The organism is Rhodococcus sp. Z13 (assembly GCF_025837095.1).
In the GTDB taxonomy this organism is placed as follows: Bacteria; Actinomycetota; Actinomycetes; order Mycobacteriales; family Mycobacteriaceae; genus Rhodococcus; species Rhodococcus sacchari.
In genome coordinates, this window is sequence record NZ_CP107551.1 from 1607281 (window position 1) to 1837966 (window position 230686).

Genomic DNA, 230686 nt, shown 5'->3' on the forward strand with positions numbered 1-230686 from the left:
CGACAACTACGCGTTCGTCCGCACCTCCGGCTACCTCGCCGGCCCGAACGACGTGTACGTGTCGATGAACATGGTGCGCAAGAACGGTCTGCGCCGCGGCGACGCCATCACCGGCGCCGTGCGGGTGCCCCGCGAGGGCGAGCAGGGCAACCAGCGCCAGAAGTTCAACCCGCTGGTGCGCCTCGACACCGTCAACGGCCGCGACGTCGAGTCGGCCAAGCGCCGGCCCGAGTTCAACAAGCTCACCCCGCTGTACCCGAACCAGCGCCTGCGCCTCGAGACGCAGCCGAACATCCTCACCACGCGTGTGATCGACCTGGTCATGCCGATCGGCAAGGGCCAGCGCGCGCTGATCGTGTCGCCGCCGAAGGCCGGTAAGACCACCGTCCTGCAGGACATCGCCAACGCGATCGCCGTCAACAACCCCGAGTGCTACCTGATGGTCGTGCTCGTCGACGAGCGCCCCGAAGAGGTCACCGACATGCAGCGTTCGGTGAAGGGCGAGGTCATCGCCTCCACCTTCGACCGGCCGCCGTCGGACCACACCTCGGTCGCCGAGCTCGCCATCGAGCGGGCGAAGCGTCTCGTCGAGATGGGCCAGGACGTCGTCGTGCTGCTCGACTCGATCACCCGTCTCGGCCGCGCGTACAACAACTCGTCGCCGGCCTCCGGCCGCATCCTGTCCGGTGGTGTCGACTCGACCGCGCTGTACCCGCCCAAGCGGTTCCTCGGCGCCGCCCGCAACATCGAGAACGGCGGCTCGCTCACGATCATCGCCACCGCGATGGTCGAGACGGGTTCGACCGGCGACACCGTCATCTTCGAGGAGTTCAAGGGCACCGGTAACGCCGAGCTCAAGCTCGACCGGAAGATCGCCGAGCGCCGGGTGTTCCCGGCGGTCGACGTGAACCCGTCCGGTACCCGCAAGGACGAGCTGCTCATGAGCCCCGACGAGTTCGCGGTGGTGCACAAGCTCCGCCGGGTGCTGTCCGGTCTCGACTCGCAGCAGGCGATCGATCTGCTCATCGATCGGCTCAAGAAGAGCAAGACGAACATCGAGTTCCTCATGCAGGTCGCCAAGACCGCACCGGGGGCACTCGAGGACTGACGTCGGTGCCCCGGGGAATTTCTTCCCGGGGCCCTTCGTTTGGCATAATCGACAGGCTCAGTCCGGCTCCGGTTCACGTCATCGATCCGCGAAGGCGACCCGGCGGCCATGAAAGGGACACCATGAAGTCAGGAATCCACCCCAACTACGTGCCGACGACCGTCGTCTGCGGTTGCGGCAACACGTTCGAGACGCGTAGCACGAAGGAGTCGGGACGGATCACCGTCGAAGTCTGCTCCAACTGCCACCCGTTCTACACCGGCAAGCAGAAGATCCTCGACACCGGTGGACGTGTCGCACGCTTCGAGGCTCGCTACGGCAAGCGCACGCCGAAGAAGGCCGCTGCCGACAGCTAGCTGCCACGCCGACGCCCGGTTCTGCCCTCGTGCAGGCCGGGCGTCGGCATTTTCGCGTGCAGGGGTGTCCCCGCGGGTACCCGAGGCGCACGCATCCCGGCACCCACAGGAACCAACGAGAGCGGAGCACACCCATGGCGGGGCAGACCAAGCCGTCGGCCATCGACGACATCCTGGCCGAGTACGCGGGTCTGGAACAGCAACTGTCCGATCCGTCGCTGCACGACGATCCGGCCGCGGCACGCAGGGTCGGCAAACGCTTCGCCGAGCTCGCTCCCGTCATGTCGACCTACAACGCGCTGAAGCAGGCCCGGGAGGACCTCGAGGCCGCGCGCGAACTCGCCGCCGACGACTCGTCGTTCGCCTCCGAGGTCACCGATCTCGAGGAGAAGGTCGCCGAGCTCGACCTCACGCTCACCGATCTGCTCGCCCCCCGCGACCCGCACGACAGCGAGGACGTCGTGCTCGAGGTCAAGTCGGGGGAGGGCGGCGAGGAATCCGCGCTGTTCGCCGCGGATCTCGCCCGCATGTACACCCGCTACGCCGAGCGTGCCGGCTGGCGCGTCGAGGTGCTCGACGCCAACTACTCCGATCTGGGCGGCTACAAGGACGTCACCCTCTCGATCAAGGCGAAGACCGATGTGCGCGACGGCGTGTGGTCGCGGCTGAAGTTCGAGGGCGGTGTCCACCGCGTACAGCGCGTGCCCGTCACCGAATCGCAGGGCCGCATCCACACCTCCGCCGCCGGTGTCTACGTCTACCCCGAACCCGACGAGGTCGAGGAAGTGCAGATCGACGAGGGAGACCTGCGCATCGACGTGTACCGGTCGTCGGGCAAGGGTGGTCAGGGCGTCAACACCACCGACTCCGCCGTCCGCATCACCCACCTGCCCACCGGCATCGTGGTGACCTGCCAGAACGAGCGGTCGCAGCTGCAGAACAAGGCCCGCGCCATGCAGGTCCTCGCTGCGCGCCTGCAGGCCGCCGCCGAGGAGGCCGCGGATGCCGAGGCCTCGGCCGAGCGGGCCAGCCAGGTGCGCACTGTCGACCGCTCCGAGCGCATCCGCACCTACAACTTCCCGGAGAACCGCATCACCGATCACCGCATCGGGTTCAAGGCCCACAACCTCGACGCGGTGCTCGACGGTGAACTCGACGCTCTGCTCGACGCGCTCGGTGCCGCCGACCGCGAGGCCCGGCTCGCCGCGGAGTAACCGGCCACGAGCCGGACCGTGTGACGGTTCCGACTAGGTCACGGTCGGCGCGGGAGCGATCGCGACCCCCGGTACCTGGGTGATATCCACGCCCGGCAGCAGGAAGCAGGTCTCGCCGTCGCTGTTGCGGTGATCGCCCCATACGACGCTCACCACGAGACCTTCGCCGGTCCGGAGCACCACGGCGGGCTCCTCGAGGTCGTCCGCCTCCGGGTCCGTGTCGGGCAGCACAGCGGCACCCGAGGTCATCGTCTGCAGGTTGAGCCAGTTCACCTGCCCCAGTCCGGCGCCCTCGTCCTCGATCTCGAACTCGATCTCCCCCACCTCCAGATCGTTCTCCTGGGTGAGTGTCTCGGTGTCCGCGGACCCGATCCCGGCGGGACAGCCGATGGGGGTGGGCTGGATGTCGATGGGTTCGGCGCTCGCGAGGGCGGGCGCCGCGAACGCGGTGGCGCCCGCGGCCGCGAGGACGGTGATACTGCGAACGGTTCGTGTCTTCATGAGCAATCCCTTTCTGTCGACGAAACCGACCGTGGGGTATCGGTCTTCCCGGATTGCCCTCGCAGGAGCGGTTCAATCGCGCTTCACACGGAACGTCCGGTACGTGCAGATCACGCGGATGGTCCGTTCCGGGTGCTTTGTGGGGGATCGACCTCGGCTCGGGGGGCCTTCGACGCCGTGGCAGGCTGTACGCGTGAGCCGTCAACCTCTGCGCCTGGCCATTCTCGAAGCGGCATCCGTACTCGAAGAAGCGGGTGTGGCGAGCCCGCGAGTCGACGCCGAGCTGCTCGCCGCCCACCTCCTCGGAGTCGACCGGGGCAGGCTCGGCCTCGTCCCGCTCGTCGATCCCGCGACGATCGACGCCTACCGTGCGATGGTCGCGCAGCGTGCCGAGCGGATCCCGCTGCAGTACATCACCGGCACCTCGCCGATGGGGGAGATCGACCTCGCCGTCGGGCCCGGTGTGTTCGTGCCCCGCCCCGAGACCGAACTGATCCTGGCGTGGGCGCTGGCCTTCCTCGAGCGGCACGGCCGCCCCAACCCGGTGGTCCTGGACCTGTGCACGGGGTCCGGTGCGCTGGCCCTCGCGATCGCGCACGCCCGTCCCGACGCCGTCGTCCACGCCGTCGAACTCGAAGCGAAGGCACTCGCCTGGGCGCGCCGCAACGCCGAGGCCCGGGCCGCCGAGGGGGACACCCCGATCCACCTGCACCAGGGCGATGTGACCGACCGGACCCTGCTCACCAAGCTCGAGGGCACCGTCGACGTGATCGTCGCGAACCCGCCCTACATCCCCGAGGGCGCCGAACTCGAACCCGAGGTCATCGAGCACGACCCGCACTCGGCACTGTTCGGCGGACCCGACGGGCTCTCCGTCATCCGGCCGATGGTCACCAACATCGCACGCTGGCTGCGTATCGGGGGAGCGGTCGCCGTCGAGCACGACGACACCAACGGCATGCTCGTGGCGGAACTGTTCGAACAGCGCCGCGTGTTCGGCGACGTCGTGCAGCACCCCGACCTGGCCGGCAAGTTGCGTTTCGTCACCGCCCACCGCGTTCCCACCGAGGTGGAGGCGAACCGCCGCAAGTAGGTACGGTCTGCGATCGGTACTCGTGACCCGGCGGACACCGATTCCGTCGAGACGGGGGCCGTCGTCGATCACACCGGCCGGAGTGGAAGGATGAGTGCGTGAGCACCGTGTACGACTGCAACCAGCAAGCTTCGCGCGCCGCCGGCCTGAACGCGGCGCGCGGCGCGCTCAAGGCCGGACGGCTCGTCGTCGTCCCCACCGACACGGTGTACGGCATCGCCGCCGATGCATTCGACTCGTCGGCCGTGGACGCGCTGCTGAAGGCGAAGGGCCGCGGCCGCGACATGCCGGTCCCGGTGCTCGTGGGCTCCTGGACCACCATCGACGGCCTCGTCACCTCCGTGCGCCCCGAGGCGCGGGAACTGATCCGCGCCTTCTGGCCGGGCGGCCTGAGCGTGGTGGTGCACCAGGCGCCGTCGCTGGCCTGGGACCTGGGGGACACCCGCGGCACGGTCATGCTGCGCATGCCGCTGCATCCGGTCATCCTCGAACTGCTCCGCGAGGTCGGGCCGCTCGCCGTGTCGAGCGCCAACGTCTCCGGGCAGCCACCCGCCACGAACGTCACCGAGGCCCGCGACCAGCTCGGCGCATCGGTGAGCGTCTACCTGGACGGCGGGCCTGCCGACCACGGTGTCGCCTCGACGATCGTCGACCTCACCGGTGACCGGCCGCGCATCCTCCGCGAAGGTGCCGTCTCGGCGGAGGAGATCGCAGAGGTCCTCGGCGACGACCCCGAACGCCTGCGTTCCGGCGTGGAGTAGCGGCGGAGGAACGGAGCACGTGACTGCAGCCGACACCACCGCCGTACTGCTGGCCCAATCCGGACGCGGCGCCGGTGTGCCGATCAGGGAACTGCTTCTCGTTCTGCTGACCTCCGCGGTCGTGACCTTCCTGGCGACGGGAGTGGTGCGGATCGTCGCGGTGAAGTTCGGTGCCGTCGCCGTGCCACGCGACCGCGACGTGCACGTGAAGCCGACACCCAGGATGGGTGGCGTCGGCATGTACATCGGCCTCGTCGCGGGCATCCTCTTCGCGCAACAACTACCCGCTCTGACCAGGGGATTCGAATACACACCCGACATGGGGGCCGCGCTCGTCGCGGCGTCGGTCATCGTGGTCGTGGGCATCGTCGACGACCGCTGGGGACTCGACGCGCTCACCAAGTTCGTCGGCCAGGTCACCGCGGCGGGCGTGCTCGTCGTCATGGGCGTGAGCTGGATCGTCGTGTACGACCCGTTCAGCGCCTCCACCCTCGTGCTCGACCAGCTGCAGGGCGGTCTGATCACCGTCGGTGTCGCCGCGGTGATGATCAACGCGATGAACTTCGTCGACGGTCTCGACGGTCTCGCCGCCGGTCTCGGCCTGATCGCCGCCCTCGCGATCTGCGCGTTCTCCGTCGGCCTGCTGCTCGACCAGGGTGGCGACGTCTCCGCCTATCCGCCGGCGCTCATGGCTGCCGCCCTCGCGGGAGCCTGCCTCGGTTTCCTGCCGCACAACTTCCAGCCGGCGAAGATCTTCATGGGCGACTCCGGCTCGATGCTCATCGGCCTGATGCTCGCCGCGATCTCGACCAGCGCCTCGGGGCTCATCCCGTTGAGCGCTTACGGTTCCCGCGACCTGCTGGGTCTGCTCTCGCCGCTGATCCTGGTCGGCGCCGTGATGTTCATCCCGATCCTCGACCTGCTGCTGGCGATCGTCCGCCGGACCCGCGCCGGCGTGAGCCCCTTCAGCCCCGACAAGATGCACCTGCACCACCGGTTGCTGCAGATCGGGCACTCGCACCGTCGCGTCGTGCTGCTGCTGTACCTGTGGGTCGGCATCCTCGCCTTCGGCGCCGTCGGATCGTCCCTGCTCGACCGCCGTGCCGTCGTGCTCATCCTCGCCGGTGGCCTGGTGTTCGCCCTCGTGGTGACGGCCGTGCCGTCGCTGCGCCATCAGGACGACGAGCGGGAGAGCGAGGAGCCGAGGTCGCGGAAGCGTTTCCGGTGGGTCCGTTAGGCTCGGATACCGTGACGAACCCGGACCGCCCCGAGCACGACCAGCCGCTGCCCGCGATGCCCGATCCGACGGCGCCGATGCGCACAGCCGTCCGATACGGGGTGTTCGGCCTGATCGCCCTGGCCGTGGTGTCGTCGGTGATCTCCGTGATCGTCGCCGGGACCCCCGGACTGTGGGGAGCGCTGATCGGTGCTGCGGTCGGCGGCGGATTCATCCTCTTCACCGCGCTCGGTGTGCTGCTCACGTCGAAGATGCCCGCGATGACCGCCGGCGCGGTTCTGCTCGGTACGTGGCTGCTGAAACTGATCCTGGCCATCGTCGTCATGGGCTCGCTCGACTCGATGGACTTCTACAGCCGCAACGCCCTCGTCCTCACCATCGTTTTCGCCCTGGTCATCGTGCTGGGAGCGGAGACCTACGGGGTGCTGTCGACACGCGCCCTGTACATCGACGCGCAGTCCTCGGACGGCGCCGAGAACGACGAACGGTAGTAGCCCCGAAAGTCGATAACCCCCCACGTAGGAACCCACCTACGCGCTGTCGTAGAGCAGTTGGTAGGGTGAGTCCTGCGAGAGTAACGCTGCAGGCACAAGGTCCCGACCCCGCACGCAGTTGTGACTTCGTAGGCGGTCGTGGTCAAATGACCGCCGAGTCGACGAGAGTCGCCGACACCGGCAGGAAGCGGAACCGTATCCACGGTTCGGACCACTGGCGAATACGCGAGCCGACCTGGTCGACTTCTGGATCGTCAATGTCCGATCGAACCGCAGACGGCATGCCTGCGGCCGACTACGGGAGAGAGCGCTGAGCGTCACCACCTTGGCAGCCGGAGAATTCCACGCGCCGTCACTAGCTGATTTTTTCCCACCGGCAGTTCTGTTCGAAGGCACCCCCTTCGAGCTGGACCGGCTGATGATCATCCGCGTCGCCGTCGCCCTGATCGTCGCGCTGTTCTTCTTCTTCGCGCTGCGGAGTCCGAAGCTCATCCCGCGAGGCGTGCAGAACGTCGCGGAGATCATGATCGACTTCGTTCGCATCCAGATCGCCGAGGACATCCTCGGTAAGGAACAGGGCCGCCGGTTCCTCCCGGTGATCGCCACCATCTTCTTCCTGGTGGCCGGTCTGAACCTGACGTCGGTCATTCCGTTCCTCAACATCTCCTCGAACGCACGTATCGGTATGCCGATCGTGCTCGCGGCCCTCGCCTACATCGTCTTCAACTACGTGGGCATCAAGAAGTACGGCTTCTTCCGCTACGTCAAGAGCAGCATCGTCATTCCGAACCTGCCGCCGGCTCTCCACATCCTGGTGATCCCGATCGAGTTCGTCTCGACCTTCATCCTGCGGCCGTTCACGCTGACCATCCGTCTCATGGCCAACATGCTGGCCGGTCACATCATGCTCGTGCTGTTCTTCAGCGCCACCCAGTTCTTCTTCTTCGATTCCGACGGCTTCATGAAGGTGTTCGGCATCGGATCTCTCATCGGCGGGATCGCGTTCACCTTCTTCGAGCTTCTGGTGATCGTCCTGCAGGCCTACATCTTCGCGCTGCTGACCGCGGTGTACATCGACCTGGCCCTGCACGCCGAAGAGCACTAGCTCGCCCGAACGGCACGACCTACATCTACACAAGGACTGACTCGGTTGCCGACTCCCGGGGCCGAGCCACAAGAAAGGGAATGGAACACCAATGAGCGTTGCGCTTCAGGCAGCAGACGTCCTCGCCCAGGAGACCACGATCTCGGGCGCCGGCGCCATCGGCTACGGCCTCGCCGCCATCGGCCCCGGCATCGGCATCGGCATCGTCGTCGGTAAGGCGATCGAGGGCATGGCTCGTCAGCCCGAGATGGCCGGCCAGCTGCGCACCACGATGTTCCTCGGTATCGCATTCACCGAGGCCCTCGCGCTGATCGGCATCGTCGCCGGCTTCATCTTCTGATTCGACGACCACCATGGCTGACAGCATCCTGATTCTCGCGTCGGAGGCGGAGGACCAGAATCCTCTCCTCCCCGCGACATACGACATCGTCTGGTCGCTGGTCGCCCTGATCCTCGTCGGATTCGTCTTCTGGAAGTTCGTGCTTCCGATGTTCCAGAAGGTGCTCGACGAGCGTTCGGAGCTGATCGAAGGCGGCATCAAGAAGGCAGAGGAAGCTCAGGCGGAGGCTGCGGCCGCGCTCGAGCAGTACCGGGCGCAGCTCGCCGAAGCCCGCACCGAGGCGGCGCAGATCCGCGAAGAGGCCCGTGCACAGGGCCAGCAGATCATCGCCGACATGAAGGCGCAGGCCCAGGAGGAGAGCGACCGGATCGTTGCTGCCGGCCACTCCCAGCTGCAGGCCCAGCGCCAGCAGATCGTGGCCGAGCTCCGTAGCGATCTCGGACGTAGCGCTGTCGACCTCGCCGAGAAGATCCTCGGTGAGTCGCTGGCGGACGACGTGAAGCGTGCCGGCTCGATCGATCGGTTCCTCGACGAACTCGACTCCCTCAGCGCTGACTCTGCATCCGGAAAGTGAGCACCATGTACGCAGCAAGCCGTGAGGCACTCGTCCATACGCGTTCCGCGTTGCAGTCCGCCCTGGGCTCGGGTGCCGCGACTGCCGCTGCGGCTCAGGCAGGCTCCGAACTGTTCTCGGTGGTCGAGGCGCTCGACTCTCAGCGCACCCTTCGGACCGCGCTGGCCGACGCCTCGGCCCCGGCCGCTGTTCGGGAGACCCTCGCCGAGCAGGTCTTCGGCGGCAAGGTTTCGCCTCAGACCCTCGCGACCGTGAAGGCAGCGGTGAGCCAGGACTGGTCGGCGCAGGCCGACCTGACCGACTCGCTCGTCCAGCTCGGACGCGAGGCGCTGCTGAAGGCGGCAGCGGACCAGGATCAGCTCGACACCGTCGAGGACGAACTGTTCCGTCTCGGCCGTATCGTGGCCGGAAACCCCGAGCTCGAGCAGGCGCTCTCGGATCGCGGCACCGCGGCTTCGGCCAAGCGTGATCTGCTGACCCGTCTGCTGTACGGCAAGGTGACCGCAGTCACCGAGGCGCTGGCGGTCCACGCGGTCGGTCGGTTGAAGCAGGCTCCGGCCGAGACGTTCGACGAACTGTCGGCGCTCGCCGCCACCCAGCGGGATCGTGCCGTCGCGCACGTCCGCAGTGCGGCGCCTCTGAATGCGCAGCAGGAGGAGCGGCTCACCGCGACCCTGTCGCGCGTCTACGGGAAGCCTGTGACGGTGCACGTCGAGGTCGATCCCGAGCTTCTCAGTGGATTGGTCGTCCGGGTGGGCGACGAGGTCATCGACGGTAGTGCCGCGGGTCGCCTCGCTGCAGTGCGCAAGAGCCTCACGTAGTCCACTACCGAACACACACATAGATCTTTTCGAAGACCAGATACCGAGAGCAGGAAGAACATGGCGGAGCTGACGATCTCCTCCGACGAGATCCGTAGCGCGATTGACAACTACACCGCGAGCTACTCCCCGGAGGCCTCCCGCGAGGAGGTCGGCGTGGTCGTCGACACCAGTGACGGCATTGCGCACATCAGCGGTCTGCCGTCGGCGATGGCCAACGAGCTGCTGGAGTTCCCGGGCGGCGTTCTCGGCGTGGCCCTCAACCTCGAGGCCACCGAGATCGGCGCCGTTATCCTGGGCGACTTCCAGACCATCCAGGAGGGCCAGGAGGTCAAGCGGACCGGCGACGTTCTGTCGGTGCCGGTGAGCGACAACTTCCTCGGCCGCGTCGTGAACCCCCTCGGCCAGCCGATCGACGGCCTCGGCGACATCGAAGCCGACGAGACCCGCGCCCTCGAGCTGCAGGCCGCCACCGTGCTGCAGCGCCAGCCGGTCGAGGAGCCCCTCCAGACGGGCATCAAGGCCATCGACGCGATGACCCCGATCGGCCGCGGTCAGCGCCAGCTCGTGATCGGCGACCGCAAGACGGGTAAGACCGCGGTCTGCATCGACGCGATCCTGAACCAGAAGGCCAACTGGGAGACCGGCGACCCGAAGCAGCAGGTCCGCTGCATCTACGTCGCGATCGGTCAGAAGGGCTCGACCATCGCGGGCGTCAAGAAGGCCCTCGAGGACCACGGCGCGATGGAGTACACCACCATCGTCGCGGCTCCGGCCTCCGACTCCGCCGGCTTCAAGTGGCTCGCCCCCTACACCGGCTCGGCCCTCGGCCAGCACTGGATGTACCAGGGCAAGCACGTCCTGATCGTGTTCGACGACCTGACCAAGCAGGCCGAGGCCTACCGCGCCATCTCGCTGCTGCTGCGTCGTCCGCCGGGCCGCGAGGCATACCCCGGCGACGTGTTCTACCTGCACTCGCGTCTGCTGGAGCGCTCCGCCAAGCTCTCCGACGAGCTCGGTGGCGGCTCGCTGACCGCTCTGCCGATCATCGAGACCAAGGCGAACGACGTGTCGGCCTACATCCCGACCAACGTCATCTCCATCACCGACGGCCAGGTCTTCCTCGAGTCCGACCTGTTCAACAAGGGCGTCCGCCCCGCCATCAACGTCGGTATCTCGGTCTCCCGAGTCGGTGGTGCCGCCCAGACCAAGGGCATGAAGAAGGTCTCCGGTTCGCTGCGTCTGGAGCTCGCGCAGTTCCGTGAGCTCGAGGGCTTCGCCGCCTTCGCGTCCGACCTCGACGCCGCCTCGAAGGCCCAGCTCGAGCGCGGCCAGCGTCTCGTCGAGCTGCTGAAGCAGGACCAGTACTCGCCGATTGCGGTCGAGGACCAGATCGTGTCGATCTTCCTCGCCGGTGAAGGTGTCTTCGACTCCGTTCCCGTCGAGGACGTGCGCCGCTTCGAGGCCGAGCTGCTCGAGGATCTGCACCGCAACGCCGCAGGCGTCTACGAGCAGATCGCCGGCGGCAAGGCGCTGTCCGACGAGTCGATCGAGGCTCTGCACGCTGCGACCGCCAAGTTCAAGGAGGGCTTCATCGCCTCCGACGGCAGCCGCGTCGTGAACGAGGCCGAGGCGGCTCCGCTCGACGCCGACGAGGTCGCGCAGGAGCAGGTCTCCGTCAAGCGCACCACCGTTCGCAAGTGAGCGGGGAATCCATGACCCAGCGTCCAGTGAAGGGAGTGTGATCGACGAATGGCGAGTTTGCGCGAGCTGCGCTCACGGATCAAGTCGGTCAACTCGACCAAGAAGATCACCAAGGCGCAGGAACTGATCGCGACGTCGCGGATCACGAAGGCCCAGGCCCGAGTGGCAGCGTCCAAGCCGTACGCCGAGGAGATCACCAAGGTGCTCTCCGAGCTGGCGAGCGCGTCGGCCTCGTTGGATCACCCCCTGCTCAACGAGCGTGAGAACCCCAAGCGTGCCGCCATCCTGGTCGTGACCAGCGACCGCGGTATGGCCGGCGGGTACAACTCCAACGTCCTCAAGGAAGCCGAGGAGCTGCGACAGCTCCTCGTCAGCGAGGGCAAGGAGCCCGTGCTCTACGTGATGGGCGGCAAGGGCCTCGGCTACTACACCTTCCGTGAGCGGAAGGTGGCCGGTGCCTGGACGGGATTCTCCCAGGATCCCCGGTACACGGACGCCGCGAAGGCGAGCCGTCACCTGGTCGAGCTGTTCATGGCGGGTTCGGGCGCCGAGGTGCCCGCCCCCAACGGTGAAGGCACCGTGGAGGGCGTCGACGAGTTGCACATCGTCTACACCCGCTTCGTGTCGATGCTGACGCAGACCCCCGAGGTCCGCCGGATGGCTCCGCTCGAGGTGAACATCACCGAGGAGGAGATCGACCTCGGTGAGGACATGCTCACCGACGGGCACCGGGCCACGGGCAACGAGGGGCCGCAGCCGGTGTACAACTTCGAGCCGGAGGCCGGAACTCTGCTCGAGGCTCTCCTGCCGAAGTACATCAGCACCCGTATCTACGCGGCGCTGCTGGAAGCGGCGGCCTCCGAGTCGGCAGCGCGTCGTACCGCCATGAAGGCCGCGACGGACAATGCCACGGAACTGGTGAACACCCTCAGCCGTCAGGCGAACCAGGCCCGCCAGGCCCAGATCACCCAGGAAATCAGCGAGATCGTCGGCGGTGCCGGTGCGCTCGCCTCGAGTGCAGGAAGTGACTGAACCACAATGACCGCAGCAGTAACCGACAACAACGCCGGTGCGGCGTCGGCCCTTGCCGGGCGCGTCGTCCGCGTCATCGGCGCCGTCGTCGACGTGGAGTTCCCGCGTGGCGCCGTGCCCGAGCTGTTCAACGCCCTGCACGCAGAGGTCACTCTGCCGTCCGTGGCGAAGACCCTGACCCTCGAGGTCGCGCAGCACCTTGGTGACAACCTGGTCCGCACGATCTCGATGCAGCCGACCGACGGCCTGGTCCGCGGCGCCGCTGTCGTCGACACCGGTCGCCCGATCTCGGTTCCCGTCGGTGACGTCGTCAAGGGCCACGTGTTCAACGCCCTCGGCGACTGCCTCGACGCTCCGGGCACCGGTCGCGACGGCGAGCAGTGGGGCATCCACCGCAAGCCGCCGGCCTTCGACCAGCTCGAGGGCAAGACCGAGATCCTCGAGACCGGCATCAAGGTCATCGACCTGCTGACCCCGTACGTCAAGGGCGGCAAGATCGGTCTGTTCGGTGGCGCCGGTGTCGGCAAGACCGTTCTGATCCAGGAGATGATCACCCGTATCGCGCGTGAGTTCTCCGGTACGTCGGTGTTCGCCGGCGTCGGTGAGCGCACCCGTGAGGGCACCGACCTGAAGCTGGAGATGGAGGAGATGGGCGTCCTCCAGGACACCGCCCTCGTCTTCGGCCAGATGGACGAGCCGCCGGGCACCCGTATGCGCGTCGCCCTGTCCGCTCTGACGATGGCGGAGTACTTCCGCGACGTCCAGGGCCAGGACGTGCTCCTGTTCATCGACAACATCTTCCGCTTCACGCAGGCCGGTTCCGAGGTCTCGACCCTTCTCGGTCGTATGCCTTCGGCCGTGGGTTACCAGCCCACCCTGGCGGACGAGATGGGTGAGCTCCAGGAGCGCATCACCTCGACGCGCGGTAAGTCGATCACCTCGCTGCAGGCGATCTACGTCCCCGCCGACGACTACACCGACCCGGCGCCGGCGACCACCTTCGCCCACCTCGATGCGACCACCGAGCTCTCGCGTCCGATCTCCCAGATGGGTATCTACCCCGCTGTGGACCCGCTGACGTCGACCTCGCGAATCCTCGAGCCGGGCATCGTCGGTGCGGATCACTTCCGCGTCGCGAACGAGGTCAAGCGGATCCTGCAGAAGTACAAGGAGCTGCAGGACATCATCGCCATCCTCGGTATGGACGAGCTCTCGGAAGAGGACAAGGTCACGGTCGCCCGTGCCCGTCGTCTCCAGAAGTTCCTCGGCCAGAACTTCATCGTCGCCGAGAAGTTCACGGGTCAGCCGGGCTCGGTCGTGCCGCTGCGCGACACCATCGAGGCCTTCGACCGCGTGTGCAAGGGCGAGTTCGACCACCTGCCCGAGCAGGCGTTCAACAGCTGCGGTGGACTCGACGACGTCGAGGCCGCAGCCAAGAAGATCGCCGGAAAGTAGGCCATCGTGGCTGAGATGAGCGTGGACATCGTTGCCGTCGAGGAACGCGTGTGGTCCGGAACGGCGACTCTCGTCACCGCCCAGACCACCGAGGGCGAGATCGGCATCATGCCCGGTCACGAGCCCGTGCTCGGCCAGCTCGTCGAGGGCGGCGTCGTGTCCGTGAAGACCACCGACGGTGAGCGGATCGTCATGGCAGTCCATGGCGGTTTCCTCTCGGTGACCTCGTCGACCGTCAGGGTGCTCGCCGAGGCCGCCGACCGCGTGGAGGACATCGACGTCGAGGCAGCCAAGTCGACTCTCGCCGAGGGAAGCGCGGACGAGTCGGAGATCGCAGCGGCCCGTGGCCGCCTGCGGGCTGTCGAACGAGCCTGATCGTCGAACAACGAGAAGCCGCGACGGAGCCGACGAGCAGTGTCACCTGGATTCCTGATTCTGAACATCCTCGTGATACTGCTCGCGGTTGCCGTCGCGGCTTTGTTGTATCGCGTCTTCACCCTGCGCGGCGGGGGTACCGCCGCGATCCTGCGAGTGATGCCACAGAACGACGGTGCCGGCTGGCGGCACGGGATCGTTCGATACGGCGACAACACGCTCGCGTTCTACAAGCTGTCGAGCCTTCGGCCCGGACCCGACGTGCGACTGTCCCGCCAGGGCATCGACGTGCGTTCGCGGCGCAAGCCGGAAGGCAGTGAATTCGACATCATGACCGAGGACATCGTGATCCTCGATGTCGTCGACCGCGACGACTCCTACGAGATCGCGTTCGACAGCGGCGCTTTGATGGCCTTCCTGTCCTGGGTCGAGTCCAGGCCGTCCGGCCGATCGCAGCGCCGCCGCCCCATCTAGAGGGCTATCTCACGCGCCCGCTCCGGGCTTCCACAACACGTCACCCTCCGGATTGGTGATCCGGCTGAGGATGAACAGCAGGTCCGAGAGCCGGTTCAGGTACTTGGCCGGCAACACGTTCGTGTCGTCCGGATACGCGGCCACCGCCGCCCATGCCGACCGCTCCGCCCGCCGGGCGACCGTGCGGGCCGTGTGCAGCAGCGCCGCCGCCGGGGTTCCGCCCGGGAGGATGAACGACTTCAGAGGTTCGAGTTCCTCGTTGAACTCGTCGCACCAGCCCTCGAGCCGGTCGATGTACTGCTGCGTGATCCGCAACGGGGGATACTTCGGGTTCTCGACCACCGGGGTGGACAGGTCGGCCCCGGCGTCGAAGAGATCGTTCTGGATCTGCCGCAGGACCGGGACGATCCGTTCCGGGATCGACCCCAGCGCGAGAGCGACACCGATCGCCGCGTTGGTCTCGTCGCAGTCGGCGTAGGCGATCAGGCGAGGGTCGTTCTTCGACACCCGGGAGAAGTCGCTGAGCCCGGTGGTTCCGTCGTCTCCGGTGCGCGTGTAGATCCGTGTGAGGTGGACTGCCATGGCCGTCACGGTACCGGCTCTGCTGTTCCCACGGTCACGCCGTTACGCTGTGACGTTGTGAGTGAACGCTTTCTTGTCACAGGTGGGAACCGGCTTGCCGGCGACGTCGTCGTCGGCGGTGCCAAGAACAGCGTGCTCAAGCTGATGGCGGCCGCATTGCTGGCCGAGGGGACCACGACGATCTCCAACTGCCCCGACATCCTCGACGTGCCGCTCATGGCGGACGTCCTGCGTGGTCTCGGCTGCGAGGTTGAGCTCGAGGGCGACGTCGTCCGCATCACCACGCCCGCACGCCCCGATCACCGCGCCGATTTCGCCGCGGTCCGGCAGTTCCGGGCGTCGGTGTGTGTGCTCGGACCTCTCGTTGCGCGATGCCGCAAGGCCGTGGTCGCCCTGCCCGGGGGAGACGCGATCGGCTCGCGACCCCTCGACATGCACCAGGCCGGCCTCCGGTTGCTCGGTGCGCAGTCGTCGATCGAGCACGGATGCGTCGTCGCCGAGGCCGACGATCTGCACGGCGCCCCCATCCGGCTGGCGTTCCCGTCGGTGGGTGCCACCGAGAACATCCTCATGGCGGCGGTCCTCGCGAAGGGGGACACCACCATCGACAACGCCGCCCGCGAACCCGAGATCGTCGATCTGTGCAACATGCTCGTACGCATGGGCGCCAAGATCTCCGGCGCGGGGTCCACGACCCTGCGCATCTCCGGCGTTCCGGAACTCCACCCGACCGAGCATCGGTGCATCGGCGACCGTATCGTCGCCGCGACGTGGGGTATCGCCGCGGTCATGACACGAGGGGAGATGTCGGTGCGCGGGGTGAACCCGAAGCATCTGACCCTCGTCCTCGACAAGCTGCGCAGCGCCGGTGCCGAGGTGACGCCGCTGCCCGACGGATTCCACGTGGAGCAGAAGGACCGGCCCCGGGCCGTCAACTTCGCGACGCTGCCGTATCCGGGTTTCCCGACCGACCTGCAGCCGATGGCGATCGGTCTCGCGGCTATCGCCGACGGCACGTCGATGATCACCGAGAACGTCTTCGAGGCGCGGTTCCGCTTCGTGGAGGAGATGGTGCGGCTCGGCGCGGATGCCCGGACCGACGGTCACCACGCAGTCATCCGTGGTGTGGAGCAGTTGTCGAGTGCACCCGTGTGGGCATCCGACATCCGCGCCGGTGCCGGCCTCGTGCTCGCCGGCCTCTGCGCCGACGGGGTCACGGAAGTGCACGACGTCTACCACATCGATCGCGGTTACCCGCGGTTCGTCGAGATCCTCCAGGAGCTCGGGGGACGGATCGAACGCGTGGAGGTCGACGAGGACCGGCTCCTGCCACGCTGACGGTCCTGTCGGCAGCCGATTCCAGTATGTGTCGGGGCTCACGAAAGGTGGGTTTGCTGCGGATGCCAAGTCCGACCACCTCCGACCTGCGGATATGTCCCGGCACAACCGCGTTGACCTGCCGATTTGTCGAGTCGTTGATCCTCGCGTAACTTATTCCAGGTCAGAGCGACACGGACACCGACCCGCTGAGACAGCGGGACAACGAGGTTGGACGAAGGCGCCTGCAAGTGTTTACGAGTCACCGATTCTTCTGGTAAGGTCGGTGGCCGCCCCGGAAAGCGTGAAGCTTCCGGATGAACAGTCACCCCGGAGTGAACGGGCCGAAAGGTTCGGGATCGATGGTGTGTGCGTGTTCTTTGAGAACTCAACAGTGTGCCGATGAATGTCAGTGCCAAATTTTTTTGGTGCAGCCAATCCGTTTGGATGGTTGTTGCTGGACATCGCATTCTTCCGTCTGTGATGGTCCAGTGTTGAAGCTAGTTTGAGTTTTTACGCTAGTGATTTGGCTCTACGCTTATGGCTGATTACCCCTTCGGGGGGATCGAGAGTCTTTAACGGAGAGTTTGATCCTGGCTCAGGACGAACGCTGGCGGCGTGCTTAACACATGCAAGTCGAACGATGAAGCCCAGCTTGCTGGGTGGATTAGTGGCGAACGGGTGAGTAACACGTGGGTGATCTGCCCTGCACTCTGGGATAAGCCTGGGAAACTGGGTCTAATACCGGATACGACCTTCTGCTGCATGGCAGGGGGTGGAAAGTTTTTTCGGTGCAGGATGAGCCCGCGGCCTATCAGCTTGTTGGTGGGGTAATGGCCTACCAAGGCGACGACGGGTAGCCGGTCGAGAGGGCGACCGGCCACACTGGGACTGAGACACGGCCCAGACTCCTACGGGAGGCAGCAGTGGGGAATATTGCACAATGGGCGAAAGCCTGATGCAGCGACGCCGCGTGAGGGATGACGGCCTTCGGGTTGTAAACCTCTTTCAGCAGGGACGAAGCGCAAGTGACGGTACCTGCAGAAGAAGCACCGGCCAACTACGTGCCAGCAGCCGCGGTAATACGTAGGGTGCGAGCGTTGTCCGGAATTACTGGGCGTAAAGAGCTCGTAGGCGGTTTGTCGCGTCGTCTGTGAAAACCCGCAGCTCAACTGCGGGCTTGCAGGCGATACGGGCAGACTTGAGTACTGCAGGGGAGACTGGAATTCCTGGTGTAGCGGTGAAATGCGCAGATATCAGGAGGAACACCGGTGGCGAAGGCGGGTCTCTGGGCAGTAACTGACGCTGAGGAGCGAAAGCGTGGGTAGCGAACAGGATTAGATACCCTGGTAGTCCACGCCGTAAACGGTGGGCGCTAGGTGTGGGTTTCCTTCCACGGGATCCGTGCCGTAGCTAACGCATTAAGCGCCCCGCCTGGGGAGTACGGCCGCAAGGCTAAAACTCAAAGGAATTGACGGGGACCGCACAAGCGGCGGAGCATGTGGATTAATTCGATGCAACGCGAAGAACCTTACCTGGGTTTGACATATACCGGATCGCCTCAGAGATGGGGTTTCCCTTGTGGTCGGTATACAGGTGGTGCATGGCTGTCGTCAGCTCGTGTCGTGAGATGTTGGGTTAAGTCCCGCAACGAGCGCAACCCTTGTCCTGTGTTGCCAGCACGTAATGGTGGGGACTCGCAGGAGACTGCCGGGGTCAACTCGGAGGAAGGTGGGGACGACGTCAAGTCATCATGCCCCTTATGTCCAGGGCTTCACACATGCTACAATGGTCGGTACAGAGGGCTGCGATACCGTGAGGTGGAGCGAATCCCTTAAAGCCGGTCTCAGTTCGGATCGGGGTCTGCAACTCGACCCCGTGAAGTCGGAGTCGCTAGTAATCGCAGATCAGCAACGCTGCGGTGAATACGTTCCCGGTTCTTGTACACACCGCCCGTCACGTCATGAAAGTCGGTAACACCCGAAGCCGGTGGCCTAACCCCTTGTGGGAGGGAGCCGTCGAAGGTGGGATCGGCGATTGGGACGAAGTCGTAACAAGGTAGCCGTACCGGAAGGTGCGGCTGGATCACCTCCTTTCTAAGGAGCACTTCTCCCGGTGAGGGTCCACACAGGTGGATTCGTCCCGGGCAGAGACTGTTTCGTTCCCGTAGGTGGAACGGCAGGAGCTCATGGGTGGAACGCTGACAACCATCACCGTGTATGCATCATCCAATAGTGGTGGTGTGCGGTGGTTATATCGGTGCACTGTTGGGTCCTGAGGGAACACGCGAGTGTTTTTTCAGCGACGATGTCGGAGAAAGGTCCATTTCGGTGGAGTGAGTATTCGGTGTTGTGTGTTGTTTGAGAACTGCACAGTGGACGCGAGCATCTTTGTTGTAAGTGTTTATGAGCGTACGGTGGATGCCTTGGCACCAGGAGCCGATGAAGGACGTGGGAGGCTGCGATATGCCTCGGGGAGCTGTCAACCGAGCTGTGATCCGAGGATTTCCGAATGGGGAAACCCAGCACGAGTGATGTCGTGTTACCCGCACCTGAATATATAGGGTGTGTGGAGGGAACGTGGGGAAGTGAAACATCTCAGTACCCACAGGAAGAGAAAACAACAGTGATTCCGTGAGTAGTGGCGAGCGAAAGCGGATGAGGCTAAACCGGGCACATGTGATACCTGGCAGGGGTTGTGTGTTCGGGGTTGTGGGGTTCGATATGTCGACGCTGCCGAGTCGTCGACAGTCAGAAATCGTTGTGTTAGTCGAAGTGGTCTGGAACGGCCTGTCGTAGAGGGTGAGAGCCCCGTAGACGAAAACATGGCGACTGTCGAATCGGATACCCGAGTAGCACCGGGCCCGTGAAATCCGGTGTGAATCTGTCGGGACCACCCGATAAGCCTGAATACTCCCTGGTGACCGATAGCGGACTAGTACCGTGAGGGAAAGGTGAAAAGTACCCCGGGAGGGGAGTGAAATAGTACCTGAAACCGTGCGCTTACAATCCGTCAGAGCTGGTGCATGATTTGGTTCATGGCTGGTGATGGCGTGCCTTTTGAAGAATGAGCCTGCGAGTTAGTGGCATGTCGCGAGGTTAACCCGTGTGGGGTAGTCGTAGCGAAAGCGAGTCCGAACAGGGCGGTTGAGTGGCATGTTCTAGACCCGAAGCGGAGTGATCTACCCATGGCCAGGGTGAAGCGATGGTAAGACGTCGTGGAGGCCCGAACCCACTTAGGTTGAAAACTGAGGGGATGAGTTGTGGGTAGGGGTGAAAGGCCAATCAAACTCCGTGATAGCTGGTTCTCCCCGAAATGCATTTAGGTGCAGCGTCACGTGTTTCTCACCGGAGGTAGAGCTACTGGATGGTCTAGGGGGCCCACAAGCTTACCGAAATCAGCCAAACTCCGAATGCCGGTGAGTGAGAGCGTGGCAGTGAGACTGCGGGGGATAAGCTTCGTAGTCGAGAGGGAAACAGCCCAGATCGCCGGCTAAGGCCCCTAAGCGTGTACTAAGTGGAAAAGGATGTGGGATCGCTGAGACAACCAGGAGGTTGGCTTAGAAGCAGCCACCCTTGAAAGAGTGCGTAATAGCTCACTGGTCAAGTGGTTCTGCGCCGACAATGTAGCGGGGCTCAAGTACACCGCCGAAGCCGCGGCATTCACACAACACCTCGGAGGGATTACGGTTTCTCCGGCAGTGGTGTGGATGGGTAGGGGAGCGTCGTGCAGCCGTGGAAGCAGCGGGGTGACCCAGTTGTGGAGGCTGCGCGAGTGAGAATGCAGGCATGAGTAGCGAAAGACGAGTGAGAAACTCGTCCGCCGGATGACCAAGGGTTCCTGGGCCAGGTTAATCCGCCCAGGGTGAGTCGGGACCTAAGGCGAGGTCGACAGGCGTAGTCGATGGACAACGGGTTGATATTCCCGTACCCGTGTATCCGCGCCCAATGGCGAGGCAGTTGTGCTAACCGTCCAAAAGTTCTCTTTGTCCCTTCGGGGGCTCTGGGGATGGCTGCACGGGACCCTGGCTGTAGTAGTCAAGCGATGGGGTGACGCAGGAAGGTAGCTGGGCCAGGTGGTGGAATACCTGGTGTAAGCCGGTAGGGCGAATGGTAGGCAAATCCGCCATTCATGGAGCCTGAGAGGTGATGCGTACCCGTTGAGGGGAATTCAGTGATCCTATGCTGCCGAGAAAAGCCTCTAGTGAGTTGGTACACGACCGTACCCCAAACCGACACAGGTGGTCAGGTAGAGAATACCGAGGCGATCGAGAGAACTGTGGTTAAGGAACTCGGCAAAATGCCCCCGTAACTTCGGGAGAAGGGGGACCAGCCCTGGTGATGAGTCTTGCACTCTGAGCTGGGGGTGGTCGCAGAGACCAGAGAGAAGCGACTGTTTACTAAAAACACAGGTCCGTGCGAAGTCGTAAGACGATGTATACGGACTGACGCCTGCCCGGTGCTGGAAGGTTAAGAGGACCGGTTAGCGGGGTTTACTCCGCGAAGCTGAGAATTTAAGCCCCAGTAAACGGCGGTGGTAACTATAACCATCCTAAGGTAGCGAAATTCCTTGTCGGGTAAGTTCCGACCTGCACGAATGGCGTAACGACTTCTCTGCTGTCTCGACCACAGACTCGGCGAAATTGCATTACGAGTAAAGATGCTCGTTACGCGCGGCAGGACGAAAAGACCCCGGGACCTTCACTATAGCTTGGTATTGGTGTTCGGTTCGGTTTGTGTAGGATAGGTGGGAGACTGTGAAGCGGTGACGCCAGTTGTCGTGGAGTCGTTGTTGAAATACCACTCTGATCGTATTGGACATCTAACCTCGGACCATGATCTGGTTCAGGGACAGTGCCTGGTGGGTAGTTTAACTGGGGCGGTTGCCTCCCAAAATGTAACGGAGGCGCCCAAAGGTTCCCTCAGCCTGGTTGGCAATCAGGTGTCGAGTGCAAGTGCACAAGGGAGCTTGACTGTGAGACTGACAGGTCGAGCAGGGACGAAAGTCGGGACTAGTGATCCGGCACCGGCATGTGGAAGCGGTGTCGCTCAACGGATAAAAGGTACCCCGGGGATAACAGGCTGATCTTCCCCAAGAGTCCATATCGACGGGATGGTTTGGCACCTCGATGTCGGCTCGTCGCATCCTGGGGCTGGAGTAGGTCCCAAGGGTTGGGCTGTTCGCCCATTAAAGCGGCACGCGAGCTGGGTTTAGAACGTCGTGAGACAGTTCGGTCTCTATCCGCCGCGCGCGTTAGAAACTTGAGGAAGGCTGTCCCTAGTACGAGAGGACCGGGACGGACGAACCTCTGGTGTGCCAGTTGTCCCGCCAGGGGCATGGCTGGTTGGCTACGTTCGGAAGGGATAACCGCTGAAAGCATCTAAGCGGGAAGCCTGTTCCAAGATGAGGTTTCTCACCCCCTCGAGGGGTAAGGTTCCCGGCAGACCACCGGGTTGATAGGCCGGAACTGGAAGCGCAGTAATGTGTGGAGGTGACCGGTACTAATAGGCCGAGGACTTACCATGAAGGTGTTACGCGTCCACTGTGCGGTATCTGAAACAGCACACACATCAGATGTCGGGCCCGGCGGTGTTCGGGTGGTCGATTCTGGTGCGTGAAGTTTCATAGAGTTACGGCGGCCATAGCGACAGGGAAACGCCCGGTCCCATTCCGAACCCGGAAGCTAAGCCTGTCTGCGCCGATGGTACTGCACTCGACAGGGTGTGGGAGAGTAGGACACCGCCGAACACCCGTTACCGGAGACCCCCGACATCAGTCGGGGGTCTCCGTGTTTTCCGGGGTGGTGCGGGCCGGATAACGGGCTCTTCGCAGTTAGCAGTGGTACTGGTGCCGGCTGGGTGCGACCCGACGTGACCGTCGAGTGCAGGCCCAGCGTACCCGGCGGCGTTGGTTCTCCGGGGTACGGAATCCGAACGCGATGCGGCCGACGTGCTTGACGATCCGGTTGTAGCCTTCACTGCGCGCATTCGACAGGCCGGTGGTGATCGCCAGGATCATCGGTTCCTGCCACGCCGAGATGGTCGTCGCCAGCTTGCCGATCTCCGGGACCCGGCATGCCGCGCAGAACGTGTAGAACCGGTACAGTCTGTCCCGGATTTCATGGCGAAGGCCACCACGGTCGGTGCAGCGCAACACATCGCGCAGTAGTTCTTTGACGATCCATGCGGCGGCGATGTCCCCGTGCGGGTCGGCGGAGGTCAGCTTCTCGAACAGGGCCGATCGTTGTTCGTTGGTCAGGCGTTCGGAGGCCCTCAACAACCGTCGTCGATTGATCCATTCGACATTGACTGGGCCCCATTCTGAAGTCCACCGGCTATGCGAGCTGTAGTTGTTGTCTACCCTCGGTCTCCAACCAGTGTGCCCGGAACGCCTCGGGTGAACGGAACCCGAGCGATCCGTGCGGCCGATAACTGTTGTACTCGATCCGCCAATCGTCAGCAAGGACCTGCACCTCGGTCAAGGAATGGAACACCTCGCAGGCGAGGAACTCGTCCCGAAAACGCCCGTTGAACGACTCACAGATCCCGTTCTGCCACGGCGAACCCGGATCGATGAACGAGGCATCCACACCGGTGAACCGGCACCAGTCCCGCATCGCGTACGCGGTCATCTCCGTACCGTTGTCCATCCGGATATGCGCCGGTACGCGGCCGGTCTCGGCGATGATCCGCTCGAGCACCCCGATCAACTGATCCGAGGTGCAGGACCGAAACGCCTGCGTCGCAAGGGCCTCTCGGGTGAACTCATCGACGACATTGAGGAACCGCACCTGACGGCCGTCGACCGTGGCATCGACCTGGAAGTCCAACGCCCACATCTGGTCCGGGTACGTGGCCCGCAACCGTTGATTGCGACCCTCGCCGATCCGGCGCTTCTTGCGGACTTTGACCGGACGCCTCAAGCCTTCCTCACGCCACAATCGCTGTGTGCGTTTATGATTGACGGCCATGCCTTCTGCCCGACAGAGGGCGTGGGCTTTGCGCCAGCCCCATCGGGGATGACGGCGAGAGATCTCCCGTAATCGCTCCCGCAGGGTTCGCTCGGTCTCGGCGATGGTCGGCCGGCGGCGCTGCACCGAGCGGGATTGTCCAGCAACCTTGCAGGCACGCCGTTCGGAAACCCCGAACCGCTCCCGCAGTACCTCCACGGCCCTGCGGCGGCGGTCCGGACTCACCAGTTTCCCCGGTTCAACTCCTTGAGCATGTCGATGTCGAGAGCCTGGTCGGCGACCATCTTCTTCAGCCGCGCATTCTCCTTCTCGAGTTCCTTGAGTCGTTTGACGTCGTCGGATTTCATGCCGCCGTACTGGGACTGCCAGCGATGCCAGGTCGCCTCGGAGACTTCGAGGTGCTTGCAGACATCTTCGATCGAGAACTTCTCGCCTAGAAGTTTCTCGCCTTCGCGGAGCTTGCGGATGATCTGCTCCGGAGTATGCCGTCGTCGTGCCATGTCGTGTACTCGCCCTCCTGCACTCATTTTGGTGCATTCGAACTCGCACAACCACTGGACCTGCTCAGTGGGATCCAGTCAACATCGCTCTTGCGGCCGCGCCGACCCCGCTCGGCCTGGGTGACCCTGCGCCGGACGGTATCGACCATCTCGTTGGCCTTCTTGACCAGGTGGAACCGGTCCACCACCAGTTGTGCGTGCGGCAGTGCCTCGCGCACCGCCTTTGCGTACACCGTCGACATGTCGATCGCGACATGGGTGATCTGTGCCTTCCACGTCTCGTCGCGGGCGTCGAACCAGTCGATCACCACGGCGGAGGTGCGTCCGTTGACCTGCGCCAGCAACCCTTGATCGCCGGTCAGGTCGACCAGTCCGGTGTCCCACCGGTCCACCCATCTCCGTTCCCCGGTCTCGGGGCAAGTTTCCCATTTCGCCTTCCCGCGTCGGGTCTCATCGATCCCGAGGACGACCACCGGTTCGGGTTCGTCGCCAAGGGCGGCGTCGGCGACCACGACGAGGTGGCCGTGGACGGTGTGCCAGGCGCACCCGTAGTCGCCCGCGACCGCGGCGACCGACCGGTCCCCGTCGAGGACCGCCTCGACCAGCAGCGCCTTCGCTCGTGGCGTGACCCGTGCCCGGGACGGCACCCCCGGCGTCGACTCGGTGAACACCTTACGGTCACAGGAGGTATTGGTGCACAACCATTTCCGTTTCCGCCACACCAGCAGTGGACGGTCGGGTCCGACCTGCACGTCCCGCGGTCTGGTGGTGACCCAGCCCTTCGAACGCGTGGACTTCTGCCCGCACTGCGGGCACACCCCGACCCACTGTGGGGCCGTCGCGATCTGCACGATCCGGCTGCCCTCGACCGTGCGCTGCACCGATTCGACGATGACGCCGTCGAGATCGAGCAGCAATGAACTACCGTGGTGCATGCCCGCGTTCCTTGCTGTCCTGGATGCCTGAAGAACACCCAGCTCACAAGGGCGCGGGCCCTTTTTCAATCACCGACACGGCAACGGCGTCGATCGACACCCGCCCCTACCAAGTGCGAAGAGCCGGATAACGTACGCCGGCCCACCGCATTCGAGATCGTCACGGTGTCACCGCCACGGGCAGGATCCCGGCGGAGAGAGCGGCAGGGCATCGCAGAAGACGACCCTCCGCGACGAGGAACTCCTCGCCGGTCGACGCGCCGGAGACGGCCCTGCCTGCGAGGGGATCAGGAAGAGTGAGGAAGAGCCAGTCGCGTCGCTTCCGTCCGGCCCCGCAGCACGACCTCGTCACCGAACTCCCAGCGGGCCCGTTCCTCCTCGGAAGCGAGCTGCACCGCGGTCGAGGACGCGACGACGTCTCCCGGCACGGTCTTCGCGAGGTCCGACAGACGTGCCGCCTCGTTGACCGGGTCGCCGATCACCGTGTATTCGAACCGCTCCTGGGCACCGATGTTCCCGGCCACCGCACGTCCCGCGGTGACACCGATGCCGGCCCGGCACTCCGGGACCTCCTCCGCGAGACGCTGCGCCATACGCCGGGCTGCCCGCAGCGCACAGCCCGGCGCGTCGTCCAGTGCCACAGGGGCACCGAAGATGGCGAGCGCGGCGTCTCCCTCGAACTTGTTCACGAACCCGCCGGCATCGTGCACCTCGTCGACGACGACCGCGAAGAACCGGTTGAGCATCGCGACGACCTCGGTGGGTGGCCTGGTGGCCGCCAGCGTCGTGGAGCCGACGATGTCGACGAAGACGACCGCGACGTCGCGTTCCTGACCTCCCAGGGTTCCGGGATCTGCCAGCGCCGCGGCCGCGACCTCCCGGCCGACGTGCTTGCCGAAGACGTCACGCAGCCGTTCGCGTTCGCGCAGTCCCTCGGCCATCCGGTTGAACCCTGTCTGGAGCTGGCCGAGTTCGGTGCCGTCGTACACGATCACGGCGGTGTCGAGGTCACCGGATTCGATGCGCTGCATCCCGGCCCGCACCGACTCGATGGGAGCCAGGCTCGAGCGGATCGTCAGGAACATCAACAGCGAGCCCGTCACCAGTGCCAGGCCGCCGATCGCGAGGATCGTGATCGCCAGGCGTGTGGGGGTGACGGGCCGGACGAAGCTGAACACCGCGATGAGGAGCAGTCCGATCACGGGGATCGCGCTGCCGAGCGCCCACGCGAGCATCACCCTGCCGGTGGTGCCCGCCAGCCGCGGTCGGCGCGGCATCCCCGCCTCGAGAGCCCGCGCAGCGATCGGCCGCAGCGCGAATTCGGTGAACATGTACGCGAATCCGCAGACCGTCACCCCGGCGAGCGTGATCGTCAGGGACACCTTCGGGATCGTCTGCGGATCGATGATCCCGAAACTCGTGGTGAACAACACGAGCCCGATGAACCACAGGGCACCCTGCTGAAGTGTGGTGCGCCAGGGCATCCGCAGTGCGATCCTCTGTTCCTTCGGGGTGGGCGGACGGTCCTCGAGTGCCCATCGCAACCGTTGCAGGGCCTTGCGGGTCCCCACGACGGATCCCACCACGATGGCGGTGACGACGTAGACCGGCGCGAGAATCGCGGTGACCACGAGGAACTCGGACCTCAGCACCGACGGTCCGGGGATGACGACGTTGATGAGCGCTGCGACGATCAGCGCACCGACGAGGTGGGTGCCGATCAGAGAGAAGGTCAGCAGCGTCTGGATACGGATGCGTTGCCGCCGGAGGGGCTCGGCCGGCTCTCCCAGGATCGCCGAACCGAGCGGGGCGGTGCGGTAACTGCGTGCGGGCATGGTCGTTCGAGACTAGACGAGCCGATCCTCTAGGGTGACTGTGTGCGTCTCGTGATTGCCCGTTGCCGTGTGGACTACATCGGACGCCTGACGGCACATCTGCCGACGGCTCGTCGTCTGCTGCTCGTCAAGGCGGACGGTTCGGTGAGTATCCACGCGGACGACCGTGCCTACAAACCCCTGAACTGGATGAGCCCTCCCTGCTGGATGGAGGAGGAGTCCGTCGAGGACGCCGAAGCACTGTGGGTGGTCACCAACAAGGCCGGTGAACAGCTGCGCATCACGCTCGAGGAGATCGACCACGACTCCACCCACGAGCTGGGCGTCGACCCGGGTCTGATCAAGGACGGTGTCGAGGCGCACCTGCAGGAACTGCTCGCCGAGCACGTCGAGACCCTCGGGGAGGGGTACACCCTCATCCGGCGCGAGTACCCGACGGCGATCGGCCCGGTCGACCTGCTGTGCCGCGACGCGGACGGCGGAACCGTCGCCGTCGAGGTCAAGCGGCGCGGTGAGATCGACGGTGTCGAGCAGCTCACCCGCTATCTCGAACTGCTCAACCGGGATCCGCTGCTGGCTCCGGTGAGCGGGGTGTTCGCCGCGCAGCAGATCAAGCCGCAGGCGCGCACCCTCGCCACCGATCGCGGTATCCGCTGCCTCGTGCTGGACTACGAGGCCCTGCGCGGTATCGAGAGCACCGAGTTCAGATTGTTCTGATCGTGCCGCGTCGTAACCGATCCCGCACCGGACGCGCCAAGGGGGCGCGCGAGCAGGAGCCGCGCACCTTCTGGGGCGCGACCGTGCGTACCGAGAACGGACCCGCGGGCGCCGAGGACGAACGGTTCACGGTGCGGACCGTGCCGGGTTCCCGCGCGACGAAGCCGTACCGGTGCCCGGGCTGCGACCACGAGATCGCACCCGGCACACCTCATGTCGTGGCGTGGCCGACGGACGTGCTCGGCGGGGCCGAGGACCGTCGGCACTGGCACAACGGGTGCTGGTCGAGCCGCGGGACCCGCCGCCCGACCCGACGATGGTCCTGACCTAGCTGCGGACCTTGTTGGCGACGGCGGGGGAGCGGCCCTGCACGGTGTTGCCGGTCGCGAGGGGCCGGGTCGCGGTCGAGCCGGACGTCTGCCCGTTCGTGGCCGACGAATCCTCCGCCGACTCGGAATCGCCGTCGACCTGCGGCATGACGGCGGTGTCGGCCGTGCTCGCGTCGTCGTCGGCCGACGCATCGTCTGCCGGCTTCTCGTCGCTCTTCGCGTCCTTGGTGGTGCCGAGCACTGTCGTGCGCGGCTCGTCGAGGGAGATCTCGCGGTCGAGCAGTTCACCCTCGCGGGTGATCGCCGCGAGCATCGTCGGCACGTCGTCGAGCTGTTCGCGGACCGCGTCGAGCTGACCGAGGATGCGGCCGCGCAGGACACGCAGTTCCTCGGTGAGATCGCGGGCGTTGGCGACCTTGCGCTCGGACTGTTCGGTAGCGCGGGCCAGCCGTCGCTCGGCCTCGCGGGTGGCCTCCTCGACGCGGCGGTCGGCCTCGGCCTTGCTGGTGCGCTCGAGCTCGTCGAGGGCACCGAGGAGCTTGGTGCGACGCTCGGCCATCGTGATCTCGAAGTCCTGCTGGACCTGCTCGCGCTTGGCCTGGGCCTCGGCGGCGAGCCGGTCGGCCTCGGCGCGGGCCGCGGCGATGATCCGCTCGGCCTCGGCGCGGGCGGCGGTCATGGTCCGCTCGTGCTCCTCGGCGAAGGCGACGCGGGTCTCCTCGAGCTCGGCGATCTTCTTCTCGTAGTCGCCCCGCAGGCGGATGCCCTCCTGCTCGGCGAGGGAGATCATTTCGGCAGCCTCGGCCTCGGCGCGGGCACGCAACTCGGAGGCCTCGTCGGAGGCGAGACGCAGCATCCGGGAGATGCGATCGCTCATCCCCTCGGCGGTGGTGGGCGGTACCGACAGGCGGTCGACGTCCTTGCGGAGATCGTCGATCTCGTTGCGGGCGTTCTCGAGCTGCCGGGCCAGATCCCGGGCCTGCGCGGCGGCCGCGTCGCGATCGGTGGCGGTCACGCGGAGTTCCGCCTCGAACCGCGCGATGTAATTGGTCACCTCGTCGCGGTCGAATCCCTTCCGCACGATGGAGAACGGCAGGTGGCTGGGTGCGCGATCACGATCGAAGACCATGAAGACAATCTACCCGGTCCGCGTTGGCGCGACCGGGTCGCGTGCCCGCCCGACGAGCGGGCGGGCACGCAGAACGGTGGGCCGGCTCGGTGAGCCGAAATCGCCTTCCGCTCAGTGAGCCGAATCGGCCGCCGGCTCGACCAACTCGACGAGAACGCCGCCGGCGTCCTTCGGGTGCAGGAAGTTGATGCGGGAGTCGGCGGTGCCGCGACGCGGGGCGTCGTACAGCAGGCGCACGCCGCGCTCGCGCAGCGCCGTGGAGACGGCGTCGATGTCGGAGACGCGGTAGGCGAGCTGCTGCAGGCCCGGGCCGCTGCGCTCGATGAACTTCGCGATCGTCGACTGCTCGTTGAGCGGGGCGAGCAGCTGGATCATCGTGGCACCGGCGGGGCTGCCCGGCACGGCGAGCATCGCCTCGCGCACGCCCTGCTCCTCGTTGACTTCCTCGTGCGTGGACACGAGGCCGAGGTTCTCGGCGTACCAGGTGAGAGCGGTATCGAGATCGGGCACCGCGATGCCGACGTGGTCGATGGCGGTGACGAGCCCCGAGGAGAGGACTTCCGCCGCCGCAGAGGATGTGGGTGAGGTCTCGGTCATGCCCTAGACGGTAGCGGTACCGTTGAGGGTACTCCTAGCGGGATTCGGCAAGATTCCCGAGTAGGTCGATCCCCCAGTACCCCGATTTCCCGGAGGAAGTTCCGTGAGCAGTTCTGTCATCGTCGCCGGAGCCCGTACGCCCATGGGGCGCCTGCAGGGTTCGCTCAAGGATTTCTCCGGATCCGATCTCGGCGGCATCGCGATCAAAGGCGCCCTCGAACGCGCCGGGGTCGCCCCTGAGCAGGTCGACTACGTGATCATGGGGCAGGTGCTCACCGCCGGCGCCGGCCAGATCCCGGCCCGCCAGGCCGCCGTGGCCGCGGGGATCCCGATGGACGTGCCGGCCCTGACCATCAACAAGGTGTGCCTGTCGGGCATCAACGCCATCGCCATGGCCGACCAGCTGATCCGCGCCGGCGAGTTCGACATCGTCGTCGCCGGTGGCCAGGAATCGATGAGCCAGGCGCCGCACCTGCTCGCCAAGTCCCGGGCCGGCTTCAAGTACGGCGATGTGACCCTGCACGATCACATGGCCTTCGACGGTCTGCACGACATCTTCACCGACCAGGCGATGGGCAATCTGACCGAGTCCGCGAACGCGGGCGAGAAGTTCGTCTCGCGCGAAGAGCAGGACGCCTTCGCCGCGGCCTCGCATCAGAAGGCCGCCGCGGCGTGGAAGAACGGCCTGTTCGACAACGAGGTCGTGCCGGTGTCGATCCCGCAGCGCAAGGGCGATCCGATCGTCTTCGCCGCCGACGAGGGTGTGCGCCCGGACACCACCGTCGAGTCCCTCGGCGCACTGCGCCCGGCGTTCTCCAAGGACGGCACCGTCACCGCCGGTTCGGCCTCGCAGATCTCCGACGGCGCCGCCGCGGTGGTGGTGATGAGCAAGGCCAAGGCCGAGGAGCTGGGTCTGTCGTGGATCGCCGAGATCGGCCGCCACGGTGTCGTCGCCGGCCCGGACTCGACGCTGCAGTCGCAGCCGGCGCGGGCCATCGCCAAGGCCTGCGAGCGGGAGGGCCTCGACCCGAAGGATCTGGATCTGGTGGAGATCAACGAGGCGTTCGCCGCGGTCGGTATCGTCTCGGCCCGCGAGCTGGGCATCGACCCGGCCAAGGTCAACGTCAACGGTGGCGCGATCGCGATGGGGCACCCCCTCGGCATGTCGGGTGCGCGCATCGTGCTGCACCTGGCCCTCGAGTTGCAGCGCCGCGGTGGCGGTGTCGGTGCGGCCGCGCTGTGCGGTGGCGGTGGTCAGGGCGACGCACTGATCGTCCGCGTGCCCAAGGCCTGAGCTCCGGGGCGGTAGCCCCGCGGGCGTGATCGCTGCGGTGGCTTCCCCGATCCCGAGAGCACATCACGGCCCGGCGTGTATGCGCCGGGGCCGTGATGTCTCTCACTGCACTACGGGTTGTCGTAGAACCTTCTGCACAATGGGGGCATGACGAGCATCCTCGACCTGTCCACACCCGCCAAGCGTTTCCGGCTCGTTGCCGTATGGGAGGCCGTGACCTGGCTCGCCCTCCTGATCGCCATGTTCTTCAAGTGGGTGCTCGGCCACGAGGAAGCGATCGCGATCCCCGGAATGGTGCACGGCGTCGCCGGCTTCATCCCCTTCGTCGTCATCTCCCTGATCACCGCGTTCCAGCTGAAGTGGAACCTGTGGACCACCTTCCTCGCCCTCGTGTCGAGCGTCCCGCCCTTCGGCACCCTCGTCTTCGAGTGGTGGGCCGTCCGCACCGGCCGCTTGGCGGAACTGTCCGCCGCCCACACCCGTGAGGCCGCCACCGTCGCCGTCTGACCGGTGCCGCCGCGCCGGGGGTTCGAGTGGTCGACACCGCCCGGCGGGGTCGTGCCAAACTGGAGAACGTGACTCGACCCGGTTCCCGTCCAGCACCTTCCGCCGCAGTCGCCGCGGCGATGTCCGGCGCGGTTGATCTCTCGCCGCTCAAGGAGAGGGCCACGGCGCCGCCTCCGCCGCAGGCCGGCACCGACGGTGCCGCACCCGGCGCCCTCGCGCCGATCGTGGACGTCACCGAGGCCACCTTCGAAGCCGAGGTGCTGCAGCGTTCGATGCAGGTTCCCGTCATCGTCGACCTGTGGGCCACCTGGTGCGGTCCGTGCAAGCAGCTCTCGCCAGTGCTCGAGAAGCTCGCGAACGAGGCCGGTGGCGCGTGGGTCCTCGCCAAGGTCGACGTCGATCAGAATCCGCGCATCGCCCAGGCCTTCGGTGTCCAGTCGGTGCCCACGGTCGTCGCGATCGCCGCGGGTCAGCCGCTCGCCGACTTCCAGGGCGTCCAGCCCGAGCCTGCCTTGCGGCAGTGGCTCGATGCCATCCAGAACGCGGTGGCCGGCAAGCTGTCGGGCCCGCCCGGCGCCGAGCCGCAGGAAAAGCCCGCCGATCCGCGTTTCGAGGCCGCCGAGCAGGCCCTCGAGAACGACGACTTCGAAGGCGCTGAGGCCGCCTACCAGCTGATCCTCAACTCCGAGCCGAACAACACCGAGGCGCAGGCGGCCCTGCGTCAGGTGCGTTTCCTCGCCCGCGCGAGCAAGGCCCCGCAGGACGCGGTCGCCCGCGCCGACGCCGCCCCGGCCGACCTCGAGGCGCAGCTCGTGGCCGCGGACGCGGAACTGCTCGCCCAGAACCCCGAGGCCGCTTTCGGCCGGCTCATCGAGTTCGTCCGGCGCAGCGCCGGGGACGAGCGCACCGCCGCCCGCACCCGCCTGCTCGAGCTGTTCGAGCTGTTCGACGCGGCCGACCCGGTGGTGGTCGCGTCCCGTCGCAAGCTCGCGATGGCGCTCTACTGAGCCCTGTCGGACTCGTCGGCCGTCTGTCCCCGGACAGGCGGCCGACGGCGTCGCATCAGCGGTAGCGACCGCTGCAGGCGGCCTCCCCGCCCAGGACTCCGGTGCGGAACGCGTCGACCCGGGAGAACCCGCTCGGCACGGTGTTGCCGTTGACGTCGCTGGCCGCCAGGCCGTCGGTGAGCAGACCGGACACCGCCTCGTCGAGGTCGCCGGGGGACAGCCACACCCGGACCTTCTCCGGATCGACGGTCGACGACGCCGAACCGGTCGGGCTCAGCGCCGCGCTGATCGCCCCGGACAGGCACGCCGCGCGCAGGGCGGTACGCGGCTCGGTCAGGGTCTGACCGGCCTCCTTCTGGACCGCGAGGGTGTACCGGGAGGCGACGAGCACGTAGGCGCTGTAGTCGCCGCGCACCCCGGCGTCGAACTCGTCGATGCCGGTGGAGGCGGCGGTGCCGCGCTCGGCGAGTTCCGCGACGTCCACGCCGACCGTGTTGGTCGCCGGACAGTACGAGACGGGGGAGGTGGCCCGGGCATCCGGGCAGTCCGAGTCGGTGCCCGACAGATCGAGGACCGGCGGCGCGTCCAGGTCGAAGACCTGGTGGAACGACTCGAAGATCGCCTCGATCGACTCCTCGGTGACCGGCAGTTCGCCGTCGTCGCCCTCGATGTACTGCGGCAGGTCGGCGCGGCGCGACTCGATCTCGGCCGCATCGATCTGCGCGCACGCCGCGACACCGTCGGTGAAGCCGATCTGCATCGCGGTGACCCGCTCGAACGCCGAACCGTGGACGGAATCCGGATCGGTGGGATCGCTGTCGCGGAACAGCACCATGGACGCGAGGACGTTGTTGAGCCCGTCCGAGGTGTCGAGCTGGAAGTGCTCGGCCCCGCCCTCGGCGACGTGCCGCATGAACGCCCCGGCGAAGCAGTCGGCCTGCTGCTCGAAGACGATGCCGGGATCGTCGTCGGCGACGAGCCCCGCGTTGTACTGGACGGCGTGCCCGTACTCGTGGGCGAGCACCATCACCGCGGACATCGGCCCGAAGTCGTCGATCAGCTGCGGCATGAGGAAGGCGCGGTCCCAGCCGATCTCGTCGCGTCCGCTGCAGTAGGCGGCGTTGATGAAGTCGTAGGTCGGCTCCCCGCAGAAACGCGGTCCGCGCCGCTCCGAGGGATCCCACGACACGATCGTCTGTACGGGCCGGAAGGTGCCGCGGGCGATCGACCCGAACTCCTCGCGCCAGAAGGCCTCGATGTCGGCGACGGCGTTCCCGGCGAGGGTGTCGACCGGGCCGCCGTCGGTGTTCTCGATGACCACCTCGGCGTCGGGGACGCCGCTGCGCGGTCCGGACGGACCCGATGTGACGGGGAGCCCGGCCACCGCGAACGGATTGTCGTAGATGGACACCGCCGTGCCCGCGATGCTCTGCGCGCATCCTGCCAACAGGACCGAGGCCAGTGCGGGCACCACCAGTCGCCCGAACCGGTGCGTCCGTCCCATGCTGATGTGCTCCTGTCGTCGGGCAGCGTCACCTCCGCAACGACAACCAGATCGCTCCGTGCGCAGGCAGGGTCACCCGAGCCGAGGCAGGACGTCCGTGCCACGAATGCTCGTCCGCCTGGACGGCCCCGAAGTTGCCGACCCCGTTACCGTGGTACTCGGCGGCATCCGTGTTGAGGATCTCCTCCCACCTGCCCGGTTCGGGCAATCCGACACGATAGTCGCCGTACGTGCTGCCGGAAAAGTTGTGCAGGCAGGCGATCACCGAGCCGTCGCTGCCGTACCGCAGGAAGCTCAGCACGTTGTTGTGCGCGTCGTTCGCGTCGATCCACGAGTAGCCGCCGGGCGTGGTGTCGAGCGTGTACAGGGCGGGATGTGCCCGGTAGACACGGTTCAGATCGCACACCAGCCTGCGGACGCCGGCATGCAGCGGCTCGTCGAGCTGCCACCAGTCCAGCCCGCGTTCCTCCGACCACTCGGCGACCTGACCGAACTCCTGGCCCATGAACAGCAGCTGCTTGCCCGGATGCGCCCACATGTAGGCGAGCATCGACCGCAGGCCCGCCGCGCGGGTGCGGTCGTCCCCCGGCAGTCGCGTCCACAGCGTGCCCTTGCCGTGCACCACCTCGTCGTGGCTGATGGGCAGCACGAAGTTCTCGCTCCACGCGTAGACGAGCGAAAAGGTGATCTCGTGGTGGTGGAAGGTGCGGTGCACGGGATCGCGCGACAGGTAGTTCAGGCTGTCGTGCATCCACCCCATGTTCCACTTCATGCTGAAACCGAGCCCGCCGACGTTGGTCGAGCGGGTGACCCCCGGCCACGAGGTGGATTCCTCGGCGACCGTCACGATGCCCGGATGGTGCTTGTGCACGGTGGCGTTGAGTTCCTGCAGGAACGACACGGCCTCGAGGTTCTCGCGGCCGCCGTGGATGTTCGGGGTCCAGCCGCCGTCGGGCCGCGAGTAGTCGAGATACAGCATCGACGCGACGGCATCGACCCGCAGCCCGTCGATGTGGAACTCCTCGATCCAGTACAGGGCGTTCGCGACGAGGAAGTTGCGTACCTCGGGGCGGCCGTAGTCGAAGACGTAGGTGCCCCAGTCGAGCTGCTCACCGCGCTTCGGATCGGGATGTTCGTACTGGGGGCTGCCGTCGAAGCGGGCCAACGCCCACTCGTCCTTCGGGAAGTGGGCCGGCACCCAGTCCATGATCACGCCGATCCCGGCGCGGTGGAGACGGTCGACGAACGCCCGGAACTCGTCCGGATCCCCGAACCGCGCCGTGGGCGCGTAGTAGGAGGTGACCTGGTAGCCCCACGACCCGCCGAAGGGATGCTCGGCGACCGGCAGCAGCTCGACGTGGGTGAACCCCGTCTCCAGCACGTACTCGGTGAGTGCGTCGGCCAGTTCGAGATAGTTCAGACCGGGCCGCCACGAACCGAGGTGCACCTCGTACACCGACATCGGTTCCTGCCAGGGCTGCGCCTTCGCGCGCGCGGCCAGCCACTCGTCGTCGGTCCAGGTGTAGCGGCTCTCGAAGACCCTCGACGCGGTCGCCGGTGGCACCTCGGTGGAGAACGCCATCGGATCGGCCTTGTCGCGCACCGACCCGTCGCGCCCGTGCACCCGGTACTTGTACAGCGCGCCGGGTTCGACGCCGGGCAGGAACAGCTCCCACACTCCGCTCGACCCGAGTACCCGCATGGGGGCGGTGCGTCCGCCCCAGCCGTCGAAGTCGCCGATCACCGTGACCCCGCGCGCTCCCGGCGCCCACACCGCGAACGATGTGCCGGTCACCGGGCCGTCCGGGGTCTCGTAGGTGCGCGGATGTGCCCCGAGCACCTCCCACAGCCGCTCGTGGCGGCCCTCCCGGATCAGGTGCCGGTCGAGTTCGCCGAGGGTCGGCATGAACCGGTAGCCGTCGGCGACGATCTCGACGTGGTCGAACGGGTAGGTCACCACCAGGCGGTAGTCCGCCGGGTCGAACACCGGGACCAGCGCGCTGAACACGTCGCCGCCCACCGGCTCGAGCGGATGGTCGTGCCCACCGATGCGCGCGGCGACCTTCTCGGCGCCCGGTTTCAGCGCGCGGATGATCGTGCCCTCCGGATGCGGGTGCGCCCCGAGCACCGAGTGCGGGTCGTGGTGCTCACCGGCGGCGAGCAGGGCCAGATCCTCCGGTCGCGGGCTGTGGCGCCGCCGCGGAACGTCGGTGCCCGGCGCCGACGACCCGTGGTGCGACTGCGGCGGTTGCGGGCGCGGCGACTGCGGGGGCACGGTCACGACTGCCTCCTGTACGCGAGCTCGGTGCGGGCGGGGATACCGATCGGGGGCAGCACCAGGATGTGCGCGACCGCCCGCCACGGCTCCAGACGGATGTAGTTGGCCTGACCCCAGTCGTACTGTTCCCCGCTGACCTCGTCGTAAACGGGGAACCGGTCGTGCCAGTCGTGCCCGATCGCCGGCATGTCCAGCCACACCGTGCCCTGCTCCGCCCCGAACGGGTTCAGATTGATCACGGTGAGCACGCAGTCGCCGGTGGTCGGGTCGAACTTCGAGTAGGCGATGAGCGAGTCGTTGTCGACGTGGTGGAAGTGGATGTTGCGCAGCTGCTGCAGCGCCGGGTGCGCGCGGCGGATGCGGTTGAGGGTGGTCAGCCACGGCTCCAGCGACTCGCCGCGACGGCGGGCCTCGTCGAAGCGGCGCGGCCGCAGCTCGTACTTCTCCGAGTCGAGGTACTCCTCGCTGCCCGGTCGCAGCGGGACGTGCTCGTACAGCTCGTAGCCGGAGTACACACCCCAGCTCGGCGCCATCGTCGCCGCCAGCGCCGCCCGCAACGCGAACATGCCCGGACCGCCCTGCTGCAACGTCTCGTGCAGGATGTCCGGGGTGTTGACGAACAGGTTGGGGCGGGCCTCGTCGGCCTTCGCCGCGAGTTCGTTGCCGAACTCGGTGAGCTCCCACTTCGCGACCCGCCACGTGAAGTACGTGTAGGACTGCGTGAACCCGCGGCGCGCGAGCCCGTACATGCGCGCGGGCCGGGTGAACGCCTCCGACAGGAACAGCACGTCCGGGTCGGTCTGCTTGACCTCGTTGATGAGCCGCTCCCAGAAGTTCGGCGGCTTGGTGTGCGGGTTGTCGACGCGGAAGATCTTCACGCCCGTGCCGATCCAGTGCCGCACCACCCGCAGCACCTCGGCGTAGATCCCCTCGGGATCGTTGTCGAAGTTGATGGGATAGATGTCCTGGTACTTCTTCGGAGGGTTCTCCGCGTAGGCGATCGTGCCGTCCGGCAGCACCGTGAACCATTCCGGATGCTCCCGCGCCCAGGGATGGTCGGGGGCGCACTGCAACGCCAGGTCCAGGGCGACCTCGAGGTCGAGATCGCGGGCGCGGGCCACGAAGTCGCGGAAGTCCTGTTCCGTGCCGAGCTCGGGATGGATCGCGTCGTGTCCGCCCTCGTCGGAACCGATCGCCCACGGCGAGCCCACGTCCCCGGGCTCGGCGACGAGAGTGTTGTTGCGGCCCTTGCGATTGACCTTGCCGATCGGGTGGATCGGGGGCAGGTACACCACGTCGAAGCCCATCGCGGCGATGCGCGGCAGCTCGCGGGCGGCGGTGGCGAAGGTGCCGTGCCGCGGGGTGCCGTCCTCGTTCCAGCCGCCGGTGGAGCGGGGGAAGAACTCGTACCACGACCCGAACAGCGCGCGGCGGCGGTCCACGAGCACCGTGTGACCCTTTCCGCGGGTGATCAGTTCGCGCAGCGGGTCGGCGCGCAGGATCTCGGTGACGTCGGGGGAGAAGGCGGGGGCGAGACGCTCCGGCAGCGGACGCTCCGAGCGCAGCGACGCGGCGACCGCCAGCAGGGTGGGCCGGTTGCCGCGGGGCACGCCCTTCGCGGCCTTCTCGAACATGCGGGCGCCGATCTCGAGGTCGTTGGCGAGTTCCTCGGGGCCCTGTCCGGCCTCGGCCTTCGCGGTCACCGTGTGCCGCCACGTCGAGACCGGGTCGCTCCACGCCTCGATGCGGTACGTCCAGGTGCCGGAGGTGGTGGGGCAGAAGGTGGCGTGGAAGACGTCGGGTTCGTCGCCGGGCACCATCGGGATCCGCACCGTCTTCCCGCCGTGTTCCGGATCGCCGGCGGGGGAGCGGACGGCGAGGGTCGCGGCGACCGCGTCGTGTCCCTCGCGCCAGACGACGGCGGAGACGGGGACGACCTCCCCGACGACCGCCTTGGTCGGATAGCGCCCTCCGTCTATCGAGGGACGTACGTCGTCGATGGCGAGGCGACCTGTCACGCTTGCTCCGTTTCGTGGGGTCGGGGTGGACGACCTGGGCCGATCGGGACGACGACCGTGTCACGACCCACCGTAGTGGAGGCCGTCGCGTAGGGCGGGCCGTGCACCGGAACCACTGGGGAATCCCCGCTGCGAACCCGAAAATATCCGTAACTCAGGGTTCACTTCGGTTGACCCGCGGGCAACATGCGTCTCTCTAGTGTCGTTTCTGCACGACAACGAAAACCTCCTCCGCGGAGGTTCAACCGAAAGGGAGAACACATGGGTCTGGTTGCCGGTCTGATCGGAATCGTCGGGGATCTGCTTCACCTTCTGCTCGGCGGCCTCTGATCCAGCGGCCGACGGAGTCGGCCATCGGGAGGAAAAGCCCCGCGGTGTGCACGCCGCGGGGCCTTCTCGTGTCCGGGACCGTCGGCGAGCCGGCCGTGGCGCGTTTCGGCACGTGAGATGTGCCGCGCGCGCCGCGCGAAGCGCCGCAGGTGGGTAGTGTGCACCCCGTGAAAGCATTGCGCCGGTTCACCGTACGAGCACACCTTCCCGAGCGGTTGACCGCGCTGGGAACCCTGACCGCGAACCTGCGATGGTCGTGGCATCCACCCACCCAGGACCTGTTCGCGTCGATCGACCCCGAGCTGTGGGAGCGCTCCGGCGGCGACCCCGTCCGCCTGCTCGGTGAGGTCCCCCCGTCCCGCCTCGACGCGCTCGCGCAGGACGGCGACTTCCTGGCCCGCCTCGACGCCGCCGCCGCCGACCTCGAGCACTACCTGTCGCGGCCCCGCTGGTACCAGCAACAGCAGGAGCGCGGCGAGACCCTGCCCGCCGGAATCGCCTACTTCTCCATGGAGTTCGGTGTCTCCGAGGTGCTGCCCAACTACTCGGGTGGCCTCGGCATCCTCGCCGGCGACCACCTGAAGGCGGCCTCCGATCTGGGCCTGCCGCTCATCGGTGTCGGCCTGCTCTACCGCTCGGGCTACTTCCGGCAGTCCCTCAGCGCCGACGGCTGGCAGCTCGAGCACTATCCGCCCTACGACCCGCTGGGCCTGCCGCTACGGCTGCTCACCGAGGAGGACGGCACCGCCGCGCTCGTGCAGGTCACCATGCCCGGCGGACGCACCCTCGTCGCGCGGATCTGGATCGCGCAGATCGGCCGGGTGCCGCTGCTGCTGCTCGACTCCGACATCCTCAGCAACGACGAGGAACTGCGCGGCGTCACCGACCGGCTCTACGGCGGCGACCAGGACCACCGCATCAAGCAGGAGATCCTCGCCGGTGTCGGCGGTGTCCGGGCCGTGCGCGCCTATACCCGCATCCACGGCCTGCCCGACCCCGACGTCTTCCACATGAACGAGGGCCACGCCGGCTTCCTCGGCGCCGAACGCATCCGCGAACTCGTCACCGGCGCCGGCCTCGACTTCGACGAGGCGCTCGCCGCCGTCCGCGCCGGCACGGTCTTCACCACCCACACCCCGGTGCCCGCGGGCATCGATCGGTTCCCCATCGATCTGGTGCGGCACTACTTCTCGGGCCCCAACGGGGAGAACGAGTCGGCACTGCTGCCGGGCCTGACCGTCGACCGCATCCTGGCCCTGGGCCGGGAGGACGACCCGAGCGTGTTCAACATGGCCCACCTCGGGCTGCGGCTCGGCCAGCGCTGCAACGGCGTGTCCAAGCTGCACGGCGAGGTCAGCCGCGGCATGTTCCAGGGCCTGTGGCCCGGCTTCGACGCTGCCGAGGTGCCCATCGGCTCGGTCACCAACGGCGTGCACGCCCCCACCTGGGCGGCCCGTGAATGGATCGCCCTCGCCAACCGCCTCGCCGGACCCGACCGGGTCGAGGAGGCCCGCGGCTGGGAACTGCTGCAGACCGTCGACCCCAAGGAACTGTGGGCGACCCGCAACACCCTGCGTGCCCGGCTCGTCGCCGAGGTGCGCCGCCGGTTGCGCGAATCGTGGATCGAACGCGGCGCCACCGACGCCGAACTCGGCTGGATCGAATCGGTTTTCGACCCGAACGTGCTCACCGTCGGCTTCGCGCGGCGCGTGCCCACCTACAAGCGCCTGACCCTGATGCTCCGCGACCCGGAGCGGCTGCGCGCGCTGCTGCTCGACGAGGAACGCCCGCTGCAGCTGGTCGTCGCCGGCAAGAGCCACCCCGCCGACGACGGCGGCAAGGCGCTCATCCAGCAGGTCGTGCGGTTCGCCGACCGCTACGACCTGCGGCACCGCATCGTCTTCCTGCCCGACTACGACATGTCGATGGCCCGTTATCTGTACTGGGGTTGCGACGTGTGGCTCAACAACCCGCTGCGGCCGCTCGAGGCGTGCGGCACCTCGGGTATGAAGTCGGCGCTCAACGGCGGCCTGAACCTGTCCATCCGCGACGGTTGGTGGGACGAGATGTTCGACGGCGAGAACGGCTGGGCCATCCCCACCGCCGACGGCGTCGACGACACCCGCCGCGACGACCTCGAGGCCGCCGCGCTGTACGAGCTGCTCGAACGGTCGGTGCTGCCGCGCTTCTACGACCGCGACGAGGACGGCGTGCCGACCCGCTGGATCGAGATGGTGCGGCACACCCTCGAGAACCTCGGTCCCAAGGTGCTCGCCTCCCGGATGGTGCGCGACTACGCCGTCGACTACTACATCCCGGCGGCCCGCTCCGCCCGGACCGTCACCGCCGACGGCTTCGCCGGCGCGAAGGCCCTCGCCGAGTACCGGCACCGGATCGAGGCGGCGTGGCCGGCCGTGCGGGTCGCGCAGGTCGACTCCGAGCCCATCCCGGACGTACCGCGCATCGGCGTGCCGCTCGGGCTGACCGCCCACGTCCAGCTCGGCGACCTGACCCCGCAGGACGTCGAGGTGCAGGCCGTCGTCGGGCGGGTGGACGCGGACGAGACGCTGAGCAACCCCGTCACCGTGCCGATGGACCACACCGGCACCGACGCGCTCGGCGAGGAGTTCACGGCGACGATCCCGCTGCCGCTCGCCGGACCCGTGGGGTACACGGTGCGGGTGCTGCCGCGCCACGAGCTGCTCGCCACCCCCGCCGAACTCGGCATGGTGGCGCTGCCGCACTAGCGGCTCCGACGCCGGCGGTTCCGCCGGGGCTCAGGCGCGCAGACGCTCGAGCGCCCGGCGGACCACCTTCGGATCGGTGGTCTCCCAGAAGGGAGGCAGCGACGCCCGCAGATAGCCGCCGTAGCGGGCGGTCGCGAGCCGCGAGTCCAGCACCGCCACCACACCCCGGTCGTCGGTGCTGCGCAGCAACCGGCCCACACCCTGCGCGAGCAGCAACGCCGCGTGGTTCGCGGCCACCGCCATGAACCCGTTGCCGCCGCGTGCCTCCACGGCGCGCTGCCGCGCCACGAGCAGCGGATCGTCGGGACGCGGGAACGGGATGCGGTCGATGATCACCAGCGACAGCGACGGGCCCGGCACGTCGACGCCCTGCCACAAGGTGAGGGTGCCGAACAGGCTCGTCGCCTCGTCGGCGGCGAACTTCTCCACCAGCGCACCGGTCGCGTCGTCGCCCTGACACAGGATCGGCGTGTCCAGCCGTTCGCGCAGCGCCTCCGTCGCGGCCTTCGCCGCCCGCATCGACGAGAACAGTCCCAGCGTGCGGCCCTCGGCGGCGGTGATCAGCTCGGCGATCTCGTCCACATGGGAGGGCGGCAGACCGTCGCGCCCGGGCGGCGTCAGATGCTTCGCGATGTACAGGATCCCGGACTTGCGGTGATCGAACGGCGACCCGACGTCGAGCCCGTTCCACGCGAGATCACCCTGATCGGACGGGGGTTCGCTGCCGGAGGCGGACCGGGTGTCGCTGCGCGCGGAGGACTGCGGCGGCAGCCCCCAGTTCACGGCCAGCCCGTCGAACGAGCCACCCACCGTCAGCGTCGCCGAGGTGAGGATTACCGTGGACTCGCCGAACAGGCGGCTGCGCAGCAGACCCCCGACCGACAGCGGCGCCACCCGCACCGTGCGCCGCACGTGCCCGCGGAACTCGTCGGCGGCCAGCCACACGACGTCGGGGCGCAACGACGGGTCGCGCTGCTCGAAGGTGGTGAGCACCCGCACCGCGCAGTCGTGCACGTCGTCGATCTCCGCGAGCGCCTGGCTGCGGGCCGCGGCCACCTCCGGATCGGTGCCCGGCTTGGCCGGACCGATCGCGGTGTGCACGGCCCACGCCGCGTCGCGGATCGCCGCGAGCGCCGCGGCGGCACCCTCGGGCATCTCGTCCCAGCGGCCCGGGGGAAGCTCCTCGAGAAAGGACGCCCAGTTCTCGGCGGCGCCCTCGAGCCGGTCGACCTCCTCGTCCTCGACGAGCTTGACGCAGCGGCGCGCGGCCGCCGAGATCGTGCTGCCCGACAACTCGGCCGTCGCCACCCCGGTGACCCGGTCGACGAGTTCGTGCGCCTCGTCGACGACCACGACGTCGTGCTCGGGGAGGATCGAGATGCCGGTGATCGCATCGATCGCGAGCAGCGCGTGGTTGGTGACCACCACGTCGACCTGCGCGGCCTCGGCGCGGGCGATCTCGGCGAAGCAGTCCTCGCCCACCGGGCACCGCGCCTTGCCGAGGCACTCGCGCGCGGTGACGCTCACCTGCCGCCAGGCCTGATCGGAGACGCCGGGGGAGAGATCGTCGCGGTCGCCCGTCCCGGTGGTCGACGACCATTCCGTCACCCGACGCACCTCGCGGCCGATCCGCGACAGCGCGAACGCGTCGAACAGTCCGGTGTCCGGCGGCTCCTCCGCGAGACCGGTGTGGATCTTGTTCAGGCACAGATAGTTGCCGCGGCCCTTGAGGATCGCGAAGCGGGGGCGCCGGCCCAGCGACCCGGCCAGCGCGTCGGCCAGGCGCGGGAGGTCGCGTTCGACGAGCTGCCGCTGCAACGCGATCGTCGCGGTGGACACCACCACGGTGCGGCCGGTCGCGACCGCGTACCGGATGCTCGGCACGAGATAGGCGAGCGACTTGCCGGTACCCGTACCGGCCTGCACCGCGAGGTGCTCGCCGGTGTCGATGCTGTGCGCCACTGCGGACGCCATCGTCATCTGGTTGTGTCGTTCCCTGCCGCCCAGCGCGTGAACCGCGGTTCGTAGCAACTCGGGGACTTCGGGGAGATCCGGCACCGGCCCAGGGTATCGGGAGCCACCGTCAGGTTCCGGTCGCGACCCCGTCCTCGACGGTCACCTCGGTGATCAACTCGACTCCGGCCTCGCGCATCCGGTCCAGCGCCGCGCGGATCGTCTCCTCGGCCACCCCGGCGGTGAAGGGCAGCAGCACCCGTACCCCGAAACCCTCGGCCAGGGCGTCGAGCGCCGTTGCGCGGACGCAGTGGTCGGTGGCGATGCCCACGATGTCGATGTCGGTCACCCCGCGCTCGCGCAGCCACTGCGCCAGCGGGGTGCCGTGCTCGTCGGTACCCTCGAATCCCGAATAGGCCGCCTCGTAGGTGCCCTTGGAGAACACCGCCTCGAACCGGCCGGTGTCGAGGTCGGGGTGGAAGTCGGCGCCGGGCGTGCCCGCCCGGCAGTGCGGCGGCCACGAGTCCCGGTAGTCCGGCTCCTCGGCGAAGTGCTCGCCCGGGTCGACGTGGTGGTCGCGGGTGGCGACCACGTGCGCGTAACCACCGGCGGACCGGAGCAGCCGCGTGACGGCCGCGGCCACGGCGGAGCCACCCTCGACCGCCAGCGAGCCGCCCTCACAGAAGTCGTTCTGGACGTCGACGACGACGAGTGCCCGCATCGCGCTCACTCCTCACGGACGAATCGGGTGGGAATCGCCGGGTCTCCGGCGGACAGGGTCAGGCCCTCCCAGGGGAGTCGCACCAGACCCTCGCGGAGGAACTCCCGGCTCTCCTCAAGGGTAGGCAGATCGTCGACGGGATCGCCGGAGCGCACCAGCGGCACCATCAGGTGGTGTACCTGCGTGCCCTCACCGGCCGGGACCTGTTCGAAGTGCGCGGGGTACACGACCTCCTCGACCAGGGTGCCGGTGCGGCGGGCGTAGCGCACGGCCCGCTTGGCGCCGCCGCGCGACTCCTTCGCCGCGCTGCGCTTCTCGACGGGGATGCCGTCGACCTCGACGAGTTTGTAGACCATCCCGGCGGTGGGGGCGCCGGAGCCGGTGACCAGCGAGGTACCCACGCCGTACGCGTCCACCGGCTCGGCCCGCAACCCCGCGATGCCGTATTCGTCCAGGTCACCGGACATGACGATCTTGGTGCGGGTCGCACCGAGGGAATCGAGCTGGGCGCGCACCTGCCGGGCCAGCACACCCAGATCACCCGAGTCGATGCGGACGCCGCCGAGCTCGGGGCCGGCCACGGCGATCGCGGTGTTCACACCCTCGGTGATGTCGTAGGTGTCCACCAGCAGCGTGGTGTCCACCCCGAGGCTCTCGACCTGGCTGCGGAACGCCGACGCCTCGTCGCGACCCTCCGTGGTGGTGTGCAGCAGCGTGAACGCGTGCGCCGCCGTACCCGCGGCGGGGATGCCGTAGCGGCGCGCGGCCTCGAGATTGGACGTCGAGTCGAAACCGGCGAGATAGGCGGCGCGGGCCGCCGCGACCGCAGCTTCCTCGTGCGTACGCCGGGATCCCATCTCGATGAGGGTGCGGCCGGCGGCGGCGCCGACCATCCGCGCCGCGGCCGAGGCAACGGCGCTGTCGTGGTTGAAGATCGACAACGCCAGTGTCTCGAGCAGCACGCACTCGGTGAAGGTTCCGCTCACCGACAGGATCGGCGAACCGGGGAAGTAGAAGTCGCCCTCGCGGTAACCGTCGATGTCGCCGGAGAACCGGAAGTCGCGCAACCACTCGACCGTCGACGGCTTCAGGAAGCGGGACACCAGCTCCAGCTCGGCGTCACCGAAGCGGAAGCCCTCGAGCGCGTCGAGCAACCGGCCGGTACCGGCCACGACGCCGTACCGCCGGCCCGCGGGCAGCCGCCGGGCGAACAACTCGAAGACGCAGGGCCGGTCGCCGCTGCCGTCCGCGAGGGCCGCTTCGAGCATGGTCAGCTCGTACATGTCGGTGAACAATGCGGTGCCGGCGGTGGTGGCACGGGAGATGGCATCAGGCACCCGCCCACTCTAGAACCACAGCCGTCCAGGTGGGTTTTTCACGGTGGACAGTCGTCGTACCCTGGTCTCATGGCGCCGTGTTGTACGACAACCCCGCTCGACGTACGACTGCCCGACATCCGTTCGATGGCAGGACAGGCCGTTCCGGCCGAAGCCGAGATCGTGGAGGAAGTCGAGGCCGTCGACCGACCGTGGGTGACCGTGGTCTGGGACGATCCGGTCAATCTGATGCACTACGTGACGTTCATATTCCAGAAGCTCTTCGGCTACAGCAAGGCGAAGGCCACCGAGCTGATGCTCAAGGTCCACAACGAGGGCAAGGCGGTCGTCTCCAGCGGATCCCGTGACAAGATGGAGCACGACGTGCAGCGTCTGCATGCCGCCGGACTGTGGGCGACGATGCAGCGCGACGAGTAGATCCCCACAGGAGGACCCGACCGACGTGCGGCAGTGGACCAGGAAGAACTCTCTCGGCGGGCCCAAGTTCCGGTCGGAGATGGACGCGCACGAGGCGTCGGTGCTGCGGTCTCTCGTCGCCTCGGTGCTGGGCATGCTCGATGAACGGTCGAGCCAGGCGCCGCAGGACGACCTCGCGGCGCTGACCGGCCTGCGCACCGGTAACCCCACCCCACCCGACATCCCGGCCCTGCGCCGCCTGCTGCCGGACTTCCACCGGCCCGACGCCGACCCCTCCCCGGACGTCGACGACGAGGCCGCCGACCTCAACGGCGCCATGCGCAGCCTGCACGAACCGAACATCATCGACGCCAAGCTCTCCGCCGGGGCGGTCATCCTCCGCACCGTGCCCGAGGGTGGCGGCAAGGTCGTCCTCGACCCGGAACAGGCCGAGGCCTGGCTGTACGGGCTCAACGACGTGCGGCTCGCGCTCGGCACCACCCTCGGCATCGACGCCGACACCCCCGACGTCCTCGACGACGACGATCCCCGCGCCCCTCACCTCGACGTCTACCACTGGCTGACCTGGATGCAGGACTCCCTCGTGCAGGCGCTGCAGCCGTGATCGTCACCGGCCCCACCGACTCGCTGCTCGACGTGGCGGGCCTGCAGGTCGGCCACTGGCAGCGCCTCGACCCCGAGGTCACCGTCGGTACCCCCGAGGTGCCCGGCACCGGGGCCGCCACCGGTTGCACCGTCGTGCTCGCCGACCCCTCCGCTGTCGCGTCCGTCGACGTGCGCGGGGGAGGGCCGGGCACCCGCGAGACCGACCTGCTCGATCCCAGCCACTCCGTGCAGCGTGTCGATGCGATCCTCCTCACCGGCGGCAGCGCCTACGGCCTCGCCGCCGCCGACGGGGTGATGCACCATCTCGAGAAGAACGGCCGCGGCATCCCCATGGGTGCACCCGGCGCTGTCGTCCCGATCGTGCCCGGCGCCGTCATCTTCGACCTGCCGGTCGGGCAGTGGTCGGTGCGTCCGACCGCCGACTCCGGGTGTTCCGCCGCGCAGAGCGCGAGCGCCGAGCACCTCGCCCGCGGCAGCGTCGGCGCCGGCACCGCCGCCCGCGCCGGTGCGCTCAAGGGCGGCGTCGGCTCGGCGAGCGTGCGCATCACGGACGGGCCCGCGGCCGGGGTCACCGTCGCCGCGCTGATGGTCGCCAACCCCGTCGGCTCGGTGTTCGACCCGGTCACCGGCATGCTCTGGGGACTCGACGCGGCCCGGGCGGAGGAACTCGGCCTCTCGGCGCCGAGCGCGTCCGATCTCGCTGCGGCCCGCGCGCTCACGGACAAGGGCACCGTTCTCAACACCACCATCGGGGTCGTCGCCACCGACGCGCCGCTGTCGAAGGCCGCCTGCCGGCGCGTCGCCGTCGCCGGGCACGACGGACTCGGCCGCGCCATCCGGCCCGCGCACTCGCCGCTGGACGGCGACACGATCTTCGCCCTGGCCACCGGCACCGCCGAACCCGCCGAGGGGAGCGCGACCGCGTCGATCCCGGCGTTCCCCGACGAACTGCCGGTCCTCGCCGCGGTGTGCGACGCCGCGGCCGTGGTCGTCGAACGCGCGATCGTCGACGCGATCCTGTCCGCGACCGCCGTCGCCGACATCCCCACCTACCGCGACGTGCTGCCCTCGGTGTTCGGACGCTGACACGTCCGGCCGCCGAGACGGCCGGCTTCGGGGGAGGTCCGGCCACCGGACCGGGCACGACGGCAGAATGGTCCCATGACCACACCCAGCGGTACCGGCGCCGGCACCCCGATCCGCCCGATCTGGCAGCGCGCCGCCCTGTGGATCGGAGGGTTCGTCACCCTGCTCTACGGTGTCGAGGCCGCCGACACGGTGCTGCCCGCGAACCTCGACGCCGCCGGTGTGGAACCCCGCACCGCCGACGGTTTGTGGGGTGTGCTCTTCGCGCCGCTCCTGCACGCCGACTGGGCCCACCTCACCGCGAACACCGTGCCCGCCCTCGTCCTCGGCTTCCTCGTGCTGCTCTCCGGCATCGGCCGCGGACTCGCCGCCACCGCGATCATCTGGGTCGTCGCCGGTGTCGGGACGTGGCTCATCGCCGGATCGGGACAGATCCACATCGGGGCCTCCAGCCTGATCTTCGGCTGGCTCAGCTATCTCATCGTGCGCGGCTTCTTCACCCGCAGGGCCGGGCAGATCCTGCTCGGGGTGGTGGTGCTGTTCCTCTACGGCGGCATGCTCTGGGGCGTGCTGCCGAGCGAACCGTGGATCTCGTGGCAGGGCCACTTGTGCGGGGCGCTCGGTGGTGTCCTCGCCGCGTGGCTGCTCTCCGCCGACGCGCGGCGGGCCCGCCGCGCACCCGCTCCGACGCTCCCGCGCTGACCTGCCACTCCACCCGGCGGCGACCCCGCGAAGGATCCGCGCGTCACACAATCGCGGCAACTGTGAGACTGCGCCTCAATAGGACCGTTGGCTTCATCGCGGGACGTTCGGCATGGCAGCATGACCTGTATGCGCATGACCGTTCTGGGGTGCTCGGGCAGTGTGGCCGGGCCGGATTCCGCAGCGTCCGGATATCTCCTGACGGCGCCCGACACCCCGCCCCTGGTCATCGACTTCGGCCCCGGGGTCCTGGGCGCCCTGCAGCGCTACGCCGATCCCGGCGAGGTGTCGATCCTGCTGTCGCACCTGCACGCCGACCACTGCCTCGACCTGCCCGGACTGCTCGTCTGGCGTCGCTACTCGCCGAACCCCCCGGAAGGCCGCGTCCCCACCTACGGCCCCGCCGGCACCGCGCACCGCATCGGTGTCGCGTCGGCGGAGGTCCCCGGCGAGGTCGACGACGTCAGCGACACCCTCGACGTGCGGACCCTGACCGACGGTGAACCCATCCGCTTCGGCAGCCTGGACATCCGCCCCACCCGCATGCACCACCCGCCGGAGGCCTACGGCTTCCGCATCACCAGCGACTCCGGGCGCATCCTCGCCTACACCGGCGACACCGGCATGTGCGACGAGGTCGTCGAGCTCGCGCGCGGCGCCGACGTGCTGCTGTGCGAGGCGTCGTGGACGCACGCCCCCGGCGAGCGTCCCGAGGGCGTGCACCTGTCGGGCACCGAGGCCGGTCGTGTCGCCGCCCTCGCGGGTGTCGGGGAGCTGCTGCTGACCCACATCCCGCCGTGGACGTCGCGCGAGGACGTCATCGCCGAGGCCAAGGCCGAGTACTCCGGGCCCGTCCACGCCGTGACGGCCGGAGACGTCTACCGCATCTGAGAACCGCACGGCCGATCGCCTAGGCTCGGACGCGTGACGACACGAGAAGACGGCAGAGCGGACGACGAACTCCGCACCATCCGGATCACCCGAGGCTTCACCACCCATCCCGCAGGCTCGGTGCTCGTCGAATTCGGGCAGACCCGCGTGATGTGCACGGCCAGCGTCGAGGAGGGTGTCCCGCGCTGGCGGCAGGGCTCCGGGCTGGGCTGGCTGACCGCCGAGTACGCGATGCTCCCGGCCTCCACCCACACCCGCAACAGCCGCGAATCCGTCAAGGGCAAGCTCGGCGGTCGCACCCAGGAGATCAGCCGACTCGTCGGCCGGTCACTGCGCGCCTGCATCGACCTCGCGGCCCTCGGTGAGAACACCATCGCCATCGACTGCGACGTCCTGCAGGCCGACGGCGGCACCCGCACCGCCGCGATCACCGGCGCCTACGTCGCCCTCTGCGACGCCGTGACCTACCTGCGTGCCGCGGGCCGGCTCGCCGACCCGCAGCCGATCTCCTGCCAGATCGCCGCGGTCAGCGTCGGCGTCGTCGACGGCCGCGTCCGCCTCGACCTCCCCTACGAGGAGGACGTCCGCGCCGAGGTCGACATGAACGTCGTCGCCACCGAGACCGGCACCCTCGTCGAGGTGCAGGGCACCGGTGAGGGCGCAACCTTCCCGCGCTCGACCCTCGACGCGATGCTCGACTCCGCGCTCGGCGGCATCGAGGAACTGTGCCGGATCCAGCGCGAGGTGCTCGAAGCGCCCTATCCGGGCACACTGCCCGAACCCGCGCCGGTCGAGCCCGCCAAGAAGAAGTTCGGGGTCTGACGTGCGGGTTCTCGTCGCCAGCCGCAACGCCAAGAAGCTGCGTGAACTGCAGCGGGTGCTCGACCGCGCCGGCATCGCCGGGATCGAACTCGTGAGCCTCGACGACGTCCCGCCCTATCCGGAGGCCCCCGAGACCGGGGAGACCTTCGAGGCGAACGCCGCCGCGAAGGCCCGGGACGGTGCCGCCGCGACCGGCCTGCCGTGCGTCGCCGACGACTCGGGGCTCGAGGTGGAGGCCCTCCGCGGTATGCCAGGTGTGCTCTCGGCCCGCTGGAGCGGCCGCCACGGGGACGACGAGGCGAACACGAACCTGGTGCTCGGGCAGCTGCGGGACGTTCCCGACGAGCGTCGCGGTGCGGCGTTCGTGTCCGCCTGCGCGCTCGTCGTGCCGTCCGGGGACGGCGAGTTCGTCACCACCGTGGTGCGCGGCGAGTGGCGCGGCAGCATCGTGCGCGAGCCCCGCGGGGAGAACGGGTTCGGGTACGACCCGATCTTCCGTCCCGAAGGGGAGGAGCGCACCTCGGCGGAACTGACCCCCGAGGAAAAGGACGCGCAGTCGCACCGAGGGCGGGCACTCGCCCAGCTCGTGCCCGCCCTCAGCGCACTCGCCGCGTCCGCCTGACGCAGCCCGTTCCTGCCGAGTACCGCTAACGCGCCCCGGCCTCGGTACCGCGGCGCCCCGGCGCAGCGTCCTGCGTGGGTGCGGCGTCCTGCGTGGGTGCGGCGGCAGCGCTGTCGTCCGGCGGCGTCGTCGCTGCATCGGGACCGTCCGGTGCGGCGGCGACGTCGCCGCGGGCCAGTTCGCCCCCCTCGACGGGCCAGCCCGCGGCGATCAGCCGCTCCCGTACCCGCTCGACGTCCTCGGGGTCGGGTTCCTCGTGGATCAGCCCCGCCACGATCTTCCGCAGCGTGTCGTGGTCGACCGTCCGGTCGGGATGCTCGGATGCCGTCGCCGCCGCCAGTTCGATCGCCTCGAGAATCTCCTCGTCGGTCAGGCGGCGCTTGAGAACGGCGAGCAACGCGAAATGATCCTTGGCAGGGATGCCCTCGGGGTAGCCGGCCCGCAACCAGTCCAGAACCGCTCTGGGATTCCATCGCGCCATCGTCGCCTCCTCACTCTCGTCCCGGTAGGAGATACCCCGATTCCACGGGGGTCCTCACCAGGAACTCCTGCACGAGCAGCAGGATTCCCGCAACCATAGCGATGGACACCCTCCGGAGGAGAACCGACGGTGTCCCGGTGGCGGGCCGCGAGGGTCAGGCCCCGCCCGGCCGGGTCCCGTGCGGGGAGGAGGCGCCCTCGCCCTCCCAGGCGGCGTTGACGTTCGACGAGTCGACGGGCTGCCGCCGCGACCGCAGATAGATCCAGCCCCCGAGCGCACACAGGATCGCGGCGTCGAGCAGCACCCCCGGCAGCCCGCCGACCAGCGAACACAGCCACCAGCACAGCGCGCCGGTCAATCCGGCGGCGGGCAGGGTGATCAGCCACGCCACCGCCATCCGTCCCGCGACACCCCAGCGCACGTGCGCGCCCTTCGTCCCGAGACCCGTGCCGAGGATCGACCCGGTGGCCACGTGGGTCGTCGACAACGGCAGCCCGAAATGGCTCGACGTGAGGATGATCGCCGCCGACGACGACTCCGCCGTCATCCCGTTGGCCGGGGTGATCTCCACCAGCCCCTTGCCGAGGGTGCGGATGATGCGCCAGCCGCCCAGATAGGTGCCGAGCGCGATCGCCGACGCGCACGCCAGCTTCACCCAGAACGGCATCTCGTCGTCGGCGGTCAGCGTGCCGTGCGCGACCAACGCCAGGAAGATGACGCCCATCGTCTTCTGCGCGTCGTTGGTGCCGTGCGCGAGGGAGACCAGCGACGCCGTGCCGATCTGACCGACCCGGAAGCCGCGGCGGCGCGACTCCACCGGCACGGTCCGGGTGAGGCGGTGCACCGACCAGGTGCCCACGCTCGCGACCAGGGCCGCGACCACGGGAGCGAGCACGGCCGGGACGATCACCTTGCCGAGCACCCCGCTCCACACCACCCCGCTCGTGCCGATCGCCGCGAGCGCGGCCCCGATCAGCCCGCCGAACAGCGCGTGCGACGAACTCGACGGCAGCCCGAACAGCCAGGTGAGCAGGTTCCACAGGATCCCGCCGATCAGGCCGGTGAACACCACGATCATGAGCGTGTTGCCGCTGATCGTGCCGAGATCGACCACGCCGGTCGCGACCGTGGCGGCCACCTCGACGGACAGGAACGCCCCGACCAGGTTGAGCACCGCCGACAGGATCACCGCGACCTTCGGTTTCAGCGCGCCCGTCGCGATGGACGTCGCCATCGCGTTCCCCGTGTCGTGGAAGCCGTTCGTGAAGTCGAAGGCCAGGGCCGTGACGACCACGACGAGGAGGATGACGACGTCGGCGCTCACGAGTCCAGTGTCGGTACCGGGGTGCAGCGGTGCGGGTGGTTCGGCGGAACCGTTCGCGAACGTCCGATTCGGGTGCTGCGCGGGTCAGCCCGCCGTCATCTCACGCAGATAAGCGGTCACCATCGCGGTCAATTCGTCGACGACCACGGCGCGATCGATCACCGGGCGGTCCAGGACGTAGGAGACGGCGACGTTCTCCACCGTCCGCACGAGGATCCACGACACCGCCTCCACCGGGCGCGCGGCCCGTCCGCGCAGGTGGAAGCGCAGCCACATCGCCAGCAGGTCGTCGATGCGACGCTCGAACGCCGCCAGCCGGCTGTCGGGGGAGCGGGGCAGTTCCTCGATGAGCACCCGCAGCAGACGGGGGTTCTCGTCGAGCGCGTCGAGCAGTTCGAGGAGGGTGTCGCGCACCGAGAGCGGGGTGGGCGGACCCTCGAGCGCCTGGGCGAACACGCGCGAAATGCGAGCATGCATCGCGTCCGTCCACCGATCCACCACCTCGGCGACGATGGAGTCCTTGTCCGGGAAGTACTGGTACAGCGACCCGGGGGAGATGCCCGCCGCCTGCGCGATGCGGTTGGTGGAGGCCCCCTCGTAGCCGCGTTCGAGCAGCACATCGTGGCCGGCGACGATGATCCGCTCGACCATCGCGCGGGAACGGTCCTGTTGCGGCATCCGGCGGCGCCGGCGGTCGGCGGGCACCGGTCACTGCCTCCCCGGAAAAGCGAATTGAACGCGAGTGAAAGCTCGTGTGAACATCGCCCTCATGGTGACACAGGAGCTGCTGCGGAGCGTGGACACCCGCCCGTACCCGAGCCGGTATCCGGGCAACCGTGCCCGCAACGAGCGCATCGGCCGGCCGCTGAAGCGGTTCGCGCGCATCGACGAGGTCGACGAGCAGCTGCTCGACCGCATCGGCCGCCGGATGTACGCCCGCGACGAGATCGGTGCCGCCCTCGTCCGGGCCATGCGGCGCGACCGCGACGATCCCGAACGCGTCACCATGCGGCAGTTCCACCGCGCCCTCGAGCACGGCATCGACTCGGTGCCCGACGCTCCGGCCGCGCTGCGCGAGTTCTTCGGCGTCGTCGACGCCGTGCCGGACTGGGTCGACCGGGACCTGCTCGAGAAGGGAGCGCGCGCCTTCCGCCGGATGGGCCGCACCCGCAACGACGTGCTGCTCCAGCTCTCGCTCATCGGCGGCTACCGCTTCGGGGGACCACCCGACCTGCTCGTCGAGACGGGCGGGCTGACCGGGTCCACGGCGATGCGGCGCCTCGGCGAGACCCAGAAGTGGGGTACCGCCGTGGGTGAGCCCGGCGGTATGCGCCGCTTCGGTGACGGCTTCAAACTCACCGTCCACGTGCGCGCCATGCACGCCCTGGTCAACCACCGGTTCGAGACCAACGGCCGCTGGGACGTCGAGCGCTGGGGCCTGCCCATCAACCAGACCGACCAGGCCGCGACCCTCGGCCTGTTCAACGGCACCCTGCTCCTCGGCGTCCGCGCCCTCGGCTACGACGTGAGCCGCGACGAGTCACGCGCCGTGATGCACCTGTGGAAGTACGTCGGATGGCTCATGGGCGTCGACGAGGAATGGCTGTTCGACTCCGAACGCGAACAGCACCGCTTCAACTACCACGTGGTCCTCGTGCAGGACGACGTCACACCCGCCGGTGCGGAGCTGTCGCGGGCGTTGGTGGACGGACAGCGGACCCTCGACTACGGACGGTTCTCGCGGCTGCGCGGCGCCTACGAACGCCTGCGGCTGCTCAGCATGCTGCACTACTTCCTCGGCAAGCAGGGGCTCGCCGATCTGCGGCTGCCGGTCGTGCCCCCGGTGGCGGTCGCGCCCGTCCTCGCGACGAACCTCGTCAAGTCGCGGGTGATCAAGCGGTCGGCCGGGGGCCGCCGCTTCCTGGAGTATCTCGGTGACCGGGCCGCCCGGAGGGAACTCGCCCCGAAATTCGCGAAGGCGGAGCCGGAGGTCGGCGCCCTGCCCGTGTGACCCGGCCCGTACGACGAGGCCCGTGCGACGTTGCCGTCGGGTGCACCTCGGTGAGGGGTGCACCCGACGGTTCAGCTCGCGTCGTGTGCCGGCAGGCCGTCGCCGCGGAGGTCGTCCCCGGAGGGCAGCGACCAGCGCATCTCCACGATCGTCCCGGTGGGGCCGGGTGAGACGTCGACGCCGTCGGCGAGACTGCGGATCAGTGTCAGCCCGTGACCGCGGGAACGCCGGGCGTCGCTGCTGACCGCATCGTGCCAGGAGCCGTGATCGGCGACCCGCACGACCAGCTCACCCTCGTGCGGAAGGAAATCCGCCGTCAGATCGAGCGTCGCGTTCGAATCGCCGGGTGAGTAGGCATGCTCGACGGCGTTGGCGAGCGCCTCGTAGCTCGCCAACAGGATGTCCTGACGACGGTCCTCGTCCATCGGCAGGTCCGCCAGCCATCGCCGGAGGACCACGCGCAGACCCGCGATCTCCGTCGGGTCGGCCGGCACCCCCACGGATCGGACCCCGTGGGTGGTGTAGGCCGTGGACTCGTCAGGCGCAGACGACATGGCTCCTCGTTCGTCGGTTCGACAGTGCCTAGTCGGTGGCGTCCGACGACCCCCCCAACCCGGCGAGAGCCTCGTCGAGTCGCGGATGGATCGACAGGACCTCACCCAGACCAAGCAGTTCGAGCGGACGTGCAGTGGCACTGCCCTGCGCGACGACGGCGAATCCGATCGCCTGTCCGGCGCGCTTCGAAAGCTCGACCAACAGAGCGATACCCATCGAGGCGAGGAAATCAACCTCGCTGAGATCCACCACGAGTCCGGTGATGTCGGTTTCGAGGAGGCCGAGGGCTTCCTTCTCCACCTGCGGCGCACTCGTCATGTCGACTTCGCCGCTCACGGACAGAACCGCAACGGAGCCGGTCCGAGAGGTCGAAAGGGCCATATGGGGACGTGCGGTCAAAGGATCGTTCACCCAGCCATCATGCAAGATCCAGGAGCTCGGCGCGACATTGCGGGACTTCCCGGGCGGACGAACCCCCACCGCCCGGCTTCCCCGGACTCTGTAATGTTCCCCTTGACCAGGGAGGGGCGTACTGCGTGGACGTGGATCGAGGACAGAACGAACCGGGAGGCCCGCCTTCCCTCCTGCTCGTCGAGGACGACCCCGGCGACGCCCTGATCGTCGAGGAACTCGTCGTCGACAGTGCCCCCGAGATGACGGTCGTGTGGGTGCAGACCCTCGCCCGGGCCCGTGAGGAACTCGTCCGCAACGTCCCGGACTGCGTTCTCCTGGACCTGCACCTGCCCGATGCCAGCGGCCTCGAAGCCGTCGCCCGGGTCCAGGAGATCGCCGACTCCGTCCCCATCGTCGTCCTCACCGGCCTGGCCGAGGAACGCACCGGCCTCGAGGCCCTGTCGGTCGGAGCCCAGGACTATCTCGTCAAGGGCCGCGTCGAACCCGACCTGTTCGGCCGCGCCGTGCGCTACGCCATCCAGCGTAAACACGCCGAGATCGCCGCGGCCGAGCTGCAGGCCAGCAGACTGCACGCCCAGGAGAACGCCCGCCTCGAGCGCGGCCTGCTGCCCTCGCCACTGCTGCGCGACGGCCAGGACTTCGCCGTCGTCTCCCGCTACCGGCCCGGCCGCGCCTCCGCGCTGCTCGGCGGTGACTTCTACGATGTCGTGCAGACCGACGACGGCACCGTCCACGTCCTCATCGGCGACGTGTCCGGTCACGGACCCGACGAAGCGGCCCTCGGCGTGGCGCTGCGCATCGCGTGGCGCACACTCGTGCTCAGCGGCGTCACCGGTCCCCAGCGGCTCCACCGACTCGAGGAGATCCTCGTCGCCGAACGCACCGAGAGCCGCTACTTCGCGTCCATGACGAACCTCTGCATGCCCCCGGACCGCCGCACCGTCGAGGTGATGCGCGCCGGGCACCCCGGTCTGCTGCTGCGCCACGCCGGGACCGTCGAGTGGGTCGAGGCCCCCGGCGGACCCGCGCTCGGGTTGCTGCCGGGAGTCGCGAACTGGCCCGTGCACGAGATGGAACTCCCCGAGGCGGGCTCCATCGTGCTGTTCACCGACGGCTTGTTCGAGGGGCACCGCGGCCCCGGCCCGGAACGCCTCGGTGAGGAAGGGCTGCTCGAACTCGCCCGCGAACGCGCCCACCTGCCCCCGGCGGAATTCACCGACGCGCTCATCGACGCGGCGGAACGACTCGCCGACAGCCGCGGGGGACTGTCCGACGACGTCGCCGTCGTCCACGTGCAATGGAACAGGAAGTGACCGGCAGACCATGACGACGAGCGACGCGAGCGGGGGCGTGGGGGGCATGCGTCGCCTGCCCATCCGAGGGATCACCGTGCAGGGCTGGTTCCTGCTGGTACTGAGCGTGATGGGGGTGCTCGTCGTCGTCGGCACGATCGTCGGCGCCCACTTCCTCCGTGAGACCACCGAGGTCTCCAACTACGTGCGCGACCGCATCCAGCCTGCCCGGGTGGAGGCCTACCGGCTGCAGAGCGCACTGATCAACCAGGAGACCGGAGCGCGGGGGTACATCCTCGCCGCCGACCCCGAATTCCTCCGCCCCTACGAGCAGGGCCGGCAGGAGGAGGAAGCGGCCACCGTCGCTCTGCGGGAGCTCATCGGCGACGACGAGACACTGCTCGACGACGTCGAATCGATCGAGGCACACGCCGCGGAATGGCGCCGCGTGTACGTCGAACCGCTGGTCGCGGGGGTCGAACCCGGCCGGCCCCAGTTCGTCGACCCGGCCACCGTCGAAGCGGGACGCCTCGCCTTCGACCGGCTCCGCGACGCGTTCGACGTCCAGAACGCCGACCTCCTGCAGGCCCGGGAGGACGGCATCGCGACCCTCGAGGACGTCCGGACCACCCGCGACCGCATCCTCGGGGGCATGGTGGCGATCTTCCTCGTCACCGGACTCGGCCTCGCGGTCCTGCTGCAGGTCATCGTGGTGCGGCCCATCCAGCGGCTGCGACAGGCATCGCGCCGCGTGGTCGCAGGGGAGAACTTCGACCACGAGATCGAACCGCAGGGACCCGCCGACATCCACGCGCTCGGCCGGGACGTCGAGGACATGCGCGCGCGGATCGTGCACGAACTGCAGGTCGCGCACGAGCGTGAGGACCAACTCGAGACACAGGCGACGGAACTGCGGCGCTCGAACTCCGAACTGGAGCAGTTCGCCTACGTCGCCTCCCACGACCTGCAGGAGCCGTTGCGGAAGGTCGCGTCGTTCTGCCAACTCCTCGAGAAGCGCTACGGCGACGCGCTGGACGAGCGGGGCACCCAGTACATCGCCTTCGCAGTCGACGGCGCGAAGCGCATGCAGGTGCTCATCAACGACCTGCTCACCTTCTCGCGCGTCGGCCGGGTCAGTGACGCCCACGTCCCGGTCGAACTCGACACGACCCTGGATGCGGCGCTGACGAACCTCGCCCAGACCGTCGAGGACTCGGGCGCCGTCGTCGAACGACCGGACACCCTGCCCACGATCGTGGGCGATCCCACACTGATGATCATGTTGTGGCAGAACCTCGTCGGCAACGCCATCAAGTTCCGGCATCCCGACCGCACCCCCCACGTGCGGATCGGCTACGAGGAGGACGGCGACGGCGACGACGCCGTGTGGCGGTTCCACGTGGAAGACAATGGCATCGGCATCGCCGAGGAGTTCGCCGACAAGGTCTTCGTGATCTTCCAGCGGCTGCACGGCCGCGACGTCTACGGCGGCACCGGAATCGGTCTGGCCATCTGCCGGAAGATCGTCGAGTACCACGGCGGGGAGATCCGGCTCGATCCCGAGTATCGAGAGGGCAGCCGGTTCTGCTTTACGATTCCGAAGGCGGGCGACGACGACGCGTCCGCGACTGCAGTGGCTCTGAAAGGGGCATCCGAATGAGCGCGTCCGGGCAGCCGATCGACGTCCTCCTCGTGGAGGACGACCCCGGTGACGAATTGATGACGCGGGAAGCGTTCGAGGACAACAAGATCGGCAACACCCTTCATGTCGTGCGCGACGGTGAGGAAGCGCTCGACTTCCTGTACCGGCGTGGCGCCCATGCGGATGCGCCCCGGCCCGATCTGATCCTGCTGGACCTGAACCTCCCCAAGTACGACGGCCGGCAGGTCCTCGAGAAGGTCAAATCCGACGAGGATCTCACCGACATCCCCGTCGTGGTGCTGACCACCTCCGCGGCCGAGGAGGACATCCTGCGCAGCTACCGGCTGCACGCCAACGCCTACGTGACGAAGCCGGTGGACCTCGACCAGTTCATCCGCGCGGTACGCCAGATCGACGAGTTCTTCGTCCAGGTGGTGCGGTTGCCGCGGCGCTGAACCCTGCGCCCGGTCCCGAACCGGACCGGGCGCGAGACGACTTCGGGCGGATCCCCGCGAAGGGATCCGCCCGAAGTGTGTTCGGAAGGTGTGTCGAGATCAGACGCCGAAGTCCGTCTTCACCTGCTTGGTGCGGATGTGCTCGACGTAGAACGACAGGAACGGGATCGTGCCGGCGAGCAGCGTGCCGATCGTGCGGGGGAGCGGCCAGCGCACCTTGATCGACAGATCGAAGGTGAGCACCAGATAGACCGCGTACACCCAGCCGTGCACGATCGCGATCCACGACGGCACGTTCTCGACACCGATGACGTACTTGGCGATCATCTCGCCGGTGAGGACCAGCAGCCAGATACCGGTGGCGTAGGCGAGCACGCGGTAACGCAGCAGCGCCGAACGGATCTTCTTCCGGTCGGTGTCGCTGACGGCGCGCGGCGCGGCCTGGCCGGACGTCTGCTCTGGGGTCGTGCTCACTGAGCGCTCCTATCGGACCTGCGCGCCAGCTGCGCGAGGTATTCGTTGTACTCGTTGATCTGTCGCGCCTCGGGATCGGCGACGCTCGCGTCCTCGCTGCGTGCCTCCGCGATCGTGCGCGGCCGCGTCGGCAGGAGGTGTTCGGGGATCTCCGTGGGCTCCTCCGGCTCGGACGGCCGGGAGCCGCCGGTGCTCTCCGCCTCCTGCTCCTCGGCTTCGAGCTTCACGAAGCGCCGGTAGGCGTAGACGCAGAAGAAGGCGAACGCGGGCCACTGGAGTGCGTAACCGAGATTCTGGTAGGTGCCGCCCACGTCTTCGAATCGGGTCCACTGCCAGTACCCGAGGCCGAGGCATCCGGCCGCGGCGACCACTACGAGAACGACCAGGGCCAGCCGGCGGGGAGGGCGATACTCGGACACGTCCTCGACGGTACCCGAGCGGTGCCCCGACCTGCCAAGACCGATCGGGGCACCGTGGGTGAGGTCACGTGGTGCGCGAGGGGGGATTCGAACCCCCACGTCCGAAGACACGGGTACCTAAAACCCGGGCGTCTGCCAATTCCGCCACTCGCGCCAGACCTCAGCAGGATACGACACGGCTGTCATTCCCGGGCAATTCGGTGCCGTACGTTCCGGCCGGCCCAGGTGGGCGTCTGCGTGTGGCAGTTGGGGCAGAGGAAGCGGAGGTTCTCCGGACGGGAATCGTTCGGGTTCCCGTCGATGTGGTCGACATGGAGAGTGAGCGCGGACCCGCGCCACTGCGGTCCCGTTCCGCACCGTTCGCACTCGAGCGGGCGACCGTATTCGACCAGGGCCCGCCTGAGAATCCTGCCTTCCTTCCGCGGCGACCCGGCTGTGAGTGTGAGTACGTCGGACCAGTGCAACCGAGGACGTGCCGGACGTCCTCTCTGGTCCTCCTGGCCGCGGAAGTGCGACGTGTCGATCCCGAAGTGCTTGATCCGTCGGCTGATATGCGTGTGGGTACCCCCGACCTTCTTCGCGCCGAGATAGCGGAGCACGCCGGCGACGCTCACGGAGTTCGCGACCGCTTCTTCGAGCATCTCTTTCGTGTACTTGACCGATTTCCCCATCATTCCCTCGCTTCCGAAGGCATGCCGGATGTCGCGAGGCACGGTCCCGCAGGAGTGGTCGGTGCCCCGTCGCGGTGTCGTCCGCACCAGGTGGGTGTCTGGCTGTGGCAGTTGGGGCAGAGGAAGCGCAGGTTCTCGGGCCGGGAGTCGTACGGGTTGCCCTCGATGTGGTCGACATGGAGTACGAGTGGGGATCCGAGCCATTCCGGTCCTGTGCCGCACCCTTCGCACTCGTACGGCCGACCGAATTCGATCAGGGCGCGTCGGAGGATCTTGGTCTCCTTCCGACGTGTGCCGGTTTCGGCGATCGTGAGCACCTGTGACCAGTGCAGTCGATTCAGGGCGGCTCGTCCCTTCCGGTGGGCCGTGCCGCGGAAGTGGGACGTGTCGAGGCCGTAGAGTTCGATCCTGCCTCTGATATTCGCCTGCGTGCCTCCGGCCTGTTTCAGCCCCAGATGCCGCAGCACTCCCGCGATGCTGGTGGACCTCGCGACGGCCTCCTCGAGTATCTCCTTCGTGTACTTCACCCTTCTCCCCATCGTGCCCCCTATCGAATATTCGTTCGATTCGCCCGAAAGCTATCGCGGGGGTCCGACAGGTTCGGCAGTCGAATGCACGACGCGGGGTCGCGCGTCAACAGGTAACGATTCGGTAACGAAAAACGTGAGGCTTTCCTCGGGTTCGAGGATGTCCATGCATCGGCGCAGCCTGGGGTGATTCGAGTTACTCGCCAGTCGCTTTTCCGGAGGTGTGTGAGCGAAATCACTGGTAGAGGGGCTGCCCGGCAAAGTGCGCGAAACAAAACATGAGGAACCCCTCATGATTTTGTGCGAACCTTGGCGTGCCCGAAGAGCGGACCACTAGTCCAGCAGCACACCGGCGCGCAGCGCTGAAAGACCGATGCCTCGACGCCGGGGTGTTCAGGAGAGGAACCACACGCGTGACGATCGACGAGACCACACCAGGCGACAACGGACGGAACTCGAAGGCATCACGACGAACCGGTGAACGCACCGCGGCCGCTGCCCCGGCCCGCGCCCTGATCGACAAGCTTCTCGCCGGTGAGCCCTACGCACTCGCCTTCGGCGGTCAGGGTGCGCCCTGGCTCTCCTCGCTCGAGGAGCTCAGCCGCGACAACGGACTCGAGCCGGTGCTCACCGAGCTGGTCAACCGCGCCGCGAGCCACCTCGCTCCGGTCGCCGGCGACCTCGTCGTGGTCCGGCCCACGGGCTTCGATCCCGTCGCGTGGATCCTCGAAGCCGAACTCGCCGGTGAGGACGACGCGCCCGCGGGCCCGTCCGACACGGTCCTGACCTCCGCGGCCGTGTCGCTGCCCGGCGTCTTCCTCACCCAGGCTGCCGCACTGCGCGCGTTGTCCAACCAGGGCCTCGACGTCGAGACCGTGCCGCCGACCTCCGTCATCGGCCACTCGCAGGGTGTCCTCGCTGTGGAGTCCGTCGCTGCTGCCGGTCGCAAGGACGCCGAGATCCTCGCCATCGCCCAGCTCATCGGTGCCGCCGCGACCCTCATCGGTCGCCGCCGTGGCCTGATCTCGGGCGCCGGCAAATACCCGATGCTCGCCGTCTCCAACGTCGACCCCGAGCGCCTGCGCGCCATCGTTGCCGAGGTCTTCGAGGGCCAGGATCCCGAGCGCAGCGCCGTTCTCGCCATCCGCAACGCCCGCCGTCGCGTCGTGCTGTCCGGTCCGCCGGCGGCGCTCGAGCGCGTGCAGCAGCGCTGCGAGGAGATCTCCGCGGCCGAGACCCGCGAACGTGAAGCCAAGAAGCGCGGCGGCGCCGTGTTCTCCCCGGTCTTCGAGCCCGTCGTGGCCGAGGTCGGTTTCCATCACCCCGCCTTCGAGGACGCCGTCGAGCAGGTCGCCGACTGGGCCTCCCGCTGCGAGCTCGACGCCGAACTCGCCCGCAGCCTGGCGCACGCCATCCTCGTCGCCCCGATCGACTGGGTCGCGCAGGTCGACGAGGCCGTCGCCTCCGGTGCCGGGTGGATCCTCGACCTGGGCCCGGGTGAGCTGCTCACCCGCATGACCAGCTCGGGTCTGCGCGGCCAGGGCGTGGGCATCATCGCCGCCGCGACCCGCGGTGGCCAGCGCAATCTCCTCACCCCGGGCGCCGAGCCCGAGGTCCCGCGCGCGTGGTCCGAGTTCGCCCCGAAGCCGGTCGAACTGCCGGACGGCCGCATCGCCGTCGAGACCGCCTTCACGCGTCTGACGGGTCGCTCGCCGATCCTGCTCGCGGGCATGACCCCGACCACCGTCGACCCGAAGATCGTCGCCGCGGCCGCGAACGCCGGCCACTGGGCCGAGCTCGCCGGTGGCGGCCAGGTCACCGAGCAGATCTTCGCCGACCATGTCGCCGAGCTGACCGAGCTGCTCGAGCCGGGTCGCGCCGTCCAGTTCAACTCGATGTTCCTGGATCCCTACCTGTGGAAGCTGCACGTCGGTGGCAAGCGTCTGGTGCCCAAGGCCCGCGCGGCCGGTGCGCCCTTCGACGGTGTCGTCGTCACCGCCGGCATCCCGGAGCTCGAGGAGGCCGTGCAGATCATCGCCGACCTGCGTGAGGCCGGCATCGAGCACGTCGCCTTCAAGCCGGGCACGGTCGCGCAGATCCGTTCGGTGATCCGCATCGCCAACGAGGTCCCGGACTACCCGGTCATCGCCCACATCGAGGGTGGCCGCGCCGGTGGCCACCACTCCTGGGAGGACCTCGACGACCTGCTCCTCGAGACCTACGCCGAGCTGCGCACCCGCCCGAACCTGGTGCTGTGCGTCGGTGGCGGCATCGGCACGCCGGAGAAGGCTGCCGAGTACCTGACCGGCCGCTGGTCGACCGCCTACGGCTTCCCGGCCATGCCGCTCGACGGCATCCTGGTCGGCACCGCCGCCATGGCGACCCTCGAGGCCACCACGGCTCCCGAGGTCAAGCAGCTGCTCGCCGACACCCCCGGCACCTCCGAGTGGGTCGCCGCCGGCACCGCGACCGGCGGTATGGCCTCCGGCCGCAGCCAGCTCGGCGCCGACATCCACGAGATCGACAACGCCGCGTCCCGCACCGGCCGGCTGCTCGACGAGGTCGCCGGTGACGCCGATGCCGTCGCCGCCCGCCGCGACGAGATCATCGAGGCCCTGAACCGCACGGCGAAGCCGTACTTCGGCGACCTCGACTCCATGACCTACCTGGAGTGGCTCGAGCGCTACCTCGAGCTGACCGTCGGCCCGGACACCGCCGCCGAGTTCGACTGCGGCACCGACCTGTCGGACGTCCTGGCCGAGGCCCACACCAGCCCGTGGCTGGACGTGTCGTGGCGTGAGCGTTTCCGCGAGATGCTGCAGCGCGCCGAGGCCCGCCTGCACCCCGTGTGCAAGGGCCCGATCCCGACGCTGTTCGCCGAGGACGCCGTGCTCGAGCGTCCCCACGCCGCCATCAAGTCGCTGCTCGCGCAGTACCCGGACGCCGGCGAGGTCGTGCTGCACCCGGCCGACGTGCCGTTCTTCGTGTCGCTGTGCAAATCGCCGGGCAAGCCGGTGAACTTCGTGCCGGTCGTCGACCAGGACGTGCGCCGCTGGTGGCGTTCGGACTCGCTGTGGCAGGCCCACGACCCGCGTTACTCCGCCGACCAGGTGTGCATCATCCCGGGCACCGTCGCCGTCGCGGGCATCACCCGCGTCGACGAGCCGGTCGGTGAGCTGCTCGACCGCTTCGAGAAGGCCGCCGCCGACGAACTCGTCGCCGAGGGCGCCGAGCCGGTCAAGCTCGTCGCCCGCCGTCACCGCGACATCGCGCCGGGCATCCTCGACGCCGTGCTGTCCTCGCCGGACGTCTCCTGGGCCGGTCGCCAGACCCGCAACCCCGTCCACCGCCTCGGTGATCTCGACGAGTGGACGGTCGAGTCGGAGACCGCCGCCTCGCACGCCCCGACGGGTGCGACCCTCACGGTCCTCGACGACGAGCACGTCGGCCTGCGCGTGCCGCTGGTCCAGGACAAGGCCGTCGAGATCCGCCTGACCGTGCCCGCCTCGGTGGTCTCCGGCGGTGCACCGGTCGTCACCGCGGCCGACGCCGACGCGTCGATGTCGGCCCTGCTCGGTGTCGCCGCCGGCCAGGAGCTGCCGGAGGTGAAGAAGGGCGCCGCCCGCATCACCCTGGGCTGGCTGCCGGAGAAGATCGCCGACCACGCCGGTGTCACCGGTTCGGGTCTGCCGGAGACCCTGACGCCGAGCGGCAACGGTGTGCCGGACGTCCTCGTGGGTGCCTGCTGGCCGGCCGTGTTCGCGGTGCTCGGCGCCGCCCGCACCGAGGCCGACCAGTCGGTCATCGAGGGCATGCTCGACCTGGTCCACCTCGACCACGCGATCGACGTGAAGAACGGCCTGCCCACCGAGCCCGCCTTCCTGGGTGTCAAGGCCGAGGTCACCGGTGTCTCCGACACCGACCTGGGGCGTGTCGTCGAGGTCGACGTGATCATCACCGCCGACAGCGGTGACGGTTCCGGCGACCGGGTCGTCGCCACCCTCGCCGAGCGTTTCGCGATCCGCGGCCGCACCGGCACCGCCGAGCTCGCCGATCCGGTCCGCGCCGGGGGTGCGCTGAGCGAGTCGGTCACCGACACGCCGCGCCGCCGTCGCCGCGACGCCGTGATCGTCGCCCCGACCGACATGAGCGCCTTCGCGAAGGTCTCGGGCGACCACAACCCCATCCACACCTCCGACAACGCGGCGCTGCTCGCGGGTCTCGGCAGCCCGATCGTCCACGGCATGTGGCTGTCGGCCGCCGCCCAGCAGGTCGTCACGGCGATCGAGCAGGACGCCAAGCTTCCGCCGCGTCGCCTGACCGCGTGGACCACCCGCTTCCTGGGCATGGTCCGTCCGGGCGCGAAGATCGACGTGCGGGTCGACCGCATCGCCACCGACCGTGGCGCCGAGGTCGTCGAGGTGGGCTGCCGCGTCGACGGCGACCTGGTGATGGTCGCGACCGGCCGCATCGCCGCCCCCAAGACCGTCTACGCCTTCCCGGGCCAGGGCATCCAGCGTCCGGGCATGGGTCTCGACGCGCGGGCCCGTTCGAAGGCCGCCCGCGAGATCTGGGAGCGCGCCGACAAGCACACCCGCGAGGCCCTCGGCTTCTCGATCCTCGCCGTGGTGCGGGACAACCCGACGGAGATCAAGGCCCGCGGCGTCACCCACAAGCACCCCGACGGTGTGCTGCACCTGACGCAGTTCACGCAGGTCGCGATGGCGACCCTCGGTGTCGCGCAGATCGCCGAGCTGAAGGAGGCCGGCGCGTTCGTCGAAGACGCCTACCTGGCCGGTCACTCGGTCGGTGAGTACAACGCCCTCGCCGCTGTCGCCGGTGTGCTGCCGCTCGAGGCCGTCCTCGAGGTGGTCTTCCAGCGCGGCTCCGCGATGCACGCCCTGGTGCCGCGCGACGCGCAGGGCCGCTCGAACTACCGCATGGCCGCGATCCGGCCGTCGCAGTTCGGTGTCGCCGACGAGGACCTGCAGGCCTTCGTCGCCGGTGTCGCCGAGGAGACCGGTGAGTTCCTCGAGATCGTGAACCTGAACCTGCGCGGTTCGCAGTACGCGATCGCCGGTACGGTCGCCGGCCTCGAGGCCCTCCAGACCGTGATCGAGCGCAAGGTCGCCGAGTTCGGTGGCAAGCGCGCGTTCATCCTGGTGCCGGGCATCGACGTGCCGTTCCACTCGACCGTGCTGCGTGGCGGTGTCGACGACTTCCGTGAGCGGCTGCTCGCCCTGCTGCCGCAGGAGATCGACCCGAACACCCTCATCGGCCGGTACATCCCGAATCTGGTGCCCAAGCCGTTCGACCTGGGCCGCGAGTTCGTCCAGGAGATCGCCGACCTGGTGCCGTCGCAGCCGCTCGCCGATGTCCTCGCGGACTTCGACAGCTGGTCGGCCAAGCCGGTCGAGCTGACCCGCGTGGTGCTCGCCGAACTGCTGGCCTGGCAGTTCGCGTCGCCGGTGCGCTGGATCGAGACGCAGGACCTGCTGTTCGCCCCCGAGGAGGACGGTGGTCTCGGTGTCGAGCGGTTCGTCGAGGTCGGCCTCGGTGCCGCTCCGACGGTCGCGAACCTCGCGTCGCAGACCCTGAAGTTGCCCGGCCGCTTCGGCCACCCGGTCGAGGTGCTCAACATCGAGCGCGAGGCGTCGATCGTCTACTCGACCGATACCGATCCGGCGCCGGTCGAGGACGACGAGCCGGCCGCCCCGGCCGCCGAGGCCCCCGCGGCTGCCGCTCCGGCTCCTGCCGCCGCTCCCGCGGCCCCCGCGGCTCCGGCCGGTGGACCGACCCCGGACGACATCGCGTTCAAGGCCGCCGACGCCACCAAGGTGCTCATCGCCCTGTGGACGAAGCTGCGCCCGGATCAGATCGGCCCGGCCGACACGATCGAGGCGCTGTGCGACGGTGTGTCCTCGCGCCGCAACCAGCTGCTCGTCGACCTCGGTTCCGAGCTGTCGCTCGGTGCGATCGACGGTGCCGCCGACGCCGACATGGGTGCCCTCGCCGGCACCGTGGACCGGCTGGCCCGCACCTACCGCCCGTTCGGCCCGGTGCTGTCCGACTCCATCAACGACCACCTGCGCAAGGTGTTCGGCCCGTCCGGCAAGCGTCCCGCCTACGTCGCCGAGCGCGTCACCAAGGTGTGGGGTCTGGGCGAGGGCTGGGCGTCGCACGTCACCGCCGAGGTCGCGCTCGGCAGCCGCGACGGCTCGTCCGTCCGCGGTGGTGATCTGGGTGGCCTGACCGACGGTGCCCTCTCGGATGCCGCCTCGGTCGACAAGCTGATCGACGCCGCCGTGCAGTCGGTTGCCTCGCGCCGCGGGATCGCCGTGTCGATGCCCTCCGCCGGTGGTGGCGGGGGCGCGACGGTCGACGCCGCTGCCCTCGGCGAGTTCGCCGAGCAGATCACCGGTCGCGACGGTGTGCTCGCCAACGCCGCACGCCTCGTGCTCGAGCAGCTCGGCCACACCGAGAAGGTCTCCGATCTGGCCGACAAGGCCGACGACGAGCTCGTCGACCTGGTCTCGGCGGAGCTCGGCTCCGACTGGCCGCGTCTGGTCGCGCCGGCCTTCGACGCCCGCAAGGCCGTCCTGATCGACGACCGCTGGGCCACCGCCCGCGAGGATCTGGCCCGCCTGTGGCTCGATCCCGAGTTCGCCGCGGTCACGCGCTTCACCGGCGCCGGCCGCACCGTCGCCGCACACGCCCGCTTCTGGGCCGCCAAGGCCACCGAGGCCGGTCGCACGGAACTCGCTGCCACCTACGCGGCGATCGCCGAGGCCGCGGTCGACACCGCGGGTGCCGAGTACGCGGACGAGGTCGCCGTGGTCACCGGCGCCAGCAAGGGCGGTATCGCCGCCGCGGTCGCCGCGAAACTGCTCGGTGGCGGCGCCACGGTCGTGGTCACCACGTCCTCGCTGAACGAGGGCCGGCTGGGCTTCTACAAGGAGCTCTACGCCCGCAACGCCCGCGCCGGTGCGGCCCTGTGGGTGGTGCCCGCGAACATGGCGTCCTACAGCGACGTCGACGCCCTGATCGAGTGGATCGGCACAGAGACCGTCGAGGTCGCCGGTGGTTCGAAGAAGCTCATCAAGGACGCGCTCACCCCGACGCTGCTGTTCCCGTTCGCCGCGCCGCGCGTGGCCGGTTCGCTCGCCGACGCCGGTGCCCGCGCCGAGATGGAGATGCGGGTGCTGCTGTGGTCGGTCGAGAGGCTGATCGCCGGTCTGGCGGAGATCGGGTACGACCGTGATGTCGACACCCACCTACACGTGGTGCTGCCCGGTTCGCCGAACCGCGGCAAGTTCGGTGGCGACGGTGCCTACGGCGAGTCGAAGGCCGCGCTGGACGCGATCGTCAACCGCTGGAGCGCCGAGCGCACCTGGGCCGAGCGCGTCACCCTCGCCCACGCACTCATCGGCTGGGTGCGCGGCACGGGCCTGATGGGCGGCAACGACCCGCTGGTCGAGGCCGTCGAGGCCGCCGGTGTCCGCACCTGGTCCACGCAGGAGATGGCCGACGAGCTGCTGAAGCTGGTCGGACCGGAGTCCAGGCGTCTGGCCGCCGACACCCCGCTCGTCGCGGACCTGACCGGTGGACTGTCCGAGGTGGACGTCGACCTGCCGGGCCTGGCGAAGCAGGCGCAGGAGGCCGCCGACGCCGCCGCGGAGGAGACCGAGGACGACGCCGCCACCATCGCGGCGCTGCCCGAGGCGCCGCGGGTCGACGCGCTGCCGACCCCGGAGTGGGGCACGGTCACCGCGGACCTGTCGGACATGGTCGTCATCGTCGGTGCCGGCGAGCTCGGCCCCTACGGTTCGGCGCGCACCCGCTTCGAGATGGAGGTCGACGAGGAACTGTCGGCCGCCGGTGTCCTCGAGCTGGCCTGGGTCACGGGCCTGATCGGCTGGGAGAACGACCCGAAGCCGGGCTTCTACGACACCGAGACCGGTGAGTTCGTGCCCGAGTCGGAGATCGCCGACCGCTACCACGACGCGGTGGTCGAGCGCTGCGGCATCCGCCGCTACGCCGACGACGGCGCCATGATCGACAACGCCGCGCCGCTGCTGACCTCGGTGTTCCTCGACAAGGACCTGTCCTTCGTCGTCGGTTCCGAGGCCGAGGCCCGCGCGTTCGTCGATGCCGACCCGGAGAACACCGTCGCGTCCGTCGACCCCGAGTCGGGGGACTGGACGGTCACCCGCAAGGCCGGCACCGAGATCCGCGTGCCGCGCAAGATGAAGCTGTCCCGCACGGTTGGTGGCCAGATCCCCACCGGTTTCGACGTCACCAAGTGGGGCATCCCCGCGGACATGGCCGAGTCGGTGGACCGGGTGGGCCTGTGGAACATCGTCACCACGGTCGACGCGTTCCTCACCAGCGGCTTCACCCCGTCGGAGCTGCTGCGCTGGGTGCACCCGTCGATGGTCGCCAACACGCAGGGCACCGGCATGGGCGGCATGTCCTCGATGCGGTCGCTGTACATCGACACGCTGCTCGGCGAGTCGCGGGCGAACGACATCCTGCAGGAGGCCCTGCCGAACGTCATCGCCGCGCACGTCGTCCAGTCGTATGTCGGTGGCTACGGTGCGATGGTGCACCCGGTCGCGGCGTGCGCCACGGCTGCGGTGTCCGTCGAGGAGGGCGTCGACAAGATCAAGCTCGGCAAGGCCGACCTGGTCGTCGCCGGTGGCTTCGACGATCTCGGTATCGAGGGCATCGTGGGCTTCGGTGACATGTCCGCGACCGCCAAGTCGGACGACATGCTGGCCAAGGGCATCAGCGAGCGTCGCTTCTCCCGCGCCAACGACCGTCGTCGCGGCGGGTTCGTCGAGTCGGCCGGTGGCGGCACTGTGCTGCTGGCCCGCGGCGACGTGGCCCTCGAGATGGGTCTGCCGGTCCTCGGCGTGGTCGCCTGGGCGGGATCCTTCGCCGACGGTGTCCACACCTCCATCCCGGCGCCCGGCATCGGTGCGCTCGGTGCGGGTCGCGGCGGTCGCGAGTCGGGTCTGGCGAAGGAGCTGCGCAAGCTCGGCGTCACGGCCGACGACATCGCGGTGATCTCCAAGCACGACACCTCGACCGCGGCGAACGACCCGAACGAGGCGGAGCTGCACGAGCGGCTGGCCGGCGCGCTGGGCCGCAGCGAGGGCAACCCGCTGTTCGTGATCTCCCAGAAGTCGCTGACCGGTCACGCCAAGGGCGGCGCGGCGGCCTTCCAGCTGATCGGCCTGTGCCAGGTCCTGGCGAACGGCGTCGTCCCGCCGAACCGCAGCCTCGACTGCGTCGACGACAAGATGGCGCAGTTCGAGCACCTGGTGTGGGCGCGCACCCCGATCCGCTTCGGCGAGCGGTTTCCGCTCAAGGCGGGCCTGCTGACCAGCCTCGGCTTCGGCCACGTGTCGGGCCTGATCGCGGTGGTCCACTCGCAGGCGTTCGTCGAGGCCATCCCGGCGGAGCGGCGTGAGGCGTACCTGAAGAAGGCGGCCGAGCGCACTGTCGCCGGCAAGCGTCGCCTGCTCGACGCGATGACCGGTGGTGCCTCGCTGTACCAGCGGCCCGCGGATCGCCGCCTCGGCGGCGACGGGGTTCCGGCCTCGGCCTCGCGTCAGCTCGAAGCGGACGTGTTGCTCTCGCCGGAGGCCCGCCTGGGCGACGACGAGGTGTACCGCTCGGGTCTGCCCGGCTGCAAGTAGCCACGAGCAGGACGGATACCGGAATGGGAGTTGCGGGTGTCGGGTTCGACCTCGTATCGGTGCCGGAGTTCGCGGAACAGCTGAGTCGTCCGGGTACGACGATGCTGGCGAACTTCACACCGGGTGAACGTCGCGACGCGAACACCCGCAGCTCCGATCCGGCCCGTCACTTCGCGGCCCGGTGGGCGGCGAAGGAGGCGGTGATCAAGGCGTGGTCGGCGTCGCTGTTCGGCAGCCCGCCGGTCCTGCCGGAGACCATCCACCAGCAGATCGAGGTGGTCTCGGATGCGTGGGGTCGCCCGAGCATCCGGCTGCACCGCGAGGTTGCCGAGAAGCTCGCGGGGATGCGGATCCACGTGTCGCTGACCCATGACGGCGACATGGCCGGCGCGTTCGTCGTCCTCGACGAACCGGACGCGTGAGGCGATAAGGAACGGCTATCGGGCCGAGGGGGCGGACGTCTCCTCGGCCCGATCCGTGTCCGCGTCGGGTTCCTCGGGGGCGGACTGCTCCTGCCCGTCCGTCTCCGGTTCGCCCTTCTCCAGTTCCGCCCGCTTGCGTTCGGACTCCTCACGTCGCTTGCGGCGCTTGGCCTGCGCACGTGAATCCTGCTCGGCGACCTGCAGGTAGGCGACCATGATCCGCTTGAGTTCGAACACCGCGTCGGCGTGGGTCTGGTCGTCCTGGACCGAGAAGTTCAGCATCGAGTACACGATGTGCACGAGCACCTCTGCCATGAGCTTGCGTCGCGCCCGCGGGGTGTCCGGGGTGAGCGGGGCGAGCATCCGCGCGACCCGCTCGGCGAACTCGCGTTCGTGGATGGCGCCGGTGGCCCGCGTCGACGGGGTGGACTGCATCGCCAGCCACACCTCGCGGCGGGACGGATCGGTGGTCCACAGACCGGCCAGGTGGTCGACGAAGTTGTTGAGGAAGCGCAACCAGTCGACGGACGGGATCTTGCCGTTGAACTGGGCGAGTTCGTCCTGCACACCCACCAGATCCTGCCGGTTGAGTTCGCACACGATCACGTACTTGTTGGCGAAGAACTGGTAGAGCGTGCCGATCGGGACGTCGGCGCGCGCCGCGACCTCCTCGCAGGTGAACGACTCGAACCCGACTTCGGTGAGCAGTTCCCGCGAGGCGGCCAGCAGCGCGTCGAACTTGCGGCGACTGCGTTCCTGGGTGGGCCGTCGGCGCGGCACGAGCTCCTGAGGCTCGGACTGGACCTCGAGTGCCGGATCGATCCGGCGGCGCGGGGCGCGACGGCCGTTCGTTGCTGACTCCACGCGCTCAGGCTAGCCGTAGGGGGTGCCTTTACCGAACACTTGCTGTTAGTCAGAGTGTCAGAAATGCCGGATGTGACACGTCTTGCATCACCGGAACCGCTGATCGGGACCCGTGGCGTCCCGATCCGTCCGTCCGGCCCGGTCCTAGGATGACGGGCAGGCACAGGGCACGACGGACGGAGAGCAATGAACAGCGTGGACACCGCCATCCGGGACCGACTCCGCGACCGGATCCGCGCCGCGATGCCGGCGGCGCGCACCGATCTCGCCACCCTCGTGGCCTTCCGATCCGTCGCCGATCCCCGGAAGTTCCCCGCAGAGGAGTGCGTCGCCGCCGCCCACTGGGTGCAGGACGCCTTCCGGGACGCCGGGATCGCGCACGTCGAGACGATCGGGACGTCCGACGGTTCCCTCGCCGTGATCGGCCACAGCCCCGCCCCGGCGGGTGCACCCACCGTCCTGCTCTACAGCCACTACGACGTCCAGCCCCCGGGCGACGAATCATTGTGGCTCAGCCCGCCGTTCACCCTCACCGACCGGGACGGCCGCTGGTACGGGCGCGGCGCCGCCGACTGCAAGGGCAACATCGTCATGCACCTGCTGGCCCTGCGCGCGCTGCACCAGGACGGCCCGCTGCCCGTCGGTGTCCGCATCGTCGTCGAGGGCTCCGAGGAGATGGGCGGCGCCGGCCTCGACCGTCTGGTCGCCGAGCGCCCCGAACTGTTCGACGCCGACCTCATCGTCATCGGCGACTCCGGCAACGCCGAGGTCGGGCAGCCCACGCTCACCACCACCCTGCGCGGCATCGCCAACGTCGACGTCCACATCGAGACGCTGAAGGGCGAGATCCACTCCGGGATGTACGGGGGAGCGGCACCGGACGCGCTCGCCGCCCTGATCCACCTGCTCGGCACCCTGCGAGACGAGCACGGCAACACCGTCGTCGACGGCCTGGACTGCACTGCCACCTGGGCCGGCGTGCCCTATCCGGAGGAGCGGTTCCGCGCCGACGCCGGGGTGCTCGACGGGGTGACCCTGCCGACCTCCGGCACCGTCGCCGACGCGGTGTGGGCGCGACCCACCCTGACCGTCCTCGGTATCGACGCCCCGCCGGTCGAAGGGGCAGTGGCCGCGATCGTGCCCCGCGCCTCGGCACGTCTGAACCTGCGGGTGCCGCCCGGCATCGACGCGAGGACCGCGCAGGACGCGCTCGTCGCCCACCTCGAGGCCCACGTGCCGTGGGGAGCGCACCTGCGTATCGACCGTGACGTCCTCGGCGAGCCGTTCCGGGCACGGACGGACGGCCCCGGCTACGCGGCGCTGCGCGCGGCGCTCGAGGCCGCCTACGGCCGGGCGGTCGGGACCGCCGGGCAGGGCGGCTCGATCCCGTTGTGCACTGCGCTGCAACGCGCCGTGCCGCGGGCCGAGATCGCCCTGATCGGCGTCGAGGAACCCCGCTGCGTCATCCACGCCCCGAACGAGAGCGTCGACCCGTCCGAGATCGAGAACCTCGCGGTCGCCGAGGCACTGCTGCTGTCCACCCTCGGTGGGTGCGGCTGAGGGAGGTCAGATCGACAGGTCGCGGCGTAGCTTGGCGACGTGCCCGGTCGCGCGGACGTTGTACTGCGCGACCTCGATCTTCCCTTCCTCGTCGACGAGGAAGGTCGAGCGGATGACACCGGTGACGGTCTTGCCGTACATCTTCTTCTCGCCGAACGCGCCCCAGGCCGCCAGCGTGGTCTTGTCCGGGTCGGACAGCAACGGGAAGTTCAGCTGCTCGGCGTCGCGGAACTTCGCGAGCTTGGCCGGCTTGTCGGGGGAGATGCCGATCACGGCGAGACCGGCCTCGTTCAGCTCGGCGAGGCTGTCGCGGAAGTCGCAGGCCTGCTTGGTGCAACCCGGTGTGCTCGCGGCCGGGTAGAAGTACACGATCACCTTGCGTCCGCGGTAGTCGGACAGCGACACCTCGTTGCCGTCGGCGTCGGGCAGGGTGAAGTCGGGGGCGGGGTCTCCGGGCGCGAGTCTGTTGTTCTCCGTCATGGTGGCGAGACTAGTGGACCGTCCGTCCGTTTCCGGCGCGCGTCCATTACCGTGGTCGCAGCACACTTGCAGCGACCTTCTGGAGGATCACACGTGGGTAGGGATACCGAGGACATCGAGCGGGAGATCGAACGGGCCCGCAACCAGCTCGCGGCCACGCTCGACGAACTGAGCCTCCGCGCCAACCCGAAGAACCTGGTGGCCAACACGAAGCAGACCCTGCTCGCGAAGGTCGATCAGCCGCAGGTGAAGAAGTACGCGCTCATCGCCGTGGGTTCGATCGTCGGGCTGCTGGTGCTGCGCCGCGTCCTGCGCTGATCCGGTCCCGGATCCGAGGCCCTCGCATCCACCGGGTGCGGGGGCCTTCGTGTCGCGGTGGTCGCCTCGCGGGGTGCCGCAGGGGAGAGGAACGACGAAGGCCGGGCACCCGTGGGTGCCCGGCCTTCGTGTTGTGCGCCATCAGGGACTCGAACCCCGAACCCGCTGATTAAGAGTCAGCTGCTCTGCCAATTGAGCTAATGGCGCTGGACGGTGTGTTCCCGAGCCGTCGCCCGGGTCACGACGAGATGCCGCGTCTCGCCGAAGCGAAAGCCGGACACCAGGTGCCCGGCCTTCGTGTTGTGCGCCATCAGGGACTCGAACCCCGAACCCGCTGATTAAGAGTCAGCTGCTCTGCCAATTGAGCTAATGGCGCTTGACGATCCGTTCCCGGGGCGTCCCGGCAACGACAAGAACATTACACACCGTCCCCACGGCACACCAAATCAGCTGGTCAGATTCGGTTTCCCGGCGCCGGGGCGTAACGGATCGGTCACCCGGAGCGATTCGGTATTCGAACGTTATCGACGTTCGGGTACGTCGCGCGGGGGGAGCTGCGCAACGGCTGGCATGATGGTGAATACGTGTTGTGACGTGCAAGTTCAGTGCCTTCGGGGGAGGCGTGATCGGAGAGAATGGCAGTGACCGGAGCAAGTGAGATGCGTCCTCGGAGCCGTCGGGCCCGAGGGCTTCTCGGGATGATCGTCATCGGTGTCGTGGCGTTCGTCACCGGATGTACGGGCGCGTCGGGTACGGGTGCCGACGAGGTGCCCATCGATTCGAACCCCGTGGCCGCACTCATCAAGCCGACCGTGTCGTCGAGCGTGTCCGACGGATCCGTGGGCTTCTCGCCGATCGACCCGGTCACGGTCTCGGTGGTCAACGGCAAGCTCGACTCGGTGACCCTGCTCAACCCGGCGGGCGAGCCCGTGGCGGGAGAACTCTCGCCCGATGGCCTCACCTGGGCGAACACCGAACCTCTCGGATACAACCGCAGCTACACCCTGGAGACCGTCGCCTACGGTCTCGGCGGCGCGACCACCTCGGTGGCGTCGTTCACGACCTCGTCGCCGGCGAACCTCACCCAGCCCTACGTGCTGCCCGGTGAGGGCTCGGTCGTCGGCATCGGCCAGCCGGTGGCCGTGCAGTTCGACGAGAACATCCCGGACCGCCTCGCGGCGGAGCAGGCGATCACCGTCACCACGAACCCGCCGGTCGAGGGTGCCTTCTACTGGGTGAGCAACCGCGAGGTGCGGTGGCGGCCCGAGAACTACTGGGCGCCGGGCACCACGGTGAACGTCGAGGTGAAGGTCTACGGCAAGGACCTCGGTGAAGGACTCTTCGGCCAGGCGGACGTGACGTCCTCGTTCACCATCGGCGACGCCGTGATCATCACCGCCGACGACAACACCAAGCAGGTCACCGTCAACCGCAACGGTGTGGACGTGATGACCATGCCGACGTCCTTCGGCAAGGACTCCTCGCCCACCCCCAACGGCGTCTACATCATCGGCGACCGCTTCGCGAACATGATCATGGACTCGTCGACCTACGGTGTGCCCGCGGATTCTCCGCAGGGTTACCGCACCCCGGTCGACTGGGCGGTGCGCATGTCCTACAGCGGCATCTTCTTCCACTCCGCGCCGTGGTCGATCGGCGACCAGGGTGTCCGCAACGTCAGCCACGGCTGCCTGAACCTGAGCCCGGCCAACGCGAAGTGGATCTACGACAACACCAAGCGCGGCGATATCGTCATCGTCCGCAACACGGTCGGTGGCACCCTGCCGGGCACGGAGGGTCTGGGCGACTGGAACATCCCGTGGTCGACGTGGAAGGCGGGCAACGCCGCAGCTTGACGGGAGGCCCCGACGGGGCGCCGAGGAGGACGCGATGACCGTGTGGACACGACGGTGGCGGCTCCGATCCTGCAGCGCGGTTCTCCCCGCCCTCCTCGTGCCCGCCGTCCTCCTCCTGCCAGGCACCGCCGCGGCCGACCCCGTCCCCCGAGGGGCGGGAACGGCCGGGACGGTGATCGCGGTCCGGGACCTCCCCGCTCACCTGTGGATTCCCGGCGCTGCCGAGGCCCACAGGATCGAATACCGCACCGAGTGGCGCTCGGGGGAATCCACCCCCGCCACCGGTGCGGTTTTTCTTCCCCCGGGTCCACCGCCGGAGGGTGGCTGGCCCGTCGTGGCGTGGGGGCACGGCACCACCGGCATGGGCGACGACTGCGCCCACACCACCGCCTTCCCGCGCGGCGTGCGCGAGAACGCTTATCTCGGTCATTGGCTCGACGCCGGCTACGCCCTCGTCGCCGCGGACTATCCGGGGCTGGGCTCCGAGGGCCTGCACCGCTATCTGGACGGGCCGAGCGCCGCCAACAGCATCGTCGACCTCGTGCGGGCCGCTCACACCACCGGAGCGCCGCTGTCGGACCGGTGGGTGGTGCTGGGTCAGTCGCAGGGCGGGCACGCCGCCCTGCACACCGGCGCGGTGGCCACACGCCGCGCCCCCGAACTCGACTTCCGCGGCACGGTCGCGACCGGCGCTCCCGCCAATCTGGAGAAGGCCTATCTCATCGGGATACCGGACTTCCCGGATCTCGGTCTGCAGGGCCTGGTGAGCTTCAGCAGCTACATCTTCGCGGCCCTGCGCGAGGCCTATCCGGACGCCGACGTCGACTCGTATCTCACCCCGGTCGGCCGCGAGATCGTCGACCGCGCGGAGGAGATGTGCCTGCTCGAGCTCGAGGAGTCGGTGCGCGGCGTGAAGGCGGGGGAGGTGCTTGCCCGTCCGCTCTCGCAGCCTCCCCTCCCCGCACTGCTGCAGGACTACCTGTCCGTCCCCGTCACCGGCTACGACCGGCCGGTCCTGCTCGCGCACGGCGTGAAGGACGCGGTGGTCCCGCTGCCGCTGTCCGCGGCCCACGCTGCCGAGATGCGCGCGGCGGGCGCGGACGTCGACTACCGCGTCTACGACGGCGGTCACGGCTCGACGATGGAACTGTCGCTGCCCGACGTGGAGGCGTTCATCGCCCGGGTCCTCGCCGACTGACCGGGCTCGCCCGCCGAACCGATCCTCGCCCGCGCTGCAGCAGCGGCGAACCTCGTTCCGCCGCGCGAAGTGGGAGCGAAACGGAAGAACCCCGACCGGTATCCCGGTCGGGGTTCTTCCTCGGGGTGAGTGACGGGACTCGAACCCGCGACAGCCAGGATCACAACCTGGTGCTCTACCAACTGAACTACACTCACCATCGCAATCGCTCCGCAACCCGGGGGCTGCTTGCGCCTGCGGTAGGAATATTAGCCTGACGAAGACGAAAAAGACGAATCGCCTGGTCAGGCGGGTCCCAGGTCCTTCACGGCCGCGGTGATCTCGGCCGGCGACGGTCCCGGAGGAGCCACGAACGCGGTGCGCCGGTAGTAGCGCAGCTCCCGGATCGACTCCCTGATGTCGGCCAGCGCCCGGTGCGACAGCCCCTTCTCCGGCTGACCGAAGTAGATGCGCGGGTACCAGCGACGGCACAGCTCCTTGATGGAGCTGACGTCCACCATGCGGTAGTGCAGGTAGTTGTCGAGCTCGGGCATGTCGCGGGCGATGAACCCGCGGTCCGTGGCGATGGAGTTGCCCGCCAGCGGAGCCGTACCGGCCTCGGGGACGTGTTCGCGGATATAGGCGAGGACCTGCTTCTCCGCTTCGGCGATGCTCACCGTCGAGCGCCGCACCTCCTCGGTGAGCCCGGACCGCTCGTGCATCTGCTGCACGACCTCCGGCATGTCGGCGAGCGCATCGTCGTCCGCGTGGATGACGATGTCCACGCCGTCGCCGAGCACGTTGAGATCACTGTCGGTGACCAGAGCCGCGATCTCGATCAGTTTGTCGCTGCCGAGACGCAGCCCCGTCATCTCACAGTCGATCCATACGAGTTTGTCCTGCACGACAGACAGACTAGTCACCGGGGCCGACCCGGGGAGGCGCGGCGTCGCCGGTGGGGGGTGAAATCGTGCGACGACACAGGCCCCGCCGCGCGGTACCGTCGGGGAGCGGATCGACGCCGAAGAGGGGGAGCATGATCGAGGATCCCGAGATCGCCACAGCGGCGATCGCATCCGGATACGAGGTGATCGGCGGGGCGCTCGAACCGGGCACCGTGGTCGTGGACGGCATCGCGGACCCCGACGCGCAGGTCCGCATCCCGCTCGCCGGCCTCACCCGGCACGTCCTCGTCGCCGGTGCGGACCGGACCGCGACACTGCAGGTGCTCGCCGAACAACTCTCGGCGGCGGGGATCCCCGTCGTGGTCGCCGGCGCGGCCACCGACCTGTCGGGACTGTCGGCCTCGGGTGACCCCACCGACGATGTGCTCACCCGCGCCGGCGACACCGGCGACGAATCGTGGACGCCCACCGGATATCCGGTGGCCTGTTACTCGCTCGGCGCCGAGGGTACCGGGATCCCGGTGCGGGTCACCGTCACCTCCTTCGGGCCGGTCCTGCTCGCGAAGGCGCTCGGCCTCGACACCGACGCGGAGGCGGCCCTGACACAGGTCTTCCGCGGTGCCGACCGGCACGGCCACCCCCTGCTCGACCTCGCCGACCTGCGCCGCGCGGTGATCTATGCGGAGGAGGACGGCGCCGACCTGACGCCGGAGACCGCCGACGCGCTCCTCGACGCCATCGACGATCTCGAAAATGCCGGGGGAGGTGGGTGTTTCGGCGAACCCGAGATCGAGGTCGAGGACCTGCTGCGGGTCGCCGACGGGCACGGGACGATCGACCTGATCGAAGTCGGCGGGAGCATCCGCCCGGCCCTGTCCTCCGTCTTCCCGCTGTGGCTGCTCGCCGACCTGATCCACACGCTGCCGGAGGTCGGGGAGGTCGACGAACCACGCCTGGTGTTCGTCTTCGACGAGGCACACCTGCTGTTCGCGGACGCGTCGGAGACCTTCCTGCACGAGATCGAGGAGACCCTCGACCTGCTGAGCTCGCGGGGCGTCGGGGTCGTCTTCGCCACCGGTGCCCCGACGGAGGTGCCCGACCCGGTCCTCGACCGGCTCGGAACCCGTCTGCTGCACGCCCTCCCGGACCCGGCCGACGAGGCCGTGTTCGCGAAGGCGGTGGGGCTGTACCCGGAGTCGGACGTCTACGAGATCGCGGAGACGATCCGGTCGCTCGGCCCCGGAGAGGCCCTCGTCACTGCGATGTCCGAGATCGGCACCCCCACCCCGGTGGCGTGGACGCGGATCCGGGCGCCGCGGTCCCGCCGGGGCACGGTGGGGGAGAGCGCGATGCGGGCGTCGGCGCAGGCGAATCCGCTCTACGGCAAGTACGGTCGCCCGATCGACCGCGAATCGGCGTACGCGAAGCTCACCGCCTCCGTCGTCGGCCCCACGGACGAGGAACCGACGGAAACGCCGTCCGAGGCCGGACAGGAGATCGAACGCAACCTGTTCGGCATCGGACGGCGCCGCAGACGGTGAGAAGCGGGGCGGTGGGCGACGCTCAGCTGCCGCCGAGCTTCTTGTAGAACGCGCCGGCGATCGGCGCGGAGATCGACCGCGGCGAGAACTGACCCGCCGCCGACATGGCCTTGCTGATCACGCCGGGGACGATGCGCATGCGGTTCGCGGCGAGCGCGTCGAGCGACACCTTCGCGGTGTACTCGCTCGAGATCCACAGGAAGTCCGGGACGAGCTTGTCGACGATCGACGCCTCGGCCGGATCCGGCTCCTCGGTGCGCACCGGTCCGGGAGCGAGCAGGGTGACGTGCACGCCGGTGCCCTTGAGCTCACCGCGCAGCGACTCGGAGAAGGTGTTCACGAACGCCTTCGTCGCCGCATAGGTGGCGTTGTTCGGGATCGCCATGTTGCCCGCGGCCGAGCCCACCATGAGGATCCCGCCGGAGTTCCGCTCGACCATCTGCGGAAGCACCGCAAGGGTGAGATCGTGCACCGCGACGGCGTTGAGCTCGACCTGCGCGCGTTCGTAGGCGGGATCGAGGTCGGTCACCGGTCCGAAGGTGGCGATACCGGCGTTGTTGCACAGGATGCTGATACGGCGGTTCCCGAGCTCCTCGACGAGGGGCGCGCGGGCGTCCCGGTCGGACAGATCGCACGCACGCACCTCGACGGTGACGCCGTGCTCCGCGCGCAGCTTCTCGGCGAGTTCCTCCATCACCTCGCCGCGGCGGGCCACGAGGATCAGCGAGTGGCCGCGCGCGGCCAGTTCGGTTGCGAGCGCCTCGCCGATACCGGAGGACGCTCCGGTGACGACGGCACGGGCATCTGGATGGGGATTCGGCAGAGTCACAGTGGGCCAGCGTAGCGGGACGGTGTGTGACCGCTCGAACCACCACGGGCGTGTTCGGGATGCGCCGGGCGCCGGGGAGCCTAGGCTCCGGGGCATGAATGCGCACACGGACGTGGCCGGCGGTGTCGGGCAGGCCGCCACGCGTCGTCAGGTCTTGTCGTGGGGACTGTGGGACTGGGGCTCGGCCGCGTTCAACGCGGTGATCCTCACCTTCGTGTTCTCCGTCTATCTCACCGATGCGGTCGGCGACGACCTGCCGGGCGGCATCTCGGCGAGCACGTGGTTCGGCTGGTCGGTCGGCATCTCCGGGTTCGTCATCGCCGTGACCGCCCCGGTGTCGGGGCAGCGCTACGACGCGGAGGGCCGCCGCAAACGGTCGCTCGGGGTGCTCACCGCGGTCACCGTCGCGGCGATGGCCGCGATGTACTTCGTGCGCGACGACTACCACTATCTGTGGCTCGGTCTCGTACTCCTCGGTGTCGCGTCGGTGACGGCGGAACTGGCCCAGGTGCCCTACAACTCGATGCTGCGGCAGGTGTCCACCCCGGACGACATCGGCCGGGTGTCCGGTTTCGGCTGGGCGATGGGCTATTTCGGTGGCATCGTGCTGCTGCTGCTGTGCTACACGGGGTTCATCGCCGGTGACGGCGACACGCGTGGCTTCCTGGGGGTGCCCACCGACGGCGGCACCAACATCCGTCTCGTCGCGTTGTTCGCCGCCGTGTGGTTCGCGGTGTTCGCGGTGCCGGTGCTGCTCGCCGTGCCGGAGAAGCCGGTGGCGCGCGCGGACCTCACGCGTCGTGCCGGTTTCCTCGAGTCCTATCGGGTGCTGTGGCGCGACCTGAGCGAACTGTGGCGCGAGGACCGTCGCACCATCTGGTATCTCGGTGCGTCCGCGCTGTTCCGCGACGGGCTGGCGGGCGTGTTCACCTTCGGGGCGGTCCTCGCCGTCACCGTCTACGGGATCGGCGCCGGCGACGTGCTGATCTTCGGGGTCGCGGCGAACGTGGTGTCCGCGATCGGTGCGCTCGTCGCGGGCCGGATCGACGACCGGCTCGGCCCGAAGGCGGTGATCGTCGGGTCGCTCGTGTCGATGATCGCGACAGGCATCGTGCTGCTCGTGGTGTCGGGTCCGACGATGTTCTGGATCTTCGGGCTCGTGCTGTGCCTGTTCGTCGGTCCCGCGCAGTCGTCGGCCCGCACCTTCCTCGCGCGCCTGACCCCGCCCGGGCGGGAGGGACAGATGTTCGGCCTCTACGCGACGACGGGCCGGGCGGTGTCGTTCCTGGCACCGAGCTTGTTCGGTTTCTTCGCGTGGTGGTTCGGAGCGGACCGGGCCGGGATCGTGGGTCTGCTGATCGTGCTGGCGGCGGGGCTGCTGGCGCTGCTCGCGGTGCGGGCGCCGGAAGGGGACCCCGACGCCTGAGCCGAGCTACCGGACGGCGAGTTCGGTGAGGACCCGGTCGGCGGCGTGGCGGTGGCCCGCGGCGTTGGGATGCAGGGGGATCGACTCGAGGGTGAGTTCGAGTCCCTGCATCCACCGCTCCGCGGGCTCGGCGCACGCGTCGTGGCCGCGGCTCGACTCGCGGAGGTCGACGAACTCGGCGCCCGCCGCCTCCACCTGCTCGCGCATGACCGTGTTCAGCCGGTCGATCTCGGCCTGCAGGTAGGTGGCGTCGTCGGGCCGGATCCGCTGGACGGGATAGCAGCCGCCGTCCCGGATCCCGGTGGGGTAGCCGACGAACACGATGCGGGCCTCGGGGGAGCGCCGGCGGATCTCGTCGACGATCGCGGTGTAGGTGGGGGCGAAGGCGTCGATGGTCTCGCCCACCCGGTCGGTGTCGCCCGCGGTGTTGGTCGTCGCGCAGGACGCGCCGTGCGGCTGCGCCCCCAGGTCGACGCAGCCGAGCGCGAGCTGGACGAGGCCGATGTCGTTGCCGCCGATGCCGACCGTCACGAGATCGGTGTCGGGACGCAGCGCGTCGTACTGCGGCGGCACGCCCGGTCGCTGCGGCTGGGACAGGTCGGCCGAGTCGGCGGCGCTGCAGGAGGCGTCGACGAAGTCCGTGATGCCGAGTTCGGCGGCGACGAGGCTGGGGTAGTTGCTTTCCGACCGGCCGCACGGATCCCCGGGGCGCTGGGCCGGGATGCCGGGCCCGGCGGTGAACGAGTCGCCCAGCGCGACGTACGAGTCGTAGACCGTGTCGGGTACGGCGGCGGAGCAGGCCACCGTCCCGGTGCCGGTGAGAACGGCTGTGGCGCAGGCGACGACGCCCGTCCGTCGGAGCAGAGCCGGAATACGCATGTGTGATCCTCGACCTCTCGGACTGCAGGTGTGCCCGAGGTTACACATTCCGGGTGGCGTCGACGGTCGCGGACCCGTCAGGGCTTGAAGTACACCACCTGATGGGTGGTGGCGAACAGCTCGTCGCCCTCGCCCCACAGGTATCCGGTCTGGTCGAAGAAACCGTTGCCGAAGCGGTGCGCGCGGGCGGTCGCGAGGACGGGCCGGTCGGCCTGGGCAGCCAGGACGTCGGGGTCGGCGTGGTAGTAGATCGTCATCGACACCGTGCCGGCGGGCAACATCCGGCCCAGGCGCAGGAAGGCGCGCGGGTAGAAGACGTCGCACATCGCCGTGAGCGAGGCGTGGTCGAGGGGGCGGGCGGGATCGTCGCGCACCCACAGGGTGGACGTCGAGTCGGTGTGTTCGCCGCTCTGCTCGGTGGGGACGTCGCCCTCGACGAACCTCATCTCGTAGTTGCCGGCCCAGGCGATGAACTCCGGCAGGTACGACCGGTGCAGATCGGCCGGGGCCGGCGCGTCGGGGCGCTGCACCTCGGTCGACGACCAGGTGGGGCGGTGCAGCCCGAACACCGCGGTGGCGGTGGTGGTGACCTCGCCGTTCTGCGCGAGTTCGATCGACCAGTGCTGCGTGGACCGGTTGGTGCGTACGGGACGCACCGCGATGTCGAACGGGCCGTCGGAGATCGGCCCGGCGAAGTTCACGGTCAGCGAGATCGGGGTGCCGAGGACGTCGGGGTGACGTTCGACGGCGCGCAGCAGGGTGGCGGCGGTGATGCCGCCGAACGGACCCACCATGTTGGCGTAGGCGGGATGGGTGTGGCCCTCGGTGCGGTCGTCCACGACCGGGAAGAGATCGACGGCGGCGTCGAAGACGTGGGTGGTCACCGTGGTGTCGGACATCGCAGGACTCCTCGAAGCGGAACGGGACGGCTTCTATGTATGACAACATACATAGAAGCCGGTGACAACGATCCGACTCGGGAGGGGCCATGACGGACGGGAAGGCGCGCGGCGGGCCGCGTGCCGCGATGACCGCGAGCGCGATCGCCCTGATGCGGCAACGCGGAGTGGCAGCGACCTCGTTCCGGGACGTCCTCGAACACAGTGGCGCACCCCGCGGATCGATCTACCACCACTTCCCCGGTGGGAAGGCGCAGCTCGTCGAGGAGGCGACCGAGGCGGCGGCGCGGCGCATCGAACGGGCGCTGGCCGAGCGGATCGCCGGCACCGGGGTCGCCGGGACGGTCCGGGCCGTCGTCGGACTGTGGAGCGGGGAACTCGAGGCCACCGGCTACGTGGCGGGATGCCCGGTGGTGGCGGCCGGTCTCGGCAACGAGGATGCGGCCCGCGCACGGGCCGGAGCGGCCTTCGAGCGCTTCGTGGAGGTGATCGCGCAGGCACTGGCCGCCGACGGGGTACCGGAGCGACGGGCCCGGTCGCTGGGGACACTCGTGATCGGTGCGTTGGAAGGCGCGCTGGTGATGGCGCAGGCCCAGCGGAGTCCGGCGCCGCTCGACGCGGTGATCGAGGAGCTCGAGGACCTGCTGGGTTCGCTGGGGGCGTAGACGGTCGGCCGTGTTCGCCCGGATCGCCGGTCCGCCCCGGATCAGCGACGATCGCGACCCGACCGCCGGCGGATCACGTCGGCCACCACCTCCGGCGCCTCCTCCGGGATCCAGTGCGAGATGCCGGGCAGGACCACGAACTCGTAGTCACCGACGACGAACTCGGCGCAGCGCTCGGCGCCGGCCCGGCCGAGGGCCGTGTCGCCGGTGCTCCAGATGTAGGTGGTGGGCACTCGTACCGGAGGGGTCTCGTCGAGATCGCGTGTCGCGGCGCGGTACCAGTTCAGCGCCGCGGTGAGCGCTCCCGGAGCGGACAGGGTGGCCACGTAGTGATCCACCGATTCCCGGTCGACGGCAGGGGAGAACATGGCCCGCAGCCGCCGCGCGCCGTCCTCGAGCAGCACGTGCTCGGCCTTGCCCTCCTCGCGGAAGAGCCGGATGTACGACGAGCGTGCGCGCTGGTCGTCGTCGTTGCGGAGCGCCCACCGGTAGGCCGCGAGATGGGGGACCGACAGTGCGGTCAGTGCCGCCACCCGGTCGGGATGGTGTGCGGCTACGTACCAGGCGACCGAGGCACCCCAGTCGTGTCCGACCAGGTGAACCCGGTCGAGCCCGAACTCGTCGAGCAGGCCGAGGACGTCCCCGGCGAGGGTGGGCAGGCTGTAGTTCTCCGCGCCCACCGGCCGAGCCCCGGGGGAGTAGCCGCGTTGATCGGGTGCGACCACCAGGAAACCGTCGGCGACGAGCAGACGTGCCACCGGAGTCCAGCTCCGGGCGGTTTCGGGGAAGCCGTGCAGCAGGACGACCGGGACCCCGTCCCGAGGCCCCGCGACCCGCACGTCGAAGGTGAGATCGTCGTAGCCGGCTGCGCTCGTCGGACCCATGCGTCCACGTTACGGAAGGCGCGGGGTCGTGGCAGGCGGTTCGGTGCGTCCCGTCACGAGGTGCCCGAATCGTCCCGTCGCGATCTCCACGCGGTGGTGCCGAGCAGGATCAGCCGCATCTGCTTCTCGGCGCGCGCCACCACCTCGGCCTCCTGTTCGCTTCCGGGGCGGTCGACCTGCAGCAGGTCGAGCACGAAGTCCAGCATCGCGGTGACGAGCAGATCGGCGGCCATCTCGAGGTCGTCGAACTCCCAGTCCCCGAGTCCGGGAGCGCGCCCGAGATCGGCGGCCAGTTCGCTTGTGAGAAGCCGGAGTTCGACGGAGATCGCCCGCGCCACCTCCGGCATGCCGCCGTGCCGTTCGCGGGCGAGGAAGCGGAAGGCGGCCTCGTGGGCGCGGACCTGCCGCACGAGCACGTCGAGCGACTGGCGGGCCCCGGCGGGGCCCGGCTCGCGGCGGGCCTCGCGCAGCAGTCGGCGCAACACCCGCATGGTGTCGGCGGCGAGCGTGGTGCCGAGTTCCTCCATGGACGCGAAGTGCCGGTAGAAGGCCGTCGGTACGATCCCCGCGCTGCGGGCGACCTCACGCAGGCTCACGCCGGCGAGTCCGCGGTCCGCGGACAGGTCGAGGGCGGCGTCGAGAAGCGCCTGCCGGGTGCGTTCCTTGCGTTCGGCGCGTGTCACCGGGGGCTGGACGGGGGCTGTGGACACGCCCCGAGTCTAAGCGCAGGCCCCTCGGCGGGAGCGAACCCGGTGTAACCGACATCACATCTCGGTTGACAGGAAGGTGTGCCCGGCTGTCACACTGATTTCAGTGCACACACGTGCACTGAGCGCGAAGACGTCCACCGGAAGGCGGAGACATGATCGTGCGTGACCTGCCCCAGTACGCCAGGGGCTCCGAAATCCTGAAGAAGATGCTGGTGAACGCGCTGGGTGTGCTCTCCACTCCGCACCACCCCGACCGCTATCTCGAACTGGCCGACCCGCTGCTCGCCACCTCGGCGAACCGCGCTCGGATCACGGATGTGGACCGAACCGCCACCGGATCGGTCACGCTCACCGTGCAGCCCGCCCGCCCCTGCCGCCCGGTCCCGGGACAGTCCGTGCCCGTCTCGGTCCGGATCGACGGGGTGCGGCACGTGCGGTACTTCTCGCCCACCCTCCTGACGACCGGTCGTGCCCCGCGCCTGCGGTTCACGGTCGGGCTCACGCCGGACGGACTCGTCTCCCGGCATCTGCACGAGAACACCGCGGTGGGAGACGTCGTCGAACTCGGCGAACCCACAGGGGAATTCGTCCTCCCGCACCCCCGGCCGCGCCGATTGCTGTTCGTCGCGGCGGGATCGGGACTGACCCCGGTGCTGTCCATGCTCACCGGTCTCGCCGCCGAAGGGTACGACGGGGCGGCCACCCTGCTCTACTACACCCGCACCCCCGCCCACGTCCCGCGCCGGGCCGAACTCGACGCTCTCGCGCAGCAGCCGAACATCGAGATCGCCCACGCGCACACGAGATCCGAGGGCGGACTGCTCACGGGGCGTTTCGACCGCGCCCACCTCGCTTCCGTCGCACCCTGGTACGCCGGCACGCCGGTCTACGTGTGCGGACCGGCGGACCTGCTCGACGCGGTCCGCGCGGTCTACGCCGACAACGGCAGCGACGAGCTCGTGCACACGGAACGATTCGTGCTCCCCACGGCGACCGTCCCACCGGGCACCGCGGAAGGCTGCACGTCCTTCACCTCGTCCGGCATCGTCGCGGACAACACCGGCGAGACCCTGCTCGAACAGGCCGAACGTGCCGGCCTGAACCCCGAGCACGGATGTCGCATGGGAATCTGTCATTCCTGCACGGCCGTCCGGCTCTCCGGCTGCACGCGCGACGTGCGTACCGGCGAACTCGACTCCGAACCCGGACGTCGCATCCAGGTCTGCGTCAACGCGCCCGTCGGCGACGTCGCCGTCGAGCTCTGACCCATATTCATCACGAACGACAACGTTCGAAACCCCTTCGGAGGACACCATGTTCGGTCTGTCCCTACCTACCGTCCCGTTTCTCCCGTTCCTGTCCGGCGGTCGGTCCACGCCCGCCGGGGACGCCCCGCTCGTGCTCGACCGGACGAGTATCGACGAGATCGGCCGTGAACTCGACGCCCTGCGTGAGGAGACCCTGGCCACGCTCGGCGAGGAGGATCGCGAGTACATCTACCGGATCATCAAGGCACAGAGAGGGTTCGAGGTTGTGGGCCGCGGCCTGCTCTTCCTCGGCTTCCTCCCACCCGCCTGGCTGGCCGGGGTCGCAGCGCTCAGCGTGTCGAAGATCCTCGACAACATGGAGATCGGGCACAACGTGATGCACGGCCAGTACGACTGGATGCGTGAACCCTCGCTGAACTCCCGTGTCTTCGAATGGGATACGGTCTGCCCGTCCGACCAGTGGCGGCACTCGCACAACTACGTCCACCACACCTACACCAACATCCTCGGCAAGGACCGCGACATCGGATACGGCATCCTGCGCATGGATCCGGCGCAGCGGTGGCATCCCTACTATCTCGGCAACCCCGTCTACGCGACCGCGCTGATGCTGCTGTTCGAGTGGGGCGTGATGCTGCACGATGCCGAGGTCGAACGGATCGTCGCCCGTAAACGGTCCTGGCGCGACGTTCTCCCGCTCGCGAAGGGCTGGTGGCGCAAGGCCCGGCGTCAGGTGGTCAAGGACTATCTCGCCTTCCCGCTGCTCACCGGACCACTCTTCGTGCCGACCCTGCTCGGCAACGCGACCGCCAACCTCGTGCGCAACGTGTGGGCATACTCGATCATCTTCTGCGGGCACTTCCCGTCCGGCGTGCAGTCCTTCACCGAGGAGGAGACCGCCGAGGAGACCCGCGGCGAGTGGTACGTGCGCCAGCTGCTCGGCAGCGCGAACATCACCGGCACGCCCCTGTTCCACATCATGTCCGGCAACCTGTCGCACCAGATCGAGCACCATCTGTTCCCGGACCTGCCGGCACACCGCTATCCCGAGCTCGCACCCAGGGTGCGGGAGGTGTGCGAGAAGCACGGCCTGCCCTACAACACCGGCGGACTCACCGCGCAGGTGGCTTCGGTGTGGAAGAAGATCTTCCTCCTCGCGCTCCCGCCCGGGTGGGTGCGGCAGGAACCGGAGGTGCGGGTCGTGCTCGAACGGCGTGAGACGCACCCGGCGGCCACTGCGGGTACCCTCGCGCTCGACACCCCAGCGCAGGACACCGCAGTGCTGGGCACCGCAGCGCAGGACACCGCAGTGCTGGGCACCGCAGCGCAGGACACCGCAGTGCTGGGCACCGCAGCGCAGGACATCGACAAGGGGGCCGAGGATGGTCGGACGGTTCGAACGTAACAAGGACACGATCCAGGAGGTCACCGAATCCGCCGCGACGCGCGTGGGTGCGATCGCCGGGATCATCACCGGCGCGGTACGGGATGTGACCCGGGAGATCGGGGAACTGGTCACCGACGTGATCGAGATGCGCGAAGCGGCCCGCGCTGCGAAGGACGATGCTGCGCGCGACGAGGGACCGGTGACGCCGGATTAGCATCGCCGATCCCTCGCTGCAGGTCAGCGTACGGTCGCGGGGGTGGTCACCTCGGTGACGAAGGCGACGACCGCATCGCGCATCTCGATGCTGCGCGGTACCGCACCCGACATCCAGAAGGCGCCGTGCACCAACCCGTCGAAGCGGCGGATCCGCACGTCCACACCGGCTTCGTGCAGTCGCTGCCCGTAGAGCTCGGCCTCGTCGCGGAGCACCTCGTTCTCCGTGGTGAGCACAAGGGTCGGTGGCAGTCCGTCCAGTCGCGTCGCGCGGGCCGGCAGAGCGTACGGATTCGCTGCATCCTCGGGTGAGGTGAGGTACTGCTCGAGGAACCAGTCCATGTCGGCCGCGGTGATGACGTATCCCTCGGCGAACTCGCGGCGGGAGGGAAGGTCGGCACCCCGGTCGACCACCGGATAGACCAGGACCTGACCGCGCAGGACGGGCCCTCCTTCGTCGCGGGCCCGGAGCGTGACGCTCGCGGCCAGGTTGCCGCCGGCACTGTCGCCGAGGACGACCAGGTCGTCGGGATCGCCGCCGTACCCGGCGATGTGCTCCGCCGTCCACCGCAGTGCCGCCCAGGCGTCGTCCGCCGCTGCGGGGAACCGGTGCTCCGGGGCGAGGCGGTAGCCGGCGGTCACCACGATCGCATCGGTGCCGTTGGTGATCGCCCGGGCGGGCTCGTCCACGACGGACAGGTCGCCGCCCACGAATCCGCCGCCGTGGAAGTAGAGCACCACGGGGCGGCGTGCGCTGTCCGTGCCGGGGACGTGGATCCGCACCGGGAGGCGGACGCCGTCGCTCTCGTAGTGGGTCTGGTGGACCCGGCCGACCTCCTGCGGTGGGAGTTGCAGGTCGGTGAAGGTCGCGATCGTCGCGCGCACCTGCTCGACCGTCATCTGCGAGAACGATGTGAAACCCTGTTGCCGTAGCCCTTCGATGAGCCCGGCGGCGTGTTCGTCGAGTGCCATGTCTCGATCCTCTCGATCGGTGTGGATGATGGTCGGTCGTTACGACGCTGCAGCCGTGAGGTTCTCGCGAGCCGCGCTCAGCTCGAAACCGACGTAGCCGCCGTCGACGACGTCGGCGCAGATCTGCCGGTAGGCGGGGGCGCCACCGAGATAGACCATGCAGGCCCGCGGCTTGCCGGGGATGTTCGCGCCCATGTACCACGAGTCGGTCTGCGGCAGCAGGGTCTGTTCTGCGATCTCGGTGGTGGTGCGCAACCAGTCGGCTTCGGCTTCGGCGGTGGGCTCGATGACCTGGAGATCGTGCTCGCGCAGATATGAGATCGCGTCCGTGGCGAAGTCGACGTGGTCCTCGATCGCGAGTGGCATGTTGTAGAGCACCGATGGGGACTGCGGTCCGGTGATCGTGAACAGGTTGGGGAACTCGTCGATCATGATGCCGAGATAGGTACGCGGGCCGTGCGCCCACTTGTCCGCCAGCCGAAGACCGTTGCGGCCGCGGATGTCCATCGCCATGAGGGGTCCGGTCATGGCGTCGAAACCGGTCGCGAGCACGATGGTGTCGACCTCGTAGGTGCGGTCGCCCACGCGCACACCGGTTTCGGTGATCTCGCTGATCGGGGTGCTCTTGACGTCCACGAGGTGCACGTTGTCGCGGTTGTAGGTCTCGTAGTAGTTCGTCTCGAGCGGGGGCCGCTTGGTCGCGTACGCGTATCCGCGCGGTGCGAGTCTTTCGGCGGTGGCAGGGTCCTGGACCCGCTCGCGGATCCGTTCGCGGATGTACTCGGCGGCGGTGTCGTTGGCGGCCTTGTCGAAGAGGATGTCCTGGAAGCTGTCGATGAACAACCGGAATCCGCCGGCGTTCCAGCGTTCGTCGAACACTCGGCGGCGCTCCTCGGCGTCGACGGCGAGCGCCGACGGCTGGACCTGGTCGAACGGGACGCCCAGGAAGTGGTTGCGTGCGGCCTCTCTCAGCTCGGGGTAGATCTTCTTGGCCGCGGCGAGCTCCTCCGGGTCGAGCGGACCGTTCCCGAGCGGGGTGGCGAACTGCGGTGTCCGCTGGAAGACCACCAGTTCCGCGGCTTGTTGCGCGATGAGGGGGATGGCCTGGATGCCGCTCGCTCCCGTGCCGATGACCGCGACGCGCCTGCCGGTGAAGTCGACGGGCTCGTGCGGCCAGTTCCCGGTCAGGAGGACCTCACCGCGGAAGTTGTCGATGCCTCCGAATTCGGGCTCCTTGGGGACCGAGAGGTTGCCGGCTCCGGAGATGAACCACCGGGCCGTCACGGTCTCGCCGGTGTCGGTGCGGACCGTCCACCACGAGTTCTCGTCGTCCCAGTGCACACCGATCACCCGCGTGCCGAAGGTGATGCTCTTTCGCAGGTCGAAGCGGTCCGCGACGTGGTTCAGGTAGCGGAGGATCTCCGGCTGCCCGGCGAACTTCTCGTTCCACTTCCACTCCTGCTGCAGGTCCTCGTCGAACGAGTACGAGTAGTGGATCGACTCGATGTCGCAGCGGGCGCCGGGATACCGGTTCCAGTACCAGGTGCCGCCCACGTCGTCGCCGGCCTCGAAGACCCGTACGGACATGTTCATCCGGTCGCGCAGTTTGTGCAGTGCGTACAGGCCGGCGAATCCGGCTCCCACGACGACGACGTCGACATCGGGGGTGACAGAGGAATTCGTGGTCATGGTGTCCTGGCTCCTCGGAATCGGGATGTCGCCTCCACCCGGGTACGGGCTCGAGGCCTGTCATCGACAATGGCCTGGATCACATCGGGGATCTCGGGGTGAATTACCCCTTCGATTACCTGTGTTGGCCGTCACACCGCCACCCGGGTATGTTGGGCGCACTATCCCTGGGAAGTGTGACGATGGAGTTCCGGAAGGCCTGCGTACGAGGATCGACACCCTCGGTGACCACGTTCGTCGGGCGTCGCCGCGAGATCGACGAAGCGCGGGCGTGTCTGCAGCGATCCAGGCTCGTCTCGTTGCTCGGGCCCGGTGGGGTCGGCAAGACGCGGCTGGCGGAGGAGATCGCGGTGCGGAGCTCACGGGCCTTCCGCGACTCGGTTCGGTGGATCGACCTGGCCGTGCTGCGCGACGCGGAGGCGGTACCGACCGCCGCTGCGGCGGCGCTGGGGGTGACCGACCAGTCCACGCGTCCGGTGATGGGCAAGATCGTCGACCACCTGCAGGGCAGGCACATGCTCATCGTGGTGGACAACTGCGAGCATCTCATCGACACCGCGGCGGGCTTCGTCTCCACGATCCTCGCGCACGCGCCCGAGATTCGGATCCTCGTGACCAGCCGGGAACCCCTCACCGTGGCGGGCGAGGTGGAGTTCGTGATTCCTCCGCTGACGATTCCGCTCGTGCCGACGGGGAACCGGGCTGCCGGTCTGGCCCGCTACGAGTCGGTCTCGCTGCTCGTCGAGCGCGCGCAGCGGGTGGTTCCCGATTTCGAGCTGACCGACGACAACGCCGACGCCGTCGCTCAGCTGTGCATCCAGCTCGACGGGATCCCGTTGGCCCTGGAACTGGCCGCCACCCGCTTGCGGTCGCTCTCGCCCGGGCAACTCGTCGAGCGCCTCGATCGTCGTTTCACCCTGCTCACGGGCGGTGGCCGTACCGCGGTGCCCCGGCAGCAGACACTGCGGGCGCTCATCGACTGGAGTTACGACCTCTGCTCGGAGGCCGAACGTGTCCTGTGGGCGCGGCTGTCGGTCTTCACGGGCGGTTTCGACCTCGAGGCGGCCGAGGTCGTCTGTGCCGACGAGAATCTCCCGGAGGAACGGATCGTCGACCTGCTCGATCGATTGATTGCGAAATCGTTGGTCGGCGTGGATCGTTCGTCGAGCATCCTGCGGTACTCGCAGTTGATGACGGTGCGGGAGTACGGTCACGAACTGCTCGTGGCTCGTGAGGAACAGGACGAACTGTACCGGCGACACCGTGCCCACTGCCTGGATCGCGCCCGGCGGTGCGCGGAGAGCTGGTTCGGATCGCAGCAGTCCTCGCTGCTGGCCAGGCTGAGGACCGACCACGCAGATTTCATGACGGCCCTGGACCGATCGCTGCGGGACGACTCCGAACCGACGACCGGCGCCGCCCTTGCCGTCGCGCTGCGGTACCACTGGATCGCCGGAGGTAATCTCTCCACCGGCCGGATCCGGCTCGAGCGGCTCCTGCAGAGGTTGCCGGCGTCGAGCCCGGAACGGGGCGACGTGCTGTGGGTGACGGCATGGACGGCCCTGATCCAGGGGGATCGGGACGGTGCGGCACTTCATCTGTCCGAATGTGCCGCTGTCGCAGAAGAATCCGGCGACGATCGACTCCGGGCCCACCACGACCACTGGGCGGCACTGCACGCGCTCTTCTGCGGCGACACCGCGCGGGCGATCGCACTGTACGAGGCGGCGGTCTCCGTCCACCGGGCGTACGGCGACGATGCGGCATATCTCACCGCCTTGTTCCAATTGGCAATGGCACAGGCCTACGACGGTCGTCTCGACGAAGCGCTCGTGACGTGCGGACGGGTCGTCGAGGTGGCCGACGAACACGGGGAACGATGGAACAAGGCCTATGCGCTGTGGGTTTCGGGTGTCGCGTACTTCCATCTCGGACGTCTCGCGGACTCGGTCCGCGTGGCGCGGCAGGCGCTGCGCATCCAACGGGATTTCAAGGACAAGATCTGCACGGCCTTGTCGATCGAACTGCTGGCCTGGTCGGCAGGAGCGGAAGGCGACCACGAGGAGGCGGCCGTCCTGCTCGGCGCGGCTCGGACCGTGTGGCAGCGTCTGGGAACCACGGTCGCTGCTTTCGGCCCGCACATCGAACGGGACTCCCTCGCTGTCGAACGGCGGCTCCGCAGCGTGCTGGGGGAGGACGGGTTCGCCCGGCTGGCGGGCCCGCTCGACGACGGGACGACGATCGAGCAGGTGGTCGACCGGGCTCTGGCACCGCACGCGACGCCACCGCCCCGAGGGACGTCGCAATCACGTGCGGGAGGCACCACCGGTCGGCCGGAGTCACCCCTGACGAAGCGGGAAAGCGAAGTGGCTCGGCTCGTGGCGGACGGGTTGAGCAACCGGGCGATCGCGGAGCGCCTCGTCATCTCCCGCCGCACCGTCGACGGTCATGTCGAGCGGATCCTCGACAAACTCGGCGTGGGCTCGCGCACCCAGGTGGTGGCCTGGATGCACACCCGTGAGATCCCGGGTGTGTGACCGGATCCCATGACGAGGGGCGGGCACCGGTGTTCCGGTGCCCGCCCCTCGGAGCGCGTTCGTCGTCAGATGATGCCGAGGGCGAACATCGCGTCGGCGACCTTCACGAAGCCGGCGATGTTGGCGCCGTGCACGTAGTCGCCAGGCTTGCCGTACTCGGCGGCCGTCTCGACGCAGCGGGTGTGGATATCGGCCATGATGCCGGCGAGCCGCTGGTCGGTGTAGTCGAAGTGCCACGAGTCGCGGGAGGCGTTCTGCTGCATCTCCAGCGCGGAGGTGGCGACACCACCGGCGTTGGCGGCCTTACCCGGAGCGAAGGCCACACCGGCCTCGCGGAAGACCGTGATGCCACCCGGGGTGGTGGGCATGTTCGCGCCCTCGGCGACGATCTTGACACCGTTGTTGACGAGGGTCTTGGCCGACTCCTCGTCGAGCTCGTTCTGCGTGGCGCAGGGGAGCGCGATGTCGCAGGGCACGTTCCAGATGTTGCCGCCCGGGTAGAACTCGGCGTCGCCGCGCTCGTCGACGTACTCGGAGATGCGGCCGCGACGGACCTCCTTGATCTCCTTGAGCAGGTCGAGGTCGATGCCCTTGCGGTCGACGACGTAGCCCGACGAGTCGGAGCAGGCGACGACGGTGCCACCGAGCTGGTGGATCTTCTCGATCGCGTAGATGGCGACGTTGCCGGAGCCGGACACGACGGCGGTGCGGCCCTCGAGGGAGATGCCCGCGGTCTTGGCCATCTCGTTGACGAAGTAGGCGGCACCGTAACCGGTGGCCTCCTTGCGCACCTGCGAGCCGCCCCAGGTGAGGCCCTTGCCGGTGAGCACGCCCGACTCGTAGGAGTTGGTGAGGCGCTTGTACTGGCCGAACAGGTAGCCGATCTCGCGGCCGCCGACGCCGATGTCACCGGCCGGGACGTCGGTGTACTCGCCGATGTGGCGGTGCAGCTCGGTCATGAAGGACTGGCAGAAGCGCATGATCTCCTGCTCGGAACGGCCCTTGGGGTCGAAGTCCGAGCCGCCCTTGCCGCCGCCGATGGGCAGGCCGGTGAGCGCGTTCTTGAAGATCTGCTCGAAGCCGAGGAACTTGACGATGCCGAGGTTGACGCTCGGGTGGAAGCGCAGGCCGCCCTTGTAGGGGCCGAGGACGCTGTTGTACTGGACGCGGAAACCACGGTTGACGTGGACGTTGCCCTGGTCGTCGATCCACGGCACGCGGAAGATGATCTGCCGCTCGGGCTCGCACAGACGCTCGATCAGACCCGACTCGAAGTAACGGGGGTGACGCTCCAGAACGACATGCAGGGACTCGAACACTTCGGCCGCAGCCTGGTGGAATTCGGGCTCACCTGCATTGCGGGCCTTGACCTGCTCGTAGATCTCCTGAATGCGGTCCGATGTCGACACGCCCACCTACCTGACTCTGTGAGGATTCTGTAACAAGGGTTTTACGACGGGAACTATAGGGCTCAGCCCTTAGCATGTGTTAACCCGTACGGCGAGTTGGGAGAATAAACACACTGCGGCGACGACCCCGGTGATCCGGGTGAACAGGACGTTTCACGCCTCCGAAAACACGTTGTGACCAGCGGTGACCGTGCACCGACCGTCGATCGGGAAGCTCCTCCCCAGGGTACGTCCCCGCCGCGCTCGGGGGGCCGGATCGACGGATCCGCCGGGCCTGCGACAACCGTCGGCGACGAGCGGATGGTGCCCCCGGCAGGACTCGAACCTGCGACCTAGAGATTAGAAGGCTCTTGCTCTATCCAGCTGAGCTACGGAGGCGCGGGCAGAATCTTAGCGGGTGCACCCACCCGCGGATGTACACACCCTCCGGCCTGCGTGTTCCCCTCCGGGCGGCGGATTCACCGCTGGGAAGGGGAGCCCGGTTCCTCTCCGGCCACGCTCTCCGCACCCCTCGGTCCGGCGTCATCGTTCGGACCGGCGTCCTCCGCCTCGGCCCGCGGCAGATCGACCCGGCCCGACCCCACCCGTTGGATCACGTGGTCGATCCCGACGCCGAGGACCACCGCCACACAGATCGACACGGCGGCACCGAGCAGTGGCTGGGACTCGAACCATCCACCCACCAGCCGGCCCATGAGCGTCGAGTACAACGCCCACGTGGTCCCTGCCAGCACGGTCAGGGGCACGAACTTCCGCCGCGGGTACCGGGTCGCGCCCGCGGTCATGTTCACCGCGATCCGCCCGATCGGCACGTACCGGGCCGTGACGATCACGGCGGCGCCGCGCTTGTCGAGGCCGCGCCGCGCCCACGCGAAGGCGGCACGCGCGCGGGGCCTGCGCATCCACCGGAACCGTTCCGTGCCCACCGCCCGGCCGATGGTGTACGCGATGTTGTCGCCGATGATCGCACCGAGGGCGGCGAGGACGACCACGAGCCACAGATGGGGTCGACCGGTGGAACCGGACAGCGACGCCAGCGTCACGAGCACCGACTCGCTCGGGACCGGCGGGAAGAAGCCGTCGACGATGCACACGGTGAAGAGCAGCGGATAGACCCACAGCGCGGACGCCTGCCCGATGACGAATTCGTTGATGACGTCCATGGCGGTGCGGTGCTCCCGTCGGGTCGGTTCCCACCACGCTATCCGCACGGGCCGGACCGAGCAGTCGGTCGGACGTTCCCGAGTCCCTTCCCGTGAGCGGCAAATGCGTGTTCGGCCCGCGTCGTCCGTTTCCCCGCCCCGGGCCCGCCCCGGGAGCTACCCTGTGCAGCATCGGGGGAGTTACGGACGGCCGACATCGTCGGTGTCGGTGTGCCACCGAGGCTGGGGAGTGCGCGTCATGCAGGTTCCAGGCCCTTTCGACTACGAGCGAGCGACCGGTGTGGAGCACGCGATCGAGCTGCTCGACCGGCACGGAGAAGACGCCCGGGTCGTCGCCGGCGGACACAGTCTGCTTCCGATGATGAAACTCCGGCTCGCGAATCCGGAGTTCCTCGTCGACATCAACGACCTCGGCGACGAACTCGACTTCGTTGCCGTCGAGCCGTCGACGGTGCGGATCGGGGCGCTCGTGCGTCACCGCCGTCTCCTCGAATCCGACGAGCTCGCGGACCTCTTCCCGATCTTCCGGGACGCGGAGAAGGTCATCGCCGATCCCGTGGTCCGCAACCGCGGCACGATCGGCGGATCCCTGTGCCAGGCCGACCCCGCCGAGGATCTGTCGACGGTCTGCTCGGTGCTCGACGCGACCTGCGTGGTGCGCGGACCGGCCGGGACACGGGAGCTGACCTTCGCCGAGTTCCACCTCGGCCCGTACGAGACCGCCCTGGCACCGAACGAACTGCTCGTCGAGGTCCGGTTGCCCCGGCGCGGGGCAGGCGCGAGCGCCTACAAGAGCACCGGCGCGAGCGCCTGCAAGAGCACCGGGGCGAGCGCCTACGAGAAGGTCGAGCGCCGGGCCGGTGACTGGGCGGTGGCCGCCGCGGGTGCCGCGCTGTGGATGTCGGACGGGCACATCACCGACGCCCGGGTCGGGCTGACGGCCGTGCGCGCCGACGATGCGGCGCTGGTGAGGGTGTCCGAGCTGCTGCGGGGTTCGGCACCGTCGGAGGAACTGTTCCGCGAGGCCGGCGCCGCAGCCGCGTCGGCCTGCGATCCCGAGACCGACCAGCGCGGCACCGCCGCCTACAAGCGTCACCTCGCATCCGAGTTGACGGTGCGGGCCCTGCGCCGATCCGCCGAACGTCTCGGCGTCACCGAAAGGGTGTGATCCGATGCAGATCTCGATGACGGTCAACGGTGAGCACGTCACCGCCGACGTCGAACCCCGGACCCTGCTCGTGCACTTCCTCCGCGACCACCTGGGCCTGACCGGAACCCACTGGGGTTGCGACACCAGCAACTGCGGGACCTGCGTCGTCGCTGTGGACGGCGAACCGGTGAAGTCGTGCACGACCCTCGCGGTCATGACCGCCGGGCACGACGTCCTCACCGTCGAGGGCCTCGAACGGGACGGCGTGCTCGACCCCGTGCAGGAGGGGTTCATGCGCTGCCACGGCCTGCAGTGCGGCTTCTGCACCCCGGGCATGATGATCACCGCCCGCGCCCTGCTCGACCGGGACCCCGATCCCGACGACGCGACGATCCGCGAGGCGATCTCCGGGCAGATCTGCCGCTGCACCGGCTACACCACCATCGTGCGGTCGATCCGGTGGGCCGCCGAACACTCCTCGAACGTGCAACCCACGGAGGTGTCGTGATGACCGCGGTCGAACCGGACGCCCGCCCGGAGGAACAGGACAACGACCGCAAGCCCTGCGGACACGGCCGGATGCTGCGCAAGGAGGATCCACGATTCATCCGAGGTCGGGGCAACTACGTCGACGACGTCCGGCTGCCCGGCATGCTGCACCTCGCGGTGCTGCGGTCACCGGTCGCACACGCCCGCATCAACGGCATCGACATCTCGGCGGCGCTCGCCCATCCGAAGGTGAAGGCGGTGATCACGGGCGCCGACCTCGCCGAGAAGAGGCTGGCGTGGATGCCGACCCTGTCGAACGACGTGCAGGCGGTGCTGGCGACCGACAAGGTGCGTTTCCACGGGCAGGAGGTCGCGTTCGTCGTCGCGGAGGACCGTTACTCCGCCCGCGACGCACTCGAGCTGATCGACGTCGACTACGAGATCCTCGAGCCGGTCGTCGACGTGCGGACCGCACTGTCGCCGGACGCCCCCGTCATCCGCACCGATCTCGAGGGCAAGACCGACAACCACTGCTTCGACTGGGAGGCCGGGGATGCGGCGGCGACCGATGCGGTCTTCGCGAAGGCCGACGTCGTCACCCGGCAGGAGATCGTCTATCCCCGGGTGCACCCGGCGCCGATGGAGACCTGCGGGGCAGTCGCCGACTACGACCGGGTCACCGGGAAGCTGACGCTCTGGTCCACCTCGCAGGCGCCGCACGCGCACCGTACCCTGTACGCGCTGGTCGCGGGGCTGCCCGAACACAAGATCCGGGTGATCTCCCCGGACATCGGGGGTGGCTTCGGCAACAAGGTGCCCATCTACCCCGGCTATGTCGGAGCGATCGTGGCGTCGCTCGTGACTGGGCGTCCGGTCAAGTGGATGGAGGACCGCAGCGAGAACCTCATGAGCACCGGCTTCGCGCGCGACTACATCATGGTCGGGGAGATCGCGGCGACGAAGGAGGGCCGCATCCTCGCCATCAGGTCGCGGGTCCTCGCCGATCACGGTGCGTTCAACGGCACCGCCGCTCCCGTCAAGTACCCCGCCGGCTTCTTCGGGGTGTTCACCGGCAGCTACGACATCGAGGCCGCCTACTGCCACATGACGGCGGTGTACACGAACAAGGCCCCCGGCGGCGTCGCCTACGCCTGCTCCTTCCGGATCACCGAGGCCGTGTACTTCGTCGAGCGGCTCGTCGACTGCCTGGCCTACGACCTCGACATGGACCCGGCCGAACTGCGGCTGAAGAACCTGCTGCGGCCCGAACAGTTTCCGTACACCAGCAAGACCGGCTGGAAGTACGACTCCGGCGACTACGAGACCACCATGCGCAAGGCCATGGACATCATCGGCTACGACGAACTACGCCGCGAGCAGGCCGAACGCCGCGCGCGGGGAGAGCTCATGGGCATCGGGATGTCCTTCTTCACCGAGGCGGTGGGGGCGGGTCCCCGCAAGGACATGGACATCCTCGGGCTCGGCATGGCCGACGGCTGCGAACTGCGGGTCCATCCCACCGGCAAGGCCGTGGTGCGGCTGTCTGTGCAGTCGCAGGGACAGGGGCACGAGACCACCTTCGCGCAGATCGTCGCCGAGGAGATCGGGATCCCGCCCGAGGACATCGACGTCGTGCACGGCGACACCGACAACACCCCCTTCGGGCTCGGCACCTACGGAAGCCGATCCACCCCGGTGTCCGGGGCGGCGGCCGCGCTCGTCGCCCGCAAGGTCCGTGACAAGGCGAAGATCATCGCGTCGGGCATGCTCGAGGTCTCCGTCGCCGACCTCGAATGGGAGAAGGGCCGCTTCCACGTCAAGGGCGATCCTTCGGCGTCGGTGACGATCCAGGACATCGCCATGCGCGCCCACGGCGCCGGCGACCTGCCCGAGGGAATCGAGGGCGGCCTCGAAGCGCAGATCTGCTACAACCCCGAGAACCTCACCTATCCGTACGGCGCCTACTTCTGTGTCGTCGACGTCGATCCCGGCACCGCGCAGGTGAAGATCCGCCGGTTCCTGGCCGTGGACGACTGCGGCACCCGCATCAACCCGATGATCATCGAGGGGCAGGTGCACGGCGGCATCGTCGACGGGATCGGGATGGCGCTGATGGAGATGATCGCGTTCGACGAGAACGGCACCTGTCTCGGCGGGTCGTTCATGGACTACCTGATCCCCACCGCGCTCGAGGTTCCGACCCTCGAGACCGCCTTCACCGTCACCCCCTCGCCGCACCACCCGATCGGGGCGAAGGGCATCGGCGAGTCCGCCACCGTCGGCTCGCCACCGGCGATCGTCAACGCGGTGGTCGACGCGCTGAAGCCGTTCGGTGTCCGCCACGCCGACATGCCGCTGACCCCGTCGCGGGTGTGGGAGGCGATGCAGGGCCGCGCGGTACCGCCGATCTGACGAACGCACCGGAGGACGACATGGATCTCGCGGTACGGGCCGCGCAACTGCGCAGCGAACGCCGACCCTTCGTGGAGGCGATCGTCGTGCGGGCACAACCACCGACGTCCGCCCGCACGGGGGACCGGGCACTCGTCCTCGCCGACGGCACGATCGAGGGGTTCGTCGGCGGCCGGTGCACCGAGAGCTCCGTCCGGGACGTCGCCCGGCAGGTGCTCGAACGCGGGGAAAGCATGCTGCTGCGCGTGCTGCCCGGCGGCGCCACCGAGTTCCCCGACGCCCCGGGAGCGACGATCGCGGTCAACCCCTGCATGTCGGGCGGCGCCACCGAGATCTTCCTCCAGCCGCAGATGCCCGCGATCCTGCTGGCCGTGTCCGGCACCTCACCGATCGCGGAGGCGGTGGCCGACTTCGCGCGGCGGGTCGACTACGCGGTCGAGCCGGTGCGGGGCACGACGGTCCCGGCCGACGCGGCCGTGGTGATCGTCGCGAGCCACGGTGGGGACGAGGCGGGGGTGATCCGGGCGGCCCTCGACGCGGGAGCCGGCTACATCGGCCTGGTCGCGAGCCGGGTACGCGGCGCCGCGGTACTCGACGAGGTGGACCCGACCACCGACGAACGCGCCCGCATCCACACCCCGGCCGGACTCGACATCGGCGCCCGCACCGCCGCGGAGATCGGGCTGTCGATCGTCGCCGACGTCGTGCGGGTTGCACGCAGCGGCGGCCTCGCCCGGCCGAGCGGTGCCGGTGGGCGGGCCGGGACGGGCGGGCACGTCGAGGTGCCGCGGCCGGTGGACCCGGCACCGGGTGCGGCCGTCGACCCGGTGTGCGGGATGACCGTCACGATCACCGAGTCCACCCCGCACCTCACCGTCGACGGCACCACGATGTGGTTCTGCTGTCCCGGCTGCCGGCAGCGCTACCAGAAGGACCGGGTCGCGTGACGGAGCCCGGGTTCTTCACCGGCGTCGCCGACGTCGTCACCCGGTTCGACGCCTACGACCACCTCCTCGACGAGGGAACGGCGAGCGCGATCCACCTCGCCGTCGCCCTCGGCCGGCCGCTGCTGCTCGAGGGCGAACCCGGGGTCGGCAAGACCACCGCGGCCAAGATCCTCGCCCGGATCCTGGGCAGTCCGCTCATCCGGCTGCAGTGCTACGAGGGACTGTCGGTGGCCGAGGCCCTCTACGACTGGGACTACCAGCGTCAGCTGCTGGCGATCCGGCTCGCCGAGGCGCGCGGGGACAGCCCGGCGGAAGCCGACCTCTACACCGAGCACTACCTGCTCGAACGCCCCATCCTGCAGTGCGTCCGGCACCGCGGGGAGACCCCGGCGGTGCTGCTCGTCGACGAGATCGACCGCGCCGACGACGAGTTCGAGGCGCTGCTGCTCGAATTCCTCGGCGAGTTCGCCGTCACCGTTCCCGAACTCGGCACCCTCACCGCCGTCCGGCCGCCCGTCGTCGTGCTCACTTCCAACCGCAGCCGGGACCTGCACGACGCGCTGCGGCGCCGCTGCCTGTACCACTGGATCGACTATCCCGATCGGGCCCGCGCCGTCGCGATCCTGCGCCGCACCGTGCCGTCCGCGAACGGTGCGCTCGTCGAGCGGGCGGCGGACTTCGTCGCGGTCGCCCGCGGCCTCGACCTCGACAAGGCCCCCGGTATCGCGGAGAGCATCGACTGGGTCTCGGCGCTCGCCGCGCTCGGCGTCGCGGATCTCGCCCGGCCCGAGGCGTGTGCGTCCCTCGCCGCGCTCGCGAAGACCCCCGACGACCGCGAGACCCTCACGGACGCGCTGACCCGCTTCGTGGCGGTCGAGACGTCGTGACGTTCCGGCTGCTGCCCGGCATCGATCGCGCGGCCTTCGCGGTCGCGCTGACCGATCGGCTCCGCTCGTCCGGCGTGGCGGTGGCCGCGGACGCCGCGGCGGTGTTCGCCCGAGCCCTGCACCTGGACCCGCCGCGCACCCGGACCGGGCTGTACTGGGCCGCGCGCCTGACCCTCGTCGACCGGCAGGAGAACCTCGCGGCCTTCGACGCGGTGTTCGACCGGGTGTTCGAGCAGGAGGGTCTGCCGATGGACCCGCACGCCCGCCGGACCGGGCCCGACGACGAGAAGACCGGTTCCGCCGCCCCGCCGTCCGGGGCCGCGGCCCGGCCTCCGCGGGACGGGACGGGATCCGGGGACCTGCCCTGGATCACCCGGACCGTCGTCGCGACCGCCGACGGGCCCGGGGGAGCGGCGGACCGGCCGGGGGAAGCGGTGCCGAGCGCCCTGACCGGGATCGCCGACCGCCGCTTCGCCGACCTCGACCCTGTGGACCTCGCGGCCGTCGAGACCTGGATCGACCAGGCCGCCGTGCGGTGGGCGACCCGCCGCACCCGGCGCCGCGTGCGGCGGCACCGCGGCCGGCTCGACGTGCGGGCCAGCATCGGCGCGTCCCGCAGCACCGGATTCGAACCGGTCCGGCTCGTGCGGACCCAGCCGGACCGGGAACTGCGCCGGGTCGTGATGCTCTGCGACGTGAGCCGCTCGATGCGCCCCTACGTCGAGGTCTACCTGCACCTCGTGCGCGCTCTCGCCCGCACCCGGGCGGCCGAGGTCTTCGTGTTCTCCACCACGGTCACCCGCCTGACCGCCGTGTTGCGGGACCGCTCGGCGGCCCGGGCGATCGCCACCGCCAACGACCGGGTGGAGTCGCGGTTCGGGGGCACCCGCATCGCCGCGTCCCTCGCCGAGGTGCTCGCCTCGCGGCGCGGTCACCTGCTGCGCGGCGCGATCGTCGTGATCGCCTCCGACGGGTGGGACAGCGACGATCCCGCCGACCTCGCGCACGTCATGGCCCGGATCCGCCGGCGTGCGCACCGGGTGGTGTGGCTCAATCCGCGGGCCGGGCAGGTCGGCTTCGTCCCGTCCACCGGGTCGATGGCCGCGGCCCTGCCGTACTGCGATGCACTGGTGGCCGCCGACACCCTCGACTCCCTGCACCGTGCTGTGGGGGTGGTCACGAGTCCCGGTGACCGGCCCGGGGAGCTCCGACGGGGCGTCGTAGGTGGCCGGAGGGAAGTCCTACCCTGGTAGGCATGGCAACATCCGAGCTCGCGTCCGACGCGCAGCCCCCGGCCCCCGTCGCCGCACGGTCCAACACGTCGGCGCTGCTGATCCTCTTCGGCCTCCTCGCCGCGATCGTCGCGGCCCTGGTGGTCGGTCTCTCCGCGGCGCAGGCTCTGGTGCTGCTCGGCATCCCCGATCCCGGGCCGCTCACCACCTACGGACTGCCCGCCGTGCGTGCGGTGGCGGAGATCGCGACGGCCGTCACGGTCGGATTCCTGTTCTTCGCGACCTTCCTGGTGCCCCCACAGGAGGACGGTGTCCTCGACGTCGGCGGCTACCGCGCCGTCCGCACGGCCGGGATCGCCGCCACCGTCTGGGCGGTCGCCTCCGCGCTGATGGTGCCGCTGACCCTCTCGGACACCTCCGGCAGCCCGCTGGGCGAGGCGATCCGCCCGGAGAACCTGTTCCGGGCGCTCGGACAGGTGGAGACCGCGCTGGCCTGGGCCTGGACGACGGTGCTGGCCCTGATCGCGGCACTGCTCATCCGCCTCGCGGTGCGCTGGTCGTGGACGCCCTTCCTGCTGCTGTTGTCGTTGGTCGCGCTGATGCCGGTCGCCCTGACCGGGCACTCGTCGTCGGGTGGCGCGCACGACATGGCCACCAACAGTCTGATCCTGCATCTCGTCGCGGCGTCGGTGTGGACCGGTGGTCTGTTCGCGCTGCTCGTCCACGCCCTCCGCGGCGGCGCCCACACCGACCTCGCGGCCCGCCGCTTCTCCGTCGTCGCCGGGCTGTGCTTCGCCGTGATGGCGATCAGCGGTGTCATCAATGCCGCGGTGCGCATGAGTGTCTCCGATCTCACGTCCACGACCTACGGCCGGATCCTGCTCGCCAAGATCGTCGCGCTGATCGTGCTCGGCCTGTTCGGGTGGGCGCAGCGCCGCCGCGCCCTGCCCGCCCTCGAGGCCGACCCCACCAGCCGGTCCGCGCTGGCGCGGTTCACTCTCGTCGAGGGTTTCGTCCTCGCCGCGACGATGGGTCTGGCCGTCGGCCTCGGCCGGACGCCTCCGCCGCCGCCCACCTCGGTGCCCACCATCCAGGAGGTCGAACTCGGCTACCAGCTCGACGTGCCGCCCTCCTTCTCGAGCCTGTTCTTCGGGCAGTGGCGCTTCGATCTGATCTTCGGCACCCTCGCGCTGGTGCTCGCCGTCGGCTACGCCATCGGCCTGTGGACCCTGCGCAAGCGGGGCGACTCGTGGCCCGTCGGACGGTCGATCGCCTGGTTCTCCGGCTGCTTCGTGCTGTTCGTGGCGACCTGTTCGGGCGTCGGCCTGTACTCGCCGGCGATGTTCAGCGTGCACATGGGCGCGCACATGGCCTTGTCGATGCTGGCGCCGGTGCTGCTCGCGCTCGGTGGCGCGATGACCCTGGCGCTGCGCGCCCTCAAGCCCGCCGGCCGCGGTGCGGCGCCGGGCCCGCGCGAGTGGCTGCTGTGGTTCCTGCACTGCCCGCCCTCGCGGTTCTTCACCCACCCGCTCGTGGCGTCGATCATGTTCGTCGGCGGCTTCTACGCCCTCTATCTCGGCGGCATCTTCACCACCTTCGCCGACAGTCACACCGCGCACGTGCTGATGAACCTGCACTTCCTCATCAGCGGTTACATCTTCTACTGGGTGGTCATCGGTGTGGACCCGTCCCCGCGCGACGTGCAACCCGTCACCAAGCTCGCGATGGTCTTCGGTTCCCTGCCGTTCCACGCCTTCTTCGGCGTGACCCTGATGAGCATGGGCACCGTGATGGCCGAGAGCTACTACCGCGGACTCGCGCTGCCGTGGAACTACGACCTGTTCGCCGATCAGAAGGTCGGCGGCAGCATCGCCTGGTCGGCGGGTGAGATCCCGCTGGTCCTGGTGATGCTCTCGCTGCTCGTGCAGTGGTCGCGGTCGGACCGCAGGACCGCAAGACGCGTCGACCGGGCCGCCGAGCGCGACCACGACGCCGATCTCGCCGCCTACAACGCGATGTTCGCGGAGCTGGCGCGCCGCGACCACGAGGAACGCTGACCCGACCGCACGGCGGTGGTGTCGCGGAGCCGAACGGTGAGGGTGGCCGCCACGGTGATCACCGCCGCCGTCGCGGCGGACACGGCCGCGGGGGTGGAGACGAGCCCGGCCTCGTCGGTGCGGGCGACCGCGATCCACACCAGCCCCCAGGTCAGGGCCGCCGCGACGGCGAGCCGGCCGCGACCGGCCACGGCGAGCAGCACGCCGATCGCGGCGACCACGGCGAGCACCACGATCGCCCACACGTCGGCGCCCCAGCCGAACGGGTCGATGTCGTCGTAGCGCAGCGCCGCGGCGGTGTTCGCCACGGTCGCGACGGTCACCCAGCCGAGATAGAGGAACATCGTCCCGTCGACCACCACCGCCTCGAGCCGGTTCTCCGGCCGGGCATGGGCGAGCTCGACGAACACGCGCAGCAGCACCGCGAGCAGCGCCACGATCACCACCACGCTCAGCCACACCTGGTCGAACTGGACGGCGGTGATCCACGCGGCGTTGAGCAGCATCGACGTGGCGATCCACCAGCCCACGGCGCGCTGGCGGGGATCGGTGCGGTGGGCGGGCAGTGCCTGCCACGCGGCCAGGGCCAGCAGCCCCAGATAGATCAGCGACCAGATGGAGAAGGCCGGCCCACCCGGCGCCACGGCGGTCGCATCGGCCGACAACGCCCCGCCGGCGGTCTCCGAGACCGGTGTGCCCACCGCGGCACCCGAGCCGAGGAACGACACCACCACCGCGACCACGGAGCTCACCGCGACCGCGGCGACCCGCACGAGGTCACCGCCGGTCCGGGCGCCGGGAGGTGGTGCGGACGATGATCCGGAGCTGCTGGGCGTCATGACCGTGGGATGCCCGCCCGGTGCCCCCTGCAACCCCGAACCCCGCACGATGTGGGTATTCGCGCTGCGACCGATACGCTGGGGGTCATGGCGGAGTTCATTTACACGATGAAGAAGGTGCGCAAGGCGCACGGTGACAAGGTCATCCTCGATGACGTCACCATGAGCTTCTACCACGGCGCGAAGATCGGCGTCGTCGGACCCAACGGCGCGGGCAAGTCGTCGATTCTCAAGATCATGGCCGGGCTGGACCAGCCCAGCAACGGCGAGGCCTTCCTCGATCCGGAGGCCACCGTCGGCATCCTCCAGCAGGAGCCGCCCCTCGACGAGGAGAAGACGGTCCGGCAGAACGTCGAGGACGGCCTCGGTGACATCAAGGTCAAGCTCGACCGGTTCAACGAGATCGCCGAGCTCATGGCCACCGACTACTCCGACGAGCTGATGGAGGAGATGGGCAAGCTCCAGGAGGAGCTCGACCACGCCAACGCGTGGGATCTCGACTCGCAGCTCGAGCAGGCCATGGACGCCCTGCGCTGCCCTCCGCCGGACGAGCCCGTCACCCACCTCTCCGGTGGTGAGCGCCGCCGCGTCGCGCTGTGCAAGCTGCTGCTGAGCAAGCCCGACCTGCTGCTCCTCGACGAGCCCACCAACCACCTCGACGCCGAGTCGGTGCTCTGGCTCGAGCAGTACCTCGCCACCTACCCGGGCGCCGTGCTGGCCGTCACCCACGACCGGTACTTCCTCGACCACGTCGCCGAGTGGATCTGCGAGGTCGACCGCGGCAAGCTGCATCCCTACGAGGGCAACTACTCCACCTACCTGGAGAAGAAGGCCGAGCGCCTCGAGGTGCAGGGCAAGAAGGACCAGAAGCTGCAGAAGCGCCTCAAGGAGGAGCTCGAGTGGGTCCGCTCCGGCGCCAAGGCCCGGCAGACCAAGAACAAGGCGCGTCTGGCCCGCTACGAAGAGATGGCCGCCGAAGCCGAGAAGTTCCGCAAGCTCGACTTCGAGGAGATCCAGATCCCGACGCCGCCGCGTCTGGGCAACGTCGTCGTCGAGGTCGAGCATCTCGACAAGGGCTTCGACGGCCGTGTCCTGATCAAGGACCTGTCCTTCACGCTGCCGCGCAACGGCATCGTCGGTGTCATCGGCCCCAACGGTGTCGGTAAGACCACGCTGTTCAAGACCATCGTCGGTCTCGAGGAGCCGGACAGCGGCACCGTCAAGGTCGGCGAGACGGTCAAGCTCAGCTACGTCGACCAGAACCGCGCCAACATCGACCCGAACAAGACGGTCTTCGAGGTCGTCTCCGACGGACTCGATTTCATCGAGGTCGGCCAGAACGAGATGCCGTCGCGCGCCTACGTCAGCGCCTTCGGCTTCAAGGGCCCGGACCAGCAGAAGCCGGCCGGCGTGCTCTCCGGTGGTGAGCGCAACCGCCTGAACCTGGCGCTGACCCTCAAGGAGGGTGGCAACCTGATCCTCCTCGACGAGCCGACCAACGACCTCGACGTCGAGACCCTGTCCTCGCTCGAGAACGCCCTGCAGAAGTTCCCGGGCTGCGCCGTCGTGATCTCCCACGACCGCTGGTTCCTCGACCGCACCTGTACCCACATCCTGGCGTGGGAGGGCAACGTCGAAGAGGGCAAATGGTTCTGGTTCGAGGGCAACTTCGAGGCCTACGAGGCCAACAAGGTCGAGCGTCTCGGCGCCGACGCCGCCCGCCCGCACCGGGTCACGCACCGGAAGCTCACACGTGACTGACGCATCCGGGGCCTACCGGTGCCCGATCGAGGTGCGCTGGGGTGACTCCGACCGGCTCGGGCACGTCAACAACGCCAAGATCGTCGAGTACCTGCAGGAAGGACGCATCAAGTTCTTCCGGACCGTCCTCCCGGCGCGCGACGCCGTGGTGGTCCGGAAGATGGACGTCGAGTTCCTGCGTCCGGTCAAGGACTCGTCGGCGCCGATCCAGGTCGAGACCGTGGTGACGCACATGGGCGTCACCTCGTTCACGGTGCGTCAGACGATCGTCGACTGCGACGACGCCGTGTGCGCCGTCGCCGACACGGTGCTGGTCGGATTCGATCCGAAGACCGACACCGCCAGGCCGCTGAGCGACGAGGTGCGTGCGGTCCTCGACCGGCACCGGGCGGTCCCCGCCTGATCCCGGCTGTTCCGACCCCTCGGCCGCGCGCCGCGGATAGGCTCGACAGAGTCCGTCCGCGGCGCGCGGCTTATCCGGCCAGGGAGGGGTACACGTGTCCGATCCGACTGTGCTGCACGGTGATTCGGAGGGCGACGGCTCGCCCGAGTCGACCCTCGAACGGCTCTACTCCCGGTTCGGTGAGGCGGCCTCCGATCCCGCGGCGGCCGCCGTCGCCCATGTCGAGCTCGGCCGGCAGCGCGATCCCGGTACCGCGGTGGTGCGGGTCCGGCGCGACGATCCGCTGGGCGCGACCGTCCAGATCGTCACCGACGACATGCCCCTGCTCGTCGAATCGGTCCTGGCCCTGCTGTCGCGGCTCGACGTCTCGATCGGCACCCTCATCCACCCCGTGCTCTCCGTGCGCCGCACCGCCGAGGGCGACCTCGAACACCTCACGCCCGACGGCACCGGAGCCGACACCGCCGAGTCGTGGATGCACCTGCAGCTGCGCGGCGCGATCGACGACGCGACCCTCGACGAGATCGAACGGGGACTGCGCCGCGTGCTGTCCGACGTGCGGCAGGTCGTCCACGACAGCGACGAGATGGGCGCCCGGCAACGCGAGGACGCCGATCTGCTCGCCCGGCTCGCCGACGATCCCCCCGCCCCCTACACCGCCGCGGAACTCGCCGAGACCGCCGACTTTCTGCGCTGGCTCGACAACGGGCACTTCCTGCTCCTCGGTTACCGCCGCTACGACTTCGTCACCGACGGTTCGGGACGGGTGCGGGCCGTGCCCGTCGCGGGCACCGGCAGGGGAGTGCTGCGCACCGACTCGCCGGGCGACGACCCGCTCGAACTGCCCGCCGAGGTCGGACCGGACCGCCGTCCGCTGCTCGTCCTGACCCAGGGTGCGCTCCCCGCGACCGTGCACCGCTCGGTCTATCCCTACTTCGTGAGCGTGGCCCGCCTCGATGCCGGGCACGTCGTCGGGGAGGACCGCTTCCTCGGCGTGCTGACGGTGACCGCCCTGCACGACAACATCCTCGACATCCCGATGGTCGCGCGACGGGCGCGGCAGGTGATCGCCCGCGCCGGGGTCGACCTGTCGTCCTACAGCGGCCAGGCGATGCTCGAGATCATGCAGACGGTGCCCCGCGCCGAGTTGTTCTCCATGGACACCGACACCCTCTACGAGACCGTCACCGCCATCGTCGACATCCGCCGTCAGGTCCGGTTGTTCGTGCGGGTGGACACCTACGGCCGGTACGTCTCCTGCCTGGTCTACCTGCCCCGCGACCGGTACACGACGAAGGTGCGCGTCGCGATGCAGGACATCCTGCTGCGCGAGTACGGCGGCGGGGTGCTCGACTACACCGCGCGGGTGTCCGAACGCGACCTCGCGCTGCTGCACGTGACCATCCGGTTCCCCGGCCGGGAACGCCGCGAGGTCGACACCTCGGAGGAGAACCGTCTGCGCATCCAGGCTCTGCTCGCCGAGGCGGCCCGCAACTGGACCGATCGGCTCCTCGAGGCCGCGGCCGGCACCCGCCTCGACCCGGCCCTCGTGCAGCGCTACGCCGACGTCGTCCCCGAGGCCTACAAGGAGGACTTCGACGCCGAGCGGGCCCTGTTCGACCTGATGCACCTGGAATCCCTCGCTGCGGGTGATCTCGACACCCACCTCTACCGGCCCGGCACCGACGACCCGCGGGCGCTGCGCTTCACCCTCTACGTCGCCGACGAGACCGTCACACTCGGGCGGATCCTGCCGGTGCTGCAGGGGCTCGGCGTCGACGTCGTCGACGAACGCCCCTACCGACTGCCGCGGTCCGACGGAATCGACTGCTGGATATACGATTTCGGTCTCTGCCTGCCCGACGACGTGGATTCCGGGGTGTTCGAGTCGGATCCCACGCTGGCGCGACGGCTCACCGACACCTTCACCGCCGCCTGGCGCGGTGCCACCGAGACCGACCGCTTCGACCAGCTCGTGCTGCGCGCCGGCCTGACCTGGCAGCAGGTGACCGTTCTACGCGCCTACGCGAAGTACCTGCGGCAGGCCGGCTTCCCCTACAGCCAGTACAACATAGAAGGGGTGCTGATCTCCGCGCCGGAGACCGCGGCCCTGCTCGTCGACCTGTTCGAGGCCCGCTTCGATCCGGACACGGCCTCCCCGGAGCGGGAGCAGGAGATCGTCACCGAGCTGAGGAAACGGATCGAGGCGGTCACCGGGCTGGCCACCGACCGCATCCTGCGCGGGCTGTTCTCACTCGTCCGCGCGACCCTGCGCACCAACCGGTTCGTCCCCGCCGCGGCGGGCGAGGGAACCTCGGAGCAGCGGGCGCTCGCGCTGAAGTTCGATCCGCGGCGCATCGACGAACTGCCCCTGCCCCGACCGGCTTTCGAGGTGTTCGTCTACGCCCCCGACGTCGAGGGTGTGCACATGCGGTTCGGTCCCGTCGCGCGCGGCGGCCTGCGCTGGTCGGACCGCCGGGAGGACTTCCGCACCGAGGTACTCGGCCTCGTCAAGGCGCAGGCGGTGAAGAACGCGGTGATCGTGCCGGTCGGCGCGAAGGGCGGTTTCGTCGTCAAGCACGCCCCACCGCCGACCGGCGACCCCGAGGCCGACCGGCGGGCCACCCGCGAACGCGGCGAACGCTGCTACCGGCGTTTCGTCTCGGGGCTGCTCGACGTCACCGACAATCTCGACGCCGCGCGCAACGAGGTGATCCCGCCGCCGCGGGTCGTGCGGTGCGACGGCGACGACCCCTATCTGGTGGTCGCGGCGGACAAGGGCACCGCCACCTTCTCCGACCTCGCGAACTCCGTTGCCGCCGAATACGACTTCTGGCTCGGCGACGCCTTCGCCTCCGGCGGCTCGGCGGGCTACGACCACAAGGAGATGGGCATCACCGCGCGGGGCGCCTGGAAAAGCGTCGAACGGCACTTCAGGGAACTCGGGATCGACCCGGCAACCGACGATTTCACCGTCGTCGGCATCGGTGACATGAGCGGCGACGTGTTCGGCAACGGCATGCTTCTCAGCGAGCACATCCGGCTCGTCGCGGCGTTCGACCACCGACACGTCTTCCTCGACCCCGATCCGGACCCGCAGCGGTCCTTCGCCGAGCGCCGCCGGCTGTTCGGCCTGCCCCGTTCGTCGTGGAAGGACTACGACCCCGCCCTGATCTCCGAGGGCGGTGGGGTGTGGGACCGCACCGCGAAGTCGGTGCCCGTCAGCCCGCAGGCGCGGGCCGTGCTCGGCCTGCCCGAGCACGTCACCGAACTCCCCCCACCCGATCTGATCCGGGCCGTGCTGCGTGCCCCCGTCGACCTGTTGTGGAACGGCGGTGTCGGCACCTATGTCAAGGCGTCGACCGAGAGCCATACCGAGGTGGGTGACAAGAGCAACGACGGGGTGCGCGTCGACGGCGCCGACCTGCGGGCCCGGGTGGTCGCGGAGGGGGGCAACCTCGGTGTCACCCAGCGCGGCCGCATCGAGTACGCCCGCGCCGGCGGCAAGATCAACACCGATGCCATCGACAACTCCGCCGGGGTGGACAGCTCCGACCACGAGGTCAACATCAAGATCCTGCTCGACGCGATGGTCACCGCTGGGGAGCTGCCTGCGGAGGAACGGAATCCGTTGCTGGCCTCCATGACCGATGACGTCGCCGAGCTGGTCCTGGCCGACAACGTCGCCCAGAACGCCGTCCTCGGCCTCGAACGCGCCGCCGCCCCGCAGCTGCTCGGGGTGCACCGCCGGCTGCTGGCCGCCCTCGAACTGGACCGGGACCTCGACCGCGAACTCGAGGCCCTGCCCGACGAGGCCGAGTTCGACCGGCGGGCCGCGGCGGGGGAGGGCCTCACCTCGCCCGAGCTGGCGCAGCTGCTCGCGCACGTCAAACTCGCCCTCGTCGACGACCTGCTCGCGAGCGACCTGCCCGACAGCGAGACCTTCGCCGCGGTGCTGCCCGGCTACTTCCCGCCCGCCCTGCGCGAACGGTTCCGCGCCGGGATCATGGCGCATCCGCTGCGCCGGCAGATCGTCGCGACCCTGCTGGCCAACAACACCGTCGACAACGCCGGCCCCACCTACGTCTACCGGCTCGCCGAGGAGGCGGGGGCGACCGCGACCGACGCCATCCGCGCCTACGCCGCCGTCACCGTGATCTTCGGGCTGCACGCGCTGTGGGACGAGATCCGCGGCGCCGGGCTGCCCGTCGACCTCGAGAACGACCTGCTGCTCGAATCGCGGCGCGTCCTCGACCGGGCCTCCCGCCGGTTGCTCGCCACCCGGCCGCAGCCGCTCGCGGTGGGTGCCGAGATCAGCCGCTACCGCGACGCCTTCGCCCGGCTCGCGCCGTCGGTGGCGGCCTGGATGCGCGGGCACCACGCCGAGGACTTCGAACGCCGCACCCGCCCGCTCCTCGACCGCGGCGCCCCCGAGGAGCTGACCGGTGTGGTCTTCCGGTTGCTCGACCAGTTCCCGCTGCTCGACGTCATCGACATCGCCGACATCGAGCAGCGCGACGAGGAGGAGGTCGCCGACCTGTACTACGCGCTCGACGCCCACCTCGGGGTCGACCGGCTGCTGACCGCGGTCTCCGCCCTCGAACGCGGCGACCGCTGGCACTCGCTGGCGCGGCTGGCGCTGCGCGACGACCTGTACGGGTCGCTGCGCTCGCTGGTGCTCGACGTGCTCGCCGGCGCCGAACCGGGGGAGTCGACGGAGGAGATGATCGAGGACTGGGAGCTGTCCAACGGTTCGCGTCTCGTCCGGGCGAGGGCGGCGCTCGAGGAGATCTTCGCGTCTGGGAGTCTGGATCTCGCCACCCTGTCGGTGGCGGCACGACAGATCAGGAGCATGGTGCGCACGGGCGCATCCGATCGGAGGTAACGAGTGAGCGGTGGGGGCGAGCAGTTCGGTTTCCATACCGAGGTGACGGTGCGCTGGTCCGACATGGACGCCTTCCAGCACGTCAACCACGCACGGATGGTCACGCTCCTCGAGGAGGCCCGCATCCCCTGGCTGTTCGCGGAGGGACGCCCCACCCGCGATCTGCGCGAGGGCGCCGTCATCGCCGACCTCCACGTCCGCTACCGCGCCCAGGTGCGGCACGACGACGGTCCGCTCGACGTGCTCATGTGGACGGAGCAGGTGCGGGCGGTCGACTTCACCATCGGCTACGAGGTGCGCCCGAACGGGGCGCCCGCCGACTCGGCTCCCGCGGTCGTCGCGTCGACCCAGATCGCGGCGTTCGACATCGAGACGCAGCGCCTGCGCCGCCTCACCGCCGAGGAGCGCGAGTTCCTGCTGCAGTGGCGTCGTGGCTGACGGGGGTGCCGTGGCCGGTGCCGGTGAACGCGCCCTGCGGCTCGCCGGCCCCGAGGACCGGGTCGACCTGACGGCCTTCCTCACCCGCGCGGTCCGCCTCGACGCGGCCGCCGTCGTGCGGATCCGTCGGCGCGGGGACGGTCTGCTCGGGGTGTGGACCCAGACCGGCTTCGAGGTGCTCGCCGGGCGCGTGGTGCGCGGGACGATCGCCCCCGCCGACACCTGCGTGGCCGCCGAGTCGCTGCGGGCCGCGCTCGTCGCCGCGCCGGCCGGCCCGGTCGATCCCGGCTGGTCGATGGACTCCGCCTGGCGCGGGGCGCTGCCCCCCGAGGAGGGCTACGTCCACGTCGACGACATCCCGGCGAAGGTGCTGGTGGATCTCGCGCAGCGCGGCGTCGCGCTGGCCCGGGAACACGGCGCGCAGGGCCCGCCGGCGTCGCTGCTGGCGCAGGAGGTGCTCGAGGTCAGCGGTGCCGACACCACCGTCGGAATCCCGATGCGGATGGTGTTCGCGCTCGGTGCGATGGGCTTCGTGCCCGGTATCGGCCGGGACGCCGCGAGCTCCGCGGCGATCGACCCGGCCGAGGTGGTGCGGGTGCGGGCCTCGGCCACCTGGACGCGGCTCGACGCCCGTTTCGGGTCGGTCCACCTGCGGCGCAGCGGAGGTCTCGGCCTGGACGTCCTGCGCTAGCGGCTCACGCCAGCCACACGGCGGTGTCGGGCGGCAGAGTGCCGTCGGCGAGCGCGGAGCTCGTCAGCAGTACTCTGCCGGCGGGCAGATCCACCGGAACGTCTCCGGCGTTGAGCAGGCAGCGCAGGCCGTCGGACCGATGGAAGGCCAGGCACCCGTGCGGGGCCTCGTCCCAGACGACGCCGGTCCCACCGGATCCGGCCGTCTCCTTGCGGATCTCGATGGCCTGCCGGTACAGCGAGAAGGTCGAGTCGACGTCCTCGAGCTGCCGCTCCACGGTGAGCTCGGACCACTGCGGGGGCTGCGGCAGCCACGCCGACGCCGCGGCGGTGAACCCGAACGGCGGCTCGGTGCCCTCCCAGGGCAACGGCACCCGGCAGCCGTCCCGGCCCCGATCGGTGTGCCCGGAACGCTCCCACACCGGGTCCTGCAGCGCCTCGTCGGGCAGGTCCACGTTCGGCAGGCCGAGCTCGGCGCCGTTGTAGACGAACACCGCGCCGGGCAGCGCGAGCTCGACGAGCAGCATCGCGCGGGCCCGCGCCGTGCCGCTCGCGCCGTCGCCGTAGCGGGAGACCTCCCGGTCCACGTCGTGGTTGGACAACGTCCACGTCGGGGACGCCTCCACCGCGGACACCGCGGCCAGACCCTTTTCGACTGCGGCCCGCAGGGCGTCGGCGTCCCAGTCCGACAGCGTCAGGTGGAAGTCGAAGGCGAGGTGGAGTTCGTCCGGCCGCAGGTACTCGGCGAACCGGTCGTGGTCGTCCACCCAGATCTCACCGATCGCCACCGCGTCCGGATACTCGTCGAACACCCGCCGGATCCGGCGGTGGATGTCGTGGACCTCGGGATTGTCGAACCGCGGGTCGGTGGGGGAGTGCCCGAGCAGCTCCACCCGTTCCCAGTCGTCGTGATCGGGCAGATCGGCGGGCTTGGCCATGCCGTGCGCGACGTCGATGCGGAAACCGTCGACACCGCGGTCCAGCCAGAAACGCAGGGTCGTCTCCAGGTCGGCGGCGACGTCCTCGTCGTCCCAGTTCAGGTCGGCCTGTTCGGGGGCGAAGACGTGCAGGTACCACTGCCCCGGTGAGCCGTCGGGCTCGGTGACGCGGGTCCAGGCGGGACCGCCGAAGACGCTCGGCCAGTTGTTGGGCGGTTCGCTGCCCTCGGGACCGCGGCCGTCCCGGAAGTGGAACCGGCGCCGCTCCCGGCTGCCCGGCCCCGCCTCGAGTGCGGCCCGGAACCAGGGATGCTCGACGCTCACGTGGTTCGGCACCAGATCCATCACCACGCGGATGTCGCGGGCGTGGGCCTCGTCGACGAGCGCCTCGAGATCGGTGAGGTCCCCGAACAGCGGATCGACGTCGCGGGGATCGGCGACGTCGTAGCCGTGGTCGGCCATCGGGGAGCGCATCACCGGGTTGAGCCAGATCGCGTCGACCCCGAGCAGCTCGAGATAGCCGAGGCGCTCGCGGACACCGGCGAGATCGCCGATGCCGTCCCCGTTCGTGTCCGCGAACGAACGCGGATAGACCTGGTAGAACACCGCGTTCCGCCACCACGGCGAGGTCGGCCGGTCAGAAGCTGCGGGGATTCCGGTGGAGGGGGACACGGGTGCCATCGTGTCAGAGAGCCCGGCTCGGCACGACCCGTATGCCGGGGTGGCTCGGGGCACGTCCGGTGCCGGGCGGCCGACGGGTCAGATGGGGGAGTTCATCATCGAGTCGGCGGCCATGTTCATGTAGTCGAGGAGCTGCTTGCGGTGCTCGGCGTCGAGGGTCTCGTCCTCGATCGACGCGATCGCCGTGTGCATGCAGCGCAGCCACGCGTCGCGTTCGAGGGGACCGATCCGGAAGGGATGGTGGCGCATGCGCAGGCGCGGATGTCCGCGTTCCTCGGAGTAGGTGCGCGGACCGCCCCAGTACTGCTCGAGGAACATCCGCATGCGGCGCTCGGCGGGACCGAGGTCCTCCTCGGGGTACAGCGGCCGGACGATCTCGTCCTTGGCCACCTCCTCGTAGAAGCGTGCCGTGAGGCGGCGGAACGTCTCGGCGCCACCGACCGCCTCGTAGAAGGTCTGCTCGTCACTCATCTGATCTGGTTCACCGTTCCTCTCGACCGTCCATTGTGCCTGCACCGCCGCGGTGGGGTCGGGCACGCGACGTCCGGCACCCGTCCGTCACCCGTCGTTCACCGGTGCGCCGCCGATTCGTGTGGTGATTCGGGGTGCGTGTGCGAAACATCCGTGGTCCACTGTTTCCAGTCTTTTCGGAGGTCGTATGAAGCACGGAAGCAGCTCGCATCGACAACTCCCGCCCGCGGACGCCTCGCCGGAGGCTCCGGGGGCTACCACACTGCGCGTGGTCCACGACGGTACCGCGACCGTGCCCGACTGGCTGAAACGCAGGGTGCTCCTGCTCAACGCCACTTACGAACCGCTCACGGCCCTGCCGGCGCGTCGGGCGGTGGTGCTCATGGCCGGAGGCAAGGCCGACACCGTCCACGACGACCCGCACGCCCCGCTGGTGCGATCGGCCGAATGGTCGGTGCAACTGCCGTCCGTCATCCGCCTGCGCACCTACGTGCGGGTTCCCTACCACGCGCGGGTGCCGCTGACCCGGGCGGCGCTCATGCACCGCGACCGCAACCGGTGCGCCTACTGCGGCGGCAAGGCCGAGACGATCGACCACGTCGTGCCGCGCAGCCGGGGCGGGGAGCACTCCTGGGAGAACTGCGTCGCGTGCTGTGCGCCCTGCAACCACCGCAAGGCGGACAAACTGCTCAGTGAACTGGGGTGGTCGCTGCGCACGGTGCCCACTCCCCCCAAGGGCCGGCACTGGCGCCTGCTCGCGACCCTGCCCGAACTGCATCCCACCTGGCTGCCCTATCTGGGTGAGGGTGCAGCGTGAACCCGGGCGGTGAAACGGACCTTTTCCGGGGCGTATGAGGTCTTTCGAGAGCAGCTGGGCTAACGTTTGGCTGTGAGCATTCTCGAGACAACCCTGATCTTCGTCGGCATCCCGCTGCTGACCATCGTGGTCCTCGGTGGGCTGGCCTTCGTCCAGAGCAAGTACGCCGGTCCGATCCCCTCGGACCATCCGTACACGCTCGACCGGAAGTGGGAGTACGGGCCGCTTCTGTGGACGGCAACGGACGAGTCGACCCATCCCTGGAAATACCCGCATCACGGTCACGCCGTCGCGACCTCTGCGGAGCTGATCGGAGGTACTGCAAGTGGCAAGTGGTGACGTGATCCAGCGGCCGGCCATCGCACCGGAGAATCTTCCGCACGGTGCGGCGCTCACCGCGAGCGGCCGGGTCTCCACCGTCCGCGTGCTCGGTGCACCCTTCGAGGGCGCCCCGTTCACGGAGCAAGACCTCATCACCCTCGACGACACGCTCACCGGCGCGATCCGTGCCACCAAGGTGCGGTTCAACGTGTACATCGGTGACGCCGCCGATCCGGTCGCGACCACCGACGCGCTCCTGCCGACCACCCCGGACGCCGAGAACTCCGTCCTCGTGGCCGTGTACCCGAACCAGCGCAGCATCGAGATCCGCTCCGGCCGCGAGGCCGCCGACCGCGCCACCGACCAGGTGCTGCAGCTCGGCGTCACCGCTGCCGTCTCCGCGTTCGGTCAGGGCAACCTGCTCGACGGCATCACCAGCGCCGTCAGCGTCATCGCCAACGCGATGGTCGCTCCCTGATCGAGACCCCGCGCACGGCGGCTCACGCGTAGATCACGACCGTGGCCCGCTGCCCCTCCCGAGTGGGGGAGCAGCGGGCCACGGTCGTTTCCGTCAGGAGGCGTCGAACGCGCGGGCCTTCAGCGACCGGACGATACCGGCGCGGCCCTCGGCGACGAGGCGGCGCAGCGCCGGCGGATGGTCACCGGCGAGGAACTCGTCGGCGGCGGCCACCGACTCCTCGCTGATGGACCACGACGGGTACAGCCCCACCACGACCGTCTGCGCGACCTCGCTGGAGCGGCGCTCCCAGACCCCGGGCACATCCGCGAAGTACCGCGCCACGAACGGCTCGAGCAGCTCGGCCTGCCCCAGGGGTGCGAACCCGCCGATCACGGCGCGGGCCGTGATGTTGGGGATGCTGTCGTCGTGGACGACCGTCTGCCAGACCTGCTCCTTGACGGCCGCCTGCGGACGCGCCGCCCGCGCGGCCGCCGCCTGACGTGCACCCTGGGCCGTGGGATCCCGCTGCGCCTCGGCGTCGATGACCGGCGTCTCCGGCCCGTCCGCGTCGATCTGGCCCGCGGCCGCCAGCGCCTGCACGATCCGCCAGCGCAGGTCGGTGTCCACCACCAGACCGGACAGTCCGACGGTGGCCGGGTCGGCGTTCAGCAGCTCCTCGAGCACCTCGGTGTGCCAGGGCGACAGCGACGCGGTGGTCAGGGCGTTGACGAACGCGAGCTGGTGGTCGGAGCCCGGCTCGGCCTCGCGGGCCAGCTCGAGCAGACGGTTCGCGTAGTCCGGCCAGCCCTGTTCGGCGGCCCAGCCCGGCTCCGCGTAGCTGCCCAGCGCGGTGTGCGCCTGCATCAGCAGCCGCTGCACCACACCGACCTCGGTCTCGGCGGCGACTCCACGCTGGACGAGAGCGACGAAGTCGCGGGCCTTCATCTCGGCCTGACGCGTCATCTCCCACGCCGCCGACCACACCAGGGTGCGCGGCAGCGACTCGGCGATGTCGCCGATCCGGGCGGTCACCGTGGCGAGGGACTCCTCGTCCAGACGCACCGAGCAGTAGGTGAGGTCGTCGTCGTTGACCAGCACGAAGGCGCCGCGCGGCACCCCGACGAGGTCGGGCACGTCGGTGCGTTCGGTGGCGTCGACGTCGATTTCGACGCGGTGTGTGCGCACGAGCCGACCGGAGCCGTCGTCGTCGTACACACCGATCGCCAGGCGGTGCACGCGGAACTCACCGGCACCGGGCTGCGCGCCCTCCTGCACCACCGCGAACCGCGTGAACCGGCCCTGCTCGTCGACCTCGAAGTCGGGCCGCAGGATGTTCAGGCCGGTGGTCTTGAGCCACTGGGCGCCCCAGTCCGACAGGTCGCGGCCCGACGCCTTCTCCAGTGCGGCGAGCAGGTCGTCGAAGGTGGCGTTGCCGTAGGCGTGGTCGCGGAAGTACTCGCGCAGACCGGCGAGGAAGGGCTCCTGGCCGACATAGGCGACGAGCTGCTTGAGCACCGACGCGCCCTTGGCGTAGGTGATGCCGTCGAAGTTGACCTCCACCGCGGCCAGATCCGGGATGTCCGCGGCGATCGGGTGCGTCGACGGCAGCTGGTCCTGCCGGTAGGCCCACGACTTCTCGACGTTCGCGAAGGTCGTCCACGCGTTGGTGTACTCGGTGGCCGAGGCCTGGCACAGCACCGACGCGAAGGTCGCGAACGACTCGTTGAGCCACAGATCGTCCCACCAGCGCATGGTGACGAGGTCGCCGAACCACATGTGCGCCATCTCGTGCAGGACGGTCTCGGCGCGCCGCTCGTAGGAGTAGCGGGTGACCTTGGAGCGGAATACGTAGTCCTCGAGGAAGGTCACCGCACCGGCGTTCTCCATCGCCCCGGCGTTGAACTCCGGCACGAACAGCTGGTCGTACTTGCCGAAGGCGTAGGGGATGCCGAAGTTGTCGTGGTAGAACGCGAAACCCTGCTTGGTCTCGGTGAACAACCGATCGGCGTCCATGTACTCGGCGAGGGAGGCACGGCAGAAGATCCGCAGCGGGATGGTGCCGTGCTCGTCGGTGTACTCGTCGGACCACACCGCGTACGGCCCGGCGATCAGCGCGACGAGATAGGTGCTCATCCGCGGAGTGGTGCGGAAGTGGTGCTCACCGGGGGTCGCGGCCAGGGTCTGCACCACGTCCGCGTTGGACACGACCTGCCAGTCCACGGGCGCGGTGACCTTCAGATCGAAGGTGGCCTTGAGGTCGGGCTGGTCGAAGCACGCGAACATGCGCTTGGCGTCGGCCGTCTCGAACTGCGAGTACAGGTAGACCGCGTCGTCGGTGGGGTCGACGAAGCGGTGCAACCCCTCACCGGTGTTGGTGTACAGGCAGTCGGCGTCGACGACGAGCTCGTTGTGCGCGGCCAGCCCGGTCAGCGCGATGCCGGTCTCCTCGCTGTAACCGGAGACGTCCACGGGTTCGCCGTTGAGGGTCGCCGAGTGCACCGTCTTCGCGATGAGATCGATGAAGGTGGACGCACCCTCGGTCGCGTCGAAGGTCACGGTGGTGACGGACCGGAACGTCTCGGTGCCGGGCGCACCCGACCCGTCCGTGAGATCCAGGACGATGGCGTAGTTGTGGACGTCGAGGATCGCTGCCCGCTCGGCGGCCTGTTCACGGGTCAGGTTCGGTGGTGCCACGTAAGGAACTCCATTCTCACGACGGGATGCCGGTCGGCATCCATCCCATCATGATCGGGTCGGGCTCACGCGGTGAGCTCGGACAGCGGCACGTCCGTGTCGGCCAGCCGGTCCGGGTCCACCGGCGCACCCGAGGCGATCAGGGCCCGGATGTCGTCGTCCGCATCCCAGATGTTCACGTTCATGCCGGCCCGCACCAGGCGGGCGTCGTCGAGCCAGAACGCGAGGAACTGCCGGCCCCGGACGTCACCGCGGGTGACCACCCGCGCGTCGCGGGGTGCGAGACCGACGTACTCCATGCCGAGGTCGTACTGGTCGGTGAAGAAGTAGGGCAGCCGGTCGTAGGTGGCCTCCCACCCGAGCATCGCCGCCGCCGCCACCGCGGGCTGGTTCAGCGCGTTGGCCCAGTGCTCGACCCGTACCCGGGTACCGAGCAGCGGATGCTCCGCCGCCGCGATGTCGCCGACCGCGACGATGTCCGGATCGCTCGTGCGCAGCGACGCGTCGACGAGCACCCCGTCGTCGACCGCGAGCCCGGCGTCGCGGGCGAGGTCGACGTTCGGCCGGGCCCCGACCGCGACCAGCACGGCGTCGGCCGGCACGACCGTGCCGTCCCCGAAACGGATCCCGCTCGCGCGCCCGTCGTAGGCGACGATCTCGCTCACCGAGGTGTTCGTCCGCAGGTCGACGCCGTGCGCGCGATGCAGGTCGGCGAAGACCGCCCCCATCTCCTCGCCGAGCTCGCCGAGCAGGGGCTGGCTCGCGGATTCGGCGACGACCACCCCGGCGCCGCGGCCCCGCGCGTTGGCGGCGATCTCCAGGCCGATCCAGCCGCCGCCGACGATCGCCAGCCATCCCGCCGTGTCGGTGCCGGCGTGGATCGCGGTGAGCAGGGCGTCGGCGTCGTCGACGGTGCGCAGGACGTACACGCGGTCGGCGTCGGCCCCGGGCACGGGCACAGTGCGGGGTGTCGATCCCGTCGCGAGGGCGAGCTTGTCGTAGTGCAGGGTCGAGCCGTCGGGCAGGGACACGGTGTGCGCGGTGGGATCGATCGCGGTGACGGTGGTGCCGAGAAGCAGCTCCACACGGTGGTCCCGGTACCAGTCGCCGTCGTGCACGGTGAAGTCGGCAAGGGTCTTGCCGCCCGCGAAGTACTCCTTCGACAGGGGCGGTCGCTCGTAGGGGAGGTGATCCTCCGCGCCGATCAGCACGATTCGCCCCGGAAAGTCGCGGACCCGCAGTTCCTCGGCCAGTTTGGCGCCGGCCAGGCCCGCACCCACGATCAGAAACGTCTCCTCACCCGACATCGTCGTGCCTCCACTCGATGCGTGCCGGACATGCTCCCTCCCGTCCGACGGTACGGTGCCGCGCAATCCCCGGGCCCCGCTTCGGGAAGAATCGACGACGGAACGGTGTTGCCCGATCCGTACCGACTCTTGTGAGGAGATCTTCTTGAGCGACACGACTGCAGCCGCGTCCGGCAAGGACACCGCAGACTTCTGGTTCGACCCGCTGTGCCCCTGGTGCTGGATCACCTCCCGCTGGATCCTCGAGGTCACGAAGGTGCGCGACATCGAGGCGCGTTTCCACGTGATGAGCCTGGCCGTGCTCAACGAGGGCCGCGACCTGCCCGAGGAGTACGCGGAGCTGATGAAGAAGGCGTGGGGTCCGGTGCGGGTGGCGATCGCCGCGGCGCAGAAGTACGGCGACGACATCCTCTCCCCGCTCTACACCGCGATGGGCACCCGCATCCACAACGAGGGCAACAAGGACTTCGCCGAGGTGATCGCCGCGTCGCTCGCCGAACTCGATCTCGATCCGGCCCTGGCCGAGGCCGCCGACAGCGACGCCTACGACGACGCGCTGCGCGAGAGCCACCACGCGGGCATGGACAAGGTGGGGCAGGACGTGGGCACGCCCACGATCCACGTGAACGGCATCGCCTTCTTCGGCCCGGTGCTGTCGAAGATCCCGCGCGGCGAAGAGGCCGGCAAGGTGTGGGACGGCGTGGTCGCGCTCGCGTCCTACCCGCACTTCTTCGAGCTCAAGCGCACCCGCGACGAGAGCCCGAGCTTCGACTGACCGCCGCGGATCCGTCCTTCCGGCCGGGCCGGCGTACGCGCCGGCCAGGCCGGAAGACTTTCGCTCAGGGTGAATGCAATCCTCGCAGGGCGGGCCGGATCGGCCTAACGTGTCGGATCATGTCCAACTCGCTCCACCCCCTGCCGTCCGTGTCCATCCCGTTCCAGGGGGTGGAGCTGTGAGCGCCGTACCCACCGCCGCACGCATCTCCGACGTCGACGAGGCCCTCCGGGTCGCGGCCACGCTCGCCGACGGGTTCGCCGTCGGCGCCGCCCAGCGCGACGCGAACCGTGAACTGCCGCACGAACAGATCCGGGCGCTCGCCGCCTCCGGTCTGCTCGCCCTCACCGTGCCCGTCGAGTACGGCGGCATCGCTGCGCCCTACGGGACGGTGGTGGAGGTCTTCCGCATCCTCGCCGCGGCCGACCCGAGCATCGCGCAGATCCCGCACTCGCACTTCACCTTCCTCGAGGCGCTGCGCAGCCAGGGCACCGACGAGCAGAAGCGTTTCTTCTACGGTGAGGTGCTGGCCGGTGCGTTGCTGGCGAACGCGCAGAGCGAACGCGGCTCCCGCCCGATGAACGTCGACACCACGATCCTGCGCCGGCAGGGCGACGACTACGTGCTCAGCGGCCGCAAGTTCTACAGCACCGGCGCCCTGTTCGCCGACTGGATCCTCGTGCGCGCCAGCCTCGCCGACGACCCCGACGCCACCGACGCGTCGACCCCCAAGGCGGTCGCGTTCGTCCGGCGCGACACCGAGGGACTCACCGTCGTCGACGACTGGGACGGCATGGGTCAGCGCACCACCGCCAGCGGCACCGTCACCCTCGACGACATCGTGGTCCCGGCGTCGGCGGTCGTGCCCTACTCGCCGATCTTCGACGGCCCCACCACCTACGGCGCCCAGGCCCAGATCACGCACGCCGCCATCGACGTGGGCATCGCCACCGGTGCGCTCGCCGAGGCAGTCCTGCAGGCCGGCCGGGCCCGCCCGCACTTCGAATCGGGTGTCGAACGCGCCGTGGACGATCCGCTGCTCGTGCAGATCGCGGGGGAGGCCACGGTCACGGTCCGGGCCGCGCAGGTGCTGCTCGCCCAGGCCGCGCGCGCCGTCGACGCGGCCCGCGCGAACCCGACCGAGGAGTCCACGGCCGCTGCGTCGATCGAGGTGGCCACCGCGAAGGTCGCCGCCACCCGTGCCGCCGTGGAGACGGCGAGCGTGCTGTTCGAACTCGGCGGCACCCGCAGCGCGTCGGGCTCGGCGAACCTGTCCCGCTACTGGCGCGACGCCCGCACCCACACGCTGCACGACGCGACCCGCTGGAAGCTCCAGCACATCGGCCGGTGGACGCTCAGCGGCACCCATCCGCCGCGGCACGGCGTGCTCTGACCGCACCTCACGGGGCCGGTCCGCCAGTCGATTTCGCACCGGCGGACCGGCCCCGTCGGGTACCGTGCGATTGTTCGCATTCGGGAGCAATCGCCCTCGTCGTCCCGGGAGGTCGCGTGGCCGTCTACGTCTATCGATGTCTCTCCCACGGGCGCTTCGACAGCGCCCATCCCATCGGCACCGCCCCGTCCGCCGTGCCGTGCCCGCACTGCAGCGCCTCCGCCGCGCGGGTTCTCACCTCGCCGAATCTGTCGTCCACCTCCGCGGCCGTCACGGCGATGATGGACGCGCACGGCCGGTCGCAGACCGCACCGGCGGTGACCACCCGGCCCCCGGAACCGGAACGACCGTCCCGCCCGGCCGATCCCCGCATCGCGAAACTCCCGCGCCCGTAGAGCCTACGGCCGGCCACGCCGTGGCCGGTCCGATCCGCGTGCACATCCGCACCCCGCACCCGCGAGACCGGAGGAAACCATGCCCGACGTGATCTTCCCCGTCGACCACAGCAAACCGTTCCGGGAGCAGGAACTCGTCGGCCACAACCGGTGGCATCCCGACATCCCGCCGGTCGCGACCGTGAAGTCCGGCGACGTCTTCCGCGTCGAGTCCAAGGAATGGTTCGACGGCACGATCGTCGACAGCGACGACGCGAACGACATCCGCGACTGCGACCTGTCGATGGTGCACCAGTTGTCCGGGCCGTTCGCCGTCGAAGGAGCGAAACCCGGCGACCTGCTGATGGTGGACATCCTCGACGTCGGCCCGGTACCCCAGCAGACCGGCCCGATCGCCGGACAGGGCTGGGGATACACCGGCATCTTCGCCAAGGAGAACGGCGGTGGTTTCCTCACCGACTGGTTCCCGCAGGCGTACAAGGCGATCTGGAACTTCACCGGGCAGAAGGCCACCAGCCGGCACATCCCCGGGGTGGAGTTCACCGGCATCGTCCACCCCGGCCTCATGGGGACGGCACCGAGCCGGGAACTGCTCGCCCGCTGGAACGCCCGCGAACAGGCCCTGATCGACACCGAACCGAATCGTGTTCCGCCGCTGGCGCTCCCACCCGAACCCCACAACGCGGTGCTCGGCTCACTGTCCGGCAGCGAGTACGAACGGGTCGCGGCGGAGGCCGCGCGGACCGCCCCGCCGCGGGAGAACGGCGGCAACCAGGACATCAAGAACCTATCCAAGGGCAGCCGGATCTTCTACCCCGTCTTCGTCGACGGTGCCAACCTCTCCCTGGGCGACCTGCACTTCTCGCAGGGCGACGGCGAGATCACCTTCTGCGGCGCCATCGAGATGGGCGGCTACATCGACCTGCGGGTCGAGGTGATCCCGGGCGGCATGGAGACCTACGGGGTGACCACCAACCCGATCTTCATGCCCGGCAACGTCGAACCCCGCTACACCGAGTTCCTCACCTTCGTCGGCTTCTCCGTCGACCGGCAGGGCACACAGCACTATCTCGACTCGACCCTGGCCTACCAGAACGCCTGCCTCAACGCGATCGAGTACCTGTCGAGGTTCGGCTGGACCAAGGAGCAGGTCTACCTGCTGCTCGGTGCGGCACCGGTCGAGGCGCGGTTCTCCGGGGTGGTGGACGTGCCGAACTCGTGCGCGACGCTCTACGTCCCCACCGCGATCTTCGACATCGACGTGCGGCCCTCGGCCGGCAACCCCGTCCGGGTCGACCGCGGGCAGTGCGCGGTGAGCAGCTGACCGCTGCGGGTTGGATTCGCACCGATCCTAAATGGTGTCCGGGCGGTACTCCCTGTCGCATCGTGGATTCCTCGAGCGACAAGGAGTACCGCACGTGACAAGCACCGTTTCCGCACCCGCCACCACCGACCGGGAATTGAAGGAGCGCTTCGCCCCGATCTTCGACCGCATCGCCGTCGGCGCTGTCGACCGCGAACGCGACCGTCGGCTGGCCTTCGAGGAGGTCGCCTGGTTGCGCGAGGCCCGCTTCGGGGCACTGCGTGTGCCGGTCGAGTACGGCGGCTTCGGCGCGACCGTCCGGCAGCTGTTCGACCTGCTCGTCGACCTCGCCGCCGCCGAATCGAACCTGCCGCAGGCACTTCGGGTGCACTGGAGCTTCGTCGAGGACCAGCGGCTCACCGGCGACGAGCGCGCTGCCGACTGGCTGCGCCGGGTCGCGACCGGCACCCTCGTCGGCAACGCGATCACCGAACCCGGTGTCGGCGCGGCCGACCGCTACCGCACGGCCCTGACCCGCAAGGGGAGTGGCTGGGTCCTCGACGGCGTCAAGTACTACAGCACCGGAAGCCTGTACGCCGACCATATCCTCGTCGCCGCCGATCAGGACGGGGAACGCGTCTCCGTGCTCGTCGACGCGAACCAGCCCGGCGTCGAGCAGTCCGACGACTGGGACGGTTTCGGGCAGCGGCTCACCGCCAGCGGCACCACCACCTTCACCGGCGTGGAGGTCACCGAGGACCGGATCCTCGGCCCCGGTTACGGGCAGCCGGGCCGCACCTACGCCACCGCCTACCTGCAGCTCGTCCAGCTCGCGGTGCTCGCCGGCATCGCCGCCCGCGCCGAGGCCGACACCGTCGAGTGGGTCCGCCGCCGGACCCGCACCTTCACCCATGCCGCCGCCGACCTGCCGCGGCACGACCCGCTGGTGCAGCAGGTCGTCGGGCGGCTGTCCGCCGCGGCCTACGGGGCCCGCGCCGTCGTCCTCGCCGTCGCCGACGAACTCGACGTCCTGCTCGACGCGGGCGGCCAGGACCCGGAACTGCTCGACCGTGCCGAGGCGGCCGCCGCGAAGGCGCAGTCGGTGGTGATCTCGCTGGTGCTCGACGCGACCAGCGAACTGTTCGAGGTGGGTGGAGCCTCCATCAGCGACGCCTCGCTGGGGCTCGACCGGCACTGGCGCAACTCCCGCGTCGTCGCCGCCCACAACCCGTTGATCTACAAGCAGCAGGCCGTCGGCGCGCACGTGCTCAACGGCGATCCGCTGCCCTACGCGTGGAGCGCCGGTCGCCGGCCCGGGGTGGCCGGGTGACCCGTCCGATCCGCTTCGACGCGGATGTCAGCTGATCCACGAAACCATCGTTATCTCAGGAGAACTCATGTCACGCACCGCAGCCGTCGTGGGTGCGGGCCTGGCGGGCACCACCGCCGCCCTGGGCCTGCAGAACGCCGGATTCGATGTCACCCTCCACAGCGACCGCGACCGGAGGTCGTTGCGCGACGACGTCCCCGCGACCGGCACCGCCGTGTACTTCGGCAGATCGCGGGAATCGGACGCCCGCATCATCGAGGACCTCTACGCAGACGGCCCGTCCGCCGTCGGTATGAGTGCGCGCCTGCACACCGGGGTGGGGAAGACCTACGGGGAGGTGTTCGAGTTCGCCCCCGACTTCGGGTACGTCTCCCAGGGCGTCGACGTGCGGTTGCGCGCCGACGACCGGCTCGGTCGATTTCTCGATCGGGGCGGGCGTTTCGAGGTGCGGTCGGTCGATCCCGACGGCCTCGACGGGATCGCCGGTCGCCACGACCTCACCCTCGTCGCCACCGGCAAGGGCGGCCTGGCGTCGCTGTTCCCCGTCGACCCGGACCGTACCGTGTACTCCGAACCGCAGCGGCAGCTGCTGATGGTGACGTTGCACGGCCTCGACCACGATGCGGACGCCTTCGGTTACCGCGGGGTCGGCGGCAGGTTCAACCACTTCAACCTGCACACCGACTTCGGTGAGGTGTTCATCGGCCCGTATCTGCACAAGGACGTCGGGCCGGCGTGGAGTTTCCTCGGTTTCGCGAAGCCGGGCTCGCCGTGGATCGAGCTGTTCGACACCGTCACCGACGCGCACAGCGCCCGCCGCGCGGTGCTCGAGCTGTACCGGCAGTACTTCCCGAAGGACGCCGCGGAGATCGAACAACTGCAGGTGATCGAGGTCGACCCGCACTCCTGGCTCCGCGGCGCGGTCACCCCCACGGTGCGCCGCGCGGTCGGGGAGACTGCGAGCGGGCACGTCGTCGCCGCGATCGGCGACACCGCCGTCTCCTTCGATCCCGTCGCCGGGCAGGGCGCGCAGAACACGGTCGTCCAGATCGCCTCACTGATCGAGGCGGTGCGGAACCACGACGGCGAGTTCACCCGCCAGTGGCTGCAGGACCGCTTCGACGAGCACTGGGCCGCCCGCGGCCACGGCGCGGCCGAGACCACCCGGCTGTTCCTCGGCGACCCCACCTACGCGCAGTACGCCGACGTGTTGTTCCCGGCCGCCGCCGTGGACGAGCGGGCCGCCGCGGCCCTGTTCCGGTTCCTCTCCGAACCGGAACTGCTGCCGGGATTGCGCGATGTGGACGACGTGAAGAGTTACATCGCCGAGGCGACCGGGGTACCCGCGGACGAGTTGACGGCGCGGTTCGCGCCGTCAACCGGATTCGCGGCCTCACCCCGCGGACGGGTCGCGGTCTGAGCCTCGGACGAATCCGAGCCTCGGACCGAGCAGAGGAAGTGTTGGAATCACCCTGATCGCAACCATTGGTTCGATGGGGAGCCTGGAATTGAATCGGAGCCATGTCGACCGAACGTATCGCCGAGAAGACCACTTTCGCCTACTGGGTGCCCAACGTCAGTGGCGGTCTTGTCACCTCGGACATCGAGCAGCGCACGAGCTGGGACTACGACTACAACGTCAAGCTCGCCCGCACCGCCGAGAACAACGGTTTCGAGTACGCCCTGAGCCAGGTGCGCTACCAGGCCAGCTACGGAGCCGAGTTCCAGCACGAGTCGACGAGCTTCAGCCTCGCGCTGCTGCTCGCCACCGAGCGTCTGAAGGTCATCGCGGCCGTCCACCCCGGCCTGTGGCAACCGGCCGTGCTCGCCAAGCTGGGTGCGACGGTCGACCAGCTGTCCGGCGGCCGTTTCGCGGTCAACGTCGTCAGCGGCTGGTTCAAGGACGAGTTCACCAACATGGGTGAGCCCTGGCTCGAGCACGACGAGCGCTACCGGCGCAGCGCCGAGTTCCTGCAGGTGCTCCGGAAGATCTGGACCGAGGACGAGGTCGATTTCCGCGGCGACTTCTACCGGATCCACGACTTCAGCCTCAAGCCGAAGCCGCTCAACACCCCGGAGCGCCCGAACCCCGAGCTGTTCCAGGGCGGCAATTCCACCGCGGCGATCGCCAACGGCGGCCGCTACGCCGACTGGTACTTCAGCAACGGTAAGGACTACGACGGCATCACCGCGCAGATCGACGAACTGCGCGACGTCGCGCGCGCCCACAGTCGGGAGGTGAAGGTCGGGCTCAACGGTTTCGTCATCGCCCGCGACACCGAGAAGGAGGCCCGCGACACCCTCCGCGAGATCATCGAGAAGGCCAACCGTCCCGCCGTCGAGGGTTTCCGCAGTGCCGTCCAGCAGGCCGGCTCGGCCACCGGCGACAAGAAGGGCATGTGGGCGGACTCGACCTTCGAGGATCTCGTCCAGTACAACGACGGTTTCCGTACCCAGCTCATCGGTACCCCGGAGCAGATCGCGCACCGCATCGTCGAGTACCGCCGCCGCGGAGTCGACCTGATCCTCGCCGGCTTCCTGCACTTCCAGGAGGAGATCGAGTACTTCGGCAAGAACGTGCTGCCGATCGTGCGCGAGCTCGAGGCCCAGGAGGCCCGCGAACCCGTCGGCGTGTGAGCGCGCCCGGCCGAGTGCGCGGCTGCGCGACCGTGTGAGACCCACCTCCGAGCGGCGCCCCCTGCGAACGAACGCGGGGGGCGTCGCGCGTGAGGTCCACCGGCGTGTGCGGGGGAGGACGCGATCCTCGATAGACTCGGTTCATGCGCGTTTACCTGGGAGCCGACCACGCGGGCTTCGAACGGAAGAATGAGATCATCGAGCACCTGAAGAAGAACGGCCACGAGCCGGTCGACTGCGGTGCCTTCGAGTACGACGCCCTGGACGACTACCCGGCGTTCTGCATCGAGGCCGCACGTCGCACCGTGGCCGACGAGGGCAGCCTCGGCATCGTGCTCGGCGGCAGCGGCAACGGTGAGCAGATCGCCGCCAACAAGGTGCCCGGTGCCCGCTGCGCACTGGCATGGAGCGTCGAGACCGCCAAACTGGCCCGCGAGCACAACAACGCCCAGCTCATCGGCATCGGCGGCCGCATGCACAGCCTCGAGGAGACCCTCGCGATCGTCGACGCCTTCCTGGCGACCCCGTGGTCGAACGAGGAGCGCCACCAGCGCCGCATCGACATCCTCGCCGAGTACGAGAAGTCGGGCGTGGCCCCGGCGGTTCCCGGCGCTCCCGCCTGATCCGTGCCCGAAGGACACATCCTGCACCGGCTCGCCCGGCTGCACCACGAGTGGTACTCCGGCGCGCCGGTGCGGGTGTCCAGTCCCCAGGGCCGGTTCGCCGACGGTGCTGCCGTCGTCGACGGTCGCGTGCTCACCCACGCCGACGCCTGGGGCAAACACCTGTTCCACCACTACGAGGGCGGTCTGGCCGTCCACGTGCACCTCGGCATCTACGGGGAGTTCACCGACGGCGACCTGCCGCTCGGCGAACCCGTCGGTCAGGTGCGGATGCGGATGGTCGGGGCCGAGCACGGCAGCGACCTGCGCGGCCCGGCCGCCTGTGAGGTCCTCACCCCCGGGGAGGTCGAGGCGATCGAGGCGCGGCTCGGGCCCGACCCGCTGCGCGACGACGCCGACCCCGATCGGGCCTGGGCTCGAATCTCCAAGTCCCGCACGGCTATCGGCTCACTGCTCATGAACCAAGCGGTGATCGCCGGGGTCGGAAACGTCTACCGGGCCGAGGTGCTGTTCCGGCACGGCATCCACCCCGAACGTCCCGGACGGAATCTGACGCGGGACGAATTCGACGCGCTCTGGCGCGATCTCGTCGACCTGATGAACGTCGGTGTGAAGCACGGGCGCATGCACGTCGTGCGGCCCGAACACGACCACGGCGCACCGGCCTACGCGAAGAACCGGCCGCGCACCTACGTCTACCGCCGGGCCGGGGAACCCTGCCGCGTCTGCGGCAGCGCGGTGCTGCACTCGGTCATGCAGGCGCGCAACCTGTTCTGGTGCCCCACCTGCCAGCCGGCCTGAGCGCGCCCTTCGGTCAGAAGTCGAATCCGCCGAAGTCGAAACCCCCGCCGTCCCCGCCACCGAAGTCGCTGCCACCGAAGTCGCTGCCACCGAAGTCGTCCCCGCCGACATCGTCGCCCCCACCGCCGTCCTCGCCGCCGTACCCGTCGGCGCCGGGGTCCGCGGACCCGTCGCCCGCGCCGCTCTCGAAGGCCTGCGCGTCGTAGGGCACACCGGCCATCCCTGCGAACAGCGACGAGAACAGCAGCATCGACCCGACACCCCAGGCGCCCGCCACCAGGGCCGGTTTCCACCAGGGCTCCGAGTACCAGCCGGCCGGCACCGGGCGTCCCGCGACACGGCCACCCGGGTAGTAGTTCGGTGTGGCGGGCGACGGGGCCGGCGACGCGGAGATCGTGCGGCCCTCGAAGTCGATGCTCCGCTTCTCCGTGACCTCACCGGCGGACCGTTGTCCGTCGAGCGGCGGGATGTCCGGACCGGGATCCATGCCCATCGCCAGACGCGCGGCGCGGATGTAGTAGAGCCCCTCGAGGGCGGTCTGCTTCGCCAGCCGGGCCTGCACCGGGGTGGCGGCCTGCTCGATCTGTGAACCCGCCGCCGTGTACCGCTCGGCGGCGTCGGCGAGGGCCTGCTTCGAGGCGTCGTCGGTGCCGGTCAGGTTGTAGATCTGTCCGCCGAGCCGTTCGATGGCCTGCCGGGCGTCGGCCTTGGCGTCGTCGAGCGCGTCGGCCCGATGGCGTGTGGTGGTCCGCTGGGAGCGCGAGACGAAGTACACCACCGCGCCCACGGCGACGAGGACGAGTAGAAGTTCCACGGCCCATCCTTCCCGTTCGGGGCGGGTCCCGCCTTCCAGACTACCGGCGGAGCGGGGATGGCCTCCGGCGCGGGAGAGCGCTCAGGCCACCTGATCGAGGACAGCGTCCATCCCGTCGTGCAGGCAGGCGTCGAAGGCCTCGCGGTCGGTGACGACGGTGGGGTCGACCGTCAGCCCCACGCAGTAGGTGTCGCGATAGGACATCGCCGAGGCGGTGAGCATCGCCCCGTGCGCCGGGCCGAAGCCGTAGTACCGCTCGACCTTCGCTCCGCCCACGTAGAGGGGGGAGTGCGAACCGGGCAGGTTCGACACGAACAGGTCGTGCGAACCGAACGCGATGTCGACGTCCGGACCGGCCGCGGGGTGGAGGCGGCCCAGCGGGGAGGCCGGGGGATCCCCGGCGGGGAGCACCGCGTCGAGGCGGCGCATCAGATCGAGGGGATCGGCGGACGCCGCCCGGTCGAGCACCAGCGGGATCGCCCGTCCGTGGGGCCCCGGCACCAGCAACCGCAGCGGTTCGTCGTCCCGTCCGTACAGGCGGTCGTACTCGGCGCAGGCCGCGATCAGTGCTGCGGTCGACCCGCTCGACAGTCGGCAGCCCACACGTTCGCAGACGGCCCGGAGCGCGTGCAGGTCGGCATCGAGCACGTGCAGCCGCGGACTCGGCGGAGCGGGACGGTGTTCCGTGCCGTCCTCCGCGCGGCCCAGGATGGTCTTGAACAGGCCGGTGCCCACCGCCGTGAACAGGTGCGCCGCCGTCCGGACCGACTCCGCGCCCTGTTCGGACACCGACCGCGCCCAGGACAGCATCGAATCGGCGCGGCCGGACACGGAGGACGACACGAGATGGCGCAACCGCAGTACGAGCGCGGACTGGCCGCCGTCGAGACCGTCGAGCAGCGTCAGTTCCCAGCGGGGCCGTTCCCCGTCGGCGGGTGCGGAGGTGGTGCCGGCGTAGGCGAGCACCTCGTCGAACTTCGCGGGGGCGTGGAGCGTGAACCGTTCGAGATGCCAGGGTGGATCGGAGTCGGGGTCGCCGGACCACCGCGGCGAGGGGAGTCCGATCGGAAGTTCCACGAGCCGGTGGCGGAAGTTCGGCGACTCGTGGTTCCCGGGAGCGAGCACGGCCGCGACGCGCTCCCAGTCGGGTGTGGCATCGAGGAGCACGGCGGCGACGACGGACGAACATGCTGGCGGTGCCGGTGCCTCGGCACGATCGTCGGAGGTGTCCTTCACAGTTGGGACGGTCTCACACTCCACCGATCCGAGATCGCCGCTTTGCACTCGCTTTGCACTTTCGAGTCGAAAAGGTGACCACCGGAGGTTCCGGTGCCGTCCACCCGTCCTCACCGGCCACCGTGGGATCGCCGACGGTGCACCACGGCGGCACCGAGACCGGCCACGACGATCCACGGCGCACCCGAGACGAGCGGATCGAGCCACTGGTGGTTCACGTCCGAGCGGGTGCTGCCGCGGCGCGACGCCACGCCGTGCGCGGTGACCTCGGCCCGCAGACCGCTCTCGGAGACCGGGTCGTCCGGGCGACCGGCCAGCAGAGCACGCACGCGGCTCTCGGCCACGTCGATGCGGTCTGCGCCGAGCAGCAGCAGCCAGTGTGCGGCCCGGCCCTCGCTGTACCGGCGGTAGGCGTGCCGGCGCACCGCACCCGAGAGGCCCTGCAGCGGTGCCGAGGTCCCGAACACCGGCGTCACGAAGGCGTGTTCGACCGAACGCTCTCGGCCCTCGTGGCCGGGTTGACGCTCCGGGAAGGCCCAGTGGGCGCCGGTCTCCTCGGGAGCGAACCGTTCCTTCGGTACGGCCGGCCGGTCGTGCGGGTCGAGGTCCACACCCCAGCCGGGGATACGGGCCCGCAGCTGCTCGGCCGTCTCCGGGGGCTCGCGCCGGGCGGGGGTGTAGGCGATGGGGGTCCGATCGGGGCTCATGCCTGCGTCTCCCTTCACTGCCCGCCGACGACGATGACGGGCTTGATGCACTCGTCGAGCTTCGACGAGAACATGTGGTACGCCTCGGGGATGTCCTCCAGGGGCACGCGGTGGGTGATGATCTCGCTGGGCTTCAGGTAGCCGTTGCGCACGTGTTCGAACAGTCGTGGCCACTGCCGTTTGACCGGGCACTGGTTCATCCGCAGCGTCAGTCCCTTGTTCAGGGCGTCCCCGAACTTCACCGCGCTGAACATCGGGCCGTAGGCGCCCATCACCGAGACGGTGCCGCCCTTGCGGACGCCGTCGATCGCCCAGTTCAGGGCGACGGGGGAGCCGCCCTGCAGTTTCAGCTTCGCGGCGGTGACGTGCTGGAGGAAGTTCCCGTCGGCCTCGGCGCCGACCGCGTCGATCGCGACGTCCGCTCCCAGATGGTCGGTGGTCTCCTTGAGCAGCACCACCACGTCGTCGTACTCGGCGAAGTTGTAGGTCTCGGCGTGCGCGAAGGTTCGGGCCTTCTCCAGCCGGTACTCGAGGTGGTCGATCACGATCACCCGGCCGGCGCCCATGAACCAGGCGGACTTCGCCGCGTACAGCCCGACGGGGCCGGCGCCGAAGACCACCACCGTGTCACCCTCGGCGATGTCCCCGAGCTGCGCACCGAAGTAGCCGGTCGCCAGCGCGTCGGTGAGCATCAGCGCATCCTCGGGCTCCATCCACTCCGGGATGACGGAGGGACCGACGTCCGCGAAGGGCGCCCGCACGAACTCGGCCTGCCCGCCGTCGTAGCCGCCGCAGGTGTGCGAGTAGCCGTAGATTCCGCCGACCGCGGTGGCGTTCGGGTTGACGTTGTGGCAGTTCGAGTACAGGCCGCGGGAGCAGAAGAAGCACGACCCGCAGTAGACGTTGAACGGCACCATCACGCGGTCGCCGACCTTCAGATTCCGCACGTCCGGGCCGATCTCGTGCACCACCCCGACGAACTCGTGCCCGAACGTCGTGCCGACCCGGGTGTCGGGCATCATCCCGTGATAGAGGTGCAGGTCGGAGCCGCAGATCGCGGCCAACTCGACCCGCACGATCGCGTCCCCGGGATGCTCGATCCGGGGCATCTCCTTCTCCTCGACGCGCACCCGATACGGCCCGCGGTACACCATAGCGCGCATTCGTGTCCCCTCTCGCGGTCCGTGGTCGCCGCTGCCGGCCGTGGTCACAGTCGTGGTTGTGGACGCGGGTACCCGGCGCACGGGTCGCCAAACGAGGGGTGTGGACGCGGTCAGATCTCGGGGACGGCGCGGCGGGCCAGGTCCCGGACGATGTCGGATGGATCGTCGCGCTGCCCGAACGCCCGGCGCTGGAACACCGCGCCGTTGCCGCGTCGCAGGACCCGCGCGAGCAGCCGTTCCGCGCAGGTGTACTCCCCGAACGCCTCGAGGCGCGGGGCGACGTGCCGCAGCAGCGCCCGGATCCGCTCCTGTCCGTCGACGACGCGGCAGGTGAGCGGGTCCACCGCACGGCCGGCCGGGCCGTCCTGCGCCGCGCACAGATACGCCGCGCGGAGCATCTCGGACCCGACGGGCGGAGCCGGGCGTCCCGCCTCGACGTCCTGCACGGCGGTCGCCACGAGGGCCCGCACCAGGGTGGCCAGCAGGACGGTCTCGTCGACGGTCGCGGGGACGTCGCTCACCCGCACCTCGACGGTCGGCAGATGCGCGGACAGGCGCACGTCCCAATAGACCATCCCGACGTCGAGGATGCTGCCGCACTCGATCATGGTGGCGACGACGGTGTCGTAGTGCTCCACCGACTCGAACCACGGCGGCGGGCCCGAGCACGGCCAGCGGCACGCCATCATCGCCCGCCAGCTCGCGAAGCCGGTGTCGCGGCCCTGGTGGATGGGGGAGTTGGCGGTCAGGGCGAGCAGGGTCGGCAGCCACGGCCGCAGATGGTTGGACACCTGCAGCGCCGTGTCGCGGTCCTCGATCCCCACGTGGACGTGGCAGCCGCAGATGTTGTTCTCGCGGACGAACTCGCCGTACCGAGCAGTCATCGTCCGGTAACGCGGCAGATCGGTCACGTCCGGGACGGCATGGGGGATCGGCGGCACCCCGGAGGGCAACAGCGCGGCGTCCTCGTCCCGCGCGGCGGCGGCCAGGGCCCGCCGGCCCGCCACGAGATGCGCCCGGACCTCCGACGCCGACCGGCACACCGGTGTACTCAGCTCGACCTGGGAGCGTTTCAGTTCGCGGTGCACCTCGGCACCGCGCCGGCGTGCGCCGACGGCCACCCGGTCGTTGCGTTCGGTGAGGCGATCGGCGGTCGCGGCCACGAGGAAGAACTCCTCCTCGACCCCGACGGTCGGACCGACCGGTGGACGGACTGCCATCCTCGCCCCCTTCGCTCGACGGCGCCGGGGGAGGTACGTGGCCGGACGCCTTCGCATGGCGTCGGCACCTGCCGGGCCGACGGGACGCGAACTACACATATTGTCGCGCCCGGGGGTCGTGTTCCGGAGTGGGTTCGGGGTTCCGGTGGATATCGTTCGAAACGAAGAACACCCGCCGCTGCGAGTCGCAGACGACGGGTGTCCGATCCGGAGGGGATGACGGGAATCGAACCCGCACCGCCAGTTTGGAAGACTGGAGCTCTACCATTGAGCTACATCCCCGCGGCCTCGCGGATCCGGCGTCCACCGGCTCCGTTCGGTGCGAGATGAGACTGTACCGGACCTCGCTTTGGATTTCATAATCGGGGGGCCGTAGGATTCCGCTCTGGGTCCGCATGGTGGTGTGTGAGGACGACGGGATGTGGCGCAGCTTGGTAGCGCATCCGCTTTGGGAGCGGAGGGTCGCAGGTTCAAATCCTGTCATCCCGACCAGATCGAACGGCGTCAGCGCGCTCAGTAGTGACACGAACGACCGACAAGAGAGCACGACAGAAGGAGCATGTCCGTGAAGAGCACCGTCGAGCAGCTGAGCCCGACGCGAGTCCGTATCAATGTTGAGGTGCCCTTCGAGGAGCTCCAGCCTGATTTCGACCGCGCTTTCAAGGCTCTTGCAACCCAGGTCCGTATCCCCGGCTTCCGCCAGGGCAAGGCTCCCCGGAAGATCCTCGAGGCCCGCGTCGGCCGTGGCGCCGTGCTGGATCAGGTGATCAACGAGGCGATCCAGAGCCGCTACACCGAGGCTGTGACCGCGAACGACGTCAAGGTCATCAGCCAGCCGGAGATCGAGGTCACCAAGCTGGAGGACAACGTCGAGCTGGCCTTCACCGCCGAGGTCGACGTCCGCCCCGAGATCACCCTCCCCGACTTCTCCGAGATCGCCGTCGAGGTCGATCCGGTCGAGGTCACCGACGAGGACGTCGCCGAGCAGCTGCTGTCGTTGCGTCAGCGCTTCGGCACCCTGACCGGTGTCGAGCGCCCGGTGCAGGAGGGCGACTTCGTCTCCATCGACCTGTCCGCCACCGTCGACGGCAAGGACGTCGAGGAGGCCAAGACCGAGGGGCTGTCCCACGAGGTCGGCTCCGGCCAGCTCATCGAGGGCCTGGACGAGGCGATCGTCGGCCTGAAGGCCGGCGAGTCGAAGGAGTTCACCTCCAAGCTCGTCGCCGGTGAGTACGCCGACAAGGAAGCCGTCGTCACCGTCAAGGTCAACACCGTCAAGCAGCGCGAGCTGCCCGAGGCCGACGACGAGTTCGCCCAGATGGCGAGCGAGTTCGACACCCTCGCCGAGCTCGAGGCCGACCTGCGCGAGCGGGTCACCCGGGTCAAGCAGGTCGAGCAGGCCGGCCAGATCCGCGACAAGGTCCTCGAGAAGCTCCTCGAGATCGTCGAGATCCCGGTCCCCGAGGCCGTCGTCCAGGCCGAGGTCGACAGCGCGCTGCACGACGCCATCCACGAGCTCGACCACGATGAGGCCAAGCTGAACGAGCTGCTCGAGGCCCAGGGCTCGAGCCGCGAGGAGTTCGACAAGGAGGCCCGCGAAGGCGCCGAGCGCAACGTCAAGGTGCAGCTGCTCCTCGACGCGATCGCCGAGGCCGAGGGCACCACCGTCGAGCAGCAGGAGCTGACCGAGCGGATCTTCTTCCAGGCGCAGCGCTACGGCATCCCGCCGGAGCAGTTCATCCAGCAGATCAGCCAGGCCAACCAGCTCGGCGCCGTCTTCGCCGACGTGCGCCGCGGCAAGGCCCTGGGCACCGTCGTCGATCGCGCCAACGTCACCGACACCACCGGCGCGACGGTCGACACCAGCGAGCTGTTCGGCAGCAAGAAGGACGACGAGGCGGAGTCCTCCGAGGACTCGGACTCCGAGTAGTCCGAACACCGCGGATCATCCGGACGTTCACGAACGGGATTTTTCCGCTTTGAGCGAAGAGGGCGGCACCGGGCATCCGGTGCCGCCCCCTTTCGTTAGTGTCAGTGTCAGCAACTCACGATCGACGAGAAGGCAGGTACCCGTGACTCCTCAGAATCCGGCGACATCCCTCGGCCCGAAGATGACCTCGGCCACCGCTGGGCTGAACCTCAGCGACTCGGTGTACGAACGCCTGCTCCGCGAACGGATCATCTTCCTGGGCACGCAGGTCGACGACGACATCGCGAACAAGCTGTGCGCCCAGATCCTCCTGCTCGCGGCCGAGGACCCCACCCGCGACATCTCGCTGTACATCAACTCGCCGGGCGGGTCGGTCACCGCGGGTATGGCCATCTACGACACGATGAAGTTCGTGGAGTGCGACGTCGCGACCTTCGCGATGGGTCTGGCGGCGTCGATGGGTCAGTTCCTGCTCTCCGCCGGCACCAAGGGCAAGCGTTACGCCCTGCCGCACGCCCGCATCATGATGCACCAGCCGTCGGCGGGCATCGGTGGTACGGCCGCGGACATCGCGATCATGGCGGAGCAGTTCGCGCTCACCAAGCGTGAGATGGCCGAGCTCATCGCCGAGCACACGGGCCAGTCGGTGGAGCAGATCACCAAGGACTCCGACCGCGACCGCTGGTTCACGGCACGCGAGGCGCTCGAATACGGCTTCGTCGACCACGTCGTGTCCCGGGCGCAGCAGGCCGGCGGCACCGGCAACTAGGTCCCGGCCCGATCTGCCCCAACCCCACCGAATTCTTGGAGAAGCGATGACCAACATGTTCGATCCGCGCCAGCTCGGCGGCGCCGCTCCCGCCTCGCCCGCGAGCCGCTACATCCTCCCGTCGTTCATCGAGCACTCGAGCTACGGAGTCAAGGAGTCCAATCCGTACAACAAGCTGTTCGAGGAGCGCATCATCTTCCTCGGCGTCCAGGTCGACGACGCGTCCGCCAACGACGTCATGGCGCAGCTGCTGGTGCTCGAGTCGCTCGATCCCGACCGCGACATCACCATGTACATCAACTCGCCCGGCGGCTCGTTCACCTCGCTGATGGCGATCTACGACACCATGCAGTACGTGCGCGCCGACATCACCACGGTGTGCCTCGGGCAGGCCGCGTCCGCCGCGGCGGTGCTGCTCGCCGCCGGTACCCCCGGCAAGCGTCTGGCGCTGCCGAACGCCCGTGTGCTGATCCACCAGCCCGCCACCGGCGGCATCCAGGGTCAGGTCTCCGACCTCGAGATCCAGGCCGCCGAGATCGAGCGCATGCGTCGTCTCATGGAGACCACGCTCGCCAAGCACACCGGCAAGGATCCCGATCAGATCCGCAAGGACACCGATCGCGACAAGATCCTCACGGCGGAGCAGGCCGTCGAATACGGGCTGATCGACCGCGTTCTCGAGTACCGGAAGCTGTCGGCACAGAAGTAGTTCGTACCGGGACGGGGAGGCCTTGCGTCTTCCCGTCCCGTCCGCTCCGGTGATTGTGATGGTCGGCACATGCCGTCCTGTACAAATATGACCGGAAACGCGCAGAAGCGGTCGACCTGCGCGCCGGAGTCCGGGTACGGTCGATCAAAGGGCCCGCTCCCCGGGACCGACCTGGAGCGGTGGTCGCGGGATCGGTTGCACGCACACGAGGAAGTAGGGACCTGACTGATGGCACGTATCGGTGACGGCGGAGATCTGCTCAAGTGCTCCTTCTGCGGGAAGAGCCAGAAGCAGGTCAAGAAGCTCATTGCGGGTCCCGGTGTCTACATCTGCGACGAGTGCATCGATCTCTGCAACGAGATCATCGAAGAGGAACTCGCCGAGACCAGCGAGGTGAAACTCGACGAACTCCCCAAGCCGGCGGAGATCCGCGAGTTCCTCGACAACTACGTGATCGGCCAGGACGCCGCCAAGCGGACCCTCGCCGTCGCGGTCTACAACCACTACAAGCGCATCCAAGCGGGCGACAAGGGACGCGACTCGCGCGGCGAGACCGTCGAGCTGGCCAAGTCCAACATCCTGCTGCTCGGCCCCACCGGCTGCGGCAAGACCTATCTCGCCCAGACGCTCGCGAAGATGCTCAACGTCCCCTTCGCGATCGCCGACGCCACGGCGCTGACCGAGGCCGGTTACGTCGGTGAGGACGTCGAGAACATCCTCCTCAAGCTCATCCAGGCCGCCGACTACGACGTCAAGCGCGCCGAGACCGGCATCATCTACATCGACGAGGTCGACAAGATCGCCCGTAAGAGCGAGAACCCGTCGATCACCCGCGACGTCTCCGGTGAGGGTGTCCAGCAGGCCTTGCTCAAGATCCTCGAGGGCACGCAGGCATCGGTGCCGCCGCAGGGCGGTCGCAAGCATCCGCACCAGGAGTTCATCCAGATCGACACGACCAACGTGTTGTTCATCGTCGCGGGCGCGTTCGCCGGCCTCGAGAAGATCGTCTCCGACCGCGTCGGCAAGCGGGGTATCGGCTTCGGCGCCGAGGTCCGCTCGAAGGCGGAGATCGACACGACCGATCACTTCGCGGACGTCATGCCCGAGGACCTCATCAAGTTCGGTCTGATCCCCGAGTTCATCGGCCGTCTGCCGATCCTCGCGTCGGTGACCAATCTCGACAAGGAATCGCTCGTCCAGATCCTGTCGGAGCCGAAGAACGCTCTGGTCAAGCAGTACGTGCGCCTGTTCGAGATGGACGGGGTGGAACTGGAGTTCACGCAGGACGGTCTCGAGGCCGTCGCCGACCAGGCGATCCTGCGCGGCACCGGTGCCCGTGGCCTGCGGGCCATCATGGAGGAGGTCCTGCTCCCCGTGATGTACGACATCCCGAGCCGCGACGACGTCGCCAAGGTCGTCGTGACCGCCGAGACCGTCAACGACAACGTGCTGCCGACGATCGTGCCGCGCAAGCCCGACCGTGAGCGCCGCGACAAGAGCGCCTGACACCCGACTCGACGTACACCGAGGCCCGGCACCGCGAAGGTGCCGGGCCTCGGTGCATCCGGGACTGTGCATCCGGGCCTGTGCGTCAGTGCACGGTGCCGGCGTAGACGTTCATCGACTCGTCGCGCAGGAAACCCACGAGGGTCAGGCCGGTCTCGACGGCGAGATCCACGGCGAGTGACGACGGGGCCGACACCGCCGCGAGCACCGGCACCCCGGCCATCACCGCCTTCTGGGCGAGTTCGAACGAGGCCCGGCTGCTGACGACGAGCACGCTGTCGGACAGCGGCACCTTCCCGGTGGTCACCGCCCAGCCGAGCACCTTGTCGACGGCGTTGTGCCGGCCCACGTCCTCCCGCAACTCCAGCAGGGTGCCGTCCGCGGTGAACAGTGCCGCCGCGTGCAGACCGCCGGTACTCCGGAAGATCTTCTGCTGCTCCCGCATTCGCGGTGCCATCCCCGACAGTGCCTGCGCCGTGACCCGGAAGCCGGTGGGCAGGGAGAACCGGCTGCGGGTGCGCACCTGGTCGAGGGATTCCTTGCCGCACACCCCGCACGCCGAGGTGGTCAGGAAACTGCGGCTGCCCGCCCCGTCGGGCACCGTCACGCCCGGGGCGAGGGCGACGTCGAGGACGTTGTAGGTGTTGGCGCCCGACTCGTCGACCCCGTTGCAGTAGCGCACCGCCGCGACGTCCTCCCGGCTGCCGATGATCCCCTCCGCGAGCAGGAAACCGTGCACGAGTTCGACATCGTGTCCCGGGGTGCGCATGGTGACGGTCAGCGACCGGCCGCCCATCTGGATCTCGAGGGGTTCCTCGACCGCGAGGGTGTCGGGTCGGCGGGACGTCCGGTCGCCGGTGATGCGGACGACCGGACGACGGGCGGTGACACGGCCCATCAGTGCGACCCGTTCGGGGCGGTCGCGGGTTCGAGCCGCACGGTGACCGCTTTGGACGCCGGCGTGTTCGACGCTGCCGCAACGTGATCCAGTGGAACCAGGGGGTTGGTCTCGGGATAGTAGGCGGCGGCGTTGCCCACCGGGGTGCTGTAGGAGACGATGCGGAAGTCGTGCACGCGCCGCTCCTCGACGGTGCCGTCCGCGGTGGTCCACTCCGAGACGATGTCGACGCGGTCGCCGTCGCGGAACCCGAGGGCGGTGATGTCCTGCGGGTTCACCAGGATCACCCGTCGGCCGTTCTTCACGCCGCGATAGCGGTCGTCGAGACCGTAGATGGTGGTGTTGTACTGGTCGTGGCTGCGCAGGGTCTGCAGGATCAGCCGTCCTTCGGGAGTGGGCACCCATTCGAGCGGGTTGACCGAGAAGTTGGCACGTCCTGTGTGCGTGGGGAATTCACGCTTGTCGCGGGGCGGGTGGGGGAGGGCGAAGCCGTCCGGCTGCCGGACCCGCTCGTTGTAGTTCTCGCAGCCGGGGACGACGCGGGAGATCGCGTCGCGGATGCGGTCGTAGTCGGCCTCGAACTCCTCCCACGGCACCGGATGCCCGGGGCCGAGGAGGGTGCGGGCGAGGCGGGTGATGATGGAGACCTCGCTGAGCAGGTGCTCCGAGACCGGACGCAAGCGTCCCCGTGACAGGTGCACCATCGACATCGAGTCCTCCACGGAGACGACCTGCTTGCCGCTCTTCTGCACGTCGAGGTCGGTGCGACCGAGGGTGGGGAGGATCAGCGCGGTGCGGCCGGTGACCGTGTGGCTGCGGTTGAGTTTCGTCGACACCTGCACGGTGAGCGCGCAGCGGCGCAGGGCTGCCTCGGTGGCGTGGGTGTCGGGGGTGGCCGAGACGAAGTTTCCGCCCATCGCGAAGAACACCGAGGCGCGGCCGTCGCGCATCGCCCGGATGGCTTCCACCGTGTCGTAGCCGTGGTGGCGCGGCGACCGGATCCCGAACTCGGCGTCGAGGGCGGCCAGGAAGGACTCGGGCATCTTCTCGTAGATGCCCATCGTGCGGTCGCCCTGCACGTTGGAGTGCCCGCGCACGGGGCACACCCCGGCGCCGGGCTTGCCGATCATGCCGCGGGCGAGCAGCAGGTTGACGGCCTCGGCGATGGTCGCCACCGCGTGGGTGTGCTGGGTCAGGCCCATCGCCCAGCACACCACCGTGCGTTCGGAGGTCGCCAGGTCCGAGGCCAGGGCGCGGATGCGGTGCAGCGGCAGTCCGGTGGCCTCGACGACGGTGTCGAGATCCACTCCGCGGATGTGCTTCTCGTACTCGTCGAAGCCGGCGCAGTGCTCCGCGACGAACTCGCGGTCGATCACGGTGCCGGGGGCAGCGTCCTCGGCCTCGAAGAGCAGCCGGCCGAGGCCCTGGAACAGCGCCATGTCGCCGCCGAGCCGGATCTGCAGGAACTCGTCGGCGATGTCCACGCCCTGCCCGATCACCCCGGACGGCTTCTGCGGGTCCTTGAACCGCCGCAACCCGGCCTCGGGGAGCGGATTGATCGCGACCACCCGCGCGCCGTTGGCCTTGGCCTTCTCGAGGGTCGACAGCATGCGCGGATGGTTGGTGCCGGGGTTCTGGCCGGCGATCAGGATCAGGTCGGCGTTCTCGATGTCCGGCACCGACACCGAGCCCTTGCCGATGCCGATGGTGTCGGTCAGGGCGGTGCCCGACGACTCGTGGCACATGTTGGAGCAGTCCGGCAGGTTGTTGGTGCCGTACGACCGGATCATCAGCTGGTAGAGGAAGGCGGCCTCGTTGCTGGTGCGCCCCGACGTGTAGAAGACGGCGTGGTCGGGGGAGGGCAGCGCCTTCAGGTGGTCGGCGATCAGGGCGAAGGCGTCGTCCCACTCGATTGCTTCGTAGTGGTCGCTGCCCGGGCGCAGCACCATCGGGTGGGTGAGGCGTCCCTGTTGCCCGAGCCAGTACTCGGTCTTCGTGCCCAGTTCCGAGACGGAGTGGCGGGCGAAGAACTCGGGGGTCACCGTGCGGAGGGTGGCCTCCTCGGCGACGGCCTTCGCGCCGTTCTCGCAGAATTCGGCGGGCTTGCGGTGGCCGGGCGTCTCGGGCCAGGCGCAGCCGGGGCAGTCGAAGCCGTGGCGCTGGTTCAGCCGGGTGAGGGTCTTCGCGGTGCGCAGGGGACCCATCTGCTCGACGGCGCGGTCGAGTGAGACCAGAACGGCGGGGACCCCGGCGGCGTAGTCCTTCGGTGCCGAGATCTCGAGTTCGGACTCGTCGATATCGCTCTGTGGCGCGCGTCGCATCATGCCTCCCATATTGCCGTCTCGGCCGGCGTTCTGCCCGGTTGCGAAACCAACTCTCGTTACACGAAGTTCACTCGCTTCTCGCACGGACATTACAGGCTTGGTCCACTCTCAGGGAACGGTGATGAATGCGAGTCACCGACGGTTGCCGCGGGCGTGCGCCCCGAGCGAACCGGACACGAACCTCCGACTCTTCGACAAGACCCCTCCACGAACCACTGCACGATCCCGGAACGAATCTCCCGAACGAACAAGGTGGACATCTATGGAACAGGCACTCGCAGCCGCCGATACCGCCTGGGTGCTGGCGGCATTCACAGCGGTCGTACTGATGGTGCCGGGCCTCGCGCTGTTCTACAGCGGCATGCTCGGCGTCAAGAGTGCGCTCAACATGATCATGATGGTGATGGGTGGCTTCGCGGTCACCGCGGTGCTCTGGGTGCTCTTCGGCCCCGCCGCGGTGCTCGGCGACAGCGTCGGCGGGTACGGGCTCATCGGTAACCCCTTCACCGACATCGGCCTCGGTTCGCTGCTCGAGGAGGACCCCGCCGGAGGCATGCCCGCCGCCCTCACCGCGGCGTTCCACCTGCTCTTCGCCGGTATCACCGTCGCGATCATCGCCGGTGGTGTCGCCGATCGCATGAAGTTCTCCGCCTGGCTGGTGTTCTCCGGCGTGTGGGTGGTGCTGGTCTACTTCCCGGTCGCGCACTGGGTCTTCGCCTTCGACGACGAGGAGGCCGGCACCAAGGGCGGCTGGATCGCCAACGCTCTCGCCGCCCACGACTTCGCCGGTGGCACGGCCGTCCACATGAACTCCGGTGTCGCGGCCCTCGCCCTCGCGATCGCCCTCGGGCGTCGCCGCGGCTTCCCGCACGTGCCGCGCCCGCACAATCTCCCGCTCGTGGTCCTCGGCGGCGGCATCCTGCTCTTCGGCTGGTTCGGCTTCAACGGCGGCTCCGCAGGCGGAGCCAACCACACCGCCGGTGTCGTCGTGCTGAACACCCTCGTCGCGGCGATGGCCGGTCTGCTCGGCTGGCTGCTCGTCGAGCGGATCAAGGAGAAGCACGCGACGACGCTCGGTGCGATCTCCGGTGTGATCGCCGCGCTCGTCGGTATCACCCCCGCGGCCAGCCTGGTCTCCCCGCTCGGCGCCCTGTTGATCGGTGCGGTCGCCGGCGCGGTGGGCTGCTTCGCAGTGAGCTGGAAGTTCCGCTTCGGCTACGACGACTCGCTCGACGTCGTCGCCATCCACCTCCTCGGCGGCGTCGTGGGCACCACCCTGATCGCCTTCGTGGCCACGGCCGCCGCACCCGCCGGGGTGAACGGTCTGTTCTTCGGCGGTGGGATCGACCTGCTCGGCCGCCAGCTCCTCGCGATGGCCGCGGTGTTCGCCTACTCGTTCGCGGTGACCTTCCTGATCGCGAAGATCCTCGACAAGATCATGGGCATCCGGGTGGACGCCGAGACCGAGATGCGCGGCATCGATGTCCCGGTGCACGGCGAGACCGCCTACGTCATGGACTCGTTCGCGCCGAGCGGCCCGTCGTCGATGCGGCCGGAGGTGTTCTCGGAGGACCGCGACATCGTGGTGCCGACCCAGCCCTGAGGTACCCGATACGACGACGGCGCCCCCATCACGCGATGGGGGCGCCGTCGGCCGTGTCCGGGGTCAGGGCTGGTGGTTGTCGGGATAGGCGGTCACGGCAAGGAACCGGATCGGCAGCTGCACCAGCTCGTTGGGGCCGTGCAGGCCCTCGCCGTCGAGCAGCAGTGCGTCGCCGGGCAGCAGGCGGTACTCGGAATCGCCGTGTCCGTACACCATCTCGCCCTCGAGCATGTACAGCAGCTCGGTGCCGGGATGCTGGAACAGGGGAAAGACGTCGCTCGCGTCGGTGAGGGTCACCAGCACCGGTTCGAGCCGCTTGTGCTGTCCCCGCAGCGCGCCGAGCAGTTCGTAGCGGTGGCCCACCCGGGTGCCGCGGCCGACGATCTCGGCGCCGTGCCCGGCCTTGGTGAACACCGCCTCGCGATGCGCGTCGGCGCCGCGGAACAGCGACGTGACGGGCACGTCGAGGCCGGCGGCGAGGCGGGCGAGGGTGGACAGGCTGCAGGAGGTCTGGGCGTTCTCGATCTTCGAGAGCATGGCCTTGGAGATGCCCACCCTGGCGGCCATCTCCCCGACGGACAGTCCGCTCGCCAGGCGCAGGGCGCGCACCTGGTGCGCGATCGCCCGTTCCAGGTCCACACCCGTGGGGGTGCCACGGGGGACTTCGCGTCCGGAATCGTCGTAGAGGACGGGGCGGTCCGATTCGGCCATGCCGTCAGCGTAGCGTGTGTCCACTCGTGGTGGACGACACGTGCCCGGACACGCCGAGACCCTCCCCGGACCTCGGGGTCCGGGGAGGGCGGTGGGGATGAGGGGTTCGGGATCCGGGGCGGCTCAGCGCATCTCGCCGGCGCCCTCGTAGGGGTTGAGGCTCAGGAGCAGATCGCCTTCGGCGAAGCGGGAGTACCGGAAGTCGTCCGGGTTCACGTTGGGCAGGTCGGTCTTCCCGTCGAGCAGCAGGTCGGCGACGAGCTTGCCGACGGCGGGGGAGATCTTGAAACCGTGCCCGGAGAACCCGGCGGCCAGGAACAGGCCGTCCACCGGAGACGGGCCGATGACCGGGTTGTAGTCCGCGGTGACGTCGTACGCCCCGACGTAGGTGCTGGTGATCCGCGGGTCCGGCATGTCGGGCAGGCGGGTGCCGAGCTTCATGATGGTCTTCTCGATCGTCGAGTCGTCGGCGCGGTTGACGTACTTGTCGGGATCGATGTACTGCGGTGCCTGGTGGTCGGAATTACCCACGAGCAGTTCGCCGTTCGGTTCCCGGCAGATGTACTGCAGGCCGGACAGGTCGGAGAGCACCGGCACCTCCGGGGTGGGCTCGCCCTGGTCGACGAGCACCAGCTGGGCGCGTTGCGCCTTGATGTCGAGGTCCACCCCGACCCCTGCGACGAGAGCCGGGGTCCAGGGGCCGGCGGCCACGACGACCTGCTCGGCGTGGATCTCGGAGCCGTCGGTGAGGGTGACGCCGTAGACGCGGCCGGACGGGTCCTGCAGCAGCGACGCGGCGGGGGTGCTCTGCTTGATCTTCACGCCCATCTTCCGGGCGGTGGCGGCGAAGGCCATGCCCGCCATGTACGCCTCACCGCGGCCGCCGAGCGGCTCGTAGGCGAACAGGGCGAAGTCGTCGAGGTGCAGACCCGGCCACAGCTCGGCCACCTTGTCGTGGGGGACGAGTTCGGTGGCGATGCCGAGGCCCTGCATCATCTCGATGTTCGCCTCGAGGGGCTTGACGTTGTTCTCCGCGACGCCCACGAGATAACCGCACTGCCGGAAACCCATGTCGTCGCCGAAGATCTCGGTGGCGCGGGTGAAGATGTCGACGCCGTACCAGGACATCGCGGCCAGCGAGGGAACCCCGTAGTGGCACCGCACGACACCGCTGGACTTGCCGGTCATGCCCGAACAGAGGGTGTCGCGTTCGAGGACCAGGACGTCGGTCTCGCCGCGGTCGGCGAGGGAGTAGGCGATGGCCAGGCCTTCGAGGCCGCCACCGACGATCAGAAACTTGGTCGTGTCCGTCACCTGAGGATCCTTTGTTCGGAGGGCCTCTCCTGCGGGGAGGTCCGCGGGGGAGTCGATATCGAAGGGGAACGAGTCGGCCGGTGATCCGCGCTCAGACGGGATCCGGCCGAGGTCGGGGTTCGGGTGCGATGCGGACGAGGAGCCCGGAGGCCGTGTCGCCGCGCAGGGCGAGCGCCTCGTCGTGGACCAGGAGGCAGTCCCCGGATCCGGCCTGCACCGCGCCGGCGCGCACGAGGCCGGAGCGGACGAACAGTGCGGTGACCTCGCGGGGGTCGGTCACGGGGTGGGCGCCGGGCGGGATCGGGGACACGCTCGCGGTCGCGGCCCCGCGTTCGATCATCACGTTGAACGCGGAGGTCGCGCCGAGGGGGAGGCAGTGGGGTGCGTCCTCCCCGGCGAACGGATGCGGTTGCCAGGGGCGCACCGTCCGCGGGCCGTCGCCGAAGTCGAGGTCGACGTCGTGCTCGCCGACGACGGTGAAGATGCGGTCCACGCCGGGGAAGGCGGAGAATCCGCTCGGCGCCGACCCCAGATCGGCGAGACTGAGCCGCCAGCGGGGCCGGTCGGTCCGGAGCAGGTCGCCGGTGGCGATCTCCTCCGTCGTCCCGGCGCCGTTGCGCCAGGGCACCCGGCGTCGCTCGCCGGCGCGGACCACCTGCACCGTCATCTATGCGCCTGTCGTCCAGTCCACCATGATGTCCGCCAGCGCCTGCGCGCCGACGTTGCAGTCGTCGGGCTCGGCGAACTCGTGCGGAGAGTGCGACACCCCGGTGGGGTTGCGCACGAACAGCATTGCGGTGGGCACCTTCTCGGACAGGATTCCGGCGTCGTGGCCGGCCTGGGTGGGAAGGATCGGGATGTCCCCTAGATGGGACAGGGTGCGCCGCAACCGTTCCCGCGGACCGGCGGGGAACTCCACGATCGGCGTGACGGACTCGGCGAAGACGTCGAGTCCGATGCCGTCGGGTTCGCAGTGGCGCCGCGCCTCGGCCTCGATCTCGGCGACCAGCTCGGTCAGGGTCTTCTCGTCTGCTGCACGCGCGTCGAGCCAGGCCTTGATTTCCGACGGAATCGCGTTGGCGCCGTTGGGAAGTACCTCGATCTTGCCGAAGGTCGCCACCGCACCCGCCGCTGCGGCGCACGACCGGGCGCTGTGCACCGAGGATGCGTACGCCAGCATCGGGTCGTGCCGGTCCACCAGGCGGGTCGCGCCGGCATGGTTGGCCTCACCGGTGAAGGTGAACTGCCAGCGGCCGTGCGGCCAGATCGACGACGCCACCGCCACCGGGGCGTCGATCAGATCGAGGGCCCGGCCCTGTTCGACGTGCAGTTCGACGTACACCCCGACCCGGTCCACGAGGGTCGGGTCGGCACCGACGTGCTCGGGCAGGCGGCCGGCGCGGGTCATGGCCTCGGCGAGCGTGATCCCGTCACGGTCGCGCAGACCGAGCGCGCGCTGCGGGGCGAGTGCCCCGGTGGTGAGCTGGCTGCCGACGCAGGCGACACCGAAGCGGGCGCCCTCTTCGTCGGAGAACGCGGTGATCGCGATCGGGACGGTGGGGACGACGCCGCGGTCGCGGACGATGTCCACCGCGGCGAACGCCGACACCACCCCGAGCGGGCCGTCGAAGGCACCACCGTCGGGGACCGAGTCGAGGTGCGAGCCGGTGACGAAGGCGCCGGTCGGGTCGCCCGTCCAGCCGTCGGGCAGCCACCAGGCCCACAGGTTGCCGTTCCGGTCCTCCTCGACGTCCATGCCGCGTTCGGCGGCGCAGCCGCGGAACCACTCCCGAAGGGTGAGATCTGCGTCGCTCCAAGCGAATCGGCGATAGCCTCCGGTCGTCGGATGCTTCCCGACGTCCAGGATCGAGGCCCAGAGCGAGTCGAAGGCGGTCATGTGCTGTGTCCTCTCGGAATTCGGCTGTGGCGGGCCCGGTCGTGCCCGGCGGAGCGGGCGCGGGCGAGCCACCGGTGACGGACCAGTTCCGTCGGGGTCAGCCCGCCCCACACCCCGTGCATCTCCCCGGCGAGAGCCGCCTGGTCGCGGCAGGGTTCGCGGACGGGGCAGGATGCGCAGACGGCCTTGGCGCGGGCGATCGCCTCGGGAGCGTCGTCGAAGAAGTCGACGTCCCGGGAACGGCACAGCGGCTGTGCCTGCCGGTCCCGGAACGCGTCGAGCAGGGCGGTGGGGGACATGGGTCAGAAGGTGCTGCGGCCGGGGATCCAGTCGGTGCCGGCCAGGGGCACCCGCGCCATCGCAGCGGCCTCCATGGTGACGGCGACGAGGTCCTGCGGTTCGAGATTGCGCAGGTGCGACTTGCCGCAGGCCCGGGCGATGGTCTGGGCCTCCATGGTGAGCACCCGCAGGTAGTTCGCGAGGCGGCGGCCGCCCTCGACCGGGTCGAAGCGGGCCTGCAGCTCGGGATCCTGCGTGGTGATGCCGGCGGGATCCTTGCCGTCCTGGAAGTCGTCGTAGAAGCCGGCGGCGGAACCGAGCTTCTCGTACTCGGCCTGGTACTTCGGATCGTTGTCGCCGAGGGCGATTAGGGCGGCGGTGCCGATGGCGACGGCGTCGGCTCCGAGAGCCATCGCCTTGGCGACGTCGGCGCCGGAGCGGATGCCGCCGGAGACGATGAGCTGGACGCCGCCGGGGGTGCGGTGCACACCCATCTCCTGCAGGGCCTGCACGGCCTGGGGGATCGCGGCGAGGGTGGGGATGCCGACGTGCTCGATGAACACGTCCTGGGTGGCGGCGGTGCCACCCTGCATGCCGTCGACGACGACCACGTCGGCGCCGGACTTCACCGCGAGCTTGACATCGTAGTAGGTGCGGGTCGCGCCGACCTTGACGTAGATGGGCTTCTCCCAGCCGGTGATCTCGCGCAGTTCGAGGATCTTGATGGCGAGGTCGTCGGGGCCGGTCCAGTCGGGGTGCCGGCAGGCGCTGCGCTGGTCGATGCCCACCGGCAGGGTGCGCATCCCGGCGACGCGCTCGGTGATCTTCTGGCCGAGCAGCATGCCGCCACCGCCGGGCTTGGCACCTTGGCCGAGCACGACCTCGATGGCGTCGGCCTTGCGCAGGTCGTCGGGGTTCATCCCGTAGCGCGAGGGCAGGTACTGGTAGACGAGGTGCTTGGACTGACCGCGTTCCTCCGGGGTCATACCGCCGTCGCCGGTGGTGGTGGAGGTGCCGACCTCGCTGGCGCCGCGCCCGAGAGCCTCCTTGGCGCGGCCGGACAGGGCACCGAAGCTCATGCCGGCGATGGTGACCGGGATGTCCAGGTGCAGCGGGTACTTCGCGTTCCGATCGCCGAGGACGACGTCCGTCTCGCACTTCTCGCGGTAACCCTCGAGGGGGTAGCGGGACATGGAGGCGCCGAGGAACAGCAGGTCGTCGAAGTGCGGAACCTTGCGCTTGGCACCCCAGCCGCGGATGTCGTAGATGCCGGTGGCGGCGGCACGCTGGATCTCGTGGATGACGTTGCGGTCGAAGGTGGCCGACTCGCGCAGTCCGGGCCGGAAGGTCATGGGGGGTCTCCTCGGGGTCGATCGGGCGGATGGGTCTGGGGGCGCCGGTGGGCCGGAGCCGGACTCTCAGTACGCCGAAGCGTTGTCGACGTGGAAGTGGTAGAGCTGCCGGGCCGAGCCGTAACGGGTGAACTCGGACGGGTCGGCGTCGAAACCGGCCCGGTCGAGCAGGTCCTGCAGCTCGGCGATGTGCTCCGGGCGCATCTCCTTCTTCACGCAGTCCGCGCCGAGCGAGGCGACGCTGCCCCGCACGTAGATGCGCACCTCGTACAGCGAATCACCCAGGGCCTCACCGGCGTCGCCGAGGACGACGAGGCGGCCGGCCTGCCCCATGAAGGCGCTCATGTGCCCGATGTTGCCGCCGACGACGATGTCGACGCCCTTCATCGAGATGCCGCAGCGGGCCGCGGCGTTGCCCTCGATCACCAGCAGGCCGCCGTGGGCGGTCGCGCCGGCCGACTGCGACGCGTCGCCGGTGACGCGCACGGTGCCGGACATCATGTTCTCGGCGACCCCGACGCCGGCGTTGCCGTCGATGGTCACGTTCGCGTGCTTGTTCATCCCCGCCGCGTAGTAGCCGACGTGTCCGTCGATGCGCACGTCGATCGGCTGGTTCAGGCCGCACGCGAGGGCGTGGGCGCCTTGCGGGTTGACGATCTGCACCGAGGCCGGGGCCTCCGTCGCGTGCAGGGCGGCGTTGAGTTCGCGGGTGCTGGTCACCGCCAGGTCGTAGGTGGCGGTGGGAGCCAGGATTTCGGTGGTCATGGATGCCTCCGGGGACGGGTTCTGGACGGCGGGATCGGGAGTGGCGGAACCGCTCAGCGCTGCCATACGTAGACGCGGTCCGGTTCGGGTTCGAAGATGTGCGCGTCGGCGATGCCGGGAAGCCCGGCCAGTGCACGGAATTCGGAGGCCATTGCGACATAGGCGTCGCACTCGGCGACGATCGCCGGCTTGCAGGCGATGGGATCGCGGACCACCGCGAACGAGTCGGAGGTGGACACCAGCAGGGTGTAGAAGCCGTCGAAGCGTTCACCGAGCAGACGCAGCGCCTTCTCCAGATCGGCGCCCTCGGCGAGGTGCTTGGCGACGAAGCGGGCGCCGACCTCGGTGTCGTTCTCGCTGTCGAACACCACGCCCTCGTCCTCGAGTTCGCGCTTGATCGACAGGTGGTTGGAGAACGAACCGTTGTGCACGAGGCACTGGTCGGGGCCGACGGCGAAGGGATGCGATCCCGCTGCGGTGACGGCGGATTCGGTGGCCATGCGGGTGTGGCCCACGCCCTGCCATCCGGATGCGGCCGGCAGGCCGAAGTTCTCGGCGAGGACGCGCGGATCACCGGTGCCCTTGAGGACGGTCACGTCGTCGCCGAAGCCGATGACGGTCGCCGTGGGGGCCAGTGCGCGGACGGTGTCGGCGAGCAGGGCCGCGGGGACGGGGGCGTGCAGCACGGTGGTGGGTGCGAGGTCGAGCGCCCCGACGGCCACACCCAGTGTGTCACCGACGGCGGTGGCGAGGTCCGAGGGTGCGTCGAGTACCGAGACCGACGACTCCCCGGCGGGGGAGAAGACCGGGTTGCCGTAGACGGCGACGCCCGCCGAATCCGGTCCGCGGTCCACCATCTGCCCGAGCATCCCGGTCAGCAGGCTGCCCAACCGGGGCTCGAGCGAGGCGTCTCGCAGATGAAGTCCGACGATTCCGCACATGGTCGTCTCTCCTGTTCGATGGGTCTGGAAGAAGTCGGGTGGTCAGAAAGCGGTCAGGTAGCTGTCGATCTCCCACGGGGTCACGGTGTTGTGCCAGTGGAAGAACTCCTCGCGCTTGAGGGAGGCGAAGTAGTCGGCGACGCCTGCACCGGCTGCGTCGAGTGCGCCGGAGACCACCGGATCGGCCTCGAGGGCGTCCATGGCGTGCAGCAGCGTCATCGGCAGCGTGGCGGTGCCGCCGGTGCCCGGCTCGCCGGGATCGAGGTCGCGTTCGATGCCGTCGAGGCCGGCGGCGACGGTCGCGGCGGTGGCGAGATAGGGGTTGGCCGAACCGTCCCCGCCGCGCAGTTCGACGCGGTTGGCGTCGGGGACGCGCAGGTAGTGGGTGCGGTCGTTGCCGCCGTAGGTCGCGTAGCGCGGCGACCAGGTGGCGCCGGAGGCGGTACTGGTGGCGCCGGTGCGCTTGTAGGAGTTGACCGTCGGTGCGATGACACCCTGCAGGGCGCAGGCGTGCTCGAGGATGCCGGCGACGAACGAGTAGGCGGTCCTGGACAGTCCGAGGCCGCGGGAATCGTTCGCGTCGGGGAAGACGGGGGTGTCGCCCTGCCACAGCGACAGGTGCATGTGCATCCCGGAGCCGGTGCGGTCGGCGAACGGCTTGGGCATGAAGGTGGCGGTCATGCCGCGCTGTTCGGCGAGCACGGAGATCAGGTAACGCAGGGTGATGACGCGGTCGGCGGTGGTCAGGGCGTCGGCGTACTGGAAGTTCTGCTCGAACTGCCCGTTGCCGTCCTCGTGGTCGTTGGCGTAGTTGCCCCAGCCGAGCTGGTTCATCGCCGCCGAGATCGACGTCAGGTGCTCGTACATGCGGGTGACGTCGCGGGCGTCGTAGCAGGGCTGGCGGGAGGTGTCGAGGGCGTCGGCGGTGCGCAGGGTTCCGTTCTCGTCGCGCTGGACGAGGAAGTACTCGATCTCGGTGCCCACCTTGACACTCAGGCCCTTGGTGGCGGCCTGCGCGAGCGCGGTCTTGAGGATCACCCGCGGGGCGTACGGCCAGGGCTTGCCCTCGACGTAGGGGTCGCAGTGGACCAGCGCCAGGCCCTCGCGGACGAAGGGAATGGGGGTGAAGGACGAGACGTCGGGGATGGCGACCAGGTCGGGGTCCTTGGGGACCTGGCCCATGGAGCCCGCGGCGTAGCCGGCGAAACCGACACCGTCGGTGGCGAGCTCGTCGACGGATTCGACGGGAACCAGCTTGGCGCAGGGCTTTCCGGACAGGGTGGTGAAGACGGCGAGGATGAAGCGGGTGCCGGTCGCGTGGGCGAGCTCGGCCAGACCGGCGGTGCCGGAGGTCTCGGGGGACCGGCCGTTCGTGGACGGGAGGCGCAGCACGGATGTGTCGGTGGCTTCCAGCGTCATGGGGGCTCCTCGGTTCGACGAAGTTTCACTGTAGGAATCGCTGTCGAATAGAAGGAAACCCGGTATCCATGACGGGCGTGTTACGCAACCGTGAGATCGCGGTGACGCTTGGCGTGGAAACCGCCTGTATGCGAACGACAAACAGCGGCGGGACGGTCGAAGGACCGTCCCGCCGCTGCGGTGTTCGTATGAGCGAGGGTTCTACCGGAGACCGAACGAGTTCCCGATGATGTCGCGCTGGATCTCGTTGGTTCCGCCGTAGATCGTCGCGCCGAGGGCCGCGCGCACGTGCTGCACCATGTCGAACTCGGTGGAGTAGCCGTAGCCGCCCATCATCTGCATGCCCTCGAGGGCCGTGTTCTTGGCGACCTCCGTCGCCTTGAGTTTGGCCATCGACGACGCCCGCGCCAGACCCTGGGGGTCGTCGCCGGCATCGGCGCGGTGGGCGACGCTGTAGACGAGCAGCCGGGTGCACTCGATCTCCGTGGCGAGATCGGCGATGCGGTGCTTGATCGCCTGGTAGCTGCCCACCCGCTCACCGAACTGGGTCCGTTCGGACACGAACGCCAGAGCGTCGTCGAAGGCACGTTCGGCGACGCCGAGCATCTGGGCGGCGAGGATCAGCCGCTCGGTGGCCAGCCCGGGCATGAGCTGGGCCCATCCCTGGCCGACCTCACCGACCACCGACTCGGCGGGCAACTCGCAGTCGGAGAAGTAGAGGTCGTTGACCTCGGTACCGTTCAGGGTGTCGATGCCCTTGACGGCGAGGCCCGGCGTGTCGGCCGGCACGTGGAACATCGTCAGCCCGTGGTGCTTCTTCTCGCCACGCTCGGTGCGGGCGATCAGCAGGATGCTGTCCGCCTGATGGGCATTGGTGATCCACGTCTTCTGGCCGTTGATCACCCAGCCGCCCCCGCGGCGCTCGGCCCGGCAGGACAACGCGGCGACATCCGATCCGGCCTCGGGCTCGGACATCGCGATCGACAGGGCCGCGCCCTCGGCGAGCCGGCCGAGCACCTTCCGCTTCAGCTCCTCGCTTGCGAACCTGGTGTAGATCCCGGCCGTGATGAGGGTCGTGCCGTGCCACGGCACCGGGGCCAGCCCGCGGTGGAGTTCCTCGAGCAGGACGCACAGGTCGACGTGGTTGCCGCCGGCCCCGCCGTACTCCTCGGGCACGTTGATCGCGGCCCATCCGAGTTCGGCGATCCGACGATTGAGCTCGAGGCTGTGCCCCTCGCGACCGCAGTCGGTGAGCTTGTCGCGTTGTTCACGCGTGCCCACCTCGCGGCGGCAGAACTCGCGGACGGCCGCTGCGAACTCGCGCTGCTCCTCGCTGAGCATCACAGTCATGGAAATCTCCTGCTCGAAATGGAAGGTGTGCCGATCGGGAAGCCGATCGAGCGGTGGCGATCAGGCGGCGTCGCCGACGCGGACCCGAGTGTCGGGGGACCGGTCGTCGGTCGCCGATCCGGAGGTGAAGTGACCGCGCATGCTCGAGGCGGCGACGAAGGAGATCACGGCGGTGACCACCAGGATCGCGGCGAGCGGCCACCAGTGCTTCGACCCGTCCGTCGGGACCAGCGCAGCCGCGACCAGCGGGGTGGGAGCCGCCCACGCGACACCCGAGAACGCACTGCACAGGGCGACACCGCTGTAGCGGACCTCGGTCGGGAACAGGTCCGCGGTCATGCTCGACACCACGGCGTAGGTGGTGGCGTGACCGAGAACGAGCGCCGCCGCGAACGCGACGATCATCAGCCCCATGTTGCCCGTGTTGAACAGCAGGAACAGCGGGAACGCGAACAGGCCGGTGAACACCACACCGCCGACGAACACGCGCATGGCCGACAGGCGGTCGCACAGGATGCCGACCCCGACCATGGCGAACAGATCGATGGTCGCGGCGACCAGCAGGATCATCAGGGTGTCGCTCTTGCTGAACCCGTGGATGTTGGTCGCCATCGTGAGCATGTACGTGGTGATCAGATAGAAGAGCACGATCACGCTGGCCTGCAGGCCGACACCGGCGAGGACGCGACCCGGCATCGTGCGCAGCACGGTCAGGACGGGCTGCTTCGCGACGGCGCCCTGCTCCTTCACCTCCGCGAACTCGCTCGACTCCTCGACACCGAGGCGGATGATCAGGCCGATCACGACCAGAACGAAGCCGGCGAGGAACGGGATACGCCAGCCCCAGGCCATCAGATCGTCGTTGGGCATGCGGGCGACGAAGTACATGACGACGGTTGCCAGCACCAGGGCGAGCGGGCTCGCGATCTGCGGGGCCGAGCCGTAGAAACGTTCACGGGTCTTCGGGGCGTTCTCCACACTCATGAGCACGGCGCCGCCCCACTCGCCGCCCACCGCGACACCCTGCAGGAAGCGCAGGACGGTGAGCAGCACCGGGGCCCAGATGCCGATCCGGTCCCAGGTGGGCAGCAGGCCGATCAGGCCCGTGGCGCAACCCATCACGGTCAACGTCGTGATCAGGGTCGCGCGGCGGCCGAGTCGGTCGCCGAGATGTCCGAAGACGAACGCGCCCACCGGACGCGCGAGGAATGCGACACCCAGGGTCGCGAACGACGCCAGGATGCCGACGTTCGATCCGAGTTCCGGGAAGAAGATCGTCGAGAAGACGAGGGAGGCGGCGGTGGCGTAGATGAAGAAGTCGAACCACTCGACGGTGGTGCCGACCAGACTCGCGAGGAACGCGCGTTTCTGCTGTTTGGTTCCGAAGGTGGAGGCGGCATGTTCGGTCATGAGGTGCCCTTTCGGCGGACTTCTGTGGAGCGGTGGAATTTCCTTCGGTAGAGCTGGTGGTGGAGCGAGGCGGTCAGAAGCGGGCGTGACCACCCGAGAGGACGCCGGTGGCTCCGATGCGGGCGTCGAAGTCGACCTCCCCGTCGGATGCCTGCGCCCGGACCTCGAGGGTGTTGTCCGGAAGGACCGGCGCCGCGAAGCGTGCCCGCAGTTCCCTCAACTCCCACGGCTGGGCCCCGGCGGCCTCGGCGACCGTACGCGCGGCGATGCCCAGGGTGCACAGGCCGTGCAGGGTGGGGCGTTCGAAACCGTACCCCGAGGAGACCTCGGGATCGATGTGGACGGGGTGCAGGTCACCGGTCAGGCGGTAGAGGGCCGGCAGGTTCGCGGGGATGTGGAATTCCTCGCGGAAGGAAGCGGATTCGAGGTCGACCCGCGGTGTCGACGGTGCCCGCTCGCCGCCCCAGCCGCCGGAGCCCGGCAGGTGGATGGCGTAGACGGCCGTGAACTGCTCGCACTCGACGGCGATGTCGACGGTCGCGGCGGAACCCTTGTCCCAGACGTTCGCGACGTGCGCCCGCATCTCGAGCTTGCCGGAACGCGGGAGCGGTGCATGGACGGTCAGTTGCTGCGCCGCGTGGAGGGACTTCAGCCGGTCGTAGGCACCGAGTCCACCGGCCTCCTCGACGGCCCACAGTCCCAGACCGAGGCCGAAGGTCGGCAGCACGTGCAGGTCCCGCTCGTAGACCAGCGGCAGCCGATCGGGACCGGCACCGACGCACAGTGCGTAGAGGATCGCGTCGGACTCCCCGTACGCGACGACGCGGGAGCCGAGGTCGTGGCCCTTCAGGGCAGCGACTGCGTTCATGAACGTTCCTTCCGGAAAGGGGAGATCAGGATCGGACACCGTGCCGCTCGGAGGCTGCGGCCACGGCCTCGTGCCGAGCGGTGCTGTCCATCAATCGGATTCGGGTGGTCTGCCATGCGGCGTCGTCGTACTCGCCGCCGTCGAGACCGCGGAGCAGTTCCCGGGTCGCCGACAACGCCTCGTGCGGGAGACCTGCGATCCGCTCCGCGAGCGCGAGGCCGTGCTCGCGCGGATCACCGTCGGCGGTGTGGGTGGCCAGCCCGCTGCGCACCGCGTCGCCGGCGTCGAAGCGTTCGGCGAGCACGAGCAGGCGGGTGACCGTCGTGCGGGGGAGGGTGGCGTGGACCCGGCGGATCGACTGCGGGTTGTACAGCAGTCCGAGTTCGACGGCCGGCACCCGGAACCAGGCCCGGGGACCGAGGATCCGGACGTCGCACGAGGTGGCGAGCTCGACCCCGGCGCCCACGCAGGCGCCGTCGACGACGGCGACGACGGGTACCGGGCTCGAACAGACCGCCGTGCAGGCGTCTTCGAGGTCCCGATCGTAGTCGAGATCGTCCGAGGTGCCCGTCAGGTCCGCGAAATCCGCACCCGCACAGAACACCCGGTCCGCACTGGTGAGGAGCACGGCCCGTACGTCGTCGGGCAGGTCGGTGAAGACCCGGCGGAGCTCGACGAGCAGAGCGCGTGAGAGAGCGTTGCGGCGCTCGGCGCGGTCGAGGACGACCTCGAGGACGTCGCCGTGGCGCCGGATGCCGAGTCCGGTCGTCACGGCACCGGCTCCGGTTCCGGAGCCGCCTGCAGTGCCCAGCGTGCCCGCACCGGCGTGTAATCGAAATCGAGTGCCGTTTCGAGGGATTCCGCGAGGTTCAGCAGGTCGGCATCCCGGCCGCGGGCGGCGACGAGCTGGGCGCCGATCGGCAGTCCCTCCGACGTCCCCGCCGGCAGTGTGATCGCCGGGGTGGCGGCGACGTTGAACGGGGAGGTGAAGGGGAATGCACCCCACAGCCAGTCGACCTTCTCCCCGGCGATGGTCTTCGGGCGCTTCTCGTGCGGGAACGCCACCGTCGCCACCGTGGGTGTGAGGATCGCATCGAAACGGTGCAGGAAATCGTCCATGCGGAGGCGGAATCCGTCCAGTGCTTCGCGGGCACCGGCGACCTCGGCGCTGGTCAGCTGCATCGCGGCTCGCAGACTCGCCCGCTCGTAGGGGGTCAGCAGCTCCGGATCGTCGAGCAGATGGGCGCGTTCGCGCAGCTCGTCGTCGAGCACGAGCGGCCCGAAGATCTCGTTCCACCCCTGGATCGGGATGTCGGTCTCGACGACCTCGTGCCCGAGATCCGACAGGATTCCGGCGACGGTCTCGACGGTGCGGGCGACCGCGGGATCGACCGGACGTCCGTCCGGGCGCCGGCAGAAGGCGATCCGCCGGTGCGGCACGGCGGTGCGTTCGAAGGTCGTCTCGGCGAGGACCTCCGTCATGATGCGGGCGTCGTCCACCGTCCAGGCCAGCGGGCCGGCGGTGACGAAATCCGTCATCGCGCGGAAACCCCGTTCGTCCGCGCACGATCCGGTGGTCGGCTTGAATCCGACGAGTCCGCTGAAGGCCGACGGGATGCGGATGGACCCGCCGCCGTCCGAGCCGAGCGCGATCGTCGCGAGACCGGCGCCGACGGAAGCCGCGGCGCCGCCGCTCGAACCGCCCGGCGTACGGGACGGATCCCACGGGTTCCCGGTCTCCCGGCCGAGCAGGTTGTCGCTGGTCGCGGACTGGCAGAACTCGGGTACGTGGGTCTTGCCTGGCATCACCGAGCCCGCGGCGCGCAGCCGGGCGACGGCACCGGAGTCGGACCGGGCGATCCGCCCGCGCTGGGTCAGGGATCCGAGGCCGGTCTCGGTGTCGGCGAGGTGGAAGGCGTCCTTGATGGACACCGGCACACCGAGCAGGGGTGCGCGTTCACCGCGCCGGTACCGTTCGGCGGCCTCGGCCGCCTGCTTCCGTGCCAGATCGGCGGTGACGGTCACGTATGCACGCAGCTCGGGGTCGAACCGGTCGATGCGGTCGAGGACGTCCTCGGTGACGTCGATCGGGTTCAGCTCGCCGCGCGCGTAGGCGTCGGTCAGTTCGCGGACGGGAAGGGTCAACGGGTTCTCAGCCATGCGGGTGCACCCCTCCGCTGATGCCGTAGACCTCGCCGGTGACGTAACCGGCGTCCGGCCCGACCAGGAACGAGACCAGGCCGGCGACGTCCTCGGGGCGGCCGACACGGCCGACGAGCGAACGGTTCTCGGCGTACCCGGAGAAGAACTCGTCGGGGTAGATCTTGCGCAGGAAGTCGTTGTAGATCAGGCCCGGGGTGATGGCGTTGACACGGATGCCGTGCTTGCCGTTCTCGGCGGCGGCGACGCGGGTGAGGGCGAGGACACCGGCCTTGGCGGCGGAGTAGGCGGCGCCGTGCTCGGTGCTGGTCTCGTAGGCGGCGATGGAGCTGATGTTGACGATCGCGCCGGAGTTGTTCTTCTGCATCACCGGCAGGGCGTAGCGCATCGTGTAGAAGGTGCCGTTGAGGTCGACGTCGAGGCAGCGCTTCCAGGTCTCCGAGGACATCTCGGCCACCGGCTCGATCCGGCTCCACCCGGCGTTGTTGACGAGGACGTCGAGGCGGCCCTTCTCCGAGGCGATGTCGGCGACGACCTCCTGGACCCGGGCCTCGTCGGTGACGTCGAGGAGATAGTGGTCGAAGTTGCGGCCGTGTTCGGCGGCCAGCTTCTCCGCGAGCTCCTTGGTGCGGCGTTCGTGGATGTCGGTGACGACGACGTCGAAGCCGTCCGCCGCGAGGCGGGTCGCGATCGCGGCGCCGATTCCTGCGCCCGCGGCGGCGGTGACGAGGGCGGTGGGACGTTCTTGCATCATGGAGCCTTTCGGAAGAGCGGTGTTGCGGGAGTGTTCGGTCGCAGTGCTTCTCAGGGGAGAAGACGGCGGAGGAGGTCGATCGACCGTTCCGGCTGATCGACGAGCATCAGGTGCCCGGCGCCGGTGATCTCGTGGTAGGTCGCGTGCTCGACGGCGCCGAGGATGATGTCGGCGGCCTTCTTCGGGCAGAAGGTGTCGTGGTCGGCGCCGACGATCGCGACCTCGGTGTCGCGCCCGATGCGGGCCAGCTCCGGGGTGAGCGGCGAATCGACCAGGGCGGCCATCGCGGTGGAGGCGTTGATGTAGCCGTGTGCCTCGCCGACCGCTTCGAGTCGGAAGTCCGTGACGGCGTCGAGATCGGAGTCGGGGTTGTGCAGGGCGGCGGCGGTGTCGTCGCGCAGGGCGGCGCGCTGCGCTTCGGCGTCGTCGCCGCGGAACAGGTCGATGCGACCGGCGTAGAAGGCGGCGGCGCCACGGCCGACGACACTCGAGGTGCCCAGGGCGACGACCTTCGTCACCAGGTCGGACCGCTCGGCGGCGGCGGAGAGGACGACGGTGCCGCCCAGGGAGAAGCCGACGCAGATCGCGGGGCCGGTGACCTCTTCGAGGAAGGCGATCAGGTCGTCGCGCAGCTGGGCGAGGGTGCCCTCGGGGGAGCCGACGGTGGTGCGGCCGTGCCCCCGCAGGTCGTAGGCGTACGTGGTGACCGGAAGTTCGGCCTGCTGGACGGCGCGCCAGCTGCGGTGGTCCTCGGCGAGTCCGTGGATCAGCACGACGGCGGGGCCCTCGCCGGCGCGGGTATAGGTCACGTCGATGTCGCGCAGCGTGACGGTCTGCGTGGTGAGGCCGGCGGTGCTGGTGGTCATTCCTTCTCCTGACGAGATCATTTCTCTGAGCACGTTCTTGCGGATCTTCCCGGCGGGGGTCTCCGGCATGGTGGGCAGGACGCGGACGGATTCCGGCCACAGCCGCCGGGGCACTCCGTGGTCGGCGAGCCACTCGCGGAGCTCGTCGAAGGTCGGGGCGGTGCCGAGGGGCTGGATCACCGCGCAGATCCGTTCGCCGAGCCGGTCGTCGGGGCTGCCCACGACGGCCACGCGGGCGATCTGCGGATGACCCGATAGGGCGTTCTCGATCTCGACGGGGGAGATGTTGACGCCACCGCGGATGATGAGGTCCTTCAACCGGCCGGTCAGGCGCAGGTAACCGTTCTCGTCGACGATCCCGGTGTCGCCGGTGCGGAACCAGCCGTCGGCGGTGAAGGATTCGCGGTGGAGCTGCTCCTGGCCGATGTAGGAGAGGAACAGCGAGGGAGTCCGCATGACGATCTCGCCTTCGCTGCCGCGGGGCCGGATCCGGCCTGTCGCGTCGATCGTCTCGAGTATGACGCCGGGCATCACCTTGCCACAGGTGTGCGCGACGAGCTCGGTGGAGTCGTCGGGCAGGCTCGAGGTGGCACCGCCTTCGCTCATCGCCCAGATCGCTGCGATGCGGGTGCCGGGCATCTGTTCCTGTGCCTGCTCGATGAGGCTCGGTGCGACGGGGGCCCCGCCGCACAGGAACACGCGCATGCCGGCGAGTTTCTGCGTGGCCGAATCCCATTCGGTGTCGACGATGTCCTTGAGGAAGGGGGTCGCTGCCACGGTGATCTCGCAGCCGTGCTGTTCGACGAGTTCGAGAGCGCGGTGGGGCTTCCATGCGTCCTGGAGGACGAGGGTCGCCCCGGTCATCAGCGACATGCGGGCGCCGTGCCAGAAGCCCGTGCTGTGCCCGAGTGGGGACGGCATGAAGATGGGCCGCTCGCCGGTGACCTCGTAGCGGTCGATGACCATCCGGTTGTAGGCGCTCAGGCTCGCCTCGGAGTGTGCGATCGCCTTGGACTTCCCGGTGGTGCTCGAGGAGAACAGCACGTGCGCCAGGTCGTCGGGGTAGGTGGGGAGGGCGGCGGGCGGACCGTCGAAGCTGCGCCAGGTGCGCGATCCGTCCTCACCGTCGACGAGGAGGATGTGTACCTCACGGTCGAGCTCCTCGGCGAGGATCTCGGATTCGGCGAGGAAGTCGCGGCCACGGTGCGCGCGGCGGAGAACGACGGCCTTGGCACCCACGAGATCCGCGGTGTAGGCGATGGACCGGGGGTCGGTGGTGACCGGTAGGGTCCCGCCGATCATCCCGCCCCGGACGACACCCATGTAGGACGGCATCCACTCGATCCAGTTGGGCATGCAGACGATGACCACATCGCCTTCGCCGAGACCGTGGGCGGCGAGTTCCTGCTCGACGATGCCGGCCTGCTCCCACAGCTCGGTGCGGGTGAGGGAGTGGCCCCGGTCGTCGCAGACGGCGAGTGCGTGCGGGTCGTGCTCGAGGTGGCCGAGGAAGAGTTGGAGCGGGGTCCGGATGCCGGCGGGACGGGTGCCCGGGTCTGCGGTGGCGACTGCGGATACAGGGGAATTCACGAAACACTCCGTTTCGACGAAAGCCGGGATGTGAGAGGCGCGAGAGAGTCGGCGCGAGGTCGATGGGACGATTCTGTAGGAGTAACGTAGCTCACGTCAAGAGAGTGACATCGCTTTTTTGTTAACTCTGCTGACGACCGTGTTAACGGTTACGATTTCCGCGACGAAAGGAGGGACATGCCGCACCTGCCGAACACCACCAAGGGGCGCCGTACCCGCACCAGGCTCCTGGAGGCGGCGCGCTCGGTCTTCGCCCGCGACGGATATGTCGGCGCCACCATGAGTGGTGTGGCGACGGAGGCGGGAATGTCGCTCGGGGGTCTGTACAGGTACTTCGCCGACAAGGAGGACCTGTTCGCCACATTGATCGCCGACACGCACGACGACCTCTTCCGTGCCAGTGGTGCCACCGAGCACCGTATCGAGGACGATCCGTACCGAGCACTCCTCGAGGCGAACACCGGATATCTGACGCACTACTACCAGAATCGCGACATCATGCGGACCCTCGTGGAGGCCGCGAGCGTCGACGAACGGTTCCGTGAGATCTGGTGGTCGATGCGCAACCGTCATATCGACCGCTTCACCACCGTGCTGAAGGTCAAGTGCGGCATCGACTCCGTCGACGGCCTCGACGTACGGGGGGTCGTCGAGGCCACCGCGTGCATGGTGGAGCAGTCGGCCTACGTCTGGTACGCGCAGGACGCCCTGCAGGAGACGCCCATGCCGCTCGAACGGGCCGCCGAGATCGTCACGCGTATCTGGCACCGCGCCTTCTTCGATTCCGGCCGCTGACGGATGTTCCGTCCGGGCTCCGGGGAACCTCCTCGGGGCCCGGATTCCCGTGCCCTCGAGAGGAATCGGTTACACGCGTTAACCGAACCGCAACCATCGCTGCGTTTCTTCCCATTATCGTCTGTTTCACGTCAGCGATCGACGTTCTCGTTGCACACCGCGCGTTCGCGCATTCCTTCCTTCGAGGAGTTGCCATGTCCGAGACCACCATCGTGCCCGCATTCCGAGTGACCTCCGGTTTCTGGAAGAACCTCCCGCAGATGTCGGTCGACGAGTTCCCGGGAACGAAGGGCTACATCGACGACGTCCACCCGAATCCCGAAGGCTGCCCCATGGCCTCCGGCTACTTCCGTCTCGAACCCACCGAGGCGCCCCTCGACTACACCTACGAATACGACGAGATGAAGGTCGTCCTCGACGGCGAGTTCCGCCTCGAGAACCTCGACACCGGCCAGGTCGAGATCGCCCGTGCGTACGATGCGATCTTCTTCCCCAAGGGATCCCGCATCCGCTTCACCACCCCCGAAGGCGCGCTCGCCTTCTACGTCGGCCTCCGCTCCTTCGCGCCCTAGGGGATGCCGTGAGCGTCTGTATGGACACCACCAGTGTGCCGAGGTGGGACGAGGAACGGAGCATTGCCGGCGGGGGACGGACCTTCACGATCCTGTCCTTCGGCGACGAGGCCGCCGAGCAGGCGCGGAATCTCTTGCCGTCCTTCGACGGTCGGCGGGTGGACTGGATGCGTCTGCCCGCCGAGTGGGGCGACACGGCCGCCCGCGTCCTCCGGCGGCAGCTCGACGCCTCCCGGGTCGGCTGCCGACTCGTCCTCGTCGGATCCGAGGCCGCCGTCCTCGCCGCGAGGGCCGTGGCGGTGGCCGGCGGGCTCGTCGACGAAGAGATCATGCCCGTCCCGATCGACACCGCCGACCGCGCGGTCTACTGCGCACATTGTCACACCACCCATCTCGCCGGCGTCGAGGTCGGCCGGTGCACCACCTGCCCGAACTGCCGGGCGGAACTCGTGGTCTACCACCATGTCTCGCGTCACCACGCGGCCTACCTCGGCTACATGATCGACGCGGAGGAACGCTGATGACCCTGATGTCCGACAGCCCCGCAACGAACGTGCCGTCCGACGCCGGCCTGGTGCTGGCGGTCGACGAGGTCACCCCACTGACCCCGACCGTGCGGCACGTGCGGCTGGTCGCGTCCGACGGCGCACTCCTGCCCTCCTTCACCCCGGGCAGTCACATCGTCGTGACCTGCGGAACCGGGCCGGAGGGGCAATCCCGCCGGAACTCCTACTCCCTCACCGGACCCGGTTTCGAGCCCGACCACTACGGCATCTCCGTACGGCTCGAGGAGGACGGCCGCGGTGGCTCCCGCTGGATCCACTCCCTGCGAGCGGGGGACAGGGTGCAGGTGAGCACCCCACGCAGCGCCTTCGCCCCGGTCCTCACCGCGCGGCACCACCTGCTCGTCGCCGGCGGAATCGGCGTCACCCCGATCCTGTCCCACGTCCGCGCCGCCGTGCAGTGGGGCCGCTCGTTCGAGGTGCACTACGTCCACCGGGAGGGCGACGCCGCCCACCTCGACGACCTGGAGCAGCTGTGCGGCGACCGCCTCCACCTCCACACCGGCCGCGACGGCTTCTGGGAGCACATGGGACCCGCGTTGCTGGACCAGCCGATCGGCACCCACCTCTACGCGTGCGGCCCGGCCGCGCTCATCGACGAACTCTCCGACCGTGCCGGTCGCGCCGGCTGGCCCGGCGCCCGCGTGCACTACGAGCACTTCGGGGTCGGCGACCTCGATCCCGGCGAACCGTTCACCGCACACCTCACCCGCAGCGGCGTCGACGTGGACGTCGCCTCGGGTGTCAGCCTCCTCGAAGCGCTCGAATCCCGCGGCATCGCGGTCCCCAGCCTCTGCCGTCAGGGCGTGTGCGGGGAGTGCCGGCTGCCCGTGGTGAACGGCGACATCGACCACCGCGACCTGTATCTCGGCGCCGCCGAGAAGGAGGCCGGAGACTGCCTCATGCCGTGCGTCTCCCGCGCGAACGGACCCCGATTGGAGCTGGATCTGTGAGTACCACGATCGACCTCGAGGCCCTCGGCGACAGCGCGGCGATCCCCGACCGTATCGCCCGCTTCCCGTTCCCCTTCCCCCGCGACACCTACCGCTACAGCACCAACGTCGAACCCGCCGGCAGTGTCGTGGAGACACCCGTCGGGGGATGGGGGACCCACCCCGTCGACGTCGACGGCCGGTACCGGGAGGATCTCGCCGAACGCACCCGAATCCTCGCCGAGGACCCCACCCGGTTCCAGGCTCTGCCGCACATGGAGATCGCCCAGTGGGACGCGATGCTCACCCTCATGCGGATGCTCACCGACGCCCACCCCGAGACGTTCTCGCTCGACGGGGACGGTGCGGCCCGGCGATTCACCAACCGGGCACTCGGCGTCGAACAGTCCTTCGTGTTCGGTGATCCGTCCACCCTGCCCGAACCACCCCTGCTGTTCGTCGGCAGGCACCTCCAGGAGGACGTCGTGCTGCTCGACCAGCGTGAGGGTGCCCTCTGGGGCGACGCCGGACTGGTGACCTTCGCCGCCGACTGGTCGCTGCGCTTCGACGTCGGCATGAGCTTCCTGCAGATCCACGGGCCCGTCCCGCGCGTGCACACCGAAGGAGTCATCCCGCGCGCCCAGCAGTTCCTCATGGGCCTGCAGCCCGGCCGGCAGTACCGCCGCACCAACTGGTCGCTCAGCGTCGACCGCCGCCTCGACCAGTCCACCGAGACCTATCCCGTGTGGGGACGCGACCGGCGTCTGCTCGCCGAGGGACCGCTCGAGGACGTGGGGCGCCGGCTGAACCTGCGCGTCGAGGTCCAGCACCTCGTGCGCCTCGGTGTCTCCGGCGCGATCATGTTCCTCATCCGCACCTACCTGCTGCCCTTCGAGGACATCGCCCGCGTACCGGAATGGGCCGAGCGGTTGTGCCGTGTCCTCGAGGAGCTGCCCGAGGACATGGCCGACTACAAGGGCATCACCCGCACCCGCGAACCGGGGGTGCGCTGGCTCCGCACCTACGGGGGTGTGCGGTCGTGAAGGCCTCCGGATTCGTCCACGGCGACCCACCCGCCCTCGACCGTGCCGGTCGCGCCTTCCTCGTCCTCGCCGCGAGCGACTGCGAACTCGCGCGAAAGGCGGTGCGGCACTGGGTGTCCGACGCCGCCGAACTCGGACGCGACGCCGCCGCCCTCTACGACCCGACACCCGACCGCGCCGCCGAAGCGGTCGCCGCGCTGCGGGCGGGATCACGCATCCTCGTCGCCGGTCCGGCCGCCGAGGCCATGGCCTACACCGCCGCCGCCCGGCAGGCCGGCGCCCTGCCCTGCGAACTCACCACCTACGTCACGTCGACGGCGACGCTGACGGTCTTCTGCCCCCACTGCGAGACGACACAGCGGGCCGACGCGCGACCCGGCGACAGGATCCCGTGCGCCGGGTGCGGGATCTCCCTCGAGATCCGCCCGCACCTGTCGAGTCACCACGGCACCTATCTCGGAGCCGTCGCCTGACAGAACCGACCGGAAGGACCGGATGTGACCGTTACCAGCGACCTGTCCTATCTCCCGTGGCCTTTTCTCGAAGGTGAGAACAGATTCCGCTACGGGGTCAACGTCGAACCCGCCCGCCGCCGCGTCGACACGTTCGCCGGCGGCTGGGGTGAACACATCGTCGACCTCGGACCCGACTACGTCGAGATGATGGCCCTGCGACGGGAGATCCTCGAGCGGGACCCGCACCGGGTCCGCTACCTCCCGCACATGACCCCGGCCTCGTGGGACCTACTGATGTTCTACTTCCGCGAGATGGCCGCGTCGTATCCCGACCTCATGACCCTCGACCGCCTCGGATCCGGATACCGTTGGCGCAACGAGCCTCTCGGAATCGACTGCACCTTCGTCCCGGGTGATCCGGAGACGCTGCCCGAACATCCGCTGGTGTTCGTCGCCTGCCAGATCCCCGACGACGTCCTGCTCGTCACCGAACGCGACGGCCACCTCTACTTCGACGCCGCCGTGGTGACCTCCTCCGCCGACTGGTCGGTGAAATTCGACATCGGCATGAGCATGCACGAGATCCACCGTCCCGTACCCGGTCTCACGCGCGACGGGGTCACCGACCGGGCCGAGCAGTTCCTGCGCCGGCTCACCGCCGACCAGCCCTACCGACGGGTGAACTGGACCTTCTCGGCCGTCGGCTCGCGGCGCCGTGACACGAGCCTCGAGACGATGCCCGAGTGGATGGACGACATCCCCCGCCTGAGGGCAGAGAAGGACTGGGGGAGGATCCAGCTGCGCATCGAACTCGAGCACCTCATCCGGCTGCCGACGACCGGTGCGATCGTGTTCAACATCCGCACCTACATGGCGCCCCTCGCCGAGATCGCCGCCTACCCGCAGTGGGCGTACCAACTCGCCGACATCGTCGAGGAGCTGCCGCGCGAGATCGCGCAGTACAAGGGCATCGACGAGTACCGGATGGAGGCGATGGCCTGGCTGCGCGAACGAGCGGCCTGAGGTCGCGGGGCCGCTTCACCGCGCGCCCGAGGTCGGTGGCCGGTCCTACGATGACGGCCATGGCCGCACCCAGGATCGACGTGGACGAACGCCGGGCACGACTGGCCGTCCGGCACCGGTTGCATCCCGCCCACCGCGCCCCCGACGCCGTCGACGCGGCGACGTCCCTGGTGTGCCTGCACGGCACCGACCCGGCGACCGTCTACCTGTCGGCGTGGGCACGTGTGGGCGGGTTCACCGTGGCCGACCTCGACCGGGCGCTCTACGACGACCGCACCCTGGTCAAGCACATGGCCATGCGGCGCACCGTCTTCGTCGTCCCGAGGAAGACCCTCCCGGTGGTGCAGGCCGGCGCGAGCGCCCGTGTCGCCGCCACCCAGCGGCGCACGGTCGTCAAGGACGTCGAGAAGGCCGGGCTGCACGACGACGGCGAACGGTGGTTCGACGAGGTGAGCCGCCACATCCTCGCCGCCCTGGCCGACGGTCGGCAGGCGACGTCGAGCGAGCTCAAGGCCGAGATCCCGTCCCTCGACGGCGCGATGGAGTTCGGTGCCGGCAAGTCCTGGGGCGGGCTGGTCACCTTCGCGCCCCGCGTCCTCACGGTGCTGTCCGCCGAGGGGAAGGTGGTCCGGGCGTCGAACAAGGGATCGTGGCGGGTCTCGCGCCCCACCTGGACGACCACCGAGTCGTGGTTGGGCTCGGGTATCGACGCCGTCGACGAGACCACAGGGGTGCGCGAACTCGTGCGGATGTGGCTGCGCGCCTTCGGTCCCGGTACCGAGGTGGACCTGAAGTGGTGGCTCGGGTCCACCCTCACCGCGGTGCGCGCGGCGCTGAAGGAACTGGACGCCGTCGAGGTCGACCTGGACGGCCGCACCGGTCACCTGCTGCCCGACGACCTCGAGCCGCAGGGCGAGGTCGAACCGTGGGGTGCGCTGCTGCCGGGGCTGGACCCCACGGTCATGGGCTGGTCCGAGCGCGACTGGTATCTCGGCCCCTACAAGGAGGCGCTGTTCGACTCCAACGGCAACGCGGGCCCCACCGCCTGGTGGGACGGGCGGATCGTCGGCACGTGGTGGCAGACCGGGACGGGCGCGGTGAGCCTGCACCTGCTCGAGGACATCGGCGCCGAGGGCACCGCGGTGCTGCGCGAGGAAGCCACCCGCCTCGACGACTGGCTCGGCGGGGTGCGGGTGCTGCCACGGTTCCCCACGCCGCTCGTGAAAACGCTGGCGAACGGATCGGAAACGCCCGTCACGGGGTGATCCTCCGTCGTAGGCTGCCCGACATGGCCGTCACCGTCAGAACCGCCACGCGGAGGGACGTTCCGGCTCTCGCGTCCGTCCTCGCCGACGCCTTCATCGACGACCCGCTGTTCCTGTGGATGATCCCCGAGGACCGGCACCGCGTGCGGCGGCTGGAACGTTTCTTCGCCACCGACGCCCGGCACCACATGGTTCCGCTGGGCGCCACCGCGATCGCGGAGTCCGACGGCGTCGTCGCGGGAGCCGCGATGTGGGCGCCACCCGGCAGGTGGCGCGCCGGCACCTGGACGTCGCTGCGGCTGCTGCCCGGCTACATCGCCGCACTCGGACGCTATTCGGGGCGCGGGAAACTTCTGGAGGAGACCACCGAGAAGGCGCACCCCGAGGAACCCCACTGGTACCTGGCGACCATCGGAACCGCTGCGGCCGCGCGCGGCGGCGGATTCGGCAAGGCCCTGATGCAGGCCGGGCTCGACCGCGCCGACGCCGAACACGCCCCCGCCTATCTCGAGTCCAGCAAGGAACGGAACATCTCGTACTACGAGAGGTTCGGCTTCGAGGTCACCCGGGAGATCGTGATCCCCGACGGCCCGACCGTGTGGGCGATGTGGCGGAAGCCCCGCTGACATGCGCCGGTGGGTCAGGCGCCCTGCCAGACGGTGTCGAAGGGGGTGTGCGCTGAAACCCGGCCCTTGATGCCGCGGGTGACGAAATCCTTGGCCGACTTCACGGCCGCGGCGACGTCGGTGCCCTTGGCGAGTTCGGCGGTGATCGCGGCGGCCAGGGTGCAGCCCGCACCCGAGACCCGCTCGTTGCCGACCTTCGGGGCCGTCACCAGGGTGACGTCCTCCCCGTCGAACAGCACGTCGACGGCCTCCTCACCCGGCAGCTCCACGCCGCCCTTGGCGATCACGTACTGCGGGCCGAGGTCGTGGATGCGGCGCGCGGCCTCGATCAGGTCGTCGACCGAGTCGATGGAGTCCATCCCCGACAGGGTGCGGGCCTCGAACATGTTCGGGGTGATCACCGTGGCATGCGGGAGGATCCGGGTGCGCAGCGCGTTGTCGGTGTCGAGCGCGGCACCGGGCTCCTGGCCCTTGCAGATCAGCACCGGGTCGAGCACGACGTGCCGCCAGTTCTGCTTGGCCAGGCCCTCGGCGACGACCTCGATTGTCGCGGGGGTGCCGAGCATGCCGATCTTCACGACGTCGAGGTCGTGGGCGGAGGTGGCCGCCTCGATCTGGTCGGCGATGACCTCGGCCGGCACCGGGAAGAAGCGGTGACCCCAGTCGTTCTTCGGGTCGAACGAGACGATGCAGGTCGTGGTGCCCACACCGTACACACCGTGCTGCTGGAACGTCTTGAGGTCGACCTGCAGACCGGCACCACCGGTCGCTTCCGAGCCGGCGATGACGTAGGCGAGATCGACCATGAAGATGCTCCGTTCGAGGGGAAGACGCGATCGGGATATGTCTGCCGAACGACCAGGTTACAACCGCGCGTGCCGCAACCTCGACGCTGCCCGCCGTGGCCCTCGCTATCGTCCTGGACCATGACCGCCTTCCACGAGCTCGACGACTACCTGGCGCTGCCGCGCGTGACGACCCTGGCGATGTCGCCCGACGGCACCCGGCTGGTGATCGCCCAGTCGACGCTCGACGACAAGGCCACCTCCTACACCGGCGCCCTGTGGGAGATCGACCCCGACGGGCAGGAACCGGCCCGGCGGCTCACCCACGGCGTGAAAGGGGAGTCCAACCCCGCCTTCACCGCCACCGGCGACCTGCTGTTCACCGCAGCACGCGGCAAGGACGACCAGCCCGTCTCGCTGTGGCGCCTGCCCGCCCGGGGCGGTGAGGCCGAGCAGGTCGCGACCCGCAAGGGCGGCATCGCCTCGGTCCACACCGCCGCCCGCGCCGACCGGATCGTCGTCACCGCCGCCGTCCTCGGCCACAGCGAGAGCGACGACGAACGCGTCCGCGACGCCCGGAAGAGCGCCGAGGTCACCGCCGTCCTGCACTCCGGCTATCCGGTGCGCTACTGGGACCACGACCTCGGCCCCGACCAGCCGCACCTGCTGATCCCCGGCAAGGACGGCGGCCTCACCGACCTCACACCCGGCATCCGCGGCGCGCTGCGCAACCCGCGGCTCGACGTCGCCGCCGACGGTTCGTTCGCCGCGTCCACCTGGGTGGTCGCCGGGCCGCGCGCCTCCCGCCGCGTCACCCTCGTGCGGATCGATCTCGGCACCGGCCTGCGCACCCCGCTCGTCGACGACCCCGACGGCGACGCCACCCACCCGGCGATCTCCCCGGACGGCACGAAGCTCGCCTACCTGCACGAATCGCTCAGCGACGCCGAGAACCCGCCCCGGGTCACCCTGCGCGTGCTCGACCTGGCGACCGGCACGACGAGCCGCGAAGCGCCCGAATGGGACCGGCGCCCCACCTCCGTCGCGTGGCTGCCCGACGGCACCGGGCTGGTCCTCACCGCCGACGACCGCGGCCGCGCCCCGGTCTTCGTGCACCGGCTCGGCCGATCACAACCCGAGCGCCTCACCGCCGACGACGCGGCCTACACCGACGTGCACGTCGCCCCCGACGGCACCCGCGTCTACGCCCTGCGCGCCTCCTGCACGGTGCCGCCGCACCCCGTCCGGATCACCCTCACCGGCCCCGACGCCGGTGCGGTCACCGCACTGCCGGCGCCCGCGCCGTTGCCGGAGCTGCCGGGCCGGCTCACCGAGGTCGTCACCGAGGCCACCGACGGCACCCCGCTACGCGCCTGGCTCGCCCTGCCGCACGAGGCCTCCGACACCGCCCCCGCGCCGCTGCTGCTGTGGGTGCACGGCGGGCCGCTGAGCAGCTGGAACACCTGGTCGTGGCGGTGGAACCCGTGGCTGCTCGCCGCATGCGGCTACGCCGTGCTGCTGCCCGACCCGGCGCTGTCCACCGGCTACGGCGACGAGTTCGTCCGCCGCGGCTGGGGACGCTGGGGCAAGGAGCCCTACACCGACCTCATGACCCTCACCGACGCCACCGTCGCCCGCCCCGACATCGACGCCGACCGCACCGCCGTGATGGGCGGCTCGTTCGGCGGCTACATGGCCAACTGGATCGCCGGGCACACCGACCGCTTCCGGGCGATCGTCACCCACGCCGGGCTGTGGGCGCTGGACCAGTTCACCCCGACCACCGACGTCGCCTGGTACTGGCAGCGGGAGGTGACCCCGGAGATGGCCGTCGAGAACTCCCCGCACCTGTTCGTCGCCGACATCGTCACCCCGATGCTCGTCATCCACGGCGACAAGGACCACCGCGTGCCCATCGGGGAGGCCCTGCGCCTGTGGTACGAGCTGCTCGACGAGTCCGGCCTGCCCGCCGAGGAGGACGGCACCACCGTGCACCGGTTCCTGTACTTCCCGTCGGAGAACCACTGGGTGCTGCGGCCCCAGCACACGAAGATCTGGTACCGGACCGTCGAGGCGTTCCTGTCCGAGCACGTCCTCGGCCGCCCGCTGGAGTTGCCGGCCGAACTCGGCTGACGCGGGGGAGACCGACGGCACACGGGCCGTGTCCAGGCGGTTTGTGCTCGACGCTTACGATTGCCTGGTGACCAGTGCGCCAGAGAACTCGCAGAACCCCGCCGACGCCCTCCCCAAGAGCTGGGATCCCAGCGCTGTCGAAGCGGAGCTCTACCAGCAGTGGGTGGACGCCGGCTACTTCGAGGCCGACCCGACCAGCGACAAGCCCGGGTACTCGATCGTGCTGCCCCCGCCCAACGTCACCGGCAGCCTGCACATGGGTCACGCCCTCGACCACACCCTCATGGACGCGCTCACCCGCCGCAAGCGCATGCAGGGCTACGAGGTGCTGTGGCTGCCCGGCATGGACCACGCCGGCATCGCCACCCAGACCGTCGTCGAGAAGCAGCTCGCCGCCGGCGGCAAGAAGAAGGAGGACCTCGGCCGCGAGGCCTTCATCGAGAAGGTCTGGCAGTGGAAGGCCGAGTCCGGCGGCATGATCCAGGGCCAGATGCGCCGCATCGGTGACGGCGTCGACTGGTCCCGCGACCGCTTCACCATGGACGAGGGCCTGTCCCGCGCCGTCCAGACGATCTTCAAGCGCCTCTACGACGAGGGCCTGATCTACCGCGCCGAGCGCCTGGTCAACTGGTCGCCGGTGCTGCAGACCGCCATCTCCGACATCGAGGTCAAGTTCGAGGAGGTCGAGGGCGAACTCGTCTCCCTGCGCTACGGCTCCCTGAACGACGACGAACCGCACGTGGTCGTCGCCACCACCCGTGTCGAGACGATGCTCGGCGACACCGCCGTCGCGGTGCACCCCGACGACGAGCGCTACAAGGACCTGATCGGCACCACGCTCGAGCACCCCATCACCGGGCGGCAGATCCCGATCATCGCCGACGAGTACGTCGACCCCGAATTCGGTACGGGCGCCGTGAAGATCACCCCGGCACACGACCCCAACGACTTCGAGATGGGCCTGCGGCACAACCTGCCGATGCCCACGATCATGGACAAGGCCGGCCGCATCGCCGACACCGGCACCCGCTTCGACGGCATGGACCGCTTCGAAGCGCGCGTCGCGATCCGTGAGGAACTCGCCGCGCAGGGCCGTGTCGTCGCCGAGAAGCGCCCCTACATCCACAGCGTCGGCCACTCCGAGCGGTCCGGCGAGACCATCGAGCCGCGCCTGTCGATGCAGTGGTGGGTCAAGGTCGACAAGCTCGCCAAGGCTGCCGGCGACGCGGTGCGCAACGGGCACACCGTCATCCACCCCGCGAGCCAGGAACCGCGCTGGTTCGAGTGGGTCGACAACATGCACGACTGGTGCATCTCGCGTCAGCTGTGGTGGGGTCACCGCATCCCGATCTGGTACGGCCCGAACGGTGAGGTCGAGTGCTTCGGCCCCGACGAGACCGCACCCGAGGGCTGGGAGCAGGACCCCGACGTCCTCGACACCTGGTTCTCCTCGGCGCTGTGGCCGTTCTCGACCATGGGCTGGCCGGACCGTACCCCCGAGCTGGACAAGTTCTACCCGACCAGCGTGCTCGTCACCGGCTACGACATCCTGTTCTTCTGGGTCGCGCGCATGATGATGTTCGGCACCTACGTGTCGGGCGACGACGCCGTGCACCAGGCGCCGGTGCCGTTCAAGGACCTGTTCCTGCACGGCCTGGTCCGCGATCAGTTCGGTAAGAAGATGTCGAAGTCGCGCGGCAACGGCATCGACCCGCTGGACTGGGTCGAGCGCTTCGGCGCCGACGCCCTGCGTTTCACCCTGGCGCGCGGCGCGAACCCGGGCAGCGACCTCGCCGTCGGTGAGGACCACGCCCAGTCGTCGCGCAACTTCGCCAACAAGCTGTTCAACGCCACCAAGTTCGCGCTCATGAACGGCGCCGTGGTGGGTGAGCTGCCCGCCCGCGAGCAGCTCACCGACGCCGACCGCTGGGTCCTCGACCGGCTCGAGCAGGTCCGCGCCGAGGTCGACGCGGCCTTCGACCGCTACGAGTTCTCCAAGGCGTGCGAGGCGCTCTACCACTTCGCGTGGGACGAGGTCTGCGACTGGTACCTCGAGCTCGCCAAGGTCCAGCTCGCCGAGGGCAGCGAGTACGCCGAGGGCACCAAGGTCGTGCTCGGCACCGTCCTCGACGCGCTGCTGCGCCTGCTGCACCCCGTCATCCCGTTCGTCACCGAGACCCTGTGGAAGGCCCTCACCGGCGGGGAGTCCGTCGTCGTCGCGTCGTGGCCCGAGGCGTCCGGCGTGGCCGCCGACGGCACCGCCGCGCAGCGCATCGCCGACCTGCAGAAGCTCGTCACCGAGATTCGTCGGTTCCGCAGCGACCAGGGCCTCAAGCCGTCCCAGAAGGTCGCGACCCGCCTGATCGGGGTCGAGGACGCCGATCTGGTCGCGCAGGTGCCGGCCGTGCGTTCGCTCGCCCGCCTCACCGAGCCCGAGGACTCGTTCTCGGCCACCGCCTCCATCGAGGTGCGCCTGAGCCGGGCGACGGTCACCGTCGAGCTCGACACCTCCGGCAGCATCGACGTCGGCGCCGAGATCGCGCGTCTGCGCAAGGATCTCGCCGCGGCGGAGAAGGAACTGTCGGTCACCTCGGCGAAGCTGTCGAACGACGCCTTCCTCGCGAAGGCCCCCGAGCAGGTCGTCGAGAAGATCCGCGGTCGCAAGCAGATCGCCGAGGAGGAGATCGCGCGGATCACCGCGCGGCTGAAGGAGCTGGGCGCGGCGTGAGCACCGACACCCCGGGGTCCCCGTCCCCGGTGGACCTCGCCGAACTGGCGCTGGTCGAGGAGGAACTCGACCGGCGCTGGCCGGAGACGAAGATCGAGCCGTCCCTGGCGCGGATCTCCGCGCTCATGGACATCCTCGGGTCGCCGCAGCACAACTACCCGTCGATCCACGTCGCCGGTACCAACGGCAAGACGTCGACGGCCCGCATGATCGACGCGCTGCTCACCCGCATGCACCAGCGGGTGGGCCGCACGACGAGCCCGCACCTGCAGCTCGCCACCGAGCGGATCAGCATCGACGGGACGCCGGTCTCGCCGCGCACCTACGTCGACACCTACCGCGACATCGAGCCATACGTGCGGATGATCGACGAGCAGTCCGAGGCGGCCGGTGGCCCGAGGATGAGCAAGTTCGAGGTCACCACCGCCATGGCGTTCGCGGCCTTCGCCGATGCGCCCGTCGACGTGGCGGTCGTCGAGGTCGGACTCGGCGGACGCTGGGACGCCACCAACGTCGTCACCGGGCAGGTCGCGGTGATCACCCCGATCGGCATCGACCACACCGGTTTCCTCGGCGACACCCTCACCGAGATCGCGGGGGAGAAGGCCGGGATTATCAAGAAGGCCGTCGGGGACGGGCTCGTGCCGCGCGACACCGTGGCGATCATCGCCCAGCAGGAACCCGAGGCGATGGAGGTGCTGCTACGGCAGGCCGTCGAGGCCGACGCGGCCGTCGCCCGGCAGGGCTCGGAGTTCGCGGTGGTGCGCCGCGCGGTCGCCGTGGGTGGTCAGCAGATCGACCTGCAGGGCCTCGGCGGGCTCTACACCGACATCTTCCTGCCGCTGCACGGCGAGCATCAGGCCCACAACGCGTCGGTGGCGCTCGCGGCCGTCGAGGCGTTCCTGGGCGCCGGTGCGGACAAGCAACTCGACGTCGAGGTGGTGCGCGAGGCGTTCGCGTCGGTGACCAGCCCCGGACGCCTCGAGCGGGTGCGCAGCGCACCCACCGTCTTCCTCGACGCCGCGCACAACCCCCACGGCGCGAAGGCGCTCGCGGCGGCCCTCGCCGCCGAGTTCGACTTCCGTAAACTGGTGGGTGTCGTCAGCGTGATGGCGGACAAGGACGTGGCCGGACTCATCGAGGCACTCGAGCCTGTCTTCGACGAGATCGTGGTCACCCACAACGGGTCGCCCCGGGCGATGGACGTCGACGATCTGGCGAACATCGCCGTCGCCCGTTTCGGTGACGAGCGTGTCGTGACGGCCGCGAGCCTGCCCGACGCGATCGAGACCGCGATCGCGATCGCGGAGGAGATCGGCGAGCCGGGGGAGACGATCTCCGGTGCCGGTGTCGTGATCACCGGTTCGGTCGTCACCGCCGGTGCCGCGCGCAGTCTCTTCGGAAAGGATCCCTCGTGAGCAACGACAATCCGGAGCAGCAGCAGTTCCGCCCGCCGGCGACCGACCCGTGGAAGGGCTTCCGCGGGGTGATGGCCGGCACCCTGGTGCTCGAGGCGATCGTCGTCCTGCTGGTGCTGCCGGTCATCGCGACGGTCGGCGGGGGACTGAGCGCCCTGTCGACCACCTACGTGGTGGGCCTGGCGGTGCTGATGATCCTCGGCGCGGGGCTGCAGAAACGGCCTTGGGCCATCCCGTTCAACATCACGCTGCAGGTCCTGGCGGTGCTCGGCTTCTTCGTCGACCCCGCCTTCGGCGCCGTGGGCGTGCTGTTCGCCGTCGTCTGGGCGTACATCTTCTACCTGCGGAAAGACATCCGGTATCGCGAATCCCGGGGTCTGCTCCGAGGGCAGCGGGACTGAACCTCTAGGCTTGTCGCGTGACTGAGCGGACCCTGGTACTGATCAAGCCCGACGGCGTTGCCCGTCGTCATGTCGGAGAGATCCTCTCGCGCATCGAGCGCAAGGGACTCGACATCGTCGCTCTCGAGCTCCGCACCGCGACGGAAGAGGTCGCCGCGGCGCACTACGCCGAGCACGAGGGCAAGCCCTTCTACCCCTCGCTGATCGAGTTCATCACGGGCGGCCCGCTCGTGGCGGCGGTCCTCGAGGGCCCCCGCGCGATCGCGGCGTTCCGGCAGCTCGCCGGCGGCACCGACCCCGTCGAGAAGGCCGTGCCCGGCTCGATCCGCGGCGACCTGGGTCTCGACCCGGGCGAGAACCTCGTGCACGGCTCCGACTCGGTCGAGTCCGCCGAGCGCGAGATCGCGCTGTGGTTCCCGGCCCTGGCTGCGAAGTAGGCAATTTCCGAAGGATCGGCGTGTCGCGCCGGAACCACTCCGGCGACGCGATTCGCTGCGTACGACACCCGCCGACGGCGCCCCACGGGGCGCCGTTGGCGTATCCGCGCAGTTCTGTGTGGGATACTGGCAGAGGTTGCACCTCACACACCTTGTGCGGAGCGACCGAACGACATCACGGATCGATGCCCGACATCGCTGTGGCCGAGGACGAAGGAGACACCTCGCTCGGCGGCACGCTGGATGTTCCGGCGCACGACCCGCGATCAAGCCAGGCATTGCTCGGCCGTGCAGTGAAAACGGGCACCGGACGACCGCGCGATGCGAGACCGGAAGAACTCGCGCCCCGGCGCGAGTACACAAACAGCGCCCCCGCGTGGCCGCTCACATCGCCCAGTCGGTGATGGACGCGCCCGGGGGTCTTAGGAGACTTACGTGGCCGATCGAGAGCCGCCGGAGAACAATTCGATCGAGTCGACGGAGGCAGGTGGACGCAACGTCCTGGGCCTGCCTGCCAAGATTCGTGTGCACGCGCTCGCCAAGCTGCTGGGCCTGACCAGCAAGCAGGTGATCGCGAAGGCCGCCGAGCGCGGCACCGAGCTGCGCAGCGCGCACTCGACCCTCCCGCGCGACGTTGCGGAGGACCTGCACGCCGCGCTGAGCAGCACCGAAGGTGAGGAACCGGCGCCCGCTGTGGCCCCGGCTCCGGCCGAGCCGGAGGCGACCGAAGCCACCGAGCCGGAGGTCGTCGAGTCCGAAGCGGCCGAGCCCGCGGCCGAGGAGGCCGTGCAGGTGCCGCCCGTCGGCGGGCCCACCGGCCTGTTCACCTCCGCCGAGCAGAGCACTCCGCTGTTCGAGATCCCGGAGCCGCCCGCGACCCCGGCCGAACCCATCGTCACCGCGCCGCTGTTCCTGCAGCCCGAGGTGCCGTCCGCGGTCGAGGACGAGGAGGAGAGCCGTCCGCGTCGTCGGCGTGTCCGTCGCAGCGCGAAGACCGCCGACCAGCCCGTGGTCGAGGACGAGCAGACCACCGGCACCGTCGAGGAACCGGCCGCCGAGACCGAGACCGAGGCCGAGGACACTGCGGCGGCCCGGAGCGAGGACGAGCAGGACGATCAGCAGCCGCGCCGCCGTCGCCGCGGACGTCGGGGCCGGGGCCGTGGTCGCGGGGACGGTGCCGACGCCGAGCTGCAGGGCGAGGACGACTCGGAGACCGAGGCCACCGAGAAGGCCGCGAGCACCGAGAAGGCTGCGACCGCCGAGAAGACCGAGACCGTCGACGCTGAGGCCGAGGGCGCTGCCGAGACCGACGAGTCCGCCGAGGACACGAGCTCCGAGGACGACGAGGAACAGGGCGGTGAGGAGACCGCCGAGGGCGGCACCTCGCGACGCCGTCGCCGCCGTCGCCGTCGCCGTGGTTCGGCCGACACCGAGACCACGACCACCGAGGACGACTCGATCCCCACGGTCGTCCACGAGCGTGAACCGCGCACCCGCACCCGCGCCAAGGACGAGGTCCAGGGCATCAGCGGGTCGACCCGCCTCGAGGCGAAGCGTCAGCGGCGCCGCGACGGCCGGGAGGCCGGACGTCGTCGTCCGCCGATCCTCACCGAGTCGGAGTTCCTCGCCCGCCGCGAGTCCGTCGACCGGGTGATGGTCGTGCGCGAGCGCACCGGTGGCCAGCACGCCGGGATGACGCAGGTCGCGGTGCTCGAGGACGGCATCCTCGTCGAACACTTCGTCACCACCTCCGGGTCGGCGTCGATGGTCGGCAACATCTATCTCGGCCGCGTCCAGAACGTGCTGCCCTCCATGGAGGCGGCGTTCATCGACATCGGCCGCGGCCGCAACGGCGTGCTCTACGCCGGTGAGGTGAACTGGGAGGCCGCGGGCCTCGGCGGCAACTCGCGCAAGATCGAGCAGGCCCTCAAGCCCGGCGACCAGGTGGTCGTGCAGGTCAGCAAGGACCCGGTCGGCCACAAGGGTGCGCGCCTGACCACCCAGATCAGCCTCGCCGGACGCTTCCTGGTGTACGTGCCGGGCGGATCGTCGACGGGCATCAGCCGCAAGCTGCCCGACACCGAGCGCAAGCGCCTGAAGGACATCCTCCGCGAGATCGTCCCGGCCGATGCCGGTGTGATCATCCGGACCGCCGCCGAGGGCGTCAGCGAGGAGGAACTCTCCCGCGACGTCACCCGTCTGCAGACGCAGTGGGAGTCCATCCGCGAGCAGGCCGAGAAGCTGCAGGCCGACGCGTCGGGCCAGCCGAAGACCCTCTACGAGGAGCCCGACCTGCTCGTGAAGGTCGTGCGCGACCTCTTCAACGAGGACTTCTCGAAGCTCGTCATCGAGGGCGAGTCCGCGTGGAACACCGTCGAGGGTTACATCCGCACGGTCGCCCCGGACCTGCTGCCGCGCGTCGAGCGTTACGAGTCGAAGAACTCGGTGGACGTCTTCGCCGCCCACCGCATCGACGAGCAGCTCGCCAAGGCACTCGACCGCAAGGTGTGGCTGCCCTCGGGCGGCACCCTCGTCATCGACCGCACCGAGGCGATGACGGTGATCGACGTCAACACCGGCAAGTTCACCGGCTCGGGCGGCAACCTCGAGGAGACGGTCACCCGCAACAACCTCGAGGCCGCCGAGGAGATCGTCCGCCAGATGCGTCTGCGCGACATCGGCGGCATGATCGTCGTCGACTTCATCGACATGGTGCTCGAGTCGAACCGCGATCTGGTGCTGCGGCGCCTCACCGAGGCCCTGGGCCGGGACCGCACCCGCCACCAGGTCTCGGAGGTCACCTCGCTCGGTCTCGTGCAGATGACCCGCAAGCGGCTCGGCACCGGGCTCGTCGAGGCGTTCTCCACCACCTGCGAGCACTGCAACGGCCGCGGAATCATCGTCCACTCGGAGCCCATCGAGTCGAAGCACTCCGACGACTCGAACCGCTCCTCGGGTGGCTCGCGCCGCAAGCGGGGACGGGACAAGAGCGCCGCCGAACCGGCGCCCGCCGCCGAACCCCAGGTGCACCATCCGTCGCCGGAGGAGGTCGCCAAGCGCGCCGCCCATCCGGTGGCCCTCGCGATGGCCGCCCACCAGGCGGAGACGCATCCGGACGAGGCTCCGCAGTCCGAGACCCAGCAGTCCGAGACCCAGCAGTCCGGGTCCCAGCAGGCCGACAGCGCTGCCGAGGCCCCGGCCGCTGCCGACCCGGTGAAGGTCGCCGAGCCGCTGCAGGCGGTCGAGCAGGAGAAGGTCGCCGCGGAGGGTCGCGAGACCCCCAGCGGGGAGGACCACACCACCGTGACGACCCCCGCGGACGAACCGCAGGAGGTCGAAGCGGAGGTGGCGGCTGCCGAGGAGGCGGTCGAACCGGCCCCGGTCGCGTCCGCTCCGGCGGCCCGTCCCGCCGAGACCGGAACGAGTCCGGAGACCGCACCGCGGCGTCGCAGGGCCCGCAGGGTCGCCCGCGCGGCGGCCGCACCCACCGGCGACGGGGACTCCGCCGCCAAGGTGTTCGTCATCCCGGTGACCGCCACCGACAGCGCCCCCGAGGCGCCGGCGGTCCCGGCGGCCGACACCCCCGTCGAGATCGTGCGGCGGCCGCGGGTGCGGCGCGCTGCGGGACGCCCGGCGGGACCCCCGGTCGACGCCGAGGCGTAGACCACTCGGGGAGGACCACTCGGGGGAGACCGCGGTGACCGGAACGTGATGTCCGGTGCCGGGTCGGCCTGTGCCGGCCCGGCACCGGAGACATGTGCCGGTCCGGCACGGGACACCCCGGGGCCCGGTTTGACCCCGAGAGTCACCGTCCCGTAATCTTGTTCAGTCGCTACTCGGCGATGCTGCCCGGCTGCGTCCGAACACGGGATGGTGGCGGGACCCGAGTCAGCAACCACACCAGACCAGTCGCGTTCGCAACACTGTGGCGCGAGAACGTTCGAAGAAGCAAGGGGTAGCCGTCCGATGGCAACGTACGCGATCGTCAAGACCGGCGGTAAGCAGTACAAGGTCGCTGAAGGCGACCTCGTCAAGGTCGAGAAGATCGAGGGTGAGCCCGGCGCTGCTGTCTCGCTCGCCCCGGTCCTCGTCGTCGACGGATCCGAACTGACCACCGATGCCGACAAGCTGGCCAAGGTCACGGTCACCGGCGAGATCGTCGAGCACACCAAGGGCCCGAAGATCCGCATCCACAAGTTCAAGAACAAGACCGGCTACCACAAGCGTCAGGGTCACCGTCAGAAGCTGACGGTCGTCAAGGTCACCGGCATCAAGTAATTCGAGCTTCGAGCTTCACCCTCAGGAGGGTTCGTCATGGCACACAAGAAGGGTGCATCCAGCTCCCGTAACGGTCGCGATTCGAACGCCAAGCGACTCGGCGTCAAGCGCTTCGGTGGCCAGGCCGTCAACGCCGGCGAGATCATCGTGCGCCAGCGCGGCACCCACTTCCACCCCGGCGTGAACGTCGGACGTGGCGGCGACGACACGCTGTTCGCTCTCGCTGCCGGTGCCGTCGAGTTCGGCACCAAGCGCGGTCGCAAGACCATCAACATCGTCCCGGTTGCGGCAGAGGCCTGATCTGCCGTCCGATGAGGACACCGCGGGGGCTGCCCTCGCGACATACTCCCAATAGGGGCGGGCCAGGGTCGCACACCCTGACCCGCCCCTGTTGCGTTGTTCACCAAGGTTGTTTTTCGGACGGAGAGAAGGTCCACCCATGTCCCGCTTCATCGACCGGGTGGTGCTGCACGTCAGCGCCGGTAAGGGCGGTAACGGCTGTGCCTCCGTCCACCGCGAGAAGTTCAAGCCGCTCGGCGGCCCCGACGGTGGTAACGGAGGCAACGGCGGTGACGTCGTCCTCGAGGTCGACCGCAACGTGCACACCCTGCTCGACTTCCACTTCCACCAGCACGCCAAGGCGTCCAACGGCGCCCAGGGCGCCGGCGGCAACCGCAACGGCGCCAACGGCGGCGACCTGGTCCTGAAGGTCCCGGACGGCACCGTCGTGCTCGACCGCAACGGCCGCATCCTCGCCGACCTCGTCGGTGAGGGCACCCGCTTCGTCGCCGCACACGGTGGTCGCGGTGGACTCGGCAACGCCGCCCTCGCCTCGAAGGCCCGCAAGGCCCCCGGCTTCGCCCTGCTCGGCGAGGAGGGCGAAGAGCTCGACCTCGTCCTCGAACTGAAGTCCGTCGCCGACGTCGGTCTCGTCGGGTTCCCCTCCGCCGGCAAGTCGTCGCTGGTGTCGGTGCTCTCGGCGGCCAAGCCGAAGATCGCCGACTACCCGTTCACCACGCTCGTCCCGAATCTCGGGGTGGTGCAGTCCGGCGACGTCACCTTCACCGTCGCCGACGTCCCGGGCCTGATCCCCGGCGCCAGCGAGGGCCGTGGTCTCGGCCTCGACTTCCTCCGCCACCTCGAGCGGTGCGCCGTGCTCGCCCACGTCGTCGACTGCGCGACCCTCGAACCCGGCCGCGATCCGATCTCCGACATCGACGCCCTCGAGGCGGAGCTCGCCGCCTACCAGCCGGCGCTGGCCGGCGACAGCGGCCTCGGCGACCTCGCCGAACGCCCCCGCATCGTCATCCTGAACAAGGCCGACGTGCCCGACGCGAAGGAACTCGCCGAGTTCGTCACCCCCGAACTCGAGGCCCGCGGCTGGCCGGTGTTCACCATCTCCGCCGTGAGCCGCGAGGGCCTGCGGCCGCTGACCTTCGCGCTGGCCCGGATGGTCGCCGAGTACCGAGAGGCGCACCCGCCGGCCGAACCGACCCGCCCGGTGATCCGTCCCGTCCCGCGCGACGAGGAGAGCTTCACCGTCGTGCCCGACCCCGAGGTGCCCGGCGGCTTCGTCGTCCGCGGTACCCGGCCCGAGCGGTGGGTGCGGCAGACGGCCTTCGACAACGACGAAGCGGTGGGATACCTCGCCGACCGGCTCGCCCGTCTCGGCGTCGAGGACAAGCTCGTCGAGCTCGGCGCGGAACCGGGCTGCTCCGTCACCATCGGCGACGTCAGCTTCGAGTGGGAGCCGCAGACCCAGGCCGGCGTGGACATCGTGCCCACGGGCCGCGGCACCGACGCCCGCCTCGACCGGGTGGACCGCGTCAGCGCCACCGAACGCCGCCACGCCAAGAAGGTCCGGCGCGGCCTGGCCACGGACGACGATTTCGAATAGCGGGTCGCGGCGCCACCGCTCCCGCAGGTAGCAGGAAAACAGGAGAACATGAGCGACACCCGGGAGGTCATCTCCCACGCCCGCACCGTCGTGGTCAAGATCGGATCCTCGGCGATCACCAGTCTCGTGGGCGGACTCGACCACGCCCGGCTCGACCGTCTCGTCGACGCCCTCGAAGCTCGTATCCAGGCGGGATCCAGCGTGGTCGTCGTGTCCTCCGGCGCCGTCGGGGCCGGGCTCGCGCCGCTCGGCCTGACCACCCGGCCGCGCGACCTCGCCACCAAGCAGGCCGCCGCGAGCGTCGGGCAGCTCGCCGTCGCCGACGCCTGGGGCAACTCCTTCGCCCGCTACGGCCGCGTCGTCGGGCAGGTGCTGCTCACCGCCGACGACATCGGACGCCGCACCCAGCACCGCAACGCCCAACGCACCCTCGACCGGCTCCGCTCCCTCGGGGCGATCCCGGTGGTCAACGAGAACGACACCGTCGCCACCGTCGAACTGCGGTTCGGCGACAACGACCGGCTCGCCGCGCTCGTCGCGCATCTCGTCGGCGCCGACGCGCTGATCCTGCTGTCCGACGTCGACGGCCTCTACGACGGCGATCCGCGCAAGGGCGCTGCCAACCTCATCCCCGAGGTGAACTCACCCGAGGACCTCGACGGTGTGGTCGCCGGATCGGGCGGTGCCCTCGGCACGGGCGGGATGGCCTCGAAGCTGTCCGCCGCGCGCCTGGCCGCCGACTCGGGTGTGCCGGTGCTGCTCACCTCGGCGTCCCAGGCCGACCGCGCCCTCGGCGCCGCCGATGTCGGCACCGCCTTCGCGGCGCGCCCCCAGCGGATGTCCGCCCGGCGCTTCTGGGTGCGGCACGCCGCCGACGTCCACGGCGCCCTGCACCTCGACGAAGGGGCGGTGCGCGCGGTGACCGACCGTCGCCGGTCGCTGCTCGCCGCCGGCATCACCGGCATGAGCGGCAGCTTCCACGCCGGCGACGTGGTGGGTCTGGTCGCTCCCGACGGCCGTACCGTCGCGCGCGGGGTGGTGGCCTACGACCAGTCCGAACTCGACTTCATGATCGGGTTCTCCACCAGCCAGCTGCCGCCCGACCTGCAGCGGCCCGTGGTGCACGCCGACGATCTCGTGCGGGTCTGAACCGGCCCGTCCTCAGGACCGGGCGGCGACCGCCTCGGCGAGCGCCGAGAGGGTCTCGGAGGTGCCCGCCTCGATCTTCACCGCGGCCCTCGCGTCGCCGCGGGTGGGCCCCCGGTTGACCACCGCCACGGGGATGCCGCGCTGCACCGCGCGGCGGACGAACCGCAGCCCGGACTGCACCGCCAGGGAACTGCCCGCGACGAGCAGCGCGTCGGCCTCGTCGACCAGACCGAAGGCCTGCTCCACCCGCGGGCGCGGCACGATCTCCCCGAAGTAGACGATGTCGGGTTTGAGCATCCCGCCGCACCCCTCGCAGTCGACCACCACGAAATCGGTGGTGTCCGCGACGACGGCGTCGGCGTCCGGCGCGACTTCCAGACCCGTCGTCTCGTGGACCCGCCGGTGGAAATCCGGGTTCGCGGCGGTGAGCCGCTCGTGCAGAGTGAACCGCGAGATGCGGTGATCGCACACCAGGCACCGGACCTGCGCGTAGGTGCCGTGCAGGTCCACCACGCGCCGGCTGCCCGCCTTGGTGTGCAGCAGGTCGACGTTCTGGGTGATGACACCGACGACCTTCCCGGCCCGCTCGAGCGCCACCAGCGCCCGGTGCCCGGCGTTCGGGCGCGCGGCGTCCATGTGTTTCCAGCCCACGTGGTTGCGCGCCCAGTAACGTTGCCGGAAGACCGGGTCGCCGACGAACTGCTGCAAGGTCATGGGGTTGCGGGGCGGGGAGCCCGGTCCGCGATAGTCGGGGATACCGGAGTCGGTGGACACCCCGGCCCCGGTGAGCACCGCGACCCGGCGTCCCTCCAGGAGAGCGTGCAGGTCGTGCAGGGAAGGAGACAGGTCGATCACCCCTTCCACGGTAGGCCGTCCCCGGCCGGCAGCAGCGCGCGCACCGCGTCGATGGTGTCGGCCTCGGCGGCGGACTTGTCGGGCCGGTAGCGGAGTACCCGCGCGAACCGCAGCGCCACACCCCCGGGATAGCGGGGGCTGACCTGCACGCCGTCGAGTTCGATCTCGACGACGATCTCCGGCCGCAGGTACACCGTCTGCGCGTCGCGGTGGGACTCGTGGCGAGGGAACTCCTCGGTCTGCCACCGCAGCACCGCGTCGGTCAGGCCCTTGAACGTCTTGCCCACCATGATCGGCGGCCCGCCGTCGGGATCGCGCGCCCCGAGACGGAGGTTCGACAGGTAGCCGGTGCGGCGGCCGTAACCCCACTCGGCGCCGAGCACCACCAGGTCGAGGGTGTGCTCCGGTTTGACCTTCTGCCAGGCCCGACCGCGCCGGCCCGCGGTGTAGGTGGAGGCGAGCGACTTCACCATCACCCCTTCGTGCCCGCTGCCCAGCGCTGCTCCGAGATGCGCCTCGGCGCCGTCGAGATCGGGGGCGAACACCGTCGGGATGCGGTGGGGTCCGGCGACACCATCGAGCCGGTCGAGCCGGGTGGACAGGGGAGCGTCGAGCAGGTCGTCGCCGTCGAGGTGGAGACAGTCGAAGAAGTAGGGGTGCAGCAGCAGGTCGCGTTCGCTGCGGGCCCCGAACCGGCTCATCGTCTCCTGGAACGGGCGGGGCCGGCCCGCGTCGGTGAGGGCGAGGGTCTCGCCGTCGAGGACGACGCTGCGGCACGGCAGGTTCCGCACGAGCTCGACGAGTTCCGGGACGGAGGAGGTGATGTCGCGCAGGGTGCGGGTGAACACCCACACGTCCTCGTCGCGGCGGTGGACCTGGATGCGGGCGCCGTCGAGTTTGTACTCGACGCTCACCGCGCCGTCGAATTCGGTGAGCGCGGCGTCGAGCGAGTCGGCGGGGGAGGCGAGCATCGGCCGCACGGGCCGGCCCAGTTCGAGACGGAAGGCGGCCAGCGCGTCCACGCCACCGGTGAACGCCGCGGCGGCGGCCTGCGCGAGCCGGCCGGAGAGCATCACCGCCCGCCGCACCGGTTCCACCGGTAGGCCGGCGGCGGCCGCGACCGCATCGGTCATCACGCCTTCGAGGGCGCCCTGACGCAGCTCGCCGCCGAGCAGGGCGACGAGGAACCGTTGCTCGTCGCCGGTCGCGGCGGCGAACAGGTCACCGAGCAGGCTGCGGCGCGCCGCGGTGGATCCGGCCCCGGACACGCCGGCGAGCCGGTCGAGGGCGGAGGAGAGGTCGTCGACGGTGAGAGAGGGGCGCGGCGCGGGCGCGACGTCCAGGCCGGCGAGGGTGCGGTAGCCGACGCCGATGCGTCCCTGCGTCATCTCACCCGACAGCCACGCGACCACCGGTTCCACCTCGTGGGGTGCGGCCCGTTCGAGCAGGGCGCGCAGCTCGGTGATCTTCGCCTTCCGCGAGCGTGTGGACGCGACGGAGCGGGACGTCTCGACGACGGTGTGCAGCAGCATCTCTCGGGGTCCGGGGCGGGGTCAGTAGCCCGCGCTCGGGTCGATCACCGGTGACGGGGCGAGTCCGGACGCGAAGCGGGTGACGTTCTCGGTGACGTGCTCGAGATAGGCGGGTATCCGCAGCGGTGCCGGATTTGAATCATGGGGTGTGACAACCGCGTTCGGGATCGTCCAGAGGGGATGCCCGTCGGGCAGGGGTTCGGGGTCGGTGACGTCGAGGGCTGCCCCCGCGATCGCGCCCGACCGGAGCGCGGCGACGAGGGCGTCGGTGTCGACGAGATCCCCACGCGCGACGTTGATCACCCACGCTGTGGGTTTCATCGCCGCGAGTTCCGCGGCACCGACGAGCCGTTCGACGTCCGTGGTGGCGATGGCGGAGATGACGAAATGATCTGCCAGCGGCCAGATCTCGTCGATGCGCTCGACCGGGAAGGTCTCGACCGCGCCGGGCACGGGCCGTCCGCTGCGGGTCACGGCGAGGGTGTGCGCGCCGAGGGTCGCCAGCATGGGGACCAGGGCGCGGCCCACTCCGCCGGCGCCGATGATGCCGACGGTCGCGCCGCGCAGGGTGCCGACGGACGGTGCGAGGGTCTCCGGGGCCCAGGAGGTCGCCGCCAGGTGTGCGGGCAGCGCACGGACACCGGCGAGGAGCAGCATGAGGGCGTGTTCGGCGACCGTCGCCGAATAGGCCCCCGCGGCCGACGTCCACGTCACATGCGGATGGTCCCGCACGATCCCCTGCGACAGCCAGTACTCCACCCCGGCGGAGGGCAGCTGCACCCAGCGCACGGAGGGCGGGAGGGTCTCGGGGAAGCCGTCCGGGCCGGTGGTCCAGATCAGGGCGTCGGGGGCGTCCTCGAATCCGCACGGGACGCCACCCCCGCCGACGACCGCCTGTTCGAAGCGCGCATCACGGGCGGGACCGACGGCGATGCGGGGCGCACGCTCGGAGGTCATGGTCTCGACTCTAAGCGTCCGCCCCGCATCGGTCACGGGATTGCGCGGGTCAGGCGGGTTCCTCGACGAGCGGGTACACACCGTTCTCGTCGTGGACCTCGCGTCCGGTCACCGGGGGATTGAACACGCACAGCATGCGCATCCGGGTGTCCGGGAGCACGCGGTGCCGCTCATGGCCGTCGAGCAGGTACATCGTGCCGGGAGCGAGGTCGTACTTCACGTCGTTGTCGAGGTCCTGCAGCTTGCCGGTGCCCTCGACGAGCCACACGGCTTCGACGTGGTTGGCGTAGTGGAACTCGTTGACGGTGCCCGGCTCGATGGTCGTCTCGTGGAACGAGAAGCCCACCTTGTCGCCGGCGAGGACGATGCGCTTGCTGCGCCACTGGCCGTCCTCGGAGGTGACGTCGCGTTCGGTGCCGGTGATCTCGTCGGTGGTGCGAACGATCATGCTCTTCGAAAATCCTTCCGTGGGAATGGGTCCGGTGTGCTCGGAGAGGCGCTCAGGCGCGCACCTTGGCGGTGGCCTCCGCGAGGATGTTCAGACCGAACTCGAGCTCGTCGTCGGTGATGGTCAGCGGCGGCAGCAGCTTGACGACCTCGTCGGACGGGCCGGAGGTCTCGGCGAGCAGGCCCTCCTGGAAGGCGAGCGCGCACACCTTGTCGGCGTCTTCGGGGTTGTCGAAGACCAGGCCCTGCACCAGCCCGCGACCACGGGTGGACACGCCGTCGAACATGTCCGACAGGTTCATGAACGTCTGGCGGATGCGCTCGCCCTTGCGCAGGGTCTCGCGCTCGAGCTTGTCGTCGGCCCAGTAGTGCTCGAGGGCCGCGGCGGCCGTGACGAACGCCGGGTTGTTGCCGCGGAAGGTGCCGTTGTGCTCACCCGGGCCCCACACGTCGAGATCGCGCTTGAACAGCGTCAGCGCGAGCGGCATGCCGTAGCCGCCGATGGACTTCGACAGGGTGACGATGTCGGGGGTGATGCCCGCGACCTCGAAGGAGAAGAACGGGCCGGTGCGGCCGCAGCCCATCTGCACGTCGTCGACGATGAGCAGGATGTCGCGCTCCTTGCACAGGTCCGCGAGGGCGCGCAGCCACTCCGGGCGGGCGACGTTCACGCCGCCCTCGCCCTGCACCGTCTCGACGATGACGGCGGCGGGACGGTTGAGGCCGCTGCCCGCGTCGTCGAGCACACGGGAGAACCACTGGAAGTCCTCGGTGACACCGTTGAAGTAGTTGTCGAACGGCATCGGCGTGGCGTGCACCAGCGGCACGCCGGCACCGGCGCGCTTCATCGAGTTGCCGGTGACCGACAGGGCGCCGAGCGTCATGCCGTGGAAGGCGTTGGTGAAGTTGATGACCGACTCGCGGCCGGTGACCTTGCGGGCCAGCTTCAGGGCCGCCTCGACGGCGTTCGTGCCGGTCGGGCCGGGGAACTGCACCTTGTAGTCGAGGCCGCGGGGCTGCAGCACGTGCGACTCGAAGGTCTCGAGCAGCCGGCGCTTGGCCACGGTCTGCATGTCGAGGCCGTGGGTGATGCCGTCACCCATGATGTAGTCGACGAGGGCCGACTTGAGGACGGGGTTGTTGTGCCCGTAGTTCAGCGCACCGGCCCCGGCGAAGAAGTCGAGATAGTCCTTGCCGTCCTCGCTGCGGAGCCAGGACCCGGAGGCCTTGTCGAAAACGGTGGGCCAGCCGCGGCTGTAACTCCGGACCTCGGATTCGAGACGCTCGAAAACAGCGGTATCGAGTTCGGACTTCGTTTCGGGCTTGTGTTCCAGGATGGTCATGTGGTGGTCCTCCTGTTAATGATTCGAAAAAGATTGAATTCGCGCGCGCAATATGCGCAGCGGTCATTCGCCGATCGTGTACAGATCTTCTGCCAGATGGGAATCGGGAAAATCGTCGGGCGCGAACAGTTCGGTCCGGGTGATGTGCGTTCCGCGACGGCGGGCGAGTGCGGTGAACATCGCGATCGACGCGTCGTTGTCGGGGCTCACGGTCGTCTCGAGGCGGGTGACGCCGAGGGGTTCGAGACGGTCGAGCAGATGGTCGAGCATGCGGCCCGCGATGCCCCGACCGCGCTGATCTGCGTCGACGGCGACCTGCCAGACGAACAGGGTCCGTGGGTCCTCGGGCCGGCGGTAGCCGGTGACGAAGCCGACGGGACGGTCGGTTCCGTCGGTCGCCACCACCGACGTGTCGCCGAAATCGCGACACCACAGAACATATGCGTAGCCGGAATTGACGTCGAGCACCTGCGAATCGCGTGCGATCTGCCAGAGGCGTTTTCCGTCGGCGATACGCAGAGGCCGGAAATTCGGTTCGGCAGTCGCGGTTCCGACCGCGTCCGCGGAATTCGATACTGCGGTTCCGGAGGGCGGGGTACTTCTTTCCTCGAGATGCCTCATAAGTCCTTTCAACCTAACAACATCCGGGGCCGAGATCACCCCCTCGGCCGAATTGCCTCCCGCAACCCCGTGGTCCGTGCAGGTCGCACCCATGTTGTGATACCGGTCACAAACATGTATCGTCTCGCCTCCTCGCTGCGATTACTTCGGGATCGCCAGCGCGAACGGCAACACCGCCTCGGCTCCCGCGGCGACGAGGGTTCTCGCCGCCATCGTGAGCGTCCAGCCGGTGTCGGTCACCGCGTCGACGAGCAGGATCGGACCACGCAGCCCACGGAGATCGGGCTCCTCCCACGCATCGACGAGCGCGGCTACCCGATATGCCGAGTTCGCGGCCGTCGGCTCCCGATTACCCGGCCTCCGCCGCAATACACCTAGATCCTGCAATCGTCCGATTTGTGCCAATCGGGACGCGAGGGACGAAACGAGCACCGGGTGGGTGGCCGAGTCCATCGCCACGACCGCGGTCGGGCGCTCGGCCCAGTCCCACGCGGCCAGGACCGCGATCGCCGCATCGACCACCGAGGCCGGCACCTCCGCGTCCGGACCGTCCAGCAGGGCACGCAGGCGCGGTCCCCAGCCCAGATCGGACAGGCGCCCCAGCGCGCGGCCCGGCTGCGGCCCGTCGGTGATCCGTCCCGACAGCGGCACCCCGAGCGTCTTCATGCCGGTCGGCCACTGGCGGCGCGGCGGCAGATCGATACCGGGCCGTTCCAGCCGCGCACGGGTGCGGGCCACCTCGTCGTCGTCGACGCTCGCCGGCCAGCGCGAGCCGGTGCAGTTGTCGCAGCGGCCGCACCCGCCGGTCTCCGCCGCCAGCTCCGGGTCGTCGAGCTGACGGCGCAGGAACACCATCCGGCACTCGCTCGTGCGCTCGTAGTCGAGCATCGCCTCCTGCTCGGCGGCCCGCGCCTCCTCGAGCCGGGCGTAGCGCTCCGCGTCGTACACCCACGGTTGCCCCGTCGCGATCCAGCCGCCCTTCACACGGCGCACCGCCCCGTCGACGTCGAGCACCTTGAGCACCATCTCCAGCCGCGAGCGGTTGAGGTCGACGCGGGGTTCGAGCGCCGGGGTCGAGATCGGCTGCTCGGTGTCGAGCGCGGCGATGACCCGCCGCACCAGCGACTCCTCCGGGAAGGCCACCGAGGCGAACCACTGCCAGATCTGCCTGTCCTCCGGCCCGGGCAGCAACACGACCTCTGCCCACTCCGTGGACCGGCCGGCCCGGCCCACCTGCTGGTAATAGGAGATGGGGGAGGAGGGGGCACCGAGGTGCACGACGAAACCGAGATCGGGCTTGTCGAATCCCATGCCCAGCGCCGAGGTGGCGACCAGGGCCTTGACCCGGTTCGCCAGCAGATCCGCCTCGAGCTGCTCGCGCTCGGCCGGATCCGTCTGCCCCGTGTAGGCCGCCACCGGATAGCCGTGATCGGACAGCAGCGCCGCGAGATCGTGCGCGGCCGAGACCGTCAGGGCGTAGACGATGCCGGAGCCCGGCAGATCGCGCAGGTGCCGGGCGAGCCACGCCGCGCGGCGCGCGGGCTCGTCGATCCGCACCACCGACAGGTGCAGCGACGGCCGGTCGAGCCCGCCGCGCAGCACCAGCGTGCCCGCCCCGTCGGTGCCGGCGCCCGCCCCGACACCGAGCTGAGCGGCGATGTCGGCGACCACCCGGTCGTTGGCGGTGGCGGTCGTCGCGAGGACCGGGACGCCCTTGCCGAGCTCGGCGACCAGTGTGCGGATGCGTCGGTAGTCCGGCCGGAAGTCGTGGCCCCAGTCGGACACGCAGTGCGCCTCGTCGACCACCACCAGCCCCGCGTCGCGCGCGAGGGAGGGCAGGACGCGGTCGCGGAAGTCGGGGTTGTTGAGCCGTTCGGGGCTGACGAGCAGCACGTCGACGGCGCCGGCGGCGATCCGCTCGTGGATCCCCTCCCATTCGGTGACGTTGCCGGAGTTGATGGTCGCGGCGTGCACACCGGCGCGTTCGGCCGCGTCGACCTGGTTGCGCATCAGTGCGAGCAGGGGCGAGACGATCACCGTCGGGCCGTGTCCCTGCGCGCGCAGCAGCTTGGCCGAGACGAAGTAGACCGCGGACTTGCCCCAGCCCGTACGTTGGACGACGAGGGCCCGGCGCCGCTGGACGACGAGGGCTTCGATCGCGGTCCACTGGTCGTCGCGCAGGCGTGCGTGGGGTCCGGCGAGTTCGCGGAGGAGGTGCTCGGCGTCGTCGCGCAGCCGGTCGCTGGAGATGCTCATGGGCTCATCGTGCCCGACGGGGATCCGTCACGGCGGCGGCGAGCGGTCCGTCGCGGTCGGTGAGCGGTAGCGACCTCGCGACGAATGGAGCAGCGGTCGCGAGGCCCGAGTCACAGTGTGTGGCACTGCGTGTCAAACCGGACTGCGGGAAAATTCATGTAAGTGATTGCTGTGCAACGGATTAGAGGAAGGCTGATCTTGAGGTGCGATCCGTGACACTCAGTGTCGAATTTCGTGATCCGGGTCGCCGTGGTGATGCGACTGTGACGGGCAGATCTCCGCCGGCGCTATCGTCGTTACATGCACGCAGCCCTTTCTTCCCCCGCGGCCCTGCCGACGGAGCCGGTCCTCCCGGCCACGACCGCGGCTCGGGTACGTCACGAGGCCTACCGCCGCAAGATCGTCTCGGCGCAGGAAGCCGTGCAGTGGATCCGACCCGGGGACACCGTCGCCATCAGTGGCTTCGCCAGCGCGGGCACCCCGAAGGCCGTGACCCCTGCGCTCGCCGAGCACATCCGGCGCACCCGCGCCACCGGTGGCGACTTCCGCGTCAACCTCCTCACCGGCGCATCGGTCTCCGTCGAGACCGAACGCATGCTCGCCGAGGTGGACGGCATCGCGCTGCGCATGCCCTACCAGTCCGAGGCGACCGCCCGCGGGGCGATCAACGCCGGCCGGATGGACTACGTCGACATCCACCTCTCCCACGTCGCGCAGCAGGTCTGGGAGGGCTACTACGGCAAGGTCGACGTCGCCGTCGTGGAGATCTCGGGCATCACCGAGCGGGGCGAGCTGATCCCCGCCACCTCGATCGGCAACAACAAGACCTGGCTCGACGTCGCCGAGAAGGTCATCCTCGAGGTCAACTCGTGGGTCCCCGCCGCGATGGACGGCGTGCACGACGTCTACTACGGCACCGCGCTGCCCCCGCACCGCAAGCCGATCCAGCTCACCGACGTCGAGGACCGCATCGGGCAGCCCTACTTCCACATCGATCCGGCCAAGGTCGTCGCGGTCGTGGAGACCAACCGCTCCGACAGCGCCTCCGCGCTCACCGCGCCGGACGCCACCAGCAAGGCCATCGCCGGGCACGTGCTCGACTTCTTCGCCCACGAGGTCGCCGCCGGCCGGCTGCCCGCCAACACCCTGCTGCCGCTGCAGTCGGGCGTCGGCAACGTCGCCAACGCGGTCCTCGCCGGTCTCGACAGCGGCCCCTACCGCGGCCTGACCTGCTACTCCGAGGTCCTCCAGGACGGCATGCTCGACCTGATCAAGGACGGCACCGTGCGGTTCGCGTCGGCCACATCCCTCGCACTGTCCGAGGCGGGCCTGAAGGAGTTCGTCGACAACGTCGACTTCTACCGCGACCACATCGTGCTGCGGCCGCAGGAGATCAGCAACCACCCCGAGATCGTGCGCCGCCTCGGCATCATCGCGATGAACGGCATGCTCGAGGCCGACATCTACGGCAACGTCAACTCCACACACGTCATGGGCACCCGCATCATGAACGGCATCGGCGGCTCCGGCGACTTCGCCCGCAACGGCTACCTGTCGATGTTCCTCAGCCCGTCGACCGCCAAGAACGGCGCGATCTCCTCGATCGTCCCGATGGTGCCGCACGTCGACCACACCGAGCACGACGTGCAGGTCCTCGTCACCGAGCAGGGTCTCGCCGACCTGCGCGGCCTGTCGCCGCGCCGCCGCTCCCGGCTCGTGGTGAACAACTGCGCCCATCCGGACTACCGCGACGAACTGCTCGACTACATCGAGCGGGCCGAGGCCGCCCCGGGGGCGGGCCAGACCCCGCACCTGCTCGGCGAGGCGTTCTCGTTCCACGACCGTCTGCAGCGCACCGGCACCATGCGGGCCTCCTGACGGACGCACCTACGCCAGGGCCCCGACGTCGCAGACATCGACGTCGGGGCCCTGGCGTATGCCGGGAGAGGTTCTCGGTCGGGGGAGGGCTCAGTTGCCGCCGATCGGCGCGGGATCGAGATCCTGCTGGGGGAGGACCGACGAGATCGCCGCCGAGACGTCCTGCAGCGGCGTCGGGCCCGACCCGTTCGGCACCGTCAGCGCCACGTACACCGGGCGGTCCACCGCGAACCACGTGCTCGCCTCGATGCCCTGCTCGGCGCCGGACACTTCGAACCACTGCACCTCGTCGACCACCTGCAGCGCCGCCGCCCGGTCGAACTCCGCGGGCCGTTCGAGGCCGCACCGCAGCACGACCTCCCCGCCCTCGTCCGACTGCCATGCAGCCGCCCCCACCGGGGCGGGATCGGCCAGCTCCGCGCGGCGGTAGTCCCCGAGATCCTCCGGCAGCGCCGCGAGCAGATCCGCACACGACGCCGACTCGGCGTCCGGCGCCGGGACGGGGCCGAGACCCACCGGGGCGTTCACGGGGGTGTTGGACACCATGACCGCCGCGACCACCACGCCGACCAGCAACGCGACCGGCAGGGCGATCGCCGTCGCGATCAGCGCGGGACTGCGCCGCGGGTCGCCGGGCTCGGGCCGGGCGGCCGTCTCTGCGGCGCAGTCCGGTTCCGGGGAGTCGGGGTCGGGGATCGGGGTGTCGTTCATGTCGTCCAGCGTCCGGGATCGGGATGGGGGAGCGGTAGCGTGATCGAGTGCCGCCGCCGGTGTGATCGCACCCCGGCAACGGCGTCATCGAACCTAGCAGGGCCCGCACCGGGGGCCTTCCGCCGCCGACCGAGAAAGAGGCGACCGTCACCGTGACCGACCCGACCGGCCCCACCGTCTCCGAAGTCGGGGAATTCCCCACCATCGCGCGGGCGGTCGAGGGCCGGCGCCAACCCGCCACGACCCTCGTCGGCCCCGGGCACGACGCCGCGCTGGTCGCCGCCGCCGACGGCCGTGTCGCCGTCTCGGTCGACATGCTCGTCGAGGGCCGGCACTTCCGCCTCGACTGGTCCAGCCCCCGGGAGGTCGGACGCAAGGCCGTCGCCCAGAACGGCGCCGACGTCGCCGCGCTCGGCGCCCGCCCCACCGCGTTCGTCGTGGGGCTCGGCTGCCCACCCGACACGCCCGTCGCGGTCCTCGACGGGATCTCCGCAGGCATCGGCGAGGCCGCCGAGGAGATCGGGGCCGGTGTCGTGGGCGGCGACCTCGTGCAGGCCGGGCAGGTGATCGTCTCGGTCACCGTCCTCGGCGACCTGGAGGGCCGGGCGCCGCTGCTGCGCTCCGGCGCCCGGGCGGGGGACGTCGTCGCCCTCGCCGGCCGCACCGGACCCTCCGCCGCCGGACTGGCGTTACTGCTCGCCGGCAACGGCGACTTCCCCGACCTCGTCGCCGCCCACCGGGTGCCCACCCCCGACTACCCCGCCGGTCCGGCGGCCGCGGCGGCCGGGGCGCGGGCCTGCACCGACATCTCCGACGGACTGCTCGCCGACCTCGGCCACATCGCCACCGCCTCCGGGGTGGCGATCGACCTCGAACCCCGGGCGCTGGCACCCGGGCCGCGGCTCGCGGGCGCCGCCGCCGCGCTCGGCGCCGACCCCTGGGACTGGGTGCTCACCGGCGGCGAGGACCACGCCCTCGCCGCCTGCTTCCCACCGGACCGGCCGCTGCCCGAGGGATGGCACGCGATCGGTCGGGTGTACGACGGTGCCGGTGTCACCCTCGACGGCCGGGCGCACGACGGTGCGGGCGGCTGGCAGAGTTTCGCGCCCGGCTTCTCCCCGGGCACCTCGTAGCCGACGGGCCCGCTCGAGATAGGTTCTCCGCTATGGCTGTCTACGCACTCGGCGAGCGTGTCCCCGATATCCATCCCGACGCCTGGGTCCACCCCGACGCGGTCGTGATCGGCAACGTCACCCTCGGTGCCGGTGCCTCGGTCTGGCCGTCCGCGGTGCTGCGGGGCGACTACGGCACCATCACCGTGGGGGAGAAGACCAACATCCAGGACGGCACCATCATCCACTGCACCGCCGTCGAACCCACCGTCCTCGGCGCGCGTTGCGTGGTAGGCCACAACGCCCACATCGAGGGCGCCACCATCGGCGACGGTGCCCTGATCGGCTCCGGTTCGCTCGTCCTCAACGGCTCCGTCATCGGGGCCGGGGCGCAGGTCGCCGCCGGGGCACTGATCGCGCCGCGGTTCGAGCTGCCGCCGCGCCGCATGGCCATGGGCGTGCCCGCGAAGATCCGCGAGGGCTACGAGGTGCCCGAGGGCGCCTTCGACGCCAACGCGGAGATGTACGCGGCGAACGCCACCTACTACCGCACCGCACTGCGCCGCATCGACTGAGGCGCCGGACCGACCGAGGAGCGAAACACGTGGCCGACACCGTCGACGCCCGGAACACCGACGACCCGACGGTGGAGCCTCGCGGCCCGAAGCCGCTGCCCGAACTCGTCGACCCCGGCTGGGCCGAGGCACTCGCCCCCGTCGCCGACGACATCGCCGCGATGGGACGGTTCCTGCGCGCCGAACTCGCCGCCGGGCGCCAGTACCTGCCGGCCGGGAAGAACGTGCTGCGCGCGTTCACCCAGCCGTTCGAGCAGGTCCGCGTCCTCGTTGTCGGGCAGGACCCCTATCCCACCCCCGGGCACGCCGTGGGCCTGAGCTTCTCCGTGGCCCCCGACGTCCGGCCGATCCCGCGCAGCCTCGCCAACATCTACCGCGAGTACACCGAGGATCTCGGCCACCCGCAGCCGTCCACGGGCGACCTGTCGCCCTGGGCCGAACACGGTGTGCTGCTGCTCAACAGGGTCCTCACCGTGATGCCGGGGCAGCCCGCCTCCCACCGCGGCAAGGGCTGGGAGGCCGTGACGGAACAGGCGATCCGCGCCCTCGTCGCGCGCGGCACCCCGCTCGTCGCGATTCTGTGGGGCCGGGACGCGGCGACCCTCGAGCCGATGCTCGGCGACGTGCCGACCGTGAAGTCGGCGCATCCCTCGCCGCTGTCGGCCTCCCGTGGCTTCTTCGGCTCCCGCCCGTTCAGCCGGGCCAACGCCCTGCTCGTCGAGCAGGGCGGGGAACCCGTGGACTGGCGACTGCCCTAGTCGGCGGGCCGCCGGCGCTCACGACTCACGGACGGAATCCCAGTCGGGGCGCCGTTTCTCGACGAAGGCGTCGACCCCTTCGATACCGATGGGGCTCGACGCCGCGGCGGAGATGGCGGCGGCCTCCACGTCGAGCTGCTCGGACAGGGTCCGCTGCGCGGATCCGGCGACGAGCGAGCGGATCGTCGCGTACGAGCTGGTGGGGCCGTGGGCGAGGGTGCGGGCCAGGCGCAGGGCCTCGCTCTGGATCTCGCCGTCGGCCACGAGCCGGCTCAGCAGCCCCAGGCGCACGGCTTCGTCGGCGCCGATCACGGCGTCGGTCATGATGATCTCGCGGGCCCGCGCCTGCCCGACGATGCGTGGCAGGGTCCAGGACATCCCGCCGTCGGGAGAGAAGCCGATCGACGGATACGCCGCGCGCATCTTCGTGCCCGGTCCACCCAGGGCGATGTCGGCGAGCAGCGCCAGGCTCATGCCGGCGCCCGCGGCCCAGCCGTGGACGGCGGCCACCACCGGCACCGCGGCCTCGTCCAGTTCGCGGACGAAGTCGTGGAAGAGATTCGCGATGTCCAGCAGGTGGGCGCTGCGGTCCTCCGCGGCGGCGAAGCCGAGGACGTTGCCGCCGGCGCAGAAGTTGGCGCCCTCGCCCACGAGCAGCACGGCACCGATCTCGGGGCCCGCGGCACGCAGTGCGGCGATGCCCTGCTCCATCCCGGCAGGGGAGAGCGAGGTGCCGTGTTCGGAGGTGGCGACGGCGACGCGCAGCACCCGGTCCTCGACCCGCACGAGCGAGGGGACCTGTTGTTCGAATGATTGGTTCTCGGTCACCCCGCGCACCCTATACGGAACGTCGGGACCGATGCCGAAGGCCCCCGGCGCATTTCGGCGCCGGGGGCCTTCGGTACAGCTCGACCGGAGATCAGCCGCGAACGACCTTGCCGGCCTTGAGGCAGGAGGTGCACACGTTCATCTTGCGGGTGTTGCCCGGCGCAACCTGAGCGCGGACGCTCTGGATGTTCGGGTTCCAGCGACGGTTGGTACGCCGGTGCGAGTGCGAGACCGACTTCCCGAAGCCGGGGCCCTTGGCGCATACGTCGCAGACGGCAGCCATGTCGCGAACTCCTTGTGTCTAGTGGATAGATCTTCTGTCTGTGTGTTTCTTCGACCTGCGAACACGGGGAACGAGTCACCCGTGCGAGGCAACCCGGCAAGCTTAGCGAACTCCGGGCCGTATGGCCAAACCGGACGGTCGAGTCGCTCGCGGCTACCCTGTCCCGCAGGGCACGACACCGTCTGGTGACGGCGTCGGAACGACAGACTAGAACGTGCCCGCGAAGCAGTGTGAAAGGGGGTGGAGCAGGTGCTCGAGGTCGAGGACACCGTCGACGGACGGGCGTTGCGCCGATGGGCCGAACTCGGAGTGGACAGCCTCGAGCGGCGCCGGGCCGAGATCAACTCCCTCAACGTCTTCCCGGTGCCGGACGGCGACACCGGAACCAACCTGCTCGTCACCATGCGGGCCGCCGCCGGGGCGATCGGCGGACCCGTCGACGGGGCCCTCACCGCCTCCGCCGTCGCGGAGGGGCTCGCCCGCGGAGCGTTCGCGGGGGCGCGCGGCAATTCGGGGGTCATCCTGGCGCAGGCCCTGCGCGGTGTCGCCGACTCCATCGCCGGTCTGACCAGCGTCGACGGCCGGGCCCTGGCCGACGCCCTCGCCTCCGCCGCCGCCCTGGTGACGCGGGCGCTCAGCGCCCCGGCGCGGGGAACCATCGTCAGCGTGCTCGAATCGGCCGCCGAGGGAGCCGGCCGCGCGGCCCGCGACCCCGAGGCGACGGTGTGCGAGGTGGTGGTCGCGAGCGCCGACGCCGCCGCCGACGCCCTGCAGCGCACCACCACGCAGCTCGACGTCCTCGCCGAGGCGGGGGTCGTCGACGCCGGCGGTCTCGGCCTGTCGATCCTGCTCGACTGCCTCGTCGAGGTCGCCACGGGCACCCGGCCCCACCGGCACATCCGGCTGTCCGGCGCCGCCCGGCCCGTCCCCGAGACGACCGCCGCCGACGACCACTCCCAGGGCAGCGACCACCCGCACGGCAGCGACCGGCAGGAATACGAGGTCATGTATCTCGTCGAAGACTCCGACGAGGCACGCATCGCCGCCCTGCGCCCGCGTCTCGACGCCCTCGGCGACTCGGTCGCCATCGTCGCCGGCGGAGCCGGATGCTGGTCGGTACACGTGCACTGCTGCGATCCCGGTGCCGCCGTCGAGGCCGGTCTCGCCGCCGGGTCGCTGCGCCGCATCGACATCACCTGCTTCGCGCTCGACGCCGCCCGCCGGGGCTGCACGGACCCCGTGCCCGCACCACCGGTCGCGGGGGACGCGGGAAGGGCCGTGCTCGCGGTGGTCGCCGGCGACGGGACCGCCGACCTGTTCGAGGCCGAGGGCGCCACGGTCCTGCGCGCCGACGCGATGATCACCCCGGGCCGCATGCTCGACGCGATCCGCGCCCTGCCCAGCCGCGACGTGCTGGTCCTGCCCAACGGCGCCCTGTCGGCACAGGACGTCGTCGCCGTCGGTGTGCGCGCCCGCGCCGAGGGCCGCGACGTGATGTTCCTGCCGAGCTCGTCGCTGGTCCAGGGGCTGGCGTCGCTGGCCGTGCACGACCCCACCCGCGCCACCGTCGACGACGCCTTCGCCATGTCGGAGGTGGCGTCGTGCGTGCGCTGGGGGTCGCTGCGGTTCGCCACCGAACGGGCGCTGACCTGGGTCGGGACGTGCGAGCCGGGCGACGCGCTGGGGTTGTCGGGTCACGATGTCGTAGTCATCGAGCATGATCTGGTGGCAGCGGGTGTGTCGCTGCTCGGCAAGATCCTCGCCGCGGGTGGTGAGCTCGTGACGATGCTCGTCGGCGCCGACGCCCCGGAAGGACTGGCCGAGCAGCTGGCCGAGTACCTCGACCACCGGCATCCGGAGATCGACGTGGTCGTGTACCGGGGCGGTCAGCGCAGCGACCTGCTGCAGCTCGGCATCGAGTAGGCCGGTGCGCCGCGAGGCCACCGCACGAGAAGCGGAAGGGACGGCAGTGGCGACACTCGCGGACCGGCTCGATCACCTCCTCGGCCGGAAGACGGCCGACGCGTTGCTCGACGCGTTCGGGATGACGACCGTCGAGGACCTGCTGCGCCACTATCCCCACCGCTACGCCACCCAGGGCGCCGAGCTCGGCGAGAGCCAGCCCGAAGAGGGCCAGCACATCACGATCGTCGCGCGGGTCGAGTCGGCGCAGGAGGTGCCGATGAAGTCGCGCGCCGGCAAGCGCCTGGCCGTGCGGCTGCGTTCCGACCGGCACACCATCGACGTCACCTTCTTCAACCCGCACCGGGTCAAGCACAACATCAAGCCCGGGGTGCGGGCGATGTTCTCCGGCACGGTGAAGTACTTCCGCGGCAAGTGGAGCCTGACCCACCCGAGCTATCTGGTGCTGCCCGAACCCCGCGACGCCGAGGACCTCGTCTCCGCGGCCCCCGCCCGGGTGCGGGGCGCCGGAGCCCTGGCCGGTCTCGCCCGGGCCTCCGGCACCGGCGAGGGGGTCGACATGTCGATCTTCGACCGCGCGCTGATCCCCGTCTACCGGGCCACCCGGGAGGTCGAGTCCTGGACGGTGATGCGCTGCGTGCGGCAGATCCTCGACCAGCTCGACCACGTCGAGGACCCGCTGCCCGAGTGGGTGCGCGAGGAGCACGGCCTGCCGGGGCTCGACGAGGCGCTGCGCTCGATCCACCTGCCCGAGTCGAAGCAGGAGATCGAGGGGGCCCGCGCACGGCTGCGGTTCGACGAGGCCGCGGCGCTGCAGCTCGTGCTCGCCGGGCGGCGGCACGACGTGGAGGTGCGCTCGGCGCCGGCCTGCCCGCCCCACCCGGACGGGATCGCCGCCGAGTTCGACCGTCGCCTACCGTTCGAACTGACCGCCGGGCAGCTCGCGGTGGCCGACGAGATCTCCGCCGACCTGGCCCGTGAGCACCCCATGAACCGGCTGCTGCAGGGCGAGGTCGGGTCGGGCAAGACCATCGTGGCGCTGCGGGCGATGCTGCAGGTGATCGACTCCGGGCGCCAGTGCGCGCTGCTCGCTCCCACCGAGGTGCTCGCCGCGCAGCACGCCCGCTCCATCGGGAAGATGCTCGGCGACCTGGCGCAGGCGGGGGAGCTCGGTGCGCACGAGCGGGCCACCCGCATCGCGCTGCTCACCGGCTCGATGGGTGTCGCCCGCAAGCGGCAGGCCCTCAACGAGGCGGTGACCGGCGACGCCGGGATCGTCATCGGCACCCACGCGCTCATCGAGGACAACGTGAAGTTCTGGGATCTCGGCCTGGTCGTGATCGACGAACAGCACCGGTTCGGTGTGGAGCAGCGCGACGCCCTGCGCTCGCGGGGCCGCGACGGTGCCTCCCCGCACGTGCTGGTGATGACCGCGACCCCCATTCCGCGCACCATCGCCATGACCGTGCTCGGCGACCTCGAGGTGTCGACCCTGCGCGAGCTGCCCCGCGGGCGGTCGCCCGTCGTGAGCCGCGTGGTGCCCGCCAAGGTGCATCCCACCTGGGTGGACCGGGCGTGGGAACGCATCCGTGAGGAGGTCGCCGAGGGGCGGCAGGCCTACGTGGTGTGCTCGCGCATCGGGGACGGCGACGCCGACGACGACGCGGCCTTCGATCCGTCGGTGCTCGAGGAGACCGGATCGGGGAAGGGCAGGCAGGGGCCACCGGAGACCACCTCGGTGCTCGAGCAGTACGAGTTCCTCTCGACCGGGCCGTTGAGCGATCTGCGGGTGGGGCTGCTGCACGGGCGGCTGCCCGCCGACGAGAAGGACGCCGTGATGCAGGCCTTCAACGCCGGCGAGATCGACGTGCTCGTGTGCACGACGGTCGTCGAGGTCGGTGTCGATGTGCCGAACGCCACGGTGATGGTGATCGTCGACGCCGACCGGTTCGGCGTCAGCCAGCTGCACCAGCTGCGCGGCCGCGTCGGCCGTGGTGGTCACCAGGGTCTGTGCCTGCTGGTGACGGACGCCAAGCCCGGTACCCCGACGATGATGCGGCTCGAGGCCGTGGCGGGGACCACCGACGGTTTCGAGCTCGCCCAGCTCGACCTGCAGCTGCGCCGTGAGGGCGACGTGCTCGGCGTCGCCCAGTCCGGCACCGTCTCGACGCTGCGGCTGCTGTCCCTCGTCGACGACGCCGAGGTCATCGAGTCCGCGCGGGACTTCGCGCGGGCGGTGACCGAGGAGGATCCCGGCCTGACGAAGCATCCCGGCCTGGCCCGGATGGTGAGCGCCGCGCTCGACGCCGAGCGGGTCGAGTACCTCGAGAAGGCCTGAGTTACGTTCCGCGCACCACCGGGCCACCGGCGCGGAGAGGTTTCGTCGCCGGTGCCCGCCGTGTTGACGGCAGGTTACGGCGGGGCGTGACTGCATCGTTCCAGTCGCGCCATCCGGACCGATCTTCCCACGATGTGGAACGGCGGGAGAAGTTCGGATGTTACGGCGCGGTACCGTCGACCAATGTTCTCGAAAGTGCTTGTCGCCAACCGTGGCGAGATCGCGATCCGCGCGTTCCGTGCCGCCTACGAACTGGGCGCCGGGACGGTCGCGGTGTTCCCGTACGAAGACCGCAACTCCCTGCACCGGCTCAAGGCCGACGAGGCCTATCAGATCGGTGAGGAGGGGCACCCGGTCCGGGCGTATCTGTCCGTCGACAAGATCGTCGAGGCGGCGGTGGCGGCCGGAGCCGACGCGATCTATCCCGGTTACGGATTCCTCTCCGAGAACCCCGACCTCGCCGCGGCCTGCGCCGAGGCCGGTCTCACCTTCGTCGGCCCCTCGGCGGAGATCCTCGAGCTGACCGGCAACAAGGCCCGCGCGATCGCGTCGGCGAAGGCGGCGGGGCTGCCCGTCCTCGCGTCCTCCGAGCCGTCGGCCGACGTCGACGCCCTGCTCGCGGCCGCCGAATCGATGAGCTTCCCGATCTTCGTCAAGGCCGTCGCCGGTGGTGGCGGACGCGGCATGCGCCGTGTCGCCGAGCCCGCCCAGCTGCGCGAGGCCATCGAGGCGGCCTCCCGCGAGGCCGATGCCGCCTTCGGTGACCCGACCGTCTTCCTCGAGCAGGCCGTGGTCAACCCCCGCCACATCGAGGTCCAGATCCTCGCCGACAAGTACGGCAACGTCATCCACCTGTTCGAGCGCGACTGCTCGGTCCAGCGCCGCCACCAGAAGGTCATCGAGCTCGCCCCCGCCCCCAACCTCGACCCCGCACTGCGCGACCGCATCTGCGCCGACGCTGTGGCCTTCGCCAAGGAGATCGGCTACCAGTGCGCCGGCACCGTCGAGTTCCTCGTCGACGAGCGCGGCAACCACGTGTTCATCGAGATGAACCCGCGCATCCAGGTCGAGCACACGGTCACCGAGGAGATCACCGACGTCGATCTCGTGCAGTCCCAGCTGCGCATCGCCGCCGGCGAGTCCCTCGCGGACCTGGGCCTGTCGCAGGAGAACATCACCATCCGCGGCGCGGCGCTGCAGTGCCGCATCACCACCGAGGATCCGGCCAACGGTTTCCGGCCCGACACCGGCCGCATCACCGGCTACCGCACCCCGGGTGGTGCCGGCATCCGTCTCGACGGCGGCACCTCGGTCGGCGCGGAGATCTCCGCGCACTTCGACTCGATGCTGGTCAAGCTCACCGCCCGCGGCCGCAACCTCGAAACCGCGGTGGCCCGCGCCCGCCGCGCCGTCACCGAGTTCCGCATCCGCGGTGTGGCCACGAACATCCCGTTCCTGCAGGCCGTGCTCGACGACCCGGACTTCCGTGCCGGGAAGGTGACCACCTCGTTCATCGAGGAGCGCCCGCAGCTGCTGACCCTGCGCTCGTCGGCCGACCGCGGCACCAAGATCCTGCGCTATCTCGCCGACGTGACCGTCAACAAGCCGCACGGCGAACGGCCCACCAAGGTCTACCCGCACGACAAGCTGCCCGTCATCGACCTCAGCGTCGCCCCACCGGCCGGGTCGCGTCAGCGGCTGCTCGAGCTCGGCCCCGAGGGTTTCGCCCGGGCGCTGCGTGAGCAGAAGGCGCTCGGCGTCACCGACACCACCTTCCGCGACGCGCACCAGTCGCTGCTCGCCACCCGCGTGCGCAGCAAGGACCTGCTGACGGTCGCCGGGCACGTGGCCCGCATGACCCCTCAGCTGCTGTCCATCGAGGCGTGGGGCGGTGCGACCTACGACGTGGCGCTGCGCTTCCTGCACGAGGACCCCTGGGAGCGGCTCGCGGCGCTGCGCGAGGCGATCCCGAACATCAACCTGCAGATGCTGCTGCGCGGCCGCAACACCGTCGGCTACACCCCCTACCCGGAGGCCGTCACCCGCGCCTTCGTGCAGGAGGCCGCCGACACGGGCATCGACATCTTCCGCATCTTCGACGCACTGAACAACGTCGACCAGATGCGCCCGGCGATCGACGCCGTCCGCGAGACCGGCACCACGCTCGCCGAGGTCGCCCTGTCCTACACCGGAGACCTGTCGAACCCGAACGAGACGATCTACACCCTCGACTACTACCTGCGCCTGGCCGAGGAGATCGTCGAGGCCGGTGCCCACGTCCTGGCCATCAAGGACATGGCCGGTCTGCTGCGCGCCCCCGCCGCCGCCAAGCTCGTGTCGGCGCTGCGCAGCAACTTCGACCTGCCGGTGCACGTGCACACGCACGACACCCCGGGCGGGCAGCTCGCCACCTACCTCGCTGCCTGGCAGGCCGGTGCCGACGCCGTCGACGGTGCCTCCGCGGCCCTGGCCGGCACCACCAGCCAGCCCGCTCTCTCGGCGATCGTCGCCGCCGCGGCGAACAGCGAGTTCGACACCGGCATCGACCTGCAGGCCGTGTGCGATCTCGAGCCGTACTGGGAGGCGCTGCGCAAGGTGTACGCGCCGTTCGAGTCCGGACTGCCGGCGCCGACCGGTCGCGTCTACACCCACGAGATCCCCGGCGGGCAGCTGTCGAACCTGCGCCAGCAGGCCATCGCCCTCGGTCTCGGCGACCGCTTCGAAGAGGTCGAGGCCGCCTACGCCGGCGCCGACCGTCTCCTCGGCCGCCTGATCAAGGTCACCCCGTCCAGCAAGGTCGTCGGCGACCTGGCCCTGCACCTCGTCGGTGCCGGGGTCTCGGTCGAGGACTTCGCCGCCGAGCCCGGCAAGTACGACATCCCCGATTCGGTGATCGGCTTCCTGCGCGGCGACCTCGGCACCCCCGCGGGGGGCTGGCCCGAGCCGTTCCGCAGCAAGGCCCTGGCGGGCCGCGCCGAACCCAAGCCGGTCACCCCGCTCGCCCCGGAGGAGGAGAAGGCCCTGGCCGGCACCGCCCACGAGCGGCGCCGGATGCTCAACCAGCTGCTGTTCCCCGGACCGGCCAAGGAGTTCGAGCAGCACCGCGAGGAGTTCGGCGACACCACCGAGCTGTCGGCCAACCAGTTCTTCTACGGCCTGCGGCACGGCGAGGAGCACCGCGTGCGCCTCGACAAGGGTGTCGAGCTTCTCATCGGCCTCGAGGCGATCTCCGACGCCGACGAGAAGGGCTTCCGCACCGTCATGTGCATCCTCAACGGGCAGCTGCGCCCGGTGTCGGTGCGCGACCGGTCGGTGGCCGCGGACGTCCCCGCCGCGGAGAAGGCCGACCGCAACAACCCCGGCCACGTCGCCGCGCCGTTCGCCGGCACGGTCACCCTCGTGGTGGCCGAGGGCGACACCGTCGCCGCGGGCGACACCGTCGCCACCATCGAGGCCATGAAGATGGAGGCCGCGATCACCGCACCGCGCGGCGGCCGCATCACCCGCGTCGCCATCGGGGCCGTCCAGCAGGTCGAGGGCGGCGACCTGCTCGTCGAGGTGTCCGCGGGAGACAACGCCGAGTGACACGGATCGTCGCCGGCCGGGCCGGGGGGCGGCGCCTGAAGGTGCCGCCCCGCGGGACCCGGCCCACCTCCGAACGCGTGCGCGAAGCACTGTTCAGCTCGCTCGAGGCCCGCATGGACCTCGACGGCGCCGCCGTCCTCGACCTCTACGCGGGGTCGGGGGCGCTCGGCCTCGAGGCCCTGTCTCGAGGCGCCGCCCAGGTCGTCCTCGTCGAGTCCGACGCCAAGGCCGCGGCGGTCATCCGCGACAACATCGCGGTGGTGAAGCTGCCGGGCGCGGTCGTGCGGACCGCACCCGTCGCCGCCGTCCTCGCCGGCACCGCCGACCGGGTCTACGACCTCGTCCTCGCCGACCCGCCCTACGCGGTGACCGACGAGGCGGTCACCGACGTGCTCGAGGCGCTGGTCGCCGGCGGCTGGGTCGGCGACGGCTCCGTGGTCGTCGTCGAACGGTCCTCGCGATCGCCGGAAACGGTGTGGCCGCGAGCATTCGAGGTCGGCAAGGCCCGCCGCTACGGCGAGACGCGGGTGGAGATCGCCACCTGCTACGGTGCTGGGTCATGAGCCGCGCGGTCTGCCCAGGATCCTTCGACCCGGTCACCAACGGACACCTCGACGTCATCGGCCGGGTCTCCGCCCAGTTCGACGAGGTCGTCGTCACCGTGACGATCAATCCCAACAAGCAGGGCATGTTCACCATCGACGAGCGCATGGAGATGCTCGCCGAGGCCACCGCCCACCTGCCCAACGTGCGGGTGGACTCCTGGCAGGGTCTGCTCGTGGACTACGCGCAGGCACACGGGATCTCCGCGATCGTCAAGGGCCTGCGGGGTGCCAACGACTTCGACTACGAGCTGCAGATGGCGCAGATGAACCACAAGCTCACCGGCGTCGACACCCTGTTCGTGGCCACCAATCCCGTCTACAGCTATCTGTCGAGCTCGCTCGTCAAGGAGGTCGCCACCTACGGCGGCGACGTCTCCGACATGCTGCCGCCGGCCGTGCACGAGCGGCTGCTGGCCCGCCTGGCCGAGCGACGCGCCGCCGCCCGGTAAGACGCTGACGATCGGTGGACGCCGCTGCGGTGCCGCGTCGGCGGTGTCTGTGACGGCCGCATCCCGACACACCGGGCGCAGGGCACACTCCCGTGCCCTGCGCTGCGGCAGACTGGACTTCGGCGCGACCGCACCGGCCGCGTCGAGCGAGTGATTGGGGTTGGGCGTGTATCGGGTTTTCGAGGCACTCGACGAACTGGTTGCGATCGTCGAAGAGGCACGCAGCGTTCCGATGACGGCGAGCTGCGTGGTTCCGCGCGGCGACGTCCTCGAGCTGCTCGACGACGTGCGTGACGCACTGCCACCCGAACTCGACGACGCCCAGGACGTCCTCGACCACCGCGACAAGCTCATCAACGACGCCCGCGCCCAGGCGGACAAGACCGTCGGTGACGCCGACGAGGAGGCCCGCACCCTCCTCGAGGATGCCCGCGCCGACGCCGACCGGATGCTCGCCGAGGCGAAGGCCCAGGCCGACCGGATGGTCGCCGAGGCCCGTGCCCACGCCGACGAACTCGTCCGCGACGCCCAGGCGGAAGCCGACGACCTCGTCGCCGACGCCAACCAGCAGTACGAGAGCGTCACCGGGCGGGCCCGCGCCGAGGCCGACCGGATGATCGAGGCCGGCAAGGCGTCCTACGACCGGTCCGTCGCCGACGGCGAGGCCGAGAAGGCCCGCCTGGTGTCCCAGACCGAAGTGGTGCAGGCGGCACACGCCGAATCCGCCCGTGTCATCGACGCCGCGCACGCCGAGTCCGACCGCCTGCGCAGCGAGTGCGACGAGTACATCGACGGAAAGCTCGCCGAGTTCGAGGAGCTGCTCGGCACCACCCTGCGGTCCGTGGGCCGCGGCAGGCAGCAGCTGCGCACCTCCGGGGTGCCGGACTACGCGGAAGCGGATCACCGCGCCTCCCGGCGGCGCTGAAGCGGATCACCGCGCCTCGCGCCGGCGCTGAGGGCGGCCTTCGGTACCGCCTTCACCTGCGGGATTTCCTTCCGCATCGTCTATCGCGTACCATAGTGCGGTTGCCCAATCACACGAGCTTCCCGTCGTGTGATACGACGTCGTCCGAAGAAAGTGAGTTCCCGTGTCTGCCCGCAGTACCAGCACGCCGCGTCCCGAACGGGAGGCCGGTCTGGTGTTCGACACGTTCTCCCTGGGCCGTCGGCCCGGATCGATGCGCACGGTCGAGCGGGTCGTCGCATCTCCCTCGCGGATGGGTCTCGAGCTGATCGCCATCCAGGAGGGAGCGGAGATCGCACTCGACCTCCGGTTGGAGGCGGTGTCCGAGGGCGTCCTGGTCACCGGTACAGTTCGAGCCGACGCCGTCGGTGAATGCGCGCGATGCCTCGAGCCGTTCACCGAATCGGTGGACCTGTATCTCACCGAGCTGTTCGCTTACCCGAACAGCGTCACGGATCAGACCACCGAGGACGACGAGGTCTATCGTGTCGAGGACGATCTGATCGACCTCGAGCCGGTCCTCGTCGACACGGTGGGACTGGAGCTTCCGCTGCAGCCGTTGTGTAGCGACGACTGTGCGGGATTGTGCCCCGAATGCGGCATTCGCCTGGCGATTGCGGAATCCGGGCACCGTCATGAGACAATGGATCCTCGCTGGGCTGGGTTGGCAGCCAAGTTCGGCGCGGGCTCCGAAGAACCCAGCAGTCAAATCGACAGCTTGAACAACGAGGAGAAGTAGACGTGGCCGTCCCCAAGCGCAGAATGTCGCGTTCCAACACCCGGTCGCGGCGGAGCCAGTGGAACACCACTGCGCCGACGCTCGTCACCTGCCCGAACCGCGGTTGCGGCGAGAAGAAGCTGCCGCACGTGGCGTGCCCGTCCTGCGGCACCTACAACGGCCGTCAGGTGACCGTTCCCGCCTAATCGGAACTCTCACGTGACGAGCAAGTCTTCCGAGACGGCTGCCGAGGGCGGCGAGGAGAAGCACGACTCTCTCCTCGCCGCCCTCGGTGTGCCTCTGGACATCGAACTACTGACCCTTGCGCTGACCCACCGCTCGTACGCCTACGAGCACGGCGGGCTGCCCACCAACGAACGTCTCGAGTTCCTCGGGGACGCGGTCCTCGGCCTGGCGGTCACCGAGAAGCTCTACCTCACCCACCCGAACAAGTCCGAGGGTGAACTCGCGAAGATCCGCGCCAGCGTCGTGAACATGCACGCGCTCGCGGAGGTCGCACGCGGCCTCGGTGAGGGTGGCCTCGGCGCGCACCTGCTGCTCGGCAAGGGCGAGGAACTGACCGGCGGCCGTGACAAGGCCTCCATCCTCGCCGACGGCATGGAATCCCTGCTCGGTGCGGTGCACCTGCAGCACGGCATCGACACGGCCCGCGAAGTGGTGCTGCGCCTGTTCGCCGAACTGCTCGAGCGCGGTCCCCGTCTCGGTGCGGGTCTCGACTGGAAGACCAGCCTCCAGGAGCTCACCGCCGAACGCGGCCTGGGTGTGCCGGCCTACGAGATCACCGCCACCGGCCCGGACCACGACAAGGAGTTCACGGCCACCGCCCTGATCGGCGGTGCTCCGCACGGCTCCGGTGTCGGCCGCACCAAGAAGGAAGCGGAGCAGAAGGCCGCCGCGACCGCCTACAACGCGCTCACGGCCGACGACGCCGAGTCCGACGCCGCCACTCCCGACGCCGCCACCTCCGAAGCCGACTGAGGGATCCGTGCCGGAACTCCCCGAGGTCGAGGTGGTCCGTCGCGGTCTCGACGCGCACGTGGTCGGCGCGGCGATCGAATCCGTCCAGGTCCTGCATCCCCGCGCGGTGCGTCGGCACGAGCCCGGTCCCCGCGACCTCGCGTTGCAACTGACCGGGCAGAAGGTCGCCGCGGTGCAGCGGCGCGGCAAGTACCTGTGGCTCGTGCTCGAGCCCGCCGACGTCGCTCTCGTGGTGCATCTGGGGATGAGCGGACAGATGCTCGTGCAGCCGCCCACCGTCCCGGACGAGAAGCACCTGCGCATCCGTGCCGTCCTCGACAACGGCGCCGATCTGCGGTTCGTCGACCAGCGCACCTTCGGCGGGTGGGCGCTGGCGCCGCTGACAAAGGTCGACGGCGACCGGCTGCCCCTGCCCGTCGCACACATCGCCCGCGATCCGATGGACCCGCGTTTCGACCGTGAGGCCGTCGTGGCGGTGCTGCGCGGCAAACACACCGAGATCAAGCGCGCACTCCTCGACCAGACGGTGGTCTCGGGCATCGGCAACATCTACGCCGACGAGGCGCTGTGGCGGGCGGGCATCCACGGCAACCGGCTCGCCGACGGCCTGACGCGGCCGAAGCTGCGGGCGGTGCTCGACGCGGCCGCGGAGGTGATGGGGGAGGCGCTTGCCCAGGGCGGTACCTCGTTCGACGCGCTGTACGTCAACGTCAACGGCCAGTCCGGATACTTCGAGCGGTCGCTGAACGTCTACGGGCGCGAGAATCTCGGGTGCCGCCGCTGCGGCGCCCCGATCCGCCGCGAGAAGTTCATGAACCGCTCCTCGTACAGCTGCCCGAAATGCCAGCCCAGACCGCGAACGACCCGGTAGCGCAGGGCGTACCGGGTCGTTCGGGGCGAATCGCTCGTCAGATGTCGAAGAACACCGTCTCGGCGCCCCCGTCCGGGGTGTCCTGCAGACGGATGTCGAGCGTGTAGACGGTGCGGCCGTCCCGCTCGGAGCGGGACGCGATCAGGGTGTCGCGGCGGACCTCCCACTCGATGCCGCTCAGGACCGGATCCTTCGCGTTGAGTTCGGCCTCGTCCTCGAAGTAGATCCGCGTGTGCAGGCCGATGTTGATGCCGCGCGCGAAGATCACCACCAGGACGTGCGGCGCGGACACCGACCCGTCGGGGTTGGTGACCGGGCCCGGCTTGATCGTCTCGAAGGTGAACACGCCCGTGTCGAAGTCGCCGCCGGTGCGTCCCCAGCCGCGGAAGGTGGGGTCGGCCTCGCGGTCCTGCCGGTCCTCGGGGTGGGCGTAGCGGCCGTGGGCGTCGGCCTGCCAGATCTCGAGCAGCGCGTCGCGCACCGGGGTGCCGGTGCCGTCGAACACGCGGCCTTCCAACAGGATCCGCTCACCGACGGTGTCCTCGGAGACCAGCACGTTGCCGAAGTTGTTCTCGAAGATGTCGAAGCCGGCCTGCTGCGGTGCCAGGCCGATGTGCACGTACGGGCCGCCGGTCTGCGAGGGCGTCTCCGGGAAACGGGTGACCATCGGGCGCGGCAGCAGCGAGGGGACCGGATCGAAGGGGTTGGGGGACAGGCTCATCGCGGGGCTCCCGGCAGGTTGACGTTGTCGAAGAAGGTGGCGCGGCGGCCGCGCAGGGTGATGTCCCAGCGGTAGGCGCGCGCGTCGAAGGGTGCGTTCGAGGCGGGATCCTCCTGCGCGATCAGGCTGCGCAGCTGGTCGAGCGTCGGGATCGTCCGCGCGATCGGGCACTTCTCGATGAGCGGGTCGCCCTCGAAGTACAGCTGGGTGATGAGCCGCTGCGCCCAGCCGCGGCCGAGGATCGACACGTGGATGTGCGCCGGCCGCCAGGCGTTGCGGCTGTTGCCCCACGGATACGCGCCGGGCTTGATGGTGCGGAAGTGGTAGTAGCCGTTGGCGTCGGTGACCATCCGCCCGCAGCCGCCGAAGTTCGGGTCGATCGGTGCGAGGTAGGTGTCCTTCTTGTGCCGGTACCGGCCGCCGGCGTTGGCCTGCCAGACCTCGACGAGGGCGCCCTCGACGGGATTGCCGAACTCGTCGCGCACGAAGCCGTGGACGATGATCCGTTCGCCGATCGGCAGGCCGTCCTTGGCGAAGTTGAGGATCAGGTCGTTGTCGAGGTCGCCGAGCTCGTCGCTGCGGAAGATCGGGCCGGTGATCTCCGAGAGGGTCGGTTTGGGGGTGATGAGCGCGTTCTTCGGGGCGCGCAGCACCGAGGTGCGGTAGCCGGGTGTGAGCGCGGGCGGATGCAGTGTGTGGTCGCGCTCGACGTATTCGCCGGTGGACATTCGAACTCCGATCTGTCGGGCTGTTGCCACCACCCTAGGTGTGACAAAAACTCATGTAAATTGACGAAATGGCAGAATTTACATAACTTGGAGTGATGGATCTGGAGTTCGACCTGCCCCGCACCGAACCGGACCTCGCCGCCCGCATCCGCCTGCGCCACCTCCGCTGCTTCGTCGTGGTCGCGCGCGAACAGCACGTCGGCCGCGCCGCGGACCTGCTGCACCTCAGCCAACCCGCCGTCACCAAGACGCTCAACGAACTCGAGACCCTGGCCGGGGTGAAACTGCTGGACCGGGGACGCCACGGCGCGCACCTGACCGCCGCGGGGCAGCGCTTCCTGCGGCACGCGCGGGAGGTCACCGCGTCGCTCGACGCCGCCGCCGCGGCCCTGGCCGGCGTCGGTGAGCCCACCCCCGACCCGCTGCGGATCGGCGCCCTGCCCACCGTCGCCGGCTCCCTGCTGCCCGAGGTTCTCACCCGGCTGCGCGCCCGGCACCCCGAACTCGACGTCCGGGTCCGCACCGACCCGAACACCGTCCTGCTCTCCGCCCTGGCCACCGGTACCGTCGACGTCGTGCTCGGCCGCATGGCCGAGCCCGCCCGGATGGTCGGGCTGTCGTTCGAACTCCTCTACGCCGAAACCCTCGTGTGCGTCGTGCGCCCCGGACACCCCCTCGCCGGCCGGCCCGTCACTCTCGCCGACCTGCTCGACCACCCACTCGTCGTCGCCACCCGCGGCACGGTGCCGCGGCACGCCGCCGACGCCCTGTTCGAACGGCACGGTCTGCGCCCGCCCGGCGGTCGCCTCGAGACCCTGGACCTGTCCGTCGCGCGCGGGGTGGTGCGTCGCAGCGACGCCGTGTGGATCACCACCGAACGCGCCCCCCGCGACGACCTCGCCGACGGAACCCTGTGCCGCCTCGACCTTCCCGCCGCCGGAACCGTCGAACCCGTGGGGGTGCTGCGCCGCAGCGCCGACACCCCGTCGGCGGCCCTCGACAACCTGCTCACCCTCCTGCGCGACATCGCCGTGGGGGAGACATGGCAGGATTTCCCCCATGGCTGACCAGACTCCCGATCTTCCCCCGACCGAACTGTGGGTCGAACGCACCGGAACCCGCCGCTACACCGGCCGCAGCTCCCGGGGCGCCGAGGTGCTCATCGGATCCGAGAACGTCGAGGGCGTCTTCACACCCGGTGAGCTGCTGAAGATCGCGCTGGCCGCGTGCTCGGGCATGTCCTCGGACTTCCCGCTGTCCCGCCGCCTCGGCGACGACTACGACGCCACCATCCGCGTCTCCGGTGCCGCCGACCGCGAGAACGAGGTGTACCCGCACCTCGAGGAGGAACTGGTCCTCGACCTGTCCGAACTCGACACCGAGGCCCAGGCCCGCCTGCTCGCCCTCGTCGAACGTTCCATCGACAAGGTGTGCACCGTGGGCCGCACCCTCAAGGCCGGCACCAAGGTCTCGCTCACCATCACCCCCGAGTCCTGAGGCCATGACCACGAACCCGGACACCGAACGGCTCACCGCGTGGGTGCACGGCCGGGTCCAGGGCGTGGGTTTCCGCTGGTTCACCCGGGCCCGCGCCCTCGAACTCGGACTCGTCGGACACGCCACCAACCACCCCGACGGGCGGGTGCTGGTCGTCGCCGAGGGCCCGCGGCCCGCGCTCGAACAACTCCTGGCCTGGTTGCGCTCCGGCGACACCCCGGGCGAGGTACGGCTGGTCGTCGAATCGTGGGACCCCGCGCGCGGCGGCCTCACCGGTTTCGTCGAACGCTGATCCCGGCCCGTTCGGCCGCGCGGCCTGCTATCTTGCAGCGGTCGTAGGCAACAGCGGCCGACGGGGGTCCGGGCGCACTCGGTGAGTGGGGGAGACCATGGCGAAGCGTGTGCGCGTGACGATCCTGGCGGCGGCCGCCGCGGTGGCGACGGCGCCCTGGACGGCCGGCCCGGCGGCGGCCGATCCCGACGATGCCTGTGCGCTGCGGCCCGTGACCACGGTGACCTCCGGCCTCGGAGTGCTCGAGAACCTCGCCTTCGACGGCCGCGGCGGCCTGCTCGTCTCCGACACCTCCTTCGTCGGCCCGGGCGCGCTGCGCCGTGTCGCCCCCGACGGCACCGTCACCACCGTCCTGCCCGAGGTGACCGGACCGGGCGGCATCGTCGTCGACGGCTCCACCGTCTACCTCAACGTCGGCAACACCACCGTCTCGGGTCTCGCCGGGATCCCCGACGGCACGATCGACGTCCTCGACCTCGACACCGGCGATCGCCGCACCGTGGCCACCGGCCTGGTGATGCCCAACGGTCTCGGCCTGCTCCCGGACGGTTCGCTGCTGGCCTCCCGCGACATCGGGCAGGTGGGCCTGACCCACGTGCCCGCCGACGGCAGCGGACCCCGCGTGATCCGCACCGACCTCGGCTCGGTCAACGGCATCGCGGTGACCGGCGACACCGTCTACACCGTCACGACCTTCGAGGCCGTCAACCGCCTACACGTCCTCGACGCCCGCGACCTCGAGGGACCGGTGCGCAGCATCGACCTCCCCGGCCCGGGTCTGCTGTCGATGCCCGACGACCTCGCGATCGGACCCGACGGCGCGCTGTACATCGCGCTCAACCTCGGCGGTGCGGTGCTGCGCGTCGACCCGCGGACCGGCGAGAGCTGCCGCATCGCCGAGGGGATCCCGCTGATGTCCTCCCTCGCCTTCGGCGCGGGACCGGGCTGGGACCCGAACACCCTGTACACGACCGGTTTCGACGGAACGGTCCGGGCGGTCCACCCGGCGTCGTGAAGCCGGTCGGAGCCCGCCGGTAGAGTTTTTCCCATGTATCTCAAGAGTCTGACGCTGAAGGGCTTCAAGTCCTTCGCCTCGTCGACGACTCTGCGTTTCGAACCGGGCATCACCTGCGTCGTCGGCCCCAACGGCTCCGGCAAGTCGAACGTCGTCGACGCCCTGACCTGGGTGATGGGGGAGCAGGGCGCCAAGGCCCTGCGCGGCGGCAAGATGCAGGACGTCATCTTCGCCGGTACCTCGGGCCGGCCCCCGCTCGGCCGCGCCGAGGTCACGCTCACCATCGACAACTCCGACGGGGCGCTGCCCATCGAGTACTCCGAGGTCTCGGTGACCCGCCGTATGTTCCGCGACGGCGCGGGCGAGTACGAGATCAACGGCAGCCCCTGCCGCCTCATGGACGTGCAGGAACTGCTGTCGGACTCCGGTATCGGCCGGGAGATGCACGTCATCGTCGGGCAGGGGCGCCTCGCCGCGATCCTCGAGTCCCGCCCCGAGGACCGCCGCGCCTTCATCGAGGAGGCCGCCGGCGTCCTCAAGCACCGCAAGCGCAAGGAGAAGGCGCTGCGGAAACTCGACTCGATGCAGGCCAACCTCGCCCGCCTCACCGACCTCACCGCCGAACTGCGCCGCCAGCTCAAGCCGCTCGGACGCCAGGCCGAGGTCGCGCGGCGCGCCCAGACGATCCAGGCCGAGCTGCGCGACGCCCGCCTGCGCCTGGCCGCCGACGACCTCGTGACCCGCCGCGCCGAACTGTCCGGCCACGACGAGCAGGAGAAGGTGATCCGCGAGCGCCTCGACAACGTGCTCGCCACCCTCGACGACGCCAACGCCGAACTCGCCCGCTTCGAGAAGGCCCTCGCCGAGCTGACCCCCGCCGCCGAGGCGTCCTCCCAGAGCTGGTTCCGGCTCTCCGCCCTTGCCGAACGGGTGTCCGCGACCGTGCGGGTCGCGCAGGAACGCGCCCGCCACCTCCACACCGAACCCGAGGACCGGTCCGGGCAGGATCCCGACGAGATGGAGGCCCGCGCCGACCGCATCGCGGTCGAGGAGGCGGAACTCCTCGAAGCCGTCGAGATCGCCCACGGTGCACTGGAGGCCGCGCGCGAGCAGCTCGCCGACCAGGAGGAGGCCGCCGCGGAGGCCGAACGCGCCCACCTCGCCGCCGTCCGCGCGGTCGCCGACCGGCGCGAGGGCCTGGCCCGCTTGACCGGCCAGGTGGAGACGATGCGCACCCGCGCCGACTCCATCGACGCCGAGATCGGGCGGCTGACCGTCGCCATCGAGGAGGCCCGGCTGCGCGGTGTCGCCGCCCGGGAGGAGTACGAGACCGCGCAGGCCCGCATCCCCGATCTCGACGCCGCCGAGGTCGAGGCCGACGCCCAGCACGAACGGGCCCTGGAGGCCCTGCGCCTCGCCGACGCCCGGGTGACCGAACTGCAGGAGGCCGAACGCGCCGCGGGCAAGGAGGTCGCCTCCCTCACCGCCCGCATCGAGGCCCTGTCCATGGGTCTCGAACGCACCGACGGCGCCGCCTGGCTGCTCGAGAAGCACGGTGAAGGCCTCACCGGGCGCATCGCCGACCGCCTCCGCATCTCCGCCGGATACGAGGCCGCGGTCGCCGCCGCACTGGGGGCGGCCGCGGACGCCCTCGAAGCCCGCACCGCCGACGCCGCGACCTCCGCGGTGACCGAACTCGCGCAGGCCGACCAGGGCCGGGTGGCCTTCGTGATCGCCGGTGCCGCGGGCGGCCCCGCCCGGGGAAGCCTCCCCGAAGGAGCGCGGTGGCTCGGCGAGGTCGTGGACTGCCCCGCCGAACTGCGCGGTGGCCTCGACGGCCTGCTCGCCCACACGATCGTCGTCGACGATCTGCCCACCGCCCTGGAGATCTGCGCCGCACGTCCCGATCTGCGGGCGGTGACCCGCAGCGGCGACCTCGCCGGTGCCGGCTGGGTGATCGGCGGGTCCGACCGCGCACCGAGCACCCTCGAGATCCAGGCCGCCATCGACACCTCCCGCGCCGCCCTCGACCAGGCCGTGCGCCGCTCCGAGGAACTGGCCGCCGCGCTGGCCGGTGCGCTCGCCGAGCAGGCCGAGCGCGCCGAGCACGTCGAACAGACCCTGGCCGCCCTCAACGAGTCCGACGCGGCGATCTCCGCCCTCTACGAGCAGCTCGGCCGGCTCGGCCAGGCCGCCCGCACCGCCCAGGCGGAGGCCGACCGTCTGACCCGGCAGCGGTCCGAGGCCGAGAGGCAACGCGATGTCGCCCGCCAGAAGGTCCTCGAACTCGAGGAACGGCTGCGCCACGCCGAGGACGACTCCGCGGGTACCGGCGAGGGCTCGGCCACCGAGCACACCGCGGCCGAGCGGGAGATGGCCGCGGCCGCGCTCGCCGAGGTGCGGGCCGTCGAGGTCGAGGCCCGGCTCGCCGCCCGCACCGCCGAGGAACGCGCCGAGGCGCTCCGCGGCAAGGCCGACTCGCTGCGCCGGGCCGCGCAGGCCGAACGCGAGGCCCGCGCCCGCGCCGAACGCGCCCGGATCGCCCGCCGCCAGGCCGCCGCGGTGGCCGCCGCCGTCGCCGAGGCCGGACAGCGTGTGGCCGCGCAGCTCGACGAGGTGGTCGCCACCGCGCTCACCCGCCGCGACGAGCTGAACCGCCGTCGCGCCGAGTGCGCCGAACAGCTCGAACGGGCCCGCGAACTCGTGCGTGAACTGTCCGCGCAGCGCGACCAGCTCACCGACGCGGTGCACCGCGACGAGGTCGCCCGCGCCCAGGCCGCCCTGCGGATCGAGCAGCTCGAGCAGGCCATCGTCGAACAGCACGGCATCGCCCCGGACGATCTCGTCGCCGAGTACGGCCCTGACGTCCCGTTGCCGCCCACCCCGCTGGAGATGGCCGAGTACGAGCAGGCCAAGGAACGCGGGGAACAGGTCGTCGCGCCGCAGCCGATGCCCTACGACCGGGCGACGCAGGAACGCCGCGCCAAGCGCGCGGAGAAGGACCTCGCGACCCTCGGCCGGGTCAACCCGCTCGCGCTGGAGGAGTTCGCGGCGCTCGAGGAGCGCTACAACTTCCTCGCCACCCAGCTCGAGGACGTCAAGAGCGCCCGCAAGGATCTGCTCGCGGTCGTCGAGGAGGTCGACGCCCGCATCCTGCAGGTGTTCACCGAGGCGTACGCCGACGTCGAGCGCGAGTTCGAGCAGGTGTTCGCGAAACTGTTCCCCGGCGGCGAGGGCCGGCTGGTCCTCACCGATCCCGGCGACATGCTCACCACCGGAGTCGAGGTCGAGGCGCGCCCGCCGGGCAAGAAGGTCAAGCGCCTGTCGCTGCTGTCCGGTGGCGAGAAGTCGCTGACCGCCGTGGCGATGCTCGTGGCGATCTTCCGGGCCCGTCCGTCGCCGTTCTACGTGATGGACGAGGTCGAGGCCGCCCTCGACGACACCAACCTGCGCCGGCTGATCGGGCTCTTCGAGCAGTTGCGGGAGAAGTCCCAACTCATCGTCATCACGCACCAGAAGCCGACGATGGAGATCGCCGACGCACTGTACGGCGTGAGCATGCGCGGCGACGGCATCACCCGCGTGATCTCGCAGCGTCTGCGGGGACGCGACGTGACGACACCCGTCCCCGAGCCGGAGGAGGAGCTCCAGGCCTGACAGTATGGGTACGTGAGTACCGGAGCCTGGATAGTCATCGCCGCCGCCCTGGCGGTCGTTCTCGTCGCGCTCGTGGTCGGGCTGACCCTGTACCGCCGGCGGCAGGTGTCACTGAAGGCCCAGCCGAAATCTCAGGAGACCCCGCAGCTCGGCACCGCCGAGACCAAGGATCGTTCCGGCGGGTACAAGGCCCAGAGCGGGTTCAGCTTCTCGCAGGGTACGGCGGCACCGCCGAAGCCGGCCCCGAAGCCGACACCGAAGCCGACGCCGAAGGCGGAACCGGAGCCCGCGCCGAAGCCGCGCACCGTGCCGCTGCCGGAGGAGGTCACCGAGGCGCCGCCGGCCACCCCGGCCGCGCCCGCGGAACCGAAGCCGGCCCCGAAGCCTGCCGAGCCCGAGCCCGCCGAGCCCGAGCCCGCCGAGCCGGAACCCGTCGAGCCCGAGGTCGCACCCGAACCGGCCGTCGCGGAACCCGAACCCGTCGAGCCCGAGGTCGTTCGGGAGGCCGCACCGGCACCCGAGACCGTCACCGAGCCGGAGACCGCCCCTGAGGTCGCTGAACCGGAAGCTGCCCCCGAGATCACCGAGCCGGCCGGTCCCGCGGCCGTGCCGCCCGCCCCTCCGATCGAGGAGATCGAACCCACCGCGGGCCGTCTCACCCGCCTGCGTGGGCGTCTCGCGCGGTCGCAGTCCGCGGTCGGCAAGAGCCTGCTCGGCCTCCTCGGAGGCGGTGACCTCGACGAGGACTCGTGGGAGGAGATCGAGGACACCCTCCTCATCGCCGACCTCGGCGCCGCCACCACCACCAAGATCGTCGACCGGCTGCGGGAGGAGATGGCCGCGCACAGCGTGCGCACCGAAGCCGACGCCCGCGCCGTGCTGCGCAGCGTCCTCGTCGACGAACTCCGTCCCGAACTCGACCGTTCCATCCGGGCGCTGCCGCACGACGACCACCCGGCCGTCCTGCTCGTCGTCGGTGTCAACGGCACCGGCAAGACCACCACGACCGGCAAGCTCGCCCGCGTCCTCGTCGCCGACGGGCGGCGCGTGCTGCTCGGCGCCGCCGACACCTTCCGTGCCGCGGCCGCCGACCAGTTGCAGACCTGGGCCGAGCGGGTCGGGGCGGAGGTCGTGCGCGGCAAGGAGGGCGCCGACCCTGCGGCTGTCGCGTTCGACTCGGTGTCGAAGGGCATCGAGAACGGGGTCGACGCGGTCCTGGTCGACACCGCCGGCCGCCTCCACACCAAGACCGGTCTGATGGACGAGCTCGGCAAGGTCAAGCGCGTCGTCGAGAAGAAGGCCGTCGTCGACGAGGTGCTCCTCGTGCTCGACGCGACCATCGGTCAGAACGGCCTGATGCAGGCACGCGTGTTCGCCGAGGTCGTCGACATCACCGGTGTGGTGCTCACCAAGCTCGACGGCACCGCCAAGGGCGGCATCGTCTTCCAGGTGCAGCACGAGCTCGGTGTGCCCGTGAAGCTGGTGGGGCTCGGCGAGGGCGCCGACGACCTCGCCCCGTTCGAACCGGAGGCCTTCGTGGACGCCCTGCTGGGCTGACCGAGTTCCTCCTCCAGCCGCCCCTGCACCGGTCCCGGACCGGCTGTTCCTCCCTCCCGGAGGAGCGGCCGGTCCGCTCTTGTCACGGCCGTGTGAAATACGTTCGGCTCCGTGCGAAACAAGGACGAAACACGTCCCGTTCGTCCGTTCACGCCCACGAAACAGTGCGGCGCCCCCACGGAAACATCGGCCCAGCAAGCTTTCCCTCGACAACGCGCCGCTCGGCGCGGCCTACAGGGAGGTTGCAAGTGGAGGAAGTGGTGAACACCGGCGACGCAGCATGGATGCTCATGGCGGCGTCGCTCGTGCTTCTGATGACCCCGGGCCTGGCGTTCTTCTACGGCGGAATGTCCCGCTCCAAGTCCGTGCTCAACATGATGATGATGTCCTTCGGGGCGATGGCCCTCATCGGCGTCATCTACGTGCTGTGGGGCTGGTCGATGTCCTACGGCTCCGAGAGCGTGCTCGGGATCTTCGCGAACCCGTTCGAACAGTTCGGTCTGCAGGGCTCGATCTACGACGACGAGGGTGGGTTCCTGCCCGGTATCGGTGACTACCCCCAGATCATCGACATCGGATTCCAGGTGACCTTCGCGATCATCACCACCGCTCTGATCAGCGGTGCGCTCGCCGAGCGCGTCAAGTTCGGCACCTGGATGGCGTTCGTGGCGATCTGGGTCACCTGCGCGTACTTCCCGCTCGCCCACATGGTCTGGGGCGGTGGCCTGCTCTCCGGTTCCGAGGACAGCATCGCCGCGTCCCTGTTCGGCACCGTCGACGACGGTGAGGGTGGCCTCGTCGCCGCGGTCTCGCCGATCGACTTCGCCGGTGGCACCGTCGTCCACATCAACGCGGGTATCGCAGCTCTGGTCCTGGCCGTGATCATCGGCAAGCGCATCGGTTTCGGCCGCACCGCCTTCCGTCCGCACAACCTGCCGTTCGTCATGCTCGGCGCCGCTCTGCTGTGGTTCGGATGGTTCGGCTTCAACGCCGGTTCGGCCTTCGCCGCCGACGGCACCGCCGGCCTGGCGTGGGTCAACACCACCACCGCCACCGCCGCCGCGATCCTCGGCTGGCTCGTCACCGAGCGTGTCCGTGACGGCAAGGCCACCAGCCTCGGTGCCGCCTCCGGTGCCGTCGCCGGCCTGGTCGCCATCACCCCCGCCGCCGGTTCGCTGAGCCCGGTCGGCTCGATCGTCCTCGGTGTGATCGCCGGTGTCCTGTCGGCTCTCGCGGTCGGCCTGAAGTACAAGTTCGGCTACGACGACTCGCTCGACGTGGTCGGCGTCCACCTCGTCTCCGGACTGTGGGGCACCGTCGCCATCGGTTTCCTCGGCACCGAGACCGGTCTGTTCTACGGTGGCGACTACAAGCAGCTCGTCATCCAGATCGTCATCGCAGTCGTCGCCCTGGTCTTCACCGCGATCGTCACCGCCGTGATCGCCTTCGCGCTCAAGCCGATGGGCTGGCGGGTGTCGGAGGAGGAAGAGGCACGAGGCATCGACGAGGCCGAGCACGCGGAGTCCGCATACGACTTCGCAGCCGCCCTCAAGTGATAAGAAGACCGAGACAGCGCGCAGTGGCAACGCCCAGTGGGCACGGGGAAGGATAGAACATGAAGCTGATCACGGCGATCGTCAAGCCGTTCACGCTCGAGGACGTCAAGGCAGGCCTCGAACAGGCGGGCGTACTGGGCATGACCGTCAGCGAGGTGCAGGGCTACGGCCGGCAGAAGGGCCACACCGAGGTGTACCGCGGCGCGGAATACTCCGTCGACTTCGTGCCGAAGGTGCGGGTCGAGGTCGTCGTGGACGACTCCGCGGTGGACAAGGTCGTGGAGACCATCGTGGAGGCGTCGCGTACCGGGAAGATCGGTGACGGCAAGGTCTGGGTCACCCCGGTCGAGTCGGTCATCCGGGTCCGCACCGGAGAACGAGGTTCGGATGCGCTCTGACCCCCAGGGGTCCGGCACTCGAGGCCCTGGTCCCGCTGCTTCGGCAGCGGGGTCGGGGCCTTCGGTGTCCTCGGACCGGAACGCCCCGCCCGGCGGTGCCGCGGATCTGGCCGCGGCCCGCGACACCCTGCTCGCCGGCGGCCCCCGAAGCCGCCGCCTCGACACCGCCGCACTGCGGCACGCCCTCGTCGACCTGCACGAGTTCTGGCTCACCACCAAGGGCGCCGAACTCGGTATCCGCGAGGAGGGCGGCTTCGCCATCGTCGCCGTCGGGGGCCTCGGACGCCGGGAGATGCTCCCGTACTCCGACCTCGATCTCATCCTGCTGCACGACGACATGGCCCCGGCCGTGGTCTCCAAGGTCGCCGATCAGCTCTGGTACCCCCTCTGGGACGCGCACATCAAGCTCGACCACAGCGTCCGCACCGTCCCGCAGGCCCTGCAGGTGTTCTCCTCCGACCTCACCGCCGCCCTCGGGATGCTCGAGGCCCGGCACATCGCCGGCGACGCCCAGTTGAGCAACCTGCTGATCGGAGGGGTGCGCCGCCAGTGGCGCACCGGGATCCGGTCCCGCTTCGACGAACTCATCGAACTGACCGAGACGCGGTGGCAACGCAGCGGCCAGATCGCCCACCGAGCCGAACCCGATCTCAAGAGTGGTCGCGGCGGGTTGCGGGACGTGCAGTTGCTCAACGCCCTGTCCGTCGCGCAACTCACCGACGGCATGCCGGGACTCGGACCGGACGTGCCCGGCGGCGGACTCGCCGCCGCCCACCGGCGGCTGCTCGACGTGCGCACCGAACTGCACCGCGTCGCGGCCCGCCCCCGCGACCAGCTGCGCGCCCAGGACGCCGACGAGATCGCCGCGGCCCTGCGCATCGGCGACCGCTTCGACCTCGCCCGGGTGCTCACCGAATCGGCACGCACCATCAGCTACTCGGTGGAGGTCGGTCTGCGGACCGCCGCGAACTCGCTGCCCCGCAAGGGACTGTCGCGGTTGCGCCGCGGTCCCGTCCGGCGCCCCCTCGACGAGGGCGTCGTCGAACACGGGGGAGAGGTCGCCCTCGCCCGCGACGCGCATCCGCGCCGCGATCCCGGGCTGACCACCCGGGTGGCGGCCGCGGCGGCGCAGGCCGGGCTCCCGATCTCGGCGGCGACGCTCACCCGGCTCGCCGACAACGCCCCGGAACTGCGCGAACCGTGGCCGCGGGAGGCACTCGACGACTTCCTGGTGCTGCTCGGTTCCGGGCGCCGCGCCGTCGACGTCATCGAATCCCTGGACCGTACCGGCCTGTGGGGACGGCTGCTGCCCGAATGGGGTGCCGTGCGCGACCTGCCGCCCCGCGACGCCGTCCACATCTGGACCGTCGACCGGCATCTCGTCGAGACCGCCGTCTACGCCAGCGAGCTGACCACCCGCGTCGCGCGCCCCGACCTGCTCGTCCTCGGTGCGCTGCTGCACGACATCGGCAAGGGACGCGGCGGAGACCACAGCATCGTCGGAGCCGAACTCGCCCTGCAGATCGGCCGGCGGATGGGGCTGTGGCCGTCCGATCTCGCCCTGCTCACCGCGATGGTGCGGCACCACCTGCTGCTGCCGCACACCGCGACCCGCCGGGATCTCGACGACCCGGCGACCGTGGAGTTCGTGGTCGACACGCTCGGCGGCGATCCCGTCCTGCTGGACCTGCTGCACGCCCTCGCCGAGGCGGATTCGCAGGCCACCGGGCCGGGGGTGTGGGGCGACTGGAAGGCCTCGCTCATCCGTGAGCTGGTGCGCCGCTGCCGGATGATGATGGCCGGCGACGACCTCCCCGCACCGGACCCGATCGAGCCCGGACTCGCCGCCCTCGCGGAGGAGGGTGCGCTGCACGTCTCGCTCGAACCGCGCAAGGACGGCCGCAGCTTCACGGCGACCTTCGTGGCCCCCGACGAGCGCGGGGTGCTGTCCGACGAGGCCGGGGTGCTGTCGCTGCACGGCCTGCGGGTGCTGTCCGCCTCGATCGCCAGCCACGCCGGGAGCACCGTCAACACCTTCGTCGTGGTGCCGCGCTTCGGCGCACCGCCCGAAGCGGCGCTGCTGCGGCAGGAACTGATCCGGGCCCGCTCCGGCGACCTCGATCTGCTGCCGGCGCTCGAGGAGAAGGACCGTGCGGTGCGGGAGAGCCGGATGCCCGAGAGGCCCGCGCGGGCGGTACCGGTCACCGCGGCGCACGCTCCGCCGCGGATCATCTGGTTCGACACGCCCGATCCCGGGCAGGTGGTGCTCGAGATCCGCGCGGAGGACCGGATCGGCCTGCTGTGCCGTCTCGCGGACGTCTTCGAGCGGGTCGGGGCGGATGTGCGGTGGGCGAAGGTCACCACGCTCGGGGCGACGGTCGTCGACTCGTTCTGCGTGGACTTCGACGGCGCCCACACCCGGATCTCCCGTGAGCATCTCGAACGGGAGCTGCTGGCCGTGCTGCCCGCACCCGGACCGGAGGCACCTGCGACGGGAGCCTGACCGCGGCGGTGGTCTGCCCGGGGAGGGGAGGCCACCCGCGGCCGGGCCCCGAGGCGAGCGGTTACCCTGGTTCGCAGCATTGTCCGCACATTCGTCAGAGCTCAGGAGCGCATTCGGTGTTCGAATCCCTTTCCGACAGGTTGACAGGGGTCCTGAAGGACCTGCGCGGCAAGGGACGGCTGTCCGACGCGGACATCGACGCGACCTGCCGCGAGATCCGCCTCGCGCTGCTCGAGGCCGACGTCGCGCTGCCGGTGGTGCGCGAGTTCATCAAGAAGATCAAGGAACGCGCGAAGGGCGCCGAGGTCCACGGTGCGCTCAACCCGGCGCAGCAGGTCGTCAAGATCGTCAACGAGGAGCTCGTCGGCATCCTCGGTGGTGAGACCCGCCGTCTGAAGTTCGCCAAGAACCCGCCGACCGTCATCATGCTCGCCGGTCTGCAGGGTGCCGGTAAGACCACGCTCGCCGGCAAACTGGCGAAGTGGCTCAAGGGCCAGGGTCACACCCCGCTGCTCGTCGCCTGCGACCTGCAGCGCCCCGGTGCCGTCACCCAGCTGCAGGTCGTCGGCGAACGCGCCGGTGTCGCGGTGTTCGCCCCGCATCCGGGCACGTCCATCGGTGGCGGCGACAACGAACTCGGTGTCACGGCCGCCGACCCGATCGCGGTCGCCGAGCAGGGTGTCGCCGAGGCCCGCAACAAGCAGTACGACGTGGTCATCGTCGACACCGCCGGACGCCTCGGCATCGACCAGGAGCTGATGGCGCAGGCCGCCGGCATCCGCGACGCCGTGAATCCCGACGAGGTGCTGTTCGTCCTCGACGCCATGATCGGCCAGGACGCCGTGAGCACCGCCGAGGCGTTCCGCGAGGGCGTCGGCTTCACCGGCGTGGTGCTCACCAAGCTCGACGGCGACGCTCGCGGTGGTGCCGCGCTCAGCGTCCGCGAGCTGACCGGTCAGCCGATCATGTTCGCGTCGACCGGTGAGAAGCTCGAGGACTTCGACGTCTTCCACCCCGAGCGCATGGCCAGCCGCATCCTCGGCATGGGCGACGTGCTCACCCTCATCGAGCAGGCCGAGCAGGTCTTCGACGCCAAGCAGGCCGAGGCCACCGCCAGCAAGATCGGCTCCGGTGAGCTCACCCTCGAGGACTTCCTCGAGCAGATGATGGCCGTCCGCAAGATGGGTCCCATCGCGAACCTGCTGGGCATGCTGCCCGGTGCGGGGCAGATGAAGGAGGCCCTGGCCGCCGTCGACGAGAAGCAGCTCGACCGCATCCAGGCGATCATCCGCGGTATGACCCCGGAGGAGCGTGCCAACCCGAAGATCATCAACGGTTCGCGGCGCCTGCGCATCGCCAACGGTTCCGGTGTGAAGGTCTCCGACGTCAACCAGCTCGTCGACCGCTTCTTCGAGGCCCGCAAGATGATGGCCGCGATGGCCGGGCAGATGGGCATGCCGGGCGCCCGGAAGAACCAGCGCAAGAAGGGCAAGAAGGGCAAGAAGGGCGGACGTGGCCCGACCCCGCCGAAGGTGCGGGGCGGTCTGCCCGGTGGCTTCCCGGGTCTGCCCGGTGGCATGCCGGCCGGGATGCCCGACCTGTCGAACATGCCCAAGGGCCTCGACGAGCTGCCCCCGGGCCTCGAGGGCTTCGACCTGTCGAAGCTGAAGTTCCCGAAGAACTGACCCCGTCCGGTGTCGGCCCGTCCGGCACCGGACTCCCGAGCTCTCCGAGGAGGCCGCCGTGGTCGGTGCCGAGCAACCTGGCCCGTACGTGGTGCGGGGACGTCGTCTGCAGGACGACGAAACCGTCGAACTGTGGATCGGATCCGACGGCGCGTTCTCGGCCGAACCCCTGCCGGACGCGCAGGTGCTCACCGACGACGGGTGGATCCTGCCCGGTCTCGTCGACGCCCACTGCCACGTCGGTATCCGGTTCGGCGGGGGAGCGGAGGACGCCGAGGGACTGCTCGCGCAGGCCGTGACCGAACGCGACGCCGGGGTCCTGCTGCTGCGCGACGCCGGTTCACCCGTCGACACCCGCGGCCTCGACGCCCGGACCGACCTGCCGCGCATCATCCGGGCCGGACGGCACATCGCCATGCCCAAGCGCTACATCCGCGGTCTGCCCGTCGACCTCGAGGACGAATCGCAGCTGCCCGAGGAGGTCGCGCGGCAGGCCCGCGCCGGTGACGGCTGGGTCAAGCTCATCGGTGACTGGATCGACCGGAGCATCGGCGACCTCGCGCCGCTGTGGAGCGACGAGATCCTCGCCGAGGCGATCACCGCCGCGCACCGCGAGGGCGCGCGGGTCACCGCTCACGTGTTCGGGGAGGACGCGCTGCCGGGGCTGCTCGCCGCCGGTATCGACTGCATCGAGCACGGCACCGGCCTGACCGACGAGACCATCGCCACGATGGCCGCGCAGGGCACCGCGCTCGTGCCGACCCTGGTGAACATCGAGAACTTCCCCGAGATCGCCGATTCGGCCACCCGTTTCCCGGTGTACGCGGCGCACATGCGCGAGCTGTACGCGCGGCTCGACGCGACCATCGGGGCCGCACACGAGGCCGGTATCCCGATCTACGCGGGCACCGACGCCGGTGGGCAGGTGCGGCACGGGCGGATCGCCGACGAGATCGCCTCGCTCGTGCGGGTCGGCCTGAGCCCTACCGAGGCGTACGCCGCCGCGAGCTGGCGGGCCCGCGCATGGCTCGGGCACCCGAGCCTGGAGGCCGGCACCTCCGCGGACCTGATCGTCTACCGCGACGACCCGCGCACCGATCCGGCGCAGGCCCGGCCGTCGCTCGTGGTGCTGCGCGGACGCGTGGTCGCGAGCGACGACGCTCTCGTCCGATAGGTCCGAAAGCCCTGGTCCGGCGCCGGTTTCGTCCTGGCTCGCGGATCTGGCACAATGGATGGCTGTCGTCGCATCCGGTGTGGGCAACCCTGCCCACGTACCGAGCGACGGTCACAGGTAGAGGCAAAACCGGGCGTGCCAGAAGGGCGCGCTGTCCGAATTGCACGTGACACGCGCCTCGGCGCACCCCGAAGGAGAACACAGCAGTGGCTGTCAAGATCAAGCTCACCCGTCTCGGCAAGATCCGCAACCCGCAGTACCGCGTCGTCGTCGCGGACTCGCGCACCCGCCGCAACGGCCGGGCGATCGAGACCATCGGCAAGTACCACCCGAAGGAAGAGCCCTCGCTGATCGAGATCGACTCGGAGCGTGCGCAGTACTGGCTGGGTGTCGGCGCGCAGCCGACCGAGCCGGTCCTCAACCTCCTCAAGATCACCGGCGACTGGCAGAAGTTCAAGGGCCTGCCGGGCGCCGAGGGCACCCTGAAGAAGGCGGAGCCCAAGCCGTCCAAGCTCGAGCTCTTCCAGGCCGCGCTCGCCGAGGCCGAGAACGCCCCGGCCGCCGAGGCCATCACCCCCAAGAAGAAGAAGGCCGCCAAGGACGAGGCTGCCGAGGCTCCCGCCGAGGGTGAAGCCACCGAGGCCGAGTCCACCGAGGCCGCCGAGTAATGAGCGCCGTGGTCGCC

Annotated in this window: 195 protein-coding genes, 7 tRNA genes, 3 rRNA genes and 2 pseudogenes (2 of these 207 running past the window's edge); 126 read left to right on the forward strand and 81 right to left on the reverse strand. The window is 69.6% G+C overall.

What is annotated here, in order from left to right; translation table 11 throughout:
* From rho to prfA, 3 genes are all read left to right on the forward strand, one after another.
* A protein-coding gene (rho, locus tag OED52_RS07335) for a transcription termination factor Rho (protein ID WP_413247727.1) crosses the window boundary here: on the forward strand, positions 1 to 1108 show its 3' portion. Its footprint begins 854 nt before the window's first position; the window shows 1108 of its 1962 coding nt (coding positions 855-1962); its start codon lies beyond the left edge, outside the window; it ends in the stop codon at positions 1106 to 1108.
* Positions 1109 to 1230: 122 nt separating this feature from the next.
* Positions 1231 to 1464 carry a 50S ribosomal protein L31 gene (gene rpmE / locus OED52_RS07340; RefSeq protein ID WP_264153999.1) on the forward strand — a complete coding sequence of 78 codons (234 nt, stop codon included), beginning with the start codon at positions 1231 to 1233 and terminating at the stop codon, positions 1462 to 1464.
* A gap of 134 nt (positions 1465 to 1598) precedes the next feature.
* Entirely contained in the window at positions 1599 to 2678 is a 1080-nt protein-coding gene (prfA, locus tag OED52_RS07345; protein ID WP_264154000.1) for a peptide chain release factor 1, read from the forward strand.
* Positions 2679 to 2711: 33 nt separating this feature from the next.
* Here the strand turns inward: prfA and OED52_RS07350 are convergent, their stop codons facing one another.
* A complete protein-coding gene (locus OED52_RS07350; RefSeq protein WP_264154001.1) occupies positions 2712 to 3179 on the reverse strand; it encodes a hypothetical protein in 468 nt (155 codons plus the stop codon).
* Between the two features lie 193 nt (positions 3180 to 3372).
* On the opposite strand from OED52_RS07350, the gene prmC reads away from it, so the two are divergent.
* The 13 genes from prmC (at position 3373) to OED52_RS07415 (ending at position 14644) form a co-directional block, all read left to right on the forward strand.
* Positions 3373 to 4272: a peptide chain release factor N(5)-glutamine methyltransferase gene (gene prmC / locus OED52_RS07355; protein WP_264154002.1), complete on the forward strand. Its 900-nt coding sequence runs from the start codon at positions 3373 to 3375 to the stop codon at positions 4270 to 4272.
* Positions 4273 to 4370: 98 nt separating this feature from the next.
* Positions 4371 to 5033, forward strand: coding sequence for an L-threonylcarbamoyladenylate synthase (locus tag OED52_RS07360; protein ID WP_264154003.1), 663 nt, complete (start codon positions 4371 to 4373; stop codon positions 5031 to 5033).
* Positions 5034 to 5052: 19 nt separating this feature from the next.
* Positions 5053 to 6270 (forward strand): glycosyltransferase family 4 protein, encoded by a 1218-nt coding sequence (locus OED52_RS07365; RefSeq protein ID WP_264154004.1) that lies wholly within the window; start codon positions 5053 to 5055, stop codon positions 6268 to 6270.
* Positions 6271 to 6281: 11 nt separating this feature from the next.
* Complete coding sequence (locus OED52_RS07370; protein WP_264154005.1) at positions 6282 to 6761, forward strand: hypothetical protein; 480 nt, start codon at positions 6282 to 6284, stop codon at positions 6759 to 6761.
* A 409-nt stretch (positions 6762 to 7170) separates the two neighbouring features.
* The gene (gene atpB, locus OED52_RS07375) at positions 7171 to 7869 is read left to right on the forward strand and encodes a F0F1 ATP synthase subunit A (RefSeq protein ID WP_264154612.1); all 699 of its coding nucleotides are present in this window, start codon (positions 7171 to 7173) and stop codon (positions 7867 to 7869) included.
* 91 nt (positions 7870 to 7960) lie between these two features.
* Positions 7961 to 8209, forward strand: a complete 249-nt coding sequence (locus tag OED52_RS07380; RefSeq protein WP_006552591.1) for an ATP synthase F0 subunit C — start codon at positions 7961 to 7963, stop codon at positions 8207 to 8209.
* Positions 8210 to 8222: 13 nt separating this feature from the next.
* Positions 8223 to 8783, forward strand: coding sequence for a F0F1 ATP synthase subunit B (locus OED52_RS07385; RefSeq protein WP_264154006.1), 561 nt, complete (start codon positions 8223 to 8225; stop codon positions 8781 to 8783).
* Positions 8784 to 8788: 5 nt separating this feature from the next.
* The gene (locus tag OED52_RS07390; RefSeq protein ID WP_264154007.1) at positions 8789 to 9604 is read left to right on the forward strand and encodes a F0F1 ATP synthase subunit delta; all 816 of its coding nucleotides are present in this window, start codon (positions 8789 to 8791) and stop codon (positions 9602 to 9604) included.
* Positions 9605 to 9664: 60 nt separating this feature from the next.
* Positions 9665 to 11308, forward strand: a complete 1644-nt coding sequence (gene atpA, locus OED52_RS07395) for a F0F1 ATP synthase subunit alpha (RefSeq protein ID WP_264154008.1) — start codon at positions 9665 to 9667, stop codon at positions 11306 to 11308.
* 48 nt (positions 11309 to 11356) lie between these two features.
* Positions 11357 to 12340 (forward strand): F0F1 ATP synthase subunit gamma, encoded by a 984-nt coding sequence (locus OED52_RS07400; RefSeq protein WP_264154009.1) that lies wholly within the window; start codon positions 11357 to 11359, stop codon positions 12338 to 12340.
* A 6-nt stretch (positions 12341 to 12346) separates the two neighbouring features.
* The gene (gene atpD / locus OED52_RS07405; RefSeq protein ID WP_264154010.1) at positions 12347 to 13795 is read left to right on the forward strand and encodes a F0F1 ATP synthase subunit beta; all 1449 of its coding nucleotides are present in this window, start codon (positions 12347 to 12349) and stop codon (positions 13793 to 13795) included.
* Between the two features lie 6 nt (positions 13796 to 13801).
* The gene (locus OED52_RS07410) at positions 13802 to 14170 is read left to right on the forward strand and encodes a F0F1 ATP synthase subunit epsilon (RefSeq protein WP_264154011.1); all 369 of its coding nucleotides are present in this window, start codon (positions 13802 to 13804) and stop codon (positions 14168 to 14170) included.
* Positions 14171 to 14209: 39 nt separating this feature from the next.
* Positions 14210 to 14644 (forward strand): DUF2550 domain-containing protein, encoded by a 435-nt coding sequence (locus OED52_RS07415; RefSeq protein WP_264154012.1) that lies wholly within the window; start codon positions 14210 to 14212, stop codon positions 14642 to 14644.
* A 9-nt stretch (positions 14645 to 14653) separates the two neighbouring features.
* Here the strand turns inward: OED52_RS07415 and OED52_RS07420 are convergent, their stop codons facing one another.
* Positions 14654 to 15226 (reverse strand): cob(I)yrinic acid a,c-diamide adenosyltransferase, encoded by a 573-nt coding sequence (locus OED52_RS07420; RefSeq protein ID WP_264154013.1) that lies wholly within the window; start codon positions 15224 to 15226, stop codon positions 14654 to 14656.
* A gap of 57 nt (positions 15227 to 15283) precedes the next feature.
* On the opposite strand from OED52_RS07420, the gene murA reads away from it, so the two are divergent.
* The 4 genes from murA (at position 15284) to rrf (ending at position 22291) form a co-directional block, all read left to right on the forward strand.
* A complete protein-coding gene (murA, locus tag OED52_RS07425; protein ID WP_264154014.1) occupies positions 15284 to 16564 on the forward strand; it encodes a UDP-N-acetylglucosamine 1-carboxyvinyltransferase in 1281 nt (426 codons plus the stop codon).
* Between the two features lie 554 nt (positions 16565 to 17118).
* Positions 17119 to 18639, forward strand: a 16S ribosomal RNA gene (locus tag OED52_RS07430).
* A gap of 297 nt (positions 18640 to 18936) precedes the next feature.
* Positions 18937 to 22068 (forward strand): 23S ribosomal RNA (locus OED52_RS07435).
* A gap of 106 nt (positions 22069 to 22174) precedes the next feature.
* A 5S ribosomal RNA gene (gene rrf, locus OED52_RS07440) occupies positions 22175 to 22291 on the forward strand.
* The 16S, 23S and 5S rRNA genes sit together here, the layout of an rRNA operon.
* A gap of 84 nt (positions 22292 to 22375) precedes the next feature.
* Here the strand turns inward: rrf and OED52_RS07445 are convergent.
* From OED52_RS07445 to OED52_RS07460, 4 genes and pseudogenes are all read right to left on the reverse strand, one after another.
* A pseudogene (locus OED52_RS07445) lies at positions 22376 to 22849 on the reverse strand (ISL3 family transposase); the annotation flags it as partial.
* 28 nt (positions 22850 to 22877) lie between these two features.
* Positions 22878 to 24013 (reverse strand): IS3 family transposase gene (locus tag OED52_RS07450; protein ID WP_264154015.1). Its coding sequence is split into 2 segments (ribosomal slippage): positions 22878 to 23749 and positions 23749 to 24013, totalling 1137 coding nucleotides; the frame shifts between segments, so codons are not numbered across the junction.
* A gap of 71 nt (positions 24014 to 24084) precedes the next feature.
* A pseudogene (locus OED52_RS07455) lies at positions 24085 to 24995 on the reverse strand (ISL3 family transposase); the annotation flags it as partial.
* Between the two features lie 240 nt (positions 24996 to 25235).
* Positions 25236 to 26783, reverse strand: a complete 1548-nt coding sequence (locus OED52_RS07460; protein WP_264154016.1) for an adenylate/guanylate cyclase domain-containing protein — start codon at positions 26781 to 26783, stop codon at positions 25236 to 25238.
* A gap of 42 nt (positions 26784 to 26825) precedes the next feature.
* On the opposite strand from OED52_RS07460, the gene nucS reads away from it, so the two are divergent.
* Both nucS and OED52_RS07470 read left to right on the forward strand, forming a co-directional pair.
* On the forward strand, positions 26826 to 27500 hold the full coding sequence (gene nucS, locus OED52_RS07465) for an endonuclease NucS (protein WP_264154017.1): 675 nt from the start codon (positions 26826 to 26828) through the stop codon (positions 27498 to 27500).
* 2 nt (positions 27501 to 27502) lie between these two features.
* Positions 27503 to 27826: an ATP/GTP-binding protein gene (locus OED52_RS07470; RefSeq protein WP_264154018.1), complete on the forward strand. Its 324-nt coding sequence runs from the start codon at positions 27503 to 27505 to the stop codon at positions 27824 to 27826.
* Between the two features lies 1 nt (position 27827).
* Here the strand turns inward: OED52_RS07470 and OED52_RS07475 are convergent, their stop codons facing one another.
* Both OED52_RS07475 and mce read right to left on the reverse strand, forming a co-directional pair.
* The gene (locus tag OED52_RS07475; RefSeq protein ID WP_264154019.1) at positions 27828 to 28958 is read right to left on the reverse strand and encodes a coiled-coil domain-containing protein; all 1131 of its coding nucleotides are present in this window, start codon (positions 28956 to 28958) and stop codon (positions 27828 to 27830) included.
* Between the two features lie 111 nt (positions 28959 to 29069).
* The gene (gene mce, locus OED52_RS07480) at positions 29070 to 29555 is read right to left on the reverse strand and encodes a methylmalonyl-CoA epimerase (RefSeq protein WP_264154020.1); all 486 of its coding nucleotides are present in this window, start codon (positions 29553 to 29555) and stop codon (positions 29070 to 29072) included.
* 103 nt (positions 29556 to 29658) lie between these two features.
* Here mce and OED52_RS07485 point away from each other — a divergent pair, with 103 nt between their 5' ends.
* The 3 genes from OED52_RS07485 (at position 29659) to trxA (ending at position 32363) form a co-directional block, all read left to right on the forward strand.
* Entirely contained in the window at positions 29659 to 30849 is a 1191-nt protein-coding gene (locus OED52_RS07485; protein WP_264154021.1) for an acetyl-CoA C-acetyltransferase, read from the forward strand.
* A 147-nt stretch (positions 30850 to 30996) separates the two neighbouring features.
* Positions 30997 to 31356 (forward strand): DUF3817 domain-containing protein, encoded by a 360-nt coding sequence (locus tag OED52_RS07490; RefSeq protein ID WP_264154022.1) that lies wholly within the window; start codon positions 30997 to 30999, stop codon positions 31354 to 31356.
* Between the two features lie 119 nt (positions 31357 to 31475).
* A complete protein-coding gene (trxA, locus tag OED52_RS07495) occupies positions 31476 to 32363 on the forward strand; it encodes a thioredoxin (RefSeq protein ID WP_264154613.1) in 888 nt (295 codons plus the stop codon).
* Between the two features lie 55 nt (positions 32364 to 32418).
* On the opposite strand, the gene OED52_RS07500 is transcribed toward trxA, so the two are convergent.
* The 3 genes from OED52_RS07500 to OED52_RS07510 form a co-directional block, all read right to left on the reverse strand.
* Complete coding sequence (locus tag OED52_RS07500; protein ID WP_264154023.1) at positions 32419 to 33867, reverse strand: neutral zinc metallopeptidase; 1449 nt, start codon at positions 33865 to 33867, stop codon at positions 32419 to 32421.
* 28 nt (positions 33868 to 33895) lie between these two features.
* Complete coding sequence (gene glgB, locus OED52_RS07505; RefSeq protein ID WP_264154614.1) at positions 33896 to 36037, reverse strand: 1,4-alpha-glucan branching protein GlgB; 2142 nt, start codon at positions 36035 to 36037, stop codon at positions 33896 to 33898.
* A gap of 107 nt (positions 36038 to 36144) precedes the next feature.
* Entirely contained in the window at positions 36145 to 38163 is a 2019-nt protein-coding gene (locus tag OED52_RS07510; RefSeq protein WP_264154024.1) for an alpha-1,4-glucan--maltose-1-phosphate maltosyltransferase, read from the reverse strand.
* Between the two features lie 497 nt (positions 38164 to 38660).
* Here OED52_RS07510 and glgP point away from each other — a divergent pair, with 497 nt between their 5' ends.
* Positions 38661 to 41240, forward strand: a complete 2580-nt coding sequence (gene glgP / locus OED52_RS07515) for an alpha-glucan family phosphorylase (RefSeq protein ID WP_264154025.1) — start codon at positions 38661 to 38663, stop codon at positions 41238 to 41240.
* Between the two features lie 30 nt (positions 41241 to 41270).
* On the opposite strand, the gene OED52_RS07520 is transcribed toward glgP, so the two are convergent.
* From OED52_RS07520 to OED52_RS07530, 3 genes are read right to left on the reverse strand one after another with little or no spacing between them, the layout of a single operon-like run.
* Positions 41271 to 43298: an ATP-dependent DNA helicase gene (locus OED52_RS07520; RefSeq protein ID WP_264154026.1), complete on the reverse strand. Its 2028-nt coding sequence runs from the start codon at positions 43296 to 43298 to the stop codon at positions 41271 to 41273.
* 25 nt (positions 43299 to 43323) lie between these two features.
* Complete coding sequence (locus OED52_RS07525; protein WP_264154027.1) at positions 43324 to 43914, reverse strand: nicotinamidase; 591 nt, start codon at positions 43912 to 43914, stop codon at positions 43324 to 43326.
* 5 nt (positions 43915 to 43919) lie between these two features.
* Positions 43920 to 45251 carry a nicotinate phosphoribosyltransferase gene (locus OED52_RS07530; RefSeq protein WP_264154028.1) on the reverse strand — a complete coding sequence of 444 codons (1332 nt, stop codon included), beginning with the start codon at positions 45249 to 45251 and terminating at the stop codon, positions 43920 to 43922.
* 69 nt (positions 45252 to 45320) lie between these two features.
* Here OED52_RS07530 and clpS point away from each other — a divergent pair, with 69 nt between their 5' ends.
* From clpS to rdgB, 7 genes are all read left to right on the forward strand, one after another.
* On the forward strand, positions 45321 to 45668 hold the full coding sequence (gene clpS / locus OED52_RS07535) for an ATP-dependent Clp protease adapter ClpS (RefSeq protein ID WP_413247728.1): 348 nt from the start codon (positions 45321 to 45323) through the stop codon (positions 45666 to 45668).
* Positions 45669 to 45693: 25 nt separating this feature from the next.
* Positions 45694 to 46272 (forward strand): oxidative stress transcriptional regulator AosR, encoded by a 579-nt coding sequence (gene aosR / locus OED52_RS07540; RefSeq protein ID WP_264154030.1) that lies wholly within the window; start codon positions 45694 to 45696, stop codon positions 46270 to 46272.
* Positions 46269 to 47360 carry a P1 family peptidase gene (locus tag OED52_RS07545; RefSeq protein ID WP_264154031.1) on the forward strand — a complete coding sequence of 364 codons (1092 nt, stop codon included), beginning with the start codon at positions 46269 to 46271 and terminating at the stop codon, positions 47358 to 47360. Before aosR ends, OED52_RS07545 begins: the two co-directional genes overlap by 4 nt.
* A gap of 75 nt (positions 47361 to 47435) precedes the next feature.
* On the forward strand, positions 47436 to 48062 hold the full coding sequence (locus OED52_RS07550) for a rhomboid family intramembrane serine protease (protein WP_264154032.1): 627 nt from the start codon (positions 47436 to 47438) through the stop codon (positions 48060 to 48062).
* Positions 48063 to 48191: 129 nt separating this feature from the next.
* Positions 48192 to 48953, forward strand: coding sequence for a cyclic nucleotide-degrading phosphodiesterase (locus OED52_RS07555; RefSeq protein WP_264154033.1), 762 nt, complete (start codon positions 48192 to 48194; stop codon positions 48951 to 48953).
* A 33-nt stretch (positions 48954 to 48986) separates the two neighbouring features.
* Positions 48987 to 49775: a ribonuclease PH gene (gene rph / locus OED52_RS07560; RefSeq protein ID WP_264154034.1), complete on the forward strand. Its 789-nt coding sequence runs from the start codon at positions 48987 to 48989 to the stop codon at positions 49773 to 49775.
* 1 nt (position 49776) lies between these two features.
* Complete coding sequence (gene rdgB, locus OED52_RS07565) at positions 49777 to 50397, forward strand: RdgB/HAM1 family non-canonical purine NTP pyrophosphatase (RefSeq protein ID WP_264154035.1); 621 nt, start codon at positions 49777 to 49779, stop codon at positions 50395 to 50397.
* 25 nt (positions 50398 to 50422) lie between these two features.
* Here the strand turns inward: rdgB and OED52_RS20800 are convergent, their stop codons facing one another.
* From OED52_RS20800 to OED52_RS07580, 3 genes are all read right to left on the reverse strand, one after another.
* Positions 50423 to 50878, reverse strand: a complete 456-nt coding sequence (locus OED52_RS20800) for a DUF3349 domain-containing protein (RefSeq protein WP_264154036.1) — start codon at positions 50876 to 50878, stop codon at positions 50423 to 50425.
* A 154-nt stretch (positions 50879 to 51032) separates the two neighbouring features.
* Positions 51033 to 52202, reverse strand: coding sequence for an inorganic phosphate transporter (locus OED52_RS07575; protein WP_264154037.1), 1170 nt, complete (start codon positions 52200 to 52202; stop codon positions 51033 to 51035).
* 84 nt (positions 52203 to 52286) lie between these two features.
* Positions 52287 to 52907, reverse strand: coding sequence for a TetR/AcrR family transcriptional regulator (locus tag OED52_RS07580; protein WP_264154038.1), 621 nt, complete (start codon positions 52905 to 52907; stop codon positions 52287 to 52289).
* A gap of 64 nt (positions 52908 to 52971) precedes the next feature.
* Between OED52_RS07580 and OED52_RS07585 the strand changes: the two genes are divergently transcribed.
* Positions 52972 to 54213 (forward strand): oxygenase MpaB family protein, encoded by a 1242-nt coding sequence (locus tag OED52_RS07585; RefSeq protein ID WP_264154039.1) that lies wholly within the window; start codon positions 52972 to 52974, stop codon positions 54211 to 54213.
* 71 nt (positions 54214 to 54284) lie between these two features.
* Here the strand turns inward: OED52_RS07585 and OED52_RS07590 are convergent, their stop codons facing one another.
* Both OED52_RS07590 and OED52_RS07595 read right to left on the reverse strand, forming a co-directional pair.
* Entirely contained in the window at positions 54285 to 54767 is a 483-nt protein-coding gene (locus OED52_RS07590; RefSeq protein WP_264154040.1) for an ATP-binding protein, read from the reverse strand.
* Between the two features lie 28 nt (positions 54768 to 54795).
* Entirely contained in the window at positions 54796 to 55149 is a 354-nt protein-coding gene (locus tag OED52_RS07595; RefSeq protein WP_264154615.1) for an STAS domain-containing protein, read from the reverse strand.
* 155 nt (positions 55150 to 55304) lie between these two features.
* Between OED52_RS07595 and OED52_RS07600 the strand changes: the two genes are divergently transcribed.
* From OED52_RS07600 to OED52_RS07610, 3 genes are read left to right on the forward strand one after another with little or no spacing between them, the layout of a single operon-like run.
* The gene (locus OED52_RS07600; RefSeq protein ID WP_264154041.1) at positions 55305 to 56495 is read left to right on the forward strand and encodes a PP2C family protein-serine/threonine phosphatase; all 1191 of its coding nucleotides are present in this window, start codon (positions 55305 to 55307) and stop codon (positions 56493 to 56495) included.
* Between the two features lie 10 nt (positions 56496 to 56505).
* Positions 56506 to 58134 (forward strand): sensor histidine kinase, encoded by a 1629-nt coding sequence (locus OED52_RS07605; protein WP_264154042.1) that lies wholly within the window; start codon positions 56506 to 56508, stop codon positions 58132 to 58134.
* Positions 58131 to 58571, forward strand: coding sequence for a response regulator (locus tag OED52_RS07610; protein ID WP_264154043.1), 441 nt, complete (start codon positions 58131 to 58133; stop codon positions 58569 to 58571). Before OED52_RS07605 ends, OED52_RS07610 begins: the two co-directional genes overlap by 4 nt.
* A gap of 99 nt (positions 58572 to 58670) precedes the next feature.
* Here OED52_RS07610 and OED52_RS07615 read toward each other — a convergent pair whose 3' ends face one another.
* From OED52_RS07615 to OED52_RS07630, 4 genes are all read right to left on the reverse strand, one after another.
* Entirely contained in the window at positions 58671 to 59045 is a 375-nt protein-coding gene (locus OED52_RS07615; RefSeq protein WP_264154044.1) for a DUF3817 domain-containing protein, read from the reverse strand.
* Positions 59042 to 59464 (reverse strand): transcriptional regulator, encoded by a 423-nt coding sequence (locus OED52_RS07620; protein WP_264154045.1) that lies wholly within the window; start codon positions 59462 to 59464, stop codon positions 59042 to 59044. Before OED52_RS07620 ends, OED52_RS07615 begins: the two co-directional genes overlap by 4 nt.
* A gap of 69 nt (positions 59465 to 59533) precedes the next feature.
* Positions 59534 to 59618 (reverse strand) — tRNA-Leu (locus OED52_RS07625).
* Positions 59619 to 59646: 28 nt separating this feature from the next.
* A complete protein-coding gene (locus OED52_RS07630) occupies positions 59647 to 60339 on the reverse strand; it encodes an HNH endonuclease signature motif containing protein (protein WP_318841919.1) in 693 nt (230 codons plus the stop codon).
* Positions 60340 to 61075: 736 nt separating this feature from the next.
* On the opposite strand from OED52_RS07630, the gene OED52_RS07640 reads away from it, so the two are divergent.
* Both OED52_RS07640 and acpS read left to right on the forward strand, forming a co-directional pair.
* On the forward strand, positions 61076 to 70366 hold the full coding sequence (locus OED52_RS07640; protein ID WP_264154047.1) for a type I polyketide synthase: 9291 nt from the start codon (positions 61076 to 61078) through the stop codon (positions 70364 to 70366).
* A gap of 23 nt (positions 70367 to 70389) precedes the next feature.
* Positions 70390 to 70788 (forward strand): holo-ACP synthase AcpS, encoded by a 399-nt coding sequence (acpS, locus tag OED52_RS07645; protein ID WP_264154048.1) that lies wholly within the window; start codon positions 70390 to 70392, stop codon positions 70786 to 70788.
* Between the two features lie 15 nt (positions 70789 to 70803).
* Here the strand turns inward: acpS and OED52_RS07650 are convergent, their stop codons facing one another.
* Positions 70804 to 71652 carry a TetR/AcrR family transcriptional regulator gene (locus tag OED52_RS07650; RefSeq protein WP_413247729.1) on the reverse strand — a complete coding sequence of 283 codons (849 nt, stop codon included), beginning with the start codon at positions 71650 to 71652 and terminating at the stop codon, positions 70804 to 70806.
* Between the two features lie 186 nt (positions 71653 to 71838).
* Here OED52_RS07650 and OED52_RS07655 point away from each other — a divergent pair, with 186 nt between their 5' ends.
* A complete protein-coding gene (locus OED52_RS07655; protein WP_264154049.1) occupies positions 71839 to 73212 on the forward strand; it encodes a dipeptidase in 1374 nt (457 codons plus the stop codon).
* Positions 73213 to 73218: 6 nt separating this feature from the next.
* Here the strand turns inward: OED52_RS07655 and bcp are convergent, their stop codons facing one another.
* Positions 73219 to 73692 (reverse strand): thioredoxin-dependent thiol peroxidase, encoded by a 474-nt coding sequence (gene bcp / locus OED52_RS07660; RefSeq protein ID WP_264154050.1) that lies wholly within the window; start codon positions 73690 to 73692, stop codon positions 73219 to 73221.
* A 93-nt stretch (positions 73693 to 73785) separates the two neighbouring features.
* On the opposite strand from bcp, the gene OED52_RS07665 reads away from it, so the two are divergent.
* Positions 73786 to 74010 carry a DUF3618 domain-containing protein gene (locus OED52_RS07665; protein ID WP_264154051.1) on the forward strand — a complete coding sequence of 75 codons (225 nt, stop codon included), beginning with the start codon at positions 73786 to 73788 and terminating at the stop codon, positions 74008 to 74010.
* 134 nt (positions 74011 to 74144) lie between these two features.
* On the opposite strand, the gene OED52_RS07670 is transcribed toward OED52_RS07665, so the two are convergent.
* Both OED52_RS07670 and OED52_RS07675 read right to left on the reverse strand, forming a co-directional pair.
* Positions 74145 to 74217: transfer RNA gene (locus tag OED52_RS07670), tRNA-Lys, on the reverse strand.
* 96 nt (positions 74218 to 74313) lie between these two features.
* Positions 74314 to 74386: transfer RNA gene (locus OED52_RS07675), tRNA-Lys, on the reverse strand.
* A 322-nt stretch (positions 74387 to 74708) separates the two neighbouring features.
* On the opposite strand from OED52_RS07675, the gene OED52_RS07680 reads away from it, so the two are divergent.
* Both OED52_RS07680 and OED52_RS07685 read left to right on the forward strand, forming a co-directional pair.
* Entirely contained in the window at positions 74709 to 75866 is a 1158-nt protein-coding gene (locus OED52_RS07680) for a L,D-transpeptidase (protein ID WP_264154052.1), read from the forward strand.
* 34 nt (positions 75867 to 75900) lie between these two features.
* Positions 75901 to 77064, forward strand: a complete 1164-nt coding sequence (locus OED52_RS07685) for a lipase family protein (RefSeq protein ID WP_264154053.1) — start codon at positions 75901 to 75903, stop codon at positions 77062 to 77064.
* Positions 77065 to 77188: 124 nt separating this feature from the next.
* Here the strand turns inward: OED52_RS07685 and OED52_RS07690 are convergent.
* Positions 77189 to 77261 (reverse strand) — tRNA-His (locus tag OED52_RS07690).
* Positions 77262 to 77348: 87 nt separating this feature from the next.
* Positions 77349 to 77948 (reverse strand): oligoribonuclease, encoded by a 600-nt coding sequence (gene orn, locus OED52_RS07695; RefSeq protein ID WP_264154054.1) that lies wholly within the window; start codon positions 77946 to 77948, stop codon positions 77349 to 77351.
* A 131-nt stretch (positions 77949 to 78079) separates the two neighbouring features.
* On the opposite strand from orn, the gene OED52_RS07700 reads away from it, so the two are divergent.
* Entirely contained in the window at positions 78080 to 79489 is a 1410-nt protein-coding gene (locus OED52_RS07700; protein WP_264154055.1) for a DUF853 domain-containing protein, read from the forward strand.
* 22 nt (positions 79490 to 79511) lie between these two features.
* On the opposite strand, the gene cmrA is transcribed toward OED52_RS07700, so the two are convergent.
* Positions 79512 to 80318 carry a mycolate reductase gene (cmrA, locus tag OED52_RS07705; RefSeq protein ID WP_264154056.1) on the reverse strand — a complete coding sequence of 269 codons (807 nt, stop codon included), beginning with the start codon at positions 80316 to 80318 and terminating at the stop codon, positions 79512 to 79514.
* A gap of 94 nt (positions 80319 to 80412) precedes the next feature.
* Between cmrA and OED52_RS07710 the strand changes: the two genes are divergently transcribed.
* A complete protein-coding gene (locus OED52_RS07710) occupies positions 80413 to 81744 on the forward strand; it encodes an MFS transporter (RefSeq protein WP_264154057.1) in 1332 nt (443 codons plus the stop codon).
* A 6-nt stretch (positions 81745 to 81750) separates the two neighbouring features.
* Here OED52_RS07710 and OED52_RS07715 read toward each other — a convergent pair whose 3' ends face one another.
* Positions 81751 to 82623: an SGNH/GDSL hydrolase family protein gene (locus OED52_RS07715; protein ID WP_264154058.1), complete on the reverse strand. Its 873-nt coding sequence runs from the start codon at positions 82621 to 82623 to the stop codon at positions 81751 to 81753.
* A gap of 77 nt (positions 82624 to 82700) precedes the next feature.
* Entirely contained in the window at positions 82701 to 83522 is an 822-nt protein-coding gene (locus OED52_RS07720; protein ID WP_264154059.1) for an acyl-CoA thioesterase, read from the reverse strand.
* A gap of 89 nt (positions 83523 to 83611) precedes the next feature.
* Between OED52_RS07720 and OED52_RS07725 the strand changes: the two genes are divergently transcribed.
* Positions 83612 to 84187, forward strand: a complete 576-nt coding sequence (locus tag OED52_RS07725) for a TetR/AcrR family transcriptional regulator (RefSeq protein WP_264154060.1) — start codon at positions 83612 to 83614, stop codon at positions 84185 to 84187.
* Between the two features lie 41 nt (positions 84188 to 84228).
* Here OED52_RS07725 and OED52_RS07730 read toward each other — a convergent pair whose 3' ends face one another.
* Complete coding sequence (locus tag OED52_RS07730) at positions 84229 to 85071, reverse strand: alpha/beta fold hydrolase (protein WP_264154061.1); 843 nt, start codon at positions 85069 to 85071, stop codon at positions 84229 to 84231.
* A gap of 53 nt (positions 85072 to 85124) precedes the next feature.
* Entirely contained in the window at positions 85125 to 85781 is a 657-nt protein-coding gene (locus tag OED52_RS07735; RefSeq protein ID WP_264154062.1) for a TetR family transcriptional regulator, read from the reverse strand.
* A 152-nt stretch (positions 85782 to 85933) separates the two neighbouring features.
* Between OED52_RS07735 and OED52_RS07740 the strand changes: the two genes are divergently transcribed.
* Genes OED52_RS07740 through OED52_RS07750 form a run of 3 tightly spaced genes read left to right on the forward strand, consistent with a single transcriptional unit; the run spans position 85934 to position 88650 of the window.
* A complete protein-coding gene (locus OED52_RS07740; protein WP_264154063.1) occupies positions 85934 to 87046 on the forward strand; it encodes a ferredoxin reductase in 1113 nt (370 codons plus the stop codon).
* A gap of 49 nt (positions 87047 to 87095) precedes the next feature.
* Positions 87096 to 88454: a fatty acid desaturase family protein gene (locus tag OED52_RS07745; protein ID WP_264154064.1), complete on the forward strand. Its 1359-nt coding sequence runs from the start codon at positions 87096 to 87098 to the stop codon at positions 88452 to 88454.
* Positions 88432 to 88650, forward strand: coding sequence for a hypothetical protein (locus tag OED52_RS07750; RefSeq protein ID WP_264154065.1), 219 nt, complete (start codon positions 88432 to 88434; stop codon positions 88648 to 88650). Before OED52_RS07745 ends, OED52_RS07750 begins: the two co-directional genes overlap by 23 nt.
* Before the next feature lie 23 nt (positions 88651 to 88673).
* On the opposite strand, the gene OED52_RS07755 is transcribed toward OED52_RS07750, so the two are convergent.
* Positions 88674 to 89621: an alpha/beta hydrolase gene (locus OED52_RS07755; protein ID WP_264154066.1), complete on the reverse strand. Its 948-nt coding sequence runs from the start codon at positions 89619 to 89621 to the stop codon at positions 88674 to 88676.
* A gap of 39 nt (positions 89622 to 89660) precedes the next feature.
* Positions 89661 to 91310: a flavin-containing monooxygenase gene (locus OED52_RS07760; RefSeq protein ID WP_264154067.1), complete on the reverse strand. Its 1650-nt coding sequence runs from the start codon at positions 91308 to 91310 to the stop codon at positions 89661 to 89663.
* 224 nt (positions 91311 to 91534) lie between these two features.
* Here OED52_RS07760 and OED52_RS07765 point away from each other — a divergent pair, with 224 nt between their 5' ends.
* Positions 91535 to 93847, forward strand: a complete 2313-nt coding sequence (locus OED52_RS07765; RefSeq protein ID WP_264154068.1) for a LuxR C-terminal-related transcriptional regulator — start codon at positions 91535 to 91537, stop codon at positions 93845 to 93847.
* Between the two features lie 65 nt (positions 93848 to 93912).
* Here OED52_RS07765 and gdhA read toward each other — a convergent pair whose 3' ends face one another.
* The 3 genes from gdhA to OED52_RS07780 form a co-directional block, all read right to left on the reverse strand.
* Positions 93913 to 95256 carry an NADP-specific glutamate dehydrogenase gene (gene gdhA, locus OED52_RS07770; RefSeq protein ID WP_264154069.1) on the reverse strand — a complete coding sequence of 448 codons (1344 nt, stop codon included), beginning with the start codon at positions 95254 to 95256 and terminating at the stop codon, positions 93913 to 93915.
* Positions 95257 to 95557: 301 nt separating this feature from the next.
* A tRNA-Arg gene (locus tag OED52_RS07775) sits at positions 95558 to 95634 on the reverse strand.
* 80 nt (positions 95635 to 95714) lie between these two features.
* A complete protein-coding gene (locus OED52_RS07780; RefSeq protein WP_264154070.1) occupies positions 95715 to 96419 on the reverse strand; it encodes a DedA family protein in 705 nt (234 codons plus the stop codon).
* A gap of 238 nt (positions 96420 to 96657) precedes the next feature.
* Here OED52_RS07780 and OED52_RS07785 point away from each other — a divergent pair, with 238 nt between their 5' ends.
* Genes OED52_RS07785 through OED52_RS07815 form a run of 7 tightly spaced genes read left to right on the forward strand, consistent with a single transcriptional unit; the run spans position 96658 to position 105593 of the window.
* Complete coding sequence (locus OED52_RS07785) at positions 96658 to 97587, forward strand: FAD binding domain-containing protein (RefSeq protein ID WP_264154071.1); 930 nt, start codon at positions 96658 to 96660, stop codon at positions 97585 to 97587.
* Between the two features lie 4 nt (positions 97588 to 97591).
* On the forward strand, positions 97592 to 98077 hold the full coding sequence (locus OED52_RS07790; protein ID WP_264154072.1) for a (2Fe-2S)-binding protein: 486 nt from the start codon (positions 97592 to 97594) through the stop codon (positions 98075 to 98077).
* A complete protein-coding gene (locus OED52_RS07795; protein ID WP_264154073.1) occupies positions 98077 to 100470 on the forward strand; it encodes an aerobic carbon-monoxide dehydrogenase large subunit in 2394 nt (797 codons plus the stop codon). The genes OED52_RS07790 and OED52_RS07795 overlap by 1 nt, the downstream gene beginning before the upstream one ends.
* Before the next feature lie 20 nt (positions 100471 to 100490).
* The gene (locus tag OED52_RS07800) at positions 100491 to 101417 is read left to right on the forward strand and encodes an XdhC family protein (protein ID WP_264154618.1); all 927 of its coding nucleotides are present in this window, start codon (positions 100491 to 100493) and stop codon (positions 101415 to 101417) included.
* A complete protein-coding gene (locus tag OED52_RS07805) occupies positions 101414 to 102304 on the forward strand; it encodes an AAA family ATPase (protein WP_264154074.1) in 891 nt (296 codons plus the stop codon). Before OED52_RS07800 ends, OED52_RS07805 begins: the two co-directional genes overlap by 4 nt.
* On the forward strand, positions 102301 to 103557 hold the full coding sequence (locus tag OED52_RS07810; protein WP_264154075.1) for a vWA domain-containing protein: 1257 nt from the start codon (positions 102301 to 102303) through the stop codon (positions 103555 to 103557). Before OED52_RS07805 ends, OED52_RS07810 begins: the two co-directional genes overlap by 4 nt.
* 2 nt (positions 103558 to 103559) lie before the next feature.
* Complete coding sequence (locus OED52_RS07815; RefSeq protein ID WP_264154076.1) at positions 103560 to 105593, forward strand: bifunctional copper resistance protein CopD/cytochrome c oxidase assembly protein; 2034 nt, start codon at positions 103560 to 103562, stop codon at positions 105591 to 105593.
* Here the strand turns inward: OED52_RS07815 and OED52_RS07820 are convergent.
* On the reverse strand, positions 105542 to 106432 hold the full coding sequence (locus OED52_RS07820; RefSeq protein WP_264154077.1) for a tryptophan-rich sensory protein: 891 nt from the start codon (positions 106430 to 106432) through the stop codon (positions 105542 to 105544). The genes OED52_RS07815 and OED52_RS07820 overlap by 52 nt on opposite strands.
* Before the next feature lie 87 nt (positions 106433 to 106519).
* Here OED52_RS07820 and ettA point away from each other — a divergent pair, with 87 nt between their 5' ends.
* The 5 genes from ettA to OED52_RS07845 all read left to right on the forward strand — a co-directional run bounded on the left by ettA (position 106520) and on the right by OED52_RS07845 (position 114610).
* Complete coding sequence (gene ettA / locus OED52_RS07825; RefSeq protein WP_264154078.1) at positions 106520 to 108193, forward strand: energy-dependent translational throttle protein EttA; 1674 nt, start codon at positions 106520 to 106522, stop codon at positions 108191 to 108193.
* The gene (locus OED52_RS07830) at positions 108186 to 108596 is read left to right on the forward strand and encodes an acyl-CoA thioesterase (protein ID WP_264154079.1); all 411 of its coding nucleotides are present in this window, start codon (positions 108186 to 108188) and stop codon (positions 108594 to 108596) included. Before ettA ends, OED52_RS07830 begins: the two co-directional genes overlap by 8 nt.
* A 94-nt stretch (positions 108597 to 108690) precedes the next feature.
* Entirely contained in the window at positions 108691 to 113481 is a 4791-nt protein-coding gene (locus OED52_RS07835) for an NAD-glutamate dehydrogenase (RefSeq protein WP_264154080.1), read from the forward strand.
* Between the two features lie 3 nt (positions 113482 to 113484).
* Positions 113485 to 113919 carry an acyl-CoA thioesterase gene (locus OED52_RS07840; RefSeq protein WP_264154081.1) on the forward strand — a complete coding sequence of 145 codons (435 nt, stop codon included), beginning with the start codon at positions 113485 to 113487 and terminating at the stop codon, positions 113917 to 113919.
* A complete protein-coding gene (locus tag OED52_RS07845) occupies positions 113912 to 114610 on the forward strand; it encodes a hypothetical protein (protein WP_413247730.1) in 699 nt (232 codons plus the stop codon). Before OED52_RS07840 ends, OED52_RS07845 begins: the two co-directional genes overlap by 8 nt.
* Positions 114611 to 114614: 4 nt before the next feature.
* Here the strand turns inward: OED52_RS07845 and OED52_RS07850 are convergent, their stop codons facing one another.
* A complete protein-coding gene (locus tag OED52_RS07850) occupies positions 114615 to 116228 on the reverse strand; it encodes a glycoside hydrolase family 13 protein (RefSeq protein ID WP_413247731.1) in 1614 nt (537 codons plus the stop codon).
* A 78-nt stretch (positions 116229 to 116306) separates the two neighbouring features.
* Positions 116307 to 116699 carry a globin gene (locus OED52_RS07855; protein ID WP_264154083.1) on the reverse strand — a complete coding sequence of 131 codons (393 nt, stop codon included), beginning with the start codon at positions 116697 to 116699 and terminating at the stop codon, positions 116307 to 116309.
* A gap of 187 nt (positions 116700 to 116886) precedes the next feature.
* On the opposite strand from OED52_RS07855, the gene OED52_RS07860 reads away from it, so the two are divergent.
* From OED52_RS07860 to OED52_RS07870, 3 genes are all read left to right on the forward strand, one after another.
* Entirely contained in the window at positions 116887 to 117516 is a 630-nt protein-coding gene (locus OED52_RS07860) for an HNH endonuclease (protein WP_264154084.1), read from the forward strand.
* Between the two features lie 72 nt (positions 117517 to 117588).
* A complete protein-coding gene (gene ctaJ / locus OED52_RS07865) occupies positions 117589 to 117855 on the forward strand; it encodes an aa3-type cytochrome oxidase subunit CtaJ (RefSeq protein ID WP_264154085.1) in 267 nt (88 codons plus the stop codon).
* Positions 117842 to 118315, forward strand: coding sequence for a DUF5130 domain-containing protein (locus OED52_RS07870; RefSeq protein ID WP_264154086.1), 474 nt, complete (start codon positions 117842 to 117844; stop codon positions 118313 to 118315). Before ctaJ ends, OED52_RS07870 begins: the two co-directional genes overlap by 14 nt.
* A 93-nt stretch (positions 118316 to 118408) precedes the next feature.
* Here OED52_RS07870 and pepN read toward each other — a convergent pair whose 3' ends face one another.
* Both pepN and OED52_RS07880 read right to left on the reverse strand, forming a co-directional pair.
* The gene (gene pepN / locus OED52_RS07875; RefSeq protein ID WP_264154087.1) at positions 118409 to 120991 is read right to left on the reverse strand and encodes an aminopeptidase N; all 2583 of its coding nucleotides are present in this window, start codon (positions 120989 to 120991) and stop codon (positions 118409 to 118411) included.
* A gap of 65 nt (positions 120992 to 121056) precedes the next feature.
* Positions 121057 to 122298, reverse strand: a complete 1242-nt coding sequence (locus tag OED52_RS07880) for an NAD(P)/FAD-dependent oxidoreductase (protein WP_264154088.1) — start codon at positions 122296 to 122298, stop codon at positions 121057 to 121059.
* A 145-nt stretch (positions 122299 to 122443) separates the two neighbouring features.
* Here OED52_RS07880 and OED52_RS07885 point away from each other — a divergent pair, with 145 nt between their 5' ends.
* The 9 genes from OED52_RS07885 (at position 122444) to OED52_RS07925 (ending at position 131555) form a co-directional block, all read left to right on the forward strand.
* Positions 122444 to 123073, forward strand: coding sequence for a DsbA family protein (locus tag OED52_RS07885; protein ID WP_264154089.1), 630 nt, complete (start codon positions 122444 to 122446; stop codon positions 123071 to 123073).
* A 178-nt stretch (positions 123074 to 123251) separates the two neighbouring features.
* Complete coding sequence (locus tag OED52_RS07890) at positions 123252 to 124466, forward strand: SfnB family sulfur acquisition oxidoreductase (protein ID WP_264154090.1); 1215 nt, start codon at positions 123252 to 123254, stop codon at positions 124464 to 124466.
* 116 nt (positions 124467 to 124582) lie between these two features.
* Positions 124583 to 124861 (forward strand): zinc ribbon domain-containing protein, encoded by a 279-nt coding sequence (locus OED52_RS07895; RefSeq protein WP_264154091.1) that lies wholly within the window; start codon positions 124583 to 124585, stop codon positions 124859 to 124861.
* A gap of 79 nt (positions 124862 to 124940) precedes the next feature.
* Positions 124941 to 126185, forward strand: coding sequence for a formamidase (fmdA, locus tag OED52_RS07900; RefSeq protein ID WP_264154092.1), 1245 nt, complete (start codon positions 124941 to 124943; stop codon positions 126183 to 126185).
* A 94-nt stretch (positions 126186 to 126279) separates the two neighbouring features.
* Positions 126280 to 127494 carry an acyl-CoA dehydrogenase family protein gene (locus OED52_RS07905; RefSeq protein ID WP_264154093.1) on the forward strand — a complete coding sequence of 405 codons (1215 nt, stop codon included), beginning with the start codon at positions 126280 to 126282 and terminating at the stop codon, positions 127492 to 127494.
* 67 nt (positions 127495 to 127561) lie between these two features.
* Positions 127562 to 128914, forward strand: coding sequence for a styrene monooxygenase/indole monooxygenase family protein (locus OED52_RS07910; RefSeq protein WP_264154094.1), 1353 nt, complete (start codon positions 127562 to 127564; stop codon positions 128912 to 128914).
* 101 nt (positions 128915 to 129015) lie between these two features.
* The gene (sfnG, locus tag OED52_RS07915) at positions 129016 to 130131 is read left to right on the forward strand and encodes a dimethylsulfone monooxygenase SfnG (protein WP_264154095.1); all 1116 of its coding nucleotides are present in this window, start codon (positions 129016 to 129018) and stop codon (positions 130129 to 130131) included.
* Positions 130132 to 130274: 143 nt separating this feature from the next.
* The gene (locus tag OED52_RS07920; protein WP_264154096.1) at positions 130275 to 130754 is read left to right on the forward strand and encodes a ribose-5-phosphate isomerase; all 480 of its coding nucleotides are present in this window, start codon (positions 130275 to 130277) and stop codon (positions 130752 to 130754) included.
* A 3-nt stretch (positions 130755 to 130757) separates the two neighbouring features.
* Positions 130758 to 131555 (forward strand): Fpg/Nei family DNA glycosylase, encoded by a 798-nt coding sequence (locus tag OED52_RS07925; protein ID WP_264154097.1) that lies wholly within the window; start codon positions 130758 to 130760, stop codon positions 131553 to 131555.
* Between the two features lie 13 nt (positions 131556 to 131568).
* Here OED52_RS07925 and OED52_RS07930 read toward each other — a convergent pair whose 3' ends face one another.
* From OED52_RS07930 to OED52_RS07955, 6 genes are all read right to left on the reverse strand, one after another.
* On the reverse strand, positions 131569 to 132369 hold the full coding sequence (locus OED52_RS07930; protein WP_264154098.1) for a DUF1542 domain-containing protein: 801 nt from the start codon (positions 132367 to 132369) through the stop codon (positions 131569 to 131571).
* A gap of 81 nt (positions 132370 to 132450) precedes the next feature.
* Complete coding sequence (locus OED52_RS07935) at positions 132451 to 133605, reverse strand: wax ester/triacylglycerol synthase domain-containing protein (RefSeq protein ID WP_264154099.1); 1155 nt, start codon at positions 133603 to 133605, stop codon at positions 132451 to 132453.
* A 110-nt stretch (positions 133606 to 133715) separates the two neighbouring features.
* Positions 133716 to 134291 carry a hypothetical protein gene (locus OED52_RS07940; RefSeq protein WP_413247750.1) on the reverse strand — a complete coding sequence of 192 codons (576 nt, stop codon included), beginning with the start codon at positions 134289 to 134291 and terminating at the stop codon, positions 133716 to 133718.
* A 35-nt stretch (positions 134292 to 134326) separates the two neighbouring features.
* Positions 134327 to 135475 carry a zinc-dependent alcohol dehydrogenase gene (locus tag OED52_RS07945; RefSeq protein ID WP_264154101.1) on the reverse strand — a complete coding sequence of 383 codons (1149 nt, stop codon included), beginning with the start codon at positions 135473 to 135475 and terminating at the stop codon, positions 134327 to 134329.
* A gap of 110 nt (positions 135476 to 135585) precedes the next feature.
* Positions 135586 to 136695, reverse strand: coding sequence for a carboxylate-amine ligase (locus OED52_RS07950; RefSeq protein ID WP_264154102.1), 1110 nt, complete (start codon positions 136693 to 136695; stop codon positions 135586 to 135588).
* Positions 136696 to 136906: 211 nt separating this feature from the next.
* Positions 136907 to 136977, reverse strand: a tRNA-Gly gene (locus OED52_RS07955).
* A gap of 133 nt (positions 136978 to 137110) precedes the next feature.
* On the opposite strand from OED52_RS07955, the gene OED52_RS07960 reads away from it, so the two are divergent.
* The 5 genes from OED52_RS07960 (at position 137111) to clpX (ending at position 141609) form a co-directional block, all read left to right on the forward strand.
* A tRNA-Pro gene (locus OED52_RS07960) sits at positions 137111 to 137187 on the forward strand.
* Positions 137188 to 137260: 73 nt separating this feature from the next.
* On the forward strand, positions 137261 to 138625 hold the full coding sequence (tig, locus tag OED52_RS07965) for a trigger factor (RefSeq protein ID WP_264154103.1): 1365 nt from the start codon (positions 137261 to 137263) through the stop codon (positions 138623 to 138625).
* Positions 138626 to 138767: 142 nt separating this feature from the next.
* Complete coding sequence (locus OED52_RS07970; protein ID WP_264154104.1) at positions 138768 to 139394, forward strand: ATP-dependent Clp protease proteolytic subunit; 627 nt, start codon at positions 138768 to 138770, stop codon at positions 139392 to 139394.
* 46 nt (positions 139395 to 139440) lie between these two features.
* Positions 139441 to 140103, forward strand: a complete 663-nt coding sequence (locus tag OED52_RS07975) for an ATP-dependent Clp protease proteolytic subunit (RefSeq protein ID WP_264154105.1) — start codon at positions 139441 to 139443, stop codon at positions 140101 to 140103.
* A gap of 228 nt (positions 140104 to 140331) precedes the next feature.
* A complete protein-coding gene (gene clpX, locus OED52_RS07980) occupies positions 140332 to 141609 on the forward strand; it encodes an ATP-dependent Clp protease ATP-binding subunit ClpX (RefSeq protein ID WP_264154106.1) in 1278 nt (425 codons plus the stop codon).
* Between the two features lie 85 nt (positions 141610 to 141694).
* Here clpX and fdhD read toward each other — a convergent pair whose 3' ends face one another.
* Both fdhD and OED52_RS07990 read right to left on the reverse strand, forming a co-directional pair.
* On the reverse strand, positions 141695 to 142507 hold the full coding sequence (gene fdhD, locus OED52_RS07985; protein ID WP_264154107.1) for a formate dehydrogenase accessory sulfurtransferase FdhD: 813 nt from the start codon (positions 142505 to 142507) through the stop codon (positions 141695 to 141697).
* Positions 142507 to 144831 (reverse strand): FdhF/YdeP family oxidoreductase, encoded by a 2325-nt coding sequence (locus OED52_RS07990; protein ID WP_264154108.1) that lies wholly within the window; start codon positions 144829 to 144831, stop codon positions 142507 to 142509. The genes fdhD and OED52_RS07990 overlap by 1 nt, the downstream gene beginning before the upstream one ends.
* A gap of 262 nt (positions 144832 to 145093) precedes the next feature.
* Here OED52_RS07990 and OED52_RS07995 point away from each other — a divergent pair, with 262 nt between their 5' ends.
* Positions 145094 to 146434 carry an ammonium transporter gene (locus tag OED52_RS07995; RefSeq protein WP_264154109.1) on the forward strand — a complete coding sequence of 447 codons (1341 nt, stop codon included), beginning with the start codon at positions 145094 to 145096 and terminating at the stop codon, positions 146432 to 146434.
* Positions 146435 to 146497: 63 nt separating this feature from the next.
* Here OED52_RS07995 and OED52_RS08000 read toward each other — a convergent pair whose 3' ends face one another.
* From OED52_RS08000 to OED52_RS08075, 16 genes are all read right to left on the reverse strand, one after another.
* Entirely contained in the window at positions 146498 to 147145 is a 648-nt protein-coding gene (locus OED52_RS08000; RefSeq protein ID WP_264154110.1) for a helix-turn-helix domain-containing protein, read from the reverse strand.
* Positions 147146 to 147268: 123 nt separating this feature from the next.
* A complete protein-coding gene (locus OED52_RS08005; RefSeq protein ID WP_264154111.1) occupies positions 147269 to 148459 on the reverse strand; it encodes an NAD(P)/FAD-dependent oxidoreductase in 1191 nt (396 codons plus the stop codon).
* 91 nt (positions 148460 to 148550) lie between these two features.
* Complete coding sequence (locus OED52_RS08010) at positions 148551 to 149126, reverse strand: HutD/Ves family protein (RefSeq protein ID WP_264154112.1); 576 nt, start codon at positions 149124 to 149126, stop codon at positions 148551 to 148553.
* A complete protein-coding gene (locus OED52_RS08015) occupies positions 149127 to 150356 on the reverse strand; it encodes an allantoate amidohydrolase (RefSeq protein WP_264154113.1) in 1230 nt (409 codons plus the stop codon).
* On the reverse strand, positions 150353 to 150655 hold the full coding sequence (locus tag OED52_RS08020) for a WhiB family transcriptional regulator (RefSeq protein WP_264154114.1): 303 nt from the start codon (positions 150653 to 150655) through the stop codon (positions 150353 to 150355). The genes OED52_RS08015 and OED52_RS08020 overlap by 4 nt, the downstream gene beginning before the upstream one ends.
* 3 nt (positions 150656 to 150658) lie before the next feature.
* Positions 150659 to 151987, reverse strand: a complete 1329-nt coding sequence (locus OED52_RS08025; RefSeq protein WP_264154115.1) for an FMN-binding glutamate synthase family protein — start codon at positions 151985 to 151987, stop codon at positions 150659 to 150661.
* A 66-nt stretch (positions 151988 to 152053) separates the two neighbouring features.
* The gene (locus OED52_RS08030; protein ID WP_413247751.1) at positions 152054 to 152737 is read right to left on the reverse strand and encodes a GltB/FmdC/FwdC-like GXGXG domain-containing protein; all 684 of its coding nucleotides are present in this window, start codon (positions 152735 to 152737) and stop codon (positions 152054 to 152056) included.
* Positions 152738 to 152805: 68 nt separating this feature from the next.
* Positions 152806 to 153693, reverse strand: coding sequence for a class II glutamine amidotransferase domain-containing protein (locus OED52_RS08035; RefSeq protein WP_264154117.1), 888 nt, complete (start codon positions 153691 to 153693; stop codon positions 152806 to 152808).
* A 42-nt stretch (positions 153694 to 153735) separates the two neighbouring features.
* Positions 153736 to 155112 (reverse strand): type III glutamate--ammonia ligase, encoded by a 1377-nt coding sequence (gene glnT, locus OED52_RS08040; RefSeq protein WP_264154118.1) that lies wholly within the window; start codon positions 155110 to 155112, stop codon positions 153736 to 153738.
* Between the two features lie 201 nt (positions 155113 to 155313).
* Positions 155314 to 156462 carry an acyl-CoA dehydrogenase family protein gene (locus tag OED52_RS08045; protein WP_264154119.1) on the reverse strand — a complete coding sequence of 383 codons (1149 nt, stop codon included), beginning with the start codon at positions 156460 to 156462 and terminating at the stop codon, positions 155314 to 155316.
* A 60-nt stretch (positions 156463 to 156522) separates the two neighbouring features.
* A complete protein-coding gene (locus OED52_RS08050; protein ID WP_264154120.1) occupies positions 156523 to 157872 on the reverse strand; it encodes an MFS transporter in 1350 nt (449 codons plus the stop codon).
* Between the two features lie 73 nt (positions 157873 to 157945).
* Positions 157946 to 158740: a MaoC/PaaZ C-terminal domain-containing protein gene (locus OED52_RS08055; protein WP_264154121.1), complete on the reverse strand. Its 795-nt coding sequence runs from the start codon at positions 158738 to 158740 to the stop codon at positions 157946 to 157948.
* Positions 158741 to 158765: 25 nt separating this feature from the next.
* Complete coding sequence (locus tag OED52_RS08060; RefSeq protein WP_264154122.1) at positions 158766 to 159512, reverse strand: enoyl-CoA hydratase/isomerase family protein; 747 nt, start codon at positions 159510 to 159512, stop codon at positions 158766 to 158768.
* A complete protein-coding gene (locus OED52_RS08065; protein ID WP_264154123.1) occupies positions 159509 to 160900 on the reverse strand; it encodes an amidase in 1392 nt (463 codons plus the stop codon). The genes OED52_RS08060 and OED52_RS08065 overlap by 4 nt, the downstream gene beginning before the upstream one ends.
* Positions 160893 to 161654 carry an SDR family NAD(P)-dependent oxidoreductase gene (locus OED52_RS08070; RefSeq protein WP_264154124.1) on the reverse strand — a complete coding sequence of 254 codons (762 nt, stop codon included), beginning with the start codon at positions 161652 to 161654 and terminating at the stop codon, positions 160893 to 160895. The genes OED52_RS08065 and OED52_RS08070 overlap by 8 nt, the downstream gene beginning before the upstream one ends.
* Positions 161655 to 161704: 50 nt before the next feature.
* Positions 161705 to 164110, reverse strand: a complete 2406-nt coding sequence (locus OED52_RS08075) for an alpha/beta fold hydrolase (protein WP_264154125.1) — start codon at positions 164108 to 164110, stop codon at positions 161705 to 161707.
* Positions 164111 to 164287: 177 nt separating this feature from the next.
* Between OED52_RS08075 and OED52_RS08080 the strand changes: the two genes are divergently transcribed.
* The 9 genes from OED52_RS08080 (at position 164288) to OED52_RS08120 (ending at position 171384) form a co-directional block, all read left to right on the forward strand.
* Positions 164288 to 164905, forward strand: coding sequence for a TetR/AcrR family transcriptional regulator (locus OED52_RS08080; RefSeq protein ID WP_264154126.1), 618 nt, complete (start codon positions 164288 to 164290; stop codon positions 164903 to 164905).
* A 194-nt stretch (positions 164906 to 165099) separates the two neighbouring features.
* Positions 165100 to 165477: a cupin domain-containing protein gene (locus OED52_RS08085; protein WP_264154127.1), complete on the forward strand. Its 378-nt coding sequence runs from the start codon at positions 165100 to 165102 to the stop codon at positions 165475 to 165477.
* Between the two features lie 8 nt (positions 165478 to 165485).
* On the forward strand, positions 165486 to 165998 hold the full coding sequence (locus tag OED52_RS08090; RefSeq protein ID WP_264154128.1) for a dimethylamine monooxygenase subunit DmmA family protein: 513 nt from the start codon (positions 165486 to 165488) through the stop codon (positions 165996 to 165998).
* Positions 165998 to 166993, forward strand: coding sequence for a PDR/VanB family oxidoreductase (locus OED52_RS08095; protein WP_264154129.1), 996 nt, complete (start codon positions 165998 to 166000; stop codon positions 166991 to 166993). The genes OED52_RS08090 and OED52_RS08095 overlap by 1 nt, the downstream gene beginning before the upstream one ends.
* Positions 166990 to 168015 carry a heme-dependent oxidative N-demethylase family protein gene (locus OED52_RS08100; RefSeq protein ID WP_264154130.1) on the forward strand — a complete coding sequence of 342 codons (1026 nt, stop codon included), beginning with the start codon at positions 166990 to 166992 and terminating at the stop codon, positions 168013 to 168015. The genes OED52_RS08095 and OED52_RS08100 overlap by 4 nt, the downstream gene beginning before the upstream one ends.
* Positions 168012 to 168488, forward strand: a complete 477-nt coding sequence (locus OED52_RS08105; protein WP_264154131.1) for a dimethylamine monooxygenase subunit DmmA family protein — start codon at positions 168012 to 168014, stop codon at positions 168486 to 168488. Before OED52_RS08100 ends, OED52_RS08105 begins: the two co-directional genes overlap by 4 nt.
* Before the next feature lie 24 nt (positions 168489 to 168512).
* Positions 168513 to 169493, forward strand: a complete 981-nt coding sequence (locus OED52_RS08110; protein ID WP_264154132.1) for a heme-dependent oxidative N-demethylase family protein — start codon at positions 168513 to 168515, stop codon at positions 169491 to 169493.
* 59 nt (positions 169494 to 169552) lie between these two features.
* A complete protein-coding gene (locus tag OED52_RS08115) occupies positions 169553 to 170758 on the forward strand; it encodes a winged helix DNA-binding domain-containing protein (RefSeq protein WP_264154133.1) in 1206 nt (401 codons plus the stop codon).
* Positions 170759 to 170781: 23 nt separating this feature from the next.
* Positions 170782 to 171384: a GNAT family N-acetyltransferase gene (locus OED52_RS08120; protein ID WP_264154134.1), complete on the forward strand. Its 603-nt coding sequence runs from the start codon at positions 170782 to 170784 to the stop codon at positions 171382 to 171384.
* Between the two features lie 14 nt (positions 171385 to 171398).
* Here the strand turns inward: OED52_RS08120 and thiD are convergent, their stop codons facing one another.
* Complete coding sequence (gene thiD / locus OED52_RS08125; RefSeq protein WP_264154135.1) at positions 171399 to 172190, reverse strand: bifunctional hydroxymethylpyrimidine kinase/phosphomethylpyrimidine kinase; 792 nt, start codon at positions 172188 to 172190, stop codon at positions 171399 to 171401.
* A gap of 120 nt (positions 172191 to 172310) precedes the next feature.
* Here thiD and OED52_RS08130 point away from each other — a divergent pair, with 120 nt between their 5' ends.
* The 10 genes from OED52_RS08130 (at position 172311) to proB (ending at position 186610) form a co-directional block, all read left to right on the forward strand.
* Positions 172311 to 174302, forward strand: a complete 1992-nt coding sequence (locus OED52_RS08130; protein ID WP_264154136.1) for a S9 family peptidase — start codon at positions 172311 to 172313, stop codon at positions 174300 to 174302.
* Positions 174303 to 174366: 64 nt separating this feature from the next.
* Positions 174367 to 177030 (forward strand): valine--tRNA ligase, encoded by a 2664-nt coding sequence (locus OED52_RS08135; RefSeq protein ID WP_264154620.1) that lies wholly within the window; start codon positions 174367 to 174369, stop codon positions 177028 to 177030.
* Positions 177027 to 178448, forward strand: coding sequence for a bifunctional tetrahydrofolate synthase/dihydrofolate synthase (folC, locus tag OED52_RS08140; protein ID WP_264154137.1), 1422 nt, complete (start codon positions 177027 to 177029; stop codon positions 178446 to 178448). Before OED52_RS08135 ends, folC begins: the two co-directional genes overlap by 4 nt.
* A complete protein-coding gene (locus OED52_RS08145; RefSeq protein WP_264154138.1) occupies positions 178445 to 178849 on the forward strand; it encodes a DUF4233 domain-containing protein in 405 nt (134 codons plus the stop codon). Before folC ends, OED52_RS08145 begins: the two co-directional genes overlap by 4 nt.
* Before the next feature lie 17 nt (positions 178850 to 178866).
* Positions 178867 to 179286, forward strand: a complete 420-nt coding sequence (ndk, locus tag OED52_RS08150; protein ID WP_264154139.1) for a nucleoside-diphosphate kinase — start codon at positions 178867 to 178869, stop codon at positions 179284 to 179286.
* A gap of 435 nt (positions 179287 to 179721) precedes the next feature.
* On the forward strand, positions 179722 to 182949 hold the full coding sequence (locus OED52_RS08155; protein WP_413247732.1) for a translation initiation factor IF-2 N-terminal domain-containing protein: 3228 nt from the start codon (positions 179722 to 179724) through the stop codon (positions 182947 to 182949).
* 303 nt (positions 182950 to 183252) lie between these two features.
* The gene (gene rplU / locus OED52_RS08160; RefSeq protein ID WP_264154140.1) at positions 183253 to 183564 is read left to right on the forward strand and encodes a 50S ribosomal protein L21; all 312 of its coding nucleotides are present in this window, start codon (positions 183253 to 183255) and stop codon (positions 183562 to 183564) included.
* Between the two features lie 36 nt (positions 183565 to 183600).
* Positions 183601 to 183864: a 50S ribosomal protein L27 gene (gene rpmA, locus OED52_RS08165; protein ID WP_264154141.1), complete on the forward strand. Its 264-nt coding sequence runs from the start codon at positions 183601 to 183603 to the stop codon at positions 183862 to 183864.
* Positions 183865 to 184003: 139 nt separating this feature from the next.
* Positions 184004 to 185461, forward strand: a complete 1458-nt coding sequence (gene obgE, locus OED52_RS08170; RefSeq protein ID WP_264154142.1) for a GTPase ObgE — start codon at positions 184004 to 184006, stop codon at positions 185459 to 185461.
* A gap of 48 nt (positions 185462 to 185509) precedes the next feature.
* Positions 185510 to 186610: a glutamate 5-kinase gene (proB, locus tag OED52_RS08175; RefSeq protein ID WP_264154143.1), complete on the forward strand. Its 1101-nt coding sequence runs from the start codon at positions 185510 to 185512 to the stop codon at positions 186608 to 186610.
* A 12-nt stretch (positions 186611 to 186622) separates the two neighbouring features.
* Here proB and OED52_RS08180 read toward each other — a convergent pair whose 3' ends face one another.
* The 7 genes from OED52_RS08180 to OED52_RS08210 form a co-directional block, all read right to left on the reverse strand.
* On the reverse strand, positions 186623 to 187465 hold the full coding sequence (locus tag OED52_RS08180) for a Sir2 family NAD-dependent protein deacetylase (protein ID WP_264154144.1): 843 nt from the start codon (positions 187463 to 187465) through the stop codon (positions 186623 to 186625).
* Positions 187462 to 188997, reverse strand: coding sequence for an ATP-dependent DNA ligase (locus OED52_RS08185; protein WP_264154145.1), 1536 nt, complete (start codon positions 188995 to 188997; stop codon positions 187462 to 187464). The genes OED52_RS08180 and OED52_RS08185 overlap by 4 nt, the downstream gene beginning before the upstream one ends.
* Before the next feature lie 21 nt (positions 188998 to 189018).
* Positions 189019 to 189954 carry a D-isomer specific 2-hydroxyacid dehydrogenase family protein gene (locus OED52_RS08190; protein ID WP_264154146.1) on the reverse strand — a complete coding sequence of 312 codons (936 nt, stop codon included), beginning with the start codon at positions 189952 to 189954 and terminating at the stop codon, positions 189019 to 189021.
* Between the two features lie 49 nt (positions 189955 to 190003).
* Positions 190004 to 190402, reverse strand: coding sequence for an ectoine synthase (locus OED52_RS08195; protein WP_264154147.1), 399 nt, complete (start codon positions 190400 to 190402; stop codon positions 190004 to 190006).
* A gap of 52 nt (positions 190403 to 190454) precedes the next feature.
* Positions 190455 to 191744: a diaminobutyrate--2-oxoglutarate transaminase gene (ectB, locus tag OED52_RS08200; protein WP_264154148.1), complete on the reverse strand. Its 1290-nt coding sequence runs from the start codon at positions 191742 to 191744 to the stop codon at positions 190455 to 190457.
* 63 nt (positions 191745 to 191807) lie between these two features.
* The gene (gene ectA, locus OED52_RS08205) at positions 191808 to 192365 is read right to left on the reverse strand and encodes a diaminobutyrate acetyltransferase (RefSeq protein ID WP_264154149.1); all 558 of its coding nucleotides are present in this window, start codon (positions 192363 to 192365) and stop codon (positions 191808 to 191810) included.
* Positions 192366 to 192506: 141 nt separating this feature from the next.
* Positions 192507 to 194621 carry a RecQ family ATP-dependent DNA helicase gene (locus OED52_RS08210; protein ID WP_264154150.1) on the reverse strand — a complete coding sequence of 705 codons (2115 nt, stop codon included), beginning with the start codon at positions 194619 to 194621 and terminating at the stop codon, positions 192507 to 192509.
* Between the two features lie 300 nt (positions 194622 to 194921).
* Here OED52_RS08210 and OED52_RS08215 point away from each other — a divergent pair, with 300 nt between their 5' ends.
* Positions 194922 to 196499: an acetyl-CoA hydrolase/transferase family protein gene (locus tag OED52_RS08215; protein ID WP_264154151.1), complete on the forward strand. Its 1578-nt coding sequence runs from the start codon at positions 194922 to 194924 to the stop codon at positions 196497 to 196499.
* Positions 196500 to 196589: 90 nt separating this feature from the next.
* On the opposite strand, the gene OED52_RS08220 is transcribed toward OED52_RS08215, so the two are convergent.
* Positions 196590 to 197210, reverse strand: a complete 621-nt coding sequence (locus OED52_RS08220; protein WP_264154152.1) for a DUF3515 domain-containing protein — start codon at positions 197208 to 197210, stop codon at positions 196590 to 196592.
* A 152-nt stretch (positions 197211 to 197362) separates the two neighbouring features.
* On the opposite strand from OED52_RS08220, the gene OED52_RS08225 reads away from it, so the two are divergent.
* The 3 genes from OED52_RS08225 (at position 197363) to OED52_RS08235 (ending at position 199655) form a co-directional block, all read left to right on the forward strand.
* Positions 197363 to 198343, forward strand: coding sequence for a thiamine-phosphate kinase (locus OED52_RS08225; protein ID WP_264154153.1), 981 nt, complete (start codon positions 197363 to 197365; stop codon positions 198341 to 198343).
* A gap of 32 nt (positions 198344 to 198375) precedes the next feature.
* Positions 198376 to 198897 (forward strand): gamma carbonic anhydrase family protein, encoded by a 522-nt coding sequence (locus OED52_RS08230; RefSeq protein WP_264154154.1) that lies wholly within the window; start codon positions 198376 to 198378, stop codon positions 198895 to 198897.
* 71 nt (positions 198898 to 198968) lie between these two features.
* Positions 198969 to 199655, forward strand: a complete 687-nt coding sequence (locus OED52_RS08235) for a uracil-DNA glycosylase (RefSeq protein ID WP_264154622.1) — start codon at positions 198969 to 198971, stop codon at positions 199653 to 199655.
* 18 nt (positions 199656 to 199673) lie between these two features.
* Here the strand turns inward: OED52_RS08235 and OED52_RS08240 are convergent, their stop codons facing one another.
* Both OED52_RS08240 and rpmB read right to left on the reverse strand, forming a co-directional pair.
* The gene (locus OED52_RS08240) at positions 199674 to 200483 is read right to left on the reverse strand and encodes an enoyl-CoA hydratase/isomerase family protein (RefSeq protein WP_264154155.1); all 810 of its coding nucleotides are present in this window, start codon (positions 200481 to 200483) and stop codon (positions 199674 to 199676) included.
* A gap of 91 nt (positions 200484 to 200574) precedes the next feature.
* Positions 200575 to 200766, reverse strand: coding sequence for a 50S ribosomal protein L28 (gene rpmB, locus OED52_RS08245; protein WP_006551201.1), 192 nt, complete (start codon positions 200764 to 200766; stop codon positions 200575 to 200577).
* Positions 200767 to 201015: 249 nt separating this feature from the next.
* Here rpmB and OED52_RS08250 point away from each other — a divergent pair, with 249 nt between their 5' ends.
* The 10 genes from OED52_RS08250 to mutM all read left to right on the forward strand — a co-directional run bounded on the left by OED52_RS08250 (position 201016) and on the right by mutM (position 213218).
* Complete coding sequence (locus OED52_RS08250) at positions 201016 to 202689, forward strand: DAK2 domain-containing protein (RefSeq protein WP_413247752.1); 1674 nt, start codon at positions 201016 to 201018, stop codon at positions 202687 to 202689.
* A gap of 46 nt (positions 202690 to 202735) precedes the next feature.
* Entirely contained in the window at positions 202736 to 205027 is a 2292-nt protein-coding gene (gene recG / locus OED52_RS08255; protein ID WP_264154157.1) for an ATP-dependent DNA helicase RecG, read from the forward strand.
* A gap of 183 nt (positions 205028 to 205210) precedes the next feature.
* On the forward strand, positions 205211 to 208612 hold the full coding sequence (locus tag OED52_RS08260) for a pyruvate carboxylase (protein WP_264154158.1): 3402 nt from the start codon (positions 205211 to 205213) through the stop codon (positions 208610 to 208612).
* Entirely contained in the window at positions 208609 to 209175 is a 567-nt protein-coding gene (rsmD, locus tag OED52_RS08265; protein WP_264154159.1) for a 16S rRNA (guanine(966)-N(2))-methyltransferase RsmD, read from the forward strand. Before OED52_RS08260 ends, rsmD begins: the two co-directional genes overlap by 4 nt.
* Entirely contained in the window at positions 209172 to 209666 is a 495-nt protein-coding gene (coaD, locus tag OED52_RS08270) for a pantetheine-phosphate adenylyltransferase (RefSeq protein ID WP_264154160.1), read from the forward strand. The genes rsmD and coaD overlap by 4 nt, the downstream gene beginning before the upstream one ends.
* A 166-nt stretch (positions 209667 to 209832) precedes the next feature.
* The gene (locus OED52_RS08275; RefSeq protein WP_264154161.1) at positions 209833 to 210591 is read left to right on the forward strand and encodes a DivIVA domain-containing protein; all 759 of its coding nucleotides are present in this window, start codon (positions 209833 to 209835) and stop codon (positions 210589 to 210591) included.
* A gap of 163 nt (positions 210592 to 210754) precedes the next feature.
* On the forward strand, positions 210755 to 211369 hold the full coding sequence (locus tag OED52_RS08280; protein WP_264154162.1) for a YceD family protein: 615 nt from the start codon (positions 210755 to 210757) through the stop codon (positions 211367 to 211369).
* 2 nt (positions 211370 to 211371) lie between these two features.
* Positions 211372 to 211554 (forward strand): 50S ribosomal protein L32, encoded by a 183-nt coding sequence (gene rpmF, locus OED52_RS08285; RefSeq protein WP_264154163.1) that lies wholly within the window; start codon positions 211372 to 211374, stop codon positions 211552 to 211554.
* Between the two features lie 13 nt (positions 211555 to 211567).
* Positions 211568 to 212347: a ribonuclease III gene (rnc, locus tag OED52_RS08290; RefSeq protein WP_264154164.1), complete on the forward strand. Its 780-nt coding sequence runs from the start codon at positions 211568 to 211570 to the stop codon at positions 212345 to 212347.
* 7 nt (positions 212348 to 212354) lie between these two features.
* Entirely contained in the window at positions 212355 to 213218 is an 864-nt protein-coding gene (mutM, locus tag OED52_RS08295) for a bifunctional DNA-formamidopyrimidine glycosylase/DNA-(apurinic or apyrimidinic site) lyase (RefSeq protein WP_264154165.1), read from the forward strand.
* Positions 213219 to 213255: 37 nt separating this feature from the next.
* Here the strand turns inward: mutM and pcaG are convergent, their stop codons facing one another.
* Positions 213256 to 213939, reverse strand: coding sequence for a protocatechuate 3,4-dioxygenase subunit alpha (gene pcaG, locus OED52_RS08300; protein ID WP_264154166.1), 684 nt, complete (start codon positions 213937 to 213939; stop codon positions 213256 to 213258).
* Positions 213936 to 214667 (reverse strand): protocatechuate 3,4-dioxygenase subunit beta, encoded by a 732-nt coding sequence (gene pcaH, locus OED52_RS08305; RefSeq protein WP_264154167.1) that lies wholly within the window; start codon positions 214665 to 214667, stop codon positions 213936 to 213938. Before pcaH ends, pcaG begins: the two co-directional genes overlap by 4 nt.
* Before the next feature lie 95 nt (positions 214668 to 214762).
* Here pcaH and pcaQ point away from each other — a divergent pair, with 95 nt between their 5' ends.
* The 13 genes from pcaQ to OED52_RS08370 all read left to right on the forward strand — a co-directional run.
* Positions 214763 to 215734, forward strand: coding sequence for a pca operon transcription factor PcaQ (gene pcaQ, locus OED52_RS08310; protein ID WP_264154168.1), 972 nt, complete (start codon positions 214763 to 214765; stop codon positions 215732 to 215734).
* Positions 215727 to 216164 carry an OsmC family protein gene (locus tag OED52_RS08315; protein ID WP_264154169.1) on the forward strand — a complete coding sequence of 146 codons (438 nt, stop codon included), beginning with the start codon at positions 215727 to 215729 and terminating at the stop codon, positions 216162 to 216164. The genes pcaQ and OED52_RS08315 overlap by 8 nt, the downstream gene beginning before the upstream one ends.
* Positions 216165 to 216168: 4 nt before the next feature.
* Positions 216169 to 216456, forward strand: a complete 288-nt coding sequence (locus OED52_RS08320) for an acylphosphatase (RefSeq protein ID WP_264154170.1) — start codon at positions 216169 to 216171, stop codon at positions 216454 to 216456.
* A gap of 97 nt (positions 216457 to 216553) precedes the next feature.
* Positions 216554 to 217471 carry an SMP-30/gluconolactonase/LRE family protein gene (locus OED52_RS08325; protein ID WP_264154171.1) on the forward strand — a complete coding sequence of 306 codons (918 nt, stop codon included), beginning with the start codon at positions 216554 to 216556 and terminating at the stop codon, positions 217469 to 217471.
* Positions 217472 to 217504: 33 nt separating this feature from the next.
* Positions 217505 to 221128: a chromosome segregation protein SMC gene (smc, locus tag OED52_RS08330; protein WP_264154172.1), complete on the forward strand. Its 3624-nt coding sequence runs from the start codon at positions 217505 to 217507 to the stop codon at positions 221126 to 221128.
* A 12-nt stretch (positions 221129 to 221140) separates the two neighbouring features.
* Positions 221141 to 222685 (forward strand): signal recognition particle-docking protein FtsY, encoded by a 1545-nt coding sequence (gene ftsY, locus OED52_RS08335; protein ID WP_264154173.1) that lies wholly within the window; start codon positions 221141 to 221143, stop codon positions 222683 to 222685.
* Positions 222686 to 222933: 248 nt separating this feature from the next.
* The gene (locus tag OED52_RS08340; protein WP_264154174.1) at positions 222934 to 224241 is read left to right on the forward strand and encodes an ammonium transporter; all 1308 of its coding nucleotides are present in this window, start codon (positions 222934 to 222936) and stop codon (positions 224239 to 224241) included.
* A gap of 59 nt (positions 224242 to 224300) precedes the next feature.
* A complete protein-coding gene (locus OED52_RS08345) occupies positions 224301 to 224639 on the forward strand; it encodes a P-II family nitrogen regulator (protein ID WP_264154175.1) in 339 nt (112 codons plus the stop codon).
* On the forward strand, positions 224629 to 227142 hold the full coding sequence (locus OED52_RS08350) for a [protein-PII] uridylyltransferase (RefSeq protein WP_264154176.1): 2514 nt from the start codon (positions 224629 to 224631) through the stop codon (positions 227140 to 227142). Before OED52_RS08345 ends, OED52_RS08350 begins: the two co-directional genes overlap by 11 nt.
* 116 nt (positions 227143 to 227258) lie before the next feature.
* On the forward strand, positions 227259 to 228827 hold the full coding sequence (gene ffh, locus OED52_RS08355) for a signal recognition particle protein (protein ID WP_264154177.1): 1569 nt from the start codon (positions 227259 to 227261) through the stop codon (positions 228825 to 228827).
* A gap of 58 nt (positions 228828 to 228885) precedes the next feature.
* On the forward strand, positions 228886 to 230001 hold the full coding sequence (locus OED52_RS08360) for an amidohydrolase family protein (RefSeq protein ID WP_264154178.1): 1116 nt from the start codon (positions 228886 to 228888) through the stop codon (positions 229999 to 230001).
* A 206-nt stretch (positions 230002 to 230207) separates the two neighbouring features.
* Entirely contained in the window at positions 230208 to 230669 is a 462-nt protein-coding gene (gene rpsP / locus OED52_RS08365; RefSeq protein WP_264154179.1) for a 30S ribosomal protein S16, read from the forward strand.
* On the forward strand, positions 230669 to 230686 hold the 5' end (the start) of the coding sequence (locus OED52_RS08370; RefSeq protein ID WP_006550954.1) for an RNA-binding protein. 225 nt of this gene lie beyond the right edge of the window; only the first 18 of its 243 coding nucleotides appear in the window; it begins with the start codon at positions 230669 to 230671; its stop codon lies beyond the right edge, outside the window. The genes rpsP and OED52_RS08370 overlap by 1 nt, the downstream gene beginning before the upstream one ends.

Coding starts and splice junctions, on each gene's coding strand:
- rpmE (WP_264153999.1), top strand. CDS start 1,231: ATGAAGTCAGGAATCCACCCCAACTACGTGCCGACGACCGTCGTCTGC.
- prfA (WP_264154000.1), top strand. CDS start 1,599: ATGGCGGGGCAGACCAAGCCGTCGGCCATCGACGACATCCTGGCCGAG.
- OED52_RS07350 (WP_264154001.1), bottom strand. CDS start 3,179: ATGAAGACACGAACCGTTCGCAGTATCACCGTCCTCGCGGCCGCGGGC.
- OED52_RS07380 (WP_006552591.1), top strand. CDS start 7,961: ATGAGCGTTGCGCTTCAGGCAGCAGACGTCCTCGCCCAGGAGACCACG.
- OED52_RS07385 (WP_264154006.1), top strand. CDS start 8,223: ATGGCTGACAGCATCCTGATTCTCGCGTCGGAGGCGGAGGACCAGAAT.
- OED52_RS07390 (WP_264154007.1), top strand. CDS start 8,789: ATGTACGCAGCAAGCCGTGAGGCACTCGTCCATACGCGTTCCGCGTTG.
- atpA (WP_264154008.1), top strand. CDS start 9,665: ATGGCGGAGCTGACGATCTCCTCCGACGAGATCCGTAGCGCGATTGAC.
- OED52_RS07400 (WP_264154009.1), top strand. CDS start 11,357: ATGGCGAGTTTGCGCGAGCTGCGCTCACGGATCAAGTCGGTCAACTCG.
- atpD (WP_264154010.1), top strand. CDS start 12,347: ATGACCGCAGCAGTAACCGACAACAACGCCGGTGCGGCGTCGGCCCTT.
- OED52_RS07420 (WP_264154013.1), bottom strand. CDS start 15,226: ATGGCAGTCCACCTCACACGGATCTACACGCGCACCGGAGACGACGGA.
- OED52_RS07460 (WP_264154016.1), bottom strand. CDS start 26,783: ATGCCCGCACGCAGTTACCGCACCGCCCCGCTCGGTTCGGCGATCCTG.
- OED52_RS07475 (WP_264154019.1), bottom strand. CDS start 28,958: ATGGTCTTCGATCGTGATCGCGCACCCAGCCACCTGCCGTTCTCCATC.
- mce (WP_264154020.1), bottom strand. CDS start 29,555: ATGACCGAGACCTCACCCACATCCTCTGCGGCGGCGGAAGTCCTCTCC.
- OED52_RS07490 (WP_264154022.1), top strand. CDS start 30,997: ATGACGAGCATCCTCGACCTGTCCACACCCGCCAAGCGTTTCCGGCTC.
- trxA (WP_264154613.1), top strand. CDS start 31,476: ATGTCCGGCGCGGTTGATCTCTCGCCGCTCAAGGAGAGGGCCACGGCG.
- OED52_RS07500 (WP_264154023.1), bottom strand. CDS start 33,867: ATGGGACGGACGCACCGGTTCGGGCGACTGGTGGTGCCCGCACTGGCC.
- OED52_RS07525 (WP_264154027.1), bottom strand. CDS start 43,914: ATGCGGGCACTCGTCGTCGTCGACGTCCAGAACGACTTCTGTGAGGGC.
- clpS (WP_413247728.1), top strand. CDS start 45,321: ATGGCGCCGTGTTGTACGACAACCCCGCTCGACGTACGACTGCCCGAC.
- OED52_RS07550 (WP_264154032.1), top strand. CDS start 47,436: ATGACCACACCCAGCGGTACCGGCGCCGGCACCCCGATCCGCCCGATC.
- OED52_RS07555 (WP_264154033.1), top strand. CDS start 48,192: ATGCGCATGACCGTTCTGGGGTGCTCGGGCAGTGTGGCCGGGCCGGAT.
- OED52_RS20800 (WP_264154036.1), bottom strand. CDS start 50,878: ATGGCGCGATGGAATCCCAGAGCGGTTCTGGACTGGTTGCGGGCCGGC.
- OED52_RS07585 (WP_264154039.1), top strand. CDS start 52,972: ATGGTGACACAGGAGCTGCTGCGGAGCGTGGACACCCGCCCGTACCCG.
- OED52_RS07590 (WP_264154040.1), bottom strand. CDS start 54,767: ATGTCGTCTGCGCCTGACGAGTCCACGGCCTACACCACCCACGGGGTC.
- OED52_RS07595 (WP_264154615.1), bottom strand. CDS start 55,149: ATGGCCCTTTCGACCTCTCGGACCGGCTCCGTTGCGGTTCTGTCCGTG.
- OED52_RS07605 (WP_264154042.1), top strand. CDS start 56,506: ATGACGACGAGCGACGCGAGCGGGGGCGTGGGGGGCATGCGTCGCCTG.
- OED52_RS07610 (WP_264154043.1), top strand. CDS start 58,131: ATGAGCGCGTCCGGGCAGCCGATCGACGTCCTCCTCGTGGAGGACGAC.
- OED52_RS07630 (WP_318841919.1), bottom strand. CDS start 60,339: ATGGCTCGGATCCCCACTCGTACTCCATGTCGACCACATCGAGGGCAA.
- acpS (WP_264154048.1), top strand. CDS start 70,390: ATGGGAGTTGCGGGTGTCGGGTTCGACCTCGTATCGGTGCCGGAGTTC.
- OED52_RS07655 (WP_264154049.1), top strand. CDS start 71,839: ATGAACAGCGTGGACACCGCCATCCGGGACCGACTCCGCGACCGGATC.
- bcp (WP_264154050.1), bottom strand. CDS start 73,692: ATGACGGAGAACAACAGACTCGCGCCCGGAGACCCCGCCCCCGACTTC.
- OED52_RS07680 (WP_264154052.1), top strand. CDS start 74,709: ATGATCGTCATCGGTGTCGTGGCGTTCGTCACCGGATGTACGGGCGCG.
- OED52_RS07685 (WP_264154053.1), top strand. CDS start 75,901: ATGACCGTGTGGACACGACGGTGGCGGCTCCGATCCTGCAGCGCGGTT.
- OED52_RS07700 (WP_264154055.1), top strand. CDS start 78,080: ATGATCGAGGATCCCGAGATCGCCACAGCGGCGATCGCATCCGGATAC.
- OED52_RS07710 (WP_264154057.1), top strand. CDS start 80,413: ATGAATGCGCACACGGACGTGGCCGGCGGTGTCGGGCAGGCCGCCACG.
- OED52_RS07715 (WP_264154058.1), bottom strand. CDS start 82,623: ATGCGTATTCCGGCTCTGCTCCGACGGACGGGCGTCGTCGCCTGCGCC.
- OED52_RS07720 (WP_264154059.1), bottom strand. CDS start 83,522: ATGTCCGACACCACGGTGACCACCCACGTCTTCGACGCCGCCGTCGAT.
- OED52_RS07725 (WP_264154060.1), top strand. CDS start 83,612: ATGACGGACGGGAAGGCGCGCGGCGGGCCGCGTGCCGCGATGACCGCG.
- OED52_RS07730 (WP_264154061.1), bottom strand. CDS start 85,071: ATGGGTCCGACGAGCGCAGCCGGCTACGACGATCTCACCTTCGACGTG.
- OED52_RS07740 (WP_264154063.1), top strand. CDS start 85,934: ATGATCGTGCGTGACCTGCCCCAGTACGCCAGGGGCTCCGAAATCCTG.
- OED52_RS07745 (WP_264154064.1), top strand. CDS start 87,096: ATGTTCGGTCTGTCCCTACCTACCGTCCCGTTTCTCCCGTTCCTGTCC.
- OED52_RS07750 (WP_264154065.1), top strand. CDS start 88,432: ATGGTCGGACGGTTCGAACGTAACAAGGACACGATCCAGGAGGTCACC.
- OED52_RS07755 (WP_264154066.1), bottom strand. CDS start 89,621: ATGGCACTCGACGAACACGCCGCCGGGCTCATCGAAGGGCTACGGCAA.
- OED52_RS07760 (WP_264154067.1), bottom strand. CDS start 91,310: ATGACCACGAATTCCTCTGTCACCCCCGATGTCGACGTCGTCGTCGTG.
- OED52_RS07780 (WP_264154070.1), bottom strand. CDS start 96,419: ATGGACGTCATCAACGAATTCGTCATCGGGCAGGCGTCCGCGCTGTGG.
- OED52_RS07785 (WP_264154071.1), top strand. CDS start 96,658: ATGCAGGTTCCAGGCCCTTTCGACTACGAGCGAGCGACCGGTGTGGAG.
- OED52_RS07790 (WP_264154072.1), top strand. CDS start 97,592: ATGCAGATCTCGATGACGGTCAACGGTGAGCACGTCACCGCCGACGTC.
- OED52_RS07795 (WP_264154073.1), top strand. CDS start 98,077: ATGACCGCGGTCGAACCGGACGCCCGCCCGGAGGAACAGGACAACGAC.
- OED52_RS07800 (WP_264154618.1), top strand. CDS start 100,491: ATGGATCTCGCGGTACGGGCCGCGCAACTGCGCAGCGAACGCCGACCC.
- OED52_RS07815 (WP_264154076.1), top strand. CDS start 103,560: ATGGCAACATCCGAGCTCGCGTCCGACGCGCAGCCCCCGGCCCCCGTC.
- OED52_RS07820 (WP_264154077.1), bottom strand. CDS start 106,432: ATGACGCCCAGCAGCTCCGGATCATCGTCCGCACCACCTCCCGGCGCC.
- ettA (WP_264154078.1), top strand. CDS start 106,520: ATGGCGGAGTTCATTTACACGATGAAGAAGGTGCGCAAGGCGCACGGT.
- OED52_RS07850 (WP_413247731.1), bottom strand. CDS start 116,228: ATGGCACCCGTGTCCCCCTCCACCGGAATCCCCGCAGCTTCTGACCGG.
- OED52_RS07855 (WP_264154083.1), bottom strand. CDS start 116,699: ATGAGTGACGAGCAGACCTTCTACGAGGCGGTCGGTGGCGCCGAGACG.
- OED52_RS07860 (WP_264154084.1), top strand. CDS start 116,887: ATGAAGCACGGAAGCAGCTCGCATCGACAACTCCCGCCCGCGGACGCC.
- OED52_RS07880 (WP_264154088.1), bottom strand. CDS start 122,298: ATGTCGGGTGAGGAGACGTTTCTGATCGTGGGTGCGGGCCTGGCCGGC.
- fmdA (WP_264154092.1), top strand. CDS start 124,941: ATGCCCGACGTGATCTTCCCCGTCGACCACAGCAAACCGTTCCGGGAG.
- OED52_RS07910 (WP_264154094.1), top strand. CDS start 127,562: ATGTCACGCACCGCAGCCGTCGTGGGTGCGGGCCTGGCGGGCACCACC.
- sfnG (WP_264154095.1), top strand. CDS start 129,016: ATGTCGACCGAACGTATCGCCGAGAAGACCACTTTCGCCTACTGGGTG.
- OED52_RS07920 (WP_264154096.1), top strand. CDS start 130,275: ATGCGCGTTTACCTGGGAGCCGACCACGCGGGCTTCGAACGGAAGAAT.
- OED52_RS07945 (WP_264154101.1), bottom strand. CDS start 135,475: ATGCGCGCTATGGTGTACCGCGGGCCGTATCGGGTGCGCGTCGAGGAG.
- OED52_RS07950 (WP_264154102.1), bottom strand. CDS start 136,695: ATGGCAGTCCGTCCACCGGTCGGTCCGACCGTCGGGGTCGAGGAGGAG.
- OED52_RS07975 (WP_264154105.1), top strand. CDS start 139,441: ATGACCAACATGTTCGATCCGCGCCAGCTCGGCGGCGCCGCTCCCGCC.
- clpX (WP_264154106.1), top strand. CDS start 140,332: ATGGCACGTATCGGTGACGGCGGAGATCTGCTCAAGTGCTCCTTCTGC.
- fdhD (WP_264154107.1), bottom strand. CDS start 142,507: ATGGGCCGTGTCACCGCCCGTCGTCCGGTCGTCCGCATCACCGGCGAC.
- OED52_RS07990 (WP_264154108.1), bottom strand. CDS start 144,831: ATGATGCGACGCGCGCCACAGAGCGATATCGACGAGTCCGAACTCGAG.
- OED52_RS07995 (WP_264154109.1), top strand. CDS start 145,094: ATGGAACAGGCACTCGCAGCCGCCGATACCGCCTGGGTGCTGGCGGCA.
- OED52_RS08000 (WP_264154110.1), bottom strand. CDS start 147,145: ATGGCCGAATCGGACCGCCCCGTCCTCTACGACGATTCCGGACGCGAA.
- OED52_RS08010 (WP_264154112.1), bottom strand. CDS start 149,126: ATGACGGTGCAGGTGGTCCGCGCCGGCGAGCGACGCCGGGTGCCCTGG.
- OED52_RS08015 (WP_264154113.1), bottom strand. CDS start 150,356: ATGACCGCCTTCGACTCGCTCTGGGCCTCGATCCTGGACGTCGGGAAG.
- OED52_RS08020 (WP_264154114.1), bottom strand. CDS start 150,655: ATGTCCCCCACCGCCCTGCTCGACGCGTTCCGGGACCGGCAGGCACAG.
- OED52_RS08025 (WP_264154115.1), bottom strand. CDS start 151,987: ATGACCTTCCGGCCCGGACTGCGCGAGTCGGCCACCTTCGACCGCAAC.
- OED52_RS08035 (WP_264154117.1), bottom strand. CDS start 153,693: ATGTGCGGAATCGTCGGACTTCATCTGCGAGACGCCTCGCTCGAGCCC.
- glnT (WP_264154118.1), bottom strand. CDS start 155,112: ATGACGCTGGAAGCCACCGACACATCCGTGCTGCGCCTCCCGTCCACG.
- OED52_RS08045 (WP_264154119.1), bottom strand. CDS start 156,462: ATGACTGTGATGCTCAGCGAGGAGCAGCGCGAGTTCGCAGCGGCCGTC.
- OED52_RS08050 (WP_264154120.1), bottom strand. CDS start 157,872: ATGACCGAACATGCCGCCTCCACCTTCGGAACCAAACAGCAGAAACGC.
- OED52_RS08055 (WP_264154121.1), bottom strand. CDS start 158,740: ATGAACGCAGTCGCTGCCCTGAAGGGCCACGACCTCGGCTCCCGCGTC.
- OED52_RS08065 (WP_264154123.1), bottom strand. CDS start 160,900: ATGGCTGAGAACCCGTTGACCCTTCCCGTCCGCGAACTGACCGACGCC.
- OED52_RS08070 (WP_264154124.1), bottom strand. CDS start 161,654: ATGATGCAAGAACGTCCCACCGCCCTCGTCACCGCCGCCGCGGGCGCA.
- OED52_RS08080 (WP_264154126.1), top strand. CDS start 164,288: ATGCCGCACCTGCCGAACACCACCAAGGGGCGCCGTACCCGCACCAGG.
- OED52_RS08085 (WP_264154127.1), top strand. CDS start 165,100: ATGTCCGAGACCACCATCGTGCCCGCATTCCGAGTGACCTCCGGTTTC.
- OED52_RS08095 (WP_264154129.1), top strand. CDS start 165,998: ATGACCCTGATGTCCGACAGCCCCGCAACGAACGTGCCGTCCGACGCC.
- OED52_RS08115 (WP_264154133.1), top strand. CDS start 169,553: ATGGCCGCACCCAGGATCGACGTGGACGAACGCCGGGCACGACTGGCC.
- OED52_RS08120 (WP_264154134.1), top strand. CDS start 170,782: ATGGCCGTCACCGTCAGAACCGCCACGCGGAGGGACGTTCCGGCTCTC.
- thiD (WP_264154135.1), bottom strand. CDS start 172,190: ATGGTCGATCTCGCCTACGTCATCGCCGGCTCGGAAGCGACCGGTGGT.
- OED52_RS08130 (WP_264154136.1), top strand. CDS start 172,311: ATGACCGCCTTCCACGAGCTCGACGACTACCTGGCGCTGCCGCGCGTG.
- rplU (WP_264154140.1), top strand. CDS start 183,253: ATGGCAACGTACGCGATCGTCAAGACCGGCGGTAAGCAGTACAAGGTC.
- rpmA (WP_264154141.1), top strand. CDS start 183,601: ATGGCACACAAGAAGGGTGCATCCAGCTCCCGTAACGGTCGCGATTCG.
- obgE (WP_264154142.1), top strand. CDS start 184,004: ATGTCCCGCTTCATCGACCGGGTGGTGCTGCACGTCAGCGCCGGTAAG.
- proB (WP_264154143.1), top strand. CDS start 185,510: ATGAGCGACACCCGGGAGGTCATCTCCCACGCCCGCACCGTCGTGGTC.
- OED52_RS08185 (WP_264154145.1), bottom strand. CDS start 188,997: ATGCTGCTGCACACCGTCGTCGAGACGTCCCGCTCCGTCGCGTCCACA.
- OED52_RS08190 (WP_264154146.1), bottom strand. CDS start 189,954: ATGACCTCCGAGCGTGCGCCCCGCATCGCCGTCGGTCCCGCCCGTGAT.
- OED52_RS08195 (WP_264154147.1), bottom strand. CDS start 190,402: ATGATCGTTCGCACCACCGACGAGATCACCGGCACCGAACGCGACGTC.
- ectB (WP_264154148.1), bottom strand. CDS start 191,744: ATGACCATCCTGGAACACAAGCCCGAAACGAAGTCCGAACTCGATACC.
- ectA (WP_264154149.1), bottom strand. CDS start 192,365: ATGAGGCATCTCGAGGAAAGAAGTACCCCGCCCTCCGGAACCGCAGTA.
- OED52_RS08210 (WP_264154150.1), bottom strand. CDS start 194,621: ATGAGCATCTCCAGCGACCGGCTGCGCGACGACGCCGAGCACCTCCTC.
- OED52_RS08215 (WP_264154151.1), top strand. CDS start 194,922: ATGCACGCAGCCCTTTCTTCCCCCGCGGCCCTGCCGACGGAGCCGGTC.
- OED52_RS08220 (WP_264154152.1), bottom strand. CDS start 197,210: ATGAACGACACCCCGATCCCCGACCCCGACTCCCCGGAACCGGACTGC.
- OED52_RS08230 (WP_264154154.1), top strand. CDS start 198,376: ATGGCTGTCTACGCACTCGGCGAGCGTGTCCCCGATATCCATCCCGAC.
- rpmB (WP_006551201.1), bottom strand. CDS start 200,766: ATGGCTGCCGTCTGCGACGTATGCGCCAAGGGCCCCGGCTTCGGGAAG.
- OED52_RS08260 (WP_264154158.1), top strand. CDS start 205,211: ATGTTCTCGAAAGTGCTTGTCGCCAACCGTGGCGAGATCGCGATCCGC.
- coaD (WP_264154160.1), top strand. CDS start 209,172: ATGAGCCGCGCGGTCTGCCCAGGATCCTTCGACCCGGTCACCAACGGA.
- pcaG (WP_264154166.1), bottom strand. CDS start 213,939: ATGAGCCTGTCCCCCAACCCCTTCGATCCGGTCCCCTCGCTGCTGCCG.
- pcaH (WP_264154167.1), bottom strand. CDS start 214,667: ATGTCCACCGGCGAATACGTCGAGCGCGACCACACACTGCATCCGCCC.
- pcaQ (WP_264154168.1), top strand. CDS start 214,763: ATGGATCTGGAGTTCGACCTGCCCCGCACCGAACCGGACCTCGCCGCC.
- OED52_RS08315 (WP_264154169.1), top strand. CDS start 215,727: ATGGCTGACCAGACTCCCGATCTTCCCCCGACCGAACTGTGGGTCGAA.
- OED52_RS08320 (WP_264154170.1), top strand. CDS start 216,169: ATGACCACGAACCCGGACACCGAACGGCTCACCGCGTGGGTGCACGGC.
- OED52_RS08325 (WP_264154171.1), top strand. CDS start 216,554: ATGGCGAAGCGTGTGCGCGTGACGATCCTGGCGGCGGCCGCCGCGGTG.
- smc (WP_264154172.1), top strand. CDS start 217,505: ATGTATCTCAAGAGTCTGACGCTGAAGGGCTTCAAGTCCTTCGCCTCG.
- OED52_RS08345 (WP_264154175.1), top strand. CDS start 224,301: ATGAAGCTGATCACGGCGATCGTCAAGCCGTTCACGCTCGAGGACGTC.
- OED52_RS08350 (WP_264154176.1), top strand. CDS start 224,629: ATGCGCTCTGACCCCCAGGGGTCCGGCACTCGAGGCCCTGGTCCCGCT.